General features: G+C 38.0%; 202 protein-coding genes, 1 other RNA gene, 4 pseudogenes and 3 riboswitches (1 of these 210 cut by a window edge). Of the genes and pseudogenes, 151 read left to right on the top strand and 56 right to left on the bottom strand.

The genetic code is table 11. The features are described from left to right. From grpE to recO, 15 genes are all read left to right on the top strand, one after another. Positions 1-336: nucleotide exchange factor GrpE (grpE, locus tag CD039_RS12040; RefSeq protein ID WP_240595048.1), on the top strand; the 336-nt coding region annotated here is incomplete at its 5' end. Between the two features lie 51 nt (positions 337-387). After that, positions 388-2,232 (top strand): molecular chaperone DnaK, encoded by a 1,845-nt coding sequence (gene dnaK / locus CD039_RS04930; protein WP_103371367.1) that lies wholly within the window; start codon positions 388-390, stop codon positions 2,230-2,232. Positions 2,233-2,351: 119 nt separating this feature from the next. Then, a complete protein-coding gene (dnaJ, locus tag CD039_RS04925; RefSeq protein WP_002471036.1) occupies positions 2,352-3,485 on the top strand; it encodes a molecular chaperone DnaJ in 1,134 nt (377 codons plus the stop codon). A gap of 3 nt (positions 3,486-3,488) precedes the next feature. Then, complete coding sequence (gene prmA / locus CD039_RS04920) at positions 3,489-4,427, top strand: 50S ribosomal protein L11 methyltransferase (protein ID WP_103371366.1); 939 nt, start codon at positions 3,489-3,491, stop codon at positions 4,425-4,427. A gap of 2 nt (positions 4,428-4,429) precedes the next feature. Next, positions 4,430-5,182, top strand: coding sequence for a 16S rRNA (uracil(1498)-N(3))-methyltransferase (locus tag CD039_RS04915; protein ID WP_103371365.1), 753 nt, complete (start codon positions 4,430-4,432; stop codon positions 5,180-5,182). A 5-nt stretch (positions 5,183-5,187) separates the two neighbouring features. Beyond that, complete coding sequence (gene mtaB / locus CD039_RS04910) at positions 5,188-6,534, top strand: tRNA (N(6)-L-threonylcarbamoyladenosine(37)-C(2))-methylthiotransferase MtaB (protein ID WP_103371364.1); 1,347 nt, start codon at positions 5,188-5,190, stop codon at positions 6,532-6,534. A 243-nt stretch (positions 6,535-6,777) separates the two neighbouring features. Then, a complete protein-coding gene (gene rpsU / locus CD039_RS04905) occupies positions 6,778-6,954 on the top strand; it encodes a 30S ribosomal protein S21 (protein ID WP_002471046.1) in 177 nt (58 codons plus the stop codon). A 290-nt stretch (positions 6,955-7,244) separates the two neighbouring features. Then, positions 7,245-7,955: an NfeD family protein gene (locus CD039_RS04900; RefSeq protein WP_103371363.1), complete on the top strand. Its 711-nt coding sequence runs from the start codon at positions 7,245-7,247 to the stop codon at positions 7,953-7,955. Between the two features lie 19 nt (positions 7,956-7,974). Then, positions 7,975-8,967: a flotillin-like protein FloA gene (gene floA, locus CD039_RS04895; RefSeq protein WP_103371362.1), complete on the top strand. Its 993-nt coding sequence runs from the start codon at positions 7,975-7,977 to the stop codon at positions 8,965-8,967. 14 nt (positions 8,968-8,981) lie between these two features. After that, positions 8,982-9,644 (top strand): hypothetical protein, encoded by a 663-nt coding sequence (locus CD039_RS04890; protein WP_103371361.1) that lies wholly within the window; start codon positions 8,982-8,984, stop codon positions 9,642-9,644. Between the two features lie 289 nt (positions 9,645-9,933). Further along, positions 9,934-10,881: a PhoH family protein gene (locus CD039_RS04885; RefSeq protein WP_002471043.1), complete on the top strand. Its 948-nt coding sequence runs from the start codon at positions 9,934-9,936 to the stop codon at positions 10,879-10,881. Then, the gene (gene ybeY / locus CD039_RS04880; RefSeq protein ID WP_103371360.1) at positions 10,882-11,343 is read left to right on the top strand and encodes an rRNA maturation RNase YbeY; all 462 of its coding nucleotides are present in this window, start codon (positions 10,882-10,884) and stop codon (positions 11,341-11,343) included. Positions 11,344-11,347: 4 nt separating this feature from the next. Then, on the top strand, positions 11,348-11,683 hold the full coding sequence (locus CD039_RS04875) for a diacylglycerol kinase family protein (protein WP_103371359.1): 336 nt from the start codon (positions 11,348-11,350) through the stop codon (positions 11,681-11,683). A gap of 71 nt (positions 11,684-11,754) precedes the next feature. Continuing rightward, the gene (gene era, locus CD039_RS04870; RefSeq protein WP_103371358.1) at positions 11,755-12,654 is read left to right on the top strand and encodes a GTPase Era; all 900 of its coding nucleotides are present in this window, start codon (positions 11,755-11,757) and stop codon (positions 12,652-12,654) included. A gap of 24 nt (positions 12,655-12,678) precedes the next feature. After that, a complete protein-coding gene (gene recO / locus CD039_RS04865; protein WP_103371357.1) occupies positions 12,679-13,440 on the top strand; it encodes a DNA repair protein RecO in 762 nt (253 codons plus the stop codon). A 168-nt stretch (positions 13,441-13,608) separates the two neighbouring features. Here recO and CD039_RS04860 read toward each other — a convergent pair whose 3' ends face one another. Beyond that, a complete protein-coding gene (locus tag CD039_RS04860; protein ID WP_049410303.1) occupies positions 13,609-15,000 on the bottom strand; it encodes a glycine--tRNA ligase in 1,392 nt (463 codons plus the stop codon). Between the two features lie 391 nt (positions 15,001-15,391). Here CD039_RS04860 and ccpN point away from each other — a divergent pair, with 391 nt between their 5' ends. The 30 genes from ccpN (at position 15,392) to gcvPB (ending at position 43,065) form a co-directional block, all read left to right on the top strand. Then, positions 15,392-16,015, top strand: coding sequence for a transcriptional regulator CcpN (gene ccpN, locus CD039_RS04855; protein WP_040806074.1), 624 nt, complete (start codon positions 15,392-15,394; stop codon positions 16,013-16,015). Positions 16,016-16,029: 14 nt separating this feature from the next. Continuing rightward, positions 16,030-16,866, top strand: a complete 837-nt coding sequence (locus CD039_RS04850; RefSeq protein WP_103371356.1) for a pyruvate, water dikinase regulatory protein — start codon at positions 16,030-16,032, stop codon at positions 16,864-16,866. A 26-nt stretch (positions 16,867-16,892) separates the two neighbouring features. Further along, positions 16,893-18,674: a DNA primase gene (gene dnaG, locus CD039_RS04845; RefSeq protein ID WP_103371355.1), complete on the top strand. Its 1,782-nt coding sequence runs from the start codon at positions 16,893-16,895 to the stop codon at positions 18,672-18,674. Positions 18,675-18,810: 136 nt separating this feature from the next. Next, a complete protein-coding gene (gene rpoD / locus CD039_RS04840; RefSeq protein ID WP_049405273.1) occupies positions 18,811-19,917 on the top strand; it encodes an RNA polymerase sigma factor RpoD in 1,107 nt (368 codons plus the stop codon). Between the two features lie 85 nt (positions 19,918-20,002). Next, positions 20,003-20,680 (top strand): tRNA (adenine(22)-N(1))-methyltransferase, encoded by a 678-nt coding sequence (locus tag CD039_RS04835; protein WP_103371354.1) that lies wholly within the window; start codon positions 20,003-20,005, stop codon positions 20,678-20,680. 2 nt (positions 20,681-20,682) lie between these two features. After that, positions 20,683-21,783 carry a Nif3-like dinuclear metal center hexameric protein gene (locus CD039_RS04830; protein WP_103371353.1) on the top strand — a complete coding sequence of 367 codons (1,101 nt, stop codon included), beginning with the start codon at positions 20,683-20,685 and terminating at the stop codon, positions 21,781-21,783. A 127-nt stretch (positions 21,784-21,910) separates the two neighbouring features. Next, entirely contained in the window at positions 21,911-23,248 is a 1,338-nt protein-coding gene (locus tag CD039_RS04825) for a DEAD/DEAH box helicase (protein WP_103371352.1), read from the top strand. A gap of 16 nt (positions 23,249-23,264) precedes the next feature. Then, positions 23,265-24,161, top strand: a complete 897-nt coding sequence (locus tag CD039_RS04820) for a deoxyribonuclease IV (protein WP_103371351.1) — start codon at positions 23,265-23,267, stop codon at positions 24,159-24,161. A gap of 523 nt (positions 24,162-24,684) precedes the next feature. Then, entirely contained in the window at positions 24,685-25,458 is a 774-nt protein-coding gene (locus CD039_RS04815) for a metal ABC transporter ATP-binding protein (RefSeq protein ID WP_103371350.1), read from the top strand. Further along, complete coding sequence (locus CD039_RS04810) at positions 25,455-26,318, top strand: metal ABC transporter permease (protein WP_103371349.1); 864 nt, start codon at positions 25,455-25,457, stop codon at positions 26,316-26,318. Before CD039_RS04815 ends, CD039_RS04810 begins: the two co-directional genes overlap by 4 nt. Next, the gene (locus CD039_RS04805; RefSeq protein ID WP_103371348.1) at positions 26,305-26,721 is read left to right on the top strand and encodes a Fur family transcriptional regulator; all 417 of its coding nucleotides are present in this window, start codon (positions 26,305-26,307) and stop codon (positions 26,719-26,721) included. The genes CD039_RS04810 and CD039_RS04805 overlap by 14 nt, the downstream gene beginning before the upstream one ends. A 324-nt stretch (positions 26,722-27,045) precedes the next feature. Next, on the top strand, positions 27,046-27,645 hold the full coding sequence (locus CD039_RS04800; RefSeq protein WP_002472474.1) for a superoxide dismutase: 600 nt from the start codon (positions 27,046-27,048) through the stop codon (positions 27,643-27,645). A gap of 206 nt (positions 27,646-27,851) precedes the next feature. Next, positions 27,852-29,900: a peptidoglycan D,D-transpeptidase FtsI family protein gene (locus CD039_RS04795; RefSeq protein ID WP_103371347.1), complete on the top strand. Its 2,049-nt coding sequence runs from the start codon at positions 27,852-27,854 to the stop codon at positions 29,898-29,900. Positions 29,901-30,021: 121 nt separating this feature from the next. Beyond that, the gene (gene rpmG / locus CD039_RS04790; RefSeq protein ID WP_002472489.1) at positions 30,022-30,171 is read left to right on the top strand and encodes a 50S ribosomal protein L33; all 150 of its coding nucleotides are present in this window, start codon (positions 30,022-30,024) and stop codon (positions 30,169-30,171) included. Positions 30,172-30,624: 453 nt separating this feature from the next. Then, positions 30,625-31,161 carry a 5-formyltetrahydrofolate cyclo-ligase gene (locus CD039_RS04785; RefSeq protein WP_103371346.1) on the top strand — a complete coding sequence of 179 codons (537 nt, stop codon included), beginning with the start codon at positions 30,625-30,627 and terminating at the stop codon, positions 31,159-31,161. A 12-nt stretch (positions 31,162-31,173) separates the two neighbouring features. Next, positions 31,174-32,613: a rhomboid family protein gene (locus CD039_RS04780; RefSeq protein ID WP_103371345.1), complete on the top strand. Its 1,440-nt coding sequence runs from the start codon at positions 31,174-31,176 to the stop codon at positions 32,611-32,613. 1 nt (position 32,614) lies between these two features. Next, positions 32,615-32,809, top strand: a complete 195-nt coding sequence (locus CD039_RS04775; protein ID WP_103371344.1) for a YqgQ family protein — start codon at positions 32,615-32,617, stop codon at positions 32,807-32,809. A gap of 4 nt (positions 32,810-32,813) precedes the next feature. Next, on the top strand, positions 32,814-33,800 hold the full coding sequence (locus tag CD039_RS04770) for an ROK family glucokinase (RefSeq protein ID WP_103371343.1): 987 nt from the start codon (positions 32,814-32,816) through the stop codon (positions 33,798-33,800). Further along, positions 33,800-34,126, top strand: coding sequence for an MTH1187 family thiamine-binding protein (locus tag CD039_RS04765; RefSeq protein WP_103371342.1), 327 nt, complete (start codon positions 33,800-33,802; stop codon positions 34,124-34,126). Before CD039_RS04770 ends, CD039_RS04765 begins: the two co-directional genes overlap by 1 nt. Continuing rightward, on the top strand, positions 34,126-34,752 hold the full coding sequence (locus CD039_RS04760; protein WP_103371341.1) for an MBL fold metallo-hydrolase: 627 nt from the start codon (positions 34,126-34,128) through the stop codon (positions 34,750-34,752). Before CD039_RS04765 ends, CD039_RS04760 begins: the two co-directional genes overlap by 1 nt. A gap of 66 nt (positions 34,753-34,818) precedes the next feature. Next, positions 34,819-35,793 (top strand): competence type IV pilus ATPase ComGA, encoded by a 975-nt coding sequence (gene comGA, locus CD039_RS04755; protein ID WP_103371340.1) that lies wholly within the window; start codon positions 34,819-34,821, stop codon positions 35,791-35,793. Further along, the gene (comGB, locus tag CD039_RS04750; protein WP_103371339.1) at positions 35,765-36,832 is read left to right on the top strand and encodes a competence type IV pilus assembly protein ComGB; all 1,068 of its coding nucleotides are present in this window, start codon (positions 35,765-35,767) and stop codon (positions 36,830-36,832) included. Before comGA ends, comGB begins: the two co-directional genes overlap by 29 nt. Positions 36,833-36,845: 13 nt before the next feature. Beyond that, positions 36,846-37,163 (top strand): competence type IV pilus major pilin ComGC, encoded by a 318-nt coding sequence (comGC, locus tag CD039_RS04745; RefSeq protein ID WP_103371338.1) that lies wholly within the window; start codon positions 36,846-36,848, stop codon positions 37,161-37,163. Then, positions 37,153-37,593: a competence type IV pilus minor pilin ComGD gene (gene comGD / locus CD039_RS04740; protein ID WP_103371337.1), complete on the top strand. Its 441-nt coding sequence runs from the start codon at positions 37,153-37,155 to the stop codon at positions 37,591-37,593. Before comGC ends, comGD begins: the two co-directional genes overlap by 11 nt. After that, positions 37,580-37,867: a hypothetical protein gene (locus tag CD039_RS11830; protein ID WP_167386209.1), complete on the top strand. Its 288-nt coding sequence runs from the start codon at positions 37,580-37,582 to the stop codon at positions 37,865-37,867. Before comGD ends, CD039_RS11830 begins: the two co-directional genes overlap by 14 nt. After that, the gene (gene comGF / locus CD039_RS12235; RefSeq protein WP_103371336.1) at positions 37,797-38,282 is read left to right on the top strand and encodes a competence type IV pilus minor pilin ComGF; all 486 of its coding nucleotides are present in this window, start codon (positions 37,797-37,799) and stop codon (positions 38,280-38,282) included. The genes CD039_RS11830 and comGF overlap by 71 nt, the downstream gene beginning before the upstream one ends. Positions 38,283-38,488: 206 nt before the next feature. Then, the gene (locus CD039_RS04730) at positions 38,489-38,962 is read left to right on the top strand and encodes a shikimate kinase (RefSeq protein ID WP_142384375.1); all 474 of its coding nucleotides are present in this window, start codon (positions 38,489-38,491) and stop codon (positions 38,960-38,962) included. Continuing rightward, positions 38,959-39,062, top strand: a riboswitch (glycine riboswitch). (Overlaps the previous gene by 4 nt.) Positions 39,063-39,139: 77 nt before the next feature. Further along, entirely contained in the window at positions 39,140-40,231 is a 1,092-nt protein-coding gene (gene gcvT, locus CD039_RS04725; protein ID WP_103371334.1) for a glycine cleavage system aminomethyltransferase GcvT, read from the top strand. Between the two features lie 16 nt (positions 40,232-40,247). Continuing rightward, positions 40,248-41,600 carry an aminomethyl-transferring glycine dehydrogenase subunit GcvPA gene (gene gcvPA / locus CD039_RS04720; protein ID WP_103371333.1) on the top strand — a complete coding sequence of 451 codons (1,353 nt, stop codon included), beginning with the start codon at positions 40,248-40,250 and terminating at the stop codon, positions 41,598-41,600. Beyond that, complete coding sequence (gene gcvPB, locus CD039_RS04715; protein ID WP_002472495.1) at positions 41,587-43,065, top strand: aminomethyl-transferring glycine dehydrogenase subunit GcvPB; 1,479 nt, start codon at positions 41,587-41,589, stop codon at positions 43,063-43,065. The genes gcvPA and gcvPB overlap by 14 nt, the downstream gene beginning before the upstream one ends. Positions 43,066-43,129: 64 nt before the next feature. On the opposite strand, the gene CD039_RS04710 is transcribed toward gcvPB, so the two are convergent. Next, positions 43,130-43,516, bottom strand: a complete 387-nt coding sequence (locus CD039_RS04710) for a rhodanese-like domain-containing protein (RefSeq protein ID WP_049405247.1) — start codon at positions 43,514-43,516, stop codon at positions 43,130-43,132. A gap of 144 nt (positions 43,517-43,660) precedes the next feature. Between CD039_RS04710 and CD039_RS04705 the strand changes: the two genes are divergently transcribed. Continuing rightward, positions 43,661-44,491: a lipoate--protein ligase family protein gene (locus CD039_RS04705; RefSeq protein ID WP_103371332.1), complete on the top strand. Its 831-nt coding sequence runs from the start codon at positions 43,661-43,663 to the stop codon at positions 44,489-44,491. A 59-nt stretch (positions 44,492-44,550) separates the two neighbouring features. Here the strand turns inward: CD039_RS04705 and CD039_RS12035 are convergent, their stop codons facing one another. Beyond that, positions 44,551-44,766 carry an SA1362 family protein gene (locus CD039_RS12035; protein WP_103371331.1) on the bottom strand — a complete coding sequence of 72 codons (216 nt, stop codon included), beginning with the start codon at positions 44,764-44,766 and terminating at the stop codon, positions 44,551-44,553. 44 nt (positions 44,767-44,810) lie between these two features. Then, positions 44,811-45,389 (bottom strand): hypothetical protein, encoded by a 579-nt coding sequence (locus tag CD039_RS04695; protein WP_103371330.1) that lies wholly within the window; start codon positions 45,387-45,389, stop codon positions 44,811-44,813. 108 nt (positions 45,390-45,497) lie between these two features. Here CD039_RS04695 and CD039_RS04690 point away from each other — a divergent pair, with 108 nt between their 5' ends. The 16 genes from CD039_RS04690 to CD039_RS04615 all read left to right on the top strand — a co-directional run bounded on the left by CD039_RS04690 (position 45,498) and on the right by CD039_RS04615 (position 61,164). Next, on the top strand, positions 45,498-46,556 hold the full coding sequence (locus CD039_RS04690; protein WP_103371329.1) for a M24 family metallopeptidase: 1,059 nt from the start codon (positions 45,498-45,500) through the stop codon (positions 46,554-46,556). Positions 46,557-46,583: 27 nt separating this feature from the next. Then, positions 46,584-47,147: an elongation factor P gene (efp, locus tag CD039_RS04685; protein WP_002472500.1), complete on the top strand. Its 564-nt coding sequence runs from the start codon at positions 46,584-46,586 to the stop codon at positions 47,145-47,147. Positions 47,148-47,447: 300 nt separating this feature from the next. Then, positions 47,448-47,921, top strand: coding sequence for an acetyl-CoA carboxylase biotin carboxyl carrier protein (gene accB / locus CD039_RS04680; protein ID WP_103371328.1), 474 nt, complete (start codon positions 47,448-47,450; stop codon positions 47,919-47,921). A gap of 1 nt (position 47,922) precedes the next feature. Next, positions 47,923-49,287 carry an acetyl-CoA carboxylase biotin carboxylase subunit gene (gene accC / locus CD039_RS04675; protein WP_103371327.1) on the top strand — a complete coding sequence of 455 codons (1,365 nt, stop codon included), beginning with the start codon at positions 47,923-47,925 and terminating at the stop codon, positions 49,285-49,287. Positions 49,288-49,321: 34 nt separating this feature from the next. Further along, complete coding sequence (gene nusB, locus CD039_RS04670) at positions 49,322-49,714, top strand: transcription antitermination factor NusB (protein WP_002473162.1); 393 nt, start codon at positions 49,322-49,324, stop codon at positions 49,712-49,714. Positions 49,715-49,728: 14 nt separating this feature from the next. Then, a complete protein-coding gene (gene xseA, locus CD039_RS04665; RefSeq protein WP_103371326.1) occupies positions 49,729-51,066 on the top strand; it encodes an exodeoxyribonuclease VII large subunit in 1,338 nt (445 codons plus the stop codon). Then, on the top strand, positions 51,059-51,298 hold the full coding sequence (locus tag CD039_RS04660) for an exodeoxyribonuclease VII small subunit (RefSeq protein ID WP_002473176.1): 240 nt from the start codon (positions 51,059-51,061) through the stop codon (positions 51,296-51,298). The genes xseA and CD039_RS04660 overlap by 8 nt, the downstream gene beginning before the upstream one ends. Continuing rightward, entirely contained in the window at positions 51,279-52,157 is an 879-nt protein-coding gene (locus CD039_RS04655; protein ID WP_103371325.1) for a polyprenyl synthetase family protein, read from the top strand. Before CD039_RS04660 ends, CD039_RS04655 begins: the two co-directional genes overlap by 20 nt. A gap of 345 nt (positions 52,158-52,502) precedes the next feature. Beyond that, entirely contained in the window at positions 52,503-52,955 is a 453-nt protein-coding gene (gene ahrC, locus CD039_RS04650; protein ID WP_002473170.1) for a transcriptional regulator AhrC/ArgR, read from the top strand. A 20-nt stretch (positions 52,956-52,975) separates the two neighbouring features. After that, positions 52,976-54,655 (top strand): DNA repair protein RecN, encoded by a 1,680-nt coding sequence (recN, locus tag CD039_RS04645; protein ID WP_103371324.1) that lies wholly within the window; start codon positions 52,976-52,978, stop codon positions 54,653-54,655. A gap of 221 nt (positions 54,656-54,876) precedes the next feature. Next, positions 54,877-56,301 (top strand): dihydrolipoyl dehydrogenase, encoded by a 1,425-nt coding sequence (gene lpdA, locus CD039_RS04640; RefSeq protein ID WP_103371323.1) that lies wholly within the window; start codon positions 54,877-54,879, stop codon positions 56,299-56,301. Positions 56,302-56,316: 15 nt separating this feature from the next. Further along, complete coding sequence (locus CD039_RS04635; RefSeq protein ID WP_103371322.1) at positions 56,317-57,312, top strand: thiamine pyrophosphate-dependent dehydrogenase E1 component subunit alpha; 996 nt, start codon at positions 56,317-56,319, stop codon at positions 57,310-57,312. Beyond that, the gene (locus CD039_RS04630; RefSeq protein WP_103371321.1) at positions 57,309-58,292 is read left to right on the top strand and encodes an alpha-ketoacid dehydrogenase subunit beta; all 984 of its coding nucleotides are present in this window, start codon (positions 57,309-57,311) and stop codon (positions 58,290-58,292) included. Before CD039_RS04635 ends, CD039_RS04630 begins: the two co-directional genes overlap by 4 nt. A 12-nt stretch (positions 58,293-58,304) precedes the next feature. Beyond that, on the top strand, positions 58,305-59,642 hold the full coding sequence (locus tag CD039_RS04625) for a dihydrolipoamide acetyltransferase family protein (RefSeq protein ID WP_103371320.1): 1,338 nt from the start codon (positions 58,305-58,307) through the stop codon (positions 59,640-59,642). Between the two features lie 76 nt (positions 59,643-59,718). Then, entirely contained in the window at positions 59,719-60,156 is a 438-nt protein-coding gene (gene brxB / locus CD039_RS04620) for a bacilliredoxin BrxB (protein WP_103371319.1), read from the top strand. Positions 60,157-60,168: 12 nt separating this feature from the next. Further along, positions 60,169-61,164, top strand: coding sequence for an aromatic acid exporter family protein (locus CD039_RS04615; RefSeq protein ID WP_103371318.1), 996 nt, complete (start codon positions 60,169-60,171; stop codon positions 61,162-61,164). 158 nt (positions 61,165-61,322) lie between these two features. On the opposite strand, the gene prli42 is transcribed toward CD039_RS04615, so the two are convergent. Beyond that, complete coding sequence (gene prli42, locus CD039_RS11825) at positions 61,323-61,421, bottom strand: stressosome-associated protein Prli42 (protein WP_167386226.1); 99 nt, start codon at positions 61,419-61,421, stop codon at positions 61,323-61,325. A gap of 264 nt (positions 61,422-61,685) precedes the next feature. Between prli42 and CD039_RS04610 the strand changes: the two genes are divergently transcribed. Together CD039_RS04610 and gndA are read left to right on the top strand one after the other, a co-directional pair. Then, the gene (locus tag CD039_RS04610) at positions 61,686-62,810 is read left to right on the top strand and encodes a M20/M25/M40 family metallo-hydrolase (protein WP_103371317.1); all 1,125 of its coding nucleotides are present in this window, start codon (positions 61,686-61,688) and stop codon (positions 62,808-62,810) included. A gap of 74 nt (positions 62,811-62,884) precedes the next feature. Continuing rightward, on the top strand, positions 62,885-64,294 hold the full coding sequence (gene gndA / locus CD039_RS04605) for an NADP-dependent phosphogluconate dehydrogenase (protein ID WP_103371316.1): 1,410 nt from the start codon (positions 62,885-62,887) through the stop codon (positions 64,292-64,294). A 262-nt stretch (positions 64,295-64,556) separates the two neighbouring features. Here gndA and CD039_RS04600 read toward each other — a convergent pair whose 3' ends face one another. Beyond that, the gene (locus tag CD039_RS04600; protein WP_167386225.1) at positions 64,557-65,429 is read right to left on the bottom strand and encodes an AraC family transcriptional regulator; all 873 of its coding nucleotides are present in this window, start codon (positions 65,427-65,429) and stop codon (positions 64,557-64,559) included. Between the two features lie 315 nt (positions 65,430-65,744). Continuing rightward, on the bottom strand, positions 65,745-67,229 hold the full coding sequence (gene zwf / locus CD039_RS04595; protein WP_103371315.1) for a glucose-6-phosphate dehydrogenase: 1,485 nt from the start codon (positions 67,227-67,229) through the stop codon (positions 65,745-65,747). Positions 67,230-67,376: 147 nt separating this feature from the next. Between zwf and rnz the strand changes: the two genes are divergently transcribed. Continuing rightward, positions 67,377-68,297, top strand: coding sequence for a ribonuclease Z (gene rnz, locus CD039_RS04590; RefSeq protein WP_103371314.1), 921 nt, complete (start codon positions 67,377-67,379; stop codon positions 68,295-68,297). A 147-nt stretch (positions 68,298-68,444) separates the two neighbouring features. Here the strand turns inward: rnz and proC are convergent, their stop codons facing one another. Further along, a complete protein-coding gene (gene proC / locus CD039_RS04585; protein WP_002473154.1) occupies positions 68,445-69,275 on the bottom strand; it encodes a pyrroline-5-carboxylate reductase in 831 nt (276 codons plus the stop codon). 235 nt (positions 69,276-69,510) lie between these two features. Here proC and CD039_RS04580 point away from each other — a divergent pair. Beyond that, positions 69,511-70,282, top strand: a pseudogene (locus CD039_RS04580) (SDR family NAD(P)-dependent oxidoreductase). Positions 70,283-70,471: 189 nt separating this feature from the next. Here the strand turns inward: CD039_RS04580 and CD039_RS04575 are convergent. After that, the gene (locus CD039_RS04575) at positions 70,472-71,386 is read right to left on the bottom strand and encodes an aldo/keto reductase (RefSeq protein WP_103371313.1); all 915 of its coding nucleotides are present in this window, start codon (positions 71,384-71,386) and stop codon (positions 70,472-70,474) included. A 266-nt stretch (positions 71,387-71,652) separates the two neighbouring features. Here CD039_RS04575 and CD039_RS04570 point away from each other — a divergent pair, with 266 nt between their 5' ends. The 3 genes from CD039_RS04570 to xerD all read left to right on the top strand — a co-directional run bounded on the left by CD039_RS04570 (position 71,653) and on the right by xerD (position 73,663). Further along, the gene (locus CD039_RS04570; RefSeq protein ID WP_002473158.1) at positions 71,653-72,195 is read left to right on the top strand and encodes an NUDIX hydrolase; all 543 of its coding nucleotides are present in this window, start codon (positions 71,653-71,655) and stop codon (positions 72,193-72,195) included. Between the two features lie 112 nt (positions 72,196-72,307). Next, complete coding sequence (gene fur / locus CD039_RS04565) at positions 72,308-72,754, top strand: ferric iron uptake transcriptional regulator (protein WP_002473178.1); 447 nt, start codon at positions 72,308-72,310, stop codon at positions 72,752-72,754. 21 nt (positions 72,755-72,775) lie between these two features. Further along, entirely contained in the window at positions 72,776-73,663 is an 888-nt protein-coding gene (gene xerD / locus CD039_RS04560) for a site-specific tyrosine recombinase XerD (RefSeq protein WP_049410367.1), read from the top strand. A 169-nt stretch (positions 73,664-73,832) separates the two neighbouring features. Here the strand turns inward: xerD and CD039_RS04555 are convergent, their stop codons facing one another. Further along, positions 73,833-74,363, bottom strand: coding sequence for a DUF309 domain-containing protein (locus CD039_RS04555; RefSeq protein WP_103371312.1), 531 nt, complete (start codon positions 74,361-74,363; stop codon positions 73,833-73,835). A 93-nt stretch (positions 74,364-74,456) separates the two neighbouring features. Between CD039_RS04555 and CD039_RS04550 the strand changes: the two genes are divergently transcribed. The 6 genes from CD039_RS04550 to CD039_RS04525 all read left to right on the top strand — a co-directional run bounded on the left by CD039_RS04550 (position 74,457) and on the right by CD039_RS04525 (position 80,069). After that, the gene (locus CD039_RS04550) at positions 74,457-75,194 is read left to right on the top strand and encodes a segregation and condensation protein A (RefSeq protein WP_103371311.1); all 738 of its coding nucleotides are present in this window, start codon (positions 74,457-74,459) and stop codon (positions 75,192-75,194) included. Then, positions 75,175-75,723, top strand: a complete 549-nt coding sequence (gene scpB / locus CD039_RS04545) for an SMC-Scp complex subunit ScpB (RefSeq protein ID WP_390612082.1) — start codon at positions 75,175-75,177, stop codon at positions 75,721-75,723. The genes CD039_RS04550 and scpB overlap by 20 nt, the downstream gene beginning before the upstream one ends. Beyond that, positions 75,716-76,456, top strand: coding sequence for a pseudouridine synthase (locus CD039_RS04540; RefSeq protein ID WP_103371309.1), 741 nt, complete (start codon positions 75,716-75,718; stop codon positions 76,454-76,456). The genes scpB and CD039_RS04540 overlap by 8 nt, the downstream gene beginning before the upstream one ends. 165 nt (positions 76,457-76,621) lie before the next feature. Beyond that, positions 76,622-77,347: a response regulator gene (locus tag CD039_RS04535; RefSeq protein WP_002473172.1), complete on the top strand. Its 726-nt coding sequence runs from the start codon at positions 76,622-76,624 to the stop codon at positions 77,345-77,347. Then, entirely contained in the window at positions 77,328-79,103 is a 1,776-nt protein-coding gene (locus CD039_RS04530) for an ATP-binding protein (RefSeq protein ID WP_186303060.1), read from the top strand. Before CD039_RS04535 ends, CD039_RS04530 begins: the two co-directional genes overlap by 20 nt. Positions 79,104-79,319: 216 nt before the next feature. Next, positions 79,320-79,458, top strand: a riboswitch (FMN riboswitch). Positions 79,459-79,523: 65 nt separating this feature from the next. Then, on the top strand, positions 79,524-80,069 hold the full coding sequence (locus CD039_RS04525; RefSeq protein ID WP_002473179.1) for an ECF transporter S component: 546 nt from the start codon (positions 79,524-79,526) through the stop codon (positions 80,067-80,069). Between the two features lie 159 nt (positions 80,070-80,228). Here the strand turns inward: CD039_RS04525 and CD039_RS04520 are convergent, their stop codons facing one another. After that, on the bottom strand, positions 80,229-80,477 hold the full coding sequence (locus tag CD039_RS04520; RefSeq protein WP_002472145.1) for a ferredoxin: 249 nt from the start codon (positions 80,475-80,477) through the stop codon (positions 80,229-80,231). Between the two features lie 200 nt (positions 80,478-80,677). Between CD039_RS04520 and CD039_RS04515 the strand changes: the two genes are divergently transcribed. The 4 genes from CD039_RS04515 to ypdA all read left to right on the top strand — a co-directional run bounded on the left by CD039_RS04515 (position 80,678) and on the right by ypdA (position 85,708). Continuing rightward, positions 80,678-81,652, top strand: coding sequence for a helix-turn-helix domain-containing protein (locus CD039_RS04515; RefSeq protein ID WP_103371308.1), 975 nt, complete (start codon positions 80,678-80,680; stop codon positions 81,650-81,652). Further along, entirely contained in the window at positions 81,633-83,012 is a 1,380-nt protein-coding gene (locus tag CD039_RS04510) for a RecQ family ATP-dependent DNA helicase (protein WP_103371307.1), read from the top strand. The genes CD039_RS04515 and CD039_RS04510 overlap by 20 nt, the downstream gene beginning before the upstream one ends. A 139-nt stretch (positions 83,013-83,151) precedes the next feature. Next, positions 83,152-84,462: a LysM peptidoglycan-binding domain-containing protein gene (locus tag CD039_RS04505; protein ID WP_103371306.1), complete on the top strand. Its 1,311-nt coding sequence runs from the start codon at positions 83,152-83,154 to the stop codon at positions 84,460-84,462. 259 nt (positions 84,463-84,721) lie between these two features. Then, entirely contained in the window at positions 84,722-85,708 is a 987-nt protein-coding gene (ypdA, locus tag CD039_RS04500) for a bacillithiol disulfide reductase YpdA (RefSeq protein ID WP_103371305.1), read from the top strand. A gap of 141 nt (positions 85,709-85,849) precedes the next feature. Here ypdA and CD039_RS04495 read toward each other — a convergent pair whose 3' ends face one another. After that, complete coding sequence (locus CD039_RS04495; RefSeq protein WP_103371304.1) at positions 85,850-86,818, bottom strand: asparaginase; 969 nt, start codon at positions 86,816-86,818, stop codon at positions 85,850-85,852. Between the two features lie 78 nt (positions 86,819-86,896). Here CD039_RS04495 and cmk point away from each other — a divergent pair, with 78 nt between their 5' ends. The 24 genes from cmk (at position 86,897) to CD039_RS04370 (ending at position 110,789) form a co-directional block, all read left to right on the top strand. Beyond that, entirely contained in the window at positions 86,897-87,556 is a 660-nt protein-coding gene (gene cmk, locus CD039_RS04490) for a (d)CMP kinase (RefSeq protein WP_103371303.1), read from the top strand. A gap of 251 nt (positions 87,557-87,807) precedes the next feature. Continuing rightward, positions 87,808-88,989, top strand: coding sequence for a 30S ribosomal protein S1 (gene rpsA / locus CD039_RS04485; RefSeq protein ID WP_002472135.1), 1,182 nt, complete (start codon positions 87,808-87,810; stop codon positions 88,987-88,989). A 209-nt stretch (positions 88,990-89,198) separates the two neighbouring features. Further along, positions 89,199-90,509 carry a ribosome biogenesis GTPase Der gene (der, locus tag CD039_RS04475; protein WP_049410384.1) on the top strand — a complete coding sequence of 437 codons (1,311 nt, stop codon included), beginning with the start codon at positions 89,199-89,201 and terminating at the stop codon, positions 90,507-90,509. Positions 90,510-90,524: 15 nt separating this feature from the next. Then, entirely contained in the window at positions 90,525-91,523 is a 999-nt protein-coding gene (locus tag CD039_RS04470; protein ID WP_103371301.1) for an NAD(P)H-dependent glycerol-3-phosphate dehydrogenase, read from the top strand. A gap of 169 nt (positions 91,524-91,692) precedes the next feature. Further along, a complete protein-coding gene (locus CD039_RS04465; RefSeq protein WP_002472176.1) occupies positions 91,693-91,965 on the top strand; it encodes an HU family DNA-binding protein in 273 nt (90 codons plus the stop codon). Between the two features lie 578 nt (positions 91,966-92,543). Further along, entirely contained in the window at positions 92,544-93,101 is a 558-nt protein-coding gene (locus CD039_RS04460; RefSeq protein ID WP_103371300.1) for a heptaprenyl diphosphate synthase component 1, read from the top strand. A gap of 17 nt (positions 93,102-93,118) precedes the next feature. Beyond that, positions 93,119-93,820 (top strand): demethylmenaquinone methyltransferase, encoded by a 702-nt coding sequence (locus CD039_RS04455; RefSeq protein WP_103371299.1) that lies wholly within the window; start codon positions 93,119-93,121, stop codon positions 93,818-93,820. 26 nt (positions 93,821-93,846) lie between these two features. Beyond that, positions 93,847-94,800, top strand: a complete 954-nt coding sequence (locus CD039_RS04450) for a polyprenyl synthetase family protein (protein WP_103371298.1) — start codon at positions 93,847-93,849, stop codon at positions 94,798-94,800. 91 nt (positions 94,801-94,891) lie between these two features. Next, on the top strand, positions 94,892-95,341 hold the full coding sequence (gene ndk / locus CD039_RS04445; protein WP_002472168.1) for a nucleoside-diphosphate kinase: 450 nt from the start codon (positions 94,892-94,894) through the stop codon (positions 95,339-95,341). Between the two features lie 236 nt (positions 95,342-95,577). Continuing rightward, a complete protein-coding gene (gene aroC, locus CD039_RS04440) occupies positions 95,578-96,744 on the top strand; it encodes a chorismate synthase (RefSeq protein ID WP_103371297.1) in 1,167 nt (388 codons plus the stop codon). Positions 96,745-96,762: 18 nt separating this feature from the next. Then, on the top strand, positions 96,763-97,830 hold the full coding sequence (gene aroB / locus CD039_RS04435; protein WP_103371296.1) for a 3-dehydroquinate synthase: 1,068 nt from the start codon (positions 96,763-96,765) through the stop codon (positions 97,828-97,830). A 9-nt stretch (positions 97,831-97,839) separates the two neighbouring features. Continuing rightward, positions 97,840-99,138 (top strand): 3-phosphoshikimate 1-carboxyvinyltransferase, encoded by a 1,299-nt coding sequence (aroA, locus tag CD039_RS04430; RefSeq protein ID WP_103371295.1) that lies wholly within the window; start codon positions 97,840-97,842, stop codon positions 99,136-99,138. Between the two features lie 2 nt (positions 99,139-99,140). Further along, positions 99,141-100,385 (top strand): tetratricopeptide repeat protein, encoded by a 1,245-nt coding sequence (locus CD039_RS04425; protein WP_103371294.1) that lies wholly within the window; start codon positions 99,141-99,143, stop codon positions 100,383-100,385. 113 nt (positions 100,386-100,498) lie between these two features. Beyond that, positions 100,499-101,056: a YpiB family protein gene (locus tag CD039_RS04420; protein ID WP_103371293.1), complete on the top strand. Its 558-nt coding sequence runs from the start codon at positions 100,499-100,501 to the stop codon at positions 101,054-101,056. Positions 101,057-101,060: 4 nt separating this feature from the next. Beyond that, positions 101,061-101,675 (top strand): DUF1405 domain-containing protein, encoded by a 615-nt coding sequence (locus CD039_RS04415; RefSeq protein WP_103371292.1) that lies wholly within the window; start codon positions 101,061-101,063, stop codon positions 101,673-101,675. 24 nt (positions 101,676-101,699) lie between these two features. After that, positions 101,700-102,398, top strand: a complete 699-nt coding sequence (locus CD039_RS04410) for a zinc metallopeptidase (protein ID WP_186303059.1) — start codon at positions 101,700-101,702, stop codon at positions 102,396-102,398. 312 nt (positions 102,399-102,710) lie between these two features. Next, on the top strand, positions 102,711-103,028 hold the full coding sequence (locus tag CD039_RS04405; RefSeq protein ID WP_103371291.1) for a nucleotide pyrophosphohydrolase: 318 nt from the start codon (positions 102,711-102,713) through the stop codon (positions 103,026-103,028). 44 nt (positions 103,029-103,072) lie between these two features. Then, positions 103,073-104,206, top strand: a complete 1,134-nt coding sequence (bshA, locus tag CD039_RS04400) for an N-acetyl-alpha-D-glucosaminyl L-malate synthase BshA (RefSeq protein ID WP_103371290.1) — start codon at positions 103,073-103,075, stop codon at positions 104,204-104,206. Continuing rightward, positions 104,199-105,404: a CCA tRNA nucleotidyltransferase gene (locus CD039_RS04395; RefSeq protein ID WP_103371289.1), complete on the top strand. Its 1,206-nt coding sequence runs from the start codon at positions 104,199-104,201 to the stop codon at positions 105,402-105,404. Before bshA ends, CD039_RS04395 begins: the two co-directional genes overlap by 8 nt. After that, positions 105,388-106,359: a biotin--[acetyl-CoA-carboxylase] ligase gene (locus CD039_RS04390; protein ID WP_103371288.1), complete on the top strand. Its 972-nt coding sequence runs from the start codon at positions 105,388-105,390 to the stop codon at positions 106,357-106,359. The genes CD039_RS04395 and CD039_RS04390 overlap by 17 nt, the downstream gene beginning before the upstream one ends. A gap of 21 nt (positions 106,360-106,380) precedes the next feature. After that, positions 106,381-109,071 carry a helicase C-terminal domain-containing protein gene (locus tag CD039_RS04385; RefSeq protein ID WP_103371287.1) on the top strand — a complete coding sequence of 897 codons (2,691 nt, stop codon included), beginning with the start codon at positions 106,381-106,383 and terminating at the stop codon, positions 109,069-109,071. 40 nt (positions 109,072-109,111) lie between these two features. Then, on the top strand, positions 109,112-109,798 hold the full coding sequence (locus CD039_RS04380; protein WP_103371286.1) for a DnaD domain-containing protein: 687 nt from the start codon (positions 109,112-109,114) through the stop codon (positions 109,796-109,798). Continuing rightward, positions 109,788-110,450 (top strand): endonuclease III, encoded by a 663-nt coding sequence (gene nth / locus CD039_RS04375; RefSeq protein ID WP_103371285.1) that lies wholly within the window; start codon positions 109,788-109,790, stop codon positions 110,448-110,450. The genes CD039_RS04380 and nth overlap by 11 nt, the downstream gene beginning before the upstream one ends. Before the next feature lie 3 nt (positions 110,451-110,453). Beyond that, on the top strand, positions 110,454-110,789 hold the full coding sequence (locus tag CD039_RS04370) for a YpoC family protein (RefSeq protein ID WP_103371284.1): 336 nt from the start codon (positions 110,454-110,456) through the stop codon (positions 110,787-110,789). Between the two features lie 118 nt (positions 110,790-110,907). On the opposite strand, the gene CD039_RS04365 is transcribed toward CD039_RS04370, so the two are convergent. Then, positions 110,908-113,193 (bottom strand): transglycosylase domain-containing protein, encoded by a 2,286-nt coding sequence (locus CD039_RS04365; RefSeq protein WP_103371283.1) that lies wholly within the window; start codon positions 113,191-113,193, stop codon positions 110,908-110,910. Then, complete coding sequence (recU, locus tag CD039_RS04360; RefSeq protein WP_103371282.1) at positions 113,190-113,816, bottom strand: Holliday junction resolvase RecU; 627 nt, start codon at positions 113,814-113,816, stop codon at positions 113,190-113,192. Before recU ends, CD039_RS04365 begins: the two co-directional genes overlap by 4 nt. 315 nt (positions 113,817-114,131) lie before the next feature. Here recU and CD039_RS04355 point away from each other — a divergent pair, with 315 nt between their 5' ends. The 9 genes from CD039_RS04355 (at position 114,132) to CD039_RS04315 (ending at position 123,904) form a co-directional block, all read left to right on the top strand. Continuing rightward, positions 114,132-114,476 carry a DUF1798 family protein gene (locus CD039_RS04355; protein ID WP_103371281.1) on the top strand — a complete coding sequence of 115 codons (345 nt, stop codon included), beginning with the start codon at positions 114,132-114,134 and terminating at the stop codon, positions 114,474-114,476. Continuing rightward, positions 114,469-115,029: an SLOG family protein gene (locus CD039_RS04350; protein ID WP_103371280.1), complete on the top strand. Its 561-nt coding sequence runs from the start codon at positions 114,469-114,471 to the stop codon at positions 115,027-115,029. Before CD039_RS04355 ends, CD039_RS04350 begins: the two co-directional genes overlap by 8 nt. Before the next feature lie 318 nt (positions 115,030-115,347). Beyond that, positions 115,348-115,683 carry a cell division regulator GpsB gene (gene gpsB, locus CD039_RS04345; RefSeq protein WP_103371279.1) on the top strand — a complete coding sequence of 112 codons (336 nt, stop codon included), beginning with the start codon at positions 115,348-115,350 and terminating at the stop codon, positions 115,681-115,683. A gap of 157 nt (positions 115,684-115,840) precedes the next feature. Beyond that, positions 115,841-116,217: RNase P RNA component class B (gene rnpB, locus CD039_RS04340), an RNA gene on the top strand. Positions 116,218-116,352: 135 nt separating this feature from the next. Further along, complete coding sequence (locus tag CD039_RS04335) at positions 116,353-117,477, top strand: THUMP domain-containing class I SAM-dependent RNA methyltransferase (RefSeq protein WP_103371278.1); 1,125 nt, start codon at positions 116,353-116,355, stop codon at positions 117,475-117,477. Positions 117,478-117,500: 23 nt separating this feature from the next. Then, positions 117,501-118,406 (top strand): EamA family transporter RarD, encoded by a 906-nt coding sequence (gene rarD, locus CD039_RS04330; protein ID WP_103371277.1) that lies wholly within the window; start codon positions 117,501-117,503, stop codon positions 118,404-118,406. Positions 118,407-118,707: 301 nt separating this feature from the next. Next, a complete protein-coding gene (locus tag CD039_RS04325) occupies positions 118,708-119,346 on the top strand; it encodes an SDR family oxidoreductase (protein ID WP_103371276.1) in 639 nt (212 codons plus the stop codon). A 204-nt stretch (positions 119,347-119,550) separates the two neighbouring features. Next, on the top strand, positions 119,551-123,006 hold the full coding sequence (locus tag CD039_RS04320; RefSeq protein WP_103371275.1) for a dynamin family protein: 3,456 nt from the start codon (positions 119,551-119,553) through the stop codon (positions 123,004-123,006). Positions 123,007-123,022: 16 nt separating this feature from the next. After that, entirely contained in the window at positions 123,023-123,904 is an 882-nt protein-coding gene (locus tag CD039_RS04315; RefSeq protein WP_103371274.1) for a 5'-3' exonuclease, read from the top strand. Between the two features lie 97 nt (positions 123,905-124,001). On the opposite strand, the gene CD039_RS04310 is transcribed toward CD039_RS04315, so the two are convergent. Next, positions 124,002-124,409 carry a ribonuclease HI family protein gene (locus tag CD039_RS04310; RefSeq protein ID WP_103371273.1) on the bottom strand — a complete coding sequence of 136 codons (408 nt, stop codon included), beginning with the start codon at positions 124,407-124,409 and terminating at the stop codon, positions 124,002-124,004. A 219-nt stretch (positions 124,410-124,628) separates the two neighbouring features. Between CD039_RS04310 and CD039_RS04305 the strand changes: the two genes are divergently transcribed. Beyond that, positions 124,629-125,189 (top strand): RBBP9/YdeN family alpha/beta hydrolase, encoded by a 561-nt coding sequence (locus CD039_RS04305; RefSeq protein WP_103371272.1) that lies wholly within the window; start codon positions 124,629-124,631, stop codon positions 125,187-125,189. A gap of 93 nt (positions 125,190-125,282) precedes the next feature. Here the strand turns inward: CD039_RS04305 and CD039_RS04300 are convergent, their stop codons facing one another. Then, positions 125,283-125,990 carry a queuosine precursor transporter gene (locus CD039_RS04300; RefSeq protein ID WP_049406066.1) on the bottom strand — a complete coding sequence of 236 codons (708 nt, stop codon included), beginning with the start codon at positions 125,988-125,990 and terminating at the stop codon, positions 125,283-125,285. A 1,020-nt stretch (positions 125,991-127,010) separates the two neighbouring features. Between CD039_RS04300 and CD039_RS04295 the strand changes: the two genes are divergently transcribed. The 18 genes from CD039_RS04295 (at position 127,011) to sucB (ending at position 144,063) form a co-directional block, all read left to right on the top strand. Further along, positions 127,011-127,196, top strand: a complete 186-nt coding sequence (locus CD039_RS04295; RefSeq protein ID WP_103371271.1) for a zinc-finger domain-containing protein — start codon at positions 127,011-127,013, stop codon at positions 127,194-127,196. A gap of 12 nt (positions 127,197-127,208) precedes the next feature. After that, positions 127,209-128,324 carry a conserved virulence factor C family protein gene (locus tag CD039_RS04290; RefSeq protein ID WP_103371270.1) on the top strand — a complete coding sequence of 372 codons (1,116 nt, stop codon included), beginning with the start codon at positions 127,209-127,211 and terminating at the stop codon, positions 128,322-128,324. Between the two features lie 18 nt (positions 128,325-128,342). Next, the gene (gene brxA, locus CD039_RS04285) at positions 128,343-128,777 is read left to right on the top strand and encodes a bacilliredoxin BrxA (RefSeq protein WP_103371269.1); all 435 of its coding nucleotides are present in this window, start codon (positions 128,343-128,345) and stop codon (positions 128,775-128,777) included. Between the two features lie 231 nt (positions 128,778-129,008). Then, positions 129,009-129,965, top strand: a complete 957-nt coding sequence (locus CD039_RS04280) for a thymidylate synthase (protein WP_103371268.1) — start codon at positions 129,009-129,011, stop codon at positions 129,963-129,965. A gap of 37 nt (positions 129,966-130,002) precedes the next feature. Then, positions 130,003-130,488, top strand: coding sequence for a dihydrofolate reductase (locus tag CD039_RS04275; protein WP_103371267.1), 486 nt, complete (start codon positions 130,003-130,005; stop codon positions 130,486-130,488). A 14-nt stretch (positions 130,489-130,502) separates the two neighbouring features. Beyond that, on the top strand, positions 130,503-131,342 hold the full coding sequence (locus CD039_RS04270; protein ID WP_103371266.1) for a DegV family protein: 840 nt from the start codon (positions 130,503-130,505) through the stop codon (positions 131,340-131,342). Positions 131,343-131,371: 29 nt separating this feature from the next. Beyond that, positions 131,372-131,899 (top strand): peptide-methionine (S)-S-oxide reductase MsrA, encoded by a 528-nt coding sequence (msrA, locus tag CD039_RS04265; RefSeq protein WP_103371265.1) that lies wholly within the window; start codon positions 131,372-131,374, stop codon positions 131,897-131,899. Continuing rightward, on the top strand, positions 131,892-132,320 hold the full coding sequence (msrB, locus tag CD039_RS04260) for a peptide-methionine (R)-S-oxide reductase MsrB (RefSeq protein ID WP_103371264.1): 429 nt from the start codon (positions 131,892-131,894) through the stop codon (positions 132,318-132,320). The genes msrA (CD039_RS04265) and msrB overlap by 8 nt, the downstream gene beginning before the upstream one ends. 13 nt (positions 132,321-132,333) lie before the next feature. After that, a complete protein-coding gene (locus CD039_RS04255) occupies positions 132,334-132,834 on the top strand; it encodes a PTS sugar transporter subunit IIA (RefSeq protein WP_103371263.1) in 501 nt (166 codons plus the stop codon). After that, a complete protein-coding gene (locus CD039_RS04250) occupies positions 132,834-133,055 on the top strand; it encodes a YozE family protein (protein ID WP_049406082.1) in 222 nt (73 codons plus the stop codon). Before CD039_RS04255 ends, CD039_RS04250 begins: the two co-directional genes overlap by 1 nt. 333 nt (positions 133,056-133,388) lie before the next feature. Then, entirely contained in the window at positions 133,389-134,855 is a 1,467-nt protein-coding gene (locus CD039_RS04245; RefSeq protein ID WP_103371262.1) for a S41 family peptidase, read from the top strand. Positions 134,856-134,873: 18 nt separating this feature from the next. Then, on the top strand, positions 134,874-135,383 hold the full coding sequence (locus CD039_RS04240) for a GNAT family N-acetyltransferase (RefSeq protein ID WP_103371261.1): 510 nt from the start codon (positions 134,874-134,876) through the stop codon (positions 135,381-135,383). Between the two features lie 10 nt (positions 135,384-135,393). Beyond that, entirely contained in the window at positions 135,394-136,467 is a 1,074-nt protein-coding gene (locus CD039_RS04235) for an undecaprenyldiphospho-muramoylpentapeptide beta-N-acetylglucosaminyltransferase (protein ID WP_103371260.1), read from the top strand. Between the two features lie 19 nt (positions 136,468-136,486). Beyond that, complete coding sequence (locus CD039_RS04230; protein WP_103371259.1) at positions 136,487-137,101, top strand: phosphatase PAP2 family protein; 615 nt, start codon at positions 136,487-136,489, stop codon at positions 137,099-137,101. A 635-nt stretch (positions 137,102-137,736) separates the two neighbouring features. Further along, positions 137,737-138,399, top strand: coding sequence for a response regulator transcription factor (locus CD039_RS04220; protein WP_002470995.1), 663 nt, complete (start codon positions 137,737-137,739; stop codon positions 138,397-138,399). Beyond that, positions 138,396-139,751, top strand: coding sequence for a HAMP domain-containing sensor histidine kinase (locus CD039_RS04215; protein ID WP_103371257.1), 1,356 nt, complete (start codon positions 138,396-138,398; stop codon positions 139,749-139,751). Before CD039_RS04220 ends, CD039_RS04215 begins: the two co-directional genes overlap by 4 nt. Before the next feature lie 234 nt (positions 139,752-139,985). Continuing rightward, positions 139,986-142,787: a 2-oxoglutarate dehydrogenase E1 component gene (locus tag CD039_RS04210; protein WP_103371256.1), complete on the top strand. Its 2,802-nt coding sequence runs from the start codon at positions 139,986-139,988 to the stop codon at positions 142,785-142,787. A 13-nt stretch (positions 142,788-142,800) separates the two neighbouring features. Beyond that, the gene (sucB, locus tag CD039_RS04205) at positions 142,801-144,063 is read left to right on the top strand and encodes a dihydrolipoyllysine-residue succinyltransferase (protein ID WP_103371255.1); all 1,263 of its coding nucleotides are present in this window, start codon (positions 142,801-142,803) and stop codon (positions 144,061-144,063) included. Between the two features lie 238 nt (positions 144,064-144,301). On the opposite strand, the gene CD039_RS04200 is transcribed toward sucB, so the two are convergent. Continuing rightward, on the bottom strand, positions 144,302-144,505 hold the full coding sequence (locus CD039_RS04200; protein WP_103371254.1) for a Mid2-like cell wall stress sensor domain protein: 204 nt from the start codon (positions 144,503-144,505) through the stop codon (positions 144,302-144,304). Positions 144,506-144,693: 188 nt separating this feature from the next. Between CD039_RS04200 and CD039_RS04195 the strand changes: the two genes are divergently transcribed. From CD039_RS04195 to brnQ3, 5 genes are all read left to right on the top strand, one after another. Continuing rightward, complete coding sequence (locus tag CD039_RS04195) at positions 144,694-145,503, top strand: VOC family protein (protein WP_103371253.1); 810 nt, start codon at positions 144,694-144,696, stop codon at positions 145,501-145,503. Positions 145,504-145,533: 30 nt separating this feature from the next. After that, positions 145,534-145,737, top strand: a complete 204-nt coding sequence (locus tag CD039_RS04190; RefSeq protein WP_002471003.1) for a DUF6501 family protein — start codon at positions 145,534-145,536, stop codon at positions 145,735-145,737. 156 nt (positions 145,738-145,893) lie between these two features. Continuing rightward, entirely contained in the window at positions 145,894-146,625 is a 732-nt protein-coding gene (locus CD039_RS04185; protein ID WP_049410764.1) for an ATP-binding protein, read from the top strand. Between the two features lie 12 nt (positions 146,626-146,637). After that, positions 146,638-148,524 carry a vWA domain-containing protein gene (locus CD039_RS04180; RefSeq protein WP_103371251.1) on the top strand — a complete coding sequence of 629 codons (1,887 nt, stop codon included), beginning with the start codon at positions 146,638-146,640 and terminating at the stop codon, positions 148,522-148,524. A gap of 129 nt (positions 148,525-148,653) precedes the next feature. Continuing rightward, complete coding sequence (brnQ3, locus tag CD039_RS04175; protein WP_103371250.1) at positions 148,654-149,997, top strand: branched-chain amino acid-like transporter carrier protein BrnQ3; 1,344 nt, start codon at positions 148,654-148,656, stop codon at positions 149,995-149,997. Between the two features lie 219 nt (positions 149,998-150,216). Here brnQ3 and CD039_RS04170 read toward each other — a convergent pair whose 3' ends face one another. From CD039_RS04170 to CD039_RS04160, 3 genes are read right to left on the bottom strand one after another with little or no spacing between them, the layout of a single operon-like run. Next, a complete protein-coding gene (locus CD039_RS04170; protein WP_103371249.1) occupies positions 150,217-151,359 on the bottom strand; it encodes a toxic anion resistance protein in 1,143 nt (380 codons plus the stop codon). Positions 151,360-151,386: 27 nt separating this feature from the next. Continuing rightward, a complete protein-coding gene (locus tag CD039_RS04165; RefSeq protein ID WP_103371248.1) occupies positions 151,387-152,010 on the bottom strand; it encodes a 5-bromo-4-chloroindolyl phosphate hydrolysis family protein in 624 nt (207 codons plus the stop codon). 13 nt (positions 152,011-152,023) lie between these two features. After that, the gene (locus tag CD039_RS04160) at positions 152,024-152,293 is read right to left on the bottom strand and encodes an acylphosphatase (RefSeq protein WP_103371247.1); all 270 of its coding nucleotides are present in this window, start codon (positions 152,291-152,293) and stop codon (positions 152,024-152,026) included. Positions 152,294-152,572: 279 nt separating this feature from the next. Between CD039_RS04160 and msaA the strand changes: the two genes are divergently transcribed. Both msaA and cspA read left to right on the top strand, forming a co-directional pair. After that, a complete protein-coding gene (gene msaA / locus CD039_RS04155; RefSeq protein ID WP_103371246.1) occupies positions 152,573-152,881 on the top strand; it encodes a regulatory protein MsaA in 309 nt (102 codons plus the stop codon). 180 nt (positions 152,882-153,061) lie between these two features. Continuing rightward, positions 153,062-153,262 carry a cold shock protein CspA gene (gene cspA / locus CD039_RS04150; RefSeq protein ID WP_103371245.1) on the top strand — a complete coding sequence of 67 codons (201 nt, stop codon included), beginning with the start codon at positions 153,062-153,064 and terminating at the stop codon, positions 153,260-153,262. A gap of 68 nt (positions 153,263-153,330) precedes the next feature. On the opposite strand, the gene lysA is transcribed toward cspA, so the two are convergent. The 9 genes from lysA to CD039_RS04105 all read right to left on the bottom strand — a co-directional run bounded on the left by lysA (position 153,331) and on the right by CD039_RS04105 (position 164,159). Beyond that, the gene (gene lysA / locus CD039_RS04145; protein ID WP_103371244.1) at positions 153,331-154,596 is read right to left on the bottom strand and encodes a diaminopimelate decarboxylase; all 1,266 of its coding nucleotides are present in this window, start codon (positions 154,594-154,596) and stop codon (positions 153,331-153,333) included. A 3-nt stretch (positions 154,597-154,599) separates the two neighbouring features. Beyond that, positions 154,600-155,673, bottom strand: a complete 1,074-nt coding sequence (locus CD039_RS04140) for an alanine racemase (protein WP_103371243.1) — start codon at positions 155,671-155,673, stop codon at positions 154,600-154,602. Then, positions 155,670-156,827, bottom strand: coding sequence for a M20 metallopeptidase family protein (locus CD039_RS04135; protein WP_103371242.1), 1,158 nt, complete (start codon positions 156,825-156,827; stop codon positions 155,670-155,672). The genes CD039_RS04140 and CD039_RS04135 overlap by 4 nt, the downstream gene beginning before the upstream one ends. A gap of 244 nt (positions 156,828-157,071) precedes the next feature. Beyond that, positions 157,072-157,791 carry a 2,3,4,5-tetrahydropyridine-2,6-dicarboxylate N-acetyltransferase gene (gene dapD / locus CD039_RS04130; RefSeq protein ID WP_103371241.1) on the bottom strand — a complete coding sequence of 240 codons (720 nt, stop codon included), beginning with the start codon at positions 157,789-157,791 and terminating at the stop codon, positions 157,072-157,074. Between the two features lie 17 nt (positions 157,792-157,808). Continuing rightward, positions 157,809-158,531 carry a 4-hydroxy-tetrahydrodipicolinate reductase gene (gene dapB / locus CD039_RS04125; protein ID WP_103371240.1) on the bottom strand — a complete coding sequence of 241 codons (723 nt, stop codon included), beginning with the start codon at positions 158,529-158,531 and terminating at the stop codon, positions 157,809-157,811. Continuing rightward, positions 158,531-159,415 carry a 4-hydroxy-tetrahydrodipicolinate synthase gene (gene dapA, locus CD039_RS04120; protein WP_103371239.1) on the bottom strand — a complete coding sequence of 295 codons (885 nt, stop codon included), beginning with the start codon at positions 159,413-159,415 and terminating at the stop codon, positions 158,531-158,533. The genes dapB and dapA overlap by 1 nt, the downstream gene beginning before the upstream one ends. A gap of 43 nt (positions 159,416-159,458) precedes the next feature. After that, positions 159,459-160,442, bottom strand: a complete 984-nt coding sequence (locus CD039_RS04115; RefSeq protein WP_103371238.1) for an aspartate-semialdehyde dehydrogenase — start codon at positions 160,440-160,442, stop codon at positions 159,459-159,461. A 24-nt stretch (positions 160,443-160,466) separates the two neighbouring features. Continuing rightward, a complete protein-coding gene (locus tag CD039_RS04110; RefSeq protein WP_103371237.1) occupies positions 160,467-161,669 on the bottom strand; it encodes an aspartate kinase in 1,203 nt (400 codons plus the stop codon). A gap of 83 nt (positions 161,670-161,752) precedes the next feature. Next, positions 161,753-161,978: riboswitch (Lysine riboswitch) on the bottom strand. Between the two features lie 570 nt (positions 161,979-162,548). Then, complete coding sequence (locus tag CD039_RS04105; RefSeq protein ID WP_103371236.1) at positions 162,549-164,159, bottom strand: ABC-F family ATP-binding cassette domain-containing protein; 1,611 nt, start codon at positions 164,157-164,159, stop codon at positions 162,549-162,551. A 152-nt stretch (positions 164,160-164,311) separates the two neighbouring features. Here CD039_RS04105 and CD039_RS04100 point away from each other — a divergent pair, with 152 nt between their 5' ends. The 6 genes from CD039_RS04100 to phoU all read left to right on the top strand — a co-directional run bounded on the left by CD039_RS04100 (position 164,312) and on the right by phoU (position 170,123). Continuing rightward, a complete protein-coding gene (locus CD039_RS04100) occupies positions 164,312-165,223 on the top strand; it encodes a CvfB family protein (protein WP_103371235.1) in 912 nt (303 codons plus the stop codon). Positions 165,224-165,678: 455 nt separating this feature from the next. Then, positions 165,679-166,653: a PstS family phosphate ABC transporter substrate-binding protein gene (locus CD039_RS04095; protein ID WP_002472029.1), complete on the top strand. Its 975-nt coding sequence runs from the start codon at positions 165,679-165,681 to the stop codon at positions 166,651-166,653. Between the two features lie 156 nt (positions 166,654-166,809). Then, complete coding sequence (pstC, locus tag CD039_RS04090) at positions 166,810-167,709, top strand: phosphate ABC transporter permease subunit PstC (protein WP_103371595.1); 900 nt, start codon at positions 166,810-166,812, stop codon at positions 167,707-167,709. A gap of 1 nt (position 167,710) precedes the next feature. Further along, a complete protein-coding gene (gene pstA, locus CD039_RS04085) occupies positions 167,711-168,628 on the top strand; it encodes a phosphate ABC transporter permease PstA (RefSeq protein ID WP_103371234.1) in 918 nt (305 codons plus the stop codon). 12 nt (positions 168,629-168,640) lie between these two features. Then, on the top strand, positions 168,641-169,483 hold the full coding sequence (pstB, locus tag CD039_RS04080) for a phosphate ABC transporter ATP-binding protein PstB (RefSeq protein ID WP_103371233.1): 843 nt from the start codon (positions 168,641-168,643) through the stop codon (positions 169,481-169,483). A gap of 1 nt (position 169,484) precedes the next feature. Continuing rightward, on the top strand, positions 169,485-170,123 hold the full coding sequence (gene phoU / locus CD039_RS04075) for a phosphate signaling complex protein PhoU (protein ID WP_103371232.1): 639 nt from the start codon (positions 169,485-169,487) through the stop codon (positions 170,121-170,123). Positions 170,124-170,260: 137 nt separating this feature from the next. Here the strand turns inward: phoU and pepF are convergent, their stop codons facing one another. Further along, a complete protein-coding gene (gene pepF / locus CD039_RS04070) occupies positions 170,261-172,066 on the bottom strand; it encodes an oligoendopeptidase F (protein WP_103371231.1) in 1,806 nt (601 codons plus the stop codon). Between the two features lie 268 nt (positions 172,067-172,334). Between pepF and CD039_RS04065 the strand changes: the two are divergent. Beyond that, a pseudogene (locus CD039_RS04065) lies at positions 172,335-172,640 on the top strand (hypothetical protein); the annotation flags it as partial. 1,867 nt (positions 172,641-174,507) lie between these two features. On the opposite strand, the gene CD039_RS04060 reads toward CD039_RS04065, so the two are convergent. From CD039_RS04060 to CD039_RS04010, 11 genes and pseudogenes are all read right to left on the bottom strand, one after another. Then, on the bottom strand, positions 174,508-175,767 hold the full coding sequence (locus CD039_RS04060; protein ID WP_103371230.1) for an aminoacyltransferase: 1,260 nt from the start codon (positions 175,765-175,767) through the stop codon (positions 174,508-174,510). 25 nt (positions 175,768-175,792) lie between these two features. After that, positions 175,793-177,061, bottom strand: coding sequence for an aminoacyltransferase (locus CD039_RS04055; protein WP_103371229.1), 1,269 nt, complete (start codon positions 177,059-177,061; stop codon positions 175,793-175,795). A 400-nt stretch (positions 177,062-177,461) separates the two neighbouring features. Further along, entirely contained in the window at positions 177,462-178,124 is a 663-nt protein-coding gene (locus tag CD039_RS04050) for a type 1 glutamine amidotransferase domain-containing protein (RefSeq protein WP_103371228.1), read from the bottom strand. Between the two features lie 117 nt (positions 178,125-178,241). Then, positions 178,242-178,970 (bottom strand): annotated as a pseudogene (gene trpA / locus CD039_RS04045) (tryptophan synthase subunit alpha). Further along, positions 178,963-180,192 carry a tryptophan synthase subunit beta gene (gene trpB, locus CD039_RS04040; RefSeq protein WP_103371227.1) on the bottom strand — a complete coding sequence of 410 codons (1,230 nt, stop codon included), beginning with the start codon at positions 180,190-180,192 and terminating at the stop codon, positions 178,963-178,965. The pseudogene trpA and the gene trpB overlap by 8 nt, the downstream one beginning before the upstream one ends. Beyond that, positions 180,176-180,823 (bottom strand): annotated as a pseudogene (locus tag CD039_RS04035) (phosphoribosylanthranilate isomerase). The gene trpB and the pseudogene CD039_RS04035 overlap by 17 nt, the downstream one beginning before the upstream one ends. After that, the gene (gene trpC, locus CD039_RS04030) at positions 180,823-181,602 is read right to left on the bottom strand and encodes an indole-3-glycerol phosphate synthase TrpC (RefSeq protein ID WP_103371226.1); all 780 of its coding nucleotides are present in this window, start codon (positions 181,600-181,602) and stop codon (positions 180,823-180,825) included. The pseudogene CD039_RS04035 and the gene trpC overlap by 1 nt, the downstream one beginning before the upstream one ends. After that, the gene (gene trpD, locus CD039_RS04025; protein ID WP_103371225.1) at positions 181,586-182,602 is read right to left on the bottom strand and encodes an anthranilate phosphoribosyltransferase; all 1,017 of its coding nucleotides are present in this window, start codon (positions 182,600-182,602) and stop codon (positions 181,586-181,588) included. Before trpD ends, trpC begins: the two co-directional genes overlap by 17 nt. Continuing rightward, positions 182,553-183,176, bottom strand: a complete 624-nt coding sequence (locus CD039_RS04020; protein WP_103371224.1) for an anthranilate synthase component II — start codon at positions 183,174-183,176, stop codon at positions 182,553-182,555. The genes trpD and CD039_RS04020 overlap by 50 nt, the downstream gene beginning before the upstream one ends. Then, positions 183,173-184,579, bottom strand: a complete 1,407-nt coding sequence (locus CD039_RS04015) for an anthranilate synthase component I (RefSeq protein ID WP_103371223.1) — start codon at positions 184,577-184,579, stop codon at positions 183,173-183,175. The genes CD039_RS04020 and CD039_RS04015 overlap by 4 nt, the downstream gene beginning before the upstream one ends. Before the next feature lie 502 nt (positions 184,580-185,081). Beyond that, entirely contained in the window at positions 185,082-186,122 is a 1,041-nt protein-coding gene (locus CD039_RS04010) for a M42 family metallopeptidase (protein WP_103371222.1), read from the bottom strand. 102 nt (positions 186,123-186,224) lie between these two features. Between CD039_RS04010 and CD039_RS04005 the strand changes: the two genes are divergently transcribed. After that, complete coding sequence (locus tag CD039_RS04005; protein ID WP_103371221.1) at positions 186,225-187,316, top strand: prephenate dehydrogenase; 1,092 nt, start codon at positions 186,225-186,227, stop codon at positions 187,314-187,316. Between the two features lie 137 nt (positions 187,317-187,453). On the opposite strand, the gene CD039_RS04000 is transcribed toward CD039_RS04005, so the two are convergent. Next, positions 187,454-188,716: a Y-family DNA polymerase gene (locus tag CD039_RS04000; protein ID WP_103371220.1), complete on the bottom strand. Its 1,263-nt coding sequence runs from the start codon at positions 188,714-188,716 to the stop codon at positions 187,454-187,456. 141 nt (positions 188,717-188,857) lie between these two features. Between CD039_RS04000 and CD039_RS03995 the strand changes: the two genes are divergently transcribed. Next, a complete protein-coding gene (locus CD039_RS03995) occupies positions 188,858-189,043 on the top strand; it encodes a 2-hydroxymuconate tautomerase (protein WP_002472067.1) in 186 nt (61 codons plus the stop codon). A 164-nt stretch (positions 189,044-189,207) separates the two neighbouring features. Here the strand turns inward: CD039_RS03995 and CD039_RS03990 are convergent, their stop codons facing one another. Next, positions 189,208-190,200: an LCP family protein gene (locus CD039_RS03990; protein ID WP_103371219.1), complete on the bottom strand. Its 993-nt coding sequence runs from the start codon at positions 190,198-190,200 to the stop codon at positions 189,208-189,210. Between the two features lie 137 nt (positions 190,201-190,337). Here CD039_RS03990 and msrA (CD039_RS03985) point away from each other — a divergent pair, with 137 nt between their 5' ends. Further along, positions 190,338-190,856 carry a peptide-methionine (S)-S-oxide reductase MsrA gene (gene msrA / locus CD039_RS03985; protein ID WP_103371218.1) on the top strand — a complete coding sequence of 173 codons (519 nt, stop codon included), beginning with the start codon at positions 190,338-190,340 and terminating at the stop codon, positions 190,854-190,856. A 48-nt stretch (positions 190,857-190,904) separates the two neighbouring features. Here msrA (CD039_RS03985) and mprF read toward each other — a convergent pair whose 3' ends face one another. From mprF to parE, 5 genes are all read right to left on the bottom strand, one after another. Continuing rightward, positions 190,905-193,433: a bifunctional lysylphosphatidylglycerol flippase/synthetase MprF gene (gene mprF / locus CD039_RS03980; protein ID WP_103371217.1), complete on the bottom strand. Its 2,529-nt coding sequence runs from the start codon at positions 193,431-193,433 to the stop codon at positions 190,905-190,907. A gap of 322 nt (positions 193,434-193,755) precedes the next feature. After that, a complete protein-coding gene (locus tag CD039_RS03975; protein WP_103371216.1) occupies positions 193,756-195,006 on the bottom strand; it encodes an AI-2E family transporter in 1,251 nt (416 codons plus the stop codon). Positions 195,007-195,341: 335 nt separating this feature from the next. Further along, entirely contained in the window at positions 195,342-196,802 is a 1,461-nt protein-coding gene (gene alsT, locus CD039_RS03970; RefSeq protein ID WP_103371215.1) for a glutamine transporter AlsT, read from the bottom strand. 194 nt (positions 196,803-196,996) lie between these two features. After that, the gene (parC, locus tag CD039_RS03965; protein WP_103371214.1) at positions 196,997-199,402 is read right to left on the bottom strand and encodes a DNA topoisomerase IV subunit A; all 2,406 of its coding nucleotides are present in this window, start codon (positions 199,400-199,402) and stop codon (positions 196,997-196,999) included. Next, positions 199,399-201,399: a DNA topoisomerase IV subunit B gene (gene parE, locus CD039_RS03960; protein WP_103371213.1), complete on the bottom strand. Its 2,001-nt coding sequence runs from the start codon at positions 201,397-201,399 to the stop codon at positions 199,399-199,401. Before parE ends, parC begins: the two co-directional genes overlap by 4 nt. 193 nt (positions 201,400-201,592) lie before the next feature. Between parE and plsY the strand changes: the two genes are divergently transcribed. Further along, positions 201,593-202,201, top strand: a complete 609-nt coding sequence (gene plsY, locus CD039_RS03955) for a glycerol-3-phosphate 1-O-acyltransferase PlsY (RefSeq protein WP_049405108.1) — start codon at positions 201,593-201,595, stop codon at positions 202,199-202,201. 209 nt (positions 202,202-202,410) lie between these two features. After that, entirely contained in the window at positions 202,411-202,707 is a 297-nt protein-coding gene (locus tag CD039_RS03950) for a HesB/YadR/YfhF family protein (protein ID WP_103371212.1), read from the top strand. A gap of 442 nt (positions 202,708-203,149) precedes the next feature. On the opposite strand, the gene menI is transcribed toward CD039_RS03950, so the two are convergent. From menI to CD039_RS03935, 3 genes are all read right to left on the bottom strand, one after another. Then, the gene (gene menI, locus CD039_RS03945; protein WP_103371211.1) at positions 203,150-203,617 is read right to left on the bottom strand and encodes a 1,4-dihydroxy-2-naphthoyl-CoA hydrolase MenI; all 468 of its coding nucleotides are present in this window, start codon (positions 203,615-203,617) and stop codon (positions 203,150-203,152) included. Between the two features lie 157 nt (positions 203,618-203,774). Continuing rightward, entirely contained in the window at positions 203,775-206,480 is a 2,706-nt protein-coding gene (acnA, locus tag CD039_RS03940) for an aconitate hydratase AcnA (protein ID WP_103371210.1), read from the bottom strand. A gap of 523 nt (positions 206,481-207,003) precedes the next feature. After that, entirely contained in the window at positions 207,004-208,641 is a 1,638-nt protein-coding gene (locus tag CD039_RS03935) for a BCCT family transporter (protein WP_103371209.1), read from the bottom strand. Between the two features lie 214 nt (positions 208,642-208,855). On the opposite strand from CD039_RS03935, the gene mscL reads away from it, so the two are divergent. After that, a complete protein-coding gene (gene mscL, locus CD039_RS03930) occupies positions 208,856-209,224 on the top strand; it encodes a large conductance mechanosensitive channel protein MscL (RefSeq protein ID WP_103371208.1) in 369 nt (122 codons plus the stop codon). Positions 209,225-209,320: 96 nt separating this feature from the next. Here the strand turns inward: mscL and sbcC are convergent, their stop codons facing one another. From sbcC to CD039_RS03905, 5 genes are all read right to left on the bottom strand, one after another. After that, positions 209,321-212,347 carry an exonuclease subunit SbcC gene (sbcC, locus tag CD039_RS03925; protein ID WP_103371207.1) on the bottom strand — a complete coding sequence of 1,009 codons (3,027 nt, stop codon included), beginning with the start codon at positions 212,345-212,347 and terminating at the stop codon, positions 209,321-209,323. A 2-nt stretch (positions 212,348-212,349) separates the two neighbouring features. Beyond that, a complete protein-coding gene (gene sbcD / locus CD039_RS03920; RefSeq protein WP_103371206.1) occupies positions 212,350-213,477 on the bottom strand; it encodes an exonuclease subunit SbcD in 1,128 nt (375 codons plus the stop codon). A 213-nt stretch (positions 213,478-213,690) separates the two neighbouring features. Beyond that, positions 213,691-214,476: an ATP synthase subunit B family protein gene (locus CD039_RS03915; protein WP_103371205.1), complete on the bottom strand. Its 786-nt coding sequence runs from the start codon at positions 214,474-214,476 to the stop codon at positions 213,691-213,693. Positions 214,477-214,579: 103 nt separating this feature from the next. Then, positions 214,580-215,293 (bottom strand): hypothetical protein, encoded by a 714-nt coding sequence (locus CD039_RS03910; RefSeq protein ID WP_103371204.1) that lies wholly within the window; start codon positions 215,291-215,293, stop codon positions 214,580-214,582. Positions 215,294-215,453: 160 nt separating this feature from the next. Beyond that, positions 215,454-215,711, bottom strand: partial view of a CcdC family protein gene (locus tag CD039_RS03905; RefSeq protein WP_002472069.1) — the 3' portion only. It continues 210 nt past the right edge of the window; the window shows 258 of its 468 coding nt (coding positions 211-468); its start codon lies off the right edge, out of view — the gene reads right to left on this strand; its stop codon occupies positions 215,454-215,456.

Raw genomic sequence — 215,711 nt, 5'->3', positions numbered from 1 at the left:
ATGAAAAAATATCAATCTCAGAGTGTGCTCACTGACATCTTACCTACGATTGATAACATCGAACGCGCATTGCAAATCGAAGGTGAAGATGAACAGTTTCAATCACTTCAAAAAGGCGTTAAAATGGTTCACGAAAGCTTGTTAAAAGCACTTGAAGATAATGGGCTTGAAGTTATCAAGACAGATGGTGAACAATTTGACCCTAACTATCATCAAGCTGTAATGCAAGATGATAATCCTGATTATGAATCAGGTCAAATCACTCAAGAACTACAAACAGGATATAAATTGAAAGACCGTGTACTTCGACCTTCAATGGTTAAAGTAAATCAATAATTAATTATATATTTCAACACTAACTGATTAAGATATAGGAGGAATTTCTTTATGAGTAAAGTAATAGGTATTGACTTAGGTACTACAAACTCTTGTGTAGCTATTTTAGAAGGTGACGAACCTAAAGTAATTCAAAACCCTGAAGGTGCAAGAACAACACCATCAGTAGTTTCATTCAAAAATGGAGAAACTCAAGTAGGTGAAGTTGCTAAACGTCAAGCAATCACAAACCCTAATACTGTTCAATCAATCAAACGTCACATGGGTACTGACTACAAAGTAGACATCGAAGGTAAATCATACACACATCAAGAATTATCAGCAATGATTCTTCAAAACTTGAAAAAAACTGCTGAAGATTACTTAGGCGAAAAAGTAGAAAAAGCAGTTATCACAGTTCCAGCTTACTTCAACGACGGTGAACGTCAAGCAACTAAAGACGCTGGTAAGATCGCTGGTTTAGAAGTTGAACGTATTATCAACGAACCAACAGCAGCTGCTTTAGCTTACGGTTTAGACAAGACTGAACAAGATCAAAAAGTACTTGTATTCGACCTTGGTGGCGGTACATTCGACGTTTCTATCCTTGAATTAGGTGACGGTGTATTTGAAGTACTTGCTACAGCAGGTGACAACAAACTTGGTGGTGACGACTTTGACCAAGTTATCATCGACTATCTTGTAGAAGAATTCAAGAAAGAAAATGGTATCGATTTATCACAAGATAAAATGGCTTTACAACGTCTTAAAGACGCAGCAGAAAAAGCTAAAAAAGACTTATCAGGTGTATCTCAAACTCAAATTTCATTACCATTTATCTCAGCTGGAGAAAGTGGCCCATTACACTTAGAAATTAACTTAACTCGTTCTAAATTCGAAGAACTTGCTGATTCACTTGTACAAAAAACAATGGAACCAACTCGTCAAGCACTTAAAGATGCTGGTCTTTCAAACAGTGACATCGACGAAGTTATCTTAGTTGGTGGTTCAACTCGTATCCCAGCAGTTCAAGAAGCTGTTAAGAAAGAAATTGGTAAAGACCCTCATAAAGGTGTTAACCCAGACGAAGTTGTAGCAATGGGTGCAGCTATCCAAGGCGGTGTCTTAACAGGTGATGTTAAAGACGTTGTACTCCTTGACGTAACACCACTTTCTTTAGGTATCGAAATCATGGGTGGCCGCATGAATACGTTAATCGAACGTAACACTACAATCCCAACATCTAAATCACAAGTTTATTCAACAGCAGCAGATAACCAACCAGCCGTTGATATCCACGTATTACAAGGTGAACGTCCAATGGCTTCAGACAACAAAACACTTGGTCGTTTCCAATTAACTGATATCCCACCAGCTCCACGTGGTGTACCTCAAATCGAAGTAACATTCGATATTGATAAAAACGGTATCGTTAACGTAACTGCTAAAGACTTAGGTACTAACAAAGAACAAAACATCACTATCCAATCTAGCTCTTCATTATCTGATGAAGAAATCGACCGCATGGTTAAAGATGCTGAAGAAAATGCTGAAGCTGACGAAAAACGCCGTGAAGAAAGTGATTTACGTAACGAAGCAGACAGCCTCGTATTCCAAGTTGAAAAAACAATCTCTGACTTAGGCGACAACATCAGCGAAGAAGACAAATCTAACGCTGAAGAGAAAAAAGATGCGCTTAAATCAGCGCTTGAAGGCGAAGACTTAGAAGATATTAAATCTAAGAAAGAAGAACTTGAAAAAGTTGTTCAAGATTTATCAGCTAAAGTTTATCAACAAGCTCAAGAACAAGCGCAAGCTCAACAAGGACAACAAGGTCAAGAAGCAGGTTCACAAGATAGCAATGTAGAAGATGCTGATTTCAAAGAAGTTAACGACGACGATAATCAACAAAAATAATGCATCACAATCAAATATGTGAAACAATTGCTTAGCCAACATAAGTCAAAGTCAATTGAACATTGGCTTTGACTTTTTCCTTTTTAATTAAGAAAATATCGTTAAAGGAGAGAGATCAATTGGCCAAAAGAGATTATTATGAGGTCTTAGGTGTCAGCAAAGATGCTTCTAAAGACGAAATCAAAAAGGCTTATCGTAAACTATCTAAAAAATACCATCCTGATATTAACCAAGAAGAAGGCGCAGACGAAAAGTTTAAAGAGATTTCTGAAGCCTACGAAGTTCTAAGCGATGAGAATAAACGTGCAAATTATGACCAATTCGGCCACGACGGTCCTCAAGGTGGTTTCGGTGGTCAAGGCTTCGGTGGCGGCCAAGACTTTGGCGGCTTTGGCGGCGGTTTCGAAGATATCTTCAGCTCATTCTTCGGTGGCGGTCGTCAACGAGATCCGAATGCACCACGCAAAGGTGACGACTTACAATACAATATGACAATCACGTTCGACGAAGCTGTATTCGGTGCTGAGAAAGAAATTTCAATTCGCAAAGATGTGACTTGTCACACTTGTCATGGTGAAGGTGCCAAACCAGGAACTAAGAAAAAGACGTGTCATTACTGTAATGGGGCAGGACATGTATCAGTTGAACAAAACACGATTCTCGGTCGCGTAAGAAGCGAGAAAGTCTGTCCTGTATGTAATGGTTCAGGTCAAGAATTTGAAGAAAAGTGTCAAACTTGTCATGGTAAAGGTACTGAAAATAAAAATGTTAAAATCAATGTTAAAATTCCTGAAGGTGTCGATAATGAACAACAAATTCGACTTGCCGGCGAAGGTGCGCCAGGTGAAAACGGCGGACCACAAGGTGACTTATTCATCGTCTTCCGTGTAAAACCATCTCAAACATTTGAACGCGAAGGCGACGACATCTTCTACAATCTCAACATTACTTTTACTCAAGCAGCACTAGGTGACGAAATCAAAGTACCTACCCTTAAAAGTAAGGTTATGCTCACTATCCCAGCTGGAACACAAACTGGTAAGCAGTTCAGAATGAAAGATAAAGGTGTAAAAAACGTTCACGGCTTTGGTTACGGCGATTTATTCGTTAACGTCAACGTTCAAACACCGACTAAGTTAAATGATCGTCAGAAAGAATTACTCAGAGAGTTTGCTGAAGAAAGTGGCGAAAAGGTAGAAGAGCAGCCTACTAATTTCAAAGATAGAGCGAAACGCTTCTTTAAAGGAGAATAAATCATGGACTGGACCGAGATATCAATTACAGTAAATCACGAAGCAATGGATAGCGTAACTCAAATATTAGAACGTCATGGTTCTAATGGCGTTGTCATTGAGGATTCTAATGATTTAGATGGTGAGTTCGCAGATCGATTTGGAGAAATTTATGAACTTGATCCAAATGACTATCCTGATCAAGGTGTCAGAGTCAAAGCGTATTTCAATGAGCTTGAATACACTCCAGAACTCGAAGAAACGCTGAAATCAGAAATAGCTCAACTTCAAACACTTGAGCAGTCGTTGTACCATTATGAGACAACGACGATTCAAGAAGTCGATTGGGCGAATGAGTGGAAGAATTATTTTCATCCATTCAAAGCTTCCAACCGCTTTACTATCGTCCCAAGCTGGGAAGATTATGACCGTAATGATGATCAAGAATTATGTATCGAACTTGATCCAGGTATGGCATTTGGCACAGGAGATCATCCAACGACGAGTATGTGCTTACAAGCCATTGAACAATATGTAGCACCTCATCACTCTGTAATTGATGTCGGCACCGGTTCAGGTATACTAAGTATCGCTTGCTATTTGCTCGGAGTCGAAAATATTAAAGCTTTAGATGTTGATGATATGGCAGTTCAAGTAGCTGAAGAGAATTTTCAAAAGAACCACTGCTTACAAGCAATTGAAACTGAAGCGAGTAATTTATTAACAAATGAAGATGGACATTATGACATCGTTATTGCTAATATTTTAGCTCACATTATTGATGAAATGATTGAAGATGCTTATAATACTTTAAATGAAGAAGGATATTTTATTACTTCAGGTATTATTACTGAAAAAGAAAAAGATATCGTTAATCATATGAAGCGTGTTGGATTTTCAATTATTTCAACTACCCATGATAATGGCTGGGTATGTATTGTAGGACAGAAAGTGAGCGAATAGTCATGCAGAGATACTTTATTGACCAAAACGCTGATGAAAATCAGCGTTTTTTTATTACAGATTCAAATGATATACATCATATTGTAACGGTAATGCGGCATCAAGAAGGCCACCACATTATTGTTAATTTCAAAGATCAGAACGTTTATCAATGTGAGATAATCGATATAGGGAACGATGCTATAGAATTGAGTTTAGTGAAAAAGATTGAAGTTCAAACTGAATTACCTCAAGAAATCACAATCTGCAGTGGTTTAATTAAAGCTGATAAATACGAATGGCTCCTGCAAAAAGCGACTGAACTTGGTGCAAGTCATTTTATCGCTACTCATATGGATCGTTCCGTAGTGAAACTGACAGAGAATAAAGTTCAGAAAAAACTTCAACGTTGGGAAAAAATTATTAAAGAGGCTGCTGAACAGAGTTATCGCTTAAGTATCCCGACAATAGATTATGTATCGAATTTGAAGGCATTATATGATAATATAGAACAATATGACTATGTACTTATCGCTTATGAAGATGCTGCCAAAAGTGGGGAAACAAGCATGCTTAAGCGAGTAATCAGTCAGATGGACAACCAAGATCGAGTGTTAGTCATCTTCGGACCAGAAGGTGGCTTGACTGAAGCAGAAATCCAATTATTTAATCATGTGGCATATCAGGTCGGATTAGGACCTCGCATATTACGGGCAGAAACTGCACCACTTTATGTGCTCAGTGCAGTGAGTTATCAAAAAGAATTAATGGGGTGATATTAATGTCCACAGTTGCTTTCCACACTTTAGGCTGTAAAGTGAATCATTATGAAACAGAAGCGATATGGCAATTATTTAAAGAAGCAGATTACGACAGAGTTGACTTTAACACTAACGCAGATGTGTTTGTGATTAACACATGTACAGTGACAAATACAGGTGATAAGAAAAGTAGACAAATTATCCGAAGAGCGATTAGACAAAATCCAGAGGCGGTCGTATGTGTAACAGGTTGTTATGCACAAACTTCTCCAGCTGAAATCATGGATATTCCTGGCGTAGACGTTGTAGTAGGTACACAAGATCGCACGAAGTTATTAGACTACATAGAACAATATAAGAAAGAGCGCGAACCGATTAACGGAGTAGGTAATATCATGAAGAACCGTACTTACGAAGAACTTGAAGTGCCTTACTTTACAGATCGTACACGTGCTTCACTTAAAATCCAAGAAGGTTGTAATAACTTCTGTACTTTCTGTATCATTCCTTGGGCACGCGGTTTAATGCGTTCTAGAGATCCTGAGAAAGTAGTAGAACAAGCGAGTCAACTTGTGAACTCTGGTTATAAAGAAATTGTATTAACTGGAATTCATACAGGCGGTTATGGTCAAGATTTAAAAAATTATAACTTAGCTCAATTATTACGTGATTTAGAAACAGTTGACGGCTTAGAACGTATTCGTATTTCATCTATCGAAGCAAGCCAACTTACAGATGAAGTGATAGACGTGATTGCACACTCTAATAAAGTCGTACGTCACTTACACATTCCATTACAATCAGGCTCAGATAGCGTACTTAAACGTATGCGTCGTAAATACTCTATGGCACACTTCTCAGAACGTTTAACTAAATTGCATGAAGTATTACCAGGTTTAGCTGTGACAAGTGACGTTATCGTAGGTTTCCCAGGTGAAACAGAAGAAGAATTCCAACAAACTTACGACTTTATCGTTGATCATCATTTTTCAGAACTACACGTCTTCCCATATTCACCTAGAATCGGTACGCCAGCCGCACGTATGGATGACCAAGTAGATGAGAATGTGAAAAATGAACGCGTACATCGCTTAATTAACTTAAGTGATCAGTTAGCTAAATCTTACGCTTCTAATTTCGATCAAGAAGTGCTAGAAGTGATCCCTGAAGAAGAGGGCGATCAGCCAGGTACGCTCATCGGTTATGCGGATAACTACATGAAAGTACAATTTGAAGCTGATCCTTCACTCATCGGTGAACTCGTGAAAGTTAAGATTACACGCGCTGATTATCCGATGAATCAAGGTGAAGTACTCCGTGTTGTACAACATGCTTCAAATCAAACTGAACATGTGATGACAGTCTAATGAACATTAGATTGTAAAAAATGTAAATTTTACTAATTGACCACGTTAATAAGATATATTATACTGTGTAATAAATAGTCAGTGGTGCGTCTTACCACCTTATAGTGACTTCTTAGAATAAATAGGCCGACCCAATGTTATTTCTTGAATATAAGGTTTATTTACTCTATTGCAAGTTAATATATGTTAATGACTATTGATGAATTTAAAGTTTCGTTGATATTTGGAGGGAGGGAAATACAGATGTCTAAAACAGTAGTCCGTAAAAACGAATCACTTGAAGATGCGTTACGTCGTTTCAAACGTTCAGTTTCTAAGAGCGGTACAATCCAAGAAGTGCGTAAACGTGAATTTTACGAAAAACCAAGCGTTAAACGTAAAAAGAAATCTGAAGCTGCACGTAAACGCAAATTCAGATAATTAATTGTTCGTTGACTCCCTCAACATTAACATTAATTATAAATCTTGCCTCAGCCATTGTGCTGGGGCTTTTTTGTTGCGTAATTTCTCACTGAAAGGGCGAATCCAAGCCAACTTTTACTACCTCCCAAATCCCTCTCACACTCTTTAGTCATTCAGTCTAAATTTGTTAATAAATCATAAATTCTAATACATATATTTTATAAATTGACTTTTTTAAACTTTCGCTCAAAAACGCTATAAACAGACTTCTGTTTCATGTATAATCTAATTGAGAGCGAGGTGAGAACATGACTACCGTCTCAGATATACATAATTTATTTGCGACAGATATGACGGGAGATGGCAGCTGGGTAAGTCAACTGGCAAACTTCATCGTTCATCCGATAATAACCCTAATTCTTACGTGTCTGATCTTCTGTGGTTTCTTATTCCAACTTTATTCCAAACGAATCAATGTGATTGGAGTAATATCCACAATTGTCTTATTAATCTTTTTCCTAGGGTTCTTACTGAAAGGTGAAGTCAACTTACTTTCAATTATCTTATTTATCTTAGGTGTCATTCTTGTCGTTATTGAATTGTTTGTCGTGGGTGCTGTGATCGGCATCATCGGTATAGGTCTAATCATTTTTAGTATTGTGACACTCGGCAATAGTTTAGTTTATATGGTAGGGAACGTCGTTGTAGCACTTATACTCGCGATTATCGAGTGGGTAATTCTAGTCAAAGTGTGTCATCGAACGATACCTTTATTACAGAATGTGGTACTTAAAGACTCTACCAGTGCCGAAGCTGGTTTCACTTCCCACGATGACCGTTCTCATTTAGTAGGTCAAACTGCCCTTACGTTAACTGATTTACGGCCGGCAGGTATGATCTCAATTGACAACGAACGTATTGATGCAGTGTCAAACGGGGCTTTTATCTTACGCAATAAACAAGTGCGTGTACTTGAAGTTGAGGGCACGCGTGTCGTCGTTCGTGAATTAGAATCTTAAAAGGAGTGGAATTTCAACTATGGCAGGACTATTTGGTCTTATCATCATAGCAATAGTTATTATTGTTGTATTACTTATCTTCTTCTCATTCGTACCAGTAGGTCTATGGATTTCAGCTATAGCTGCTGGAGTTAAAGTCAGTATCGGTACACTTATCGGTATGCGCTTCAGACGTGTATCACCACGTAAAGTCATCGAACCTTTGATTAAAGCACACAAAGCTGGTTTACACTTGAAGATTGAGCAGCTCGAATCTCACTATTTAGCAGGTGGTAACGTTGACCGCGTGGTAGATGCAAACATCGCTGCAGAACGTGCGGAAATCAACTTGCCATTTGAGCGTGCCGCTGCAATTGACCTTGCAGGACGTGACGTATTAGATGCAGTTAAAATGTCTGTTAATCCTAAAGTCATTGAAACACCATTTATCGCTGGTGTAGCCATGAACGGTATCGAGGTTAAAGCGAAAGCCCGTATCACTGTTCGAGCTAACATCTCTCGCTTAGTCGGTGGTGCTGGTGAAGAAACAATCATCGCTCGTGTTGGCGAAGGTATCGTTTCAACTCTAGGTTCAAGTGATTCTCATACACAAGTGTTAGAGAATCCTGATAATATTTCTAAGACGGTCTTAAGTAAAGGTCTCGATTCAGGTACGGCATTCGAAATCTTGTCAATCGACATCGCCGACGTAGATATTAGCAAGAACATCGGTGCCGACCTTCAAACTGAACAAGCCATCGCAGATAAGAACATCGCTCAAGCGAAAGCCGAAGAAAGACGCGCAATGGCTGTCGCTCAAGAACAAGAAATGAAAGCGAAAGTTCAAGAAATGAGATCTAAAGTTGTTGAAGCCGAAGCTGAAGTACCACTTGCTATGGCGGAAGCTTTACGTTCTGGAAATATCGGTGTTAAAGATTATTATAATCTGAAGAATATCGAAGCAGATACAGGCATGAGAAATGCAATTAACGAACGTACTCATCAAGAAGATGACGAATCACCAGAAGAATAACTAGGGGTGATTAAATGAGTATAGGTATTATTATCTTTGTAATATCTGTAGTAATTTCTATTATTAAAGCTGTTATTGATAACAGTGATAAAGAGCGCGACCCCTCTAAGCCGAAAAAGCAAACTCAAAATGATGATGGCTTCTTCGGCGAAATCAAGAAAAGCATGCGGGAGATAGAGAAAGAATTATCAGATGAGGGTTCCTCTAGACGTACGAATAAAGTACCAAGACCCGATTACCAACCGAACGGGAGACGTTATAAAAATCAAACACGTCCTGAAAAAATGGATAATGAACAACCTCAGCCCGTTACGCAAACAACGTCGCACGTAGAAGAACAACCGAGCCAAGCAGAACAAACCAAGCGACGTCAACTTGATAGAGATGAGGAAAAGCGTGCAGAACTTCAACGTGATATGTTTACGCGTATCGATGATATTAGAGACCAAATTAATCGAGAAAGTGATCAACGATTAGAACGCCTTGAGAAAAAAGCTCAAGCTATCATTTCAGATTCTACGTTATCTACACGTGCGAAACGAGTTAGACTCAATCAACTGTTTAATCGCACATCACGTCAATCTCAGTCAACGCAATCGGCACTTGCTTTCCATAAAGACGACGTGGTCAACGGTATCATTTGGTCAGAAATACTCAATAAACCGAAACAACTTTAATCGATTATATTCATTAAGAGTGGGAGTCATCTCATTGAAGATGGCTCCCGCTCTTTTAGTATCTTAAACGCCACTGGTCATTCCACCCACATTGTCTTTGAAGAATTCCATAAACCTACTACAAACTTTTAAATGTTAAATCTTCCAAAGTCACCCTCAATCAATGTTATAATGATGATGATATTCGAAACTTTTCAACTATCCATTACAAAGTTATTCTTACTTTGTATCCAGAAGCCACTTAGGCTAGAATAATAATGGAAATATTTAGAAGTAAAGGAGCGCCTATATGCCTGGAATTATACAAATTGATGACATCAACGTGACTCAAGCTCTCGTCGGCAATAACGACGAACATTTAGAAGCCATTGAAGAGGGATTTGATGTTATCATACATGCTCGTGGGCAAGAAATTGCAGTGAAAGGTGAGAAAGTAGAGCATGTTGAACAAGCCGAAGCAGTACTCCTCAATCTTAGAAAGGTGATTGAACAGGGCATCACTATCACGATTAAAGATGTAGAAGCTGCTATTAAGATGGCTCAGAACCATACAATACAATATTTATTAGATTTATATGAGGAAGAGATTACGAAAGACGCTTTCGGTAAAACGATTCGTGCCAAAACGATGGGGCAACGTATGTATATTAATGCGATGCAACGTGACGATCTCGTTTTCGGTCTAGGTCCTGCAGGTACAGGGAAGACTTTCTTGGCAGTGGTATTTGCAGCTAAACAATTGCGCAAAGGAAATGTGAAACGTATCGTCTTAACACGTCCTGCTGTGGAAGCAGGCGAATCTTTAGGGTTCCTACCTGGCGATTTGAAGGAAAAGGTTGATCCTTATTTAAGACCATTATATGACGGCTTAAACACAGTACTCGGTCGTGAACAAACAGCGCGTTTTATTGAAAGAGGAATTATTGAAATCGCGCCATTAGCTTATATGCGTGGGCGCACATTAGATGACGCTTTCGTAATTCTCGACGAAGCGCAGAATACTACGCACGCGCAGATGAAGATGTTCCTAACACGTCTCGGATTTGGTTCTAAAATGGTAGTGACAGGCGACCAATCACAAGTCGATTTACCTAAAGGGATTAAAAGCGGTTTGAAAGAAGCGACGAAGAAACTACGTAATGTTAAAGGTATCAGTATTATGGAGCTCGACCAAACTGACGTAGTGCGTCATCCATTAGTAAGCCGCATCATTGATCGATACGAAGGGAATGAGTAAATGTTTACTATAGATTATAGCGATCACACAGATAGTGTGAAGCCTGAATGGATTGAACAAATTGACGACTTACTCCAATTCGCTAAAGATAAAGAAGAGATTAACGAAGATGCCGAACTCTCTGTGACCTTTGCAGATAAAGCGGAAATTCACGAAATTAATCAAACTTATAGAGATAAAGATAAACCCACAGACGTCATTTCATTTGCTTTTGAAGAAGAGGATCCACACATTATGGGGGCAGATTTACCGCGAGTGCTCGGAGATATCATTATCTGTACAGATGTTGCAGAGGAACAAGCGGAGGCATATGGCCACTCTTTTGAACGTGAATTAGGCTTTCTCGCATTGCATGGTTTCTTGCATCTACTAGGTTATGACCATATGACTCAAGATGAAGAGAAAGTGATGTTTGGCCGTCAGAAAGATATACTGGATGCCTATGGTCTGACAAGGGACTGAGGCTATGAAACGCTTTAAATATGCTTATCAAGGCTTTATTGCCTTGATTAAGAAAGATTTCAAATTTCTATTACATTGTATCTTTGGACTCATCGTTATATTCTTTGGAATCGTGTTTCACATCACACAAACTGAATGGTTATTTCTCATCTTAGCGATAGGGCTCGTCATGGAATTTGAAGCGATTAATACTGCTGTTGAATATGTCGTGGATTTGGCTACCGATGAATACCATCTCTTTGCGAAACATGCGAAAGATATTGCTGCTACGAGCGTGCTCATCATGAGTATTATTGCAGCAATTATTGGATTAATCATTTTTATTCCACACATTTTATAAACTGCTAAACGCTTATGAGTAAATCAATAAGCGATGTGTAAAAGTTAAATTAACAAAGGAAGGTTAACTGAATGTCAGAACACAAATCAGGATTCGTATCTATAATCGGCAGACCGAATGTAGGAAAGTCTACGTTCGTCAACCGAGTGATTGGACATAAAATTGCGATTATGTCTGACAAACCACAAACGACGCGCAATAAGATTCAAGGTGTGATGACGCAGGAAGATGCGCAAATCATCTTCTTAGACACACCTGGAATTCACAAACCCAAACATAAATTAGGTGACTACATGATGCGTGTCGCACGAAATACGCTAGCTGAAATTGACGCCATCATGTTTATGGTCAATATCAGCGAAGATATCGGACGCGGCGACGAATATATTATGGAGATGTTGAAACATGTCAACACACCCGTATTTCTCGTCTTGAATAAGATTGATCTCGTACACCCAGATGATTTGATGCCTAAGATTGAGCAATATCAAACTTACATGGACTTTACTGAAATTGTGCCGATTTCTGCACTTGAAGGTCACAACGTCGATCATTTTATCGAAGTGCTAAAATCCTATTTACCAGAAGGTCCTAAGTACTATCCAGACGATCAAATTTCAGACCATCCAGAACAGTTTGTAGTCAGCGAACTGATTCGTGAAAAAATCTTACATTTAACGAGTGAAGAAATCCCTCACTCAATCGGGGTCAACGTTGATCGTATGATTAAAGAGAGTGAATCTCGCGTACGTATTGAAGCGACCATCTTTGTTGAACGTAATTCCCAAAAGGGCATCGTTATCGGTAAAGGCGGTAAAAAGTTAAAAGAAGTAGGTAAACGTGCACGCCTCGATATTGAGCATCTGCTTGGCTCTAAAGTCTATCTTGAACTATGGGTTAAAGTTCAAAAAGATTGGCGAAACAAAGTAAATTTCATTCGCCAAATGGGTTATATTGAAGACCAAGATTAATATGAATGAGAGTCGGTGTTTGTCATGTTAGTCAAACAAAAGGGAATAATTATCAAAACGATTGATTACGGGGAATCCGATAAGATTATCACGATTCTTAATGAACATGGTGCGAAAGTTCCTTTAATGGCTCGACGTGCGAAAAAGAATAAGAGTGGTTTACAAGCCAATACACAACTCTTCGTTTATGGTCTCTTTATCTTTTCTCGTTGGAAAGGAATGGGAACATTAAATTCTGTAGATGTGATTGAGCAGAACTACGATCTCCGACTCGATATTTATGAAAGTAGCTATGCTTCATTGTGTGTAGAGACAATTGACCGTTCGTTAGAAGACGATGAAGTCTCTGAATATAGTTACAAACTTCTCTCTTTCGCGCTAGACAAGATGCGTGAAGGCGTTTCCGCACAATTGATGTCAGTCGTCATCTTGTTAAAATGTATGCCACGTTTCGGTTTCAACGCAATATTTGACCATTGCGCTGTGACTGGTTCAACAACACAAGCGGACCTTGTAGGTTATAGTTTCAAGTTTGATGGTGCTATTTCACAACAAGCGTTACCAGAGGATCCGCATGCACTGAGATTATCTAACAAGACACTGTATTTACTTTATATGTTGCAGTCACTTCCTATCGATAAGATGAATGGTCTCAGCATTCACCAAGAGATTGTAGACGAAATGTCTGATTTAGTGATTATGCTTTATCGCGAATATGCAGGTATGTTTTTTAAAAGTCAAAAGTTAATCAATCAACTTCGTCGTTTAGATACTGATTTAAAGTAAACTCGGTGCTAAGATTGAGGAGCGGGAGAGTGTGTGAGTGATTTACTATATCCCGCTTCTTTTATATCGTTTCTAAAAGGATACCTCATCATACAGAGCATAAATTAAGCCCGTAAATGGAAGATTGCATCCATCTACGGGCATTTTTCTATAGCTCAACTCTCAAAATTAATATTTAATTTTTTCAGCTAAGAAATCATCTAACTCAGAAATTGGCATACGGATTTGTTCCATAGAATCACGATCACGCACTGTAACTTGATTGTCTTCTAGTGAATCGAAGTCGAACGTAATACAGTAAGGTGTACCAATTTCGTCTTGACGACGGTAACGTTTACCGATTGATTGAGATTCGTCAAAGTCGATAGAGAATTTCGGACTTAATTGTTCGAAAATCTTAATCGCTTCACCTGATAATTTCTTGCTTAATGGTAGAACGGCTGCTTTGTAAGGTGCAAGAGCAGGGTGGAAGTGAAGCACTGTACGTGCATCTTTACTGCCTTCAACGCCTTCTTCGTCATATGCATCACATAAGAATGCGAGTGTTACACGATCAGCACCTAATGAAGGTTCGATACAGTATGGTAAATATTTCTCGTTTGTTTCTTGATCGTGATAACGGAAATCTTCACCTGAATGCTCTGCATGTTGCTTCAAGTCATAGTCTGTACGACTTGCGATACCCCAAAGTTCACCCCAACCGAATGGGAAACGATATTCGATATCAGTTGTCGCGTTAGAGTAGTGAGATAATTCGTCTGCATCGTGATCTCGTAAACGTGTATTGGCTTCTTGGAGGCCTAGATCTTTCAACCATTCGCTCGCAAATGTCTTCCAGTAACTTTGCCATTCAATTTCTTCACCAGGTTTACAGAAGAATTCAAGTTCCATTTGTTCAAATTCACGTGTTCTGAAGATGAAGTTACCAGGTGTAATTTCGTTACGGAATGATTTACCAATTTGACCAATACCAAATGGTAATTTCTTACGCATTGTGCGTTGCACGTTCTTATAGTTAACGAAGATACCTTGTGCTGTTTCAGGACGTAAGAAGAGTTCACTAGTAGAATCTTCAGTTACACCTTGGAATGTCTTGAACATTAAGTTGAATTGACGAATATCTGTCCAGTTTGCTGTGCCACTCACGGGACAAACAATACCTTCTTCGTCGATGATACGTTTCATTTCATCGAAACTTAAGCCATCAGCAACGAAGTTTTCGTCACCTTTTTCATTTTGCATATATTCTTCAATTAATTTATCAGCACGATAGCGAATTTTACTATCTTTGTTATCAATCATTGGGTCATTAAAGTTACCGAGGTGACCAGACGCTTCCCAAGTCTTTGGATTCATTAAGATTGCTGCGTCTAAACCAACGTTATATGGTGATTGCGTAATAAATTTTTGCCACCAAGCTTTTTTGATATTATTTTTTAATTCCACACCAAGTGGACCGTAATCCCATGTGTTAGATAATCCACCGTAGATGTCACTACCAGGGAACACGAACCCTCTATGCTTTGCTAAATGAACGACACTTTCCATGTCTTTTGCCATTGTACAAACACTCCTTTTTTACATAAAAACGTCCCAAGACAAAGTAAATATTTGACCTTGCCTTGGGACGAGTTTGAATTTCTGATTTCATATATATGTTAATCTGCTTCGTATGCACGTCGTATGTAAAGTCATACGTACTGATTAACTATCACTATTAACATTAAAATTGAAATTAACCCGCGGTTCCACCCAAATTAGTGTAGACACTCGCTTTAGAGGTATATAATTGTGTGCCAATTTAAGTCGTTAAGCTTACACTATCCTTAACTCGCTGTACAACTTATTCTAATTGATACCATGTATAATAGCAAGTAAATATCTGTATTTGTGGCAAATATCATTTCAATGTATAATTAATATTTGTATAGGTAAAAAGGGGTGAAGGGCTATCGAACTTAATAAACGTCAACAACAGATTATCGATATCGTGAAACATAACGGCCCAATCACGGGTGAACATATCGCTGATCGACTCGATCTCACACGTGCCACACTGCGTCCTGATCTCGCTATCTTAACGATGTCAGGTATTCTTGAAGCGAGACCTCGAGTGGGCTATTATTATACAAATAAATCACAGAATAAAATTATCGCTGATGAATTAAAAAAATATCATGTTCGAGAATACGCTTCTCATCCAATCATTATTAAAAATGGAATGTCCATCTATGACGCAATTTGTACCATTTTTATGGAAGATGTCAGCACACTTTTTATCATCAACGAGAAGGGCGATTTCGTAGGTGTCTGCTCTCGTAAAGATTTACTCCGCGCCTCAATGATGGGCGAGGATATTCACACTACTCCAGTAGATATCATCATGACGCGCATGCCTAACTTAAGCTACATTTCAATGGATGATAAAGTCATCTATGCTGCACAATTGATGATTGAGAAGGAAATTGATTCTTTACCTATCGTACAACAGAAAGAGAACGGTAATTTAGAAATCAAAGGACGTATTTCCAAGACGACAATCACTAAATTATTTGTTTCATTATTTAAAGAATAGGTGGTCTGATCACGATGAAGAAAGTCAATATTATAGTCGCGTCAGATTCAGTTGGTGAAACAGCTGATTTAGTCGCTAGAGCAGGTTTATCACAATTCACACCCGACCAATGCGATCAAGAAACTGCACGATACCCTTATGTTGAATCATTTGAGAACGTTGATGAGGTAGTACAAGTTGCAGAAGATACGAATTCTATCGTCGTTTACACGTTAGTTAAGCCCGAAATCCGAGCTTATATGGAATCCAAGTTACAAGAAAGTACAGTGAAATCTGTAGATATTATGGGTCCTTTAATGAATATCTTAAGAGACGAAATTGAAGAAGAGCCGTATTATGAGCCTGGACTTGTCCACCGCCTAGACGAAGCTTATTTTAATAAAATAGAAGCAATTGAGTTCGCGGTAAAATATGACGATGGTAAAGATCCTAAAGGAATTTCGAAAGCAGATATTATTCTGCTAGGAATTTCTAGAACTTCTAAAACCCCTTTATCACAGTATTTAGCACATAAAAGCTATAAAGTGCTTAACATTCCAGTCGTGCCGGAAGTTACGCCTCCAGATAATTTATTTGAGGTGGATTCTAAGAAAATCATTGCGCTAAAAATCAGTGAGCAGAAACTCAACAAGATTCGCAAAGAGCGTCTCAAGCAACTCGGATTAGGGGATAAAGCCCGTTATGCAACTGAACAACGTATTCAAGAAGAACTTGAGTATTTCCATGAGCTTGTAGACCGCATAGGATGTACGGTAATTGATGTTTCAGATAAAGCCATTGAAGAAACAGCCAATGATATTATGAATATTATCGAACAAAATGATTTCGATGAACTTAAGAAAGATAGCTAATACATTAAGTAGTTAGGTGATGACTAGTGCGAATTGATCAATCGACAATCAATGAAATTAAAGATAAGACCGATATACTCGATGTTGTCAGCGAATATGTCAAATTAGAGAAAAGGGGACGCAATTACATTGGATTGTGTCCTTTTCATGATGAAAAGACACCCTCATTTACCGTGTCAGAAGACAAACAAATTTGTCACTGTTTCGGTTGTAAAAAAGGGGGTAATGTCTTCCAATTTATTCAAGAAATTAAAGATATTCCTTTTACTGAAGCAGTGAAAGAACTCGGTGAAAGGGTTAATATACAAGTAGATGTACCGAATTACAGTCAAGACGGTGGTACGCATCAAATTGCATCTGAAGATTTACAAATGATCGAAATGCATGAGCTCATGCAAGCATATTATCACTATGCCCTTGTGAAGACAGTCGAAGGGGAAGCAGCCCTCAATTATTTGAAAGAACGTGGCTTTAGCGATGAAATGATCGAGAAGCGTAAGATTGGTTATGCCCCTGATAATGCGACGTTCTGTCACGATTTCTTGGAAAAGAAAGGGTACGACATTGAACTTGCGTATGAGGCGGGCTTGTTGTCGAGAAACGAACAGAACTTTAGCTATTACGACCGGTTTCGCGATCGTATCATGTTTCCTTTACAGAATGCTCAGGGGCGTACGGTTGGCTATTCAGGAAGAACATATACCGATCAAGAGCCGAAATATCTTAACAGTCCTGAGACACCAATCTTCCAAAAACGTCGCTTGCTCTATAATTTAGATAAAGCACGACGGTCTATTAGAAAAATTGATGAAATCATGCTCCTTGAAGGTTTCATGGATGTGATTAAATCTGATCAAGCAGGCCTTCATCAAGTTGTGGCGACGATGGGTACACAGCTTTCTCAAGAACACATCACTGTAGTTAAGAAATTAACAAATAACATCACGCTCATGTTTGATGGTGATAGCGCAGGACAGAATGCTACACTTAAGACAGGTCAACAACTGTTACAGCAAGGATTCAACGTCTTCGTTATTCAGCTTCCATCTGGAATGGACCCCGACGAGTATTTAGTAAAACATGGCGAAGATGCGTTTAATCATTTCGTGACACATGAAAAGAAAACATTTATTCGTTTCAAGATTCACCTACATCAAGATGAAATTCAAAATAATGATTTAGCCTATGAGAAATATTTAAAAGAAATTACTCAAGATATTTCATATATGAATTCTTCAATTTTACGCAAAAAAGTATTGCAAGAAGTTGCAGATTTGTTTAAAGTTAGCTTTGATAGTCTCAGTCAATCAGTAGGACACTACTCACATCAAGCACCTGAGCCACCGTCTGCAGCACCTGCTATACCACAGTTTAGACAACTGTCTCGCAATGAGAAAGCAGAGGTCTGTCTCTTGAAACATTTTGTTTATGATAAAGACCGCTTTCTTAACTATCATAAACAGATTGAAGCAGATGATTTTACAAATTCTTATTTTAAGCGTATATTTAATACTTTACGCGACTTTTATTCAGAGAATGAAACCTATACACTCAGTGATGTGATTCAATATGTGGACTCAGACGAGATGAAGGAAGCTTTCATCGCACTGGACAACTTCTTATTGAATGATGAACCCTACGATCATGAACTAGATGATTATGTCGCCATCATTCTTGAGAATCGTGATGAAGAAAGTAAAGAATCTCTCACTCGTCATTTAAACGAAGCTTTACGATTAGGTGATGTAGAACTTCAAAAATATTACTTAGAGAAAATCGTTAATTTTAATAAAAATACGAAGACATAGTATACAAATATATCACTTATTTAGTATAATAATAGGGTTACTGAATGTTTAACACAAGGCGATTTTGTGAATTATTATAGTGTAATTTGTTCTCATTATTATACTATGTTGACTTTATAATCGGGAGGCCTTTTTGATGTCTGGTAATGAAGTGAAAATAAAGAAACAAACGATTGATCCATCTCTTACTTTAGAGGATGTTAAAAAACAATTATTAGAAAAAGGAAAAAAAGAAGGTCACTTAAGCCATGAAGAAATAGCTGAGAAATTACAGAATTTCGAGATGGATAGCGACCAAATGGATGATTTCTTTGATCAACTTAACGACAACGATATCAATCTCGTTAATGAAAAGGACAATTCTGATACGGATGATAAATTAAATCCTAACGATTTAAGCGCGCCTCCAGGTGTAAAGATAAATGACCCAGTGCGCATGTACTTAAAGGAAATTGGACGTGTCGATTTACTCAGCGCTCAAGAAGAGATTGAACTCGCTAAACGTATCGAACAAGGCGATGAGGTAGCTAAATCTCGTTTAGCTGAAGCCAACTTACGTCTCGTAGTAAGTATTGCCAAACGTTATGTTGGACGTGGCATGTTATTCTTAGACCTTATCCAAGAAGGAAATATGGGTCTTATTAAAGCGGTTGAGAAATTCGACTTTAGTAAAGGATTTAAATTCTCCACATATGCAACGTGGTGGATTCGTCAAGCGATTACACGTGCAATTGCTGACCAAGCACGTACGATTCGTATCCCAGTGCATATGGTAGAAACAATCAATAAACTCATCCGTGTTCAAAGACAACTCTTACAGGATTTAGGTCGTGATCCAGCACCAGAAGAAATTGGTGAAGAAATGGATTTACCACCTGAAAAGGTCAGAGAAATCTTGAAGATAGCTCAAGAACCAGTATCACTTGAAACGCCAATCGGTGAAGAAGACGACAGTCATCTTGGTGACTTTATCGAAGACCAAGAAGCACAAAGTCCTTCAGACCATGCGGCATACGAGTTATTAAAAGAGCAACTTGAAGATGTACTCGACACGCTTACTGATAGAGAAGAGAATGTGTTACGTTTACGTTTTGGTCTTGATGATGGCCGTACACGTACACTTGAAGAAGTAGGTAAGGTGTTTGGAGTAACTCGCGAACGTATTCGTCAAATCGAAGCGAAAGCATTGAGAAAACTTAGACATCCAAGTCGTAGTAAACGACTCAAAGACTTTATGGATTAATTGTTCATGGGGATGTGACTACTTATCCTTTTGTAAATTTGGATTTAGTCTCATCCCTTTATTTTACGTATTAAGGAGATCCTGCATGCTACAACTTAATCAGCGACTGACATATGTAAGTGAATATATTCAAGGTGATTGCCTAGCGGATATCGGTTCAGACCATGCATATTTACCCATTTATGCTTTGGAACATCATTTAATTCGTACAGCGATAGCAGGAGAAGTCATTCAAGGCCCGTACGATGCTTCTATTAAAAACGTTCAAGCATATGGCTACGATAGTCAAATTGATGTACGTCTGGGAGATGGACTCTCGATTCTAACCGACTCTGATCATGTAGATACGATTACCATTTGTGGAATGGGAGGTCCTCTCATTGCTCAAATTCTTCAACAAGGCGCTAGCAAATTGAAATCTCATATGCGATTAGTGCTACAAAGCAATGTTCAAACTGAGACTTTGCGACGCACGTTAGAGCAATTAGATTTTGAGATTAAACAGGAATTGATTTTTAAAGAAAAAGGGCATATCTACGAACTCATCGTTGCAGATTATCAAACTAATTCTCAGCCGTTAACTCAACAAGAATTAAAATTTGGTCCTATATTACTGCACCATAAAAATCCGCAGTTTATAGAAAAATGGCAACGTGAAGTCGATGCACTTGAAAAAATAAAAGCACAGTTAGATGCAACCAAACATCAACAACGTTTAGAGGAAATCAACGCGGAAATCGAAATGATAAACGAGGTGTTATAGACATGAAATTAAACCAATTACTCACAACGTTAAATGAGCATGTTCCATTTAATACAGCTGAATCATGGGATAATGTCGGATTACTCATTGGTGACGAAGAAAGTGAAGTGACAGGTATTGTTACAGCTCTCGACTGCACAGAAGTGGTAGTAGACGAAGCTATCGAACTCGGATATAACACGATCATTAGTCATCATCCATTAATATTTAAAGGCGTTCAAAATATTATTCAACAAGAAGGTTATGGCGCAATTATCCGTAAACTGATACAGCATGATATCAATCTCATCGCATTACATACGAATCTGGACGTTTACCCTCAAGGTGTCAATGCAATGCTTGCTGAACGCCTACAACTCGGCGATGTAGATATTCTTAATCCACAAACAACTGAGTATTATAAAGTGCAAGTATTCATTCCTGAGACAGACGTAGAAACGTTTAAAAATCAATTAAGCCAACACGGATTAGCTCAAGAAGGGAATTATGAAGCGTGCTATTTCCAATCATTAGGCAAAGGTCAGTTTAAACCAGTCGGCGATGCGAATCCAACACTAGGTGAAGTGGGCGAAGTAGAGCATGTTGATGAGATGAAAGTAGAATTTATGATTGCACCTAACGAACGTCAACTTGCGCAACGTATGATTGAGAAATATCATCCTTATGAAACACCGGTTTATGATATCATGCATATGACGAAACTGAGCGAACGTGGTTTAGGCGTTATATGCCAACTCGATCACTCAATGGACGTCCCAACGTTTGTCAACTATGTGAAATCTCAATTGGACATGCCAAGCGTGAGATTTATCGGTGATACACAATCTCAGATTGAAACTGTAGCCATCATCGGCGGTGCTGGTGTAGGATTCGAGTCACACGCGCATCATCTCGGTGCGGATATCTTTATTACTGGCGATATTAAACATCATGATGCATTAGATGCGAAGATTGCTGGTATGAACATGTTGGACATTAATCATTATAGCGAGTATGTCATGAAAGAGGGGCTCGTTAACCTATTAAATCGTTGGTACGATCATCAGTTAGAAATTCCAGTTAAAGCGAGCGAGCACAATACTGATCCATACACTTATTATTAAGTGGGTAAAATGTGCAGTATTGTCCCCTGATAAAAGAAAAGTGAAAACTCAATTTGAAACACACTCATTCTCAATTCAATAGAACTGGCTACAATTAGTAGAATATCAAGACAAAGGAGTGAAAAAGATGAGCAAACATCCATTTGAACATTTTAATCTTGACTCATCTTTAATCGATGCAGTTAAAGATCTTAACTTTAATAAACCTACACAGATTCAAAATCGTGTTATCCCGAAGATTATTAAGCAAACAAATCTTATTGGCCAATCTCAAACAGGAACAGGGAAATCTCATGCGTTCTTGTTACCATTAATGCAACTCATCAATCCAGAAGTTCAAGAACCTCAATCAATCGTCGTGGCACCTACGCGAGAATTAGCACAACAACTCTTCGATGTGGCCCAACAACTCGCACGTTTCAAACAAGATGTAAACGTTAAGTTATTTATCGGCGGGACAGATATTGAACGTGACAGACAGCGCGCGAAACAACAACCTCAGCTCGTGATCGGTACACCAACGCGTATTAATGATTTAGCTCGTAATGGAGAACTACATGTGCATTTAGCTTCATATCTCGTTATCGATGAAGCTGACCTCATGATTGACCTAGGTCTTATTGAAGATGTCGATCATGTGGCTGCGCGCTTGAGTTCAGAAGCACATATAGCAGTATTTAGTGCTACTATTCCTAAATCACTACATCCGTTTTTAAATAAATATCTTGAAAATCCAGATTATGTAGAGATTAACAACAAATCACAGAACAAGAAGAATATTGAATTCTATTTAATTCCAACTAAGGGCGATAGTAAAGTTACTAAAACGTTAAAGTTAATTGATATCCTCAATCCTTATCTCTGTATCATTTTCTGTAACAGTAGAGAGAATGCAGATGCTTTAGCTGAAGAATTAACGAAAGAAGGCATCAAGGTAGGGATGATTCATGGGGGTTTAACGCCACGTGAACGTAAGCAACAAATGAAACGTATACGTAACCTAGACTATCAATATGTTATAGCGAGTGATCTGGCATCCAGAGGTATCGATATTGAAGGTGTCAGTCACGTCATCAATTTTGATGTACCACACGAACTCGACTTCTTTACACATCGTGTCGGTCGTACAGGACGCGGTCAATATAAAGGCATTGCGATTACACTTTATAGTCCTGATGAAGATGAGAACGTGATGTTGATTGAGGAGAAAGGTTATCATTTTACCAATGTAGATGTGAAAAATGGAGAACTTAAAGAAATTAAGGCGCATAACAAACGTCATACGCGAAAAAAACAAGACGACCACCTCACTCAACAAGTGAAACATAAAGTCAAACGAAATAATAAGAAGAAAGTGAAACCTGGCTATAAGAAAAAATTCAAAAAAGAACTGGAAGAATTGAAGCGTCAGGAACGTAAACAGTATAGTAAGAAACAGCGACGTATCAATAAGAAAAAGAAATAAAGGATAGGTGAATCACATGTTATTAGGCTCACATGTCTCAATGAGCGGTAAGAAAATGTTACAAGGCGCTGCAGAACAAGCACATGACTATGGCGAAACAACGTTCATGATCTATACAGGAGCTCCGCAGAATACGCGCCGTAAAGCCATTGAAGATTTAAACATTGAAAAGGGCCATGAAGCTATGAAAGAATACGGCTTATCAAATATCGTCGTTCATGCGCCTTACATTATCAATATCGCTAATACACAAAAGCCTCACGTCTTCGATTTAGGTGTAGAGTTCTTGCAAAGTGAGATTGAGCGGACACAAGCAATTGGAGCGAAAGATATCGTTCTACATCCGGGCTCACATGTCGGTGCCGGCGCAGACGCGGGCATTAAGAAGATTATCGAAGGACTTAACGAAGTACTCACACATGATAACGATGTGCGTATCGCGCTCGAAACGATGGCAGGCAAAGGATCTGAGGTTGGACGTAATTTCGAAGAACTCGCTCGTATCATTGACGGCGTAGAACACAACGAAAGACTTTCTGTATGTTTCGATACATGTCACACACATGATGCCGGTTATGATGTGAAGAATGACTTTGATGGCGTGCTTAACGAGTTCGATCAGATCATCGGTTTAGACCGCATCAAAGTGGTACATGTCAACGATAGTAAGAACGAATGTGGCGCACATAAAGATAGACACGAGAACATCGGTTTCGGTCATATCGGTTTCGACGCGCTTAACTATGTTGTTCATCACGATGCATTTAAAGACATTCCTAAGATTCTTGAGACACCTTTCGTAGGTTTAGATAAGAAGAGTAAAAAGAATCCGTTCGAACGTGAGATTCAAATGTTACGTAATCAACAATTTGATCCGGATATGAAAGATAAAATTATTAACGAAGGTCACTAATTGAGTGACACCTCACGATGGATGAGCTTGGGACATAAATGTGAATTGACTTCTGAGATAAATAAAAAGAAAACTTAAAATAAATTCTTGAGCAAATTTTCAATGTGTACTCGAGACGCTTGATGGATCTAGACCACAACGAAAATCCATTCTTCGAGCTCTTTGAGCGAAAAGAATTAGTTGAGTGTGGTCCTACATAGTAGAGATCTGGATTCATAAGAGGTCCAACTCTTATGAACCCTAGCTCTCCTTATGGGGGAAGTACTACGAAATCATAGATTTCTGTACTTCTCCCAAGCAAGCGAGAGTTAAAACATTGAAAATTAATAAGTTTTAATTTTGTCCCAGGCTCATTTTCTATATCTTATCTCTCCCATATTTTCCTATACATATTCCCTAAATGTGATTCTATTATTTTATATCGATAAAAGCTTTCTCTTTATTGTCCAAAAGTTGAACAAGTCGAAAACATTACTATTTACAACTCCATCGAGAGATTGTATAGTAATTACGAGGTGAAATCATGACGACACCAGTCTTCGAACTTAAAAATATAGATTATTATTTCGACAGAAAGCAAGTTCTTGAAAACATTAATATCAAAATCAACCGTGGCGAATTTCTAGCTATCGTAGGACCTAACGGGGCAGGTAAATCAACTTTGCTTAAAATTATGCTAGGTTTATTACCGCTTCAAAAGGGCGAAATACTCATTGATGGCAAAGCCTACAAAAAGTCACAACAAGCACCTCAAGTAAGCTATGTTTCTCAGAAAGCGCGCTCATTTAATTCAGGCTTTCCAGCCAGCGTCAAAGAAGTGGTGCTCAGTGGCTTAACGAAAAAGAAGAGGCTTTTGCAATGGTTCAATAAGAAAGATGTTGCACAAGTGCACAACGTATTGGAACGTTTAAACATTGAACATCTCATCAATAAAAACATCGCTGAGCTCTCAGGAGGACAACAGCAACGTGTGCTCATCGCTCGAGCATTAATCAGTGAGCCGAGCGTTCTCATTCTGGACGAGCCAACCAATGGTATTGATGCGAAACACGTCAACGAATTCTATCAAACCCTAGAGCGCCTAAAGCACGAAGGTGTAACGATTATACTTGTTACACATGATATCGGCGTTGTGGCAGATACAGCAACAGAAGTCGCATGTCTCAACAAACATTTACACTTCCACGGAACAACGGAAGACTTCAAATCTTTAGACGAAGTAGAAATATCTAAGATTTACGGTCACCCCGTACGCTTCGTCGATCATCAACATGATAGGGAGTGTTGTAGCTCATGATTGATGCATTGCTCAATTTCGATTTCGTCCGCTACTCGCTCATCAGTGGTCTACTTATCGGTTTCGTCGCACCATTCATCGGTGCCTTTATCGTGGTCCGCCGTTTATCTTTAATTGCTGATGCACTCAGTCACGTCACACTCGGCGGTATTTCATTTGGTATGTTTCTCATTACAGTAATACCTGCAGTTGCCTTTATCAACCCCATGTGGTTCGGCATTCTGTATGCTGTGGTAGGTGCTTTACTTATTGAGAAACTTCGCACTTCCTATAGCAATTATCAAGAAATCGCCATTCCAATTATTATGAGTGCAGGGATAGCATTGAGTGCTATCTTTATCTCACTCGCTGATGGCTTCAACCAAGAGATTATAGGCTTGCTTTTCGGCTCTATCAGTGCAGTCACTTTAAGTGACACAATAACGATATTCATCATCACACTGATCGTCGTTATTTTTATTTTGTCACTGTACAAAGAATTATTTTTACTATCATTCGACGAAGAGTATAGCGCGGTTATTGGCATACCGAAGTGGATACAATTCCTCTTCATCGTCATTGTAGCTATGGTGATTTCTGCTTCAATGCGCGTCGTAGGTATCTTACTCGTCAGCGCACTTATTACGCTGCCTGTAGCTATTTCTCTCAGATTGACGAAAGCCTTTAAACAACTCATCTTGTTCAGTATTGTCATTGGTGAGATTGCTGTAATTGCGGGACTCGTACTTGCGTTCTACCTCAACCTTTCACCAGGTGGAGTGATTGTTATCTTACTCGTACTAGGTCTTGCACTTGTGATGTTGATACAGAAAGTAAGATCTCATAGTGTAAAAGGAGTGAAAACACATGAAGACAGATAATGCGATTAGAATTTTAAAAAATAAGGGTCATAAATATACAGATAAAAGACGCGATATGATTCAGCTCTTTGTTAATGAAGATAAGTATATTAACGCGAAACATGTTCAAGCAGAACTCGAACATAACTATCCAGGTATCTCGTTCGATACGATTTATCGTAACTTACATTTGTTTAAAGAATTAGGTATTATCGAAAGCACAGAGTTAGATGGAGAAATGAAGTTTAGAATTGCTTGTACAGATCATCACCATCATCATTTCATCTGCGAATCTTGTGGTGATACGAAAGTAATTGATTATTGTCCAATAGATAATATCAAATCCTATTTACCAGGTGTTGCGATTCATCAACACAAACTTGAAGTATATGGTATTTGTGAAGCTTGCCATAAAGCGCATTAATACCCTGATATACTCAGCTCAGCTCGACGTTCACGGTTGGGCTGAGATTTTTTTATTTTATTTAAGAAAAACAGCGAAACACGCTCACCATGTATTACTACATCAAATGTAAATTCTAGGGTAGGCCATTAGTCTGAATTCTGAGTAGATTAGTCAATTTACCGTTTGAAAATGTTTAAAAAGTTGTCATATGAGATATAATATGACTGTAAAGATAACAAAGAGATAACGAGCGGCTGAGTTGATGTAGCAAGCAGAAACTTTGTCGTTATCTGACTTTATTGTTATTCTAAAGTTGAAGAAAACTTAGGAGGATGATTATTTATGGCTTTTGAATTACCAAAATTACCTTACGACTATGATGCGTTAGAACCTTATATCGATAAAGAAACAATGACTATCCATCATGATAAACACCACAACACTTACGTTACTAAACTAAATTCAGCTATCGAAGGTACTGATTTAGAATCTAAATCAATCGAAGAAATCGTAGCTAACCTTGACAGCGTACCAAGCGACATTCAAACTGCAGTACGTAATAATGGTGGTGGACACTTAAACCACTCATTATTCTGGGAAATGATGACACCTAACTCTAAAGAAGAAGGTACTGTAATTGATGAAATCAAAAAACAATGGGGCTCATTAGACAAATTTAAAGAAGAATTTGCTGATGCAGCTGCTGGACGTTTCGGTTCAGGCTGGGCTTGGTTAGTAGTTAATAACGGTAAATTAGAAATCACTTCTACTCCAAACCAAGACAACCCAATTACAGAAGGTAAAACACCTATCTTAGGTATCGACGTTTGGGAACACGCTTACTACCTTAAATATCAAAACGCACGCCCAGAATATATCAAACAATTCTGGAACGTAGTTAACTGGGAAAAAGTTGACGAATTATACAACGCTGCTAAATAATCGTCATTACTCTAAAGTTTAACTATTAGGGAGTATGAGGCTGTCGATGAGAAATTCTCGTCGGCAGTCTTATTTATATTAGGGGTGCTTTTTAATATAGATGAATACGTTAAATCTTCTCGAGTTAATTTGACTAAAATGATAGAAAAATCTTTCGTAATCATTTATGCTTTTAAGAGAGAACGATTGAATAGAGGTAGGTTGCGTTGTTAAAAAGATTAAAGGAAAGATCAAATGATGAAAAAATAAGAAACACCATGAATAAACGTATTCGTTTTATCTTTGGTGTGATTGTATTTATTTTTGCCATCATCGTACTGCGATTGGGTTATTTACAAATCGCACAAGGTTCTCACTATAAAGAACAAATCAAAGATAGCGAAAACATAACAGTCAATGAATCCGTGCCTCGAGGACGCATTCTCGATCGTAACGGTAACGTCTTAGTAGATAATGCTTCGAAAAAAGCTATTACATATACAAGAGGTAAGAAGACATCACAAGGAGAAATTCTTAAAACAGCTAAAAAATTATCCTCACTCATCGATATGAAAACAGACAAGATCACTAAACGGGATAAACAAGATTTCTGGATTCAACTTCATCCGGAAAAAGCGCAATCCATGATGAAACGTGAAGAGAATTTACTCAACGATGGCAGTATTTCTCAAGATCAGTTTGACAAGGCACAACATAATAAGATTGGAAAGAAAGAGCTTGATAGCTTAACTAAGAAAGACTTACAAGTACTCGCTATTTATCGAGAAATGATGGCCGGGTCAACATTGAACCCACAAACAATCAAGAATGATGACGTCTCTGATAAAGAGTACGCAGCAGTTTCTCAAAAGCTTTCCGACTTACCAGGTGTGAATACCACAATGGATTGGGATCGTAAATATCCTTATGGCAAAACGTTGAGAGGCGTCTTCGGTGATGTTTCAACGCCTGAAGAAGGTATACCAAAAGAACTAACGGATAAATACTTATCCAAAGGCTACTCACGTAATGATCGTGTCGGCAAATCTTACCTTGAATATCAATACGAAGATGTGTTGAAAGGTAAGAAGAAAGAGATGAAATACACGACTGACAAATCAGGTGAGGTTAAAGACTCTAAAGTCGTCAATCCTGGTTCACGTGGTGATGATCTCGTCTTAAGTATCGACATCGACTTACAGAAAAAGACAGAAGAGTATCTTGAGAAACAAATCAAGAAACTCCGTGGCGAAGGTGCCAAAGATATGGACAAAGCGATGATTGTCGTTCAAGATCCTAAGAATGGAGATATCCTTGCTATGGCAGGTAAACAAATCGATAAAGATGGTAGTCTCACAGATTACGATATCGGTAACTTTACGAGCCAGTATGCAGTAGGTTCTTCAGTCAAAGGTGGCACGTTACTTGCAGGCTATCAAAATAATGCAATTAAAGTCGGCGAGCACATGATCGACGAACCATTGAAATTCAGTGGCGGCTTAACAAAGCACTCATACTTCAACCAACATGGTCGCAAGGACATTGATGATAAAGAAGCGCTCATGCATTCATCTAACGTTTATATGTTCAAGACAGCGTTGAAACTTGCAGGTGATCCATACACACCTAACATGTCTCTACCAAACAATATCACTGAGGCAGGTCAGAAATTACGTAAAGGGCTAAATCAAGTAGGTCTAGGAGTTAAGACTGGTATCGATTTACCTAATGAGACAAATGGACAAATTGAACCGTTGAATACCAACTCAGGTAACTATTTAGACTTAGCGATTGGTCAGTATGATACGTATACACCAATGCAGCTTTCTCAATACGTTTCAACGATTGCCAACGATGGCTATCGCGTCCAACCTCACATCGGTTTAGAAGTGAGAGATGCAACCAACAAAGATGAAGTCGGACCATTGAAACATAAGATTAAAGGTAACGTCTTAAACCGTATCAACAATACTTCTGATGAACTTAGCCAAGTACAAGAAGGGTTCAAGATGACCTTTAACAAGATAGATGGTACAGGTTACCAAAGTTTCCACAATACAGACGTGACTTCAGCAGGTAAGACAGGTACAGCAGAGGTTTACCAAGATGGTCATCCTCGAGTTAACTCAACTTATATCGGTTATGCACCTGCAGATAACCCGAAATTAGCGTTTAGTATTGTGTATACGAACCAACCCGTACCTGAACCTTGGCTCAACGGCGGAGACTTAGGCCGCGACGTTATTAATTATTATTTTAAAAATCACAAAGACTAATGACTTGAAAAGTTTAAAAGAGGCTTGAAAAAGGGTAGAATGTTAAATACTACTTTTCAATTGCTCTTTGAAGTGGTATCATAAATTAGTCGTATTATGAAGAGATAAGGAGGAAGACAACATGCGCGTAGATATTACATTAGCTTGCACAGAATGTGGTGACAGAAACTACATCTCTACTAAAAACAAGCGCAATAACCCAGAACGTATTGAAATGAAAAAATTCTGTTCACGTGATAACAAACACACTTTACACCGTGAAACTAAATAAGAAATTTTCGAGTACCAAGTTCTTCGGAGCTTGGTACTTTTTTTTGGGAGCAAGACAGAAATCTTTGATTTCGTTGTCTTGCTTCCACACAGTTGACTCGTATTAGAGGTAACACCAGCAACCTCAAATACAGCGCAATTAATGAATAAGACTTAATGCGGCAAATCTTTATAATTTAACGGTAACTTTTTAAATGCACAGAAATTGTTGATTTCCTCGTATCGGCGCCACTCGTATCAAAATATTACAATCAACATAGCTTACTTTACTCAGAATTGGGAGTTAATTTAATTATAAATTCAACACTTGTAATTATAGTCAGTTCAACAAAACGATATTCAATTTTATCGTTTGTCCTTAAACTAATTTTATCCACCGTGGTGACAGCCCTGAAATGACATTGCCTAAGAGAAACGTTATAATATATTTAGTTTATATAAAGAGGGTGTAAGCATGTCTAAGAAGTCGTTAAGAAAGGAAACACTTCAACAAATGAAAGCGTTGGATAAAGAAACAAAACAACGCGCTGATGAAGACTTAGCTCAGCAACTTTATGCAACTGAACAATTCCAACAAGCGCACAAAGTGGGAGTCGTATTATCAATGCCACACGAAGTAAACACCACACCGATCATTGAACACATGCTTGAGCAAGGTAAAGAAGTATACGTTCCAGAAACAGACTATGCGCACAAGGAAATGAATTTCAAACAACTTCCACATATGGATGCGATTGGACCAGATGATAAAGGAATCAATCATGTGACAGAGGACACACCTCTGTGTAATCAACTGGATTTAGTAATCGTTCCTGGAGTAGTGTTTAAAGACGATGGTTATCGTATCGGCTACGGAGGCGGTTACTTCGATAAATACTTAACCGATCATCAACCTCCAACATTAAGTTTAATTTATGATATTCAACGCCATGACTTTACACCCGAGAATCATGACCAACCCGTAGATCAAATCATTGAAACTACAACTTAAGCGGAGGCACAAATGAATATAGAAAGAAATTATTGGAAACTTATCTATTTATGGATTAAATATAAGAACTATCATCTCGTTCATTATAATAAAGACTACACCGAGATCTGGCTTTCTAATCAACAAACGAAGAAAGTAGTCATTTTCCAGTATGGTGCGAGTTCTACCCAAGATGTACGTTTCATTAAAGAACGAATAGAAGAGCATAGTTCAGATATTACTCAATTTCTTAACTTTACACCGAAGCAGTATAGTGTGTTAATACTTACTGATAAAGGTTTCGCAAATGAGGATTTAGATAGTCATCATAGTCATAAATATCGTTTCAAGATATTGCGCGAGAAATCAGATGTTGACCGAGTCACTTCGAGTCTCGGATTACGGTTGGCAAGCCGCTTCGAAGACAAGAAGACCAAATCACATTATCGCAAGCAAGCGTTGAATACGAATCCGATTGAGAAGCACATGTTGAAGTTTGCGCCAATTACGTATGGTTTAATTGCGGTGAACGTCTTTATTTGGCTCATTATGTTTTTAGTGCTGAATCGTTTTTCAGACTTTAAACTTTTAGATGTCGGTGGGTTAGTTCATTTCAACTTCGTTCATGGCGAATGGTACCGACTTATTACGTCAATGTTCCTGCACTTCAACTTTGAACATTTACTCATGAATATGTTGAGTTTATTTATCTTCGGTAAAATTGTCGAATCCATCGTCGGCCATTGGCGCATGCCAGTGATTTATTTATTTGCTGGTTTATTCGGTAACTTTGCCTCATTATCTTTTAACACGCACACTGTTTCCGCAGGTGCGAGTGGTGCTATATTTGGATTAATTGGAGCTATTTTTACATTTATGTACTTAAGTAAAACGTTTAATCGTAAATTAATCGGCCAGTTACTTATCGTATTGGTTATTCTAATCGGTATTTCCATTTTCATTCCAAATATCAATATTGTGGCGCATCTTGGTGGATTTATTGGCGGTGTGTTAATTACGTTGATGGGTTACTATTTTAAACATAATCGCACAGGCTTTTGGATCGTATTGATTATTACACTTGTGCTATTTTTAGCAGCTCAAATCCGAATTTATACTATTCAAGAGAAGAATATTTATAACCATATTATTACCAGTGAGATGGCAGCAGGACATTATGATAGTGCAGAAAGTATGGTAAAACACACGATTGCTAAACACTATGATGATGATGAAACCTATTATCTTAAAGGATTAATCACTGCAAGCAAACATTCAAAGACCGAAGCCATTGCAGATTGGCAACGTGGTTTGCGTGAACATCCAAACTCAGGCATTTTAAACTATGAAATTGCGATCGCTAGTCGAGCGATTGATAATAAAAGTAAAGCAAAAAGTTATATTAAAAAAGCGGTCAAAGCTGATCCCAATAAAGATGCATATCAGAGATTAAAGAAAGAGTTGGATGATTAGTATGTCTAAAGAAATTCAGTCTTTCTATGATGTCTTACAATTGTTAAAGCAGTTTGGATTCGTCATTTACTTTAAAGATCCTAACGATTATTTAGAAATGATCGAACAAGAAATTAAACAGCTTTACCAATTTGAACTGATATCTAAAGAACAGTATCTTCAATGTAAATTAATTATTAGTCAAAGAAGGAAGTAGAATTATGTCAAAAATCATTTTAGCGGCAGATGTTGGTGGTACAACATGTAAACTCGGACTATTTGATGAGAAGATCAATCAAATTCATAAATGGTCTATAAAGACAGATACAACTGATCCTACAGGTTACAAACTACTCGAACAAATCTATCAATCTTTCGAAGAACAACTTTCTGCTCATGACTTCGACTTTACACAAGTGATCGGCGTGGGTATCGGCGTGCCTGGTCCTGTAGACTTCGAATCAGGAATCGTCGACGGCGCAGTCAACCTCTATTGGAAAGAACGAGTTCATGTGCGTGAGATGTTCCAACAATTCGTAGATTGCCCAGTCTATGTCGATAATGACGCTAACGTTGCGGCGCTCGGTGAGAAGCATAAAGGTGCAGGTAACGAAGCTGATGACGTGGTTGCAATCACACTAGGCACAGGACTCGGTGGGGGTATCATCTCCAATGGTGAAATCGTTCATGGTCACAAAGGTTCTGGTGCCGAAATTGGTCACTTCCGCATCGATCAAGATCAGCGTTTCAGATGTAATTGCGGTAAATCAGGTTGTGTAGAAACCGTCGCTTCTGCAACAGGTGTCGTCAATCTCGTTTACTTTTACTATCCGAAACTGACATTTAAATCTTCTATTCTCGAATTAATTAAGGAACATAAAGTGACTGCGAAAGATGTATTTGACGCAGCTAAAGCAGGCGATCAATTCTGTATCTTTATCACCGAGAAAGTCGCCAACTATATCGCTTATGTATGTAGTATCATCAGTGTGACAAGCAATCCGAAATACATCATACTCGGCGGTGGCATGTCTACAGCAGGACCAATATTGATCGAGAATATTAAGACTGAATACCGCAATATCACTTTCACACCTGCACAATATGAAACTGAAATTGTCCAAGCACAGTTAGGTAATGATGCAGGTATTACCGGTGCGGCAGGCTTGATTTACACTTATGTGATTGAAAAGGGAGGAGTTAAATAATGGCAATTGTAGACGTCGTTGTTATACCAGTAGGAACTGAAGGTCCAAGTGTGAGTAAGTACATCGCAGAAATTCAAACTAAACTCGAGGAATTTAAATCTGAAGGCAAGATTGATTATCAACTTACACCGATGAACACATTGATTGAAGGTGACTTGAAAGATTTATTCGAAGTCGTTCAAGCGATTCATGAACTACCATTTGATAAAGGTCTTGATCGCGTTTGTACCAACCTTCGTATCGATGACCGTCAAGACAAATCTCGTAAGATGAATGATAAACTTGCGTCAGTACAAAAGCATTTATCTAATCAAGGTGATCAATAATGCAAATTTCTCATTTAACTTTAGGTATTGCTAGTACGAACACGTATTTTATTGAGAATGATGATGAGCTATTACTCGTAGACCCTTCAAGCGAAAGTGAGAAAATCTTAGAACGCCTTAAAGAAATTGATAAACCACTCATCGCCATTATTCTTACACATGCGCATTTTGATCATATTGGTGCATTAGATGACATTTTAGCAGAATATGATGTGCCTGTTTATTTGAATGAAGAAGAATTTGATTTCTTAACTGATCCAGAGAAGAACGGCGCTGCTAAATTTAAGCAATATGGTTTACCAGAGATTACGAGTCAAGCTCAGCCGACGAATCTTAATGAAGGTTCAACAAAAATAGGGAATTTCTCTATTGAAGTTCTACACACACCAGGTCATTCTCCAGGCAGTCTAACTTATGTATTTGATGAATTTGCTGTCGTAGGCGATACGCTCTTTAACGGAGGTATTGGTCGTACAGATTTATATCGTGGTGACATGGAAACACTGATCGACAGCATTAAATTTAAGTTATTTGAACTTGATGAAACCTTACCACTTTATCCAGGACATGGGCCATCTACTTCAGTTGAGGCTGAGATAGATAACCCTTACTTACTAGGTTTTTAAAAGTTTCTCAAATTCATAAAAGTAAAATCATCACCTCCTACGTGTATATATGTAGGAGGTGATTTTTTGAAGCTATTATTCAAAGAAATGATTTCAAGGGCAATCCAACACGAAGCGTCGGACATTCATTTTATTCCATCAGAAGAAGAAGTCTTTGTAAAGTTCCGTATCAATGATAACCTGCAAAGCTTTGAATCGATTCAACATGAAACATATACGAAACTACTAACGTATATGAAGTATTTGGCAGGTTTGGATGTATCTACACATATCATTGCACAAAGTGGCCGTTATTTATTTAAAGCCAAGCGACCTTATTATTTACGTATTTCAACATTGCCGCTTTCATTAGGTATTGAAAGCTGTGTCATTCGCTTAATACCTCAATACTTTGAACAACATTCCGAAACGAAGCACGGAGATATTTTGTACAAACTGATGAATAAGAAGCAAGGATTAATTCTTTTTAGCGGACCAACAGGTTCTGGTAAAAGCACATTAATGTATCAGATGATCAATTATGCTAAAGAGCAGTTAAATTTAAACATTATTACAGTGGAAGACCCTATTGAACAAAAAATTAATGGGATCACTCAAATTGCGATTAACGAGAAGGCGGGCATTAATTATGCCAGCTCATTTAAAGCGATATTGCGCTGCGATCCTGATATCATTCTCATCGGAGAAATTCGTGATGCTAATGTAGCGAAATATGTTATTCAAGCTAGTATGAGCGGGCATCTCGTCCTCTCAACAATTCATGCAAATGATTGTAGAGGTACTTTACTTCGTCTGTTAGAAATGGGTATATCTGAGCAAGAAATTAAACAAGCGCTGATCAATATAACGAATCAACGTCTTATTCCCATTAGCGATGATAAGCGAGAATTGGTCTGCGAAATGATGATGAAAGAGGATATTGCTTACTTTTTCGAGCATGAACAAACGATGCCTTATACATTTCAGAATTTATCATACATTCTCAAAGAAATGTCGAAAGAAGGTGTGATTTGTGAAGACACAGTCGATCGCTATCTCTAAATATTTGCAACGTAAGCCTTTATCTACACTCGATCAAATTGACTTTTTAAAACGTCTCGCAGATTTATTAGCACATGGTTTCACTTTATCTGAAGCGATTTACTTTTTGCTTCAACACCTTCATATCCGTCATAAAGAAACACATCAACAAATTACTCAAGCACTACAGCAAGGTTCAGGATGCGCAACGATTCTAGAGCTCTTACAATATCCTCAAACAATAGTCATGCAAGTGTATTTTGCAGAGTTATTTGGAGAGCTTAATACTTGTCTGACTTCGAGTATCGATTATATGGAAAGGCAACGACAAGCGAAACAAAGTTTACTTAAAACGTTGCAATATCCTATTGTATTACTTTCGATATTTATTGTGATGCTTATCGTCTTAAATCAAACCGTCATTCCAGAATTTCAGAATCTCTACGAAACGATGGATGTTAACTTGTCACCATTTCAAATGATGCTCACTCAGTTCATCGTTCTATTGCCTCCCAGTCTATTTGTTACTTTTATCATTACCAGTTGTATCACTTTCATACTCATAGTATTATACCGACGTTTATCACCACAATCTCGCATTCAATTCGTACTTCACGTTCCACACCTCAAGCATTATTTCAAGTTATTAAAGACGTATCGTCTAGCAACAGAATTTTCTTTGTTTTATCGTAATGGAATTTCATTGAATAAAATTGTTGAAATTTATACTTCTCAGAAAAAAGATGCTTATCTCAATTACTTAGGTCATTATATTTTAGAACAAACTGAAGCAGGTTCTCCTTTAGGGGGTACTTTAGCTTCGCTTAAATGTTTTGAACACGAGTTAATTACTTTTATTGAACAGGGTCAGAAGAAGGGGAAGCTTGATATTGAACTCAAGCTGTATAGTTCGATACTTATCGCAAAGATTGAACGTAAAATACTGAAGCAACTTAAATTCGTTCAACCTATTATTTTTGGATTACTCGCGTTTTTAATTGTCGCATTATATCTCGTTATTATGTTACCGATGTTTGAACTTATGCAAACGATCAAATAAGAAAGGAATCACCATGAAAAAATTACAGAAACGCTTTTTGAAACCTGCTTTTACACTTATTGAAATGTTACTCGTACTCCTCATTATCAGCTTACTCTTAATATTAATTATTCCAAATATAGCGAAGCAGTCTCAACATATTCAAACGACGGGGTGTGATGCTCAAGTTAAGATGATTAATAGTCAGATTGAAGCTTATACACTTAAAAATGATCATAAACCTGACTCTATCGATGACTTAGTAAGAGAAGGATATATCAAAGAACAGCAGAAGAAATGTAAAAATGGTCAAGCTATAGCGATTCAAAATGGGGAAGCTCGTGCATCTTAACGCAAGGAAAGCTTTTACCTACGTTGAACTGCTATTCGTCCTCTTTATTATCAGTATCTTAATGTATCTACAGACGCATGCCTCTCTACTCAATACAAATTACACTAAGACCAACCAAAAACGTATGACGCAGTTAATCAGTCATTTGAATCTCTATAAATCTAAAGCGATACATGATCAAAAATCAATTATCGTCTTATTTAAAAAAGGAACGAATCAAATCGAAATTAAAGAACAAGGTGCGACAAAGAAATCTACTATAACACTTACTAAAGGAACAATTATGAACAGATCAAACCTTGATTACATTAACTTTGATAAAAAGGGTGAAGTGAATCAATTTGGTTCAGTTTACATTTCTTATGGCAAAGAAATCTATCGTTTAATATTCCACATTGAGAAAGGGCGAATCCGTTATGAAAAAGTCTAAAGTAAAAGGGAGTCTATTAATGGATAGGTTACTATCTTTAAGTACACTCTCTATATTATGCCTGCTGTTATTTCCACTAATGTTGCGAATGAATCATACACTTCAAGAAAAACACCACACTATGGAGATGAAGCGATTACTAGCAGCACTCATTTCTAGAGAGCAAAAGCTAGAATTGATGAAAGGTTTACAATTTAAACAATATGAAATCTACTATCAACACAAAGATTTATGTATCTCTGATAAAGAAACTGAAATATGCTACCCGAAATGATTGCAAAGCATTCACTTATATTGAATTACTACTTGCTTTAACAATTACCATAATCATTCTAACTATCTTACCTCTAATCATTAATAGCACGAAGTTCTTCGACTATCATCTCAGCACAAATAGTGATATCGAACTCGAACTCTTTGCCAGAGATTTAATAGCAGATTTCTCTACAAGTTCATCTTTAACTGTTGAGAATCACGCAACAATATCATCAATATCTGATAGCAAAGGGTTATGCAAATACAGTTATAAGAATGGTAAGATCATCAAAACAGTAAATGGAAAAGGCAATGTAACTATTTTAAATCAAGTTACTCAGTTTAAAGTTCGCAAGGTACAAGCGCATCTCATTGAGGTCGATATCCATCTTAAGGACAAAGGAGTGATGTATCATAAGAAATTTTACGTATAAAGTTAAAGGCTACATGTATCCTTTTGTGATGGGGGTATTTATGCTATATTTATCAGTAATCTCAATATACACAGTTCAATACAGTATTAAATTAAAAACTTTAGATAATATCGAACATGATTACGATAGACTAATCAAAACATCACATTTAAAGGAAGATCACATTGCCAAAAAACATTAGATTTCCTCTAATATTAATAGGATTTATGGGAGTAGGTAAGACGACGTTAGGTGAATACATCGCTTCTACTTATCAATTATCATATGTAGATTTAGATCACTATATCGTTGAACAAGAACAAATGTCTATTCCTGCTATTTTTAAAAAACATGGAGAGCAACACTTTAGATGTTTAGAAGCGCACTATTTACAAGAATGCATACTACAATTTGATGTCATTGCGACTGGTGGCGGCATTATAGAAGGTGCCCAATCTATAAAGATTCTTCAAAAGCAATCTAGTATCGTGTGGTTAGATTGTGATTTAAAAATTGTATATGACAGAATTCGTAACGATCCAAATCGGCCTAACGCTAATAATAAGTCACTTTATGACTTAAAAAACTTGTATTCAGACAGATATTCAAGATATAATGAAATCGCATTCATCAAAGTGAATAGTAATCAATCTCTTAAAGATTTGCATGATGAAATCTTTAATGAGTTATCTTGCGATTGATCAGTGTTAGAGAGAATGATTGTATTCTTTGTTGAATATAATCATCGCCGAAGGTGCAAGTATATACGAATCTCTCAGGCAAAAGGATGACACTGTGACGCATTCCTGAAAGATTCTGACAGGATAGCTTAGGCTATCCTGTCTTTATTTTTAAAATATTTAATAGGGGGCTTCAAGATGTCTAATGAACTTAAGAAGACACCACTTTATCAAGCGTTTGTCGATAGTGGTGCTAAGATTGTCGAATTTGGTGGATGGGCGATGCCTGTTCAGTTCTCTAGCATTAAAGAGGAGCACAATGCTGTACGTACAAATAAAGGGTTATTTGATGTCAGTCACATGGGTGAAGTACTCATCAAAGGACCTGAAGCTTCACAATTAGTTCAATATTTATTATCAAATGACACTGATAAATTAGAAATTGGTAAAGCTCAATATACTGCTCTTTGTAACGAAGAAGGCGGTGTTATCGACGACTTAATCACTTATCAAATCGGTGACAATGAGTATTTACTTGTCGTTAACGCAGCTAACACAGACAAAGACTTTGAATGGATGAAATCACACTCTGATCAATTTGATGCTGAAGTTTCAAACGTTTCTGATCAATACGGTCAACTTGCTATTCAAGGTCCTAAAGCAAGAGATCTTGTTCAAGACTTAGTAGACATTGACGTGTCAGAAATGAAACCATTTGAATTCAAAATGGATGTTACGATTTTCGGTAAAAATGTGATTCTTTCTCAATCTGGTTATACAGGTGAAGATGGATTCGAAATTTATTGTAAATCTGAAGATGCCTTAGATATCTGGAATGGCTTCTTAGAATATGATGTTGAACCATGTGGCTTAGGTGCACGTGACACTCTTAGATTAGAAGCTGGACTACCACTTCATGGTCAAGACTTAACAGAATCTATTACACCATATGAAGGTGGCATTGCATTTGCAGCTAAACCACTTATCGATGCTGATTTCATCGGTAAATCAGTACTTAAAGACCAAAAAGAAAATGGTTCTAAACGTCGTACAGTAGGTATCGAAATGATTGGTAAAGGTATTCCAAGAACTGGATATACTGTAATGAATAAAGATGGTAAAGAAATTGGTGAAGTGACTTCAGGAACGCAATCACCATTATCTGGTAAAGCTATTGGTTTAGCTATCATTGACCGTGACGAATTCGAAATGGGCAAAGAAATTGTCATTCAAGTTCGTAAACGTCAAGTTGATGCTAAAATCGTTAAGAAAAATCAAATTAGCAAATAATGAAAGGGTGTAAATCTTGAGTCATCGTTATATTCCATTAACTGAGAAAGATCGTAAAGAAATGTTAGATACTATTGGTGCTGACTCCATCCAAGATTTATATGGAGATGTACCTAAAGAAGTCTTACTTGGCAGAGAATTAAACATTCCAGATGCCGAACCAGAAACAAGCTTAATGAAACGTTTAACTCGTATTTCTAATAAAAATACTACTAAAGAAACGCACGCTTCATTCCTAGGAGCAGGCGTGTATGATCATTATGCTCCAGCAGTAGTAGATGCTATGATTTCAAGATCTGAATTCTATACTGCTTATACTCCATATCAACCTGAAATTTCTCAAGGTGAATTACAAGCTATTTTTGAATTCCAAACATTAATCTGTGAACTCACAGATATGGATATTGCTAACTCATCTATGTATGATGGTATGACGAGCTTTGCAGAAGCTTGTATCCTTGCTTTTAACCAAACTAAGAAGAATAAGATTGTTGTATCTAAAGGTTTACATTACCAAGCACTTCAAGTACTCAATACTTACGTTAAAGTAAGAGACGAGTTTGAAATTGAAGAAGTAGACTTAGATGGCACAATCACTGACCTCGATAAACTTGAAGCAGCAGTTGATGACAATACAGCAGCAGTTGCTGTTCAATATCCAAACTTCTACGGTTCAGTTGAAGATTTAGAAAAAATCCATTCATTCATTGAAGATAAGAAAGCATTATTCATCGTTTACGCTAACCCATTAGCTCTAGGATTACTTACACCTCCAGGTAGCTTCGGCGCTGATATCGTTGTAGGGGACACACAACCATTCGGTATTCCAGCTCAATTCGGTGGACCACACTGTGGTTACTTCGCAACAACTAAAAAATTAATGCGTAAAACACCTGGTCGCTTAGTAGGTCAAACCGAAGACGAAGACGGTAACCGTGGTTTCGTATTAACTTTACAAGCCCGCGAACAACATATCCGTCGTGATAAAGCGACTTCTAATATCTGTTCTAACCAAGCACTAAATGCACTTGCTTCATCCATCTGCATGTCTGCATTAGGTAAACAAGGTATGTATGATATTGCGCTAAGAAACTTCGAAAATGCTAATTACGCTAAAAATCAATTTAAAGAAGCAGGCTTTGAAGTTTCAGAAGCTCCAAGCTACAACGAATTTGTAGTTAAATTTGATCAACCTATTTCTGAAATTAATAAAGCATTAGTTGATGAAGGATTCATCGGCGGTTTCGATTTAGGCGAAGCAAGCTCAGACTTCACTAATCATATGCTCGTTGCCGTGACTGAATTACGTACTAAAGATGAAATCGATTCATTCGTGAAGAAAGCAGGTGAGTTAAATGGTAGTAAGTAAATCTAGCCCTCTAATCTTTGAACGTTCTAGAGAAGGACGTTATGCATATTCTTTACCTCAGAAAGAGGTTGAATCTCAATCAGTTAATGACGTTTTTGATGAGAAATTTATCCGTAAAGAGAAAGCGGAACTTCCTGAAGTAGCCGAATTAGACCTTGTACGTCATTATACAGAGTTATCCAATAAAAACTTCGGCGTAGACTCAGGTTTCTATCCACTTGGCTCTTGTACGATGAAATACAATCCTAAAATTAATGAAAAAGTAGCGCGTTTAGGTGGTTTTGCTGAGGCGCATCCACTACAAGACGAATCACAAGTCCAAGGTTCACTTGAAATCATTCACAGCCTACAAGAAGAGCTTAAAGAAATCACAGGTATGGACGAAGTTACACTTCAACCAGCAGCTGGTGCGCATGGTGAATGGACAGCGTTGATGATCTTTAAAGCTTACCATCAAAAAAATGGTCAAGGTCACAGAAACGAAGTTATCGTTCCTGACTCAGCTCACGGTACAAATCCAGCTTCTGCAGCATTCGCTGGATTCAAAGCGGTTACTGTTAAGTCTAATGAACGCGGTGAAGTAGACATCGAAGACTTAAAACGTGTAGTTAACGAGAATACAGCTGCTATCATGTTGACTAACCCTAATACGTTAGGTATCTTCGAGAAAAATATCATGGAAATCCGTGAAATTGTCCACGAAGCAGGCGGCTTACTTTACTATGATGGTGCAAACCTCAACGCAATTATGGATAAAGTACGCCCAGGAGACATGGGCTTTGATGCCGTACACTTGAACTTGCATAAGACATTTACAGGCCCTCACGGTGGTGGCGGACCTGGTTCAGGCCCAGTGGGTGTTGTTAAAGAATTAGCAAGCTATCTACCAAAACCACTTGTAGTTAAAGACGGAGATCATTACCGTTATGAAAACGAAATTGAAAATTCAATTGGTCGAGTTAAACCGTTCTACGGTAACTTTGGTATTTACCTAAGAGCGTACACTTATATCCGCACAATGGGTAACAAAGGTTTACAAGAAGTTTCAGAAGCTGCTGTGCTTAACGCCAACTATATTAAAGCACGTCTTAAAGATGAATTTGATATTCCATTCGAACAATACTGTAAACACGAATTTGTTCTCAGTGGTTCTAAACAAAAAGAACACGGTGTACGTACACTCGACATGGCAAAACGCTTGTTAGATTTCGGCGTACATCCACCTACAATTTACTTCCCACTCAATGTGGATGAAGGTATGATGATTGAGCCTACAGAAACTGAATCTAAAGAAACATTAGATTACTTCTGTGACGCGCTCATCCAAATTTCAGAAGAAGCGAAAAATGATCCAGATAAAGTACTTGAAGCACCACATCATACAATCATTGATCGCTTAGATGAAACAAAAGCTGCACGTAAACCAGTATTGAAATTTGATGGTTTACACGCTGAAAAAGAATAGATCTGAAAGCAGTATTTCAGGCACAAAAAAAGCAATCCTCTTTAGGATTGCTTTTTTCTATACATTATTTTTTAGATTTGATCTTGCCTGTCCACTTTTTATAGCCGCCTTTAAGCATATAAATATCTTTATAGCCGTTCTTCTTCAAGATTCTCGCGGCACGATAAGCAGCAACGCCATTGGCATCAGCTAAGTAAATAGGCTGATCCTTTCTCAAACCTTGGAATCTTTGTTTAAACATCGTAATTGGGATATTACGTGCACCGTTAATATGTCCATAATCATAGTCTACTTTCTCACGCACATCGATAACTTGTGCTTTACGCAAACCTTTATGGAACTCATTCTGATCTAATTCAGTTACAGCACGTTTGTTCCAAATCATTTGTATAACCATGTATAAAATGATGATGACGATGATGATTAACGCAATGTATACAAAGTTACTCATCTTGCATCCTCCCTCATAAATCGCTATTATATATTATAAGACTGTGAATGCAATTTATCAAAATTTTTATTGCATTTTAACGTTGTCGGGCATACTTTAAATCAATTAGAGTCATGCTAATTATATTGGTTAGGGGTTTTAATTGTGGTAGAAACTTGGAATTTCATCAATACAGGTAGTCGTGATCCATACTACAATATGGCAATGGATGAAGCGTTGTTAAACTTTGTGTCTCGTGGAGAAATCGATCCAGTGATTCGCTTCTACACTTGGGACCCTCCCACATTATCTGTAGGTTATTTTCAACGTTTAGAGAAAGAAATCGATATCGATAAAGTTAAAGAGAAGGGATATGGTCTTGTCAGACGTCCAACTGGGGGAAGAGGCGTGTTGCATGACAAGGAACTGACATATGCTGTCATCGTACCTGAAGATCATCCCGAGATGCCGCGTACAGTGACTGAAGCCTACAAAGTCATTTCTCAAGGGTTACTCGAAGGTTTTAGAAGCCTCGGCTTTGATGCTCACTTTTCTGTCCCACGTTCAGAGGAAGAGCGTGCTAAATTGCGCCAACCTCGTAGTGCAGTATGTTTCGACGCACCAAGTTGGTATGAGCTTGTAGTTGAAGGACGTAAGATCGCAGGGAGTGCGCAAGTACGTCAGAAAGGCGTAATTCTTCAACATGGTTCACTCTTGCAAGATGTAGATATCGATGATTTATTCGACATGTTCAAATTTAAGAATAGTCGTTTGAAAGATAAAATGAAAAAAGCATTCCTTGATAAAGCCGTAGCAATGAATGACATTTCTGATGAGCACATCACTTTAGAACAAATGGAAGATGCTTTCGCCACTGGTTTTAAAAAGGGCTTGAACATCGACTTTAAACCATTGCAACTGACTGAAGCTCAAGAACAAGAAGTCCAAGAAATTGCTGAAAAATATAAATCCGACGACTGGATGTATCGCAAATAAGAAATAAAAAACCTTCTGAAGTTAGCAAATGACTTCAGAAGGTTTTAACTAACTTATATTTAACGTTTATTACGTCGTTTATACTTACGTTGCGCGCGCTTATACTTGCGTTGATCCTCGGTAAGGAAGAAGAAGTAATAAATTAAATAAATAATTACACCAATAATTGCAAGGGTAATCAATGAGCGAATGATGCTATAGAAGAAAACATCAAAATTCATGATTAATCCAAAAGCAGCGATGATAATGACAATGTAAAACAATACATTCCTCAAAAATGAACACTCCTATAATACTTAAAAACTAATTTAGCTGATTATTATTGATCTAACTTAATTTGCGATAGTTTCTTTTGGCCACTAGAGATTTTCTTTTTATCTTTTTTACTATAGCCATCTTGTATATCATTAAAAGCTTTAGTTAAATCCTTATGTAATTTAGAAATTGATTTATCCTTTTTCTTATCGTCAGAAGACATGTCATCTTTATCTAAATTCTCTGTATAGTGGTCACGTGCTTGATCTAAATCTTCGACCATACCATTGATTTTCGATTCTACTTTCGAGCTATGTTTATTTGCCTCAATATCTTCTTTCTGATTGTGATAATCGTTCAACACGTCAGTAACATCTTTATAATATTGCGACGAAGTCTTGTAGTTAGACACTTTTTTATGGTTCGACTTCGCTTGTCTCATATTGCTCTTATCTTTCTGTAACGCTTTAATCTTTTCTTCATGTTGCGACTTCGACTGTTGCAATTCTTGAATTTCTAACTTCATTTTATGATTTTTATCACGTAAATCAGTGGTTTTCTTTTCAAGTTGAGTTAAATTTTGGCTTCCACAGCCTACTAATAAAGAGGAAGCACATAGTACCGCAATTAATTTCTTCTTCATTATTTTGCTCCTATAAAAAATCAATAACTATTCATTCTAAACCTAATTATGCTATCATTTTAAGGTATAAGCAGGAAAAGTACAAACTTAAAGGACGGGGGAATGATCATGGATAGACTAGAACAAGTGAACCAATTATTGATCGACAAACACTTAGATGCGCTCGTTGTACTTTCAGATTTCAATCGTCGTTATTTATCTCAATTCACAGGTACAAGTGGTGCATTGATTATCACGCCAGAGAAGAAGATCTTGCTCACTGACTTTAGATATATGGATCAAGCTTCACAACAAGCTACCGCATTTAAAGTAATTAATCAAGATGGAAAGTTACTTGATGCAATCAAATCACATTTACAAGATTTAAATGTAGAAAATGTAGGCTTTGAAGGTAATCTTGTTTCATATGATACGTATTTACAACTCAGTAAGGCACCCATCAGTTTGATTAGTGTTTCAGGTGCGATCGAAGAAATTCGTGAAGTTAAAACTGAAGATGAAATTCAAATTATTCAAAAAGCTGCAGAGATTGTCGATGAAGCATATGATTATATTCTTACTGTTACGAAAGCTGGCATGACTGAACATGACGTTAAAGCGAAACTTGAAAGTAAGATGCTTGAACTTGGAGCTGAAGACACATCATTCGATACGATTGTAGCATCAGGCTATCGTGGTGCTATGCCACACGGTGTTGCAAGCGATAAAGTCATTGAAGAAGGTGACTTAATCACTTTAGATTACGGCGCATACTACAAGGGTTATGCTTCAGATATAACACGTACATTTGCTGTGGGAGAACCTGATGATAAACTTAAAGAGATTCATCAAATTGTGCTCGATGCGAACCTTAAAGCGATCGAAGCTGCCAAACCAGGTATGAAAGCGAGTGAGCTCGACGCAGTAGCACGAGACTACATTAGCGAGAAAGGCTACGGTGACTATTTCGGTCATTCTCTTGGCCATGGTATAGGTTTAGATGTTCATGAAGGGCCTGCGCTTTCACGTCGCAGTGATAGCACGCTTAAAGTGAATCAATGTGTTACAATAGAGCCTGGTATTTATCTCGAAGGTTTAGGTGGCGTTCGCATTGAGGATGATATCTTGATTACTGAAAATGGTTGTGAACGCTTTACTAAATCATCGAAAGACCTTATTATTTTATAATGAAAGCGTTAATGAGGAGGAAACTGAATGATTTCGGTTAATGATTTTAAGACAGGATTAACTATTTCTGTAGACAATGGAATTTGGAAAGTTGTCGATTTCCAACACGTGAAACCAGGTAAAGGTTCTGCCTTTGTACGCTCTAAATTACGTAACCTTAGAACAGGTGCGATTCAAGAGAAGACATTTAGAGCTGGTGAAAAAGTAGAACAAGCGATGATTGAGAATCGCCGTATGCAATACTTATATGCGGATGGCGACACTCATGTCTTCATGGATAATGAGACATTTGAACAAGTAGAACTTCCTGGTGATTACTTACAAGAAGAATTGAAATTCTTAAAAGCAAATATGGACGTTCAAATTCAAAGTTACGAAGGCGAAATTATCGGAATCGAACTTCCGAAGACAGTTGAATTAGAAGTAACTGAAACTGAACCAGGTATCAAAGGGGATACTGCTACGGGTGCTACTAAATCTGCCACTGTTGAAACAGGTTACACTTTAAACGTGCCGTTATTCGTTAACGAAGGCGACGTACTAGTCATCAACACTAGCGATGGTAGTTATGCATCACGTGCGAACACATGATGCTTAGTTTCCTAGAGTTTAAGGTATACTTATTCTTTAGCATGCGCAACATAACTCATATATTTACAGGTCCAAGCACACTTTTTCGTGTGTCTGGGCCTTATATTTTTGCGAAGTCGCAGGTCTGTATAATACTTGCTGATGTAGACCTACCATCCATCACGAACCATCCCAAACTATTTTTATACAAATTCTATTTCATTTGAATAAAAGCACAGACGTATACATAGACTTGAATTGAATATTCCACTCAAGTAAAATAGAATAGATAGATGAAACCAAACTGAAGGAGTCAGTAATATGAATTTTAAAGAAATAAAAGAACTTATCGATATACTTGATCAATCAAGTTTAACTGAGATTAATATAGAAGATAAAACAAATGTTGTTAATTTAAAGAAAGAAAAAGAAACTGAAATTATCACTCCTCAAATTAGTTCACAACAACCAGTACAACAATATGCTGCGCCATCAGAAGCACCAGCGCAAGCAGCACCAGCCAGCCAAGAAGGTGAAGCGTCTGCTCAAGCAGATGACGATGCACAAACAATTACAGCACCAATGGTAGGTACTTTCTACAAATCACCATCACCAGAAGAGAACCCATACGTGCAAGTAGGAGACAAAGTCTCTAATGATACAACAGTTTGTATCCTAGAAGCGATGAAATTATTCAACGAAATTCAAGCAGAAATCTCTGGAGAAATCACAGAAATCTTAGTCGAGGACGGCCAAATGGTAGAGTATGGCCAGCCGTTATTCAAGGTGAAGTAAGATGAAGAAGATATTAATTGCTAACCGCGGGGAAATTGCGGTACGCATTATTCGTGCATGTCAAGAGCTAGGATTACAGACGGTTGCTATTTACTCAGAAGGCGACAAAGATGCTTTACATACTCAAATTGCAGACGAAGCATATTGTGTCGGACCTACGCAATCTAAAGATTCCTACCTTAACATTCCTAATATATTATCCATCGCTACCTCTACAGGTTGTGACGGTGTTCACCCGGGTTACGGCTTTTTAGCTGAAAATGGAGATTTCGCGGAGCTATGTGAAGCGTGCCAACTTCAATTCATTGGACCAAGTTATGAATCCATTCAGAAGATGGGCATCAAAGACGTTGCTAAAGAAGAAATGAAACGCGCCAATGTTCCTGTTGTTCCAGGAAGTGAAGGTCTAGTTGAATCTATTGATGACGCGAAAGACTTAGTTAAAGAAATTGGCTACCCAGTGATTATCAAAGCGACTGCAGGCGGTGGCGGTAAAGGTATCCGCGTAGCTCGTAATGAAAAGGAACTCGAAAACGGCTTTAAGATGACACAACAAGAAGCTGAAACTGCATTTGGTAATGGTGGTTTGTATTTAGAGAAGTTCATCGAGAATTTCAGACATATTGAAATTCAAATTATGGGTGACAAACATGGTAACATCGTCCATCTCGGTGAAAGGGATTGTACGATTCAACGCCGTATGCAGAAGCTCGTTGAAGAAGCACCATCCCCGATTCTCAGTGAAGAGAAACGGGTTGAGATGGGTAATGCAGCTATTCGTGCAGCACAGGCAGTTAATTATGAGAATGCAGGAACTATCGAGTTTATCTATGATTTAGATACGGATGATTTCTACTTTATGGAAATGAACACACGTATTCAAGTTGAACACCCAGTTACAGAAATGATTACAGGTGTTGATTTAGTGAAGCTACAATTGAAAGTAGCAATGGGTGAGGAAATTCCATTTAAGCAAGAAGATGTCACTATTAATGGACATGCTATGGAATTCCGTATCAATGCAGAGAACCCTTACAAGAACTTCATGCCTTCTCCAGGAAAGATTACACAATATCTTGCTCCAGGAGGATTCGGTGTGCGTGTAGAATCAGCATGTTATACCAATTACACAATTCCACCATATTACGATTCAATGGTCGGTAAATTAATCGTGCATCAACCGACGAGAGATGATGCAATCATGTCTGGTTTACGCGCGTTAAGCGAATATCTTGTATTAGGAATCGACACTACGATTCCTTTCCATATGAATCTCTTATCGAATGAGATCTTTAGAAGTGGAGAATTTAACACGAAATTCTTAGAGAAATACAATATTATGGATGATGACACTGAGCATTCATAAGTAGATATAAAAATATAATTTGAAGGAGTTTATCATGAGTCGTAGAGAATCTAGAACACAAGCTTTTCAAACTCTATTTCAATTAGAAGTGAAAAATAATGACTTATCAATAGCAGAAGCTGTGAATTTCATTAAAGATGATAAAGACGAAGATGATATTGATTTAGATTTTATCAACTGGCTCGTTACAGGGGTGAAAGATCATGAGAGTGTCTTGGACGAGAAAATTGCACCTTATTTACAAGACTGGACGCTCGATCGTTTACTTAAAACAGATCGTATTATTCTACGCATGGCTACATTTGAGCTTATGAATGGTGATACGCCTGAAAAAGTCGTAATTAACGAAGCTGTTGAATTGACTAAACAATTTAGTGATGACAATCATCATAAATTTATTAACGGGGTCTTAAGTAATATTAAATAAAGCGTGGTGGCGGTATGACAGATTATCTCAGCGTTTCTGCTTTAACGAAATATATTAAGTACAAGTTTGATCAGGATCCACATCTACAAACCATCCTCATTAAAGGTGAATTATCTAATTTTAAAAAGCATACGAGTGGCCATCTCTACTTCAATGTCAAAGATGATAATAGTGTGATAAATGCAACGATGTTCAGAGGTAATGCATCTAAATTGAGCTTTACACCTAAAGAAGGTGACGAAGTACTGATTGAAGCACGGGTATCTGTATTCGAGAAGAGAGGAAATTATCAACTTTACGTCAATAAAATGCAGCTAGATGGCATCGGTATTCTGTATCAAAGACTAGCTGAGCTAAAAGATAAGTTGCGTAAAGAAGGCTTATTTGATGATATTAATAAAAAGCCTATACCTCAATTTCCATCAAGCATAGCTATACTAACTGCAAGCACAGGTGCAGCAATTCGAGATATCTATTCGACTTTAAATAGCCGCTATCCGTTAGTGAAACAAGAGTATATCAGTACTTTAGTACAAGGTAAACAAGCGAAAGATGATATCGTTGCTAAGATTGAACAAGCCGATCAACTCGGTGTAGATGTAATTATTCTCGGACGTGGCGGAGGTTCTATTGAAGATTTATGGAACTTTAATGAAGAAGAGGTGGCACGCGCGATTTATAACTGTCAAACGCCGATTATTTCAGCAGTAGGTCATGAATCGGACTATACGATAAGCGATTTAGTCGCGGATGTTCGTGCTGCTACACCTACACATGCTGCTGTACTTGCTACGCCCGATCAGTTTGAACTGATGCAACAACTCAAACAAGTACAATTATCTATGACTCGACAGATACAACAAATCATTAAACAACAACGTAAACGCTTAGATTATTTAGCATCTTATTATAAATTTAAGACGCCATCATTACTTTACGATCAACAAATTCAACGTCGTGATGAGTTAGAGAAGCAATTAAATCTAAATTTAAAAATGAAGTTGACGCAAGCGAGACAGGATTTACGTTTGGTTTCACAAAAGTTTAATTTGCGTTATCTACTAAATGATATAAAGCAATATAAAAGTCATGCGGCGCGCTATCAACAAGTAATTGTTCAACGTTTACGACAAAAGTTAGCTAATCACGAAACGCAACTCAAGAATAAAGTAGAATTACTCAATAACTTAAGTCCAACTAACGTCATGTTACGAGGTTATTCTATCATTAGTAAAGACGAGCAAGTCGTAACGAGTGTAGATCAAGTTAGTAAAGGTGATCAGTTGAATTTATCTATGAAAGATGGAAATATTAAAGCTTCTGTAGAGAAAGTGGGTAAAAATGATGAGTGAAGAAAAGCAAAGTTTTGAAGAAATGATGAAGGAATTAGAAAGTATTGTCAATAAGTTAGATAATGAGACAGTATCGCTTGAAGAGTCTCTTGATTTATATCAACGTGGCATGAAATTATCTGCTTCATGTAACGAAACTTTGAAGAACGCTGAAGAGAAAGTTAATGAACTTGTAAAAGACGAAGCGTCGAATAATGAAGGTGATAATAACAATGAATCAACAAATGACTGAATATATTAACCTTATTAATACGCGTCTTCAAAAAGCAGTGAACGATACGCCATTGAATACTAATTTAGAAGAAAGCATGCGTTATTCTCTCGATGCTGGAGGTAAACGTTTACGCCCGTTATTAGTTCTTCTTACACTACATACGTTAAACGAAGATGTATATCAAGGTGTAGAGACTGCTTTAGCACTAGAGATGATTCATACTTACTCTCTTATTCATGACGATTTACCGGCAATGGATAACGATGATTATCGTCGTGGAAAGCTCACAAACCACAAAGTTTATGGTGAGTGGAAAGCGATTCTTGCAGGCGATGCATTACTCACTAAGGCATTTGAAATCATCTCTACTGATTCAAAGCTTGCTCCAGAGACGAAGGTTCAACTCCTTGCACGTCTATCTCAGGCGAGCGGTCATCGAGGTATGGTAGGTGGTCAAGTACTCGACATGCAAAGTGAGAATGCAGATATTGATTTAGAGACCTTGCAACAAATTCATCGTGCTAAGACAGGTGCTTTACTTAAATTCGCGGTTATGGCTGCTGTTGATATCGCTCAGCCTACGACAGAAATAGCCCAAGCATTAGAAGCTTACAGCGAACATCTCGGATTAATGTTTCAAATTAAAGATGATTTGTTAGATGTCTATGGAGATCAAGATAAACTCGGTAAAGCTGTTGGTAGCGATGTGACGAATCATAAAAGTACTTACGTCTCTCTTTTAGGAAAAGAAGGCGCAGAAGAAAAATTACAATATGAGGCTGATAGTGCATATCGCAATTTGGAAATACTTCAACCTCAATACGATACGTCACACTTAAACGAAATTATTCAACTTTTTATACAACGTGATCATTAATATGAAATTGACGTTGATAGAACTAAGTTCCATTTGGGGGCAGTTTAGCTCTCATGGAACTTCTTTTATTGAGTTCTAAATCAAGTATAATCGACAGCTCAATTCTTTCATGCATCTGATAGCCTTTTACTCAAAAAAGTAATAAATGAATAACAGAAATCTTAACTATTAATTTATATACATGAATATACTTACAAAGCGCACACGCATTAACAACAATAATTAATATTTATTATACTGTAGTCCACTCATATCACAACTTTAATCACTGATAGATATAGTAGTGGAATGTGAGGTAATGTGTTAAAATCATTGTATAAATATTCGTTGATAGAGGTGTTATACATGGCGAAAAAGTCAGTCCGTCATATCAAGATACGTGAAATTATCTCTAATGAGAAGATTGAAACACAAGATGAACTCGTTAAACGTTTAAACGAGTATGATTTGAATGTTACTCAAGCAACAGTATCCCGAGACATTAAAGAACTACAACTCATCAAAGTACCAACACCAGCAGGGCAATACGTTTATAGCTTACCGAATGATCGTAAATATCATCCTCTCGAGAAACTCGGTCGTTACTTAATGGATTCTTTCGTCAACATTGATGGAACAGAGAATCTCCTCGTCTTAAAGACTTTGCCAGGTAACGCACAATCCATAGGTGCTATTCTCGATCAAATTGACTGGGAAGAAGTACTCGGAACGATTTGTGGTGACGATACGTGCTTAATTATTTGCCGTAACAAAGACGCGAGTGAGACAATCAAGACAAGAATCTTTAACTTACTATAAGCATAAGGAAGTGAACTTTAATGTTACAAACCTTATCTATTAAACAGTTTGCAATTATTGATACGCTAGAAATTCATCTCTCAGATGGCTTAACTGTACTTAGTGGTGAAACAGGTGCGGGTAAATCAATCATCATTGATGCAATCGGCCAACTTATAGGAATGCGTGCATCTTCTGATTACGTGCGCCATGGTGAGAAGAAAGCCATTATCGAAGGCATATTCGATATAGACGAAAGTAAAGATGCGATATCCATTCTCGAAGATATGTCTATCGATGTAGACGAGGATTTCTTATTAGTTAAACGTGAGATTTTCAGTTCAGGTAAAAGTATTTGTCGTATCAACAATCAAGTTGTAACACTCGCAGATTTACGACGTGTCATGCAAGAATTACTGGATATTCATGGTCAACATGAAACACAAACACTGCTAAAACAAAAATATCATCTTCAACTATTAGACAATTATGCAGAAGGGCAATACGCTGAGTTATTAGAAGACTATACGACAACATATGATAACTATATGGCTAAGAAGAAAGAACTATCCGAATTAGAATCAGCGGATCAGGCTTTACTTCAACGGCTCGATTTATTAAAGTTTCAAAATGATGAACTGAAAGAAGCGCATCTTCGCGAAGGAGAAGTCGACGAGCTAGAGACAGATATTAACCGAATTAAGAACTCTGAGAATCTCAATATTGCGTTGAATAATGCGCATCTTACTTTAACGGATGAGCATGCGATTCCAGATCGACTATATGAATTAAGCAATCAACTCGAACGTGTGAATGAAATATTGCCTGATCAATACCAAACGCTTAAAGAAGAAGTGGATCAATTCTACTACACATTGGAAGATGCAAAGCATCAACTCTATGACGAACTGACAAATACAGAGTTTGATGAACAATATTTAAACGAATTAGAATCACGGATGAACTTACTTAACAATTTGAAACGTAAGTATGGTAAAGACGTGTCTGAGTTGATCAAGTATCAAGCAAAAATTGAGAATGAAATTAACAAAATTGAAAATTATGAAGAAAGCACCTCTCAATTGAGAGAAGAAATCTCAAGTTTATATCATCAAGTTCTTGATATTGGACAGAAACTTTCTAAAGCGCGTCGCAAAGTAGCACAAACGTTAAGAGAACACATCGTCGATGAAATACAGAATCTACAAATGAAAGATGCGAATTTAGAGATTTCCTTTAAACCGCTCGAACAACCGAATCGCGAAGGTATTGAATTTGTAGAATTCCTGATTAGTCCTAACCGAGGCGAACCGCTTAAAAGCTTAAATAAAATCGCTTCTGGTGGTGAGCTTTCTCGTATCATGCTGGCACTGAAGACAATCTTTGTGAAATCCAGAGGACAAACAGCAATCCTCTTTGACGAAGTAGATTCAGGCGTCTCAGGTCAAGCTGCTCAGAAGATGGCTGAGAAGATGAGAGATTTAGCTGAGCATATTCAAGTTATTTGTATTTCACATCTACCTCAAGTAGCAACGATGAGCGACCACCATCTGCTCATTACGAAAGGTACGACAGATGATGAACGTACAACGACACATGTCGAAGAACTTACTGGAGATGCTCGAATAGACGAAATTGCACGTATGATTTCCGGGGCTAACGTTACTGAACTAACGCGTCAGAATGCGAAAGAAATGATTGAGCAGAATCAACGCGCATAATCGATTAAGATCAACTGTGAAATAGGTTAGAACCACAATAAAGGCTAACTTATTTCACAGTTGCTTAGCGTTGTCTTAATAACTAATCACAATTATGAGTGATTATGATTTTCTATTATGATGCTTTAAGGTAAAATGTACTGTGGAATAGCTCAAAAGCAAACATTTTAACTTACAATAATAACTCACATGTTTAAACCAGTATAGATTGGAGTAAGATTATGGCTGAAGAACAATATGATCTCGTCATACTAGGCGGCGGAACTGCGGGCTATGTCGCAGCTATTCGCGCGTCACAATTAGGTAAGAAAGTTGCCATTGTAGAACGATCACTCCTTGGCGGCACATGCCTACATCAAGGGTGTATACCTACCAAGGCATTATTAAAGTCTGCTGAAGTCGTACAAACAGTAGCGCAAGCTTCTGAATTCGGTGTTAACGTTGCATGTTTTGATTTCGATATTGCTGACATGATGAAACGTAAACAAGCTATCGTTGATCAGATGTATCAAGGTGTTCAGCATTTGATGAAACATAATCATATCGATGTATACAATGGCACAGGCCGCATTCTCGGGCCATCTATCTTCTCACCACAATGCGGTACGATTGCAGTTGAATTTGAAGATGGGGAGTCTACGCTCATTCCAAACCAACATGTGCTCATTGCGACTGGTTCACGTCCAGCAGAATTGCCATTCCTACCTTTCAACCATGAAACTATCTTATCAAGCGACGATGTATTACAACTCGAAACGTTGCCACATTCAATGGCTATTATTGGTGGCGGGGTCATCGGTTTAGAATTTGCTTCTTTATTGAATGACTTAGGTGTGAATGTCACTGTCATTGAAGCTGGGCCACGCATTTTACCTAATGAAAGTAAGAGCGTAGCGCAAACATTACGTCGTTCGCTGACTCAAAAAGGCGTGACTTTCTACGAAAACACAGCTTTAAGTGAAGAAACGGTTTCCACCGAACAACAAGATGGCGTTACGATTCAACTTGAGAATACTGAGCAAAACTTTGACAAATGCCTTGTCGCTATCGGCCGTGTTCCCAACACAGATGATATCGGCCTCAATAATACGAAAGTGCAAACGAATCAACAGCATCATATCCAAACTAACGGCTACCAACAAACGGATGAGCGTCATATCTATGCTGCAGGTGATTGTATAGGACAATTACAACTCGCCCATGTAGGCTCTAAAGAAGGTATTACTGCTATAGATCACATGTTTGATGCTGGGCCAATAGCAGTGGATTACAATCAAATGCCGCGTTGTATATATACCATTCCAGAAGTCGCATCGATCGGTTTGAACGAAGAACAAGCGAAAGAACAAGGTTATGAAACTACTGTGCAGAAAGTTCCATTCGCTGCAATTGGTAAGGCCGTAATTGATACGCCAGACAAAGATAAAGGTTTCTGTGAAGTTGTTATCGATAATGCAACTAATGATATATTAGGTCTAGCAATGATTGGGCCTCACGTTACGGAATTGATAAACGAAGTCTCACTACTTCAATTTATGAACGGTTCTGCTTTGGAATTAGGCTTAACTACCCATGCCCATCCATCGTTATCCGAAGTGCTTATGGAACTAGGATTGAAGATTGAAGGACGATCAATTCACGTTTAAGAAGGAGGAAATAAGATGATTGACTATCGAAGTGTCGGTCTCAATGAAGATGATTTGAAAACGATGTATAAATGGATGGATCTCGGACGTAAGATAGACGAGCGCATGTGGTTGCTCAATCGTTCTGGAAAGATTCCATTCGTGATTAGTTGTCAAGGTCAGGAAGCTACACAAATAGGGATGGCCTATGCCATGGAAGAAGGTGACATCTCTTCACCATATTACCGTGATTTAGCGTTCGTTACATACTTGGGTATGACACCGTTAGATACGATGTTATCTGCCTTTGCTAAAAGGGACGACATCAACTCTGGCGGTAAACAAATGCCATCTCATTTTAGTCAAAAGTCATTAGGCATTCTGTCACAAAGTTCTCCAGTGGGAACGCAAATACTACACGCTGTTGGTGCGGCTTTATCTTTAAAAATGGATAAAAAACCTAACATCGCTATGAGTACCGTTGGTGAAGGAAGCTCTAACCAAGGTGATTTCCATGAAGGATTGAACTTCGCCGGTGTACATAATCTACCATTTATATGTGTGATCGAAAATAATAAATACGCGATCTCAGTTCCTGATAATTTGCAATATGGAGCTGAAAAGTTATCTGATCGTGCTTTAGGATATGGTATGCATGGCGAACAAGTCGACGGCAATGATCCGATTGCGATGTATAAAGCGATGAAAGAAGCACGTGAGCGCGCGATTAATGGAGAAGGTGCGACGCTCATTGAAGCAATGTGTACACGTATGACGCCACACTCCTCTGACGATGATGATAAATATCGTTCTCAAGAAATTCGTGACGGTCTCAAAGATTTAGACTGTAATCTTCGTTTTAGAAAATACTTACTTGAACAAGAAATCATTGATCAGGAATGGCTAGATGAGATAGAACAAGAACATAAAGATATTGTGAATAAGGCAACTAAAGAAGCAGAACAAGCACCTTATCCAGATGCACAAGAAACTTACACGCATGTCTACGATGAAGGGAGCATAGAAGCATGACGAAATTATCCTATTTAGAGGCCATCCACCAAGCGATGCATCAAGCAATGGAGAAAGATGACGATGTCTTCGTACTCGGCGAAGATGTTGGTAAGAAAGGCGGCGTCTTCGGGGTAACTCTAGGCCTCCAAGAACGCTTTGGCATCGAACGTGTCATCGATACTCCGCTTGCTGAATCTAACATTGTAGGTACAGCCATTGGGGCTGCGATGATGGGTAAACGTCCAGTTGCTGAAATTCAATTCGCTGAATATATCTTACCGGCTTCTAACCAAATTATTAGTGAGGCTGCTAAGATGCGTTATCGTTCGAATAATGGTTGGCAAGCACCTTTAACGATTCGTTCACCATTTGGTGGCGGTATTCATGGTGCGCTTTACCACTCTCAAAGTATTGAAAGCGTCTTTGCTTCTACGCCTGGATTAACTATCGTCATCCCATCTTCACCGTACGATGCAAAGGGCTTATTACTCGCTTCAATAGAATCAAACGATCCTGTATTGTATTTCGAGCATAAGAAAGCGTATCGCTTGTTGAAAGAAGAAGTACCTGAAGAATACTACACAGTACCGTTATACCAAGCTGACGTAAAGAGAGAAGGACATGACTTAACTGTCTTTACATATGGTTTATGTGTCAATTACAGTATCCAAGCAGCCGATGCACTTGCAGACGAAGGTATCGATGTCGAAGTCGTTGATTTACGTACAGTTTATCCACTTGATAAAGAAACAATTATTGAGCGTGCGAAACGTACAGGTAAGATCTTGCTCATCACTGAAGATAATCTCGAAGGCAGTGTAATGTCAGAGGTTGCAGCGATTATTGCTGAGCATTGTCTCTTTGACCTAGACGCGCCAATTATGCGTCTCGCTGGTCCTGATGTTCCATCTATGCCTTTCTCACCACCGTTAGAAGATGAGTTTATGATGAACCCTGATAAGATTAAGAATAAAATGCGTGAGTTAGCAGAATTCTAAGGAGGATTACCTATGGAACTAAAGATGCCGAAATTAGGTGAAAGTGTTCATGAGGGCACAATTGAACAATGGCTCGTCTCAGTAGGCGATACAGTTGAAGAATACGATCCTATCTGTGAGGTTATCACTGACAAGGTAACTGCCGAAGTACCGTCGACTCACGCGGGTACTATTCAATCGATTGATGTTGAAGAAGGTGAAACGGTCTCAGTAGGTTCAGTCATTTGTCATTTAGAGGTCGAAGGAGAAGAAGATGCTAATTCCGCTTCAGCTGAAAGTGGAGAAGACCAGGAAGACCAAGAAGACCAAAGTGAAGCTTCAAACACTTATTCTAGAAGTCAAGCGAATCAAACAGAGGAAGCTTCTACATCTTCATCTTCTGCATCTCAGGCGACAACTTCACATGCGCAAGCGTCATCTCAACCGAAGAATAACGGTCGTTATTCTCCTGTGGTCTTTCGTCTTGCTAGTGAACACGATATCGATTTATCACAAGTTGTTGGCACTGGATTTGAAGGTCGTGTGACGAAAAAGGATATTGAGAAAGCGATTCAATCTGGTAATAATGATGTGCATTTAGCGTCATCACAAGCACCACAATCTGCTCAAGCAACATCACAAACTTCAGAAGAAACGATTACGTCACAAGATGGAGACTCAACGATTCCAGTTGCTGGCGTGCGTAAACAGATTGCAAATAATATGGTCAGAAGTGCGACTGAAATTCCACATGGTTGGATGATGGTCGAAGCTGATGCCACTTCATTAGTCAATACACGTAATCACTACAAGGCTGATTTTAAAAAGAAAGAAGGTTATAACCTCACATACTTCGCCTTCTTTATCAAAGCCGTAGCGGAATCATTGAAAGAATACCCACTACTCAACAGCAGTTGGCAAGGCGACGAAATCGTAGTGCATAAAGACATCAACATTTCAATTGCGGTGGCTGACGAGAACAAGCTCTACGTGCCCGTAATTAAGCATGCAGATGAAAAATCTATTAAAGGTATTGCACGTGAAGTTAACGAACTCGCAACTAAAGCGCGTCAACAGAAGTTAACGGCGGAAGATATGAGCGGTGGCACATTTACTGTTAACAGTACTGGTACCTTTGGCTCAGTATCTTCAATGGGAATCATTAATCACCCACAAGCAGCGATTCTACAAGTTGAATCCATTGTGAAGAAACCTGTCGTTATTGATGATATGATTGCGATTCGTCATATGGTCAACCTTTGTATTTCAATTGATCATCGTATTCTTGACGGACTACTTACAGGACGTTTCATGCAAGCCGTGAAGAAACGTGTAGAGCAATATTCTGTTGAACATACAAGTATCTATTAAGTAAACAGGTATATTGATGTTAGAGACAGAAATTAGTAGAATAAACGTAAGTATTCCAACGGAGGCTGATTAAAACATGGATTTAAACTTTGATCTATATATGAATGATGTAGTTGAACAAGCACGTAACGAAATCGAAGAAGCTGGTTACGAGCAACTTACTACACCTGAAGAAGTTGATAAAGTATTACAACAAGACGGTACAACACTCGTCATGGTGAACTCAGTATGTGGTTGTGCTGGTGGTATTGCACGTCCAGCTGCGCAACATGCTCTTCACTTTGATAAATTACCTGACCGCTTAGTTAGTGTCTTTGCCGGCCAAGACAAAGAAGCAACGCAACGTGCTCGTGACTACTTTGAAGGTTATCCACCATCAAGTCCATCATTTGCACTCGTTAAAGATGGCGAAACAAAAGCAATGTTAGAACGTCATCAAATCGAAGGACATGACATCATGGATGTTATCACTCAATTACAGAATTTATTCGATGAATATTGTGAAGAAAGATAGAGGTCGTCAATAATGTTAAGTTTAAATCCATATCGCATTGGATTTAGAACGATTAAGACGGCTGTCGGAATGGCACTAGGTATTATTATCGCCAAACTCATTGGTCTAGATAATTTTGCATCTAGTGCCATTTTAGTTGTCTTGTGCATTAAACATACGAAAGTGCACTCATTACAAGCCATCGTTTCTAGATTCATTTCCTGTCTGATTATCTTGCTGATTGGCATGCTCGCATTTAGCATACTCGGTCAGCACGCACTCGTCATCGGTTTAATCGTACTCTTGTTTATTCCTTTGACTGTAGTCTTGAACGTACAAGAAGGCGTCATAACAAGTTGTGTTATACTCCTACACGTCTTTAATGCTAAGTCCATCGACTTACATTTGTTTATCAACGAAGTGTTACTCTTGTGTGTAGGTCTCGGAATTGCTTTTATTATGAACCTCATCATGCCGAGCTTAGATCACAACTTAAATCAGTATAAGCAGAAAGTTGAAAGCGAATTCCGTCATATCTTTACGACTTTCAGTCATTATTTACTTACTGATGATAAAATGACTTCAATCAACACTGTGGAAGACCATATCCAACACTTAAAGCTCACGATCAAGAAAGCGAAATCACTCGCCTTTAGAGATGTTAAAAATCACTTCGTTCGAAATGAGAACTCATATTATCATTATTTCGATATGCGCGAAGAACAACTAGAACTACTGATGCGTATTCATAACTTAGTTCAACATATCGACGGGCGTGATGAAACGATTGAACAGCTTTCTGGTTTACTCAGCGAAGTAGGCGAGAATGTCAATAGCAATGACTATACCGTACTGCGTCTTCACTCTCTATATGATATTCGCCTCAAAGTGCAAGAGGCGCCTTTACCAACAACGCATGCCGAACTTGAAACACGTGCAAGTATTATGCAAACTTTATACGAACTTGAAGAGTATTTAAATATTAAATCTCACTTTGGCTCTTTAAAAATGCACAGCGAAGTGAGTTAATTAAAGAAGATATTAAGAACTAAAATGAATATGAACAACAAACGACCACCATTTTGTTCATTTTTTGAACGAAATGGTGGTCGAATTTCATGGTCATAAAAATGCCTTCCTATCTTGATCTATGACAACATCAAGCAAGGAAGGCATCTTTATTGTTATTAACGTCCAACGAGTGGAACGAGACTTGTTAGCAACAACGCGAGTACTACTGCAACGAGCATCACGATGATGACCACTCGAAATATTTTGTTATTCAATGTTGATCCTCCATCCCAATATAATATTATATATCGTTATTATAACACGTTGTCATGTAGTATTCTTAATATTTTTGGTATTCAACTCCAAGTGGATTAGAAAAACGAAGTACACAGCAGCTCACATTCGTATCATTTCACTGAAAAATTTTACTTTCAGAAAAGCCGTAATAAGTTTCGACGTTCATTATAATACTTCTCATCACAACTCAACGCCTCTATAATCTATACTAGAAGTATTAAGGGAAAAGGGGAGCGAAGACAATGATTAATAAACAACGTTTACTTGATACATTTCTAGAACTCGTGCAAATTGATTCTGAAACCGGACATGAAGCAACGATTCAACCTTTCTTAAAGTCTCTATTTGAATCTCTAGGACTTCAGGTAGTTGAAGATGAAGCAGGAGAGCAAAAAGGACTCGGCGCAAATAACCTCATATGTACCTTAGCACCAACGCAAGGGGAAGAAATGAAGACACCGATTTATTTCACGAGTCATATGGATACGGTAGTGCCAGGACGTCAAGTTCATCCCCAAGTGAAAGAGGATGGTTATATTTACTCTGACGGTACGACGATTCTTGGTGCAGATGATAAGGCTGGACTCGCTGCAATTATTGAGTTGATTCGTACATTACAAGAACAAGACATCACACATGGTCCGATTCAATTTGTCATCACGGTAGGTGAAGAATCCGGCTTGCTTGGAGCACGTGCATTAAATCCTAAATATTTGAATGCGCAATACGGTTTCGCTATCGATGCGAGCCAACCTGTAGGAACAACTGTTGTAGGTGCACCCACTCAAGTTAAAGTAGATGCGAAGGTTTACGGTGTCACTGCTCACGCAAGCACGCCGAGCAAAGGGATCAGTGCAATTAATATTGCAGCTAAAGCCATCAGTCGCATGAAATTAGGTCAAATTGATGACGTGACAACAGCTAATATCGGTCGCTTTGAAGGTGGTTCAGCAACTAATATTGTAGCGGATGAAGTCACAATTCATGCTGAAGCGCGTTCTCACGATGCTACCAAGGTCGAAGCTCAAGTTCAACATATGAAAGAGATGTTTGAGTCAACAGCAGCGAAACATGGTACCTCAGCTCAAGTTACGATCACCACGAGCTATCCAGGATTCAAGATTGCCGAAGATGCAGAAGTAACTCAAATTGCACGTCGAAGTGCTGAAGCGCTAAATCTTGAACCTCGCACAGTCATAGCTGGAGGAGGTTCAGATGGTAATATCATCAATGGATTCGGCATCCCAACTGTCATTCTAGGTGTAGGCTATGAACACATCCATACCACTTCTGAACGTATTGCAATAGAGGAGTTAAATCGACTTACAGCACAACTGATAGAAATCGTTAAGATCGCACGCCAATAGTTTCATTAAGTGATGAATAAGCGTTAGTATGATACAATTATATCGAACATTTTAAGATAAGAGAGGTAAGTAACATGGCACAACAAATTGGTGTAGTAGGCTTAGCCGTAATGGGTAAAAACCTAGCTTGGAATATTGAATCTCGCGGCTACAGTGTATCTGTCTTTAACCGTTCTCCTGAAAAGACTGAGCAAATGGTTAAAGAATCCGCAGGTAAACAAATCCACCCTACGTATTCTATTGAAGAGTTTGTACAATCTTTAGAAAAACCACGTAAAATATTATTAATGGTCAAAGCTGGCCCCGCTACTGATGCGACAATCGATAGTTTACTCCCACTACTCGATGACGACGACATCTTAATTGATGGCGGAAATACAAATTATCAAAACACAATTCGCCGTAACCGTAACCTCGCAGCGAGCGGTATTAACTTTATCGGAATGGGTGTTTCTGGTGGTGAAATCGGTGCATTGACAGGTCCATCGCTTATGCCTGGTGGTCAACAACAAGCTTACGAGAAAGTGAAGCATATCCTAAGTGATATTTCCGCTAAAGCTGACGATGGCGCTCCATGTGTGGCTTACATCGGTCCAAATGGGGCAGGTCACTATGTGAAGATGGTGCATAACGGTATCGAATACGCCGACATGCAACTTATCGCTGAAAGTTATGTCATGATGAAAGACTTGCTTGGCATGTCACATGAAGACATTTCTCAAACATTTAAAGAGTGGAACATGGGCGAGCTATCAAGTTACCTTATTGAAATTACAGGTAATATCTTTACTAAAATTGATGACGAAACAAACGAACCTTTAGTTGAAAAAATTATGGATACAGCTGGACAAAAAGGTACTGGTAAATGGACATCCATCAATGCACTTGAACTTGGTATTCCATTAACAATTATCACTGAATCAGTCTTTGCACGTTTCATTTCTTCACTTAAAGAAGAACGCGTGAATGCCTCTAAACAATTAGAAGGTCCACAAGCTGCATTTAACGGGGATAAAGAAGCCTTTTTAGAAAAAATTCGTAAAGCCTTATATATGAGTAAAATTTGTTCTTATGCACAAGGCTTTGCTCAAATGCGCCGTGCAAGTATGGAAAATGAATGGAACTTACAATTAGGCGAACTTGCAATGATTTGGAGAGAAGGTTGTATTATTCGTGCGCAATTTTTACAAAAAATCAAAGATGCGTATGACAAAGATGCAAACTTACAAAATCTCTTATTAGACCCTTATTTCAAAGATATCGTTACAAACTATCAAGGTGCTCTACGTGAAGTCGTAGGAACAGCAGTACAAAACGGTATTGCTACACCAGGTTTCTCAGCAAGCATTAACTACTACGATAGTTACCGTTCAGAAGATCTACCAGCGAACTTGATTCAAGCGCAACGTGACTATTTCGGTGCACATACGTATGCGCGAAAAGATATGGACGGCGTCTTCCATACTGAGTGGGTAGACGAATAAGAAAGATCTAAAGACAGTGAAATCAGGCTGGTTTCACTGTCTTTTTTAAATGATGTAGAGACGACAATTCACATTTAAAATTGATATCTTGCCACTAGAAAACGTGACGCGTTGTAGCTAGACATTTAAATCACAGACAATAACAACGCCTGCACGCACTTCTACGCACTAAAAAACGTCAATTTCTATAACTAAGATGACCAGAATGATCTTAGAAATATAGAAATTGACGTTCTTTTTATTTTTTATAGTTATCAAATGCTCAATCTTCGCTTTCATCGTAAGCATCTTGATCAACAGGTAACCATAATTGAATTTTAGTTAAATCATCATTGAAATCAATATTGAAAGGATAGATTTCAACGTAGAGACTGTTGCGCTCATAAGGTAAAGTCATTTGCAAACTCGTCTCAATATAGTACCAAGCTTCGTTCACCACGTAATCCATGGAGCCTTGAAGATTGAACTTCGCATATTGCCGCTCTGGAAGGAAACGACTCTCAAGATGGCTTGGATAGCGTTCACTCGGTACACCCACAAATATTTCCATACCATTGTCTAAAGGACAACTAATCACAAATAACTCGTGAGGGGCAATATCATTATAACGCTGCAAATCTTTAATATACCCATCTACTAGCAAATCTTCAATAAAGTCTGGCACTTTGAACGGATTCTCGATGTCTTCCGCATCAATAAAGCGTGCATGACCCACGAGAGGTATATCTTTCTGACGTTCAAGTCGGTAAGTGTAAGGCGCCCGTTCTGTTGTAGATAACTTAATGTAAACTCTCTGTTGCATCTTCAATTCGTCTTTCTTTGTATTAACTTGAATAGGAGAGATACCGTGAAAGTCGCTGAAATCATTCGCAAAGTCATTCGCAGAAGCGTAATGATATTTCTTAGCAACATCTACCACGCGACCAGAGTGGGCCATCACATCTTTAGCCGCCAGCGTCATTCTGCGCGCTTTAGCATATTCGCTTGGTGATTGACCGACTATCATTTTAAAAGACTGATCGAGATGGTAAGGTGAAAGGCCAACGTAATCACTTAATTCTTGTAATTGAAATGATTCTAGCAAATGATCCTCGATATGTATAATTGCTTGTTGAATTTGCTTGATAACGTCCAATACTTTCACTCCTATAAATCTATGCTTGTAAGCAAGCACTATAAACTCAATTAGTTATATTCTACATCATTTTCTTACAAGAAACATCTATGAAACGACATTTCTCAAGAAATTGATAACTTTTAGAGATTCGCATACTGTTACACTTTAACACATTCCTTTTTCAGATAAAAAGTAATAATGGTAGTGGGGGAATAAAAGGGAGTCGCAGCTACCATAAATCATCTTCTTAGATAATACGAAAGAAGACCTGCAGACGAATCTCATATATTCATCCACAGGTCTCGCATTGCATAGCTTTATTTATTTAACTGTTTATTGCACATCTTCCCACCAGTGGAAGCCGTCTCTACTTAGCAATAATTCACTTTCGAGCGGTCCATTGGTACCTGCTTCATAATCTGGGAACTCAGGTGGTGTTTGTGTCCATTCTTCTTGAATCGCATCGACAAATTTCCATGTCGATTTCAATTCTTCCCAGTGTGTAAAGTTCGTCGCATCGCCTTTGAGACAATCGAACAATAAGTTCTCGTAGGCGTCGACTGTATTCATCTTATCTTGAGCACTCATTGAGAATGAGAGTTGTACAGGTTCTGTTTCAATTCCTTGTACATTTTTCTTCGCATTAAGGTGGAGTGACACACCTTCGTTCGGTTGGATATTAATCACGAGTAAGTTAGAATCTAACTTTTTATCTGTTTCGTAATAAAGGTTAAGTGGTACTTCTTTAAACTCTACAACGACTTGAATCGTTTTACTCTTCATGCGCTTACCTGTACGAATGTAGAAGGGTACGCCAGCCCAACGGAAATTATCAATGCGTATTTTACCTGCTACAAATGTAGGTGTATCTGAGTCCTCTGCCACGCGGTCTTCGTCACGATATTTCGGTACTTCAACACCATTAATGGTACCTGCATCGTATTGACCTCGAACAAAGTTATGGCTAACTTCTTCAGGTTCTAATTTGCGTAATGATTTAAGTACTTTCACTTTCTCAGCTCGAATGTCTTCACTTTTGAGACTGATTGGTGGTTCCATCGCTAATAGCGCCACCATTTGAAGCATATGGTTCTGCACCATATCTTTCAATGCACCGGCTGATTCATAATAACCACCTCGGTCTTCAACACCGAGAATTTCTGAAGAGGTCACTTGGATATTAGAAATATATTTATTATTCCAGAGCGGTTCAAACATCGCGTTAGCAAAACGTAATACTTCGATATTTTGAACCATATCTTTACCTAAATAGTGGTCAATACGGTAAATCTCTTCTTCTTTGAATGAGCGGCGGATTTGGTTGTTCAACTCTTCAGCTGAAACTAAGTCACTGCCGAACGGTTTCTCAATGACTAAACGTTTGAACCCTTCTGTTTGAGTCAAACCAGAAGATTTCAGATAGTCCGAGATAATACCGAAGAATTTCGGTGCCATCGCTAAGTAGAATAAGTGGTTGCCACCTAATTCGAAACGTTCATTTAAATCATTGCTGAATTCGAGCAATTCGTCATAGCTTGCCTCATCATTCACATCATGCTCATGATAGAAGACATGTTCCATGAAATGTTCGAGGTGTTCTGTATTCGTTACATAATGCTCAATTGAAGCTTTCACTTGTTCACGAAAGTCATCATTAGTCATTGAACGACGACCAATCCCAATAATTGCGATTTGTTCGTTCAAGTTATCTTGTTGATAAAGATGGAAGAGCGATGGAAAGAGTTTACGATGACTTAAGTCACCCGTAGCACCAAATATCGTAATCAAACATGGGATGTTCTTATTGCTAGTACTCAAGATTAAAACCTCAATTCTTTTTTAATCTTTAATCATTATAAAACAATAGCTAAATTTGTACATACCTTTTTGCTTAATTGTTGAGTTGTGACTATTTATTCTATTTCACTTTGTGATAAAATGTTGTCGAAAAGGAGGCACATGTGCATGGAAATCACATTCTTCGGGACTAGCGCTGGTCTACCTACGAAAGAACGTAATACCCAAGCGATGGCCCTTAATTTAGAACCCTATACTAATCATATTTGGCTGTTCGATGTAGGTGAAGGTACGCAACATCAGATTCTACATCATTCAATTAAATTAGGTAAAGTAGATCATATTTTTATCACACATATGCACGGTGATCACATCTTTGGCTTACCAGGTCTATTGACGAGTCGCTCTTTCCAAGGTGGTGAGGGCAAACCGCTCACTATCATCGGGCCAAAGGGGATTAAATCATTCGTTGAGACCGCATTAGAGTTATCGGCCTCCAAATTAAACTATCCACTCACGTTTATTGAAATAGACAATGAGTTATCCTATCAACATCACGGCTTTGAAGTTACGGCACAAATTCTTAATCACGGGATCATTTCATTTGGTTACCGTATCGAAGCTCCATCGACACCAGGGACCATCGATGTTGAAGCGCTCAAACGAATCGGTTTAGAACCAGGGCCGAAGTATCAACAAGTGAAATCAGAAGAAACCTTTGAACACGCAGGGCAGCTCTACGACTCCAACGACTTTAAAGGTCCAGAGAAAAGAGGGCCTATCGTTGCTATCTTTGGTGATACTAAGCCATGTGCCAACGAAATAACACTTGCCGAACATGCAGATGTGATGGTACACGAGGGGACATATTTAGAGGGCGACCGTACACTCGCGAATAATTACCACCACTCACACGTAGCGGATGTCTTTCAATTAATGTCCAATGCTCAGGTCCATCACGGTTTAATTACTCACATTAGTAATCGTTATAATTTAGATGATGTCACAGAGCTTGAAAGCCAATTGCACTTGCAATATACTGAGCTTAACTTCAATATTGTGCGTGATTTCGATAGTTATCAGTTTTAAACTTTGCGTTTAATTTGAGTTTGTAAAATGAATTCCTGTGGCAATACCACTATTTGACCCAACAATTAAACTCCCTTCACTAGGTTTGAATCGAGCCTATTGAAGGGAGTTTAATATATTTATTACATTCTATCTTTAATTGTGACTTTAATCGTCGTCATCATCGTCGTCATCTTGTGAAGCTAATTCAACACTACGATCCACGGCAGCCTTTAAGCAATCTTCAAAGATACTTTCAATATCGTATTGAGATAAAGCATCTAAACCTGCTTGAGTTGTGCCACCTTTAGACGTAATATTTTTACGCAATTGATCCATACCTAATTCAGAACGTTCAATCATCTTACTTGTTCCGATGATAAGGTTACGAATTGACTCTTCAACTTGAGATTTCTCAAGACCAAGACGTGTACCCGCTGTCACGTATTGTTCAAAGACGTGATATAGGAAAGCTGGGCCGCTTCCAGTAATCGCTGTTACTTGATGTAACTGATCTTCTGGCACCTCGATAACAGAACCAAAGGCATTGATTAACTCATGAACTTCCTCTTTAGATTTCGGTCCAAAATTATTGGAGAAGCTAATGCCTGTTACTGAATGACCGACATGCGCATTGGTATTAGGCATGATGCGAGCAATTGGATTTGACGTTCCAAGTTGTTCTTGAATGTATGAAATAGGTAATCCTGCCATGATAGAAATGAAACGATTATCCTCATTAATATGCGGTCTGATACGGTCGGCAAGATTATCAAAGTCATAAGGTTTCGTACCGAGGAAGACATAGTCCGCATCTTTCAATAAAGCCTCGTCGTCATAACTATATTGAACGCCAAGTTCTTCTGCATGTTTCTTTAAAGCGTCTTCATTTGAACGGTTCGTCAAATAAATATTCTCAGATTTCACTACATTGGAATTCACGATTCCAGTAAAAATTGCGTGTGCCATATTTCCAGCACCATAGAATACTAATTTCATAACGTTGTATCACTACCTCCTTACAATATGTTTCTATAGTAACACAGATATCATATTAGGCTAGTGGAAACGTTTACTTATTATAATTATGATAAAGGAAGAAAAGGCGAAATTATCAGCGATCTTAACGAGGGCGGCCTTCAATCGACATTTCACTATAATAATGAGTTTAGTTATCATTGTTGATTGAGTTATGATAAGAGAGAATAGGATTAAACAGGAAAGAGGTGGCACCATGCAGCAAACGTATATTATAACTGGAGCGACGAGCGGATTAGGCCTTTCACTCGTGAAACAAATATTACATGATGGTCATAAAGTCATTGCTTTAGTCCGTAATATTGAGAAGATGCGGGCACTTAACTTAGAACAGCAGGACGATCAGCTTCAAATAGTCCCATGTGATATGTTGAACCCCGAGTCAATTAAAGTGGTAGCTTCTCATCTGAATCATACCACTTTGGATGCGTTTATCTATTGTTCAGGCGTAGGCTATTTCAAAGGAATTGAAGCACATACAACTGAAGAAATGCTCGAAACTTATCAGGTTAATGTAGTGCACTTCAATTTATTATTCCAAACACTTCGACCTTTTCTTAAAAACAATGCATCTATCGTAGGGATTGGCAGTCAAGCTGGTTTCGCAACTCAAGCTTATGCAGCACATTATGGTGCGAGCAAAATTGCTTTTCTACCAATTGATGAATGCGTTACGTCTTGAGTATCCAAACTATCATGTTATGACGGTCAACACAGGGCCGATACGTACACCTTTTCATCAAAAAGCAGATCCTTCAGGACGCTATCAAGAACGCTTTCATAAGCTTATGATTGAACCAGAAATATTAACGCAAGAAATCATCACAGGCATGCTTTTAAGAAAAGATGAGATTAACCGACCAAGATGGATGCGTATATTATTAAAACTATACAACTTAGCTCCACGATTCATCGAAAAAGTAGCGGGACCATTGTTCAAAAACAAAGGGAGCAAGACAGAAATCTAAGATTTCGTGGTCTTGCCCCCGCAATGATGACTAGAATTTGAGAAAGCGCCAGCTATCTCAAGTTCAGTCAGCTACTGCGTAATTGCATAATGAAATGCACAGTAGCTTATTATTTTTCATATTAATAATATATTGAGACAGAAATCTATGATGATTTCGCCGTTTTATTCTCACATAGATGATTAACTATTAACGTAAATGATTGGTATATTCTTCATCTTTAACGCGGTTACGTGCTGCTTTGACCATGTCGCGACTAATTTCTTTGGCACGTTCAAAGTTCTTCACATTCTCATCTACTTGCTCAGGGCTGCTTGCACCTACGATGATAGAGCCCATCGGTTTTTGATTTAATAAATAATTGAACGTTAATGCAGTTAAATTACTTTCCACTTCCTTAATAGAAGCAATCGTTTCACCAAGTTCTTGATAGCTATAGTCAAAGATACCATCTGCAAACTTATCGTCGAGCGCTTGATTGCTATTAGAAGTGAGTAAACCTTTAAATACAGGGCCTCGTGCGAGCACTTTCACATCTTTCTGATTTACGTCTTCCATTAATGACTCTGGGCGATTGTCGATCAGATTAAATTGAGACATTAACGTTTCAATATCACTATGTTTAAGGTAATAGTCGATAACGTTAGGGCGAATAGAAGAAATACCATAAGCACGAATAATGCCTTCTTGCTTCAATTCGTCGAAAGCACTAATCGTTTCATCTAATGGATCATCGATTGTACCGCCATGAAGTTGATATAAATCTAAGTGATCTAAACCTAGACGGCGCAATGATTCTTTAACCTCTGATTTAATATAGTCTTTAGAAGGGTCCCAGAATGTAGAGCCATCTTCTTGACGATGGTTACCCACCTTTGTACCGATAACGATGTCATCACGATTTTGATATTTTTTAAGTGCTTTGCCAACAATTTCCTCATTCACACCTTTATCGTAAACATCTGCTGTATCAAAGTAAGTAATACCGTTATCTAAAGCACGCTCAATGATACCTTCTGCATGCTGATAGTCAGTACCTAGACTCATACAACCGAGTCCTAGTTCTGAAAGTTCAATACCACTTTTCAAAGTGCGCTTTTGCATATCTACACTTTCTCCTTTCTCATCCTTCCACGAGCGATAGTTAAGTTGCTTATCGTTCGCTCGCTTTCAGTCTTAATGCGTTCATAGCATCGCTACATTATCATTTACCCATTTTACCTTAATATCAATACATTGTATAAGCCTGTGTTTCAGATTTGTGAGTTAAAATGATTACAGTGATAGACTTTAGTTCTCAAATTGGATTAAAAATGTCTATAATGGAACCATAACAATCGAGTAAAGATACTTAAAGGAGGAAATCCATCATGGAATTTAATGAAAAAACGACACATCGCGAAAAGATATATCAAGGACAAATCATTGATGTAGAAGTGCATGATGTTGAACTGATGAATGGCGACACATCTAAACGTGAACTTGTCTTTCATAACGGAGCAGTAGCGGTATGTGCAGTCACACCCAATAATGAAGTCGTATTAGTGAAACAGTTCCGCAAACCAGCTGAGAAGCCATTACTGGAACTACCTGCTGGTAAACTTGAAAAAGACGAAGATCGAGAAGAAGCTGCTAAACGCGAATTAGCCGAAGAAACGGGTTATCAAGCACAATCTTTAGAATGGGTCACTGATATGTACGGTTCACCTGGATTCTCAAACGAACGCTTAACGATTTACTTTACTGATCAAGTAGAAGAGGGCGACATGCATCCAGATGAAGATGAATTTCTAGAATTACACACATTCTCAATCGATAAAATTCGTGAAATGCTTCAAAACGGGGAATTTGAAGATGCGAAGACAATCATCGGACTTCAACACTTACTCCTTAATTATAATCATTCTAAATAAATAATGTTACCAACTTGAAAATATTATCAATTACTGGTATTTTATATATGATGAATCAACACGCGTAGTATGTGTTGAGATGAATTAATAATAATAGAGGAGTGACCCTTCCGTGGAAGAACGTTTAAATCGCGTGAAGCAACAACTACAACAATCATCTTATAAACTAACTCCTCAACGTGAGGCTACATTAAGAGTATTAATTGAAAATGAAAAAGATCACCTCAGTGCTGAAGATGTGTATTTAAAGGTGAAAGATCGTGCGCCTGAAATCGGTTTGGCAACCGTTTACCGTACTTTAGAATTACTTGCCGAATTGAAAGTCGTAGATAAGATTAACTTTGGCGATGGCGTCGCACGTTTCGACTTACGTAAAGAAGGTGCGAAACACTTCCATCACCATCTAGTTTGTATGGAATGTGGAAAGGTTGAGGAGATTGAAGAAGATTTACTACCTCAAGTAGAGGAGAAAGTTGAACGAGACTTTAATTTCAGAATTTCTGACCACCGCCTCACTTTCCATGGCGTGTGTGCTGAGTGCCAAGCAAAAGGTAAATAATACAAGATTTGAGGTATTGTAATGGACGAAATTATCGAAGAATACCTGAAATTTATTCAACTTGAAAAGGGATTAAGTGAGAATACTATAGGCGCATATCGACGTGACTTGAAGAAATATCAAGACTATCTCGAAGAAGAGAAGATCAGTCACATTGATTTCATCGATCGTCAAACCATTCAAGTTTGTCTGGGTGATTTACATGATAAGGGGGCATCTGCAAAGTCGATTGCCCGCTTTATTTCTACGATACGGAGCTTTCATCAGTTTGCTCTTAGAGAGAAATATGCAGCCAAAGACCCAACCGTATTAATTGAAACGCCAAAGTACGAACGACGCTTACCTGATGTCCTTGAGGTTGATGAGGTCATCCGTTTACTTGAAACACCTGATATGTCTAAAAATAATGGGTATCGTGATCGTGCTATGCTTGAATTGCTCTATGCAACAGGCATGCGAGTGACAGAACTCATAAATTTAAAGGTAGAAGACGTGAACCTTATCATGGGATTCGTGCGCGTGTTTGGTAAAGGCAATAAAGAACGTATCGTGCCGCTCGGTGAAACGATTATTGACATTCTTGAAACCTATATTGAGACAGTGCGACCACAACTCTTGAAGAAGACAGTCACAGATAATCTATTCTTAAATATGCATGGCAAACCCTTATCGCGCCAAGCGATTTGGAAGATGATTAAACAGAATGGTGTGAAAGCTGAAATTTTTAAAACGCTCACACCTCATACATTACGACACTCTTTTGCGACCCACTTACTTGAAAATGGTGCGGATTTACGCGCAGTTCAAGAAATGCTAGGGCATGCAGATATTTCTACAACTCAACTCTATACTCACGTATCGAAATCACAAATTAGAAAAATTTATAACCAATTCCACCCCCGTGCATAATAAAGTAGCTTAAAGTCACTGATTTAAAGAGTAGGAAAGTGAAGACAGAGATATTCATCCAATCCTCATTTTCCTACTCTTTTTTTGTATATAATGCGCATTTAACTATAATGGCGAAACGTAACACAGTATAAATCATTGTGCTCCTGAAGAGGGGGCAGGTTGTTTTCTATTCACTATAACGTTTACGATTCAAGCGAGCTTGTTGCTTTTCTTGCAAAGCACGTCGACGTGCCTGAACAACTTCAGTACGATCTCGCTCTGTATGATGGTGAATAATATACGGGTTCGTAATCACTTCTTCTGAGAATCGGTATTCTGGGTAAACTTGGATAATTTCTTCTTCCATCTCAGTTGTAAGTGGTAGATGAACAGGGTAAAATGGCTCGCCTTGTTTGAGACGCGTACGCTGCTGTTGAATCACTTTCTTATAAGAACATAGATCCAAACCTAATCTGTCGTCATCCTCATCGTAACGTTCAATTACTTTTAAAGCCTTGCTAAAGGACTTAGACGCACCTACTCGATTACCACGTCGATAGTGATAACAAGCAGTTGCACATAGAATTAAGCTCACGACCGCATCATTTTTACTATAATGAGATTGCGCTTTCCAAGCCTCCTCAAGTATATCGTGACACAAGAAATAATGTTGTTGATAATGAAAGTGATAGTAAAAAGAAATGAGTGCTTGATGCAACTTCAACACGCTCCAAATTTAAATGTCTTTGATAACATGCTATAATATTTGAGTGAAATACGCACATAAGTTGCTAGCGATGAGGAGAATACTATGTATGAGGTAAAGTTAGATGCATTCAACGGGCCCCTTGATTTATTACTGCATCTGATTCAAAAATTTGAAATCGATATATACGATATTCCTATGAAATCTTTAACTGAACAATATATGCAGTACATCCATGCGATGAATCAGCTCGAAATCAATATCGCTAGTGAATATTTAGTGATGGCTTCGGAGCTGTTAATGATTAAAAGTAAACTATTATTACCTCAACATGATGAGGAAGACGACATGGAAGAGGACCCTCGTGAAGAACTTGTCGGTCGCTTAATCGAATATCAAAACTACAAAGAGTATACTGAGATTTTAAATGATAAAAAGGCGGAACGTGCTTTATTATACTCTAAACATCCAACCGATCTCAGTCACCTAGAATCAAATGAACAATGGGATGAGAGCCAAACCATCGATTTAACCGAATTGATCATGGCTTATCAGAAAGTTAAAAATCGTGTCGATTATCAAAAACCAAAATCCGTGAATATACATAAAGAAACCTTTACGATTCAACAAGCAACACAAAAGGTGAATGATCGTCTCGTCAATGAAGACTCGTTTAATTTCTTTAGTCTTTTTACCTTTAATGAACCTATAGAGATGGTCGTGACACATTTCTTAGCGATACTGGAAATGTCTAAATCTGGATGGGTGAATATCGAACAAACTCGCAGCTTTGAAGATATTAATATTTGTAGAGGAGTGAACTATCGTCTTGAAGCCAATTAACATACTCGAAGCATTACTCTACGCGGCTGGAGATGAGGGATTGAGTCAGAAACAGTTGACTCAGATCTTAGAGCTCACTCCTGAATCGCTATCACAACTCGTCGATAGCTATGAAGCGCGTGGACTGACGATACAACAATACGGAGATACATATGTCTTAACGACACCTAAAGAGGCTGCACAATATATTGAACAACTCGTCGAACAAGAATCACAGATGAAGCTTTCGCAAGCTGCAATGGAAGCCCTCTCCATCATCGCTTACAATCAACCTTTGACGCGTAGCGATATAGAAATGATTCGCGGCATTAATAGTGATGGTGCAGTAAAGACGTTGATTGCACGTGGACTCGTCGAAGCGAAATCTGAACCCACTTCTCGTAGTCAGCAACTTTATACGACAGATTTATTCTTAAATGTTTTTGGAATCAAGCATTTAGACGAATTACCTACAACTGAAGAGGAAGACGAAGAAATTGAAGCCTTCTTCAGTAATCTTGTAAATCAAAAGGGAGATAATAATGAATAAAGCTACAGAACGTTTACAGAAACGCATTGCCAATAGTGGCTATACTTCACGTCGTAAAGCGGAAACACTTATTGCAGACGGTAAAGTTAAAGTGAATGGTGAAATAGTTACAGAACTGGGTACGAAAGTAAAAGCATCAGATATGGTTGAAGTAGAGGGCGTAAAGATTGAACAAGAAGACAAGCTCTACATTCTATTCTATAAACCTACGCAAGTCATTACGAGTGTCTCTGATGACCGTGGACGTACAGTAGTAACGGATTATTTCAAAGATATTGAGACACGTATTTATCCAGTAGGTCGTTTAGACTATGATACATCAGGATTACTCATTCTCACGAACGATGGTGATTTTACTAATTTAATCACACATCCAAGCTACAAGATTCCTAAAAAGTATGTAGCGAAACTTAATGGCTACCTTATGCGCGAAGAGGTTAAAGCACTTGAAAAGGGGATTCAACTCGATGATGGTTGGACACAACCTGCTCAAGTGAAGATTAAACGACAAGATAAACAGAAAGAAACGACATTAGTAGAAATCACTATACATGAAGGCCGTAATCGCCAAGTCCGTCGTATGTTTGAACATTTAGGCTATAAGGTAAATAAATTGCAACGCATTCAAGTGGGTCCATTAACGCTTAAAGGCCTCAATGCTGGCGAGGGCCGTGTGATGACGCCACACGAAGTTAAGACGTTGCGCCATCTTGCAGAACACGGTAAATATTAAAAAGGGTTAGGTCTAGATTGAGAGAGTTAATTCTCGTTCTACTTATATACTCTTTATATATAATTCATTTATGAATTGAAATGAAATAGTTATTGAATACTTTTAACTCAAATCCTATGCTATAATAGAAGTGTAGAGAAATGCAGAAGTGTGGGAGGTAGACAAATGCCAAACGAAATTCTTGTAGTTGACGATGAAGATAGAATTAGACGACTACTTAGATTGTACTTAGAAAGAGAATCTTTTGAAATACAAGAAGCTAAAGATGGTAATGAAGCATACCAAATGGCCATGGAACACGATTACGATTGCATCTTATTAGATCTCATGTTGCCAGAAATGGATGGTATTACTGTAGCTTCCAAATTACGTGAACACAAAGATACACCAATCATCATGCTCACAGCGAAAGGCGAAGAAACCAATCGTGTTGAAGGCTTCGAATCTGGTGCTGATGATTATATTGTGAAACCATTCTCCCCACGAGAAGTTGTGTTACGTGTTAAAGCACTCTTGCGTCGTACACAAGTCAATCACACGGAGCAAAGCGAACCGCATGCCCGTGATATCATAGAATTTACTCATCTAACAGTCGACAATGATGCGCATCGTGTCTTAGCCGATGACAAGGAAGTCAATTTGACTCCGAAAGAATACGAATTGCTCATCTTCTTAGCAAAGACGCCTAATAAAGTGTTCGATCGCGAACAGTTATTGAAAGAAGTATGGCACTATGAGTTCTACGGCGACTTACGCACGGTAGATACACATGTGAAACGTTTGCGTGAGAAGTTAAATCGCGTCTCAGAAGATGCAGCAAGTATGATTCAAACGGTATGGGGTGTCGGTTATAAATTTGAGGTATCAGAACATGATGAACCGACTCAATAATGTCGTAATAAAACTGTGGTTAACTATAATTCTTATAGTAACGACAGTTTTAATTTTACTCAGTGTCGCATTAATCACGTTTATCCAATCGTATTTTACCCAAGATACGGAAGAACACTTGAAAGATAATGCTGAACGCATTAGTCATCTAGTAGAACATACTGATGATAATAAGACAGCGATTGAACACAGTCGCTCTCTTATTGAAGGGCCAGTAGGACTCATCATCATGAAAGATGAGCAAGCTGTAGCGAGAGAACGTGAAGATCAATCCAAAGTGAAGATGCTCAACGCGATTAAACGGAATAAAGATTATAAGAAAGTCTTTAGTCAAGGCAAACATATTTCAGAACATGTCACGATTAAAGTTGATGGTAAGCCGCGTACTTATGTACTCATCGGTTATCCGACGAAGCATCTCTCATCTAAACAAGATAATCAAGGTCAGTATAGCGGTGTGTTCATCTATCAAGATCTCAAGAGCATTGAACAAACGACAAACGTTATTGCCGTGATCATCTTAGCAATTGCAGTCATCTTCCTGGCTATAACAACCGTCTTTGCATTCTTCTTATCATCTCGAATTACGAAACCTTTACGCCAACTTAAGACACAAGCGTTAAAAGTATCTCGAGGTGAATATACGCAAACCTTACCGATTCATACGAAAGATGAGATTGGCGAACTATCACGTGCTTTCAATACGATGAGCTCAGAGATTCAGCAACATATTGAAGCTATTTCATCATCTAAGAATATTCGAGATAGTTTACTTAACTCGATGGTTGAGGGTGTCCTTGGTTTCAATGATAATAAGGAAATCATTATTTCTAACTCTATGGCAGAGCACATCCTTAAGACGTTAGATGACGTTACGATTAGTCAACTTGTCGACCAGTATCAGCGTACGTTAGATGAACAACAAACCCAATTTGGAGAATACGAAATCAACACACGTTATTACGTCATTATTATGAGTTATATCGATCAAATTCAACCTGATGGCCGTAGTGGTGCCGTTGCTATTATCCGTGATATGACGAATGAACACAATGTAGATCAAATGAAGAAAGATTTCATAGCTAACGTCTCTCACGAATTACGGACCCCGATTTCCTTGCTACAGGGTTATACTGAATCCATTGTGGATGGCATCGTAACAGAACCTGATGAAATTAAAGATTCACTGTCTATCGTGCTTGATGAGACAAAACGCTTAAATCGACTCGTTAATGAATTACTCAACGTGGCACGTATGGATGCTGAAGGCTTGTCGGTTGAAAAAGAATTACAACCTATTGATTATTTATTAAACAAGATTCAACAGAAATATAGACAACAAGCAACTGACCTACAATTGAATTTGAATCTCAACCCAGAGACGGACGGACGTTTATGGAGTTATGATTCTGATCGCATTGAGCAAGTATTAACGAACTTAATCGATAACGCAGCTCGATATACTGAACCGCATGATTCCATTACGATCCGAGTCGATGAGAATGAGTCTGAAGATATCTTGTACATTACAGATACGGGGTCAGGTATTGCACCAGAACACTTAGAACAAGTGTTTGAACGTTTCTATAAAGTAGATGCAGCACGTAAGAGAGGAAAACAGGGTACAGGACTCGGTCTCTTTATCTGTCGAATGATCATTGAAGAACATGGGGGTCAAATTGACGTTGAAAGTGAATTAGGCGAAGGTACCACATTTATCATTAAATTACCTAAGCCAAAGCAAAACGATGCCTAAGTTGCTTTAATAAAGTTATATGAAATAAGCCATTCTATCAGTGTCAATGAACGACACATGTAGAATGGCTTTTTCTATGACAATGACGAGCTCGTCACCTTAGACAGTGTCTTAATTCAGAATGAAACGACGACTTTAACTTTCATCGCCTCGCTAATACTTTGTCATTGTTTTTATCAGAGTATTGAGCTATGATATAAATGAAAATATTACGTAATTCATCTTCGGGGTAGGGTGCAAGTCCCAACCGGCAGTAAATGTAAGCCTGCGACCCATAGTGGAATACACATTTCGCTATGGCTGATCTAGTGAGAATCTAGAGCCGACAGTATAGTCTGGATGGGAGAAGATGGAGGTTTCTTTGTGTTGCAATCATTCCTCCTATTCTTTGTAAGATGAATGAAAGGAGTAGAATATTCAATGCAGAAACAAACGAAACGGCTCATAACGATTAGCATGCTTAGTGCAATCGGCTTTATCCTCATGTGGATTCGCGTTCCATTACCGTTTCTACCACCTTATTTAACACTAGATATCAGCGATGTACCCGCTTTACTTGCCACATTTACGCTAGGCCCTGTAGCCGGTGTTGTCGTTGAAGCGATTAAGAACATCTTACATTTAATCGTCAACATTAGTGAGCCTGTTGGACCACTGGCAAACTTCCTCGCTGCAGCAAGTTTCATTCTCACTGCATACTTTGTTGCACGCCGTCATAATACTTGGAAGTCAATGATCATAGGTCTAATTAGTGCGACTATCGTGATGACCATCGTGCTTAGTATTCTCAACTACTTTGTGCTATTACCACTTTACGGCATGATTGTTAACTTAGATGATATTGTTAAAAATGTTAAAATCATCGTGTTATCAGGTGTAATACCCTTCAATATCATTAAAGGGATTGTCATTTCGATTATCTTCTTATTGTTATATAAACGATTAAAAAATGTACTGAAACCGTAAAAGCAATAAATTGATTACACAGTCATTGATGAGCTACGTCATCATTTCGATGTCGTAGCTCATTTTAACTAATAAAAGCACTCCAAACACGAAAAAACCTGAGCACATCTATGCTCAGGCATCATCTATGTTTAACAGTCTCTACACTGTCGATACACTTTATTCGAACTTCAATGGATCGCCATCAAATGATTCTTCTTCAATTTTAATAGAATCAGTAGGGCAACCTTCTAAAGCATCTTCCATATCTTCGTATAATTCTTCAGGTACAGGTTCAGTACCTTGGTTGTCATCTAATATGACATAAGCAATACCTTCGTCGTCATAGTCGTATATATCAGGGGCAGCGGCACCACATGCACCACACGCTATGCAAGTATCCATGTCTACAATTGTGTATTTAGCCAATCTCTTCGCCTCCTTTGATAAAAATGCTAAACTAATGACATAATCTATAAGTAGTCATGGCTGTTTAGAATCCTCGTTCGTTTCAACCATGTAACTGCTACGATTTCGTTTGATGTTGAATAATACGTTGCTATCTAATATTTTAAGTACAGCATACTTAATTTTCAACGTATCTGTACGAATTCAATGAGGGATAACACATGAACGCATTAATTTATTACGCATTAACACATGCTCACCATCATAAGACTGCAAAAAGCATATACAATATTATCACAGGTAAAAAGTCTCATCAAACCTTTTTTGATGCCTCTAGTCAACAATTATTGTCATTATATCATAGTTTACCTCATTTAAAATATCCGTCGTTTGAGCGATATTTTGATGAATTTCAGAACAATTATGATGATAATAAGTCGACGATCTATATTCATCCAAGACATACCTTCGAAAGTTTAGTGCTGACTTTCAAAGCGCTACAACTTTTTGTACAAACACTCTCACAACACAAGCACGATACATACCGATTTACGCCAATCACAGAGCAACGTCACATTCAACAACGGGTTAAACTCGTCTTTCAAGAGGTTCGTGCTCAGCAGCTCGAATCAGACGCTCAGACAGAGATTTACCAACTTTTTCAACAGTTAAATTCAGATATCACTCATTCTGTGCTCCATTATTACTTAACCGGCTATGAAGATAGTATGTATACCAGTCAGCAGGTGAGTCTCATTGAAGGTGAGCCGCTCTCAGCCATTAAACTCCAAGAATATAATGAGTTAGTGTTATGTGTTAAGGCGTTAGAAGATACATCCACATATCCAATATTTTCGCAGCTTATCATGCTACCTTCCTTATCACACAATACATTTAAATCCTTACAACTACTACGTAAAGGACAGTCGCTCGAACAAATAGCACATATTCAAAACGTCAAACTTAATACGATAGAAGATCATTTACTCGAAATGTTTATTAAAGGTTATTTAAATAATTATTCAACCTTTGTTTCTAGCGAAGATCTCGCGTCTTTCAGTGCATACTATCATCAGCAGCCGGAAGCGAGACTCAAAGTTTATAAAGAAGCATTTCCAAACTTAACTTATTTCGCCATTAAACTCATGATTGTAGGTATAGAAAGAGGGGACGTCAGTGTTAAAGCAAGCACTTAAAGCCTATTTCGGTTTCGAACAATTTAAACCAGGGCAAGCTGAGGTGGTTCAGTCTATTCTTAACGGTCAACATACGTTAGGTATCTTGCCAACTGGAAGTGGTAAAAGTTTATGTTATCAACTGCCTACCTATATTCAGAAACAGCCTACCTTGATTATTTCACCCTTGATTTCACTCATGGATGATCAAGTGATGCAACTGAAAGCGCAAGGTGAATCACGTGTATGTTACATACATTCAGGTATGAACGAGTCTGAACGATACCAGAATATGAAGATGTTACCGCAGAGGCGTTTTATCTTTTTAAGTCCGGAATTTATTCTGCAATCTCATCGTATGAAGTTATTGAACAACATTCATTTCGGCTTGATCGTTCTCGATGAAGCACATTGTTTATCTGAGTGGGGTTATGATTTCAGACCACATTACGCTTTAATAGGTCAACTCACTGATCGTTATCCACACACGCCTATTCTTGCTTTAACAGCAACGGCACCACCAAGTTTAGAGATGGATCTCAACCACATACTTAACCGTCGTTTCAAAGTCGTTAAGACAACGATGAATCGTGAGAATATTAGTCTCACGCATTTTAACTTTCAAGATGAGGAACAGAAGATTAAATGGCTACTTGAGTTTATCGAACATTCAGGTCCGACGATTATTTATGTCTCAAGCAAGAAGATGTGCTTACAACTCGCTCGTGCCATATATCAAGAAGGTTATTTAACAGGCATCTATCATGGCGATTTGAGTTACCAAGAACGTCAAACCGTCCAAGACCAATTTATTCAGAATCATATTCCTATTATCGTTGCTACAAGTGCTTTCGGTATGGGCGTTAACAAACCAGATATTCGTACTGTTATTCATTTTCATCTCTCACCAAATCCCTCCAGTTATCTTCAAGAGATTGGTCGGGCAGGGCGTGATGGTCAACCGAGCCAAGCAATCAGTTTATTTCAGCCTGATGATGCGTTTCTACTTGAAACTATCCTGTTTAGTGATGCTGTTCTTGAAGAGGATATTCAACTTCATCAGCAAGGTCGACTTTTCGATGATTTTAAAAGTAACATCATCGAAACTTTGTTAATGCGTTATCAATATGATGAAATCAGCGATATTTTTAGTACCGCTTCAAAACGTAAACAGCTAGGCTATCAAAAAATGATGCAGTATAAACATTTAACATCATGTCGTCGCGCCTTTTTACTCAATTATTTTTCCGAAACCATAACTGAACGACCAAGTATTTGTTGTGATAATGATACAAACTTCGAATTTCTATCTGTTCTTAATCGTAAAAAGGTAAAAAGACGAATGACATATATTGAAAAACTAAATAATTTATTTGAATAACGTGTTTCCGCTTTGATATGGCGGGGTTTAGAGCTATAATACTATATAGTTATCATATTTCGTGCTTTTTTATACATATCTCTGTGCACATAGGGTATACAGTATAAACAAGAGATAATAACAACACTACATAGAAAGGATGAGACTTGTGTCCAATAACTTTAGAGACGAATTCGAAAAGAATCGTCAGTCTATCGACAGTGATCAACATCAAGACGATATTAAAGACACTGTCGAAGATCATAAAGACGATGTTAAAGACCATGCGGATGAACAATTTCCGCCTCGTAATGCACAACGTCGCCAACGTCGTAGAGACAAAGCGACAAATCAGAACGATCATGACGAACAAACACAACATGATCATCAAGCTGTAGCTGATGACAAACACGACCGTGATCACCAAAGTTCAGCTCAACAGACACGTCATCAAGGCGCTGAAGCCTCAACTGAACGACAAGACGCAAATAAGATGACAGATGACAACAGATTAACAGAAGAAGAGAAAGCGCGTCGTGAAGAGAAATCAAATAAAGGTAAGAAAGGTGCTGCTGTTGCTGGTGGCACTGCTGCGGCAGGTGCGAGTGCAGTAGGTGCGAAGAAACTTCATGATAACCATAAAGGTGATAAACATGATGCGAAGACATCAAACAAATCACCTAATGACAAAGGTAGCACTGGTAAGAAAGCTGCTGGAGCGGCAGGCGCTGGTGCTGCAGGTGCTGGCGCAGCTGGAACTGCTAAAGCAGCATCTCAACACGGTCATAACAAAGATCCTAAGCATGATGATCATCGCGATGGTAAAAAGAAAAAAGGTTTACTTGGTATCTTATTACCAATCATCGCTGCGATTCTTATCTTAGCAGCACTTGCTATCTTCGGCGGTATGGCATTAAATCATAATGACCATAAGAGTCATAATGATAATAAAACAGCTAACCACGATACAAATAAATCTGATAAAGATAAGAAATCTAACGACAGCAAATCCGATAAAGACAGCGACAAAGATAAGTCAGACAAAGACAAATCTGACAAGGATAAAGCAGATAAAGACAATTCTGATAAAGACAAAGCAGCAAGCGATAATGGTAATGATAACGATAACAACGCTACTGCTAATAATAATAACAACCAAGGTAACGACCAATCTCAAAATAATGGCCAACAAAACGGTCAAGCTACTGCTAACAACGGTCAAAACCAAGGTCAAGGCCAAGGTCAGAATGGTAACTCTAATGGTCAACAAAATGGTCAAGGCCAAAACGGTAATCAATCTACAAATTCTAATGGCCAACGTACACACGTAGTACAAGGTCAGAACTTATACCGTATCGCTATTCAATATTACGGTAGCGGTTCACCAGAAAATGTTGAAAAAATCCGTAAAGCCAACAACATCCAAGGAAATAACATTCATAACGGTCAACGTTTAGTTATTCCTCAATAATAGAGATTGACGAAGCGTGAGATAGAAAGTGAAATACTTTCTGTCTCACTTTTTTACGTTGAGAGACTCCTTACTGAGTTATCATAGCATCCATCTCTATTAACCTAACTCATAAAGTGATTTCTCCGTTCTTAAATTACCAGTATGATCGCTACTTAGCTCCATGCAATCAAGTATCTATATTGTTCACAAATCAATCATTTGGTTTTACTAAATGTACTGGTATAATAGATGAGTGGTAAAAGGAGGGCTAACTGTTATGGAAACAGTAGAAAGTATTATTATCGGTGGCGGCCCTTGTGGTCTAAGCGCTGCAATTGAGCAAAAGAAAAAAGGTATCGATACACTTGTCATTGAAAAAGGCAATGTAGTTGAAGCTATTTATAATTATCCTACACATCAAACTTTCTTTTCATCTAGTGATAAATTAAGCATTGGCGATATTCCGTTTATCGTTGAAGAAAGCAAACCACGCCGTAATCAGGCGCTCGTTTACTACCGCGAAGTAGTCAAACATCACCAATTACGCGTCAATCCATTTGAAGAAGTGTTGAAAGTTAATAAAGTGGACAATCGTTTTACGATTACTACTACAAAAGGTGTCTATCAATCTCGCTTCTTAACAGTCGCTACAGGTTACTATGGTCAACATAATACACTTGAAGTTGAAGGTGCGGAATTATCTAAAGTCTCTCATTACTTTAAAGAAGCGCACCCATTCTTCAATCAAGATGTCGTAATCATCGGGGGTAAGAACTCAGCAGTCGATGCTGCGCTTGAACTTGAGAAAGCTGGCGCGAATGTGACGGTCTTATATCGTGGCGACCATTACCCTAAAGCGATTAAACCATGGATCTTACCTAACTTCGAATCTCTCGTGAGACATGAGAAGATTGATATGCACTTTAACGCTAATGTAACGCGTATCACTGAAGATAGTGTGGTTTATGAACAAGATGGCGAAACACACGAAATTCCTAACGACCATGTCTTTGCGATGATTGGTTACCATCCAGACTACGATTTCTTACAATCTATCGGCATCGATATTCATACCAACGAATATGGTACAGCACCTATTTATAATCGCGAAACTTATGAAACTAATGTCGAGAACTGTTTCATCGCTGGCGTTATCGCTGCAGGTAATGATGCGAATACCATATTTATCGAAAATGGTAAATATCATGGCGGTATTATCACTCAGAGCATTTTAGCTAAAAAACAAACACCGCTCGAATCATAATTTCTTATCTTATATCAATAAGCCATAAGCTAAGTGACATTGCACACTTTAGCTTATGGCTTTCGTTGTATTGTATTGAATTGTTAATCGAGCGAGTTATTCTGCGCTGACACACATTTTACCCACTCAATTTCACATCCCTTAACTATTAAAATACGTAGTAAGGGCTGCATTATCAAGATGGTTACTTAAACCGACTAATAATTTGAGACGGGCTTTAGGGCCGTTTAAACCGTTAGAGAATATGACACCTCTCTGTTCTAAATCAACGCCGCCACCTTCATAACTATAAATAGGCGCCACGATCCCTTTCATTGAGCGAGAAACCAACACGATAGGAATCTCTTGAGCTAAGCAAGCATCAATACCTGGTAACGCACTAGGAGGTAAATTACCTTGACCCAATGCTTCTATCACTATGCCATCCACATCTTGCTCGGCATAATAGTGCAAGATGTCACTTGGCATACCCATGTAAGACTTAATTAAAGGCACATTTAATCGAGTATTGATGGATGGGTACACGTGTTGGTGATAAGGCGTATGGAAGAACTGCACACTCGTCTTGATCACGATACCTAAAGGACCATGACTAGGACTTTGGAAAGTATCGGTATTCGAGGTATGTGTCTTAGTCACATTGCGTGCTGTATGTATTTCGTCATTAAAGACGACCATCACACCTTTATCGTAAGCATCATCGCTCGCTGCTACACGTATCGCGCTAATATAGTTGTATAAACCGTCTGCGCCTATTTCATTTGAAGAACGCATAGCACCAGTGAGTACGACGGGTTTAGAAACATCAAGTGTCAAATCGAGTAAGAAGGCTGTTTCTTCTAACGTATCCGTACCATGCGTGATGACATAGCCATCATAACGACTGTCTTGTTCAGCACGTACAATCATATTCTTCAATTGATTGACGTATTCAATATTCATGTGAGGTGAGGGCACGTTAAAAGGGGTTTGATCGTCAATTTGAGCGTAATGACCGATCATTTCTTGCTGACTTGAAATAGGATTCACATCATTAGTCGTAACTTGATTCGCTTCATTCTGGGACATACTAATCGTCCCACCTGTATGGATTACAAGAAGTTGCTTCATGCGGGTATTCCTCCTATAAATAACTTCCCTTAATATGATAGAATATTATCTATAATTCAACAAGAAAGGGTTATATTAATGGAGAGAATCAATATTGCTTTAGATGGTCCAGCAGCTGCTGGTAAGAGTACTATAGCGAAACGCGTAGCTGCTGAATTGTCAATGATCTATGTCGATACAGGAGCGATGTATCGTGCGATTACTTATAAATATCTTCAACAAGGACAACCTGAAGATTTTGAAGCGTTGGTTAACGAAACAACTTTAGAACTTACTTATGATGGAGAGAAAGGTCAGCTCGTTCTGTTAGATGGCAACGATGTGACAGACTATTTACGCGAGAATGACGTAACTCAACACGTTTCTTACGTTGCTTCTAAAGAACCTGTGAGACATTTTGCGGTAAATAAACAACAAGAACTTGCGCGTCAAAAAGGCATCGTGATGGATGGCCGTGATATTGGAACAGTGGTGCTTCCAGACGCTGAGTTAAAGGTTTATATGATTGCTTCTGTAGAAGAGCGTGCTCACCGTAGACAGTTAGATAATGAAGAACGTGGTATTGAATCTACTTTGGAACAACTCAAACGTGAAATTGCAGAACGTGATGAGTATGATATGAATCGAGATATTTCACCATTACAAAAAGCAGAAGATGCAGTCACACTCGATACGACAGGTAAATCTATCGAGGAAGTCACTGAAGAAATCTTGCAATTAGTGAATGACCTTCAATAAGTTTGTCGAAATAGCGAATTAATCTCTTAAAAGACGTTTATAGACGTGTCGAAGTGGGGTATATGATATAAGTAAAGGTGTGGAAATTGAGTCATAGAATTCATTATTAAATAATTTGAGACAGCATTCACACATAGATCATAATTTATAAATGCGCTAGCATAGAATTCCCGTGATAAAGGGGAATTTCTTGACAATTCTGTCTGATTATAAGATGTTATAACTATGTAGTGTATAAGGAGGCAGACAAGATGACTGAAGAATTCAATGAATCGATGATTACAGACATTAAAGAGGGAGACAAGGTTACTGCTGAGGTACAAGAGATTGAAGATAAGCAAGTAATCGTACATGTGAACGGTGGTAAATTTAATGGTATTATCCCTATTAGCCAATTATCTACACACCGTATTGATGACCCTAAAGAAGCAGTTAAAGTAGGCGACGAAATTGGTGCTTACGTAACTAAAATTGAAATTGACGATGAAAACGAAACAGGTGCTTATATCTTATCTAAACGTCAATTAGAAACTGAAAAATCTTATGAGTTTTTACAAGAAAAACTTGATAATAATGAAACAATTGAAGCAGAAGTTACTGAAGTAGTTAAAGGTGGCTTAGTTGTTGACGTTGGTCAACGCGGTTTCGTACCTGCTTCATTGATTTCAACTGAATATATCGAAGATTTCTCAGACTATGAAGGTCAAACTTTAAAATTAAAAGTAGAAGAACTTGACCCAGCAAACAATCGTGTAATCTTAAGTCATAAAGCTGTAGAAGAGCTTGAAAATGCTGAGAAAAAAGAAAAATTATTTGATTCGCTACAAGAAGGCGATGTTATCGATGGTAAGATTGCTCGCTTAACTAACTTTGGTGCATTCGTAGATATCGGTGGCGTTGACGGTTTAGTTCACGTTTCTGAATTATCTCACGAACATGTTGAAAAACCTGAAGATGCCGTATCTATCGGTGACGAAGTTAAAGTTAAAGTGAAATCTGTAGATAAAGAGAACGAACGTATTTCTCTATCTATTAAAGATACGTTACCAAGTCCATTTGAAGCCATTAAAGGTCAATTTAACGAAGGTGACACTATCGAAGGTACTGTAGTACGTCTCGTTAACTTCGGCGCATTCGTTGAAATCAGTGCCGGTGTACAAGGCCTTGTGCACATTTCAGAAATCAGTCACAAACACATCGGTACTCCTAGCGAAGTATTAGAACCAGGACAAGCTGTTTCAGTGAAAATCCTTGGTATCAATGTAGATGAAGAACGTATTTCACTTTCTATTAAAGCGACTCTCCCAGCTGAAGACGTGATTGAAAGTGATGAAGAAACTACTGAAAGCTACCTTTCAAGCAAATCAGAAGATGAAGACAACCCTACAATTGGTGATGTCTTCGGAGATAAATTGAAAGACTTTAAATTCTAATAATCTTTAATGAAGAATAACGATGTAAAGCGGTTGGTGATGACGTCACCAACCGCTTTTTGATAGGAATTAAACTTGGTAAATTCTCTAGGCGAGGCGTTCGTTTCCAACACCGTTAACATCTGACGCGCACGTACTTCTAGTATTTCTTTAGCTTTACTACACGTTATGATAGAATGATATAGATTAAAGTAGAGAGGAAGTTCCATATGACGAAACCTGTTGTAGCTATTGTAGGCCGTCCAAATGTCGGCAAGTCTACGATTTTTAATAGGGTCGTGGGCGAACGTGTATCGATTGTTGAAGATACACCTGGCGTAACCCGAGATCGAATTTATGCTGGGGGAGAATGGCTCACACATGAATTCAACCTTATCGATACAGGGGGCATCGAAATTGGCGATGCACCTTTTCAAACACAAATTAGAGCACAAGCTGAAATAGCGATTGACGAAGCTGACGTCATTATCTTTATGGTCAACGTACGTGAAGGTCTTTCTCAAAGCGATGAAATGGTAGCTCAAATGCTTTATAAATCTAAGAAACCTGTCGTTCTAGCGGTCAATAAAGTGGATAACCCAGAAATGCGCAATGACATTTATGATTTCTACGCACTCGGATTTGGTGATCCTTATCCTATTTCTGGCTCTCATGGATTAGGTTTAGGTGATTTGCTCGATGAAGTCGTTAAGCATTTTCCTAAAGAAGAACCTGAACCATATGATGAAGATACTATTCGCTTATCTATCATTGGCCGACCTAACGTGGGTAAATCTAGCTTAATCAACGCAATCCTCGGCGAAGAACGTGTCATCGTTTCCAATGTTGCAGGTACGACACGAGATGCAGTGGATACAGAATATAGCTATCAAGGTCAAGATTATGTCTTAATTGATACGGCAGGTATGCGTAAAAAGGGAAAAGTATATGAATCTACAGAAAAGTATTCTGTACTACGCGCGCTCAAAGCGATTGAACGTTCAAATGTAGTGCTCGTCGTGCTTGATGCAGAGCAAGGCATTATTGAACAAGATAAACGCGTCGCAGGCTATGCTCATGAAGAGGGTAAAGCGATTGTTATCGTCGTGAATAAATGGGATACCGTTGAGAAAGATAGCAATACGATGAAACGTTTTACAGATAAAGTCCGTCAAGAGTTCCAATTCTTGGACTATGCGCAAATCGCTTACGTTTCAGCTAAAGAAAGCAAGCGTCTAACTACCATCTTCCCATACATTAATGAAGCAAGCGCGAATCATAAGAAACGCGTGAAGAGCTCAACACTTAACGAAGTCGTCACAGACGCAATTACGATGAATCCAACGCCTACCGATAAAGGCAGACGTCTTAACGTCTTCTATGCAACACAAGTGGCTATCGAACCACCTACTTTCATCGTCTTCGTTAATGATGTCGAATTGATGCACTTCTCTTATAAGCGTTATTTAGAGAACCAAATCAGAGATGCATTTGGATTTGAAGGTACACCCGTACACATTATACCGAGAAAGAGAAACTAAGTAGGAGGGGTCAAGATGTCTAATGTGACAGTATTTGGTATGGGCAGTTTCGGTACAGCATTAGCCAATGTACTCGCCGAGAACGACCATAACGTCCTCATGTGGGGAAAGAATGAGCAATCCATTTCTGATATTAACGAACGTCATCAGAATTCACGATACTTAAAGGGAGCGCAACTCAATTCAGCTATACGTGCGACAGCCGATCTTCAAGAAGCTGTTGAGTTTGCGGATATCTATTTGATCGCATTACCTACGAAAGCCATTCGCGAAGTCGTGGGTCAAATTGACAGTTTATTAAGCGATAAAAAGACGTTTATTCACGTTGCGAAAGGTATTGAGAATGACACGTTCAAACGTGTGTCCGAGATGATTGAAGACACGTTATCGCCTGAACATAATGGCGGTATTGGTGTGTTATCAGGCCCAAGTCACGCAGAGGAGGTCGTGATTAAACAACCGACCACTGTAGCTGCTTCATCTCAATCTTCAGAAGTGAGTCAACTCATCCAAGACTTATTTATGAACAACTATCTCCGCGTATATACGAATGATGATTTAGTCGGCGTAGAGCTAGGTGGCGCTTTAAAGAACGTCATTGCTATTGCTAGCGGTGTAGTAGCTGGCATGGGTTATGGTGACAATGCGAAAGCAGCACTAATCACTCGTGGTTTAGCTGAAATTAGTCGCTTAGGCGAGCAGCTTGGTGCAGATCCTATGACTTTCTTAGGTCTAGGAGGTATCGGTGATCTCATCGTAACTTGTACATCGACTCATTCACGTAACTTTACATTAGGTTACAAGTTAGGCCAAGGCTTGACTTTAGATGAGGCTTTAAATGAAATGAATATGGTCGTGGAAGGAATTTATACGACTAAATCTGTGCATGACCTTGCCGAAGAGCAACATGTAGATATGCCAATTACGAACGCGCTATACGGCGTATTGTTCGATGATGAACCGGTTGATCAAAGCGTGGCTTACTTAATGGGTCGCGATAAAAAAGCCGAATAATTTAGCATAATTACACTTTTGATAAAATTAAGGTTCACTTTTAATAAAATTCTTATAAATAAGCCTTATTTTGCGTATAAATCATTGCAGTGACAGTGATGCGTGTGTTAAAGTCATAGCATAATGATATTAAGGTATCATTATCAATCCTAGGGGAGGTGAACTTGTAATGAATAAGACAGATTTAATCAATGCTGTAGCAGAACAAGCTGATTTAACTAAAAAAGACGCTAACGCTGCTGTAGATGCAGTATTCGAATCAATTCAATCTTCACTTTCTAAAGGTGAAAAGGTTCAATTAATTGGTTTCGGTAACTTTGAGGTACGCGAACGTGCTGCACGTAAAGGTCGTAACCCTCAAACAGGTAAAGAAATTGATATCCCTGCAAGCAAAGTTCCAGCATTCAAAGCTGGTAAAGCTTTAAAAGACGCAGTTAAATAATTCTTTACTTACCAAGAAGAGGTAGGGGCTAACGCTTATGAAGTTGATCATGTTGAGAGACGAATACCGTCTATTGAGATTCATAGTGCTAACCCTACCTCTTAATCTTTGTTAAGCGTAAGTGAAGTGTTTGATCGTAGGGGGGGAGAAGTTCTCCGTCGTTACGAAGACTTCGTGCCCCTTGTTCAAACCAGTTATCATTGAACTTACATAGCTTACTATCGGTTTCACTCGCTTATCGTTCGGTGAGATATCTCTTGCAACAACTTCGTTTGTGGAGATATCTCACTTTTTATTGCTTTTCATTGAAGGATAGTTCAAAACTTTCGGTTAAAAATGAGTAGAGACTCATTAATACATGTATTAAAACTTCAGCTATGATGTTCACACTCAATTGGACTGAGAACATCTACTTTTTCGAAGTCATCTTATTTGCAAGAAGACGTAATGAGAATTTTTAACTACTTTTAGCTAAATAGTATAAATTACTGCGAGCCAAGAGAGATTTAAGATACACTGATTTAATTTTTAGGCGTATAATGTTAACATGTATAGTGATACTAACGTGAGGTGTAACCATGGATTCTACATACAATTTACTAGATCAACAAATTAAAGAACGCCTTAAAGGTGTAAATACATATGAACCCATCGATTATAATCAAAGCTTGGGTCAACTGTTAGACCAGTACGATATTCCAGTTCAAGCTAAATTAGCTTGCCTCGCTATCGATACTGCGATGCGTCACTTAGACTCTATTACTAACAAACATTTATCCAAAAATGCTATTCTCATAGGAGATTTATTAAGTGCGCATTTCTACACATTATTGGCTGAACTCAACGAACCCCAATTTCAACAACAAATTAGTTCAGCTATCGTTAGAATCAACGAATTGAAATCATCGATTCATCAACGTGTACTTTCAAACGAAGCATTGCTTCAAGCCATTTTAACCATAGAAAGTGAATTTCCAATGATTACCTTAAAGTATTTCTCACCTCACGTCGATTACGAACAGGTAAATCAACAAATCGTTACTGACTTGAAAGCATATCATCCTTCCTATTTATCGCAGTATTCTCGTGAAGAACTCGATACAATGTTACAAGAATTAGAAGCAAGACATATTTAATAAATGAGGTAGACAATATGACTGAAAACAAAGCTAAAAAAGAGCAAGTGCATCATGTATTTCAGAACATTTCTAGTAAATACGATCGCTTAAATAATATTATTAGTTTCGAACAGCACAAATTATGGCGTAAGAGTGTCATGAAAGAAATGAACGTCAAGAAAGGAAGTAAAGCATTAGATGTTTGTTGTGGTACAGCAGACTGGACGATTGCGCTCAGCAAAGCTGTAGGGCCTACGGGTGAAGTAATCGGCCTCGATTTCAGCGAGAACATGCTCGAAGTAGGTAAGAAGAAGACGAAAGATATGACGAACATCCATCTCGTCCATGGAGACGCTATGAATTTACCATTTGATGACAATGAGTTTGATTATGTTACTATTGGCTTCGGCTTACGCAATGTTCCTGATTATTTAGCGACGTTGAAAGAGCTTCACCGTGTACTTAAACCTGGTGGTAAAGTGGTTTGTTTAGAAACAAGTCAACCGACGGCACCAGTCTTTAAGCAACTGTACAAACTTTATTTCAAATTTGTGATGCCAATCTTTGGTAAAGTCTTCGCAAAGTCCAAAGATGAGTACGAATGGCTTCAACAATCAACATTTGACTTTCCTGATAAAGAGAAGTTGAAACGACTGTTCAGTCAAGCAGGCTTCTCACATATTAAGATTCGTAGCTTTACAGGTGGCGTTGCTGCAATGCACCTTGGCTATAAGTAAATTTTCTAAATCCAAAGGTGATCGATGTGGCAAAGTTAAACATGAACAAAGAAATCAAGTATATTGAAAAGCGGCTCAAAAAGGCTATTGTAAGCAATGATGCTGTGCTCGAAGCAGCTTCAAACCATCTACTTACTTCTGGTGGTAAGCGTGTGCGACCAGCTTTCGTCGTTTTGAGTAGTCAATTTGGGAAATCCATGAGTGAAGATACGTATCGTGTAGCTGTAGCACTTGAGCTCATCCACATGGCCACACTGGTACACGATGACGTAATCGATCGTAGTGATAAGCGTCGAGGTAGATTGACTATTGCTAAGAAATGGGATCAAAACACTGCTATTCTCACAGGGAATTTCCTACTTGCACTTGCATTAGAACACATGTCTGAAATTGAAGACGTGCGTGTTCATCGTGTAATTTCAAGCGCTATAATCGATGTATGTAAGGGAGAACTCTTCCAATTCCAAGATCAATTTAATAGCGAACAGACGATGACCAATTATTTACGCCGTATTAAACGCAAGACAGCTTTACTCATCCAACTAGCGACAGAAGTAGGTGCGATTTCTTCAGGTGCAGATGATGAAACCGTACGTAAATTGAAGATGATTGGTTACTACATCGGAATGAGTTTCCAAATCGTTGATGATATTCTTGATTTCACTAGTTCTGAGAAACAACTCGGAAAGCCGGTAGGTAGTGATTTACTTAATGGCCATCTTACTTTGCCAGTACTACTCGAAATGCGTCACAACGATACTTTTAAATCTCAAATAGAAGCTTTGGGTCCTGATAGTCCAGCAGAGGATTTCCAAGACTGTATTGCGACAATACAAGCATCTTCTTCTGTTCAAACAGCTCAGGCAATCAGTGATAAATATTTAGCCAAAGCGGAACACTTAATTGAAACGTTGAACAATGAACACCCGAAATCACTTTTCAAAAAACTCATTCAAAAAATGAGCAAACGCAATACTTAAGCCCGAAAAAACGTTGAATGCCTAGGGTGAAACTGGTATGATTTAGGTTAGTCAGAATATTATTTCTATACATATTAGGAGGCAAACGATTATGGAAAGAACATTTCTTATGTTAAAACCAGATGCTGTACAACGTAATCTTATCGGCGAAGTTGTATCACGCATCGAACGTAAAGGATTAAAGCTTGTAGGTGCTAAATTAATGACAGTACCTCGTTCATTAGCAGAAACACATTACTCTGAACATCAAGGTAAACCTTTCTATGAAGGTCTTGTATCATTCATCACATCAGCACCAGTATTCGCAATGGTTGTTGAAGGTGAAGATGCAGTAGACGTTTCTCGTCACATTATCGGTGAAACAAACCCTTCTGAAGCTGCACCAGGTACAATCCGTGGTGACTTCGGTTTAACTATCGGACGTAACATTATTCACGGTTCAGATTCAACTGAGTCTGCTGATAAAGAAATTAACTTATGGTTCAATCCAGAAGAGTTAAGTGACTACACTGCAAATAATGAAGCTTGGTTGTACGAATAATCACCTCAATTAACTTGAGATGATATGTTGGGAATGGCTTACACAGTTATCCAACACAAGTTACTTCTTAACAAGTGACACTTTTAACTAATAACTACAACTCAGGCTCAAGCCTAGTCATCTGGGTGAGACGTTTAACCTGTACAAGGTCGCCGTCTCGCCCTTTTTCTATTTCAACTTAGGATATGATAAGATAATGATTAACGCGAAAGTTTATCGAATGAGGTGACATAACGATGAGATTTCTAACAGCTGGTGAATCCCACGGTCCACAACTTACAGTGATTATTGAGGGAGTTCCTGCAAATTTACAACTAAAAGCTGAAGATATTAACAAAGAAATGTTTAAACGCCAAGGCGGTTATGGTAGAGGGCGTCGTATGAAGATTGAGAAAGACGCTGTAGACATCGTTTCAGGTGTACGCAATGGTTATACACTTGGAAGTCCCATTACGATTGTCGTGACCAATGACGATTTCACGCATTGGCGTAAGATTATGGGCGTCGCGCCGATTAGTGAAGAAGAACAAGCGAATATGAAACGAGTGATTACGAAACCTAGACCAGGTCATGCAGATTTGATTGGAGGAATGAAGTACAATCATCGCGATTTACGTAATGTTCTTGAACGCTCTTCTGCCAGAGAGACAGCAGCACGTGTGGCAGTAGGGGCTGTCTCAAAAATATTATTAGAACAACTCGGTATTCGCTTGTATAGTCGTGTCGTCGAAATCGGTGGTGTGGCTGATCAATCGCTATATGAGGTCGAAACTTTAAAAGATGGTGTTGACCAAAACGATGTACGTGTGATTGATGAATCGATAGCGCAACAAATGCGTGATAAGATTGACGAGGCTAAAAAGGCTGGAGATTCGATCGGTGGTGTAGTACAAACCGTAGTGGATGGCATGCCAGTTGGAATTGGAAGTTATGTCCACTATGACCGTAAACTAGATGGACGTATCGCTCAAGGTGTCGTTAGTATTAATGCTTTCAAAGGCGTGAGCTTTGGCGAAGGTTTTGATGCTGCACGTAAACCTGGAAGTCAAATTCAAGATGAAATTCTGTATAGTGAACAAGAAGGTTTCTATCGTGGCTCCAATCATCTTGGTGGACTTGAAGGAGGTATGTCCAACGGGATGCCAATCATCGTGAACGGTGTTATGAAACCTATTCCGACGCTATACAAACCGCTCAATTCTGTAGATATCAATACTAAAGAAACATTCAAAGCATCTATCGAACGTTCAGATAGTTGCGCAGTACCCGCAGCTAGTGTAGTGGTTGAACATGTAGTTGCATTTGAAATTGCGAAAGCGATTCTCGAAGAATTTCAAGCGAATCATATGACTCAACTTATTGATCAAATTCAAGAACGACGTCAACTCAACCAAACGTTTTAAAGTAAAGCAGGTGACATTATGCAATTAACTACGACTTACCCTGATCGAAATTATCCTATTGTGATAGCACCTCACGCACTCGATCAACTTGACGATTATATTAAAGATTACAAGACTAAATTTTTATTTGTGGATAATAACATTTATCGTTTGTGGTCAGAACGCATACAATCCATTGCCGACCAATGGAATATAAAGGTTTATCCATTACCTGCAGGTGAAGAAATGAAGACGCTTGAGCATTATAGTCAAGTGATAGAATCTTTATTAGCCCATCAAATCACTCGTAACACGTGCATTCTTGCAATGGGTGGAGGTGCTACTGGTGATTTCTCTGGTTTCGTCGCATCAACGCTCTTACGCGGGGTGGATTATATTCAAATTCCAACGACACTTTTAGCACATGATTCAAGTATCGGGGGTAAAGTGGCAATCAATTCAAGTCACGGTAAGAATTTGATTGGTGCATTTTACCGGCCAAGTGCAGTGCTATATGATTTAGACTTTCTTCAAACGCTGCCGTATAGCGAGATATTGAGTGGCTATGCTGAAGTGTATAAGCATGCGCTGTTGGACAGTGCGCGTGCAGTTCAGGATGTGGAAAATGCGTATCCAAATCAGCAAGCATTAGCTGAAATGAACGATATTGAGACCTATCTGTACCGCGGGGTGGAAACAAAGTTACAATTCGTCATTGCGGATGAGCGTGAAAGTGGCGTGCGTCAATATCTCAACCTAGGGCATACATTCGGTCATGCGGTCGAGTATCGCTATCATCTTCCACATGGTCATGCCATAGCGATAGGTCTACTTTATCAATTTATTATGTCTAACCTTATTTATGGTACAGCGTTTGATATCACGCATTATGTCCGTTATTTCCAACAGATAGCGTATCCGCTTCAACGCATTAAAGATTTCGAATTCGAACCGCTTTATCAATTGATGCTCGTCGATAAGAAAAATAATGATCAAGGCGTTCAAATGGTGTTACTTAAAGACATTGGTCAACCGACGACCCACCATGTAACGAAAGCTGAACTTGAACAAGCATTCGCTGAATTGCAGAAAGTAATTAAAGAGTAGGTGAAGAACGTGACGCACAATGAAATGATAAATATTAAAGGCCCATTACGTGGTGAACTCGAAGTACCAGGAGATAAATCGATGACGCATCGTACGATTATGCTCAGTTCTTTAGCGTCCGGCAAGTCAACGATTCATAAACCGCTATTAGGTGAAGATTGTCTTCGGACGATTAAGATCTTTCAACAACTTGGGGTTGAGATCGAAGTTAAGAAAGATCGCTTAGAGGTTAACTCCATAGGATATACACACTTCCTTACACCTCATCAGGTCCTTTATACAGGTAACTCTGGAACGACCACACGTCTAGTAGCAGGATTGTTATCAGGGTTACAGATTGAGGCAGTACTTTCTGGAGACGCCTCTATAGGTAAAAGGCCGATGGATCGTATTATTCAACCACTTTCCCAAATGCAAGCGTGTATTCACGGTGTGGATAATAACTTTACGCCATTAATCATTCAACCGGCAACTTTATCAGGTATTGATTACGAAATGCCTGTAGCTAGTGCTCAAGTTAAAAGTGCTATTCTTTTCGCCGGATTATTTGCTCAATCCGCAACTCAAATTACAGAAAAAGCTTTGACACGTAATCACACTGAGACGATGTTCACACATTATCATATACCGATAGAAGTGAATGATAAGATCATTTCTTTACCACCGCATGCCATACAACATATTCAAGCGAATGATTTTCATGTACCTGGCGATATTTCATCAGCTGCATATTTCATAGTGGCAGCATTAATTATTCCAGGAAGCGATATCGTTATACACAATGTTGGTATTAACTCGACTCGTTCTGGTATCATCGATATCGTTCAACAAATGAATGGAAACATTGAACTTTTTAATATAACTGAAGGGCCAGAACCTACTGCGAGTATTCGAGTACGTTATACTGAATCTTTACAAGGTATTGATATTGAAGGCAGTATGATTCCTAGAGCAATTGATGAGATACCTATCATTGCGTTATTGTGTACGCAAGCGCAAAGCATAAGTCAAATACGAAATGCTGAAGAGTTAAAGGTCAAAGAGACGAATCGTATCGATACCACAGTCTCTGAACTCAATAAATTGGGCTTTGATTTAACGCCAACAGAAGACGGAATGATTATTCGTCCATCTCAATGGATTAATAATGTTCCAGTAGACAGTCATACTGATCATCGTATTGGTATGATGCTCGCTGTAGCGTCATTATTGAGCGATGAGGCATTGACGATCCAACGCTTTGATGCCGTCAACGTGTCTTTCCCTGACTTTTTAACACACTTACAAAACTTGAAGAATGAGGGGTAATTATGCAAGAGATTTACAAACTAATTGATGATATCAATATGCAGAAACTCGACAATTTAGATTCAAGAGTGAATGAGGTCTTAACGACTTCTAACGATGATGCATTATTCATCCTAGGCGAGACGCTATATAACTTCGGTCTGACTCCTCAAGGGTTAGAGGTCTTCCGCACGCTCTATCATAAGTATCCTGACGAAAGTGAAGTCTTAATTTACTTTATTGAAGGTTTAATGGCAGAGAATGAAACCGATGAAGCACTCGAGTATTTAACTGAAGTCGAATTGTCTCCAGAACGTCTCATGTTGGAAGCTGATCTCTATCAACAAATCAATATGATTGAAGTAGCGATTGATAAATTAAACCAAGCGATTGACCTTGAGCCTAACGATCCAATTATTCATTTCGCTTTAGCAGAGCTCCTCTTCTATGACGGTCAATATTTACGCGCAACGAGTGAATACGAAACTGTACTTGAGACAGGAGAGTATGAAGTCAATCACGTGAATCTCTTCTCGCGTTTAGCAGTATGTAGTTTACAAAGTGGTAACTATACGGATGCAATTGAGCTCTTCGATGAAATGAGCGAAGAAGAAATGGATTCTGAGGATTACTTCAAGAAAGCTATCGCTTATGAGAAAAATGATTTAATACAAGAAGCGACGAAATTAGTACGCACTTTATTATCTAAAGACCCTGACTTCATGCAAGGGTATCTCTACTTACAACATTTATATTCAGAAGAGAAGAATTATCCAGATGCAATTGAGATCGGAAATGAAGGCTTGCGGTTAAGTCAATTCTACAAAGAATTAATGGTATCAACAGGTACACTTGAACTAGAGCACGGTGATGCCAATGACGGGGTTGAACATTTAGTTCAAGCATTAGAAGTGGATCCTGCATATCACGAACCTGTGCTTGTGCTCAGTGACTTTTACCGACAAGAGGAGGATTATGAATCTATTATTAACCTCTTATCTTATGTAGATGAGGAAGATCTCGATCCAGTGTTCGAATGGCATCTCGCGGTTGCATACGGTCATGAAGAACGTGACAAAGAGGCACAACACTTCTTCAAATTGGCTTATCCTACCCTTAAGACGCAGTCCGCTTTCTTAGGCGATTATTATTTCTATCTTATCGAAATTGGTCATGTGGAAGAAGGGCGAGAAATTCTAGATCGCTTACTCGAGTTAGATCCAGCGAATGAAACTTGGCATGAGGAAGCTGAACGTTTACAACAATAATGGTTGATCAAGTGACATGCGAATGTACGTAGTATGTCTAAAACGTTTGTACAATTGATTTAAATTTAGGTCACTCTTTACTTGAAGTGTACCTAAATAAAGGAGGTGTGGGTATGAATCAATTAACACAGTTTAAAGTCAATTACATTGAATATCTGTTGTTTAACTATCATTTCAAATCACGAATTAGTGTATGGGTGCTAAACTATATCAAGGCGACGCCAGAGTTACTCAATCAAGTGCACTTCGTAGATGAAATGATTCCATCTCATCCCACACTTGAATTAAGTATCGAAGGCGCGGATGCTCAAGGTATTCGTTTTTCAAATGATTATTCTACGCTGATCAATACGAACGAAATCTTTTATGAAATCACTTCGGAATTGGAGTCATTTGATATTAAGCTCCATTTCCCGCAAGATGCAGTGAGAGACTTGCGGTTAGACGAGTTACTGTTACAACAGCTTCTACACTCACCGCATTATCGATCCTATGCTCAAGATATTCAACGCTTGAACTTGACTACCCAACGAGAGCAATTGATTATCGATTACTTGAAAGATAATATTGATTTAAGTTTACAAATGAATGAACGTGAGCTCTTCTTCCAATTCTCACATCTACTTAATCAATTCTCACTACGTTCACTCAATTCGTCATCAGGGGACTAATATTATGGTTTATCAAACGATTTGGTTTCATCTACTGTATTCTAAACGCATGCTCTGGTTGCTATTCATCTGTAACTTAGCTGGAACAATCTATGGCTATATCTGGTACAAAGATCAACTAGCGCATGCACCATGGTTGTTTAAAGCATTTGTGCCAGATAGTCCAACTGCTACTTTATTTCTGACTATCATTCTTGGGCTTTATCTGCTGGGTAAAAGGTCTACCATCTTCGAAGCACTTGCTTTTACGAGTCTGTTCAAATATGGTGTATGGGCGGTAGTCATCAATTTAATTCTCATGATCAGTTACGACATGTGGACGATTACTGGCATGTTATTGATGTTGTCTCATGGCATAATGGCGCTTGAAGCTATCCTGTTTAGTCCAAGAATGCGTTTGAGTTGGATGGGTCTGATTATCGCTATAGTTTGGCTATTTCATAACGATGTTATCGATTACGTCTTTTTACAATATCCGGTCTATCCATTTATCGCTTCACATTTAAATTTGATTGCTTACTTTACTTTCTGGTTAAGTGTCAGCGCTATCATTCTGTACATCGTAATGACGCGTCATGTAGGGGAGCAATTAGTTGACCGGTTTAAAGGAAGTCAGTAAAATAATGATTAAGGAGTGAGTATTTTGTCTTTTATTTATATGATTATATACTTCATTGTCCTGATGGTTATTCCATTATGGGCACAACACAAAGTGAAGTCGAACTACGAGAAATACGCGCAAGTGCGTTCAACTAGTGGTAAGACAGGTCGTGAAGTCGCACTCGAAATCCTTCACGCCAACGGTATTTATGACGTCGAGGTAGCGAGAGGGGAAGGCTTCCTTACTGATCATTATGATCCAAGTAAGAAAGTACTTGTCTTATCTCCACAGAACTATGATCGCCCATCTGTAGCAGGTACGGCAATTGCAGCCCACGAGGTAGGGCACGCAATTCAACATGCTGAAGGTTACTTCTTCTTAAAGTTCCGTTCAGCGCTCGTACCACTTGCTAACATCGGTAGTAACTTTGGGTACTTATGTATCTTAGCTGGTATCATCTTAACAGCATTGGTACATTCACCACTCGGTTCAACAGCAATGTGGATCGGTGTGGCACTGTTCTCACTCGCGGTACTCTTCTCAGTGATTACTTTACCAGTTGAGTTTGATGCAAGTAATCGTGCGATGAAACAAATTCAACGCTTGAACATAGTCAATGAGAAAGAACACAAACACGCGAAGAAAGTATTATCTGCTGCGGCAATGACTTACGTTGCATCAACTGCAGTAGCTATGGCCGAACTAGCAAGATTTATCTTAATGGCGCGTAATAGTGAATAACCTTAGATAGCTTATAAATTAATGATGAGCCGTTCCGTTCTTTAGCGTTCTGGAACGGCTTTTTTGTATCCTTAACGCGAGAATGATCACCACTTGAGATTTTGTCTCTTTTTAAAATGCTTCTCACTTTAACAGAATGCTACACATGTTTGCTTCCACTTTTTTATACACTGTCGCTTATGAGTTTCTTCTAAAATCACTCATATTTTCAAATCTCAAACACACTTCAAGTCATTGCACGAATAATGCATCGACCGTCGTTTTAAGCTATACTAGATAGGAAATGTTTATTAAATTAAGGAGCGAGTTTACATGAAGACGATGTCAGAAATGCAACGAGAAGTGGATGACTATATCAGCCAATTTAAGACCGGTTATTTCTCACCACTCGCACTTCAAGCCCGTCTTACTGAAGAGGTAGGAGAGTTAGCTAGAGAAATCAATCATTATTATGGTGAAAAGAAAAAGAAATCTACAGAAGAAGAGAATACGATTGAAGCTGAACTAGGCGATAATCTGTTTGTCTTATTATGTATCGCCAATTCACTAGGTATCGATATGACACAAAGCTTTGATGAAACGATGAAGAAGTTCAACACACGTGATAAAAATCGCTTTGAACGTAAATAATTAATCTATCGACCCGTTAAAGAGAGATAAAGGAGGGCCCGCGTATGAAGATAGGTATCACTTGCTATCCTTCGATGGGTGGTTCAGGAATTATAGCAACTGAATTAGGAATTAAACTTGCCGAACGAGGCCATGACGTGCATTTTATCACGTCTAACATACCTTTTAGAATACGTAAGCCGCTTCCAAATATTACTTTCCATCAAGTAGAAGTGAATCAGTATGCTGTCTTTCGCTATGCACCTTACGATATCACGCTCAGTACGAAGATCGCTGAAGTCATCGATGAATATGACCTGGATATTCTGCATATGCATTATGCTGTGCCTCATGCAGTCTGTGGTATATTAGGCAGACAAATGGCGAAGAAAAAAGATGTTAAGATTATGACGACCTTACACGGTACGGATATCACCGTACTCGGATATGATCACACATTACGTAACGGCATTAAGTTCGGCATTGAACAAAGTGATCTCGTAACCAGTGTCAGCAACGCTTTAGCTCAACAAACTTATGATATCGTGCAACCCGATAAAGACATTGTGACAATCTATAATTTCGTTAGAGAAACCGAATTTGAAACAAAGCACGATGAGTCGTTGAAAGCATATTACAATATTCAGCCAGAAGAAAAAGTACTTATCCATGTTTCAAACTTCCGCAAAGTAAAGCGTATCGATACGATTATTGATACTTTCGCGAAGGTAAGAGCAGAACAACCAGCGAAACTACTCTTGCTCGGAGATGGTCCAGAACTCATGGATATGAAAGCGAAAGTACATGAGATGAATCTTCAAGATGACATTTTATTTTTAGGTAAGCAAGACTGGGTGAGTGAGTTCTATCAAATGGCTGATTTAGTGTTATTACTCAGCGAGAAAGAAAGCTTTGGTTTAACTTTACTTGAAGCCATGAAGACAGGTGTCGTACCTATTGGATCCAACGCTGGCGGTATCAAAGAAGTAATTAAACATGGAGAAACAGGCTATATCGTCGACGTGGGCGATAGTGATGCAGCCAGTCGCTATGCGTTGCAACTCCTCAACGACCAAGAGTTGTATCAACGTCTACAAAGCAATATGTTGACTGATATAGAGCAACGTTTCGGTTCCGAACTCATCACGGATCAATACGAACATTACTATCAACAGTTAATTGAGGGAGTTTATGACTAATACGTTATTTGAACAAGCGAAACCACTTTTAGAACAGTTAGAAGATCACGGCTACCAAGCTTATTACGTGGGTGGCTGTGTTCGTGATTATTTAATGGATCGCACGATTCACGATATTGATATCACGACAAGCGCTACGCCTGATGAAGTCGAAACATTATTCGATAAGACTATTCCTGTCGGTAAGGAACACGGGACGATTAATGTCGTGTATCACGGAGAGAATTACGAAATCACGACCTTTAGAGCTGAAGCTGAGTACACTGACCATCGCAGACCTAGTGAAGTATATTTCGTACGTGAGTTGTACGAAGATGTGAAACGACGCGATTTCACGATGAATGCACTGGCGATGGATACAGATTATCAACTACATGATTACTTTAACGGCCGTGAAGATATTCATCACAAGCTAATTCGTACGGTTGGTGAAGCACAGGAACGCTTTGATGAAGATGCGTTACGTATACTTCGTGGTTTACGTTTTCAAGCACAGTTAGGCTTCGATATTGAGCAAGCGACCTATACAGCGATGGAGGAGAATTGTTCGTCTCTCGAATATCTTTCTGTAGAGCGTGTCGTGGTCGAGTTGCGCAAGTTGTTATCAGGTGATGAAACACCGAGAGGTTATCGTAATATGGTGGATATGCAAGCTTTTGATTATCTACCTTATTTTAAAAGTTATGATATGAACAAGATGCAAGTCGTTGAACCTTTATCTTTCACAACATTTCTAGCTATACTGAACGTACAACAACCGCTCGAGATGCCACTTGCACATCTTAAAATAAGTAATGATGAGAAAAAAGAAGTTACAAAATTAGTGGCTATGATTCAAGCGCTCCCGACAATTACTACGAAGAAACAACTTCGTACATATATTTATGATTATGGCTCCAAAGAGGCTAAGATGTGGTTCCAATTACAAAAATCACTCTCATCCAATGATATCGCTACCGCTTCGCCATTAATATTTAATATGCAAACGATAGAGGAGATTGCACAACAACTTCCGATTCGACAACGCAACGAACTTGCCGTTACGGGGAAAGATTTAATGTCTCACACTGGACTTAAAGGCGGAAAATGGGTGAAATATGCCCTCAGAGCGTTAGAACTCGCTGTAGTCAATGAGCAAGTCATCAATCAACAAAAAGCATTATTAGAATGGATGGATCAACATGTCGAAATACAGTAAAGATGTTATACAAATGTTATACGAACACCAATCTGAATACATTTCTGGTCAATATATTGCAACACAACTCAGCATTTCTCGCACAGCTGTTAAGAAAGTCATCGATCGTTTGAAAGAAGAGGGATGCCATATCGAATCCGTCAATCAGCGTGGGTATCGCTTAATTGACTTACCAGACAAATGGTATAGTGGTATCGTACTTCCATTGATTCAGCAACAGGATTGTTTCGATCACGTTGAAGTTCACTCAAGTGTCGATTCAACGCAATTACTCGCGAAACAATTGTTAGTCGGTAACAATGACTCGTATCTCGTGTTAAGCGACGAACAAACGAAGGGGCGTGGACGTTTCAATCGTCCTTGGAATTCATCGAGAGGTAAAGGATTATGGATGTCACTCGTCTTGAGACCTCAAGTACCATTCTCAATGATCACGACTTTCAATTTATTTATCGCCCTAGGTATACGAGATGCAATCCAACAGTTCTCCTTGGATCCAGTAACTGTTAAATGGCCTAATGATGTCTATATTGATGGACGCAAAGTCTGCGGTTTCTTAACAGAAATGGTAGCTAACAATGACGGTATTGAAGCTGTCATCTGCGGCATTGGCATTAACATGAATCACTATGCTGAAGACTTTGAAGGTGAATTGAGTTCAAAAGCCACTAGCATGCGCTTACATGCTAATGAGAAGATTAATCGCTATGCATTTTTACAACGTTTAATTAAAGAAATTAATTATCGCTACAATCAATTCGTGAAGCAACCCTTCAGTGATATTCGCGAAGAATATATCGAAGCTTCAAATATTTGGAATAAATCTTTAAGATTCACTGAAAATGACGAAACGATTGATGGACGAGCAATTGATATTGATCAAGATGGTTTCTTAATTATCGAAGACAAACAAGGCCAACAACGTAAATTGATGAGTGCAGACATAGAGCTTTAACACAGAGAGGAGGGACACTCTATGCAACCTTGCTATGCCGTGGTCGATTTAGAGACGACTGGAAATCAGCTAGAGACGGATGCAATTATTCAAATAGGAATCACTTTCGTACGTAATAACGAAATTATCGATACGTACCATTCAATGGTCAATACAGATCTTGAGATTCCTCCTTTCATTCAAGCTTTAACAGCAATTGAACAAGAAATGATTAATCAAGCGCCTTATTTTAAAGATATTGCTCAAACGGTACATGCGAAGTTGCAAGATTGTATCTTCGTAGCACATAATGTTGCCTTTGATTTGAACTTTATTCAACGGGCTTTTAAGGACTGTCACATCAACTATAAACCTAAGAAAGTGCTAGATACACTTGAACTATTCAAGATCGCTTTTCCTACAGATAAAAGTTATCAATTAAGCGAGCTCGCTGAAAAACATGATATCGACTTAGCACATGCTCATCGTGCTGATGAAGATGCAACGACCACAGCTAAACTGATGATTACAGCCTTTCAAAAGTTAGAGCAACTACCTGTTGATACGTTAAAGCAAATATATTATTTAAGTAAAAATCTCAAGTACGATTTACATGATATTATCTTTAATATGGTACGTCATAGCAACCAAACAACCATTTCGAAAGACTTCGAACAATTCGAACAAGTACTATATCGTAAGCAAGTAGACTTCAAGGCACCATCAAAGCCTGCTATCCATTCACTTAAATCATTGTATAAAGAAGTGACCGAAGCTCTAGATTTAACTTATCGACCACAACAACTATATCTAACTGAGCTTATATTAGAACAGCTCATGCATAGCGATAAAGCGATGATTGAAGCGCCGCTTGGCAGTGGAAAATCACTCGCTTATTTATTGGCGGCCTTAATGTACAACTTTGAAACAGGCCAACACGTGATGATTTCTACAAATACGAAGTTGTTACAACATCAGCTATTAGAAAAAGATATCCCGAAACTTAAAGAAGCGCTTAATTTAAAAATTAATGCGTCTATGATTAAAAGTAAGAAAGATTATATTTCACTTGGTTTAATCAGCGAAATATTAAAAGAACCGTCAACGAACTATGAAGTGAATATTTTAAAAATGCAACTCCTCATATGGGTGACTGAAACACAAACTGGAGATATTCACGAGCTCAATCTCAAAGGCGGACAAAAAATGTATTTTGACCAGAAGATTGAGACCTATGTACCTGTGAAAAATGACTTGCATTATTACAATTACATCAAACGTAATGCTCATAATATTCAAATTGGTATCACCAATCATGCACATCTCATTCATGCGTCGCAAGATAATGCGATTTATCAACTTTTTGATGATTGTATCATCGATGAGGCACACCGTTTACCTGAATATGCGCTAAATCAAGTCACAACGACGCTGAGTTATGCTGATGTAAAGTATCAACTCGGTTTAATAGGGAAGACAGAGAACGAGAAGATGCTTTACGATGTGGACCAACTCGAACAACAACGCATACTAGAGAAATTAGATATTCCACCGATTGACGTCTTTGGATTAAAAACGGATATCAATGAATTACATGAGTTAAATGAAGCACTTTTTACAGAAATTTATAATTCAATCCTTCCAGAGCACATGTATGACGATGAAGCACAGAAGCTACACTTCGTTTATGAATTCAATACTGAGTCTATCCAAGACAAGATAAAGCTGATTATTCATAAATTAAACATGACTTTAGAATATTTTAATGGAATGAGTCATAAAACGATTAAGAACTTCCGTAAACAACTTCTGTATATTAACGATCAATTCAAAGCGATTTATCAAAGTTTGAAAGACCAACATACTTGTTATCTGTCGCTTAAAAATAAATATGAGAAATCAACACTTCAATTGCATATCAAAGACTTTGCAGTGAAAGATGTCTTGAAGTCGCAGGTGCTTGATAAATTTAAGGCACTCACATTTATCTCTGGAACACTGACGTTTAATCATTCGTTTAAACATTTTCAACAGTGGTTTAATACCGATGAACCGATGAAGTGCTACGAAATAGACGCACCTACGTTGTCATCAAAGAAACGTCCAACTGTCTTTACACCCAATGATGTAGCGAGCTATAATCCTCAAAATACTGAGGACTATATCCACTCAATGATTAACTACATCGTGTCCTATATCACACAAGTAGAATCTAAGTGTCTCATACTATTCACAAGCTATCGCATGATGTACGCAGTTTACGAAATATTATATGATTTGCCAGAATTTGAGGACTACATCCTGCTCACTCAACAGCAGAATCAAAACTATAAAGTGGTACAGCAGTTTAACAGCTTTGACAAAGCAATCTTGCTTGGCACAAATACGTTCTTTGAAGGATTTGACTTTCAAGCGAACGGCGTAAAATGTGTGATGATCGCCAAATTACCATTCATGAATCAACACAGCACGCGTTATTGGTTAATGCAGTCTGAGTTTAACTCACCATTTAAAGACTATGTTCTACCTGATGCAGTGACACGCTTTAGACAAGGTCTAGGACGCTTAATTCGTAATGAAGATGATCAAGGTATTATCGTATCTTTCGATAATCGCTTAACGACGAGCAACTATCGTAAATTCTTTACACAAGCGTTAGAACATTATCATCAACGTCAAGCCAATATTAATCAGTTTGAAAAAATTCTTTCAAAGCTACGTCACAAGAAATAATCTTATGTTAATAGGGCGATGAGAAAGGAGGGAGATAGACATGGATAAGTACCAACTGAGAGAGCGTCCTGTTGTGATACACAAAGCACTCTTAGACCATTACAATGAGTTAGGTATCAATGAAACGGATTTCGTAATACTCATTAAGTTACTGTATGCGGCTGAAACATCCAATAAGCAACCTTCTATTGAAGTCTTGCAACAGGGGACGACTTTAGCTGCTAGAGAAATCACAGCCATTATTCAGCGTTTGATACAGTGTGAACTTCTTGAGCTCAATGTGAATAAAAACGAAGAAGCTAAGTTCACAGAGTATATGAATCTTGATCCATTTTACGATAAGCTCAGTCAGGTAATTGAAGCAACACAGCTCACACAAGCTGAAGATGAAGCGAAACTGCAATTTAACACACTCTTTCAACGTATTGAACAGGCATTTGGTCGTCCATTATCTCCTTATGAAATCGAAACGTTAAATCAATGGATCGATATCGACCAACATGATTTAGAAATTATACAAGCAGCGTTAAATGAGGCTGAGAGTCATGATAAACTCAGTTTTAAATATATGGATCGTATATTACTCAACTGGAAGAAAAAAGATGTAAAAACTGTGGAAGAGTCTAAAAAAGTGAGTCAACAGTACCGACAACCTCAAATGACACATAAAGTTAAAAAAATACCGAAGTTTGATTGGTTAAATGGAGAGAATAACGATGGTAAGTAATAAGAAAGCTTTACAAATGATCGATGTTATCAGTGAAATGTTTCCTGATGCCGAATGCGAACTGAAACATGACAATCCGTTTCAACTCACAATCGCGGTTCTACTTTCAGCTCAAACAACGGATAACTCAGTGAATAAAGTCACAGCAAAGTTATTCCAGAAATATCATACAGCTGAAGATTTCTTACAAGTTCCTCAAGAGGAGTTAGAAAATGATATTCGCACGATTGGTCTTTATCGCAACAAGGCGAAAAATATTCAAAAACTTTGTCGTTCACTGCTAGATAAGTTCAATGGCGAAATTCCTCGCACACATCAAGAACTTGAAAGTCTTGCTGGTGTGGGACGTAAGACAGCAAATGTCGTCATGAGTGTCGCTTTCGACGAACCATCATTAGCAGTGGATACGCACGTCGAACGTGTATCGAAACGTCTTGGCATTTGTCGTTGGAAAGATAATGTACGCCAAGTAGAAGAGAAATTGTGTAAAGTGGTGCCACGTGAACGCTGGAACCGCACACATCATCAACTCATCTTCTTCGGCCGTTATCACTGTCTCGCTCGCGCACCCAAATGCGATGTATGTCCTTTATTTGATGATTGTAGAGAAGGTCAGAAACGTTATAAAGCGAAGTTAAGAGAGGCGAAATAAGGCATGATTAAGAAGACAGATTTCGAGCAACTTGAGACACAAATCGATCCTTACGTGAAACAGAAACAACTGAAATCTACTGAAGCACAAAAGCTCTTAGATCAGTATTTAGAGTTAATCCTTTCGTTCTTTAAAAGGGTCAACAACATAGACGACATCAACTTTGATCACTTAGACGATTATCCTGTTGTGCCTATGAACTTCAAAGAACGTTATGATTACATTCAAATGCGTAAATATCACTTTATGGGTTATCGTCAAATGAAGACGATGAAAGATGAACTCATTAAAATGAATGCGTCTTATCAAATTCGCCGCAAAAGAGAGAACAAAGGATAGCATGTTTAAGTAACTTGAAATGAAGTAAGCTTATCAAAAAAGTGCTCAAACTAAAAATAACCCTTCAGCTATTTCATTTAAGAAATAACTGAAGGGTGTTTATTATGTTCTCATTTAATTATGATGCTTTGAAGAAATCAAAGACTGAATTTAAGTGGAACAATCTTGTTAAAGCATTGCCGCCATTGTTACCAGTTTGTTGCTGTTGCCCTGTCTGTTGTTGTTGATTACCTTGCTGTTGTTGCTGACCTTGGCGATTTGAGCTACTTGAGCTATTAGAACTGCTTGAATTGCTAGAACTACTATTGCTGCTTGAGCTACTGCTACCTTGGCCATTTGGTTTCTGACTTGTTGTATTACCGTCAGGATGGTTCGCAACAGAAAGGCTATCTTTAGAGTCACCAGATACAGAGCTAGGTTTCTTGAAGTCCTTTCCATCTTTCGGTGAAATGTCACTCATGACATCACGTAAGAGGAATTGTGGATACTCTTGTTCGCTGTGGCCAACGAATGAGTTCGTACCACCTTGTTTAACTTTATTGAAGCCCATCCATACAGACATGCTGTATTTAGGAGTGAAACCATTAATCCAAGTATCAGGTGCTGCGTTGTCTGGTAAACCGTATTTCGCTTGAATATTAGGGTCATAGTTGTTTGTACCTGTCTTAGCAGCAAGGTTAACACCGTCTACACCATGGTTGTAAGCTGAACCATATGCTTCAAATGTACCTTTCAGCATTTCAGCTAACATGTAAGAAGTGTAGTCTTGCATAGCTTTATGACTTGTGTGGTCATATTCAATCGTATCACCGTTCTGCTTAACAACTTTCTTGATTGAGTGTGCGTTGTTATATTCACCGCCATTAGCTAATGAAGCGAATGCTGAAGCTAATTGAGTAGGTGAGAATTCTGAAGACGCACCACCAAGAACGTCTGGCGCAGTTGGGTTCTTCTCATAATCAAGTCCGACTTTAGATGCGAAATCTTTCGGAGCACTTTCACCGGCATTCTCTTTCGTTTGTTGCCAAGCTTTAAGTGCTGGGATGTTGAAACTTTGACGTAATGCGTCATACATCTTCACGAGACCGTGACCATTCGTGTCATAGTTTCGGAATGTCGTACCATCCACTTGATAAGAAGATTCGTCTTGGATACCGTGGTTTGTTGCCCATTGCATGTTCTCAATTGCTGGTCCATAAGCTAAGAATGGCTTGAGTGATGAACCAGTAGGGTGAGCATCTGTCGCTTGGTTACGATCAACGATATCTTTGAAATGACGTCCACCTGAAATAGCGACTAGGGCACCAGATTGACTGTCTACGATAGAAGAACCAACTTGTTGGTCATCATTCTTGTAGTAATTACCGTTATCGATACGGTTCTGTAATGATTTCTGTACGTCGGCATCCATGTTTGTGTAGATCTTAACGCCACTGTTTAATACATCACCGAGGTTTTTACCTTTGAATTCTTTGTTGTTCATTAACTCAGATTTCACAAAGTTGATGTATGAAGCATATTCTGGATTCTTATCTTCGTCTTTAACCTGGCGATCTTCTGCACTACGTTTAACCAAGTTCTTCTGTAATGACGTATCTTGTGCTTCTTTCTTCTCTTTATCAGAAATTCTATGGTGACGAGCCATGAGATAGAGCACAACGTCTTTACGATGTTCCGCTTGTTTAGGATGATCGTAAATATTGTTAGAGTTTGGAACTTGCGGTAAACCTGCGAGGTAAGCTTCTTCAGCTAAGTTTAAGTCCTTCAAGTCTTTGTTGAAGTAGTATTTAGCCGCTGCTTTAATACCTGTTACACCATCAGAGTAGTAAATCTTGTTCAAGTACATTTCGAAGATTTCATCTTTACTGTACTCTTGTTCAAGACGATAGGATAGGTATGCCTCTTGCGCCTTACGACCAATTGTCTTCTTATCAGTTAAGAAGGAACGTTTCACAACTTGTTGCGTTAAGCTGGAACCACCTTGAGCACCAAAGCCACCAGTGACGTTACTTAACGCTGCTTTGACGAAACGTTTGTAGTCGATCGCACCGTGTTTGTAGAAACTGTTATCCTCTGTCGCTAGAACAGCGTTACGCATATTCTCAGGAACATCATTCAACTTCACGTGTGCACGACGCTGACCATTGTCCAAGGTCTTCATCAGATTGCCATCTTTATCATAAATCTTCGCTGGGATATCATCTTGCAGTTTCGATTCGGTAAAAGCAGGTGCTTTCCATGCATAGTAAGCAAAAAGCAAGATACCTACGAGTGCTAGGATGATAAACGCGATGATGATAAAGCCGATAATCTTGATAATCGTTCTCTTGATGTTTCTATTCTTTTTTTGATTGGACTTCCCATTGTTCTTATTAGATTGAGAAGCCCCTTTCTTTTCCGTCATACGCGGTCCTCACTTTCATCTAATATCAACTTATCCACAGCTTCGAGGTAATTCAATCTCGGTTGATACTGATACGGAATATAGTAACTATTTTCGCGCATTTCTTCAACCTTAATCGACTTTTTCACTCCATTTTTATACCTCTTCCAGAAGTATTTGAACTTCGAGAAGGGAAGGAGATAGACCTCGTTAAGCGTCTTAAAACGAATGAGTAAAAACACCAGACCATGTTGTAAATAACACGCCTGCATATGATCAACTTGGTGGTCGTGAATATTACTTAATGGAAAGGAAGTCTTGTTCTTTGTCTCTTTCGCTTCAAAGTCAATATAATAACCTTTATAGATTCCATTGTAATCTGTGGTTGACGGTGTTCTGAAATAAGCTTCGTTAATCACAGCCTTACTGCGCTTAGGATAATGAACATTCACGATTTGGACAGGAGTGGGTTTCTTATGTATCACCGCACGACCTTCTCGCAAATAATACTTATTTGAACGTTGAATATCTTTCTCAAGCGTCATACCGCGGCCACCATAGTCAATGTTACTATGTTGCTTAGGCTTAGAACGTCCGTCTTGAGTCTTATTTCTCAAAAATGGCTTCCCATTTGGATAATTCATCATTGTCACCACTTTTAATAGTTAATCAAAACTTTACTTATTATACATTAAATATGCGTGTTTTCCAAATCAATTCGCCATACCACACTTAAACAAGGACGATGTTTACGCTCTTACTGTAGTTCAACGGTGAGCTTTATATAAAATTTAATTCAGATACGCCATGTGTGAAATCGACTCTAACAACAAGTCACGACGCATCTCCTCTCATTATTTTACCTTTAAAATCAACTTTAAACAAATACGGACTTGGCTAGACCGCAACATGACGTGGAACTGAGGAATGTGATAAATTAAATGAGGTAGGTGATTTAATTGTACGAACTCATCAATCAATTCCTTGAAGAACTTGAGTATATGGAACAGCGCTTTGACTCTGTTAAACGTGAGCAAGAAGAAGATTCATTCTATAGTGTAGTACTGCCGTACGCTGAACGTATTGACGCATGCATAGCTGACTTCAAAAAGTATCAAGATGAAATTACTCAGAATGTGAATTACTTTAATGACTACAAATTCTCCTTACTCATTTCAAACCTTCAAGATTTGTCAGTAGAGTGTCATTTCGCACGTACAAGTCGTAAACTCTTTAATGAGAAATTAAAAGCCGTGCGCTATGATTTGAATCAAATTAAACGGAATGGTGAATTCAATGATTAAGACAATTTATGTAACAGGCTATAAATCATTCGAACTTGGCATCTTTAAAGATGTCGAGCCTGCAGTGTATTACATTAAAGCTTTTCTCGAACGTCGCTTGACCGCCTTGATAGAGGAAGGTTTAGAGTGGGTATTGATTCAAGGACAAATGGGAATTGAATTATGGGCAGCTGAAACGGTAATTCAACTTAAAGAAACATATCCAGACTTTAAGCTTGGTATTGTTACACCATTTGAACATCACACTGAACGCTGGAACGAGACGAATCAACTCAAGTATATGCAAATCACTGAACAAGCTGACTTCGTCGATAGTGTATTCCATGAAGGTTACCAAGGCCCATATCAGTTTCAACGCACGGATCAGTTCATGTTAGATCACACGGACATGACGTTGCTCGTTTATGATGATGAGAAAGAGGCGACACCTAAGTTTTTCAAGAAGAAGTTAGTTGATTTTATGGAAAAAACAAATTATACTTGTGACATTGTTACACTCGACGATTTGAGCGAGTTCGTGAACGATTTACAATGGGAACAAAGTGATTTTTAAAAATGGGATAGGCGGGAGTAGAAAGATCGTCTATTCAAATGCATAACTCAACCATATGATGATGATAAGGTATGTAGATAAGCATACTTTAAAAGTGAATGGGTAATATAATGTTATATGCAATTTAATATTAGGATACACCTATTACGCGGAATTCGCGCAAGTAAAGATGAAGCGTTCAACAATATGTCATCTTTATTGAACGTTTAGCAACGCCATGCGTAAAAAGATTTCGCAAAAGCAATGCGCTATATAAACGAGAAATAGATAACAAGGTGTCCTAATTTTTTGATGAATATTATAAATGAGGTGAGAGAAATGTCAGATGTATCTTTAAAGCTTACTGCAAAGGATATATATGAAAAGGACTTTGAAAAAACAATGACACGTGGTTATCGTCGTGAAGAAGTGGATGCTTTTCTAGACGATATCATCGCTGACTACCAAAAAATGTCGGATCTTAATAATGAAGTCGTTAAACTTTCTGAAGAAAATCATAAATTAAAGAAAGAACTTGAAGAACTACGTTTACGTGTTGCTACTTCACGTCCACAAGAGAACAAAAGTTTCTCTTCTAATAGCGGCAATAACAACGTTGATATTCTCAAACGTTTATCTAACTTAGAGAAAGCTGTTTTTGGTCAAAAGAAATAATACTTACTTTAGAAAAGAGAATGCACATACAGTAAAATCGTTATGCTCGCGAGTCTAAGAACAATCAAATTCATCGATTGTCATGGACTCGCATTTTATCTGATTAATGTATGTCTATTGTGAGACACCTAGTGAAATGATATAATTTGAAAGATGGTATTTAGGGTAATCGCTATAGCAATATAGAGGAAAGTCCATGCTCACACAGTCTGAGACGACTGTAGTGTTCGTGCTTGATGAAATCATAAGTCAAGGCAAATAATTGACGGCAACGAAATAATCTAAGTCGAGAGATAAGATTAGAATAGTTTGAAAGTGCCACAGTGACGTAGCTTTTGTGGAAACACAAAAGGTGGAACGCGGTAAACCCCTCGAGTGAGCAATCCAAATTTGGTAGGAGCACTTGTTAAGCGGAAGTCAACGTATTAACGAGGAGATGAGTTATGTGCTCATCTCAGACAGATGATTACCACCGGAGTACAAGTGTAACTAGTGCACGTAGCAGTACGATGGTACAGAACATGGCTTATATAAATACCATCACTAGTTGATCGCTCTCCTGTATGCTCAGGAGAGCTTTTTTACATAGAAGAATAGCTATTATCGCATATTCAATCCAAGTTACATTTGATAATATAACTATACAAGAAGAGATAAAGGAGCGAAATCATGTACCAATTATTAGCAGTCTGTCCGATGGGTCTTGAAGCCATCGTCGCACGTGAAATTCAAGATTTAGGTTACGAGACGACAGTAGAGAATGGGCGTATATTCTTTGAAGGTGACGAAGAAGCCATCGCAAAGTGTAATTTATGGTTGCGTACTGCCGATCGTATCAAACTGGTAGTAGGACGCTTTAAGGCCACAACATTCGAAGATTTATTCGAATCCACTAAAGCCTTACCATGGGAAACGATTATTGAAGAAGGTGGCCAATTCCCAGTTCAAGGACGTAGTGTGAAATCAACATTGCATAGCGTTCCAGATTGTCAGGCAATTGTTAAGAAAGCCATCGTAGAACGTTTAAAGCAAGCTTTTAATATTAAAGGTTGGATCGATGAAACAGGTTCTAAATATCCCGTCGAAGTAGCTTTATTGAAAGATGAAGCGTTGCTCACGGTCGACACTTCTGGTTCAGGTTTGAATAAAAGAGGTTATCGCGTCGCTCAAGGTGAAGCACCACTGAAAGAAACCTTAGCAGCCAGTTTAGTGAAACTCGCTAACTGGACAGGTTCAACACCTCTCATCGATCCGTTCTGCGGTTCAGGAACCATAGCTATTGAAGCGTGCCTAATCGCTCAAAATATTGCACCCGGCTTCAATCGTGAGTTCGTCTCTGAGTCATGGGAATTCATGCCAAATGATATGTATGACAAACTCAGAGCAGAGGCAGATCAAGCTGCACACTATGATAGAGAAGTTGAGGTCTATGCTTACGATATTGACCCAGAGATGGTGGAGATTGCGAAAAGAAACGCCGAAGAAGTCGGGCTTTCTGAAATTATCCAATTCAAAGTGAAAGATGTTAACACACTTTCTATCAATCATGACGACCCTGTCGCTTTAATAGGGAACCCACCATACGGTGAACGTATCGGCGATCGCGAAGAAGTCGAAACGATGTATCGCTATATTGGAAAGTTAATGAAAGAGCATCCACATCTTTCAGCGTATATTTTAACGAGCAATAAAGAATTTGAACATCTAGTAAACCGTAAAGCTACGAAACGTCGTAAGCTCTTTAACGGTTATATTGAATGTACGTATTACCAATATTGGGGTGCTAAGAAGTAATCATCATTTAAAGGAGGGCCTATATGCACAATAACGAAATGAAAAAGGGAATATTCTTTGCACTATCTGCTTATATTTTATGGGGCATCTTGCCACTTTATTGGCATTTAATTCACGGTATAGGACCTTTCGAGATTCTCGCATTTCGTATCGTCCTATCTATGATATTCATGCTCATAGTTGCTATGGTTTCTAAGCAAACCCATTTCGGTTCGGATATCAACCAACTTTTCAAACATCCTATACAACTCATAGCGATTATCGTCGCAGGTTACGTGATAACGATTAACTGGGGGACATTTATTTGGGCCGTCAACAACGGTCACGTGCTTCAAACGAGTCTCGGGTACTATATCAATCCATTGGTAAGTATCTTGCTCGCGCTCATCTTCTTGAAAGAACGCTTTAACAAGTTTGAGTGGTTAGCCATTATACTCGCGTTGATCGGCGTTGTTTATATGACGATTCAAGTAGGCGAGTTCCCATTGATATCTTTATTACTCGCTTTTTCATTTGGCTTTTACGGCTTGATTAAAAAGGTCGTGCCGATGAACTCCATCAGTAGTATCACAATCGAATGCATCGTGACTGCTCCAGCAGGTCTCATTTATTTATGGGTGATTTGGCAACAAGGTCATATGTCATCAGGAATCAACATGCCGACATTCTGGTTATTATTCTCGGGTGCTATTACGGCAATTCCACTCATCTTATTCTCAGCAGGTGCACAACGCATTCCGTTGTCACTAACTGGATTTATTCAATATGTAGGTCCAACGTTAATCTTTATACTCGGTATCTTTGTCTTCAAAGAGCCTTTCGATATTCACCAGTTCATTACCTTTGTCTTTATCTGGGTTGGTATTATCGTGTACAGTATCTCCCAGTATATTAAAATGAAGAAAAGTAAAAATCCGTTAGTTAAATAATTTGAAAACCTTTACATTAATTATACATTTCAATTATGCGATAACTTCGGTAATTATAAGTATTTAATTAGTAATATTTATCAAAGTGTAGTAAGGTATATGGGAATAGAAACAGATTCAAACTTGAAATAATCATTAAATAAAGTCAATTACAACAGTAATGATCATAGCTTGAATAAAGGGCTAACTTAAACGAAAAGTTATCGATCTCAACTTCAAGCACAAATAGGAAAGAAGCATTGAATTTTTCTTTAATGATTAAGACGAAGTATATCAAATCTAAGAATAGGAGTGATTAATAGTGACACGACGTGTACTCATATTAGGGGCAAACGGTAAAGTTTCTAAAGCTGCTATCAATTCATTTCTAGAAAATACAACTTATACTTTAAGACTTTTCCTCAGAGATGCAAACAGATTGCCAGATTATGCATCTGACCGTATTCGTGTAAGAGAAGGCGATGCGACTGATTTCGAAGCTGTTAGCGCAGCTATGGCAGATGTAGACATCGTTATCGCAAGTCTTTCAGGAGACTTAGACCAAGAAGCTGAGACGATTGTTCAAGCGATGCAAGAGAACGAAGTGAAACGCCTGCTCTTCGTCACAGCTCTCGGCGTGAACAACGAAGTGCCACAACCATTCCAAGATTGGGTTGAAGAACACTTAGGTAACCGTTTAGAGATTTACCGTAAAGCTGCTCAAACGATTGAACAATCTGACCTCGATTACACATTGATCCGTCCTGCTTGGTTAACGAACTTAAACGAAGTTGATTATGAAATCACTAAGAAAGACGAAACGTTTAAAGGCACTGAGGTTTCTCGTAAAAGTATTGGTGCACTCATGGTGGAAATTGCAAAGCACCCTGAACTTTATTCATGTGAAGATATTGGCGTAAACAAGCCGAACACGGACGGCGATGCACCACGCGATTTATAATTTAAAAGTATTCCATTTTCAACTAGACATTACATCTTATACCACTGTATTAATGATAAAGAGACAATTTCTATGGATAGGCTATAGAAATTGTCTCTTTCTATATTCAATATTCTATCATCACTGAATTTAACACTTTAGACACATCGTTTTTTATTATACAATTAAACTAATCAACAATCGGTAATAAAGGGGATTACAAGCATGGCGAACACCGACCAATTAGACATACTTTATAAATTGAAGAAAGAAGTAGAGAAATCAAATAATTCTCGACTCGTACATATCATTAACCAAGTGATTAAGAAAGTTTATCTTGAACAATATACTGCGACATTTGTAGGGCATTTCTCAGCAGGTAAATCCACATTAATTAACTCTGTACTGGAGCAAAGCATCTTACCAAGCTCGCCGGTTCCTACAACGAGTAATACTGCTATCGTTTCCGTTTCTGATGAACCAGGTATTATCGCAAACTTGGATAAGCAGCGTTACACCATTCTAGATAACTATGATCAAGTGAAAGTGATGAATCGTGAGAACGTAGATGTTGAATCTGTTGAAATTAAATTTGAATCATCGAAATTCAACAAAGGATTCACACTCCAAGACACACCAGGGGTTGACTCCAATGTCGCTACTCACCAAACGAGTACGGAACAGTTCATGTATACGAGTAACATCATCTTCTACACGGTTGATTATAACCATGTACAATCTGCATTGAACTTTGAGTTCATGAAACAACTCAACAAGGCTGGGATTCCAGTCGTCTTCGTCATTAATCAAATCGATAAGCATAATGAAGAGGAAATTACGTTTGATACTTTCAAATCACGTGTAGAAAAATCCGTTCAAGATTGGGATCTCAATCTTGATAGAATCTTCTACGTTACGAAATTCGACCATCCGGAGAATCAAATGCAAGCACTCTCTGATTACATGGTTGAGAAGGATACACATCGCGAGAGTATTGAAGATTATGTAGAACGTATTGTTCAATTTATTACGGATGAACAGCTGTCATACATTCAAACTGAAATTCAACAAATACTCGATACTTTAGATATTCATGAAGAAGATTTTGATCAAGCTTATTTAAATTTCCAACAACATCAAGAGGTGAGTGAAGAGGCTCAGTTATTGAATAATCCTGATCAGCTTTACTACTTTTTAAAAGAAAAGCGTAAGGACATATTAGATAATGCCTATGTCATGACCCATGATACACGCGAAACGATTCGTCTTTACCTCGAAAGTAGAACGAAAGACTTTAAAGTTGGCGGTCTATTTAATAAGAAGAAAAAAACAGCTGAAGCGCAAGAGGAGCGTCTTAACAACGTTGTCGCGCAACTACAAGAGAAAGTCGATCAGCAGGTGAGACAGCCATTGCGTGAAGATATGTCTTTCCTCACTCGTTTCATCAACGATACTGAAGTGAATGAACGAATCTTAAACCAACATTATACGATTCAACCTGAGATTATTACGTCGCTCTATCAAGAACAAATTCACATCAGCAACCAATATGTTCTGACGTTCTCTGATGATTTAATGAAATCCATCAAGCAATATGTGAAGAAAGAATCAGAGCCATTATTTAAAGATGCGATTGAACATGCACATGCTGAAGATTTAGCTATGGATGACGAGCAAGATATGAATGACTACGAACATTTTATCCAGTTGCGTAACTTGAGAGAATCACTAACGACGCGCAACTATCAACACTATTACATTCATCTTCACGACTCACTCGACAAACTCATCGACCGTACGGAAATTCAATATAGTCCATCATCAACTACAGCAGACAACGGCACTGAGCAGGCGGACGATGCGGAAACAGGTCAAACATCCGGTCAAGATCAAAGTAGTGAGATTGTAGCTGGACTCAAAGCGATACATGATGTTCCACTCTTTGATCAAACGAAGAAAGATATCGAAGGCACGTTGGATCGTCTAGAGCACAAGATGATCAAGATTGGTGTCTTTGGTACGTTCAGTGCAGGTAAAAGTAGTCTGATTAACGCTTTACTCGGTGATAATTATTTAGTAAGTTCACCTAACCCGACTACGGCTGCGACAACAGAATTAACTTATGGTGAAGATAGTGCGATCACACTTAAATCTGATGAACAATTACTCGAAGAATTAAACGGCGTATTCGAAGTGCATGATGAGTCGTTTGATTCAGTTGAAGCCTTTTTACAATCTAATACAAAGAAACTGAAAGACAAACTTGAAAAGAACCAACTTGCCTTTATCAATGCGATTGAAAAGAACTATGGCGACTATCAAGAAATGTTGCAATCTGGCGAGAAACATACGATTGGGCAAGAAGAAATTCGTAAATGGAGTTCAGAGGACGAATATGCGACCTTCGTTAACACCGTGCATATTCAGCTTCCAATTGACTGGCTGAAAGATAAGATTATCGTAGACTCACTCGGTTTACATTCCAACAACCAGCGTCACACGAATGAAACTGAGAAGATCCTGACATCTTCAGACTTGATTCTCTATGTGAGCTACTTTAACCACTCATTTACAGATAACGATAAACGTTTCATTGAACATATGAAAGACATGAATCAGTTAAATGAGAACCAAGCATTCAAGATGATTATCAATGCAACTGATTTAGCTGAAAGTGACGAGGACCTCAATGCGGTTAAAGATTACGTTCGCGATGCGCTCGCTCAAGTGAACATGAAATCACAAATCTTCGGCGTTTCAAGTCGTGAAGCATTGCGCAGTGGAGATGAAGGCATCGACGCCTTACGTGAAAGTATTGATCATTTCGCATCCGTTGAATCTAAATTTATTCTTCAAGATCACATGATGCATCAGTTGAACCAAGTTTCAGTCGCATTTGATGAAATGATTAACGAGTTTGAAACGAATCAATCTCAAATTGAAGAACGTAAAAAGAAACTCAATCAACTTTCACAACAACGTGTGTTGAAACCAAACTTACTCAATACAGTGCAACAACGTAGTCAAAATGAAGTGGAAGATCAAATTTATCATCTTACGCAACGTTTAAATCTTCAATTATTAGATGAAGTGAAGGCGATTTATAACAGTCAAATGACGAAATTTGATGATTTTAATAAAGAGAAGAGACGTTCTACGAAACTGTATTTAGATCAAATCCATCAACGTTTATACTTGGAACAATCCTTGCTTGTGGAACGTACGAAGAAATATTATCTAGAACAACTTGAAGACGAATTTGCACCGCTTCAACGTTCACTCAATCAAGTGCATGTCTTTATCGACCCAGATTTCAATCTCGCTGAAAGTGACATTTCAGAACCATATATGCACATTGAACTCAATGAGATGTTCAATGCGCTACCGAAATCATTGACGAAGAAGAAGATTATTCAACCGAAAGTACAGCGTGATATCCAACAAACCATCACTGAGAATACGACAGAGTTGTTAAAACCACAAATCGGCAATCTAAGACAAGCACTATCAGAATACGTCGACCAAATGATTCAAACATCAGAAACTGATTTCGATCATCTTGAAACTGACATTCAATCACAAATTGAGTCACTGCTTGCATTTGATATCGATGCTTCTCTCATCAATCAAATCAGAGAAGCGAACAGAAATCTTAAATCTGCAATATCAATCGACGACTAGAAAGAGGCTCGTAGTTATGACACATAGAATATTACTCGTGGACGGAATGGCGTTACTCTTTCGCCATTTCTACGCCACAAGTTTGCACAAACAATTTATGAGAAACTCACAAGGTATACCTACAAATGGTATTCAAGGTTTCGTCCGTCATGTCTTCTCAGCAATCCATGATGTGCAACCTACGCATGTAGCTGTTTGTTGGGACATGGGGCAAGCAACATTTCGTAATGAAATGTTCGAAGGTTACAAACAACATCGACCCGCACCACCAGAGGAACTCATTCCACAATTTGATAAAGTCAAAGAAGTGTCCGAAGCTTTAGGCTTTGCAAATATCGGCATGAAGAATTATGAGGCTGATGATGTGATAGGGACTTTAGCGAGAAACTATTCAGATGCACATGAGGTCTTCGTAGTTACTGGAGATAAAGACATTCTGCAATGTTTAAACTCACATGTTGAAATTTGGCTCACGAAGAAAGGGTTTAACATATACAACAAATATGACTTACAGCGTTTTGAGGAAGAATACGGTATTACTCCTAACCAGTTAATTGATGTTAAAGCATTTATGGGCGATAGTTCAGATGGCTATCCAGGGGTCAAAGGTATCGGAGAGAAGACTGCATTAAAGTTGATTAAGCAGTACGGTTCTGTAGAACAAGTCATTGACTCGTTAGATCAACTAACGCCTGGTCAGAAGAAGAAGATTGAGCAAGATATGGCTGCGCTTAAGATGTCTAAGACTTTAGCGACCATACACACTGAAGTTCCTATCGATACGACACAACTGCTAGACCATTTAGTTTACAATAACGATATCTCTCATGCTTTAGATGTGTGTGAATATCATGAACTTAAAGTCTCAGGAAGTTATCTTGCGACACATTTCCTATAGTAACTTTTATGAAAAAAACGACATACTTGAAGAAAACGGCTCAATCGAGACTTTCGATTAGCCGTTTTTTGTATGATGACAATGCACGAAATTAGAATTATCGCTTTTGATTTTTCTTTAAATATTGGAATAAGCCTTGTTGCGCATAATGATTCGCTTCACGGTTAGACTTTCTCGGAATCCATTTTACAAACAGTAGGAGAAAGTGAGTTTCAAATTGTTGAATCTGTTCGAAATAGGCTCTGAAGAGGGGATTCTTTACACGCTCACTCTGCATACTATCTTCAATTAATTTAGAATCTGTATAGACGAGTGCATTGTCGACTTGGTGTTGAGATGCAAGTTCTAAAGCAAATTTGAATGCTGCCCATTCCGCCGTGTGATTATCAATCACTCCTAGATATGTCGTTTCAATAATTCGCTCATTCTCTGTGATAATTACTGCGGCACCGACACTTGGTCCTGGATTACCACTCGTTGCAGCATCGAAATAGATCTTTGCCATGGTTCACTTCCTTTACATCGGTATTACAATAGGGTTCGAAACCATCTTATCATATAATATTATGTATAAAGCACAAATTAAGTTAAACTTTATTTAAAGGAAGTTTGATTATTAAGGTACAAATAAGTATTATACTACTAAATTTAAATGAAAGATATGAGTGAGTATTAAACAAGCACTCAGTTTCAGACTCAATATTTTGAATAAAAGGTGAGAACAATGAACAAACAATTATTTATCGTCCATGGCTACCAAGCTACACCTAAAGATCATTGGTTCCAATGGTTAGCTAAAGAAATGCATAAAGAAGGTTATCAAACAACATCCATTCCGTTACCACATTCAGATCAACCGAACTACGAGGAGTGGCAAAACACATTACATCACTATTTAGATGGACATATTGACGACGACACGATTATCGTTGCACATAGTTTAGGCGTCATTTCCGTCTTAAGTTATTTAACTTCTTTACCATACCCTATACGGTTAAAGGGGCTCTTCCTTGTCGCTGGATTCAATGAACCACTACCACACATTCCACAGCTTGATACGTTTATTCATCGTTGTGATGTGCGCTACAATAAAGTTCAAGCACAGTATATGTATACGATCGCTGCTTCTGAAGATCCAGCGGTTCCTTTGGCTGCGACGAATAGAGTTTCACACGGTCTCAATATTTCAACGACCATCGTGCAGCACCAAGGTCACTTCCTGGCTCGTGAAGGCTTTACTTCATTCGAAGCTTTAAAGGGTCTTTTACTAAATATAGATCAGTAAAACATACTAAAAGAGTGAAACGTAAACATCGCTGCGATGAACGTTTCACTCTTTCGTCTTACCATTATTTAATTGATAACCATAACTTAATACTTATTTATCAAAGGCATCTATGTGATCAATTTTACCTTTACGGTACATCGACTTCGCTACATAACCGAAAGGCACGTTGAAAATCGTTGAAATCATTTTAAGTAGATAAGTTGTAATAAAGATTTCAAAAACGGCCATAGCCGGCATTGAACCTGCGAAAGCTATCAAGACAAACAACGCTGTATCAACGATATTACTCAACAGCGTACTCCCATATGCACGTACGATGAAAGTACGATCAGAACTAAAGACACGCTTAATCATACTGAATAAGAATACGTCGAGATGTTGACCGATAATATAAGCTATCACGGAACCGAGTGCAATACGGGGAACGACGTTAAAGATCGTTTCCAGAGCATGTTGCGTGTGATCAACCGGTGAAGGGATAAAAGTAAGCGACATCTGCATCACGATAATCATGACTAATGTCGAACTGAAACCGAGCCACACCGCACGCTTAGCTAAACGACGGCCATAAATATCATTGAGAATATCCGTAGCCAGATAGATAGAGGCGAACATCACATTTCCTAACGTTGCCGAGATAGAGAATAAGTCAATCGTCTTGATAACTTGAATATTAGCAATCACAGTTCCAATCGCAATCCATGCAATCAAACCATGTTTACCAAAGAGGCGATACATCAAGACAAGTAAGATAAATGTCACTAGAAAAGTGAGCACACCAAATAATTCATTAAACAATTCAATTCCTCCTAAATTTTGGTTGCGCGGGTGTTTAGAAACCGCGTTAAACTAACTTGCTCATTCTATACCTAAAATAGCGATAAATCAACAGCGTCAAAGATAAAATTAAAAGGAATTGAGATAACACTTGTATTCGTCAATGATGTATAACTGTTCGTTACCTAGGTTAAAATGGAACTTCTAAATATTCACATACTCCTATAGCTAAAATTAAGTGTGAGTATTTTTAATAACTGATGATACTTTCTAATAATTTAAAGATAAGAAGCAACGATGTGGTCTTATTATATATGTTGAAAATCTAAGTTTAATATCGATAAAATATTTTTCGATTGAGCCTGGGACATTGACAGAAAATAGTATTTGAGATAGATGAGAATCACGCTTAAAATGTATCTTTATTATATTTTCAATGACGACTCGAGACGCATGATGGAGCTAGACCACAACGAAAATCCATTCCTAGAGCTCTAAGAGCGAGAGGAATTAGTTGAGTGTGGTCCTACGCAGTTGCTGACTGAATTCGAGATGGCTATTGCTCTCTCGAACTCTACTCAGCATTACGGGGGAAGTACTACGAAATCATAGATTTCTGTACTTCTCCCATGCAAGCGAGAGTCATTACATTGAAAATTAAATAACTTTGATTTATGTCCCAGACTCATACTTTAGCAATACACTTGTTTTCTAAAGACAATTCGGTACTCTTGAGGGATTAAGGCTACAACGAAAATCCATTATTTGAACTTGGAAAGTGAGAAAAAATTAGTTGAATGCAGCCCCCTAAAAAAGGGAGAATTGTCAAAAAGAAAACAAAAGTTTGTTGAACTCCTAAATTAAAATGTCAAAGCTTTTACAATCAAACAACCCAAAAATTCATTTCAGATATTAAACAAGATAGGGCACTAATGATATAATAAGACATAATATCGCCTTCTTGTTCTTAGGCTGAATCCTTGTATTTCACACGCATTCAAGATATGATAATCCACGATTCGCAGGTAGGAGTGTGATACATTGCTTTCACCAACCGAACAACGAGCACTTAATGAAATTGATCAATTAATGAACGATTACTGCAAAGACTGCATTTTAAAAACACACTTAAGAAAGACCCAAGGCAAGAACCAAGCCCATTATTTCTGCATCAATGAATGCTCAATAGGCAAAGAGATTAAACAATTAGGCAATGAACTGCAATAGGGAGTGAGCGTTATGGAAATAGTACGAGTTGAACCGACACCAAGTCCGAATACGATGAAGATTGTTCTGAGTGAAAAACGCGAAGACAATAAATCAAATACGTACACACAAGTACAAGACGACCAGCCAACATATATCAATAATGTACTTGAACTTGAAGGTGTGAAGTCAATCTTTCACGTCATGGACTTTCTCGCTGTCGATAAAGAACCTAAATTTGATTGGGAAGAAGTCTTACCTCAAGTCACTGCTGCGATTAACGACGAAACAGCAGAAACTACAGAAGCTACGCCTGACGAACACTATGGCGAAGTAAAGGCAGAAGTCCTTATGTTTAAAGGTATCCCATATCAAATTAAACTCACGACACAAGATGACGAACAACGTAAACAATTACCTGAACGCTTCGTAGATAGTATGTTAAGCGCTCAAAAGGATAGCGACAACGTTGTCTTTTTAAGAAAATGGGAAGATTTCGGTATCCGCTACGGAGAACTGGACGACATTATGGAGGATATTTCTGAAGAGATTCAAGCACTTTATCCAGATGAGGAGTTACAACGCTTGGTCACTGAAGCGTTAAATACGGATGTCGTAATTCCTGAAAAACAATATCAACACGTAACGTTAGATGAGTATCGTCAAACAGACGACTGGAAAGCACGTTTAAGAATGTTGAAGAACTTTACGACACCAACGAAAGAGGACTTTGACTTACTTGGTTATGTCTTGGATGAAGAGACTAAAGTACCCTTACGACGTGAAGCAGTCGTGTTACTCGGTATGATTGAAGATGAAGAAGTGCTTCCATATATCTATAAAGGACTGCACGATAAAAGCCCAGCGGTCAGACGTACAGCAGGTGACTGCCTTAGTGATTTAGGCTTCAAAGATGCGCTTCCAGAAATGGAGAAAGCTTTAGATGATCCGCAAAAGATCGTGCGTTGGCGTGCAGCGATGTTCTTATTTGACGAAGGCGGCCATGATCAATTACCAGCACTTAAAGCGCACGAAGATGATTCAGCTTATGAAGTTAAACTTCAAATCGAGATGGCTATTTCCCGAATTGAAAGTGGCGACGAAGCACTCGGTTCCGTTTGGAAACAAATCGCTAATAGAGATAAATAATAGAGAGGAGATTCTATAATGAATGCTTATGAAGCTTACATGAGAGATTTAGCTAAACAAATGCGTGAAGAGCTCACTTCACACGATTTCACTAGTTTAGAATCTGCAGATGCAGTGAATGATTATATGCAATCAGTGAACGATGATGAAACTACATTTGTAGTTATCAACTCAACATGTGGTTGTGCAGCTGGACTTGCGCGACCTGCAGCTGTAACTGTTGCTGAACAGAACGATAAAAAACCCGATCACAAAGTGACTGTCTTTGCTGGTCAAGACAAAGAAGCAACACAAGCAATGCGTGAATACATTTATCAAGTGCCATCAAGTCCATCTTATGCGTTATTTAAAGGGCAAGAATTGAAGCACTTTATTCCACGTGAACATATTGAAGGTCGAGACATCCAAGATATCTGTATGGACATTAAAGATGCCTTTGATGAGCATTGCTAAATAAATAGCTATAGTATGGAGACAAAAACACGAGCACATCATAATAGGAGTAAGCTGTATCATAACAAACTTACTTTCCTGTTGTGTCAAGCGCACTGTTTTTGTCTTTTTTATTTAACTAATCGTTTATCTCTAGAAAAAGTTGACCCTAAGGTATATAAGATATTTCCATTTCAGAGCGATTTATTTTAGGATAATGTTAAAAGGATATTCGAAAGGAGTAGCCAACGATTGTTAAATTCATTTGATAAAGCTTATCATAGCTTATGCGAGGAAATCCTTGCATGTGGCAATAATAGAGACGATCGTACCAAGACAGGTACACGCTCTAAATTTGGCCATCAGCTGAGATTTGATCTCAGCAAAGGGTTCCCACTTCTCACTACTAAAAAAGTTTCCTTTAAACTTGTAGCAACTGAGCTACTCTGGTTTATAAAAGGAGATACAAACATACGCTATTTGTTGCAATACAATAACAATATATGGAACGAATGGGCCTTCGAGAATTACGTTCAATCGACTGATTATCATGGTCCAGATATGACGAACTTTGGGCATCGTGCGCAAGAAGATGCTGAATTCAAAGCAGAATATCAAAAACAAATGAAACTATTTAAAGAACGCATTCTAGAAGACGACGCATTTGCTGAACGTTACGGCAATTTGGGTAACGTTTATGGTAAACAATGGCGTGATTGGGTGGATCAACATGGTAATCATTATGACCAACTTAAACAAGTCATTGAACAAATTAAAGCTCACCCAGAATCACGTCGCCATATCGTTTCAGCATGGAATCCAGCTGAAATTGATACGATGGCTTTACCGCCATGTCATACGATGTTTCAATTCTATGTTCATGATGGTAAATTAAGCTGTCAACTTTACCAACGGAGTGCCGATGTTTTTCTCGGTGTCCCTTTTAACATCGCAAGTTACAGCTTATTAACGTATCTTATCGCGAAAGAATGTGGGTTAGAGGTGGGTGAATTTATCCATACCTTTGGTGATGCTCACATTTACAGTAATCACTTTGACGCCGTGAACACGCAACTTTCACGCGAAGGTTATGAGCCACCTCAACTTCGTATCAATTCAGATGCCTCTATCTTTGATATTGACTATGAAGATTTAGAAATCGTCGACTACCAATCTCATCCAGCTATTAAAGCACCGATTGCTGTTTAAGTTGTGAGGTTGATTACACTTTAAGGAGATGACTATTATGACATTATCTATTCTCGTTGCACACGACGAACAACGTGTCATTGGTGTAGACAATCAATTACCTTGGCATTTACCGAATGACTTGAAGCACGTGAAGAAGTTAAGTACTGGTAATACACTCGTAATGGGTCGTAAAACGTATGAATCGATCGGTAAACCACTACCAAATCGACGTAACGTGGTATTAACGAGTGATCATTCTTTCAATCCAGAAGGTGTCGATGTCATTCATTCTTTAGATGACATTAAAGAACTTCCAGGCCACGTCTTTATCTTCGGCGGTCAATCTCTCTTTGAAGCGATGATTGAAAAAGTCGATGACATGTATATCACCGTGGTTGAAGGTAAACATAAAGGGGATACATTCTTCCCACCTTATACTTTCGAAGATTGGGAAGTATTGTCTTCAGAAGAAGGCGAGCTTGATGAGAAGAATACGATTCCCCATACTTTTCTACACCTCAAGCGTAAGACAGAGAACTAGGAGGACTTCCTTTAATGACTAAATATAAGATCGTCACTGATTCCACGTCAGATTTACCCCAAACGTTTCTACAACAACATGACGTGCATGTGATTCCATTAAACATAACGATTGATCAAACATCATATACAGACCAGCTTGATATTACTTCAGATGCGTTTCTCAAGCATCTTGAAGCAGGCGCAGATACGAAGACAAGCCAGCCTGCCATCGGACAATTTATTGATACTTATAATGCACTAGGAGCTGATGGCTCAAAGATTATAAGTATCCATATGACGTCACATCTTAGTGGGACGTACCAAACGGCAGTACAGGCGAGTCATATGAGTGACAGTGACGTAACTGTTGTCGACTCTCAATCGATTTCGTTCGGTCTCGGTTATCAAATCAAACACTTAATAGAGTGGACGCGACAAGGATTAGCTTTAGATGAAATACTGACAAAGATTCGACATCTACAAGATAATACGAAACTCTTCGTCGTCATCGGTCAACTGAGTCAGCTCATTAAGGGTGGGCGCATTAGTAAGACCAAAGGGTTAATTGGTAACATGATTAAGATTAAACCGATTGGCACGTTAATCGATGGCCGATTAGAGATGATTCACAATTCACGAACGCAGAAATCAGTGATTCAGTTTCTTAAAAAGGAAGTACATCAATTCCTTGAAGGTCATCAGTTGAAATCCATTGGCATCGCACATGCTAATATTATTGAGTTTGTCGATAAGATTAAAGCGCAATTTAAGGAAGAATTCCAGTTTGATGATTTCGATATTAATACAACAACGCCAGTAATCTCTAATCACACTGGACAAGGCGCAATTGGCTTTGTCGTTGTTAGAGAATAGATCTGACAGCATATTAAAGGAGGTTAACTATGGCATATGCAACTTTAGCCGGTGGTTGTTTCTGGTGTCTCGTGAAGCCGTTCACTTCCTATCCTGGCATTGAAAGTGTCGTGTCAGGCTATAGTGGTGGCCACGTTGAGAACCCGACTTATGAAGAAGTTTGTTCTGACCAAACAGGTCACGTTGAAGCTGTGCAAATCATTTATGACCCAGAAATCACTGGATTTGACAATATATTAGATATTTATTTTAAAACATTTGATCCTACTGATAACGGTGGACAGTTCTTCGATCGTGGAGAGCACTATGCACCAGTCATCTTCTATCACGATGAAGAACAGAAGAAAGCAGCCGAAGCTAAGATTCAAGAGTTGAATGAAGCTGCAATTTTCAACAAACCTGTGATTACACCCATTCGTCCATATAAGAACTTCTATCCAGCTGAGTCGTATCATCAAGACTTTTATAAAAAGAATCCAATGCATTACGAACAGTATCAACGAGGTTCAGGCAGACAAGCATTTATTGAGAAGCACTGGGGGAAACAGAATGATTAAGAAGAATAAAGCAGATTTAAATGATATCGAGTATCTTGTAACTCAAGAAGATGGCACTGAACCGCCATTCCAGAACGAATATTGGAATCACTTTGAGAAAGGCATCTATGTAGATAAGATTTCTGGTAAACCATTGTTTACATCTGAGGATAAATTTGAATCCAGTTGTGGCTGGCCAAGTTTCTCAAAAGCACTCGATGATGATGAAATTATTGAGTTAGCAGATAAATCTCATGGTATGCTTCGAACTGAAGTGCGTTCTGAAGATGCCAACAGCCATCTGGGTCATGTCTTCAACGACGGCCCTCAAGATCGAGGCGGTTTGAGATACTGTATCAATTCAGCAGCGATTCAGTTTATTCCATATGATAAACTTGAAGAGCTCGGCTATGGCGATTTAGTATCTCATTTTAAAAAGTAAGGAGTATAGGAACATGTTTAAGAAATTATTTGGTAAAGATAAAGAAGTAAGTAAAGATATTGAAGTTTATGCACCGATGACAGGTGAATATGTGAAGATTGAAGATATTCCTGATCCTGTCTTCGCTCAAAAAATGATGGGAGAAGGCTTTGGCATCGAACCAACTGAAGGCCATGTCGTTTCACCTATCAATGGTAAAGTAGACAACGTCTTCCCAACGAAACACGCTATCGGTTTGAAAGCAGACAATGGACTTGAATTGCTGGTTCACGTTGGTTTAGACACAGTTCAACTTGACGGCGAAGGTTTCGAAGTCGAAGTCGCAAGTGGAGATACAGTATCTGTTGGAGATCCGTTACTCACATTTGACCTTGAACACATCAAATCCAATGCGAAATCCATCGTTTCACCAGTGATTATTACTAACTCAGACCAAGCCGCTTCAGTCCATATTGAAGATGCACAAGCTTTAGTTAAAGGTGAAACGAAACTTGCTGATGTGACTATGAGCTAATGAAAGATCATTCATTCTATCATTATGCGATGACAGTTCGAGGTCAGAAAGATGATAAAGGTGTGCTCGCTGAAGAAATCTTTGATGATTTGGCTTTTCCCAAACAAGAATCAGACTTTAACGCGCTAAGCGATTATATTGAAACGGAAGGTGGTTACTCAGTATCTATGTCCGTCTTTGATGACATGTACGAGGACTACCAAGAGTGGCTGAAATTCTAGCTCACTCAAATCTTGCAATTGTCATTACTCAGATTACGGCTATCGTAATTGTCGTATCTTAACACGATCAATTACTTGCCAGATCAATCAGCAAATGAATACGCAATTTCATACTCTAAGCTAAGGTTATGACAGTCATCCTCACCGTAGTAGTTCTGTGATCCAATCGAGCATGTTGCTGGTCCACATAGTGGTAACGCGAGTCAGCAATATTGCTTCACAGTTAGTCACTTTCTATTACAGGCCATGTTCTAGCCTTAGCTTACTTTATTGTGAACTAAATATAAATTTCTTATTGATTCATTTTTATACTAAAAGAAAGGAGTGAATGCGATGGCAAATTCTGAAGAACATGACAAAGAGAACAAACAAACTAAGCAGCATCAGCGCTCAGCTCAACCTTTACATATAAGAAAGAGCAGATTGGTACTACTCTTACTCATCACTGTCATTCTCACTGCTTTGATTGCTGTAGCAGCGACGCTAGGCTTTCAGCATTGGCAAAGTGGTTTAGATAAGGATCAACGGAAGTCATTTTCAAAAATAGAAAATGTGTACCAAACTTTAACCAATGATTACTATAAGAAGAAAGACCCAGATAAACTGTCGAAAGCCGCTATCGATGGCATGGTGAAAGAACTCGACGATCCTTATTCAGAATATATGACGAAAGACCAAACGAAGTCATTCAATGAGGACGTGTCAGGAGATTTCGTCGGAATTGGTGCGGAGATGCAGAAGAAAGATCAGCACATTCAAATCACGAGTCCAATGAAAGGTTCACCCGCTGAAAAAGCAGGATTAAAACCTAAAGATATCGTGAAGAAAGTCGATGGCAAATCTGTTAAAGGGCAACCGTTAGAAGCAATTGTGAAAAAGGTGAGAGGTAAAAAAGGTAGCACTGTGACGCTAACCATCCAACGTGGCACACACGAACAAGACTTCAAGATTAAACGCGATAAGATTCATGTAAAGAGTGTCGATTATTCTAAACATGGTAATGTCGCTGTGCTTAAAATTAATAAATTCCAAAGCAGCACGTCAGGTGAATTAAAGTCAGCATTGCTTAAAGCACATAAAGCAGGTATTAATAAAGTCGTGCTTGATTTACGAAACAATCCAGGTGGACTCTTAGATGAAGCCGTGAAGATGATTAACGTCTTCGTAGATAAAAATAACACTGCTGTTGAACTTCAAAAGGGCGACCACACTGAGAAGATTAAGACGTCTAATCACGCCCTCAAAGAAGCCAAAGACATGAAAGTATCGATCCTTATCAATGAAGGTTCAGCCAGTGCTTCTGAGGTCTTTACCGGTGCAATGAAAGATTATGATAAGGCAACCGTTTATGGTTCTAAGTCATTCGGTAAGGGTATCGTACAAACAACACATGAATTTAAAGATGGCTCTCTCTTGAAATTTACTAATATGAAGTGGTTAACGCCAAAGGGTCATTATATTCATGGGAAAGGTATTAAGCCTGATCACACAATCAAACCACCTAAATATCAACAACTTAGTGTGATTCCTACAGATAAAACGCTAAAAGTCGGTGACGATAATAAACACGTCTCAACTATTAAAATTGGCTTGGACGCATTAGGTTATCGTACAGATGACGAAGGTACTTCATTCGATTCCAATTTGGAAAATCAAGTGAAAGCCTTCCAAAAAGACAACCATCTAGATGAAACAGGTAAGTTTGATCAATCAACGAATGAGAAATTTACTCAAGCATTAGTCGAGAAATCAAATCAACACGATACCGTGTTAGATGACTTATTACACAAACTACAATAATAAAGAGGTGTTGCCCTTATGATAAGATTAGCGACGACAGAAGATCTTCCTACAATCCTTGAACTTGTTGAAGAAGCGAAAGCATTGATGAAACAGGACAATAATCACCAATGGGATGATGCTTATCCTGTAGAAGAACACTTTGAAGAAGATATCGAGAAAGAAACGCTGTACGCATTAGATATTGACCAGCGTATTTATGGCTTTATCGTTATCGACCAAGTTCAATCAGACTGGTATGATAAGATTGATTGGCCTGTCGAGCGTGACGGTGCGTACGTGATTCATCGATTAGCAGGTTCTCAAGATTATAAAGGTGCAGCGACAGCACTCTTTGACTTTGCGGTGAACCTTGCGCTCGATCACGATATTCACGTGCTCTTAACTGATACTTTCGCTTTAAATAAGCCGGCTCAAGGTTTGTTTGAAAAGTTCGGTTTCTCTAAAGCTGGGGAAGCCGAAATTGATTATCATCCATTCAATAAGGGCGAGCCCTTTTACGCATATTATAAAAAACTAGAAGAATAGAGGTTGAATTATGGCAAAAATAGCATTTACAGGTGGAGGAACAGTTGGACACGTTTCAGTCAATCTCAGTCTTATTCCCACTGCTATCGAACAAGGCCATCAAGCATTCTACATCGGATCAAAGCAAGGAATAGAGAGAGAAATGATTGAGTCTCAACTTCCTGAGATTACGTACCATACGATATCAAGTGGTAAACTACGACGTTACCTTTCTTTCGAAAATATTAAAGATGTCTTTAAAGTTCTAAAAGGGATTCTTGATGCGCGCAAAGTACTGAAGAAAGAACGTCCTGATGCATTATTCTCAAAAGGAGGATTCGTTTCAGTACCCGTCGTTATTGCAGCGAAATCATTAAAGATACCTACGATCATCCACGAATCTGATTTAACACCGGGATTAGCTAATAAGATTGCACTCAAATTCGCGAAAAAAATCTATACGACGTTCGAAGACACAGTGAAATACTTACCGAAAGACAAGGCAGACTTTGTCGGAGCAACGGTACGTCAAGATTTATTACATGGCGATAAAGGTCGTGGCTATCAACTCACTGAGTTCACCGACCAGAAACCCGTCTTACTCGTGATGGGTGGTAGCTTAGGTAGTAAGAAGTTAAATGAAATCATACGTCAGAATCTTGATTTATTACTCGAAAAATACCAAGTCATTCATTTAACAGGTAAAGGATTGCTCGATACGTCGCTCAATAACGTGAAGGGCTATAAGCAATTTGAATTCGTGAAAGACGATTTAACGGATTTGCTTGCTATAACACATACAGTGATCAGCCGTGCAGGTTCTAATGCCATATATGAGTTTTTAACATTAAATATTCCAATGTTACTCATACCACTTGGTTTAGACCAATCACGTGGCGATCAAATTGATAATGCGAAGAACTTTGAATCTAAAGGTTACGGACGTATGATAGCTGAAGATCAACTCACTGAGCATCGTTTGATTGATGAGTTGAAAGATATTGAAGCACATCGTTCAACAATTATTGAAGCGATGCACGGATACAAGGAAAGTTACACTAAAGAAGATTTATTCAACAAATTTATTACAGACGCTTTAGATTAAACGGAAGAGGTTATATGCTATGACAAGATGGAAACGTATACTCATACTGATCATTTGTATCTTACTCTTTAGTTTAATCGCCTTGTATCACGGCGCTCAAATCGGTCGAGAAGTAGATAATGGGGTCTATCATTTCATCTTCTCATCTGAAAGCTTTCCTACGACTACATTCTTTATAGGCATTACAAAGATAGGGGAAGTCTACACGATGGCCGTATTATCACTGATCTTGGTCATCTATCTTGCACTTAAACGTTATTACGTAGAGATGCTATTCTTCGTGTTGACGATGGGTCTTTCCACGATTCTGAATCCACTGTTAAAGAACATCTTTGACCGAGAAAGACCGACCGTATTACGACTCGTTGAAGCATCAGGTTATAGCTTTCCGAGTGGACATGCTATGGGCTCGATTGCGTTCTTCGGTAGCTTGATTTACTTAGCACATCGCTTAATCAAGTCGAAAGCAAGATTTGTGGTCTATATCATTTGTACCTTGTTCATCCTCGGTATTTGTTCATCACGTATTTACTTAGGTGTACATTATCCGACTGATATTATGGCAGGTCTATTAGGTGGCGGCTCATCCTTGATTCTCTCGACACTCATTTTGCGTCACAAATTGCAGATCTAATTGGATAAAAGTTGTAGTGCGCAGTAGTTTGCTAGTTCGTTAAAGCGAATGAGGTGACTACTGCGTTTTGCTTAAATAAGTGAATCGTCACAAGAACAGAAGGCGATTTGTATCTCAGTGATACTGATCAACGCGCTCTCAATGATTCAAATTACGCTACAGAACACAGAAAAGCGACACAATTTCCGTTCACTGGAAACTTTGTGTCGCTTTCATGTGTCTTTAAGTCTTTGTAATACGTATGATAAAAACCGGTTTATGTATGGCAAACCGGTTTTTATTAATAACACGTTGTCTCGCAACGTTAGTCTTTTACGGGCATATAAAAGGGGGATATTGTGAAAATGATCAATCCAATTAGAACGAAATATGTGTGGGGGGAATAGTTCATTTGGTATTGATAATCATTTTCAACTACAATTATACATGACTGAGAATGGTTGTCAATTAGAAATGACAACTTTTTTTAAGAAAATTTTCAACTCATTACTGAAAGGCGCTATTAAAGCAATCTCACGCTCAATTTTTTCTAAAGATTGTCAGAAAAAAGACGTTTACCTTTTAACAGAGTTGCGATATGATGTTGTTTACAAACAATTACGTAATCATATGAATTAAACTCTGAGGTGTAAAATATGACGAGAATACTCATTGTTGAAGATGAACAGAACTTAGCACGTTTTATCGAACTCGAACTCAAACATGAGAATTATCTAGTAGATATTGAGAATGATGGTAGAAGTGGACTCGATCGTGCGCTGCAACACAATTATGACTTAATATTATTAGATTTAATGTTGCCACACGTGAATGGACTAGAAATCTGCCGTCAAATTCGCCAAAAGCAACAAACACCCATCATCATTATTACTGCGAAAAGTGATACATATGACAAGGTAACTGGGCTTGATTACGGCGCAGACGATTATATCGTGAAACCTTTCGAGATAGAGGAACTGTTGGCGCGTATCCGTGCAACGATGCGTAGACAGCCACAGAAGAATATCATTAACATTAATGGTCTCGTCATCGATATCGACGCCTTTAAAGTTACTGTAGATGATGACACGTTAGAACTGACTAAGACTGAATATGACCTGCTCTTCTTGCTCGCGACGAATCGCAACCATGTCATGCATCGTGAACAAATCATTGAGAACGTGTGGGGATTTAATACTGAAGTAGAAACGAACGTAGTTGATGTCTACATCCGCTATCTCCGGAATAAATTGAAACCTTATCATATGGATAAATACATTGAAACCGTCCGCGGTGTAGGATACGTGATACGTCAATGAAACAACGTCGATTACGTACTAAATGGATGGTCATCACGACAACTATTACATTTACGACCATCCTAATCTTTAGTATTATCATTATCTTCTATTTGAGTAATGCTTTACGCAACAATGAGTTAGAAGAAGCGCAACGTAGTTCTAACGATATTGGTTCACTATTCGAAGAAACACCTTATAAAAATATTTCGACCGTCGATTTAAACGCGTCTCTAGGTAACTTTCAGAAAGTCATCGTGTTTAACGACAAAGGCAAGGAAGTCATTGATGCTTCCAACGACAACTCGATTACCTATCATCCTCGTTTGCACACACATCATCTCAACAAGGTGAAAGTGGTAAAGAATCATCACACTGCTTATTTCGTACTCACTCAGCGCATTGATTCTTCGAAGTTCCACGGCTATAGTGTGGTCATTCACTCACTCGAGAACTATAACACGCTCGTTAATTCGTTATACTTCTTTGCGATTACGTTCGGCATCTTAGCTACCGTCATCACAGCATTGATTAGCTATTTCTTCTCATCTCAGATAGCGAAGCCTTTAGTCACTTTGTCAGATAAAATGCAACTCATTCGACGCAACGGCTTCCAAGAAAAGATACAGTTGCCGACCAATTATGTCGAAACTGATAATCTAATCGAAACCTTTAACGCGATGATGACACGCTTAGAAGATTCTTTTAACCAACAACGTCAATTCGTTGAAGATGCATCACACGAACTTAGAACACCACTGCAAATCATTCAAGGGCATCTTAATTTAATTAAACGTTGGGGGAAAGAGAGTCCCGAAGTACTTGAAGAATCACTCAATATTTCGCTTGAAGAGATGACGCGTATCACTAAACTCGTGGAGGAATTGCTCTTATTAACGAAAGATGATGTTACACAACACGCATCTGAAGTTGAATGTGTAGATATTAATAAAGAAATCAAGCAACGTATTAAATCACTGGCGCGGTTACATGAAGATTACACCTTTGAATTTGAACCATATCCTAAGCCGTTACTGAAAGAGATTAATCGTTATCAACTTGAACAAATTCTCATCATCTTTATTGATAACGCAATTAAATATGACCAAAACAATAAATATATTAAGATTGAAACACAATTACGTAATAAACAAATTTCTATCAGTATCACTGACCATGGAGTGGGTATTCCGCAAGAAGATCTTGAATTTATCTTCGACCGCTTCTATCGTGTAGATAAATCACGTTCACGTAAACTCGGTGGCAATGGTCTTGGTTTATCTATAGCGAAGAAACTCATCGAACACAATGGAGGATCAATAGTAGTGGAAAGTGTAGTCGGCGAATATACGACATTCCATATTCGTTTTTAATCGTTAGGACACGGGTTGATGTTTGAATTGTAAATAATTGTGAATAAAGTAAGTAACAGTACTTAGCAGAACTCTAAGTTTAAATTAAATCTAGGTCATCGTACCTTGATTAAAAAATTTATAATTCGGAGTTCTGCTTTTTTATATAAGGTGTGATAAGTACTTTAATTTGAACACTTTTAATGCTATTATTGTGTTGTAAGCGTTTCAACTATTTTGTGGAGGGTGTAATAAATGAGCAACGAAAAACAGGTAACTGAAGCACCTGTAAATTTCGGGCAAAATCTTGGATATATGTTAGACCTATATGATGTTTATTTACAAGATCCATCATCAGTTCCTGAAGATTTACAAGTCCTTTTTAGTACAATTAAAGACGGTGAAGCTAACATCGTAAACAAAGCAAGCTCGGATGCAACTAGTTCACAAAGCGACAGCACGATTAAACGTGTTATGCGCTTAGTCGACAACATCCGTCAATACGGGCATTTATTAGCTGACATTTACCCAGTAAATCGTCCAGTCAGAGAACATGTTCCTAAATTAAACATTGAAGACTTTAATTTAGACAAAGAAACTTTAGAAACAATTTCTGCAGGTATCGTATCTGATCACTTTGAAGATATTTACGATAATGCATACGAAGCTATCGAACGCATGGAAGACCGTTATAAAGGTCCGATTGCCTTTGAATATACACACATTAATAATAGTAAAGAACGTGTATGGTTGAAACGTCGTATTGAGACACCATACCAAGCTTCACTAAACAATGAACAAAAAATTGAATTATTTAAAAATTTAGCGCACGTAGAAGGTTTCGAAAAGTATTTACACAAAAACTTCGTAGGGGCTAAACGTTTCTCAATTGAAGGTGTTGACGCACTTGTACCAATGCTTCAACAAACGTTACGCTTAGCGAGTGACGAAGGTATTTCTAATGTCGAAATCGGTATGGCGCACCGCGGACGTTTAAATGTCTTAACTCACGTGCTTGAGAAACCATACGAAATGATGATTTCTGAATTCATGCACACTGATCCAATGAAATTCTTACCTGAAGACGGTAGTTTAGAGCTTACTTCAGGTTGGTCTGGCGACGTGAAATACCACTTAGGTGGCGTGAAGACAACTGATTCATACGGAATTAAACAACGTATTTCACTCGCAAATAACCCAAGTCACTTAGAAATCGTTTCACCTGTTGTCTTAGGTAAGACACGTGCAGTTCAAGACGATACTGAACAAGCTGGTGCAGTGACTACAAACTTTAAAGATGCGATGCCAATCCTTATCCATGGTGACGCAGCATATCCAGGTCAAGGTATTAACTTTGAATCTATGAACTTAGGTGGCTTAGAAGGCTACTCAACTGGTGGTTCACTCCACATCATCACGAACAACCGTATCGGTTTCACTACTGAACCTAATGACGGTCGTTCTACAACTTATTCTTCAGACATCGCTAAAGGTTATGATGTGCCAATCATGCACGTTAACGCTGACGATGTAGAAGCGACAATTGAAGCTATCGAAATCGCTATGGAGTTTAGAAAGGAATTCCATAAAGACGTTGTTATCGACTTAGTAGGTTACCGTCGTTATGGTCACAACGAAATGGACGAACCTTCAATTACGAACCCTGTTCAATATCAACACATCCGTAAACACGATTCAGTTGAAATCCTTTACGGTAAAAAGTTAGTTGAAGAAGGCGTTATTTCTGAAGACCAAATGAACGAAGTTATCGATGACGTGAAGAAAACATTACGTTCTGCTCACGATAAGATCGATAAAAACGATAAAATGGATAACCCTGACATGCAAAAACCAGATGCGATTGCAGAACCTCTTAAAGGTGACGACCAATCATTCTCATTCGAGCATCTGAAAGAAATTAACGATGCAATGTTATCTTATCCAGAAGACTTCAACGTCTTGAAGAAACTCAACAAAGTACTTGAAAAACGTCGTGAACCATTCGAAAAAGAAGATGGTCTCGTAGATTGGGCTCAAGCGGAACAACTCGCGTTTGCTACAATTACTCAAGATGGCAAACCTATCCGTTTAACAGGCCAAGACAGTGAACGTGGTACTTTCAGTCATAGACATGCTGTACTTCACGATTCTGAGAATGGCCAAGAATATGTGCCATTACACCATGTGCCTAATCAACAAGCGACATTCTCTGTTTATAACTCACCATTATCAGAAGCAGCAGTTGTAGGCTTTGAATATGGTTACAATGTTGAGAATAAGAACTGTATGACAATCTGGGAAGCACAATACGGAGACTTCTCAAACATGGCACAAATGATCTTTGATAACTTCTTATTTAGTGCTCGTGCTAAATGGGGAGAAACTTCAGGATTAACTTTATTCTTACCTCATTCATTTGAAGGTCAAGGTCCAGAACACTCTTCTGCGCGTCTTGAAAGATTCTTACAACTTGCAGGTGAGAACAACGCGACAGTCGTTAACTTATCTAGCTCTAGTAACTATTTCCACTTACTCAGAGCACAAGCAGCAAGCCTAGGTACTGATGCAATGCGTCCACTCGTCGTAATGTCACCTAAGAGCTTGTTACGTAACAAGACGGTTTCTCAACCTATCAGTAAATTTACTGAAGGTACATTCGAACCTATCTTACCAGAATCAGGCGATGCAGATAGCGTGAAGAAAGTCATCCTTGCATCAGGTAAGATGTTCATCGACCTTAAAGAGTATTTAGCTAAAAATCCTGACGAATCAATTCAGCTTATCGCAGTGGAAAGACTTTATCCTTTCCCTTCAGAAGAAATTCAAGCTGAACTTGATAAGTTACCTAATTTACAACACGTTTCATGGGTACAAGAAGAGCCTAAGAACCAAGGTGCTTGGTCATTCGTATACCCACGCCTTAAAGAATTAACTGCAGATAAATACGATTTAAGTTATCATGGAAGAATACAACGTTCTGCTCCAGCAGAAGGTGATGGCGAAATTCATAAACTTGTACAAAATATGATACTTGAACAAAGTACAAATAATAAGTAGGGGGAAGTACAACATGCCAGAGGTTAAAGTTCCAGAACTAGCAGAGTCTATTACAGAAGGTACCATTGCAGAATGGTTAAAGAGTGTAGGAGATAGCGTTGATAAAGGTGAAGCTATCGTTGAATTAGAAACAGACAAAGTAAACGTTGAAGTTGTATCAGAAGATGCCGGCGTATTACAAGAAACGCTATTCGACGAAGGTGACACTGTAGAAGTAGGTCAAGCTATCGCTGTTGTAGGCGAAGGTCAACCAAGTAATTCAGGTTCATCTTCTTCAGATGACAGTAAACAAGAATCTAAATCTGATGACACTCAATCAGATAAAGATAGCAAAGATGCTCAATCACAAGATGATTCAAGCGAGCAATCAGGTCAACGTGTTAACGCTACACCTTCAGCACGTAGATATGCACGTGAACAAGGTATCGCCCTTAGCGAATTAGCGGGCAAATCAGGAGATGTAGTAAGAAAAGAAGACGTTGATTCTAAACAAAATCAACCAAGTGGTTCTAGCAGCCAATCTTCTTCATCTAAAGAAGACAGCAAACCAGCTCAATCATCTAAACCTTCTAAACCAGTTGTACGTGAAAAAATGTCACGTCGTAAGAAAACAGCTGCTAAGAAATTATTAGAGGTTTCTAACCAAACAGCAATGTTAACTACTTTCAACGAAGTAGACATGACGAACGTTATGAATTTACGTAAACGTAAGAAAGAACAATTTATCAAAGACCACGACGGTACTAAACTTGGTTTCATGTCATTCTTCACTAAAGCGGCAGTAGCTGCATTGAAGAAATATCCTGAAGTTAACGCTGAAATTGACGGCGAAGACATGATTACTAAACAATTCTACGATATCGGTATTGCGGTATCTACAGACGATGGTTTATTAGTACCATTCGTTAGAGATTGCGATAAGAAAAACTTTGCTGAAATCGAAAGTGCTATCGCAGACTTAGCTGTTAAAGCACGTGATAAGAAATTAGGCTTAGACGATATGGTGAACGGTTCATTCACTATTACTAACGGTGGTATCTTCGGTTCAATGATGTCTACACCAATCATCAATGGTAACCAAGCTGCTATCTTAGGTATGCACTCAATCATCAAACGCCCAATCGCGGTTGAAGATGATAAAATTGAAAACCGTCCAATGATGTACTTAGCATTAAGCTATGATCACCGTATCATCGACGGTAAAGAAGCAGTAGGATTCTTAAAAACAATTAAAGACTTAATTGAAAATCCTGAAGACTTATTACTTGAATCATAATTTGCATGAGATAAACCCCTTGAAGGTGAGCAATCATCTTCAAGGGGTTTTTTTGGATATACACTTTTAACGATTGGTGAAGAAAATTTACCAGACTCTATTTTTTCTTTTTACACCAACAAGGTGATAAACATTTCTAAAATAGATATGAGCTATTCCAGCCCAAACAGAAAAGACCCAAGCTGGAAAACAAACATTTTCCAACTTAGGTCTATCAATTGAACTGTGCAATGCAAGATTATCCAACAAAGATAAAGACGAGTAATTCAATAATCGCAATCACAATAAAAATACCAAACACGATACCATAAATGTTATTCTTGTTCTTACTTTTATTATCTTTACGATTCTGTACAGATTGAGACATATTACTGAAGAACGTAATACCACAATAAACTGCAATCAACAATGTTATACCGAACAATACCCAAAAGTTAAACATGATGACAGACCTCCTTCGTCTGAACTTAACGTTACTACTATTCTATAATATATTTTAATATAGAAATAGTTAATTCTCCAACAACTTATTTTACTACTTAAATCCATCCCACATAATGTCTAAACATATAAATCATAATCAGAATACGTTATAATTAAAGTTAATAGAAATAAAAGGGGTGTGGTAATATGACAGGGTTACGAAGTGTAACACTTGGTGCTAAAAATTTAAAAAAGATTTCTACTCTCTTCCATGATCAATTGGGTATGAATGTGAAAACAAATGGGGAAGCATTGCGTTTTGGCGATGCTGATTTAAGTCCGGGAACACGCGTTCACTTTGTAGAGATACCACATTACAGCACGAAAGACCAACATATTTACAGTTTAGGTTTACGTGTTCCTACTGACGAGGCACTACAAGAATACCAAACTATTCTCGGCGAACATGGTATTCAATACAGTGACATCACGATGTTAAATACACATAAGTGCTTCCATTTCATGAGTCCTGAGGGTCATCGTATCGTCATTTATTCTGACGAACATAATAGTGGTGAACCTTTAGGAACGCCGTCTACGTACAGTTCAGTTAATCCGCTTCACCAAATTCAAGGTTTAGGACCTGTAGTGCTACGTGTGAATGATTTATTGCTAACGCGTTCAGTGCTCAGCCGTGTCTTTGATATTGAAGCGTTTGCGGAATATACATTGTCTGAAGACGAAGATAAAGATGTACTCGTCTTCAAAATTGGTGACGGAGGATTAGGCGGAGAATTACACATGTATCAATCCGATAAAACGTTAGATTTACCTGATTATGGTATTGGAGAACAAATTGAATTTGCAACGGATGATCAAGGCCAATTCCAACTCGCTAAAGAAGAACTTGATGAAATTGGTATTCCTTATCAAACGTTAGATCAAGAAAGTACAAAATCGTTACGAATTAATGAAGCGAGTGGTATTTCATTCATTTTAACTTTAGAATATAATTAAATAGGTAGTTTAGTGAAAGGAACGAAAGTTATGTTACATGAAGAATGGAAATCTAAGACACCGATCAAGCGTGTAGAAGTCGTTCATACGGATGCTGATAAGTTTACAGTGTCAGACATGCTTACAGTCGGTCAACAATATGATGTAGTAAACGAGACAGAAGAGTACTATCAAATCATCGATAACTCTGGTTTAGTCGGCGGTTACTACAAGACGTATTTTAAAGAAATTTAAAGATATTGACATTTGGAAAGGGCTGGGGAGTGACTTACTCGTGATTACCCAGTCTCTTTTCTGTATACAACTATAGGTAAAAGGAGTGCTTACATCTTGGCACAAGGACAATATATCAATAATGATGCGACAGTATTCGAAGACGCCCAAGCATTAATGGCTTTGAATAAAAATATTCTACTCAAAGGGCCTACAGGTTCAGGTAAGACGAAGCTAGCTGAAACACTCAGTGAAACTGTCGACATTCCAATGCATCAAGTCAATTGCTCCGTTGATTTGGATGCTGAAAGTTTACTTGGCTTCAAGACGATTCAGACCAACGACAAAGGTGAACAAGAAATTGTCTTCATCGATGGACCGGTCATTCAAGCGATGCGTCAAGGCCATATCCTCTATATTGATGAAATTAATATGGCTAAACCTGAAACGTTGCCTATTCTTAATGGCGTGTTAGACTATCGTCGTAAATTAACCAACCCGTTCACGGGAGAAGTCATTCATGCTGCACCAGGCTTTAATGTCATTGCAGCGATTAACGAAGGTTACATAGGTACGTTACCGATGAACGAAGCATTAAAGAACCGTTTCGTTGTCATTCAAGTAGATTACATCGATGGTTCGATATTAAGCGACGTCATCCGTCAACAATCGCGTCTGGATGATATGTCACTCATCAAACAAATCGTTCAATTTAATAGCGATTTACGCACGATGACGAAACAAGGACAAATCTCCGAGGATGCTGCGAGTATCCGTGCATTAATCGACTTGAGCGATCTTGCGACAGTCATGCCGGTAAGACGTGCCATTCAACGTACGATTATCGATAAACTTGAAGATGAACGTGAACAGCAAGCGATTGAGAATGCAGTCGAACTAAATTTTTAGTGAGGGATAACTATGAATGAACGCTTTATCATGTTTAACGACGAACAACTTGATGCGAAACAAGTCATGATGTTGCAGGATTTGGCTAGGTTGTTACTACGCAATCCACAAACACAAGTGAAGATTCAAAAGTTTCCTTACTATAACCCGATTGAGAATACACTGATCACGAGTACATTCTGGTCACATCGACCTAAGTATATTGAGACGAACGGTTTGAAGACAGACGTGATGCTTGCTGCTTACGGCTATCACTGGATGGACACGTCGATTGTCAACGAAGTGATAGAGGAACAAGAGTTCCAACATCCCAAGCTCTATCAACAAATTTTTAAAATGTTGGAAGATCAACGTATTTTAAATCAAATCGTGGAAGAACGTCCTAGTACACGTGCAGCAATTGAATTACGTAACCAGACTCGGCTTAGTTATACCGAATCGCAAATCAAGGTCTATGAAACGAAGACGACCTATACTGATTTAGTGCTGCTACATTTAGAACGTTCTGTGCTCAAACAGAATTTCTTCGATGTGCCTGAGATACATCCTTCCCTAGACGATATCTTTGTAGCGATGTACCAATACTTGCCGGACTTCTTTAACTGCACATGCTCCGAAGATAGTATGTATATGGCGCAAAGAATTATGTTCCAAATTGATGATTTGTTGAAAGAAGATATGTTGAACGAATATTACTATCTTCCTAAGAAAGTCTATTCTGAACTAGAAGAATGGCAAGATGATCAGTTGAAGCGCGTGGACGCCAGTCAAACTGACCAACATTCAGAAGAATCAAGTGAAGATATTGCGAGTGCAGAGATTGAAGCGAAGGCACAAGATAGTCAATCAGAGGGCGGATCTTATTTAGAGATGGAATTGCATGAAGGTGAAACCAGTGATAGCGTTTCGAACAATGATACTGCCAGAGAAGGTGACGCGAGCGATGATATTACCGATGTCGCCTCTACTAAAGGCAAAGGAAGCCGTCAAACTGTTGATAATGAACTCGGCGGCATGGTGGGTCAGAATTCGCTCTTTGCTTTAAAAGGAATTAATGAGAACGTCTCTGTGGATTGGAATGTTCCTGACATTTTACCAGAATATTTCAGTCAATATTTAGAAGTTGAAAAAGATGTGCAATACGAAATTAAAGATCTCACTCAAATTATTAAAAAAACGATTGAACGTGAACGTCAAGATGAACGTCATAACTTAACGAAAGGTCGCTTACAAAGAGACCTCATTAACTGGTTTATTGATGACCAATATAAACTATTCTATAAAAAACAAGATCTCAGTCGTCAATTTGACGCGACATTCACACTATTAGTCGATGCATCAGCCAGTATGCACGACAAGATGGATGAAACAATCAAGGGCGTGGTGCTCTTCCACGAAACACTTAAAGCCTTACAAGTGAAACATGAGATTCTCGCATTCAATGAAGATGCGTTTGAAGCAGACGATCGCGAACAACCTAATATTATCGATGAAATCATCAACTATGACCGCTCACACTTTGATAGAGAAGGCGCACGTATTATGGCATTAACGCCTCAAGATGATAACCGAGATGGGGTCGCAATTCGACTTGCGAGTGAACGTTTGCTTCGCCGCTCTCATCAACAGCGTTTCCTAATCGTTTTCTCAGATGGTGAACCATCCGCATACAATTATAGTCAAGATGGTATCTTGGATACGTATGAAGCTGTAGAAACCGCACGTAAGATGGGTATAGAAGTCTTCAATGTTTTTCTCAGTCAAGACCCGATTACTGAAGACATAGAAGAAACGATTCATAATATTTATGGTACATTCTCCATCTTTGTTGAAGGCGTGCAGAATTTACCAAGTCATCTTGCACCGTTACTAAAGAAACTTTTATTGAAATCTTTTTAGTCGTACAGTCATTGTAAAATACAATTAACATAACTATTTTTAAATATTCTGAAACTTTTATAGACGCCTGTTCTTTATCATGTTAGAATATAAAATATTGTTAATGAATTGATTTAAAGGAGTACTAACATGAGAAAGAATACATGGATTATTGGATTTACATTATTCGCAATGTTCTTTGGAGCAGGAAACTTAATATTTCCTCCCAATGTAGGACTTGAAAGTGGTCAATTCTTCTGGCCATCGATTATCGCCTTTGCTTTAACAGGTATTGGCTTACCTTTAATGGCTGTGATTATTGGCGCAGTTGATAAACAAGGTTATATCGGTTCATTAAATAAGATTTCTCCTAAGTTTTCAGTTATCTTTTTAATGGTCGTTTATCTTACAATAGGGCCATTGTTCGCTATCCCGCGTACTGCATCTACATCCTTTGAAATGACTGTAACGCCGATCGCACATACGAACAGTAGCTTAGCGCTATTTATCTTCAGTTTAATCTATTTCTTGATTGTACTGTACTTGTGTATTAACCCCAACAAGATGGTGGATCGTGTGGGTTCATTACTGACACCACTTTTACTTATCACGATTCTCGCTATGATTATCAAAGGCTTTATCGATTTCGGTGGCAATGCACAAAGTACGAGCGTATCACCTTATACTTCAGCTTTAGGTGGGTTCTCTAAAGGCTTTACTGAAGGATACTTAACAATGGATGCGATTGCAGCGATTGCCTTTTCAATGATCGTAGTGAACGCAGTGAAGGCGACAGGTGTATCACATGCTGATAACATTTTTAAACAAACAGCGATAGCAGGGGTTATCGCAGCTATAGGTTTAATCATTATCTATATTTGTGTTGGCTCTATCGGTAACCACATGCATATCTCAGATAGTCAAATGCATCAGTTGAAAGCGAATGACCAGAATATCGGTACATATCTGCTTACAACGATTGCGACGGTTGGTTTCGGCTCGTTCGGGAAATACTTGCTTGGAATCATCGTTGCGCTTGCGTGTCTGACTACGGGTTGTGGTTTAGTCGTATCCGTATCAGAATACTTCCACAGAATTTTTCCAAAGATTTCTTATAAATCTTACGTGATCCTATTTACAGTCATCAGCTTTATCTTAGCTAATATGGGTCTCAACTCTGTGATTAAAATGTCTGTACCGGTATTAAGCGTCATTTATCCAATTGCTATTACAGTAGTTATCCTCATACTACTTGCTCGCTTCATACCGACGAAGCCTATCGTACAACGCTTCACGATACTCATCGTGACAATTATTTCAATCCTTGGTGTGATCGACAGTCAAGGTTGGGTTAAAATACCATTTATCGCAAATCTACCATTGAAGGATTATTCATTAGAATGGTTCCCAATTGCGGTTATTGCAGTCATTATTGGTTACATTATTTCTACATTCGTAAAAAAACAAGAACCTATTCATTATGAAAAAGAATAGACGTTATGATTTAAATGCTAGGGTGATTTCAAAACAATCATCCTGGCATTTTTTGATGTATAGAGGGGAACAGTAGGGCAGAAAGGAAAGATGTGTTGCTCTCTCGTATAAGAGTGCTCAAAGTAGTAATGAAGCGAACTATAGATCGATTACGTCTCTTTATATAAAAAATGAGATGGAACCTTCATCATTCCATCTCATTTCTTTAAGTTATTTAATTCATTGATGTGGTGAGTTCTGTTTCATCGATAATAATTGTTGCTTTAAATCTTGCTCAAGTCCCACGAGTTCATGTTCTGCTTTTTGACGTTGTGCACGTCCTTCTTGTTGTATTTGTAGCGTCTGCTGAATCGTCTCAATGATATCATTTTGCGTCGTCTTCAATGTTTCTAAGTCAACCACGCCACGTTCATTCTCGCGTGCAGTATCAACAGCATTTTCTTTCAGCATGGAAGCATTTGTTTTTAATAAGTCATTCGTCGTATCAGTCACTGCTTTCTGTGCTGACACAGCGTGACGTTGACGCATCAACGTGAGTGCGATAGACATTTGGTTCTTCCACAATGGAATGCTCGTTAAGATAGAGCTTTGAATCTTCTCAGCTAAAGCCTGATTGACATTCTGTATCATGCGGATTTGAGGTGCAGTTTGTAATGCAATTTGGCGCGATAGTTGTAAGTCGTAAATACGTTTGCCTAAACGTTCTTGAAACTGCTCCATATCGGCGATAGCTTGTACATCCATCTGATTATCGGTTTGTTGGGCGTGCGCTCTTAATTCAGGCAACGTCTCACTTTCAATTTGCTGTTGTTTCTTTTGTGCAGCTGCAATATACAATGTTAAATCATCGAAGTAGTGTTTGTTCTGATCATAAAGTTCATCGAGTAAATCGATATCTTGTTTCAAGTTGCCTTTATGCTTATCTAATTCTATTGAAATACGATCAATTTGAGCACCGACGGATTGCATGCGAGAGAACACTTCATTGACTGAAGCTTTAGCTCTTTTAAATAAACGTTTAAGTTTTGATTGATTCTCCACATTTAAATCATCAGGATTCACAGATTTCAACTTTTTCATCAAGCCATTTAACGTTTCACCCACAGGTCCCACATCTGCAGACTTTACTTCATTCAATATGCGATGAGAGAACTGCGACATTTGATTCTGAGCTTCTGTGCCATAATTGAGCAACGATTCATGCTCCATAGGTGTGATTTGTTCTGCTAAACGATCGATTTGTTGTTGCTCTTCTGTAGTAAAGTTATGTTGTGGTTCTTGCAAATGAGTCTCTGTCTGTGAATTGTCATTCAAATAGTGATCTAAAGGGTAAGAATTCATGATATCTTTGTCTTTAGACATGTCATTCGCTCCATTTCTTCATACATTTTAGTTACGATAGCGCTTTTGCTCCATACGGTTAACTTCCATTTCGACATCTAACGTTTGATAGTCATCCTCGTTCAAGCGTCTCAAATCAGCTGTTAACGTTCGCTTGATTTCATCTAGCGTAATACGTGTTTGCTCAAGCTTTTGCTTCTCTGTCGATGTCTTCTTCGGTGAGCGTGTGAGACGCGTATAAGCTTCGATAAGATTCAATGCATTATCGATATGCGAATAGAAGAAACTTTCTACGATAAAGAACTTCGACGGTTGTTGCTTTACGGTATAATAGATCGCTCGTGCAATGCGATAAATCTCGTTTACCTGTTTAAAATCTTTAATCGAACGTACATTCATAAACGTTCTCAAGATACGTCTAATCTTGTCTTGAGCATCGTTAAGTTGATGACGAACGAATCGATAATCTCTACGGGATAAACCTATTTCTTGAAGATACTTTCGTGAAGAAAGACGTTGGGTAGGGAAGTAAACGATTCCGAACGTCACAATTGAGATTAACACATCGATAATGACATAGATGTCTAACGCAAATAAACTGACTATCCAAGCAATGACAGCAACTGGAAATGCAAAGGCAGCGCCAATAATACGAGAAATGTTATATCTCAAGTTTCATCTTCCTTTATATTGTTTTAAATTTCTTTAAGCTTTCGTCAACTTCTAATGTTTCAATATCAACATCTTCAACTTTTGAAGCAGGGGAAGCGCCTTGTGATACAGCTTCGACAAATTGTGCTAGCGGTTCTGTGTCACCTTGCGCATATATTTCTACATAGTCTTGCACATTTTGCACCGTGCCGACTACACCATATTTTTTAGCTAACTTCTGTGTATAGTAACGAAATCCAACACCTTGAACAGTGCCATACACTTTCATATGCTTACGTTCCATTCATATCACCTCATATACTTATTATACGAAATTTTAAGGCGCAAAACTAATATTTGCGTTGCACTCGTAGTGTAACATCGGTCGAAAGTATGAGTCGTAAAACTTGATTTATAAACTCTGAAAATATTATAGTTACTTTGTTACATACGTAAAGCGCGCTATCACTTATCTAAATTCTAATAAGATGGGTAGTGAAAGTCTCAGAATATTTTGGTATCAACTCATAGTAAAGGTATTCAAATTGCGTATAGCGAGATAATCGAAAGGATGTAATAAGGGATGTGGACAGTTACAAAGATCAGAGCTGATTACGAAGGTTGGTGGCTTTTTAGTGACTGGACAGACTGTATTATTGAACGTTACAACTATGAAACTTACGCCGAGATGTTAGATGCTTATCGTAAATTGATTACTAAGGCTAAAGCATACTATGATAACTATATCGTAGGGAAGTACAACATACATGCCTTTTACAATAACTGTGAACTAGGGTTCTGTGAAGATTGTGACGAAGACCTACAAATATTTTATAGTTTCATAGTATTAAATAATAACGAAGTTTATTATAATCTACCAATTATTGAATAATTCCTTTTTTGATAATTGTATTGCATTTTAACATGCTTTAACGTATACTGGTAATCAAGCAATAAGTATTATTCCATATTGCAAAGAATATTGTATTTCAGTTTGACTGTGAAACCGTATTTTTTGTAATATGCGAATAACGCATATTGATTGAATTTTAGTCTTGGAGGTTTCACAGATATGAAACAAGGTACAGTTAAATGGTTTAACGCTGAAAAAGGTTTTGGTTTTATCGAAGTTGAAGGAGAAAACGACGTATTCGTACACTTCTCAGCTATTAACCAAAAAGGTTACAAATCATTAGAAGAAGGTCAATCAGTTGAATTTGAAGTAGTTGAAGGCGACCGCGGTCCTCAAGCTGCAAACGTTGTTAAACTATAATTATAGATTTTAATACCAATTGACACAAAAAAGAGCCTTAATTAAGGCTCTTTTTTGTGTCTTTAACTTTATTTCGTATCATTGATGATGAGTTGACGTAGAGATTGACGTTTAATCACTTCACGCGCTTTACCATCTTTCATAAAGAATACAGGTGGTTTCTGCATTTGATTGTAGTTTGATGCCATTGAATAATGATAAGCACCTGTTGAAAGAATAGCTAAATAATCACCGCGTTGTACAGACGAAGGAAGTTTCGCTTCACGCACGATGATGTCGCCTGACTCACAGAGTTTACCAGCAACCGTTACCGTTTCATCCGCTTCTTCCTCACGATTGACTAATAGCGCTTCGTAATCAGCATCATATAATGCTGTGCGGATATGATCACTCATACCACCGTCTACAGAAACATACTTATTTACACCTGGGATTTCTTTAATTGTTCCGACTTCGTATAAAGTCACGCCCGCTTCACCAACGATAGAACGTCCTGGTTCAACACCAATTTCTGGCACAGGGTAATCCAATGATTCAGCTGTTTCTTTAATCGCACTCGTAATTTCTGCGATGCCTTCTTCGATAGGGAAGCTCGTGTCACCATCTACATATTTAATACCGAAGCCACCACCTAAATTGAGTAATTCAACCTCGATGTTATTGTCTTTTAACCATTGAAGCACGAGTTTCGCAGTTTCGATCATTGCTTCTGTACCTTCGATTTGAGAACCGATATGGAAGTGAACCCCTTTGAGATTCAATTTCTCTTTGTCATTAATCGCTTCGATTGCTTCTTTAGCTAAACCATGTTTGATTGAAAGACCAAATTTACTATCTTCTTGACCCGTTTGAATAAACTCATGCGTATGTGCTTCAACACCAGGGTTCAAGCGAACTACCACATCTACCGGCTCGCTCGCATATTTATTGATTAAATCAATTTCTTCTAGAGCATCAATCACGATATAACCGACATGATTTTCCAATGCATATTGAATTTCACGTTTCGTCTTATTATTGCCATGGAAGTGGATTCGTGATGGGTCAAAACCTGCAGCGAGTGCTGTGTATAGCTCGCCTTCTGACACGACATCGAGTTGTAAATCCTCTTCGTCGACCAATTTGACCATTTGTAGGCAAGTAAAAGCTTTTGATGCGTAAGAAATATTGTATTTCAGGCCACTTTTACGAAAAGCCTCGTGATAACGACGCATTTGATTACGAATTTCGTCCTCATCATAAACGAAAGCAGGGGTACCAAAGCTCTGAGCGAGGGTCTTTAAGCTCGTACCACCCATCGTTAATTCACCATACTCATTATATTTAACAGCCATAACTTATCGTATCTCCTTTATCAATGAATGATGATTGAGCGCACTGAGTTGTTCAGAGTTCGCGCCCACACCTTTAAATGTAAATTCATCTACACGTATATCACCATTATATAATATAACCTCATCTTCTGCATGGACTGTCTCATCTACTTCTACAAACATATGGCTCATCATCAAAGCACGAATAGGGAAACGACGGCCGTGAATCAGCACATCATGCTGTGCACGAGACTTAAGGACACCATCGCCATAACCGATATCAACGACTGCTAATCTCGTATGAGGCTTTGTGACTTCGAAAGCAAAGCTATAGCCGCAGTAATCTCCTTGATGCACGTCTCGAATTTGAATGACATTCGCTTTGAGCGTTAGTGCTTGCGTGATTTCGCTCGGATCAAGTGAGCTGTAAGGTCGTGAACCGTATAGAGCGATACCTATACGTGCATGAGTATGGTGGGGGAGTAAGCCCTCTTCGCGATAGTAACTCGCACTATTTTGCGCGTGAATCAGGTTAAAATGATAACCCTCTGAAAGCAGTGTATCGACAATCTTTAACCAAGCTTGTCTTTCAATTTGATATTCTGACACATCGAATTCGTCGGCATAACCAAAGTGTGTCCATAATCCTTCAACAATGACGCGCTGATCTTCATCTTCTTGCTCAATCGCACTTAATACTTCATGAATCTCAGCAAGTGTTCTAAAGCCAGAACGATGTAGCAAGTTCTCAAATTCAATATGAACTTTAATACCTTGCAGTTGTTCTTTATGACGATAATAATAATCCAAAGAAGGTAAAGTCATTTGAATGTCGTACTGGCGTACCGTGTCGAACTCATAGCTCGGATTCATGAGAAAGATTGTTGCTTCTGGCGCTAGCTTACGTACACGAACCGCTTCCTTTAAAGAAGTCGTACTAAACGTATCTATGCCAGCTTTTAGAAAGGAGTCAACAGCGAATTCTAATCCATAGTGATACGCATTATTCTTCACGACAGCCATCACATTGTTATTACCTTTAACATGTTGTGCATTATCTATAAACGTCTGACGATCTACTGACCAAATCGCTGTCATTGTGCAAGCACCTCTTCGTAGTTCATTAAGATTTGTTCATAATAATCTGCCACACGAATGAGCATACTTTCATTAAAGTTTAAATGAGAGGTATGTAATCCAGTGACATAACCTTTACTTTCGTCTCGTGTTCCTACAAACACGAAATAACTTGGCGCAAGTTGACTATAGAAACTGAAATCTTCCCCAAAGAGATATGGCGTTGGTTTATCGATGATACCTAAACCAGCTTCGGTTATACCTTTGTCGACGAACTTTCTGAGTTCAGGTGCATTATAAGTAGGGGGGTAACCTTCTTCAAATTTCACTTCACAGTCTACATTGAAAAGTGCTTTCACACTTTCAGCAATGCGTTCCATTTGATTTTTAACAATAGCTAGATCTTGCATATCATATGTACGAATTGTACCTTCTAAATAACCGTGACTAGGCACTGTATTAATCGCTTCACCTGCTTCAAAGTGTCCCATATGTACGATATTACGTTTCAAGCCATTGAGATGAAACTGCTGAATTTGACCGACTTGTGTCAGTACGTGCTGTAAGGCTTCACCGCATGAACGACCTTGCTCTTTATCCGCGACGTGACTAGATAGGCCATTTAAGAAAAAGCGATATTCTGTCGCACTAGCAGTGATTTCCTCATCACGCAAAGCAACATGACCTTCATCGACGAAAGGCATGACATGGATACCGAAGACCGCTTCAATATCATAAGTTTCGAACGCACCCGCTTTGATTAAACGGTTCGCGCCACCACCTGTTTCTTCAGCTGGTTGGAAAATAAAGACAACATTTTGCGGCAATCGACCTTCGTCACTGAGTCGTTTACATCTTTGGACAAACAGCATAAGTGCCGTTGTATGTCCATCATGACCACACGCGTGCATCACGTTGTCTTCTTGACTTCGATAGTCTACATCATTCTCTTCAAAGATAGGTAACGCATCGATATCTGCTCGATAAGCAATCGTATGATCACCATTACCTTCTAGATAGGCAATAGCGCCTGTATCGAGAGGGCGCTCATAATCAATGCCTAAATCTTCAAGAAACTTCACGATATATTCTGTCGTTTGAAATTCATGTAAGCTTAACTCTGGATGCGCATGTAAATGCCGTCGGTGTTGCGTAACAAATTCTAATTCACTCATAACAATCCCATCCTTAGTTTAAAATATGTATAAGGGATAACTGAGTTCGAACCTCACCTAAGCTATAGTCAAGATCCTTGCTATAACTGGCTAAAGCTAGAACGATTCTGAAGTTATCCCTTAAGAAGAATATGGTGTAGCTCGGTAAGAAATGAACGAATATCTTCTAAGTATGTGTAAGCGTTTCTTAAAAAATAATCATTTTATCTAAAGATCAATTCAAACTTTCATACCGAGAATAACCTTAATTATCTAAATTTCTTAATGCAGAAACAATTTCACGTTTAGAATCATCAACATCTGATGTCTGTTTGATAACTTTCGCTGGCGTACCGGCTACAACTGCACCCGCTGGCACATCTTGAGTCACAATCGCACCTGCAGCAACGATCGCACCTTCGCCAACTGTGACACCTTCCAAGATAACTGCGTTTGCACCGATAAGAACGTTGTCTTCAATCACAACAGGGGACGCACTTGGAGGCTCAATGACACCTGCAAGCACTGCGCCTGCACCGACGTGTACATTCTTACCTGTCGTCGCACGACCACCTAACGCAGCATTCATATCGATCATCGTACCTTCGCCAACGACCGCGCCGATATTAATTGTAGCGCCCATCATTACTACTGCACCGTCTTCAATAATGGCTTGCTCACGAATAAATGCGCCAGGCTCAATACGTGCATTAGTATTCGTTAAGTCTTTGAGAGGAATAGCTGAGTTACGACGATCCATCTCAATTTCTAATTCTTCAATCGAAGATGCGTTAGCTTCGTAGAATTGTTTCCAATCTGCGGCTTCACAGAAGATGACTTTCGAATCATCTGAACCGAAGACTTTAAATTGTTCTGGGAAAGTGACATCACTAAAGTTCCCATTCGCATACACCTTTAAAGGTGTTGATTTCTTTGCATCACTAATGTATTGAATAATTTCTTCTGCTGATAAATGTTGTACCATCCATCTCTCTCCTTTGTTTATAAATTATCAAATGTATAGAAACCATTCTCTTTAGTTACTAACTTCGTCGCTGCATTTAATGCGCCATTTGCAAAAATATCTTTAGATTGAGCGCGATGAGTAAGTTCTATCGTTTCATCTTGACCTGCAAATAAGACATCATGCTGACCGACGATAGTGCCTCCACGAATCGCGTGAATGCCCACCTCATTCGGTTGACGTTTCTCATCATTTTCATGTCGATCATAAACAGGTTCTAAATCCTGTCGTAATTCATCAATGACGTCATAAAGTTTAACGAGCGTTCCACTTGGCGCATCCACTTTTTTATTATGATGTGCTTCAGTGAGTTCGATATCGAAATCTTGAAGTAATGGCACTGCTGTTTCTAATAATTTAGTCAGCACATGGATGCCATAACTCATGTTTGCACTAAAGAAGACGGGCATCTGTTTACCAAGCGCTTGAAGTTTATCGATAATCTCGTCCTTTTTACCAGTAGTGGCAACGACTAAAGGAAGGTTGAAATCTTCGTCTAGTAGAGGCAATAATAGCTCAGGATTTGAAAAATCGATAGCTACCTCCGCTTCTTTAGCCTCACTGATATGTTCAAAGGTCGGGTAGGGATACGACTTCGACGCATCCCTTACGATCGTACCGACAATCTCATGACCATTCTCTTCTGCTAAGCGTGCCACACGTTCGTTCATTGCACCGTAGCCGATTAAGAGAATCTTCATTATAAATCACCTGCTTTGTAACTTTGGTAAGCATCTTCTAATCCTTTGCGTTCAGCTTCAGGAAGTGGCACGAGCGGTAAACGTAATTCATATTTACCGAACCCTTCGACAGCAGTTAAAGCTTTAATTGGTATTGGATTGACATCAATGCTCGTCGCATCTAACAAGCGACCAATTGGTTGAAATGCTTCTTCAATATTTTCCCCATTTTGTTTAGCGTCGTATAAACTTTGGAAGTCTCGTGGAATAACATTGGCGATAACTGAAATAACGCCGTGACCACCACGATTGTAGAATTCAACTACGTTATCATCATTACCACTAAGTAATGCGAATTGATCTGTGTTTACACGTTGTTTCACTTCTTCAAAGTACTCGAAGTCGTTCGTAGCATCTTTCAATGCGACGATATATTCATTTTTACTCAACGTTTCAACCGTTTCTGGCTCAATCGTCATATTCGTACGTGAAGGCACGTTATATAGTACTACTGGAATTTGAGCTTCATTCGCAATCGTAGTGAAGTGCTCAACTAAGCCACGTTGATTCGTTTTATTATAGTAAGGTGTGATCAACATTACGCCATCTGCACCTAACTCTTTCGCACGTTTCGATGCTGCTACTGATTTCGCTGTATTATTCGTACCTGTACCTGCAATAACCGGAACCTCGCCATTAACGAGTCCAACGACCGTTTCTAATACTTGTTCTTTCTCTTCATCCGTTAACGTAGGGCTCTCAGCAGTCGTTCCGTTAACAACAATTGCTTTCGCGTTATTCTCTAGTAAGTATGTCACGTGTTCACGTAACGCACCATAATCTACTTCGTTATTGGTAAAAGGGGTTGTTAAAGCAACACCCACGCCTTCAAAAATATGTGTCATGATATATAACTCCTTTCAAGTTATTAATATTGTGGCAATTCGGTTATTTCTTCAGTTGCATGACTTGTTCTAAGATCTGAACTGCATTAAGCGCAGCGCCTTTCAATAAGTTATCAGAAGTACACCATACATGGAATGTATTGTCTAAAGTATCGTCGCGACGAATACGTCCGACAAAGATCTCATCTTTACCTGTAGAATGAATAGCGAGTGGATATTCATCCTGTTCTGGGTTGTCAATGAGTACCACACGGTCATCTTCATCAAATAGTTGTTGAATGCTTTCTACTGATGCTGTATCCTTTAACGTCACACTCATGTGAACACTATGGCTATCTTGTACTGGAACACGCACACAAGTGGCTGTCACTTTTAAAGTCTCATCATTCAAGATTTTGCGTGTTTCGTCGATCATCTTCTGTTCTTCTTTCGTGTAGCCATCTTCAAGGAACACATCAATGTGTGGTAAGACGTTGTTATAAATCGGGTGAGGGTAGGCCTCAGGCGCTTTGCCATTCGCACCTTCTGTTAAATCCCTTTTACCTTTCACACCTGAACCTGAAACAGCTTGATATGTTGTATAAGCCACACGTTCAAGTCCGAAACGTTCTTGTAAGAGTCTTAAAGGCACGACAGATTGAATTGTCGAACAGTTCGGGTTAGCGATAATCCCTCTAGTAAAATGAGGTTGATTCACTTCAGGAACGACTAAGTCCACATCTTCTGTCATACGCCACTGACTTGAGTTGTCAATGACGATAGCGCCTGCTTCTTCGAAAAGGGGAGCGAAATGCTCACTCGTACCTCCACCCGCGCTCATTAAGACATAATCGAAATGTTCTTTCGCTCGTTCTTCAGTGAGCTCTTGAACGATATATGTTTGTCCTTGGAAATTAATTTCCTGACCTGCTGAGCGAGCAGAGGAGAACAATACGAGTTCATCATATGGAATGGCTTTGCGATCTAACGTTTCTAACATCTTTGTACCCACAAGTCCTGTGGCACCAACTACTGCTAATCTTGTCATCTATATACACTCCTCTGGATTGATTTAAATATCAAATGCTTCGTAAAGGACGGAAACGGCTTTATCACCATTCTCCTCATCAATCACACTTGAAATACTAATTTCTGATGTTGTCGTTTGGTAAAATGGAATATCGTTCTCGATTAACGTAATAAACGCTCGAGATGCAACACCTGACATGTCTCGCATGCCTGAACCAATAAGTGAAATCTTCACGTAAGAATCATTAATCTTGTAATCTAACGCTTTAAACTCATTCGATAAATGTTCAAGTATACCGTTGATTTGTCCTAAGTCAGTATCTTTGATGGTGAATGACATTTGAAGTCCTTCGATATTAATAATTTGTGAAATCATATCGACGTTGACTGAACCTTCTTCTAATTGATCAAAGAGGGTAGTCAATAGACGATTATCTGGTAGGGGATGACTAATCGTTACATGCATCATGTTACGATCTAATGCAACCCCGGTTACTGCTTTCTTCTCTAACAACTCTGTTCTAGACATGATCCAAGTTCCTTTCACATTTGATAAGGTTCTGCCAAGATAAATTGGAATATTGTAATTTTTGGCAATTTCAACACTTCTCGTTTCTAACACACCCGCGCCTAATGCACTCATCTCCATCATTTCTTCAAAGGAGACATATTCTAGTCGTTTCGCATCTTTATAGATACGCGGATCCGTCGCGTAAACGCCATCTACATCGGTGTAAATTTCACAAGGAATCTGGTTACTTGCTGCTAGTGCAACAGCTGTCGTATCCGAACCTCCACGTCCTAACGTAGTAATTTCATCATGTTCATTAATTCCTTGGAAGCCAGCAACGACGAGTACATCATTGGTTTCAAATGCTTGATCAAACGTTTGTGGGTTGATTTCTGCAATTTTACTCTTAAGATGATGTCCTACAGTTTTGATGCCTGCTTGATAGCCCGTCATCGCTTTAGCGTGTACTCCGATATCATTGAGTACCATTGAAAGGTATGATACCGTCTGTTGTTCACCCGTTGTGAGCAGTAGGGCAAGTTCTTGTTCTTTAGGTTTTGTAGTAAGCGTCGAGACATTTTTCATTAACTCATCCGTCGTCTTGCCCATTGCGCTGACTACTACAATGAGTTGTTCTCCTGCTTCTACGCGGCTTTTCAACATATCGGCAATATTTCTAATTTTGTGAAAATCACTGACAGATGAGCCCCCAAACTTTAAAACACTTCGTTTCAATTTCAATATCCTCCTCAATTAGGGGAGAATCACAGTAATAAAAAAAGAACAAGTTCGGAATGCGAGCTTGTCCTCAATCTATCTACAAGTGATGCACTCCATTATCTAACAATAATGACAGACTCTTTGCTATTAACAAGAAAGTCCAATGATTTCCCTCTGCTAAGAGAAATCACTTCGGCATCGCACCCTTTCAATGTTAGCTACTAGCAGGTAGGGAATAGTGTTCCTTTTCAGATAATTATTAACAAAAAAGAAATCAAAGGCCGTCTAACATTTACTGATGATTGATGCTCCTCATCTTTGAATTATTAGCTTTTCAATATGTTTTTTATTATACATAGATGCTCATAGCCTGTAAACCTCAAATGTAACTTTTAATCAAAAAAATCTGAAAAATAATGTACGATAAATATGTAATTGCTACATAAGTGTAAAAATAAAAGATATGCGAGTGAGAAAATTAGGGAAATAAAAAAGAATTATGATTGAAAGGAGTGGTATATTGGTCAGTTATTGATGAAATGATGTAAGTTGAGCGATGGTTAATTATATCGTTAGCGATGAAACGTTGGATCATCCTAGCATAGTTGTAAAATCAATAGAAATAGGGAAAATAGCTTATGAGGGTATAAAATATAATGCAAGAATTGCTTCAATTAAAAAATGGCGGTTCATTAAGGATAAAAGAAAATCATCATAAAAATAAATGATAAGTTAATGTTCAATGTCGACTCAAGACGCTTGATGGAACCTAACAACAACGAAAATCCATTCTTTGAGCACTTTGTACGCAAAGAATGAGTTGAGTGTGGTTCCATTAGCAAGCGAGAGTCATAACATTGAAAAAAGTAGATAATATTAATTTTTTAAGGATGATTAACTTTGAGGTTTAATGACACCAATTTCTTCAAGATATTCACTATAAGGGATTTCTTTAGAAACTGCGCCAGGTTGATTAATATCAATGACACGATTCGCAATCGTATTGATAAATTCAAAGTCATGTGAAGTGAAGATGATAGAGCCTTTAAAGTTCTTCAAGCCTTCGTTCACAGACGTAATACTTTCAAGGTCTAAGTGGTTCGTTGGTTCATCCATGAGAAGTACGTTCGCTTCAGATAACATCATCTTACTCAACATACAACGTACTTTCTCACCACCAGATAAGACGCTAGCTTTCTTCTTAACTTCTTCACCGCTGAAGAGCATACGACCAAAGAAACCACGTAAGAATGTTTCAGTTTGTTCATCTTCAGGTGCATATTGACGTAACCAATCAACAAGATTCATGTCTACGCCTTCGAAATAAGCGGAATTATCTTTAGGGAAGTAACTACGTGAAGTAGTTACACCCCATTTGACTGAGCCTTCGTCAGGCTCCATTTCTCCTGCAAGAATCTTAAGCAACGCTGTCTTAGCGATTTCGCTATCGCCAATGAGCACAGCTTTATCATTTGGGTTCATAGTGAAGGAGATATCATCAAGCACTTTTTCGCCGTCAATTGTTTTAGACACATTATTGACGAATAATAAATCATTACCGATTTCACGTTCAGGTGTAAATCTGACGAATGGGTAACGTCTTGAGGACGGTTGAATATCTTCAAGTTCAATTTTTTCCAATTGTTTCTTACGACTTGTCGCTTGTTTAGATTTTGATGCGTTTGCTGAGAAACGTGCGATAAAGTCTTGTAATTCTTTGATTTTTTCTTCTTTTTTCTTGTTTTGTTCTTGCGCCATCTTCATCGCAAGTTGGCTGGATTGATACCAGAAATCATAGTTGCCGACGTAGAGCTTAATTTTACCGTAATCTAAATCTGCAATATGCGTACATACGTTATTGAGGAAGTGTCTATCGTGTGAAACGACAATCACAGTATTCTCGAAATTGATTAAGAAATCTTCAAGCCAGTTAATCGCTGGGATATCGAGACCATTGGTAGGCTCGTCGAGAAGTAAGACGTCAGGATCGCCGAATAAACTTTGAGCTAAGAGGACTTTCACTTTCTGATTGTTCTCTAACTCAGACATTGTCTTGTCGTGCAATTCAGCAGGAATCCCGAGACCTGATAGGAGAGAACCTGCATCCGCTTCAGCGTTCCAACCGTTCATCTCTGCAAATTCGCCTTCAAGTTCTGCCGCACGAATTCCGTCTTCGTCACTGAAGTCAGGTTTCATATAAATTTCGTCTTTCTCTTTCATTACATTGAACAGTCTCTCGTGACCTTGAATAACTACATCAAGTACGCGTTGATCTTCGTATGCAAAGTGATCTTGTTTCAATATCGCTAAACGCTCATCTTTACCCATAGAAACGTGGCCTGTTTGAGCGTCAATTTCACCAGATAATATTTTTAAAAATGTAGATTTACCGGCACCGTTCGCACCGATTAAACCATAGCAGTTCCCATCAGTAAATTTGATATTTACATCTTCAAACAACTTACGGTCCCCAAAACGCAAACTTACATCTGAAACTTGTAACATGTCATAACTCCTTTACGTTATTATACCGGACAAATTATAACATATAATAAGAGCGCATTCGATAGTCATGATGAGAATCGTGATAGGGTTTAATGCTAGGAGTATCAATGCGTGTTATAATGGTTAAGATTATATGTGCAAAGGAGATAATTATGGCACACAATGAACAAGATATTGCAGGAACAATCGATTTCCTAGAAGTGGTAGATACATCAAGTTCTACCTATATATTACGTGGACCAAACAATGAAATCGTTAAGTTGAATCCTTCTGAAATTAGTGAAGAAGATGAGTTAGAAGTAGGGGAGGAATATAGTTTCTTCATATATCCGAACCGCTCTGGCGATTTATTCGCTACGCAAAACATGCCTGATATTACGAAAGACAAATACGATTTCGTTAAGGTGTTAAAAGCCGATCGTGATGGTGCACACGTGGATGTAGGCTTACCACGTGAAGTATTGATTCCTTGGGAAGACCTACCTAAACTTAAATCTTTATGGCCAGCACAAGGCGATTACGTTCTTGTCACTTTACGTATCGATAGCCAACGCCAAATGTTCGCGCGTCTCGCTTCAGAAACGATCGTTGAACGTATGTATACGCCGATTCATGATGACCGTTATCATAACCAAGAAATTCAAGCGCGCCCGTACCGTTTACTTCGCGTTGGAACATTTTTACTCTCAACTGAAGGGCATAAGATCTTTGTGCATCAATCTGAACGTAAAGAAGAACCGCGTTTAGGCGAGTTAATGAATGTCCGCATCATTGGCTACAATGAGAAAGGGGAGCTCAATGGTTCGTTCTTACCCCTCGCGCATGAACGTCTAGACGATGATGGTCAAGTCATCTTTGATTTACTCGTCGAATATGACGGTAAATTGCCTTTCTGGGATAAATCTAGCCCTGAAGCCATTAAAGAAGTCTTTAACATGAGTAAAGGTGCCTTTAAACGTGCAATTGGTCACTTATATAAAAGGAAAATCATCAATATCGAGACTGGACAAATTAGTTTAACGAAAAAAGGTTGGAGCATAGCTAAGGATAATGAAAGTTTATAGCACTTTGAAACCAATCCTTTAATATATGATAGAAAGATAGCGACAAACAATTAAATAGGATAGATGTCATAAAAGCTTGAGTTCGAAATAGCGTAGCGCTCACATTCGAATTCAAGCTTTTTTATTGTGGAGAAAGTAATCCGGCACATCTGAGACGAAAATCTATTCTTGATAACGCTATGATCTCGTGAATGAGTTGAGTTAGGCTCTTCAGCAAGGAAGAATTGCCAACTTAAAACGACAAATACTTCGCGAAAAACCTCAATCATTCCTATCTGACAATATTCCTTCTAGACCATTCCTACTTCAATCAACTTCATCAACCCACACTTTTACAGCTTTTTAAATGAACTTAACTTAATCTTTACACTGCAACTATTTTAACTTAATAAACAACCTCTAATATAAACAGTGAAATAACTTAAACATTACATATCACTGAGGAGGATGTTGGAATGAAGAAATGGCAATTCGTTGGTACATCGATTATCGGCGCGTCGTTATTACTTGGCGCTTGTGGGGGAGGAAATGCCAATTCTGGCAACGATAGTTCAAACAAAGTAAAGGGCGATGGCTCTTCAACTGTCGGCCCAATCATTGAGAAGTTAAATGAGAAATTCTCTAAAGATCATTCAGATGTCACAGTATCTTCAGGTACTGCCGGCACAGGTGGCGGTTTTGAAAAATTCATCGCTGGAAACACAGATTTCTCAAACGCATCAAGACCTATTAAAGATGAAGAAAAGAAAAAACTTCAAGATAAAAATATTAAATATCATGAGTACAAAGTTGCGCAAGACGGTGTAACTATCACGGTCAATAAAGATAATGATTTCGTTGATACGTTAACGAAAGATCAACTTAAAGATATTTATTCTGGTAAAGACAAGACTTGGAAAGACGTGAACTCTAAATGGCCAGATAAGAAAATCAAAGCTTTCTCACCTGATCAATCTCACGGCACTTACGACTTCTTTACAGAAGAAGTGATGAACGACGGCGACATTAAAGCAGATAAAAATGCTGATACTAACGTCATCGTTAAGTCCGTTCAAGATAACAAAGAAGGTATCGGTTACTTTGGCTACAATTTCTACGAACAAAATAAAGATAAATTAAAAGAAGTCAAAATCAAAGATAATGACGGCAAAGTAACGAAACCGACTAAGAAGACAATTCAAAATGATTCCTACGCCTTAAGTCGACCACTCTTTATCTATACTAATGATAAGAAACTCGAAAGCAATAAAGGCTTCCAGAAATTCATGAAATTCGTCATGGATGACAAAGGTAAATCTGCAGAAAAAGCTGGTTTCGTCGCACTACCAGACAAAGATTATAAACAGCAAAAGAACGAAATCAAAGATTTTATCAAAAAACACGATAAAAAAGACGACGATAAAGACAGCAAAGATAAAGAGGATAAATAAGATCATTTCTAAGTAAAAGATAAAGATTGGGGAGACCGAGTAGAAAGTGAAGCACGAGAAATTATCTTTCTACGCTTCCCAATCTTTTTACATAATTGGGAGCTACAGAAGAAAGAAGGGATGCTATTGACTACACCACAAATTAATGTCAGCAAGATGATTGAAGATAAACAATCGAAATCGAAAGTAACGAGCGATAAGGTTGTTCCCAAAGTACTTGCACTCATCGCGCTGATTTCAATTCTAACTACATTAGGCATATTAGTGACATTACTCACAGAGACGATTACATTCTTTACACGCATACCACTGACTGAATTTCTATTCACAGCGGAGTGGTCGCCATTCACTTCGTCACCGAAATACGGAATTTGGGCACTCATTATGGGCACACTGAAGATCACAGTCATTGCTACAATCGTAGCTGTACCTATTGGCTTAGGTTCAGCAATATATCTCAGTGAATATGCCTCAAAGACTGCACGTAAGATTATTAAACCTACATTGGAGTTATTGTCAGGGATTCCGACGATTGTCTTTGGTTTCTTCGCCTTAACTTTCGTCACACCTTTACTCAGATCTATCTTTCCTGATATCAACAGTTTCAATTCAATTAGTCCTGGAATTGTTGTAGGCATCATGATTATTCCGCTCATCTCGAGTATGAGTGAAGACGCGATGTCTTCGGTACCTAACAAAGTACGTGAGGGTGCGTTAGGAATGGGCGCAACTAAATTTGAAGTTGCGCGCAAAGTTATCGTTCCCGCTGCAACGTCAGGAATCATGGCCTCGATCGTGTTAGCGATCTCAAGAGCATTAGGCGAGACGATGATTGTTTCACTAGCAGCCGGCAGTACACCAAGCTCGTCATTCGATTTAACCAATTCAATTCAAACGATGACTGGTTACATCGTCCAAGTTGCGACAGGTGACGCGACTTTCGGTTCTACAGCTTACTACAGCATTTACGCGGTAGGATTCACACTCTTCATCTTCACTATTATCATGAACTTGATTTCGCAGTGGATTACACACCGCTTCAGAGAGGAGTATTAATATGACGGTATCTGCATCAACTCGACAACTTAAGCAAGATGACGCGAAGTTAAATCAACGCATACGTCAACGTCTTAAACTGAATCGCATACTTAAGTATGTACTCTTAGGCTGTACTCTAGTCGGCTTGCTCGTCCTAGCTGTGTTGATTATCGATACTTTGGTAAAAGGAACGAGTCATCTCAACTTACATTTCTTAACATCGTTCTCTTCCTCTACGCCAAGTATGGCTGGGATTAAAGGCGCTCTAGTTGGAACGATGTGGTTGATGATTACGATTATTCCCATTTCAATCATTCTCGGCGTGGGGACAGCGATTTATTTAGAAGAATACGCACGTGACAATACATTCACGCATATTATTAAAATTAGTATTTCAAACTTAGCAGGCGTTCCTTCCGTCGTCTTCGGTTTACTCGGTCTGACAATCTTCGTTAGAGGTATGGGAATCGAAGCGCTTGGATTAGGTAACTCGATAATTGCTGCGGCACTAACGATGTCATTACTTATCTTGCCGATTATCATTGTTGCAAGCCAAGAGGCGATTCGTGCGGTCCCTCAATCGATGCGCGACGCTTCATATGGTTTAGGCGCAACGCAATGGCAAACAATTCGTCGCGTTGTTCTACCTGCTGCACTACCAGGTATCTTAACTGGCTTTATATTAGCTTTATCGCGTGCATTAGGAGAGACTGCACCACTCATTCTCATTGGTATTCCAACTGTCTTGTTGTCGCTACCATCTAGTATATTCGATCAATTCCAAGCTTTACCAATGCAGATTTATAACTGGGCGAAACTACCGCAAGCTGAATTCCAGAATGTCGCTTCAGCCGGTATTATCGTCTTGCTCATCATCTTACTGTTAATGAATGCGATAGCCATCTTTTTACGTAATAAGTTTAGTAAAAAATTTTAGGGGAGTGTAACTATGTCTCAACTTTTACAAGAAAGAAAAAATACCAAGGTCGCACAACGACTTTCAGACTTCAATCAAACAGAAGCCCAACCATCATCAAAAAATATCGTTTATTCCACACAAAATTTAGATTTATGGTACGGCGATTATCACGCTTTAAAAAACATCAGTTTAGATATTGAAGAAAATACAATCACCGCGATCATCGGTCCTTCAGGTTGTGGTAAATCAACATATATCAAAGCGTTGAACCGAATGGTCGAACTCGTACCATCTGTTAAGACAGCGGGCAAGATTTACTATCGAGAACAAAATATCTTTGATCGCCAATTACCTGTCGAGAAACTCAGAACGAAAGTAGGAATGGTCTTCCAACATCCTAATCCATTCCCTAAATCGATCTACGACAATGTGACTTACGGTCCTAAGATGCACGGCATCAAAGACAAGAAGACGCTCGATGCCATCGTAGAGAAATCGTTGAAAGATGCTGCAGTGTGGGATGAAGTAAAAGATAAACTTAATCGCAATGCATATAGCTTATCGGGTGGTCAACAGCAACGTGTCTGCATCGCGCGTACACTCGCAATTCAACCTGATGTCATTCTCATGGACGAGCCCACATCTGCACTAGATCCCATTTCAACTTTAAAGATTGAAGAGCTCGTTCAAACATTGAAAGAAGATTACACAATAATTATGGTGACACATAATATGCAACAAGCTGCGCGTGTATCAGACCGTACCGCTTTCTTCCTCAATGGTTACGTTAACGAATATAATGATACGGACACGCTATTCTCACATCCTGTCGACAAAGAGACAGAGGATTACATCTCAGGAAGATTTGGTTAACATGATGACAATTCGTTCACAATACGAAGCAGATATTGATGCTTTACACCATAAGCTGAAACGAATGGGCATGCGTGTTTTTAGCAGTATCACGAGAGCAATTCAATCGCTGAATGATAACGATAAAGCGCGCGCACGCCAAGTGATTGCGAAAGATCAACGCATCAATCAGCTAGAGACGGATATTAATGAAAGTGTCGTGCTGCTTATCTTAAAACAACAACCTGTAGCATCAGATTTAAGATTAGTACTCGCTGCATTAAAGATTGCGAACGAACTTGAGCGAATTGGAGATAACGCTGCGAACATTGCACATATTCGTTTACGCACGCGCATCGATGATGAGTATGTATTGAAACGTTTAGAAGCGATGGGGCAGTTGAGCCTATTGATGTTAGAAGATCTTTATACTGCAAATACAGATAAGGAATTGTCTTTAGTAGAAGAAATTATTCAACGCGACCAAGATATTGATGATCTTTATACACACATTATTAATATTACGTATTTAATCGACAACGATCCTTACGTAGCAGGGCAAGCCCATCTCGCTGCTCGATCTTTAGAACGCATCGGGGATCATATTGGTAATATTGCTGAAAATATTCTTTATTATTACACGGGAGAACTAAATAATTAAGAAGAAAATCCTAGTTCATGCATTGAAATAGTGGAAGAGTCGGAGCGCTAAAGTGATAGCGCGAATTCTCACTAAATGATGAACTAGCATCATTTTTTGGTTGTTTTTAATAAATGATATCGTATTTTACTACTCGCTTAGCCTTCAATATCATCAGTTAGACGTTCAAGCTCATCAACAAGTTCGCCAATGTAAGCGATTGTCTCTTTCAATGGTTGGTCTGTCGTGATATCAATACCTGCAGTTTGAGCTAATTCGATTGGAGATAAGCTACCACCAGCTCTCAATGTCTTCAACCAATCTTGAACGGCTGGTTCGCCTTCATTTTTAATACGTTGTGACATGACCGTACCGATTGTTAAACCAGCTGAGTATGTGTAAGAGTAAAGTCCCATATAGTAATGCGGCTGACGCATCCAAGTGAGCTCCGTACCTTCTGTGAGCTCTACACTATCACCGTAGAATTGTTGATATACGTTGTACATAATACGGTTCAATGTCTGTGCTGTTAACGATTCACCTTGATCAACTCTATTGTATACTTCGCGTTGATAGGCAGCTTCTAGTAAATGTGTCACCATATTATGATAGTACGTACGTGCAATGATAGATCCGATGACCCAGCGTTGGAATTTAGGATCATCATCTTGTTTAAACAGGTAATTTGCCATGAGCATTTCATTCATAGTAGATGGCGCTTCAACGAAATATAATGACGGTTCAGAATCTAAATAAGGTTGAGTGCTTTGTGCAAGTTTAAAGTGACCCGCATGACCTAATTCATGCGCTAATACGAAAGTTTCTGTCATTTTACCTGTCCAGGAGATAAAGATATAAGAGTGTGAAGCGTACGGACTCGCGCAGTAAGCTCCCGTCTCTTTACCCTTATTCTGAGCGAAGTCAATCCAACGATTTCGATAAGCCGTCTGAAGCATATCTACGTAATCGTCACCCATGACACCTAGCGCACCATAGATGTAATCTTTAGATTCTTCAATAGAGATTTCCGGTTCATAGGAAGGGTCTACAGAGACTTTCAAGTCCTCGAAACGCATGTCATCGAGCTGATGGATACGTTTAATCAAACGCGCATATTTTTGCATGATTGGCGCTAAATCTTCCATGATCACGTCGATTTGACGGTCATACATCTCACGCGTCACTTCCTGATCGCTGAGCAAGAAGTCGATGACAGAGTCGTAACCACGCATCGTCGCCTCAATCTTCTGTTGTTGCACATGCATATTATAAGTTGCTGCAGTCGTATGTTGAAACTTTCTTAAACCTTCACTAAAATGTTTGAACGCTTTGCGACGAAATACAGGATCTGGATTATCTTCGTATTCATTTTCAAATGTAGCATAGTCCATTGGCACCGATTTATCTTGATGATTGAAAGGTTCAAAGGTAATATCAAGCATCTTTGTAGTCCCATATAAGTCGAATGCACTATCAAATGTAGGTGACAGACTCGCTAATGTTTCTTCAACTTCTGGACTTAACTGAGACGCTTTTTTCTTTTTCAACTGTTTAAAGTAATGAGGGACGTTCGTTTCCGCAATGAGTTGATCTAACTCTTCGTCTGTTAGTGAAGTCATTTCCGATTCAACGAAAGACAGTTGACTCGTAATTTGACCCAATGTAGTATTGAGTTTCGCATTCAAAGTTTGCGCTGCATCATCCGTTGCATCTACACTTAAACGCAACTCACTATAATTGACCATACTATCGATATCGATGAGCAGTTCAGTAAACGGTGTTAAGATATGTTTCACATCTTGCACGTGTTGAAGCGACCCCTTATATTGTTGATTCAACTGCTTTGCTTTCTCTAATGTCTGATTTAGAGTCTGGTAAAAGGCATCATCAGATTCAAAGACATCTGTGATGTCCCATTTTTCATCTTCCGCAACTTCATGTCGCGCTGGTAAATGATTTCCCATAATCACACGCTCCTTTAATACGCTTTAGTTCACATTATACACGATTACTGAGTAAGAGACTGTTCATGCGATTTCTTTAGGAAAAGTTATTTATGATAAGAGGGGCAGTTTTTACTAAGCTGCTTTTACTAAAAGGGAGATTCGTTGGGCAGAGAATGGATGATTGAGATATGAGACGAAAGGGAAGGCGGATAATAACTATTAATTCACAATCATTGTAAAATAAGCTAAACTAAAGTAACGATTGAACTAGAAAGGTTAGATACTCATGACAATCTTTGATATGCCGAACTACATGACCTATACGATTATCGGTATGGTCGTACTCACATTATTATGCAATTTCGCACTTAATAAGTGGTTTACACCAGCCGTGATTACATTCGTTGTACTCGGCGTCGTAGCATTCTTTATTCCTAACTTTGTAGACATTTCATATGAACCTTTATTAGGCTATGCAGCTTTCCTAGCTGTAGTCAGTTTAGTTATCAGTTTCTTAAGTTGGTTCACAACGCGCAATTGGCGTAAAAAACGTCGCGAGAAGAAACGCGAGAAAGAGATTCGCAAACGAGGCGGTATTCCGAAAGAAGACATTGAAGCGTACCAACAAGAGAGACCAACAGCTAGACGTAATGAGCCTGAAGAAGACAATAACACGCTAAGCCGCGTGAAAAGAAACGAATATGATAGATAAAGTGTATAAGACTTCTATTTCGTAATTTTTACGATTTAGAAGTCTTTTCAGTTATATATGTAATGAAAGCTTTTTTAGATTTTTAAACATCCAAACTGAAAGCTTTATCTCCAATATCAAATATAAAGTTGAGTTACATTTATATAATTAATTAAGATTCTGTCTTAATTTAGATAACCTGCATGTAGCATGTTGATGATGAATTATAGTGAATCATTTTGATATTATGACAGCAAGTTTAGAATTAACTAGAGATAGAAAAAAAGCGAAAATATAGAACTCATGTAGTAATTAGTAATAACTTAGCAAAAAGAAATGCTTCATTTAGTCGGATATTTCCAATTACTACATGAAAATACTCTAAACCAACAAAAAATTTGCATAACCGTACTTAAACTTGAAATTCGCTTATATTAATGACGAGATTGAAATTACTAAGGAATATCATAATACAATGTGTGTAAGATCTAACTTCAGATGCAATGACAATTTGTAGTAAGCTAAAGTTCTGACTTCAAAAACACTAATATAAGCTTGATAGGTTATAAGAGGCAGATGAAATCGTCCCTTTTTAGAAATATAGACAACTTCCTATAATATATATTATGTAAACTAGAACGTAAACTTAAATATCTCAAGCTTAATCATGTATATATAATCTGTTTTCTACAGTATCCATGTTGCTATATATCTTACAATGATATTTAACTAACTCGCATTTATTCATACGTTCATACTCATTAATACTTAACACCTTAACAACTTAGATTCAAATTTAGCTATTACTTATGATATGTACATTACTTAAAGTTAATTAATTATTGAGCTTATCGTTTAGCATTATTGAACATGATTAGATCACAATTCTACATATCAATTTTAGTCATCATTGCAGTACGTTTCTAGCATAATAGCTTTTACCATTAGATTTGCTATTAATCTTCTTCATACGGAATATTGGAATTATTATTTGTTGGTTAATTATTAATCTTGTATTGAAATTTGCACTCACATGGATAATAGGTCACTATTATGAATTTCGATGCAAATGAAAGCGTCTCTCAGCGTCCTAAATGATGATTATTTTCTCTAGTTCAATTTTTATAACACTTAAATCGTAATAGTTACTATTAATCATTTCTAGCAACACAGTTCTTATATTAAATAACTCTTTAGGTTTACATAACATAAATATGGTTCGATTACTATGTGTTAAATCTACTTATACCATGATTTTAATTGCTCAAATTTGTCGTAAATTTTATGATTCTTTCCAAGCTTTTAAAAGATTAACGATACTTACGTACGTGTATTTATATTTTCGTTTAAATGAACCAATTCATTCCATATCACTATCATTGAATATTTTACCTTCGCTCATATGCTCTCATGTACTCATTCTTTTAACGATTCTTATTTAATATGCTCATTGGTAATCTATACCAATTATATTGAGTTCATACAGTAAATTAATAAAGTTCATATTAAGATAAGCTCATACTTTAACAAATATAGAACACGATAAGCAAATATATTTTATATCAATATTATTTATATAATAATTTAAAGCAAGATTGAATAATTGCGTATCCATGCTATAATTTAAGTGAGGGATGTATGGTACATAAGTACTACTACATTACCCTCAGTGCTTACTAAAAGGTCTCACAAACTTTTGGTACACAATACCCACCCTAGATTTATAAAAAGCCGATGAGCACCTACGCTCACCGGCTTCCTATTTGTCTTATTTACCTATTTTTTGTCGAATATTATTTAAAGTATTAAATACGCGATATTTCATCTTCTTAATTGGTTTGTAGAAATCTCCAATTAACTCTTCAATTTGTACGTTAAATCCACGTTTAAAGCGATAAACTCCGTAGTCTTCGCTATCTTCTGTAAAGTCCCCAGATAAACCATAGAAATTATAACGAGTATATCCATGTTCTAAGCAATAGTTAATCATGTACCAATGCATCATATATGGACCCATGTATTGGTTATATTTCTCTGAAGAACCTCCGGAGAAATAGTTCACTTCATAACTGTTTGCAAAGAAGACACCAGAAGCAAGATTCAAGATAGAACCATCCGTCTGTCTTAATTCACTCGCATTTAATAATTCTTTCTTGTCATGGGCGATTTGTTTATCAAACTCAGCAATTTTCTTCAATTGTTTATCTGATTTGTTGTCTTTTTGCATAATTTGATCGCGGCGATTCTCTTTATCATTAATCTCGCCTTGAATATGCTCAATATATTCGTCTAAATCGATATAAGCAAGAGGAACGAGCACTTTATCACCATATGTATCGATAAAGTTATAGAAATATTCATCTGTTTTAGATGCAAAGCCTGCTCGTGCTTCTGTTTCTCGATATAAATCTAAGAAGATAGGGAACTCATCACGTGATAAGAAACGCACTTTAATACCATATTTTATCGCTTTATTGATGTTTCGTTTACGTTGACTATCAAACTTTTTCTTTAAAGAAGATGGTGTCTGATTCTCTAAATCTAATACACCCATCCATCTAACTTGGCTTAAACTATCATATTGTGTTGTGAAACCATGATGCGTGTAGCCATGCGATTTAAAGAGCGTTACAAGCGCATCATTCGGCGTACGGTCTGGGAAAGGTTTAATATCTTTATCATAAATTTGATAAATCCAGTACGGATCAAGTTTCACATAGAGGCAGTTATGCTTTTGCAAATATTGATCTAAGCCTTTTAAATAGAAATCCACTAAACCTAAATCATCATAATCCATCACAGGACCACGGTTAGAATAATAGACATAGCTACCCATCGTCGGAATCTTTGAGAAAAGGCTCGCTGCAATCACTTGTTGATTGTCATCTTTCACACCAAGTAATACCACGTCAAAGCCATCAGACTCACGTGTGTCAATGTTCTCTTTCACTTGGAAATAATGACTTTCTAAAGCTGGATTTTGAACGAAACTTTCATATTCTTGAACCGTTAACTCTGTAAAATTCATATTACTTTGTCCTTTCTTAATGAAATTAGGATTTAGTTACTTTATCTTTTAACTTTTTCAATGCTGTATAAACTTTATACATCGGTTTATTGACAGGTTTAATGAAATCTCCGACATATTCGACGACGTCAGCATTAAATCCTTTTTTAAAACGCACAACGCCAGCATCTTCAGCATCTTCGGAGAAATCACCACTGATGCCGTAGAAGTTGTAACGATTAATACCGTGATCTAAAGCATAGTTAATCATGTGCCACTGAATTGCATAGCTACCTGCAAAGTGTCTAAACTCGTTGGCTGTTCCACCTGCGTAGTAAACCACTTCAAATGGATTAATGATGAAGAAACCAGCTGAAATTGGTAATTCAACACCATGCTGCTCACGTAATTGACGCGCTTCATCAATCTTCTGTTGGTTCGCATCGAGTTGCTGTTCTAAATTCGCTTTCTTGTTGTGAGATTTCTTATTATCTGGACGTTTTTCAAGATCTTTCAACGCTTTGTTGAGATCTTTCTGCAATTTCTGACGTTCGGACTCGAGCTCTTCGATGTATTCGTCAAAGTTGATATAAGCAAGAGGTACGAGAGCGCGATCTTGATAATATTTCAAACGATTATAGTAGAAGCTATCATCACGATCATCGAAGTCTTTCTTCTCAGATGTATCTTCCATGAAGGAACGGAAGATTGGTAGTTCGTCTGAATCGAGCATGCGCACTTTCACGCCGTTCTTCTGTACTTTTTTAGTATTACGTTTACGTAAGCTATCCATATCTTTCAAGACATCTTTCGCCGTTTTACCAGTCAAATCAAGTACTGAGTGATGACGAATTTGAATCACTGGATCAAAGCCAGTTAAGAAACCTTGATGACGATAGCCTAAGTAGTTCATCGTATCAAAGATCCAATCATGACCCGCGTTATCTAATACGTTACCATCGTGGTCTAGATATTGATATGCCATGTATGGATCCACTCTGAGATAGAGACAACGATGTTTCTTCACATATTTACTTAACTCGTTAAAGAAATAGTAAACGAGCTCTTTATTATCATAATCTATGACAGGTCCACGGTTAGAGTAGAAATACTTGAAGAATTTCATCACGGGAACGGCTGTTAACAAGCAAGCAGCAATCACATTATTGTTATTGTCTTTAACACCAACTAAGTGTGTTTCTGTGCCTTCCGCAATCTTCAAATTATAGTTACCCACCATTTGAGTAAAATGACTGTCGGGCATTTGATCAACAAAGGAACCAAACTCTGTTGCTGTTAAATTTGTAAATTTCATTTATCTAACCTCTTCTTACTTCAATATTATTCTACATCTTACTTCGATATAAGTTATGTATACAATTTCAATCTTGCTCATTATACAATAATCGTTTTTAAAACTAAAATAATTCGGCGAGTGTGTCGCCGGTAAAAACTTATTCAAACAATTATCTTTACCCCTATTATAACATTTCAATGATAGCTGTATAATAAAGCAATTTAAACATTTCCACTTTCCATAATATATGTACTAAGTGATATTTATATTCATTTTACGCTACGACTTATTAAATATAGGTTATGTCAAACTGTTGTAAGCACAATAAAGAACTTCCAACAGTCGTTCAATCATCACCTTACTTAGTGGAACTGACTGTTGAAAGTCTATACGAGTTGTTTTACACTAACTACTTCTTCTATTTTAACAATGCATCGCGTAATGCTTCGCCAACTGCTTGACTAGATTGTGGGTTCTGACCCGTAATCAGTTGGCCATCAGTTTCAACATGTGATGAGAAAGCTTCTGCAGCTTTAAAGTTTGCACCTAAGTCTTCAAGAGCAGTTTGCGTAAGGAACGGTACTTGCTCTTCAAAGCCCATCTGACGTTCTTCCTCATCAGTAAACGAAGTCATCGTCATATTATTAATTAAGCTATTGCCTTGCTTATCTTTCGCACCTACAAATGCACTTGGTCCGTGACACACGGATGCAATAAACTTACTATCTTCTTTAAAGGATAGCAATATATCTGAGAGTTGAGGATTGTTCGCAAAATCAAAGACTGTGCCATGACCACCTGGTAGATAAATGGCGTCGTACTCTGCTGTATTGACGAGATCCAGTGCAGGTACATCTTGAATCAAATCAACAAACTGCTTGTAAGTTTCAAGTTCATTATTTTGAGTTGAGTTATCATCAATCGGCACTTCTCCACCTTCTATAGATACCACATCAACATCGATATCAGCTTCAGTTAAGACTTGATATGGCACACTCGCTTCTTCCAACCATAGTCCTGTCTGTGTACCATCAGGAAATTGACTCGTACTTGTCAAGACGAATAATACTTTTTTAGTCATACTGACACTCCTCGTTATAGCTTTTTCGAAATCCACTATCAGTCTACCCGCTCTTGACGTTGGACAATCTTTTCAAAGATAAAAAGTATAATGCACGTTCGAAATAGAGTAGTCGAATTACGAATCAAGCGCGTCTCGGATCGATGTTAAATATGCAGAAATTGTGGCACGGTCTTGAGATGCAAAACGTCGTACAATCTCACTTCCGATGACGACGCCATCAGCCACACTGCCAATATCTCGAACATGTTCAGGGGTACGTATTCCGAAACCGGCAACTACAGGTACAGACGTGTAGGACTTCAAGCGCTGAATTGTCGCTTTAACATCAGGATGGAACGTCCCATCTTCACCTGTCGTCGCATTCATCGTCACGGTGTATATGAACCCTTATGCCTGCTCCGCGATACGTTTCACACGCTCATCTGAGGCTGTCATCGCGATAAGCGAAATCAACTTAACTTGGCGTTCTGGATGACGTCGCTTCATCTCATCAATCAATTCAAATGGCAAGTCTGGAATAATTAAACCGTACACACCTGCTTCTTCACAGGCATTGAAAAATTCAGTTTCACCATAATGATGAATAATATTATAGTACGTCATTAATACGTAACGACCATTCAACTCATCACGATGCTGCTTGAGTTCTTGTAGTATCTTTTCTGCCGTCATACCTTCAGCAATCGCTTTATTACCTGCTTCCATAATTGTTGGCCGATCAGCTACAGGATCTGAGAATGGGATACCAATTTCAATGATATCTGCGCCATGTTCTTGTAATAACTTCAGATTAGAGATAAAGGATTTGTCACCCATGATATAAGGAATAAAATATTTACTCATCTTGGTCCCCTCCTTCTGTTGACAAATATGAACGTATCGATTCCATATCTTTATCGCCACGTCCAGAAACTGTAACGACGATGATTTCACCTCGTCTCATCGTCGGTGCTAAACGTTCAACATAACTTAACGCGTGCGCACTTTCTATAGCTGGTATAATACCTTCAGCACGTGTGAATCGTTTCAGGGCTTGCATCGCTTCATCGTCTGTCGCTGTCTCATACGTCACACGTCCTAAATCGTGATAGTACGAATGTTCAGGGCCCACACCTGGATAATCGAGTCCTGCCGAAATCGAGTGTGCTAATTGTACTTGCCCATGCTTGTCTTGTAATAAATACATACGAGCACCGTGTAATACGCCTGGTGTGCCTTTGTTTAATGCAAGTGCGTGTTTCTGAGAGTCCACACCCTTTCCAGCCGCTTCAACGCCATACAATTTCACATCATCTAACACGAATGGATAGAATGTACCTGCCGCATTTGATCCGCCTCCAATGCAAGCAACTACGGCATCTGGTAAGCGCCCTTCTTTGTCTACGATTTGCGTTTTAATCTCTTGGCCTATGACACTTTGAAAGTCTCTAACCATCGTTGGGAATGGATCAGGTCCCATAACTGAACCAAGTAGATAATGTGTATCTTCTACATGACTGACCCAGTATTGCAACGCCTTGTTGACTGCATCCGAGAGAGTACCTTGCCCTTCCTCAACAGAGACTACCTTCGCACCTAACAACTCCATACGAAAGACGTTTAATGCTTGGCGTTTGATATCTTCTGAGCCCATAAAGACGACGAGTTCCATATCAAAGAGTGCTGCCACTGTCGCACTCGCTACACCGTGTTGTCCTGCACCTGTTTCTGCTACGAGCTTATTCTTGCCCATGCGTCGTGCGAGTAGCGCTTGCCCTAATGCATTGTTAATCTTATGCGCACCTGTGTGATTAAGGTCTTCACGCTTTAAATAAATCTTAGCGCCACCTAACGATTCAGTATACGATTTCGCATACGTTAACGGTGTCGTACGTCCAACATAATCCGTGAGTAAATCTTTAAGTTCTTCTTGGAACGCTGGATCCTCTTTAGCCTCCTTATAAGCTTGCTTCAACTCTTGGATTGCTGGCATTAACGTTTCGGGTACGTATTGCCCTCCATATTCTCCGAAGAATCCTAATTCATCCGCTTCTGTTTGAATCTCTTGCTTAAATTGATTTGCCATGCTTTGTCACTCCTTTAACGCTTTCGATAATGCGTATCATTTTATCTAAATCTTTACGTCCTTCAGTTTCAATCCCACTAGCGATGTCGTAGCCGTGATGATTCAAATCCATTTGCTTGATAGTTTGAATATGGTCGTAGTTAAGCCCACCCGCTATCATAAAAGGGACATCGTGAATACCATGTAAGATTTCCCAATCATACGTTTGTCCTGTACCTCCGTAATCTTGTGAGGGTGTGTCGATAATCAATTCATCAACCTGATTAATGTAATAATCCAGTCGCGTCTGCAACTCTTCATGATTATGCGCGCTTAAAGCTTTAATAATACGTAAATCAGGATGATGTTCTCGTATATATTGAATGATTTCTAACGGTTCGTTCCCGTGAAGTTGCAGCGTCGTCATCGGTGTCTTGGTAGCTAAATCATCAATTGTAGCTCGAGAAGGATTCACTACTACGACGACCTTCTCCATCGTTACTGGAAGGGGCTGCATTAATTCGTTAATCTTAGATATAGGGAGATGTCACTTACTGTTGGGATAGTGAATGAATCCCACCGCATCTACGTTGAGTTGTTTCACTTTCTCGATATCTTCTTTTCTCGTAAAACCACAGAATTTCAGCTTCATCATTTCACCTTTTCTAACTTAAGACTCGGTAGGAACTTACTTAAGTCGTCGCATTTCATCAGTGCTTCGCCTATTAATAATCCATCTATACCTGATGGCATAATTTGTTCAACATCTTCGCGAGAATGAATACCACTTTCAGAGATATAAAGTAACCCTGATTGTTTGTCTTGTAAGATTTGATTCGTATGTTCGACATCAGTAATAAATGTACGCAAATCACGGTTATTGACACCAATCAGCTCAGGTTGAAGTTGGTGCGCACGTGCCAACTCTGCTTGATCGTGCACTTCTACGAGTACGTCTAAACCTTGCTGGGTCGCGTATTGGTAAAGTGAGGCTAACGTTTCATCAGATAAGATATTAACGATGAGTAAGATCATCGATGCTCCAGCGCGTTTCGCGACGTCAATTTGTAACGGATCAATGATGAAATCTTTACAAAGCACTGGTAAAGATGTCTGCATTGTTAAATTCTGAAGGCGTTCGAAACTACCACCAAAGTAGCGCTCATCAGTTAGCACTGAAATCGCACTCGCTCCGTAGCGTTCATAATCTTTCACCTGTTGCCCTAAATCTTTCTTAAGTATTTGATTTAACGATGGGCTCGTTGACTTAATTTCAGCGATAATACCTAATTGTTCACTTTGTTTAAGCTGCTCAATGTAACTTTGCTTATGCGAGACATCGACAACATCGAGTTGGTTTAATTGTTCTTGATAATATCCTTCTGCTAACAACGCTTGTTTATATTCAACGATTTCATCCAATATAGTCATGAACTTCTCCTTTCATACTTTGATACTGGTCGTATGCTTTGCCACTTTGAATTAATGTACGCGCCAGTTCGACTCCTTCTCGAATCGTTTCGGCTTTTTCGGCTACATACAACGCCAATCCTGCATTCAACAACACTACCTCATATTTAGCTGAATCATCTTCTCCTCGTAAAATGCGTTCCGAAATTTGTAGATTATCAAGCCGCGTTCCTCCGACGAGCTCAGTATTGTTTGCTGAATGTAGACCTACATCTTCGGCGTTTAAAGTATAATGGGTAATGCCTTGATCTCGATTCACTTCATAAATGATATTTTCACCTGATAAAGTCGCTTCATCCATGCCACCAGCTCCATGAACGACGATAGCTCGACGACGTCCTAAATCATGTAAAGTCTGCGCAATATGTGGTAAACGTTCCGCATCATAGACACCCATCACTTGATAGTCGAGTTGGAATGGATTAATAATCGGACCGATAATATTAAAAACGGTGGGTGTATCAATCATTTTACGGACAGGTTGAATATGCTTCATCACCGGAAATGTCTCCGTCGCGCTTAGGAAGGCTAAATGCGTTTCCTGAAGCTGCGCTGGTGTTTGAGCTACTGGTGTAGTATTGATCGCCATGGCCGCTAGTAAATCTGTGCTGCCTGAAGCGGATGTGATACTCTTGTTGCCATGTTTAATCACTGGAACACCCGCACTCGCCACGATAAACGAGACTGTCGTGGAAATATTGAAACTGTTAGATCGGTCCCCGCCCGTACCACATACACACATGCCATCAGGATAATAAGGTTGTGGATCATACATTGTGTGTATAAGTGCGCGCGATAAATAAGTTAATTCTTTCTGACTATAATCCTTATTTGAAAAGGCTTGTAAATAATTTCGTTTCTCCTCATTACCAACATCTGGTGAAATCAATAACGCTACAAAGTCGTTAATTTCACTCTGAGTCAGTGCTTGTTGCTGTTGAAGTTTTAACTTTAACGCCACGGTGTGTCGCCTCCTTACAAATATCTAAGAAATTTAATATGACTTGTTCACCATATTCGGTCGCAAAGGATTCTGGATGAAACTGTACGCCATAATGAGGATATGACTGATGTTCAAATGCTTGTATACAATCACTCGTTTGTGCTGTGATAGTGAGTTCTTTAGGAAAAGATTTCGGGTTGCTCACTAAAGAGTGATAGCGCATAATATCAGAATATTGTGTAATATTTCGTAATAACTTTGATTCTTCTAGTATTTCCATCTGATCCACTCTGCCATGTAAGATATCGGACCCTTGTATGACTTCGCCACCGTAGTAACACGTCAAAGCTTGTGCTCCTAAACACACACCAAGTATTGGTACATGAGGAAATAAAAGAATCAACTTCATCAACTCCGGATAGTCCATGGGATGCCCTGGTCCAGGAGAGATAATAATACCTTCAATGTTCAATACTACTAATTGATTAAAAGATATTTGATCGACATAAGTTAATTTGACTTTACGATGTTGTTCCACGATATCAACTAAGTTATAAGTAAACGAGTCATAATTATCGATGATTAGAATCATGGTGTCACCTCCAATAAACTTTTCGCTTTCATTTGTGTTTCTTCATATTCTTTTTCAGGAACCGAATCGTAAACGACTCCGCAGCCCGCTTCTACATTCACCTTTCCTACGTCAACAATCATCGTACGAATCGCTAGCGCGAAATCTAGTTCATGATTACAGTTGATGTAACCTATACCTCCGCTATAAATCCCCCGTTTCTTTGGCGTCGTTTCATAAATTCGTTGAATTGCTCTTAACTTTGGCGCTCCAGAAACTGTACCTGTTGGCAATAGACTCGTTATGATTTCCATCGGTGATAAATCATCAAGCTCACCTGAAATTTCACTAACGATATGCATGACATGTTCGTAACGCTCAATCATCATTAACTTATGCACTTTAGAAGTTCCTGGTCGAGATACACGATGTATATCATTTCGTCCAAGATCAACAAGCATGCGATGTTCACTTAATTCTTTCTCATCTGAGAGAAGTTGTTCTGCTAATGCTTGATCTTCTTCTTCCGTTGCGCCACGCCGAATCGTTGCAGCAATCGGGTTCGTATAGACGCGATTATTCTTCACTTTCACGAAACTTTCCGGAGAACTACCAACCACAATCGTATTGCCCATGCTGAGATAATACATATAGGGACTCGGATTTTGTCTTTTTAAATTCTGATACATTTGGAAAGTCAATGGGAAACGTTGCTCACCGAAATCGTGTGCATAACTGTAAATAATCGATGGCACAACTTGGAACATATCTCCTTTACTAATGAGTTTCTTGAATTTTCTTACATTTTCAATAAAATTCTTTTTAGAAATATTGCCACTAACAACTTTATCTTGTGATGTCTCAAACGGAATCGTTTCACTAAATACAGGTATATTTTTTAAATTACCCTTTTGCGTTTGAACACGTTTTTCCAGTTCAGCTTCATTTACATTTGAGAACATATTAGAAGCAATAATATAAAGTTCTTCTTTGTAGTGATCAAACACCAACACATCTTCCACCATGTAGAAATGCAAATCATGATGTTGATGGTCTGCTAATTCGATATTTTGCAACTTAGGAAATTCATGTCTTACTAGGTCAAAGCTACACGACCCGATAAACCCTGAGATAAACGGGAGTTGTTTAAGTATTTCATCATCAATTGTTACTTTATATTCATTTAAGAAATACTTTAGAAATTGATATGGTTGATCCAAATTTACCTGCATAATATTTGGGCCGGTCGCCTTAAATTCCTCATTATCTAATGTGAGTTCCCCACAAACATCAAGAACGACGATGGAGTAGCGTCCCTTTGTTTGTGAATTATCCGCACTTTCTAAGATAATCTTCTTCTTTGTTGTCCTTGCTATCGCCTCTGGCGTAACATCCGCTTTTACTTTCTCATAATAGACTTCCATCAATAATCCTCCTTTATTTATCAACAAATATTAAAAAAACTAGCATCCTCCATAAAGGACGCTAGTCGCGCGGTACCACCTTAATTAGCAAAACACCTCGATGCTTCACTCACTCAAATTACTATTTAATTACTTCAATAAGACCCAATTTCTGTATGAAAGTGTGTCAGTTCTCATCAACCACTGACTTTCTGTCACTACAACATTTCATACGTACTACATCTTATTTGCACTAAAACTAAAAAACCACGATAACACAGACCTATAAGGACGCGTTACCGTGGTGCCACCTTAGTTAACAAACTTAATTGTTCACTTTACGAAAGTATATTCAATCTTGTTACTCAAAGCCCAATTCATGATATGCGACGTGCTAATTTCCATCTACCATTAGCTTTCTGAAACTACGTACTGCATTCACTACTACATCTCTGAGTCAGTAGTATTAAAAGTAATTACTTAGTATCATACTTGGATGAAACATTTTTGTCAATCACTTTTTTTATTTTTCAGTCATTGATGACATACAATAAGCTTCTAATAGCGCTTGTGTTGCTTTGAGTGAATCGATATGTGTACGTTCCATCGCATGAGAAGATTCAATACCTGCACCAAATAAAGCATGACGTACATCAGCACCTGCACGTAATGCTGCAGAGGCATCTGACCCATAATACGGATAGATATCAATTTGATACGGGATATTTTGTTGATCACATAATGATACTAAATGATCTGTTAAACGTTTATGATAAGGGCCTGATGAATCTTTAGCACAGATTGAAACAGTATATTCATCTGAACTTTGACCATCTCCAAGTGCGCCCATATCGAAAGCGATAAATTCTTCAATTTCAGGAGCTATGGATGCATTCGCACCGTAACCGATCTCTTCGTTATTCGAAATATAGAATTGTGTTGTATAAGGAAGCTTCAAACCTTTATTATTAATCTTTTTTAGAAACTCAATAATCATTGCCACACTTGCTTTATCATCTAAGTGACGTGATTTAATGAACCCTGATGGTGTTATCTCAGTTCTTGGGTTGAGACTCACGAAATTTCCTACTTGAATACCTAAGCGTTTTGTTTCTTCTTCAGATGTTACCTTTTCATCTATTCTCACTTCCATATGTTCTTGATCGCGAGGAATCTTATCATTATCACGATATACATGAACACTTGTTTCATGAAGACAAATAGTGCCAGAATATGTTTCTCCATTACGCGTTTCTATTTCGCAGTATTCTCCTTCAAGTGCGTTATAGCTATATCCACCTATGAGAGACAAAGCTAAACGCCCATCATCTTTAATCTCTTTTACCATTGCTCCTAATGTGTCTACATGAGCTGTTATACATCGTTGTCTTTCTTTTTCATCTCCATCAACAGTAATAATTAGTGCACCTTTATTCGTAGTTTGCGTAGAAAATCCTAGTTCTTGAGCTATATTTTCTACATAAGCTATCGCTTTGTATGCGTTGCCAGAAGGACTCGGAATAGCTGTCAGTTCACTTATCGTCTTTAATATACTTTCTGTCATCGTTAAAATCCCCTTTCGTTACTTTACGATTCTTATTGCTAATTGTAACCTCTTCTTATACAATAATACTATTCTGAATCTTTTGATAGAGGAGTGCTCGGTATGACTCAAATCTTATTTGTAGGTCTAGGTTTAATCGGAGGTAGCTTAGCAAGCAATCTCCACTACTATCATGAAGATCTCATCATTTCAGCCTATGATGCAGATCCAGAACAACTACGTAAAGCGCAATCTATAGGAATTATTGATGAGATAGCCAATCATTATGCTGAGGCTGTCGAACAAGCAGATATTATTATTTATGCCACTCCTGTACAACAAACGATTCACTATTTACGAGAGCTGCCGCAATATCATACCAAACCTTCTTTGATAGTGACTGATACTGGAAGTACTAAAGCTAGTATCATGACATACGAAAGTATGTTGCTCGAAGCGAATATTCATCTTGTTGGCGGACACCCTATGGCTGGTAGTCATAAAACAGGTGTACTCAATTCAAAAAAGCATCTGTTCGAAAATGCGTATTATGTCCTTATTCATCATCTACCTGAGAATCATTCAGCGCATCAAGAGATCGAACAATTATTAAGATTTACTCGTGCAAAAATTATTTCAACCACTGCCGAAGAGCATGATTATATTACGGCCGTGGTCAGTCACGTTCCACATATTATCGCGTCAAGTTTAGTTCATCTAAACGAAAATCATAGTTCTAGTTCTCATTTAATTAAAGAACTCGCAGCAGGTGGTTTCCGAGACTTAACGCGTATCGCTAGTAGTAGTCCAGAAATGTGGCGTGATATCGTTAAAGCGAATAATCAGCACATTCTTGATATTCTACAAGATTGGCAAACACAAATTAATGATGTCATTCGATTAATTAAAAACAATAATCCTAAAGAAGTGTATAGCTTCTTTCAACAAGCCAAGACATATAGAGATCACCTTCCTGCACAAACACGCGGTGCATTGAATCTCGGTTATGACCTTTATGTCGATATCCCTGACGAATCAGGAATGATTAGTAAAGTAACTCATATTCTCAGTTTACATAATATTTCTATCAGTAACCTTAGAATTTTAGAAGTTCGAGAAGATATTATGGGGGCGCTATGTTTAACCTTTAAGACACCGAATGATCGTGAACAAGCTAAAGTAGCTCTGCAAGATTTCGATACTTATCTTCCATAAAATAAAACTATTTCTTTTCCATAGTGAAATGGAACAATAAGCGATTGTTTCATTTCTAGTTACTTGTCTAGAGAGGGACTTCAAATTACAATTCGTCCCTCTTCTCTTTTTTTCTGCTAGAATTTCAACTCTACTTGCTACATCTTGTGGCCTGCCATTAATCCTAAACGACCATGTTTCGTGCCCGCTTCGGTGTAAGACACAGCTTTTGAAACGATGCCCTTTCCGTACTTCTGATGTAGGAAATCAATCGTTTTGGCTAAACGTTCATTTCTTCTTCTTTCATATTCATCAATAAATAGACTCAATTGTCTCTCGCTTTCATTCACAAACTGGGTTAACGAAACACTGAGTGTACGATATAACTCAGTCGGATCGCACAATTGATTCGCAAAATGATTGATCACATTATAGATATCTTTCTCCAAGTTAGTTGGATCATCTAACGTGTATTGTTTATGCACCCCGCCACCATTACTATAGCCAAATGAAAAGTGAATTGTACGAGCCAGTTGTCTTCTATCTCGAATACGGCTTGCTACATCTTCAATCAACTCTCTCATAACAACCTTTGCTTCTTCAAGACGATAATCTCGCATTAAAATTTGACTTTTACAAATAGATGGATTAGTCACTCTATACTTCTCTCGTACTTTGCTATGATCAATACCATTCGCATGTAAATGTAAATCTACCCCTATAACGCCTAAATCTTTCTTCAAATAGCGATATGGATAGCGCGCTAAATCACCTATCGTAAAAATGCCTCGTTTATTTAACTTTGCTTCTGTACGTCTACTGATTCCCCAGAATTCACTAAGCGGTTGGATTGGCCAAAGTTTCTCTGGAATATCATGATAACGCCACTCGGCAATCTTACTAGGATTGTGTTTCGCTTCTACATCCATCGCAATCTTGCTTAATAATATATTCGAACCTATACCTATCGTGCAGTGAATTTGCGTTTCTTCTTTAATCTCTTTCATCAATCTCTCACAGAATGACTGAACTGTACTGTTAAAACGATAATAACTGTCCGTTACATCCATGAAGAATTCGTCGATACTATATTGATGTAAATCTTCTGGAGGTACATATCTTAATGCAATTTTTGAAATTGCTAAAGAGACCTCCAAATATTTACGCATACTAGGATTGATAATGTAGATGTCGTTACGATGAGGTATTTCAAATAATCGCGATCCTGTCTTAATTCCTAATTTCTTCAATTCTGGTGTCGCCGCTAATACTACTGAACCTTGTCTTTTCGTGTCTGCCACTACAGCTAACTTGACTTTCATAGGGTCTAACCCTTTTTGAATACACGCTACACTTGCAAAAAAGCTCTTCTGATCAATACATAGTATATCTCTGTCCTCTAAAAGATTATAATCGTACATCATTCTGCCCTCCTCAGAATAATTCTATTATATAAGAACACCTGTTCCTAATCAAGTGTTTAGAGAACGTTTGTTCTATTTATTTTTTCAGCTACTCACGTGATATAATAGAAACAACGAAGTATAAAGGAGTTGAAAGCTATGCCAATTATCAATGTGAAGCTTATCGAGGGACGTTCAGACGAACAACTTAAAGACTTAGTCACAGAAGTTACGAATGCCGTTGAGAAATCAACAGGCGCAAACAGAGAAGCCATTCATGTCATCATTGAAGAAATGAAGAAAGAACATTATGGCGTTGCAGGAGTTCGAAAATCAGATGAGTAAGTAGAGCGTAGTCCTTAAATACTTTAAATAAAGTTCAATACTACTTATTTTCATTCTGAAGCAACACCATTGGAGATAAATAACATCATAAAAGCCCGTAGATGGTCATTGCGACCACCTACGGGCTTTACTTTAATTCTAAACGAGTAGTTCCAAAGCAACTTCTATTTATTATCTTCTAAGAACTTTCTCGCTTCTTCTTTGTTTTTCTCTTTATCAATCTTCAATGCACTGCCATCCTCTGGCGTTTGTAGATCAGAATAACTTCCTTTAACTGGTAACGTTAAAGTCTTCACATTATGATCGCCACGCACACCAAAGTTTGTACCTGTCTTAATCAATGTACTATCAGACATGTTCGTATTTAAATAACCACGTAGAATACCAGCTACTTTAGGTAACTTGAATAAGGTACTTGGCGTTACTAACTCTTTCTTCAACGCTTGCATCACTTGTTGTTGACGACGCACACGACCGAAGTCGCCTTCCTCATCGTGACGGAAACGTGCATAACCAAGTAATTCTTTACCATTAAGTCGATGGTGTCCTTTCTTCAAGGATACGCCGATGTTTTTAGACATATCTTTCTCAACATCGATAGGCACCCCGTTCGGTTGTAATTCGTCAATCATTTTCTCAAAGCCGGTAAAATCAAGTATCGCGTAGTATTCTGGGTCAATATCGAGATTTTTCTTCAACGACTGACGTAGCAACTCAGGACCACCAATAGAGTATGCAGAGTTAATCTTGTGCTGACCATTGCCAGGAATATCGGCATAGATATCACGCATTACAGACATAATTTTCATCTTCTTATGAATGTAATCGTATTGCGCAATCATGATGGAGTCTGTTCTTGAAATACCACCCTGTTCTTTATCAGCACCAAGAATCATTATTGTAGCTTTACCATCATTTTTAACTGCGCCATTAAATTTATGCATCTTCAACGATTTCCCCTGTTTCTTTGCATAGTTAATACCAGAGTTATAACCGTGAATCGCATATCCAACAAACGCCGCAAGAATAATCACGAGCGCAAGTATGATAAATGGTAGCTTTCTTAGTTTTTTCTTCTTCTTTTTACGATGTAGCGATTGCTTTTGTCGATCACTACTGCGTCTGAGTTCTTCATTATTTCTTTTGTGTTCGTCCATATTACCAACCTTATATCTTCAAAATTACGAATCAATATATTATAATTAGCACATATTTAAGTTATATAAAAAGAGATTAAAAATCAAGTGATTTCTTAATAAATACAGCTAAGGACTGAGAATGGAGTGACATAAATATGAATTTACAAGAAGCATATTTTGCTGGAGGCTGTTTCTGGTGTATGGTACAGCCTTTTGACACACACGATGGAATCGAACAAGTTGTGTCAGGTTATATGGGTGGACATGTCGAAAATCCAACCTATCAAGAAATCAAACGCGGACATACTGGTCATATGGAAACAGTAAAGATTATTTACGATGCTGACCGCTTCTCCTACGAGAAACTGCTATCCATCTTCTTCTCAGTCATCGATCCAACTGATGCTGAAGGACAGTATCAAGACCGGGGTTCACAGTATCGCACGGCTATCTTTTACTCTGATGAACATCAACAACAACTTGCAGCGCAATTTCTACAAGATATGGCGCACACTATAGACAGTGATAAAGCGATTGCTACGAAATTACTTCCTGCATCAGAATTCTATGAAGCGGATGAGTCTCATCAGATGTTTTATAAAAGGAATCCTGAGCGTTATGCGCAACAGCACGCTGAAAGAGAAGCTTATAAACAAGCTCATATGAACGACTAAATTGCTAAAAAGGTTATGCGCCCAATTCGGCCGCATAACCTCTTTTTATTATTTACGTATTGCTCTGACCACTCGCACCATGCTCAACCATAGAGAATTGTGCTTACGATACACGATAAATCTCGGCTTCCACAATGGTTTAAATTTCTCTTTGTACCGTCTTAAACCTTGGAAGCGGTACAAACCATTAAAGTGTTCGAACACGCGTCCTGCAATCTTCTCTCCAGTAAACGCAAATGAAGCTTGTCCGACATTCGATAACGTCGCCATACCCATATTAAAGTGTCTATAACCTTTCTCTTGTGCCCAAAGTAAGATATTTAGATATAACACATCCATTAATGGCAAATCCGTCTCAGAACCCCAGCGAATGAGATCGACAGATAAAGTATCTTCATAATACGTTGGCATTAAATTGCAGAACGCAATAATTTTATTTTCCGCATTTTTAATTACTGCAATAGGTGCTTGAGATAAATAGAATTCGTCAAACGATCCTACTGAGAACGCCATTTCCTTTCTTCCATCTAGCCACTCATCACTAATATGTCGAAGCGCTTTAACGAACTCAGTATCAAACGGAAGTTCTACCACTTCGAAACTCATATTCAAATCTTTAAACTTATTCATTGTTGCACGTAGCCCACGATTCTTTTTACCTGACATCGTGAATTGCGTTAAATCAATGATCGCCTCTTCACCTAGTTTAAAGAACTGATTTCCAAAGCTGTGATAGAGCGATAAATATCGATCTGTAACTTGATAGAATATCACGTCATAACCAAGATAGTGTGCATGCTTATAGAACTGCTCAAGCATAGCATAGTAGCTCTGCGGATTTCCTATCGGATCACCGAGAACGATATAAGCATTGTGTTTCTGTTTATACATGATAAACGCATCTTCCGCTTCTGATAGATAAAAGTCTTTGTCGCCACTGTAAATTAAATGGCTGAGATAATGACCTCCATACTCATCGATAATCGCTTCACATTGAGATAACGAATCCTGATCATGAGGCAAAGTAGTCTTGCGTTCAAAATACCAAACGATTGCGCCAACGATAAGAATGACAAAGAACAGCGTAATCCAGAAGTAATATCTGAGTAACGACGTATTCGCCTCAATGTGGTACATATCTAAAGTATAGAAAAAGTGTGCAATCCATACATGATTAAGATAAAGTGCGAGACCACTCACAATAATACTTCCAATTAATTTACCAACACGTAATGGTCGTTTTAATACTAAAGCACCACGATAAAGGACAATGAGTAATATTAAGATAACGATTAGCCATAGCAACGAAATATAAGATGCATACGTCCAAAATGTCACGCCAATAATGAGAATAATAGAGACGATTTCGAACAAGATAGCCCTTTTAGACAAAGCAAAGACCCCTAAAATATTGAGTAAGATCAATAGACAAGCAGTCGTATGAATCGCTACCAGAATATAATAAAACGAATGATCTTTACTATATAAACCGTCATCGATAATGTTGACGTTATTAATAAAGAAGAAGATAGACGTAAAGATCAGCAATAAGCTCATTGATAACGCGGGAATACGTTGTTTAACGTCTTTCTGAAACGACATGAGAAAGGCCGTAATTTCACGTGCTGGCATCAAGCGATCCGATTCTTCAAGATATCTCTTCGCCGATCCACCAAATTCAAAGATTGAGAGAATCAAAGCGACGAGTACTGGGAAGAAATAATATGCGAATCGATAAAGTAACAGCGCTAACACGACTTTATCCTCACTCACACCAATCGCTTTAAGACCAAGTAGCATCACGAGATCAAATGCACCTAGCCCTCCCGGAATAAAGCTGATTAAGCCTGAAAGTGATGCGATGATAAATATTCCCATATAAGTAGAATAGTGTGTATCAATATTAACGACTTTCATAGCCATGAATAAGACGCCAGAAGCGGCCATCCATTCGAGACTCGAAATGAGTGTGCAATAAACCCCTGCAAACTTATTATTACCTTGCACCGGCTTGATGATGGTCACAATGACGAAGATCGGTAAAAATAATGCTACCAAATACAATAGCCAATGAATCCACGGAAATGGTGTAAACACATTGGAAACATTAAAGACGTGACACACCACGAGTATCGATAGTAAACTCAAACCGGTCAACATTGATAAGAGAATGATTGAAATGGTATGTATGAGTTCCTTGTAACGCGTAGTGTATTGCTTGTAGACAAGAAAGCGAGCGCTCGCTCCGATAAATCCACCAAAGCCAATCAAAGCGTTAAAGGCATTGATGATATAACCTACACGTAATGTACGCCAAATCGAAATATTTAACTTTAGAATCTTAGTTAAAGCAACATCATATAGCGATAGCAAGATCACAGCAGCGCCACCGCTAAAGAAGAGTGTGATTAAACTCATGCGATCCGTCTTACTAAAGGTTAATATGACATCTTTAGGATCGATGTGCTTTAACTCATTATATAAAGAATAAATCACGATAATAAATAAGATTAAAGCGAAACAAAATTTAAGAATAGAAAATAGTTTGTTTTTACGTTGTTTAGAAGCTTGTGTCATAGTCATCCTCAATTCTTAATGTCTAATTAGTAAGCTATGAAGAATATAGCATATTGTAGTTAAAGATGATACACATAAGATAAGATAGTTATCATTTCTTAAAAAATACTCACTTTGTATAGAATTGTATGATATACCGTGATAAGTATTGCACTCCATAAATATTTTTAAACAGGTAAATTGAGTGAGGAACTGCAAGAAATTCACGCATAATCATAGTGTTGCTTCAACAAAAAAGACGTTACGTAAGAATGCAATTTAACACATTCTATGTAACGCCTATTTCATAGTCGTTCAATTTAGTTATAGATCAACGCTCAACTTAACGTTTGACTTGTCTAGAAAGTTCTTTCTCCTCATTATTAAAGTCATACTCACCAGCATCTTCGCCATAGTATTTATTGTAACGGCGTTTAAATAAGAGATAGAGATGCGATACGAGTACCTTTAATATCGCATAGCCCGGGATACCAAGAATGATACCTACAGGGCCGAGAATATGACCACCACAGAGTAAGATAAAGATAATTGTGAGTGGATGAATCTTGAGTGTCTTACCCATAATGTTGGGTGAAATGAAGTGACCTTCAAAGAAATGCGCGAGGGTCCACACGACAATCAATTTCAACAGCATAATCGGTGATGTAATAATAGCAATAATGATAGCTGGTGAAATCGCAATCGTAGGTCCAATATACGGAACAACACTTGTCACTGCAGCGATTGCAGCTAGAATTAATGCGTAGTCTAAACCGATGATGAGATAGCCAATGTACAGCAGAATACCAATACATAAAGACACAATCATCTGTCCTTGAATGTATGAACCGACTTGCAAGCTCATCTTCTCTAATAAATCATGAAAGTCCTTTCTGAACTTAGGTGGCACAATTCCAGTCGTAAATTCTTTAAAGCGATGGCCGTCCTTTAACATAAAGAAGAGCACAAATGGCGTCGTCGCGATGACAATACCGACATTGACTAACGTTTGCGCAAAGTTCTTCAGTTTAGAGCCTAAACCATCTGTATAATCTGAAGCGAGTGTCGGTAATTTATTAGCAAACTTATCTAAATTACCTTGAATCTGATCATAAAAAGTAGAGATAATCGCATAATTCGAGAACTTGTCAATAAACGCATTCACACGATCGACGTAATGTGGAAAGCTATTCGCCATACTCTTAATTTGATCAGAAATAACAGGAATTAATAAATTCACTGCTAATGTAATTAATCCAGTAATCACAAGAAAGATGATCACAACGCCCCATAATCGTGAAATATGATAACGCTCCATGAAGTTCACAATTGGATTTAATAAATAGAACAGAATTAAAGAAATAACAATTGGAGCAACAATTGTATTAAAAATAATAATAAACGGTTTAAAGATATATGAGATTTGATCAAAAATAAAAATAACGATACCGAGTAGTATGAGCAAGATTAAACCAAATATAATATCCTTACCGCCTAAAAACTTCATAAAGCGTGTTTCTGGAAATGAGAGTCGGAGCTTCTTAGATTGTGATGCTGACTTTTGATTTTGTTGTTTATGATTTTCTTTTTCCATGTGGTTCACCGTACCTTAATGTCTTAAATCTTGCGTGTATTTGTAGCTTAATCCCACTTCACACATTGTCTTAGTAAACGTGAAATGGACTTCTTGTCTTGATAATCATAACACACCCGTTCTGTACATAGATATTAACTCGACTACTGGGGTGACGTTTCGTAATTAAAGAGTGGATAATTGATGTTATTCAATATTATACTTCATACCCGTTTTAGAAATAAAAATGTGGGAGTAAGACGGAAAATCAAGTTTCCACGTCCTACTCCCATTATCATCGTGCGCTCATTCAGCATAAGTTTAACTTATCCGAAGTTACGCTTTATTTTATCCCTTTAGTATAAGGATTTATTCTTCTTGTTCATGCCCCAACTTTCGATACCAAATAGATTGATTTCAAGCTCTTCAGGACGGAAGATAGGTTTCTTACCTTGTTTGCGTTGTAGGCGATAGTCTTTCATAACTGCGAAAGCAATATTAGAAAGCCCTATAATAGAAACTAAGTTGACGACCGCCATGAGTCCCATGAACAAGTCAGCTGTACTCCATACTGTTTCTGTCTTAACCACCGCACCGACAAAAACAAGTACGACGACAAGACATCTAAACACAAACATCAACGGTTTATTTTTAGATAAGAATTCAATGTTAGATTGACCGTAATAATAATTTCCGACCAATGATGAGAATGCAAATAGTGTAATAGCGACTGTTAAGAAGATACCGCCGCCACTTCCTAAATGTTCATTCAGTGCAGATTGTGTTACTTCAACACCTTGAGGTGCTTTTTCACCAAAACGAAGACCAGAATATAATAGAATCATAATCGCTGTAGATGTACATACGAGCATCGTATCAAAGAATACACCTAAAGATTGAATGAGACCTTGTTTCACAGGGTGAGGTGCTGCTGCAGTTGCAGCCGCATTAGGCGCAGAACCCATACCTGCTTCGTTGGAGAATAATCCACGTTTGATACCTTGAAGGACTGCTGCACCCACAGCGCCTCCTGTCACTTGTTCTAGGCCGAAAGCACTTTTAACAATCGTACCTAACATCGGAATAATTTGGTCATAATTAATAACAAGAATAACTAATACGATACCGATGTAAATCAATGCCATTACAGGCACAATCACTGAAGATAGTTTAGCAATACTACGTACCCCACCGAAGATAATAACAGCAGTGAGTACCGCTAAGACAAGTCCAGTTACGATAGGACTGATACTATATTGCGTATTCAATGACTCTGCAATTGTGTTTGACTGAACAGTGTTGAAGACGAAAGCGAATGTTACCGTAATTAATACTGCAAAGACGATACCTAACCATTTCTGGTTTAAACCTTTTGTTATGTAATAAGCAGGTCCACCACGGAAACCGCCCTCTTTGTCTGGTACTTTATATACTTGAGCTAAAGTCGCCTCAATAAATGCACTGGCCGCACCAATCATGGCGATCAACCACATCCAGAATACTGCACCAGGACCACCAAGTACAATTGCAGTCGCAACGCCGGCGATATTACCTGTACCTACACGTGACCCTGCACTAATCGCAAAGGCTTGGAAAGGCGAAATCCCTTTTTTACCATTATCTAACGTCTCTGGCTTCTCACCGAGCGCTCGGAACATTTCTGGGAACCATCTAATTTGGACAAAGCGTGATCCAATGGTAAAAAAGATTCCGGCAGTGATAAGTAAGCCGATTAAATACTGTGACCAGATTAAATCATTGCCGACTGACACGAATGATTTAAACCAGTCAGGAATGTAATTATCAAAGTTATTCACTTCTTATCCCTCTCATCTTGTAAATTTAATTTTTAAACGACAAGAGATTTATAGAACTGTATGAACGCCAAGACAACTCATAATCTGAGCGCATCGAACTATAAATCTCTTACCTATTCTCATATGCTAATAGTTAAACCTAAACTACATTTTATCATTATAAGACAAGAAAGACTATTATATCTTAAATATTTTTACTCAGTGATCAGTGATGTAACTTCACCAAACTCTTTCACATCAACGACAAAGCTACCATTTGTGTACTGTTCTGATAGATGAATATCTTTCACATTACCTGACTCACTAGCACGATCAGATATTATCGTATATTGCGCGTCATCAGATGTAATGACGTCTGCACCGACAATACGATGAGGTTGTTTCTTCAATTCTTTAAGTAACGTAATGCCTCTTTGAGCACGTTTCGCATGTTGCAACACACCGTAACCGATACGTTTCAGAGCACCACGCTGAGTAGCCATTAGAATCGTATCCGTCTCATTGACAGTTTGCGTAAGCACGACGTAATCTTCATCCTTTAAGTTAATCGATTTCACACCCGCTGCACGCAAACCAGTATCGTTGAGTTCATCGGATGAGTAAGTTAGCGACATCCCTTTATGAGTAAGTACCGTAATCATCTCAGGCGCTTCAGTCACACGCATGACATCGATGAGTTCGTCGCCTTCTTTCACTTTCATTGCTACAAGCGGCTTACTGTAGCGTGCAGTTTTAAACATCGAAACATTACTTTTCTTAATCATACCGTTACGTGTGGCAAGGATGTAGTGTCCATCAGGTTTAAAGTCTCGCTCACAATACACATCAATGACCGTCTCGTTGTGATCAATCGCCACAATTTGAGATATATGCTTACCAAGCTCTTTCCATTTAATATCAGCTAATTTGTATACCGGAATGTAGAGATAGCGTCCTTTATTAGTGAACACGAGCACGGTATCAAGCGTATTGACCTCTAGGTATTTCAGGAGACGGTCGCCTTCTTTCACGCCCACTTCTTCTACACCGCTAGCGTTAAAGCTACGTAAAGAAGTACGTTTAATATAACCATCGCGTGTCATGCTCACGACTACATTCTCACTCGGTACCATGACCTCTTTGTCGATCTTAAGTTCAGCAATTTCCGCTTCAATGCTAGAACGACGAGGTTCTTTAAATTCCTTACGAATCGCACTCAATTCATCTTTGATTACCGCAAGAAGTGCGTCATGATTATCGAGAATATGACGTAATTGCTCAATTGTCTGTTTCAATTCACTATGCTCGTCTTCCAATTGTACAATATCCGTATTCGTCAAACGGTAGAGTTGAAGCGTAACAATTGCTTCAGCTTGAGCTTCTGTAAAATCAAATTCAGCAACTAAATTATCTTTCGCATCGCGTTTATTTTTCGAATTACGAATTAATTGAATCACTTGATCTAGGATCGACAAGGCTTTCATTAAACCTTCTACAATATGCATGCGATCTTCCGCATGCTTTAAGTCATAACGTGTACGATTCGTCACAACTTCAATTTGATGATTGAGATAGCTATTGATAATTTCACGTAAGCCCATCAATTTCGGACGGCCTTCACTAATCGCTACCATATTAAAATTATACGAAATTTGAAGATCCGTATTTTTAAATAAGTAGTTAAGTACTGCTTCACTGTTAATATCTTTTTTCAATTCGATAGCAATTCTTAAACCTGTACGATCCGTTTCATCTCGTACTTCCACAATGCCATCTACTTTTTTATCAGCACGTAATTCGTCGATTTTTTTAACTAAAGCACTCTTATTCACTTCGTAAGGAATTTCAGTGACGACGAGTTCTTTACGTCCATTACGTAAATTCTCTGTATCAACTTTAGAACGGACGACGATTTTACCTTTACCCGTTTGATAAGCTTTCTTAATTCCTTCAATACCTTGAATAATTCCGCCAGTTGGGAAGTCAGGGCCTTTAATATATTTCATCAATTGGCTCACAGTAATATCGGGATTATCAATATATTTCAGCGTAGCTTGGATGACTTCGCCTAGGTTATGTGTAGGAATGTCTGTCGCATAACCCGCAGAAATCCCCGTACTTCCATTGATTAATAAGTTAGGCAAGCGTGCCGGTAATACCATCGGCTCAGTTGTCGTATCGTCATAGTTAGGCATGAAAGGCACAGTTTCTTTGTTAATATCACGCAATAACTGCTCAGATAACTTACTCAACTTCGCCTCTGTGTAACGCATCGCTGCAGGAGGATCGTTATCAATACTACCGTTATTACCATGCATCTCTATCAATACATGACGCAATTTCCACTCCTGACTCAAACGGACCATCGCATCGTAAACAGATGTATCCCCATGCGGATGGTATTGACCGATAACGTCACCGACCGATTTAGCACTCTTACGGAAGTTCTTGTCATACGTATTTCCACTAGAGTACATCGCATATAGAATACGGCGTTGTACAGGTTTCAAGCCATCTCGAACGTCTGGTAACGCACGCTCTTGAATAATATATTTACTATAACGACCAAAGCGATCACCTATTACATCTTCAAGCGAAAGATCTTGAATTATCTCACTCACTTCGCATCCTCCTCGTCGATGTCATCTTGCTCTAATACTTGTATTTCACTATTGTCTAAGATACTTTGATCCTCTTGCAGACCAAATTCGACATGATTCTCAATCCATTCACGACGTGGCGCGACTTTATCGCCCATCAATGTCGTCACACGTTTAGAAGAACGAATTTCGTCATCTACTTGCACGCGGATCAATGTACGCGTTTCTGGATTCATCGTCGTTTCCCACAATTGTTCAGGATTCATTTCACCTAAACCTTTATAACGTTGCAAACTAAAGCCTTTACCAAGCTTGTTCTGAAGTTTCTCAAGTTCTTCATCGGTCCAAGCGTATTCTACTTTTTGCTTCTTACCTTTACCTTTTTCTAATTTATAAAGCGGTGGTAACGCAATAAATACTCTACCTGCTTGCACGAGTGGTTTCATATATTTGAAGAAGAATGTAAGTAGTAATACTTGGATATGGGCACCATCTGTGTCTGCGTCGGTCATGATGATCACTCGACTATAGTTACTATCCTCTAGTTTAAACTCAGTACCTACACCAGCGCCTATCGTATGAATAATCGTATTGATTTCTTCATTTTTAAAAATATCTTCTAAACGCGCTTTTTCAGTATTGATTACTTTACCACGCAACGGTAAGATAGCTTGGAATTTGCGGTCTCTACCTAACTTAGCCGAACCACCTGCTGAATCACCCTCAACTAAATAGAGCTCGTTCTTATCTACATTCTTACTTTGCGCAGGCGTTAATTTACCTGATAACAATGTATCCTTACGCTTATTCTTCTTACCTGAACGTGCATCTTCACGTGCTTTACGTGCCGCAATACGAGCTTGTTGCGCTTTAATCGCTTTCTTCACTAACGATTTAGAAAGTTGCCCTTTCTCCTCTAGATAGTATGGTAATTTGTCTGAAACAACGGACTCCACTGCACCACGTGCTTCAGGTGTACCTAACTTCGATTTCGTTTGACCTTCAAACTGAAGCAATTCTTCAGGAATACGTACTGAAATGATAGCTGTTAAACCTTCACGGATATCGTTACCTTCAAGGTTCTTATCTTTATCTTTCAACTCATTAATACGACGCGCATAATCATTGAACATACGTGTCATCGCAGTCTTAAACCCAACTTCATGAGTGCCGCCATCTTTCGTACGTACATTATTAACGAAACTTAAGATACTTTCAGAATATTGATCATTATATTGAAAGGCAATATCAACTTCGATGTTGTTCGCTTCTCCTGTAAACATCGTTACATCATGCAATACTTCTTTACCTTCATTGACATAACTTACGAACTCTTTAATTCCTTCTTCATAATGATAGACTTCTTCACGTTCTTTACCTTGACGTAAATCTTTCAATTCAATTCGGAGATCTTTGAGTAGAAATGCAGATTCTTGCAAACGTTCGCTTAACGTCTCAAAGTTAAATGAAGTGGCTGATTTAAATATTTGAGGGTCTGGTTTGAATGTGACTTTCGTTCCTGTCTTACGCGTCTTACCCATCTTCTCTAGACCGCTTGTAGGCAAACCACCATTGCTGAAAGTCTGACGATAAATTTGACCGTCACGATAGATTTCTACTTCTAACCATTCACTTAAAGCATTCACTACTGAGGCACCTACCCCATGTAAACCACCTGAAGTCTTGTAGCCACCTTGACCGAATTTACCTCCGGCGTGTAAGACGGTAAAAATAACTTCAACTGTTGGCTTACCAGAAGCGTGAATTCCAGTAGGCATACCACGGCCGTTATCTTCTATGGAAACACTATCGTCTTTATTGATTGTGACCTTAATTTGATCACCATAACCATTTAATACCTCATCTACAGAGTTGTCGACAACTTCGTAGACTAAGTGATGTAACCCACGTTTATCGGTAGAACCTATGTACATACCAGGTCTCTTTCTTACGGCCTCTAACCCTTCAAGCACCTGAATGGAATCGTCCGAATAAGTGTTGCTATTATTCTTAACCAATCGTTTCGCCCTCCTACAAACGTACGTTCGTTTTTTAAACTATACAATAGTTATTCTTATATAAATTTACGCAAAATGCAAGCGTCAAAACAATATTTAGAGTGTAAAAGCTGCTGATCTAAAAATTTATTCGTCGCACCTACGTTATCTATGATAAAATAATCCTAACGTCATTAAAGGTTGTGATTGTAAAATGATGATAGTAATCATGTTGATCCTGAGCTATTTGATTGGTGCTATTCCAAGTGGGCTCGTCATCGGCAAATTATTCTTCAAAAAAGATATTAGACAATATGGTAGTGGGAATACTGGAGCGACGAACAGTTTCAGAGTTCTCGGCAAACCAGCCGGCTTTGTCGTTACTTTTCTAGATATATTCAAAGGATTTATCGTTGTATTCTTACCTTTATGGCTACCTGTACATAGTTCAGGTCCGATTAGTGAATTCTTTACTAACGGTTTAATCGTGGGCGTCTTCTCAATCATTGGACACGTCTACCCTATCTATCTTGGTTTCCGTGGAGGTAAAGCTGTTGCGACTAGTGCTGGTGTAGTACTTGGAACTCATCCCATTCTCTTGCTGACACTCGCAATTATCTTTTTCTTTATTCTGTATTTGACGAAATATGTATCTTTATCAAGTATCATCGCTGCCATTTGCTGTATTATCGGTGCCATCTTCATTGGCAATTACATCTTACTTGGTATGAGTATCGTCGTTGGAATTATACTGATTATTAGACATCGCACAAATATCGTACGTATTATTAAAGGTGAAGAACCTAAGATTAAATGGATGTAAAGTTTATAGGGGTTAAATGATACGCCATAGAAGTTGAAATGATGAGAACTTCTATGGCTTTTTTATTTGATGAACAGCATAGTGAGTTATCACTTATGATAAAATATTCTGATTAGTCTGAGATAGATTTCTTTGCTACACTAGATGTTATACTTTTACAATACTCAACTCAATGAAGTGAGCGAGTGTGCATAAAGGAGTGACAGATTATGAAAATAGAACTAACTCAAGAAGCAAAAGATTGGTTTAAAGATGAATTAGAATTACCCGAAGATAACAAAGTTGTACAATTCTTCGTTCGTTACGGAGGTTCGTTTGAACTCAAGCAGGGATTTGGCCCCGCTTTCACTGTAAGTAAAAAAGATGATATAGATATTGGTTATGAAGAGAATTATGACGGTTTAAACATCGTAGTCGCTGAGAAAGATGTCTGGTACTACGAAGGTCACCATTTAAAAATTGATGTAGGTGAACATGACGAAATTGTGTACACTGAAGAAATGTAGTTGTAAATGATACGCACTTAGGTTGGTCAGCCGAGAGAGCTCGTATATGCGGAATAGCTCATATAAGTATATAAGGAATCTATCATCCTGGTAAAAAGTGTATCGGTAGTGAAATAGTGTACACGAGTGGAATGCTAGCTTGCACTGGCTATAAAAACTTATTGCTTTAACCTCACAGTCAGCTCAAGTGTGCGTGTACTAGCTTAGATTAAAAGCTATTAGGCATAATCTACTTAGCAACATTTAGCGTATTATATAGGCTCTAATTAGGCTTATGAACGGGCTAGTGTTATCGTTTTACGCAAGTTAGTCAACTCAGTATTTCTTTTGAACTTATGCGTGTTGTATACTGCTCAGAGTGTTCTAATTGACCCAACTCAATTGCTATAAATAACGCTATGACATTTAGGATTTCTCCTTTTTGTCATAGCGTTATTTAAACTTATAACTCTTCAACACCGTTCGTAACCTCGAAATCCACGCCTTCTTTGTTGAGCGCTGCTACTTTGTGATATACATCGTGCCATTCTGGAAAAGTGCGATCTAAACGGATAGGTTTATAAGTATCTTTACGAATACAAGTTAAAGTCGTAGAACCTGTAGTCGCTAATTCTCCAGCTTCATTATATACTTCGTAGCAATAAATAGACTTGAGTCGAGAATATCTTTCGACCCATGTTTTTATTTTAACTTTTTCAGGATATGTAACAGACTTAATGTATTTAATATCGAGTTCAGTCACTGGAGAAATGACACCATTATCCTCCATATCTTTGTAACTAAATCCAAGTTTATTAATATAATCCGTTCGTGCCACTTCAAACCAAGTTGGATAATTTCCGTGATAAATAACACCCATTTGGTCGGTTTCTTGATATCTTGCTTGAATTTCAGTAATACTATAAATCATTTTAGTACTTCCTCATTTCACTCACTTTTAGTCTAATAAAAATTTTAACATACGCTTACGATAGAATAGAAGTTTTTAAACTGTAGTTTCTCCTTGTGTTGCTTTGCTCTACATAAAAAAAGACTGGAACTCGAAAGTCCCAGTCCAAAACTCATTATTATTGAGCGAGTTTATCACGTAATACAAGTTGTAAGATACCGCCATTACGGTAGTAATCCATTTCAACGTTAGAGTCGAAACGAGCGATAGCTTTAAAGTCAACTTCAGTTCCATCTTCTTTAGTTGCTTTAACATCGATTAAGTCATGTGGCTTAACATCTTCGTTAATATCAACTGAGAATGTTTCAGAACCATCAAGACCTAAGCTATCTGCAGATTCGCCATCTTGGAATTGTAATGGGAGTACACCCATCATAACTAAGTTAGAACGGTGGATACGTTCGTAACTTTGAGCGATAACTGTCTTAACACCTAAAAGGTTTGTACCTTTAGCTGCCCAGTCACGTGAAGAACCCATACCGTAGTCATTACCAGCAAGTACAACTAAACCAGTGTTATCTTCTTTGTATTTTTGAGCTGCATCATAAATTGACATTACTTCGTCAGTTGGCCAATAAGTAGTGAATCCACCTTCAGTACCTGGCGCTAATTGGTTCTTGATACGGATATTCGCGAAAGTACCACGTACCATTACTTCGTGGTTACCACGACGTGAACCGTAAGAGTTGAAGTTACGTACAGGAACATCATGTTCAAGTAAGTACTTACCTGCTGGCGTATCTTTACCGATAGCACCTGCTGGAGAAATGTGGTCAGTAGTAACAGAATCTCCAAATTTACCAAGTACGCGCATACCTGTTAATGGTTTAATGCTATCTGGTTCTTTAGATAAACCTTGGAAGAATGATGGGTTTTGAATGTAAGTAGAATTAGGATCGAAGTCATATAATGGTTTATCAGTAACATCGATTTCATTCCACATTTCATTATTGTTGTATACAGACTCATATTCTTCTTTGAATAACTCAGGAGTTACAACACTGTCTACAGTGTCAGCAACTTCTTTGATTGAAGGCCAAATGTCTTTAAGGTAAACGTCTTGACCGTCTTTACCTTTACCAAGCGGCTCATTTTGTAAGTCGATATCTACTGTACCAGCTAAAGCGTATGCTACTACAAGTTGCGGAGAAGCTAAGTAGTTCGCTTTAACTAATGGATGGATACGACCTTCGAAGTTACGGTTACCTGATAATACTGAAGTTACGAGTAAATCTTCTTCAGCAACGGCTTTTTCGATCTCAGGTAATAATGGACCTGAGTTACCGATACAAGTTGTACAACCATAACCTACAAGGTTAAAGCCTAGGTCATCTAAATAATCTTGAAGACCAGCGTCACGTAAGTAACCTGTAACAACTTTAGAACCTGGCGCTAATGAAGTCTTAACATATTCAGGTACTTTCAAGCCTTTTTCAACAGCTTTCTTAGCAACTAAACCTGCACCTAACATTACGTAAGGGTTAGAAGTGTTCGTACAAGAAGTGATCGCTGCGATAGCAATATCACCAGTCGTCATCTGCGCAGTAGAACCATCTTCAAAGTTGATTGTTGCTTCTTTGTCGAATTCGCTCTTATCTAAACCATGACCTTGGTTACCTGCTGGAGCAGTAACAGAGTCTTCGAATTCTTTCTTCATGTCACTTAAGAAGATTAAGTCTTGTGGACGTTTAGGACCAGATAATGATGCTTCAACAGTTGATAAATCAATTTCGATTACATCAGTGTATTCTGGCTCTTCTTTCTCTACATCGAAGAATAAGCTGTTTTCTTGTAAATATTTTTTAACTAAATCAACATGCTCGTCTGAACGACCTGTTAATTTCATGTATTTAAGTGATTCTTCGTCTACTGGGAAGAAACCACAAGTTGCACCATATTCTGGCGCCATGTTAGCGATAGTTGCACGGTCAGCTAATGGTAAATTAACAACACCTGGACCATAGAATTCGATAAATTTACCAACTACGCCTTTTTTACGTAACTCTTGAGTTACACGTAAAGCTAGGTCAGTAGCTGTAGAACCTTGTGGTAATTCGTTAGTTAATTTAACACCAATAACTTCTGGAATCGGGAAGTATGATGGTTGACCTAACATACCTGCTTCGGCTTCGATACCACCAACACCCCAGCCTAATACGCCGAGACCGTTGATCATAGTAGTGTGAGAGTCAGTACCTACTAAAGTATCTGGGAATGCAACTTCGTCACCATTGTCATCTTCACGTACGTGAACAACATTAGCTAAATACTCTAAGTTAACTTGGTGTACGATACCTGTTGCAGGTGGTACAGCTTTATAGTTATCGAAAGCTTTAGTCGCCCAGTTTAAGAATTGGTAACGTTCGTAGTTACGTTCGAATTCTAATTTCATATTTCGTTCTAGTGCGTCAGGATTAGCGTAGCTATCAACTTGTACAGAGTGGTCGATAACTAAATCAACTGGCACTTCTGGATTGATCTTGTTTAAATCCCCGCCTACATCATTCATTGCTTTACGTAATGATGCTAAGTCTACTACTGCTGGTACACCAGTGAAGTCTTGTAAGATAACACGTGATGGTTTGAAAGGAACTTCACCTTTAGCACCTTGAGTAAACTCTGCTAAAGATTTAATGTGTTCGTCAGTAATGACATGACCATCTTCTTGTCTTAATACTGATTCTAATAATACTCTGATTGAATATGGCAATTTAGAAACTTTAGTTAAACCTTGGTCTTCTAAAGTACTTAAATCATAGTAAGTATATGATTTACCGTTAAGATCAAACGTCTTTTTCGCTTGCTCTTTCATATTTGAAGCCATATTTATCCCCCCCTGAACCTTAATTTTTATATGCCTTAACTAAATTGTATAATTATATATTCATGAATACAACTGTCTATAGCTAGAAATAGCCCTATTTACCTTTTGATTTTACAATCAGTATATATAACCTTTGCTTATCATAAAACAGCTCTATCATAAGTTATTTTTATCAATTGAGAATCATTATCACTTATCTTATTATGATTTTTGTTATTCATTTGGATAAGTAAAATTCTATTTTCATGGGATTGAATTTAGGTCGTATATATGAGCTATTATTTTGGGAAGTTTATGTACTGAATTTAGATTAGAATAATTATAATGTGTGTTCGTCTTTAGCGCTTAATAAGTGCGATTGAGATGGCGAGTTCAGATAGATTGTTTGAAAGAAAATAGAGACAGTGGGGTTGTACGAGTACATTAATACGCTGACAAACTATGTACTAAGAAAAATACTTTAAAATAGTAATAAATAACGGGAGCTACGTGATAGTAACTCCCGTTAAGTGCCTCAAATTATTTATTTTTGTTTTTCGGCATTTCGACGTGCTTCACGTTTTTCGAGAATATCATCTTCATAGTCCTGTTGTTGATATTGAACATATTCTTGAAGACGATGTTTATTAGGTGTCAATGTTAAGCCTAAGAATTTACGTTCTTGGTTTGCGTCTTTGTAGAATGAAATCATCATCAGTATAACCACTATAGAGAACGGTAAGGCACTAATAATCGCCGCACTTTGGATAGCGTTTAATGCTTGTGATCCATCGCCACCGCCTGCTAATAGCAGAATAAAGGCGATAAGGGCTTGTGCAATACCCCAAGATACCTTAATCGTATTACGTGGTTCTAATGTACCGAATGATGTTTGCATACCAAGTACGAACGTTGCTGAGTCGGCTGAAGTAATAAAGAATGAGCCGATTAATACTAATGCAATAATGGATAAAGCCATACCCATTGGTAAGTGGTGGAACACACCAAATAATTGAGTTTCTGGACTGATTTTGAATAATTCTTGATGTGCTTTACCAGTTTGAATACCTAGTACACCAAAGACACTAAACCATACGAAACTTACTAATGCTGGAACGAGTAATACACCCGCGATAAATTCTCTGATTGAACGACCCTTAGATACACGGGCGATAAAGATACCAACGAATGGACTCCAGCTTAACCACCAGCCCCAGTAGTAGAATGTCCAAGTCGTCATCCAACCACGTTTTTGTCCATCTAATGGAGCTGAGTCAAATGTGTTTAGTAAGAATGAATTGAATAAGTGACCTATAGAGCTAGTCATGAAATTAAGAATAAGTACTGTTGGTCCAATAATAAGTACTGCAACCATTAGAATAGCACCTAAACTAATGTTTAAGTTACTTAGATATTGGATACCTTTACTTAAACCTGACCAAGCACTTGCAATGAATAGGATAGTTACGACTACGATAATGATCGCTTGAACCCATTCATTATTAGGTACACCGAATAAGTAATGTAAACCACCGTTGATTTGAAGGGCACCCATACCAAGAGATACCGCAACACCAACGAGAGTTGCAAAGACTGCAAGTACGTCAACAATAATTCCGATTGGACCTTCTACTTTATTACCTAAGATCGGGCGAAGTGTTCTTGAAATAAGACCAGGTTCGCCTTTTCTAAATTGAGCATATGCTAATGCAAGAGCAACTACACCATAAATAGCCCAAGCATGGAAGCCCCAGTGGAAGAATGTTGCACGTAATGATTCAGTATAAGCATGAGCACTTTTAGCGTCACCTGTAGGTGGGTTGATAAAGTGACCCATTGGTTCAGCTGCACCATAGAACACTAAACCAATTCCCATACCGGCACTGAATAACATCGCAAACCATGAAATTGTATTAAATTCAGGTTTGTCATTAGGTTTACCTAATTTCAACTTACCGATAGGACTAAAGATTAAGAAGATACAGAAGAATACAATAATCGTTGTTAAGATTAAGTAATACCAACCTAATTTGTCAGTAATCCATAGCTTAATCGTGTCCGTTACATCACCGAATTTCGCAGGGAAAACGGCACCTAATATAACGACGATAGCAACGATAATTGCACTGTATATAAAGACAGGCGAAATCTTCTTACTATCGTACTGATTAGAAGAATTCATAACTAATTACTCCCCTTCCTATTAAATTGTCAAACCGAAAAAGATTTATTAATTTGTGACACAAATTAATACTACCATTCCATAAGCTATCATATAGAATAACAAAACTCCACAATCTAATCAAATTTACTTTTATGTAGCATTCCCTTTTTTTGAGTTATAAGGTATAATTAAAAAACTATTAAAACTATTTTTTAGTTGGAGGTAATTAATCATGTTAAAGGAATTTAAAGAGTTCGCCTTCAAAGGAAATGTACTTGATCTCGCTGTAGCTGTAGTTATGGGTGCAGCTTTCAATAAAATTGTCACAGCGCTAGTTACGTATATTATTATGCCTTTAATCGGACTTATTTTTGGAACAGTGGACTTTGCGAAAAGCTGGTCGTTTATGGGTATTAAATACGGTATGTTTGTCCAATCAGTCATTGATTTCCTAATCATTGCTTTCGCATTATTTATTTTCGTTAAAATTGCTAATACATTAATGCGCAAAGAAGAAGAAGAGGAAGAAGAAGAAATAGAAGCGAATACAGTACTACTAACTGAAATTCGTGATTTACTTCGTGAAAAGAAAGATATTTAAAACAACGAACAGTTATAATCGCGAGTACACTACAAGTCGAAGTGACATAGTTTTATATTAGAGAGGAAATCAATAAGCGATTCCCTCTCTTTTTTATTATTGCTTAATCAACTTCGTGTAACTTTCTCTCTGACTTGATGTAACTTGTAAGATAAGTGGAATACGTTGTTTTAATTCAGAAACATGAGAGATAATACCTACCAATCTCCCTGTGGACTGTAAGTTAATTAAAGTATCTAATGCAGTATCAAGTGTTTCTTGATCTAACGTGCCGAAACCTTCGTCGATAAAGATAGATTCCAAAGCAATACCACCTGATTCTTGTTGCACAACTTCACTCAAACCAAGCGCAAGTGCTAAAGAAGCTTGGAAAGTCTCCCCTCCTGATAAGGTACTGATATGTCTTTCTTTATTAGAATGGGCATCAAAAACATTAATCTCCAGACCACTATATCCTTGGGAGACAGATTGCTTTCTTACAAGGCGATATCTCTCACCTGTCATTACGGATAACCTCTTGTTAGCCTGACTTAATATTTGAGTTAAATAATGTATCAGTACATAATTTTCGAGCTTTAATTTCGTTGCATTTTTACCCGTTATTACATCAGATAGATGAATCATTTCGGTTTGATTTTGTAACTCATTATTTAACTGATTAACAATCGCTTTAATTTCTTTGAATTTTTGATTATTAAATTCTACTTTGTACGTGTGATGATTATACTTTTCTACAATTTCATTAAATTGTTGTTTACTCTTTTGATAAGTTTCTTCAACTTCTATTAAATCTAAACGTTCTTTATTTTTTAATTCTTCTTTGAGATTATGAATAATTCCTTCAAGAGATTGCTTTTCTCTTTCATAATTCTGTACTTGTTGTTCATATCGACTTTGATATTTTGTTTTATCAATAGCCTCATCAATTTCTTGTTGAGTTTCAAAACCTACTCGTGACATTTCATTGCTAATTTGCTCATTTAATTCTTGCTTTTCTTTTTGTAGGCTTTCAAAAGTATCATTGAGATACTTAATATTATTTTGAGTTAATTCAAGTTGTTGTTTCTCCTCTTTAACGTGATCTTTAGTATCATTTAACTGTTTAGAATATTGTTCTAAATCATGTTGATGAGATTGATAGCTTTCTTTAAATTGTTCTATATCAGTATATTCAGTCGTGGTTTCAAAATCATTGATTTTAGTTTCTTCTGATTTAAATTGATGTTTAAAATTGAGTAAATCTGTTTCTATTTTACGTTGTTTGTTTACCAATTTTTCCTGTTCTTCTTTTTGTTTTTCTATAAACTGATTGTGTTGCTTTTGTTTCTTTAAACGTGCTTCGAGATTTTCTCTCTTAGATTTTAAATTCTGAATATCTTCCGTAGTTTTATTTGATTGAGCTAACTTAGGTAATTCTTGGTTAATGTTATCAATACTATTTAATAATTTTCCCTTTTTCTCTTGTAATTCACTAAGTTGTTTGGCAATTTGCTCCTGTTTAAATTGATCTTCTTTCATTTGATCGATATCAATATGTTCGCCTAAATCAGTAACTTCATTCCCACATATAGGACAAGTGTCTCCTATTGTCACTTGCTGTTGAAGCGTCGTAACTAGTTTCTCATAATTATTAAAATCTAAATTCAATAAATTGGTTTGTGTATGTTTAAAATCTTCTTCTAGTTTTTTATTTACTTCTTCTAAACGTTTCTTTTCTTTCGAGAGTAAATCTATTAAATTTTCTCTTTGAGAATTCTCTTCAATCTCTTGTGTAATATGTCTTTCTTGGTCTTTTAATTGATAAATATCGTTATTAAAATCATTAATAATCTCGTAGTTAAGTTCTTTATCTTTCATATTAAGCGTCAACACTTCTATTTTAGAGTCGATCTCATTTTGTTCATTCTTCAAAACGTTAATTTTTTCTTTTAATTTATTAATGTTCTTATAGGCTTGTTGATAGGAATCAATATTTTTAAAGAACAACTTGTTTTCTGTAAGAAAAGTTTCAATATCCTTATAGTATTCACTTTGTTCTTCTAGTGAATTTAATTTTTCTTCATATTCTTGAATACGTTTTTCTTGTAGTTTCGTTGTATTGGTAGCTTCTTCTATTTTCTTTTGATTATCAGAAAGTTTTTTAGAAACACTTCTATGTTGTTTCATATATTGTGAAAGTAATTTAACTTCATTAATTTCATTTAAATATTGTTTAACTTTAGCGATTTCATCTTTTCTTTCTAACAATTTATTATATTGATTTTCATGCTCTGAGAGCTTTTTATAGTTTTGTGAAATAGCTTTTTGTTCTTCGAGTATTTTTAAATGTTGATCCAGTATTTTTTCATGATTATTTTTATTATGAGACAATTGAGTTAACATATCATTCGCTTGTTGCTCAAAACTTTTAATAGCCTCAATAATACGCTTCGTTTGATTGACATCAATGTTTTTTAAAGCTTGCAAATGTTCATCATTAAAGTCATTAACATCGCCCCAATTATCTTGGAGCTTTCGATATAAATCATCGATTTGTTGACGTACTTGATCTACATTTTCCTTTAATGTATTCTGTATCACCTCAAATCTCTGACTATTAAAAAGTGTTCTTAAAATTTGTTGCTTTTCTAAACTACTTGAAACTAAGAACTTTTTAAATTCACCTTGAGGTAAGATAAACAATTGTCTAAATTGATCAGCATTAACGCCTAGTCTTTCTTTTATAAACTTATTACCATCTTTAATTGTACTTTCAATTAACTCATAATCATTATTTATTTTTCGATATACAGTTAGATGTCCGGGTGTTTCAGTTTTATTACCTTCTTTAGTAAATTTCCCTTGTCTTTCTACACGAAAAATTTCTTTGCCTAACTTAAATTCAAAAGAAATCTTTAACGCTTCGTTTCTATTAGCAAAATGACTTCGCAAATCGCCTTTGTCACGATCTTTTGTAGAAGCCTCGCCAAAGAGCGCATATACCATCGCATCAAAAATCATCGTCTTACCAGAACCCGTTTTACCACTGATTAAAAACAGTTGATTGTTAGTTATTTGAGTGAAATCAATCTGTTCTTTAATAAAAGGACCGAAATTGTTCATTGTTAGCTTTAAAGGTCTCATAATTAATACTCTCCTTTATCGATTTCTTCAAGCACATTGGTAATCATTTTAGATTGGTTATCTGATAATGACTGATCAGTAACGTAACGATAGAATTCATTAATGATTTCAAAATCACTTTTCTGATGCATTGTATTATCTACATCAAACTGATTGAATTGCTCATTCATCTCATTATTAATTAGGGATAAAGTATTAGGGAATATATTTTTTAATATAGACATAGGATCAGTAACATGAGACATATGACTTAATCGAAATTGCATATAGTTATCTTTATTCTTCACCAGTAAACGTTCTTGAACCACATCTTCATAATCTCCTGTGACGATTTCTAATTCACGTTTAGGTTCTAATTTTTTAAAATAACCTTTAACCTCGTTATCTTCAATATTGATAATGCGATACCCTTTAGATTGATTTACCTCTGAAAAAGAGTACTGCAATAGTGAACCACTATAGTGAATATATTCAGAATTAATACTAAACGGATGATGAAGGTGACCAAGGAGCACACGGTCGAAATTATCAAAATGTCGCTCATTAACTTCTTCAACTGTACCTATTGTTATTTCTCTTTCTGAATCAGAACGAATACCACCTTGAACTGTTAAGTGACCAATCAATATATTAATCTCATTACTATTTAAGTTTTCAGTAATAATATTTAGTAATTGAGTAATGCCTTGTTGATAAGTTTGAATTTCGTCATCATTTAAGAAATCTTTAATTTCAGCAAGAGTAGCAAATGGTAATGTATAGAAGTTAACGCCATTAATAATAATCGGATTATTGATATCTTCTAATGACGTTCTAATATGTAAATTAGATTTACTAAACCACTCAGCTCCATAATTTAAACGTGCTTTGCCGTCATGATTACCGTTCGTAATAATTAATGGGATGTTTAACTCTAAATTTAATTCAGCAATGGTTTGTTCAAGTAATTTTACTGCATCTTTATTAGGGTAGCTTGTATCATAAAGATCTCCAGCTATAACAATTACCTCAGGTTGTTCTTCTTTCATCTCTTCTATAAACTGTTTTAATATATATTCTTGGTCTTCCAACAATGATTTCCCATTCAAAATTTTGCCTAAGTGCCAATCAGCAGTATGTACTATTTTCATTTCAACCTCTCCTATACAGAACGTTTGTTCGCTTTTATGATATAATAATTTCTAACTCATAGCAAGAAATATGAGTGGCTCATTTTACACTTTCCAAACTTTAAATATAGAAAAAGAGTAGCCTCACTTTGAATCGATTTGGACTAAAGTAAAGAACTACTCTTTCTCATATATTTAGTTAGAGATGCAATGGTTTACTTAAATTTATCGCTTTTATTTATTAAACCACTCAGATATTTTATTCTTAATTTCATCGAGTTTAGAATTGACTTTATCTAACTCTTCTTGCATCTTACTTTCATTTCCGTTTTCTCTCTCTTGTTGTGCTTTTCCTAAATTATCAGCAGTATCTTGATAGTCATTCGCTACTTTTTGAGACTGCTCATCATTAGTTTTAGACTTCAAATCATTAATCTTTTCCTTGAGTTGATCTAATTTAGACTGGGTATCTTCTTTGTTATTCTGGATACTATCTTTAGTTTCTTTAATCTGCTGTTTAATATCATCAGATTGTTTCTGCACATAATCCTTATCTTCACTACTTGGTTCTTTTTGCTGTTCAGACTGTGGATTATCCTGATTAGTATCCTGCTGATCATCATTTGAAGTTGTACAAGCTTTTACAACAAAGATGACTACCACAATAAGTAAGATTATTAAACCGATACTTAGCCATTTTGTCATTGACTTTCGTTTATTAATCTCATCACGTTGTTGCCAGTCGCGTTCACGATCACGGTCTGTATAATAATCTTCTGGACGACTTTGAATCCGACGATCCTCATCGTAAGTGTCTTTGTTTTTCTCATAGCGACTCATGCTATTTCTGCGATAATCATCGTATAATAATCTGCCAAATACTCGATATTCCTCACTATCGTTAATAGTGTGTGTGTTAAGTTCAGTATTCACTCTACCATTTTTATCTAGAGCGATTATTTTCCCATCATCTTCAATTTTTAAAATTTGTGGGTAATTTTTTAAATCTTGATTGCTCATAATCATTCTCCTCTATTTTAATTGATGTACTAATAGAGTTAGTTAACATACAATACTATTGCTCTACCCACATTATATAGGAAAATAGTTCCCAAGGCATCCTTTATAGAGTGACTTTGCTAACATTATCGTCGCTTCTCATAATTGCGTGTAAATTATCTCCGCTACCTGTTTTTTTAACTACACCAATCATTTTAGTAGAACCAACTTTTTTAGGTTTACATACACTATTAAATTCTTCATTTAGATGACTGTTATAATCCAATATAATATCGTTTATTTCATCATCTGAATCATCATCGAATTTTGAAGTCTCTACTCTAGAAGTTTTTGTAGTACCTTTCACCGCTTTCACTTCAGTAGTCATCGTTTGTTTTTTGGGTTCTTTGTATTTTAATTTTTTAGCTTCTTTTAATTCTTTCTTATTATCTTCTTTAAATTCGTCATCATCAGAAGAACTTAAATTTTCGTAAAGGTCAATTTTTTTTCGTTTAGCATCTTTAAAAGCCTTTTTATCTTCTTTCTTTGCCATTTTAACTAGATCTTTATCACTTTTTTTCTCAGCTTGCCCAACGTTCATATGTTTTTCTCTAAAGTTATACAAAGTAACCTTTCCATCTTCAACATTTGCGATACCGTCTAAATATTGATCTTTATCTATTTCATCATCGCTATCCTCATAGAGTAATACTATATGATTACCTTTATTAAGTTGATCTGTAAAACTCACTGTCTTTCCTTTTTTATCACTCTTACTTTGGCCACAAGCCCCTAAAATAAAAATAGTAGATAAAATTAATACTAAAAATTTCTTCATAATATAAATCCTCCGCTATATCTATTTGAAATAATATTTCCATGATAGATGATAACTTAAATTCAATAAATTGATAATACTTTTTAGTAAATTAATTCTAAAAAGTTCGACTTAAAACGAATAAAACCGTTTACCTAATTAAAGATAAACGGTTTTAATATTATCGAATCATTTGTTTTTGTAACTTTTTAAATCTATATAACATTGCTAAACGCCAAGGTACAATCATACTGAAAGCTAATAAAAAGAACATACCTGCGAGCTGTCCTGGATCGATCGTATTACTAACAAAAATCTTAATGACAGTTCTTATTACTAGTAAACTAATCAAAATAATTGGAAAGGCTTTAGATCTCTTCATATAAATCTCACTGCCTTGAACTTCAAATTTGGATGTCCAAATTAATACACTTGAAAA

This window comes from Staphylococcus argensis, assembly GCF_002902305.1.
Lineage (GTDB): Bacteria > Bacillota > Bacilli > Staphylococcales > Staphylococcaceae > Staphylococcus > Staphylococcus argensis.
Note: the sequence above shows the minus strand (reverse complement) of the source record. Positions and strands in the feature narration are given on the sequence as shown.

Coding starts and splice junctions, on each gene's coding strand:
- CD039_RS04395 (WP_103371289.1), top strand. CDS start 104,199: ATGACTAATACGTTATTTGAACAAGCGAAACCACTTTTAGAACAGTTA.
- CD039_RS04525 (WP_002473179.1), top strand. CDS start 79,524: ATGCAGAAACAAACGAAACGGCTCATAACGATTAGCATGCTTAGTGCA.
- CD039_RS04860 (WP_049410303.1), bottom strand. CDS start 15,000: ATGGCAAAAGACATGGAAAGTGTCGTTCATTTAGCAAAGCATAGAGGG.
- pstA (WP_103371234.1), top strand. CDS start 167,711: ATGACGGTATCTGCATCAACTCGACAACTTAAGCAAGATGACGCGAAG.
- recU (WP_103371282.1), bottom strand. CDS start 113,816: ATGAATTATCCAAATGGGAAGCCATTTTTGAGAAATAAGACTCAAGAC.
- rnz (WP_103371314.1), top strand. CDS start 67,377: ATGGAAATCACATTCTTCGGGACTAGCGCTGGTCTACCTACGAAAGAA.
- CD039_RS04885 (WP_002471043.1), top strand. CDS start 9,934: ATGCCTGGAATTATACAAATTGATGACATCAACGTGACTCAAGCTCTC.
- menI (WP_103371211.1), bottom strand. CDS start 203,617: ATGATTTATAGTATTACTGAAATTCAAGCAAGATATCAAGAAACCGAC.
- CD039_RS04215 (WP_103371257.1), top strand. CDS start 138,396: ATGAAACAACGTCGATTACGTACTAAATGGATGGTCATCACGACAACT.
- ypdA (WP_103371305.1), top strand. CDS start 84,722: ATGGAAACAGTAGAAAGTATTATTATCGGTGGCGGCCCTTGTGGTCTA.
- CD039_RS04185 (WP_049410764.1), top strand. CDS start 145,894: ATGGCTTTGAATAAAAATATTCTACTCAAAGGGCCTACAGGTTCAGGT.
- CD039_RS04095 (WP_002472029.1), top strand. CDS start 165,679: ATGAAGAAATGGCAATTCGTTGGTACATCGATTATCGGCGCGTCGTTA.
- CD039_RS04730 (WP_142384375.1), top strand. CDS start 38,489: ATGGGAGTAGGTAAGACGACGTTAGGTGAATACATCGCTTCTACTTAT.
- sucB (WP_103371255.1), top strand. CDS start 142,801: ATGCCAGAGGTTAAAGTTCCAGAACTAGCAGAGTCTATTACAGAAGGT.
- CD039_RS04850 (WP_103371356.1), top strand. CDS start 16,030: ATGAAGAAAGTCAATATTATAGTCGCGTCAGATTCAGTTGGTGAAACA.
- ybeY (WP_103371360.1), top strand. CDS start 10,882: ATGTTTACTATAGATTATAGCGATCACACAGATAGTGTGAAGCCTGAA.
- CD039_RS04180 (WP_103371251.1), top strand. CDS start 146,638: ATGAATGAACGCTTTATCATGTTTAACGACGAACAACTTGATGCGAAA.
- CD039_RS04630 (WP_103371321.1), top strand. CDS start 57,309: ATGACGAAATTATCCTATTTAGAGGCCATCCACCAAGCGATGCATCAA.
- CD039_RS04390 (WP_103371288.1), top strand. CDS start 105,388: ATGTCGAAATACAGTAAAGATGTTATACAAATGTTATACGAACACCAA.
- nth (WP_103371285.1), top strand. CDS start 109,788: ATGGTAAGTAATAAGAAAGCTTTACAAATGATCGATGTTATCAGTGAA.
- dapD (WP_103371241.1), bottom strand. CDS start 157,791: ATGGTACAACATTTATCAGCAGAAGAAATTATTCAATACATTAGTGAT.
- CD039_RS04235 (WP_103371260.1), top strand. CDS start 135,394: ATGGCAAAAATAGCATTTACAGGTGGAGGAACAGTTGGACACGTTTCA.
- CD039_RS04115 (WP_103371238.1), bottom strand. CDS start 160,442: ATGACAAGATTAGCAGTAGTTGGTGCCACAGGACTTGTGGGTACAAAG.
- pstC (WP_103371595.1), top strand. CDS start 166,810: ATGATTGAAGATAAACAATCGAAATCGAAAGTAACGAGCGATAAGGTT.
- pstB (WP_103371233.1), top strand. CDS start 168,641: ATGTCTCAACTTTTACAAGAAAGAAAAAATACCAAGGTCGCACAACGA.
- CD039_RS04050 (WP_103371228.1), bottom strand. CDS start 178,124: ATGACTAAAAAAGTATTATTCGTCTTGACAAGTACGAGTCAATTTCCT.
- dapA (WP_103371239.1), bottom strand. CDS start 159,415: ATGACACATATTTTTGAAGGCGTGGGTGTTGCTTTAACAACCCCTTTT.
- CD039_RS03910 (WP_103371204.1), bottom strand. CDS start 215,293: ATGAAGAAATTTTTAGTATTAATTTTATCTACTATTTTTATTTTAGGG.
- CD039_RS04900 (WP_103371363.1), top strand. CDS start 7,245: ATGACTACCGTCTCAGATATACATAATTTATTTGCGACAGATATGACG.
- trpB (WP_103371227.1), bottom strand. CDS start 180,192: ATGGCAAATCAATTTAAGCAAGAGATTCAAACAGAAGCGGATGAATTA.
- CD039_RS04660 (WP_002473176.1), top strand. CDS start 51,059: ATGAGTGAAGAAAAGCAAAGTTTTGAAGAAATGATGAAGGAATTAGAA.
- CD039_RS04135 (WP_103371242.1), bottom strand. CDS start 156,827: ATGAGTGAATTAGAATTTGTTACGCAACACCGACGGCATTTACATGCG.
- trpC (WP_103371226.1), bottom strand. CDS start 181,602: ATGACTATATTGGATGAAATCGTTGAATATAAACAAGCGTTGTTAGCA.
- CD039_RS04535 (WP_002473172.1), top strand. CDS start 76,622: ATGCCAAACGAAATTCTTGTAGTTGACGATGAAGATAGAATTAGACGA.
- CD039_RS04470 (WP_103371301.1), top strand. CDS start 90,525: ATGTCTAATGTGACAGTATTTGGTATGGGCAGTTTCGGTACAGCATTA.
- msrA (WP_103371265.1), top strand. CDS start 131,372: ATGGCATATGCAACTTTAGCCGGTGGTTGTTTCTGGTGTCTCGTGAAG.
- CD039_RS04415 (WP_103371292.1), top strand. CDS start 101,061: ATGGTTTATCAAACGATTTGGTTTCATCTACTGTATTCTAAACGCATG.
- CD039_RS04000 (WP_103371220.1), bottom strand. CDS start 188,716: ATGTACGATTATAATCTTTTAGAGGACAGAGATATACTATGTATTGAT.
- CD039_RS04335 (WP_103371278.1), top strand. CDS start 116,353: ATGTACCAATTATTAGCAGTCTGTCCGATGGGTCTTGAAGCCATCGTC.
- prmA (WP_103371366.1), top strand. CDS start 3,489: ATGGACTGGACCGAGATATCAATTACAGTAAATCACGAAGCAATGGAT.
- CD039_RS04240 (WP_103371261.1), top strand. CDS start 134,874: ATGATAAGATTAGCGACGACAGAAGATCTTCCTACAATCCTTGAACTT.
- gcvPB (WP_002472495.1), top strand. CDS start 41,587: ATGGTAGTAAGTAAATCTAGCCCTCTAATCTTTGAACGTTCTAGAGAA.
- CD039_RS04290 (WP_103371270.1), top strand. CDS start 127,209: ATGGAAATAGTACGAGTTGAACCGACACCAAGTCCGAATACGATGAAG.
- CD039_RS04800 (WP_002472474.1), top strand. CDS start 27,046: ATGGCTTTTGAATTACCAAAATTACCTTACGACTATGATGCGTTAGAA.
- xseA (WP_103371326.1), top strand. CDS start 49,729: ATGACAGATTATCTCAGCGTTTCTGCTTTAACGAAATATATTAAGTAC.
- CD039_RS04635 (WP_103371322.1), top strand. CDS start 56,317: ATGATTGACTATCGAAGTGTCGGTCTCAATGAAGATGATTTGAAAACG.
- CD039_RS04305 (WP_103371272.1), top strand. CDS start 124,629: ATGAACAAACAATTATTTATCGTCCATGGCTACCAAGCTACACCTAAA.
- CD039_RS04245 (WP_103371262.1), top strand. CDS start 133,389: ATGGCAAATTCTGAAGAACATGACAAAGAGAACAAACAAACTAAGCAG.
- bshA (WP_103371290.1), top strand. CDS start 103,073: ATGAAGATAGGTATCACTTGCTATCCTTCGATGGGTGGTTCAGGAATT.
- CD039_RS04055 (WP_103371229.1), bottom strand. CDS start 177,061: ATGAAATTTACAAATTTAACAGCAACAGAGTTTGGTTCCTTTGTTGAT.
- CD039_RS04690 (WP_103371329.1), top strand. CDS start 45,498: ATGGATAGACTAGAACAAGTGAACCAATTATTGATCGACAAACACTTA.
- CD039_RS04835 (WP_103371354.1), top strand. CDS start 20,003: ATGCTACAACTTAATCAGCGACTGACATATGTAAGTGAATATATTCAA.
- CD039_RS04210 (WP_103371256.1), top strand. CDS start 139,986: ATGAGCAACGAAAAACAGGTAACTGAAGCACCTGTAAATTTCGGGCAA.
- CD039_RS04780 (WP_103371345.1), top strand. CDS start 31,174: ATGAATATAGAAAGAAATTATTGGAAACTTATCTATTTATGGATTAAA.
- CD039_RS04775 (WP_103371344.1), top strand. CDS start 32,615: ATGTCTAAAGAAATTCAGTCTTTCTATGATGTCTTACAATTGTTAAAG.
- comGF (WP_103371336.1), top strand. CDS start 37,797: ATGAAATCTACTATCAACACAAAGATTTATGTATCTCTGATAAAGAAA.
- era (WP_103371358.1), top strand. CDS start 11,755: ATGTCAGAACACAAATCAGGATTCGTATCTATAATCGGCAGACCGAAT.
- CD039_RS04810 (WP_103371349.1), top strand. CDS start 25,455: ATGATTGATGCATTGCTCAATTTCGATTTCGTCCGCTACTCGCTCATC.
- sbcC (WP_103371207.1), bottom strand. CDS start 212,347: ATGAGACCTTTAAAGCTAACAATGAACAATTTCGGTCCTTTTATTAAA.
- nusB (WP_002473162.1), top strand. CDS start 49,322: ATGAGTCGTAGAGAATCTAGAACACAAGCTTTTCAAACTCTATTTCAA.
- acnA (WP_103371210.1), bottom strand. CDS start 206,480: ATGGCTTCAAATATGAAAGAGCAAGCGAAAAAGACGTTTGATCTTAAC.
- CD039_RS04315 (WP_103371274.1), top strand. CDS start 123,023: ATGACACATAGAATATTACTCGTGGACGGAATGGCGTTACTCTTTCGC.
- CD039_RS03995 (WP_002472067.1), top strand. CDS start 188,858: ATGCCAATTATCAATGTGAAGCTTATCGAGGGACGTTCAGACGAACAA.
- CD039_RS04615 (WP_103371318.1), top strand. CDS start 60,169: ATGTTAAGTTTAAATCCATATCGCATTGGATTTAGAACGATTAAGACG.
- proC (WP_002473154.1), bottom strand. CDS start 69,275: ATGAAATTAGTATTCTATGGTGCTGGAAATATGGCACACGCAATTTTT.
- CD039_RS04350 (WP_103371280.1), top strand. CDS start 114,469: ATGATTAAGACAATTTATGTAACAGGCTATAAATCATTCGAACTTGGC.
- CD039_RS04825 (WP_103371352.1), top strand. CDS start 21,911: ATGAGCAAACATCCATTTGAACATTTTAATCTTGACTCATCTTTAATC.
- lpdA (WP_103371323.1), top strand. CDS start 54,877: ATGGCTGAAGAACAATATGATCTCGTCATACTAGGCGGCGGAACTGCG.
- msaA (WP_103371246.1), top strand. CDS start 152,573: ATGTGGACAGTTACAAAGATCAGAGCTGATTACGAAGGTTGGTGGCTT.
- dnaK (WP_103371367.1), top strand. CDS start 388: ATGAGTAAAGTAATAGGTATTGACTTAGGTACTACAAACTCTTGTGTA.
- CD039_RS04710 (WP_049405247.1), bottom strand. CDS start 43,516: ATGAGTAACTTTGTATACATTGCGTTAATCATCATCGTCATCATCATT.
- recN (WP_103371324.1), top strand. CDS start 52,976: ATGTTACAAACCTTATCTATTAAACAGTTTGCAATTATTGATACGCTA.
- CD039_RS04655 (WP_103371325.1), top strand. CDS start 51,279: ATGAATCAACAAATGACTGAATATATTAACCTTATTAATACGCGTCTT.
- CD039_RS04275 (WP_103371267.1), top strand. CDS start 130,003: ATGACATTATCTATTCTCGTTGCACACGACGAACAACGTGTCATTGGT.
- CD039_RS04380 (WP_103371286.1), top strand. CDS start 109,112: ATGGATAAGTACCAACTGAGAGAGCGTCCTGTTGTGATACACAAAGCA.
- CD039_RS04575 (WP_103371313.1), bottom strand. CDS start 71,386: ATGCAAAAGCGCACTTTGAAAAGTGGTATTGAACTTTCAGAACTAGGA.
- mtaB (WP_103371364.1), top strand. CDS start 5,188: ATGTCCACAGTTGCTTTCCACACTTTAGGCTGTAAAGTGAATCATTAT.
- CD039_RS04875 (WP_103371359.1), top strand. CDS start 11,348: ATGAAACGCTTTAAATATGCTTATCAAGGCTTTATTGCCTTGATTAAG.
- CD039_RS04250 (WP_049406082.1), top strand. CDS start 132,834: ATGAAAGATCATTCATTCTATCATTATGCGATGACAGTTCGAGGTCAG.
- CD039_RS04890 (WP_103371361.1), top strand. CDS start 8,982: ATGAGTATAGGTATTATTATCTTTGTAATATCTGTAGTAATTTCTATT.
- accC (WP_103371327.1), top strand. CDS start 47,923: ATGAAGAAGATATTAATTGCTAACCGCGGGGAAATTGCGGTACGCATT.
- CD039_RS03935 (WP_103371209.1), bottom strand. CDS start 208,641: ATGAATTCTTCTAATCAGTACGATAGTAAGAAGATTTCGCCTGTCTTT.
- CD039_RS04495 (WP_103371304.1), bottom strand. CDS start 86,818: ATGAAGCAACTTCTTGTAATCCATACAGGTGGGACGATTAGTATGTCC.
- CD039_RS04765 (WP_103371342.1), top strand. CDS start 33,800: ATGGCAATTGTAGACGTCGTTGTTATACCAGTAGGAACTGAAGGTCCA.
- CD039_RS04505 (WP_103371306.1), top strand. CDS start 83,152: ATGAGACTTGTGTCCAATAACTTTAGAGACGAATTCGAAAAGAATCGT.
- sbcD (WP_103371206.1), bottom strand. CDS start 213,477: ATGAAAATAGTACATACTGCTGATTGGCACTTAGGCAAAATTTTGAAT.
- phoU (WP_103371232.1), top strand. CDS start 169,485: ATGATGACAATTCGTTCACAATACGAAGCAGATATTGATGCTTTACAC.
- CD039_RS04550 (WP_103371311.1), top strand. CDS start 74,457: ATGTATGAGGTAAAGTTAGATGCATTCAACGGGCCCCTTGATTTATTA.
- ndk (WP_002472168.1), top strand. CDS start 94,892: ATGGAAAGAACATTTCTTATGTTAAAACCAGATGCTGTACAACGTAAT.
- CD039_RS03975 (WP_103371216.1), bottom strand. CDS start 195,006: ATGGAAAAAGAAAATCATAAACAACAAAATCAAAAGTCAGCATCACAA.
- CD039_RS04170 (WP_103371249.1), bottom strand. CDS start 151,359: ATGTCTAAAGACAAAGATATCATGAATTCTTACCCTTTAGATCACTAT.
- CD039_RS04020 (WP_103371224.1), bottom strand. CDS start 183,176: ATGATTCTAATCATCGATAATTATGACTCGTTTACTTATAACTTAGTT.
- CD039_RS04805 (WP_103371348.1), top strand. CDS start 26,305: ATGAAGACAGATAATGCGATTAGAATTTTAAAAAATAAGGGTCATAAA.
- CD039_RS04420 (WP_103371293.1), top strand. CDS start 100,499: ATGAATCAATTAACACAGTTTAAAGTCAATTACATTGAATATCTGTTG.
- plsY (WP_049405108.1), top strand. CDS start 201,593: ATGATGATAGTAATCATGTTGATCCTGAGCTATTTGATTGGTGCTATT.
- CD039_RS11830 (WP_167386209.1), top strand. CDS start 37,580: ATGAAAAAGTCTAAAGTAAAAGGGAGTCTATTAATGGATAGGTTACTA.
- lysA (WP_103371244.1), bottom strand. CDS start 154,596: ATGGCTGTTAAATATAATGAGTATGGTGAATTAACGATGGGTGGTACG.
- pepF (WP_103371231.1), bottom strand. CDS start 172,066: ATGGGAAATCATTTACCAGCGCGACATGAAGTTGCGGAAGATGAAAAA.
- rarD (WP_103371277.1), top strand. CDS start 117,501: ATGCACAATAACGAAATGAAAAAGGGAATATTCTTTGCACTATCTGCT.
- CD039_RS04105 (WP_103371236.1), bottom strand. CDS start 164,159: ATGTTACAAGTTTCAGATGTAAGTTTGCGTTTTGGGGACCGTAAGTTG.
- msrA (WP_103371218.1), top strand. CDS start 190,338: ATGAATTTACAAGAAGCATATTTTGCTGGAGGCTGTTTCTGGTGTATG.
- CD039_RS04915 (WP_103371365.1), top strand. CDS start 4,430: ATGCAGAGATACTTTATTGACCAAAACGCTGATGAAAATCAGCGTTTT.
- cmk (WP_103371303.1), top strand. CDS start 86,897: ATGGAGAGAATCAATATTGCTTTAGATGGTCCAGCAGCTGCTGGTAAG.
- CD039_RS04820 (WP_103371351.1), top strand. CDS start 23,265: ATGTTATTAGGCTCACATGTCTCAATGAGCGGTAAGAAAATGTTACAA.
- CD039_RS04625 (WP_103371320.1), top strand. CDS start 58,305: ATGGAACTAAAGATGCCGAAATTAGGTGAAAGTGTTCATGAGGGCACA.
- brnQ3 (WP_103371250.1), top strand. CDS start 148,654: ATGAGAAAGAATACATGGATTATTGGATTTACATTATTCGCAATGTTC.
- CD039_RS04365 (WP_103371283.1), bottom strand. CDS start 113,193: ATGACGGAAAAGAAAGGGGCTTCTCAATCTAATAAGAACAATGGGAAG.
- cspA (WP_103371245.1), top strand. CDS start 153,062: ATGAAACAAGGTACAGTTAAATGGTTTAACGCTGAAAAAGGTTTTGGT.
- CD039_RS04385 (WP_103371287.1), top strand. CDS start 106,381: ATGCAACCTTGCTATGCCGTGGTCGATTTAGAGACGACTGGAAATCAG.
- brxA (WP_103371269.1), top strand. CDS start 128,343: ATGAATGCTTATGAAGCTTACATGAGAGATTTAGCTAAACAAATGCGT.
- CD039_RS04540 (WP_103371309.1), top strand. CDS start 75,716: ATGAATAAAGCTACAGAACGTTTACAGAAACGCATTGCCAATAGTGGC.
- rpsU (WP_002471046.1), top strand. CDS start 6,778: ATGTCTAAAACAGTAGTCCGTAAAAACGAATCACTTGAAGATGCGTTA.
- efp (WP_002472500.1), top strand. CDS start 46,584: ATGATTTCGGTTAATGATTTTAAGACAGGATTAACTATTTCTGTAGAC.
- CD039_RS04060 (WP_103371230.1), bottom strand. CDS start 175,767: ATGAATTTTACAGAGTTAACGGTTCAAGAATATGAAAGTTTCGTTCAA.
- gpsB (WP_103371279.1), top strand. CDS start 115,348: ATGTCAGATGTATCTTTAAAGCTTACTGCAAAGGATATATATGAAAAG.
- der (WP_049410384.1), top strand. CDS start 89,199: ATGACGAAACCTGTTGTAGCTATTGTAGGCCGTCCAAATGTCGGCAAG.
- rpmG (WP_002472489.1), top strand. CDS start 30,022: ATGCGCGTAGATATTACATTAGCTTGCACAGAATGTGGTGACAGAAAC.
- comGC (WP_103371338.1), top strand. CDS start 36,846: ATGAAAAAATTACAGAAACGCTTTTTGAAACCTGCTTTTACACTTATT.
- CD039_RS04140 (WP_103371243.1), bottom strand. CDS start 155,673: ATGACAGCGATTTGGTCAGTAGATCGTCAGACGTTTATAGATAATGCA.
- CD039_RS04310 (WP_103371273.1), bottom strand. CDS start 124,409: ATGGCAAAGATCTATTTCGATGCTGCAACGAGTGGTAATCCAGGACCA.
- brxB (WP_103371319.1), top strand. CDS start 59,719: ATGGATTTAAACTTTGATCTATATATGAATGATGTAGTTGAACAAGCA.
- CD039_RS04270 (WP_103371266.1), top strand. CDS start 130,503: ATGACTAAATATAAGATCGTCACTGATTCCACGTCAGATTTACCCCAA.
- CD039_RS04005 (WP_103371221.1), top strand. CDS start 186,225: ATGACTCAAATCTTATTTGTAGGTCTAGGTTTAATCGGAGGTAGCTTA.
- gcvT (WP_103371334.1), top strand. CDS start 39,140: ATGTCTAATGAACTTAAGAAGACACCACTTTATCAAGCGTTTGTCGAT.
- CD039_RS04785 (WP_103371346.1), top strand. CDS start 30,625: ATGTCTAAGAAGTCGTTAAGAAAGGAAACACTTCAACAAATGAAAGCG.
- CD039_RS03990 (WP_103371219.1), bottom strand. CDS start 190,200: ATGGACGAACACAAAAGAAATAATGAAGAACTCAGACGCAGTAGTGAT.
- rpsA (WP_002472135.1), top strand. CDS start 87,808: ATGACTGAAGAATTCAATGAATCGATGATTACAGACATTAAAGAGGGA.
- msrB (WP_103371264.1), top strand. CDS start 131,892: ATGATTAAGAAGAATAAAGCAGATTTAAATGATATCGAGTATCTTGTA.
- gndA (WP_103371316.1), top strand. CDS start 62,885: ATGGCACAACAAATTGGTGTAGTAGGCTTAGCCGTAATGGGTAAAAAC.
- CD039_RS04570 (WP_002473158.1), top strand. CDS start 71,653: ATGGAATTTAATGAAAAAACGACACATCGCGAAAAGATATATCAAGGA.
- CD039_RS04370 (WP_103371284.1), top strand. CDS start 110,454: ATGATTAAGAAGACAGATTTCGAGCAACTTGAGACACAAATCGATCCT.
- aroB (WP_103371296.1), top strand. CDS start 96,763: ATGCAATTAACTACGACTTACCCTGATCGAAATTATCCTATTGTGATA.
- CD039_RS04515 (WP_103371308.1), top strand. CDS start 80,678: ATGAACGCATTAATTTATTACGCATTAACACATGCTCACCATCATAAG.
- CD039_RS04160 (WP_103371247.1), bottom strand. CDS start 152,293: ATGGAACGTAAGCATATGAAAGTGTATGGCACTGTTCAAGGTGTTGGA.
- CD039_RS04405 (WP_103371291.1), top strand. CDS start 102,711: ATGAAGACGATGTCAGAAATGCAACGAGAAGTGGATGACTATATCAGC.
- CD039_RS04610 (WP_103371317.1), top strand. CDS start 61,686: ATGATTAATAAACAACGTTTACTTGATACATTTCTAGAACTCGTGCAA.
- mscL (WP_103371208.1), top strand. CDS start 208,856: ATGTTAAAGGAATTTAAAGAGTTCGCCTTCAAAGGAAATGTACTTGAT.
- aroC (WP_103371297.1), top strand. CDS start 95,578: ATGAGATTTCTAACAGCTGGTGAATCCCACGGTCCACAACTTACAGTG.
- dapB (WP_103371240.1), bottom strand. CDS start 158,531: ATGAAGATTCTCTTAATCGGCTACGGTGCAATGAACGAACGTGTGGCA.
- CD039_RS04195 (WP_103371253.1), top strand. CDS start 144,694: ATGACAGGGTTACGAAGTGTAACACTTGGTGCTAAAAATTTAAAAAAG.
- CD039_RS04425 (WP_103371294.1), top strand. CDS start 99,141: ATGCAAGAGATTTACAAACTAATTGATGATATCAATATGCAGAAACTC.
- CD039_RS03950 (WP_103371212.1), top strand. CDS start 202,411: ATGAAAATAGAACTAACTCAAGAAGCAAAAGATTGGTTTAAAGATGAA.
- CD039_RS03915 (WP_103371205.1), bottom strand. CDS start 214,476: ATGAGCAATCAAGATTTAAAAAATTACCCACAAATTTTAAAAATTGAA.
- floA (WP_103371362.1), top strand. CDS start 7,975: ATGGCAGGACTATTTGGTCTTATCATCATAGCAATAGTTATTATTGTT.
- CD039_RS04830 (WP_103371353.1), top strand. CDS start 20,683: ATGAAATTAAACCAATTACTCACAACGTTAAATGAGCATGTTCCATTT.
- CD039_RS04455 (WP_103371299.1), top strand. CDS start 93,119: ATGACTGAAAACAAAGCTAAAAAAGAGCAAGTGCATCATGTATTTCAG.
- CD039_RS04255 (WP_103371263.1), top strand. CDS start 132,334: ATGTTTAAGAAATTATTTGGTAAAGATAAAGAAGTAAGTAAAGATATT.
- CD039_RS04460 (WP_103371300.1), top strand. CDS start 92,544: ATGGATTCTACATACAATTTACTAGATCAACAAATTAAAGAACGCCTT.
- ahrC (WP_002473170.1), top strand. CDS start 52,503: ATGGCGAAAAAGTCAGTCCGTCATATCAAGATACGTGAAATTATCTCT.
- CD039_RS04770 (WP_103371343.1), top strand. CDS start 32,814: ATGTCAAAAATCATTTTAGCGGCAGATGTTGGTGGTACAACATGTAAA.
- CD039_RS04760 (WP_103371341.1), top strand. CDS start 34,126: ATGCAAATTTCTCATTTAACTTTAGGTATTGCTAGTACGAACACGTAT.
- CD039_RS04465 (WP_002472176.1), top strand. CDS start 91,693: ATGAATAAGACAGATTTAATCAATGCTGTAGCAGAACAAGCTGATTTA.
- CD039_RS04010 (WP_103371222.1), bottom strand. CDS start 186,122: ATGACAGAAAGTATATTAAAGACGATAAGTGAACTGACAGCTATTCCG.
- CD039_RS04220 (WP_002470995.1), top strand. CDS start 137,737: ATGACGAGAATACTCATTGTTGAAGATGAACAGAACTTAGCACGTTTT.
- CD039_RS04320 (WP_103371275.1), top strand. CDS start 119,551: ATGGCGAACACCGACCAATTAGACATACTTTATAAATTGAAGAAAGAA.
- CD039_RS04100 (WP_103371235.1), top strand. CDS start 164,312: ATGGCACACAATGAACAAGATATTGCAGGAACAATCGATTTCCTAGAA.
- CD039_RS04695 (WP_103371330.1), bottom strand. CDS start 45,389: ATGAAGAAGAAATTAATTGCGGTACTATGTGCTTCCTCTTTATTAGTA.
- xerD (WP_049410367.1), top strand. CDS start 72,776: ATGGACGAAATTATCGAAGAATACCTGAAATTTATTCAACTTGAAAAG.
- rpoD (WP_049405273.1), top strand. CDS start 18,811: ATGTCTGGTAATGAAGTGAAAATAAAGAAACAAACGATTGATCCATCT.
- CD039_RS04190 (WP_002471003.1), top strand. CDS start 145,534: ATGTTACATGAAGAATGGAAATCTAAGACACCGATCAAGCGTGTAGAA.
- CD039_RS04530 (WP_186303060.1), top strand. CDS start 77,328: ATGATGAACCGACTCAATAATGTCGTAATAAAACTGTGGTTAACTATA.
- recO (WP_103371357.1), top strand. CDS start 12,679: ATGTTAGTCAAACAAAAGGGAATAATTATCAAAACGATTGATTACGGG.
- CD039_RS04815 (WP_103371350.1), top strand. CDS start 24,685: ATGACGACACCAGTCTTCGAACTTAAAAATATAGATTATTATTTCGAC.
- CD039_RS04230 (WP_103371259.1), top strand. CDS start 136,487: ATGACAAGATGGAAACGTATACTCATACTGATCATTTGTATCTTACTC.
- CD039_RS04200 (WP_103371254.1), bottom strand. CDS start 144,505: ATGTTTAACTTTTGGGTATTGTTCGGTATAACATTGTTGATTGCAGTT.
- accB (WP_103371328.1), top strand. CDS start 47,448: ATGAATTTTAAAGAAATAAAAGAACTTATCGATATACTTGATCAATCA.
- mprF (WP_103371217.1), bottom strand. CDS start 193,433: ATGACACAAGCTTCTAAACAACGTAAAAACAAACTATTTTCTATTCTT.
- CD039_RS04015 (WP_103371223.1), bottom strand. CDS start 184,579: ATGGAAGTCTATTATGAGAAAGTAAAAGCGGATGTTACGCCAGAGGCG.